This window comes from Acidovorax sp. A1169, assembly GCF_030704685.1.
GTDB lineage: Bacteria > Pseudomonadota > Gammaproteobacteria > Burkholderiales > Burkholderiaceae_C > Acidovorax.
The window spans coordinates 1-222,718 of the sequence record NZ_JAUZDX010000005.1 but is presented as its reverse complement, the minus strand read 5'-3'; the positions used below and the strand labels follow the sequence as shown (position 1 = coordinate 222,718).

Annotated in this window: 208 protein-coding genes, 9 tRNA genes and 2 pseudogenes (1 of these 219 cut by a window edge); 125 read left to right on the top strand and 94 right to left on the bottom strand. The window is 67.9% G+C overall.

The annotated features are described in order from the left end of the window. The 12 genes from rsmB to QYL93_RS11115 form a co-directional block, all read left to right on the top strand. Positions 1-1,040, top strand: partial view of a 16S rRNA (cytosine(967)-C(5))-methyltransferase RsmB gene (rsmB, locus tag QYL93_RS11170; protein ID WP_305743716.1) — the 3' portion only. Its footprint begins 388 nt before the window's first position; 1,040 of the gene's 1,428 nt are visible here — the last part of the coding sequence; the start codon falls outside the window, past its left edge; it ends in the stop codon at positions 1,038-1,040. A 40-nt stretch (positions 1,041-1,080) separates the two neighbouring features. Beyond that, entirely contained in the window at positions 1,081-1,656 is a 576-nt protein-coding gene (locus QYL93_RS11165; protein WP_305743715.1) for a DUF4390 domain-containing protein, read from the top strand. Then, complete coding sequence (locus tag QYL93_RS11160; protein WP_305743714.1) at positions 1,653-3,944, top strand: ATP-binding protein; 2,292 nt, start codon at positions 1,653-1,655, stop codon at positions 3,942-3,944. Before QYL93_RS11165 ends, QYL93_RS11160 begins: the two co-directional genes overlap by 4 nt. Positions 3,945-3,984: 40 nt before the next feature. Next, positions 3,985-4,665: a response regulator gene (locus tag QYL93_RS11155; protein WP_305743713.1), complete on the top strand. Its 681-nt coding sequence runs from the start codon at positions 3,985-3,987 to the stop codon at positions 4,663-4,665. 57 nt (positions 4,666-4,722) lie between these two features. Then, positions 4,723-4,798 (top strand) — tRNA-Phe (locus QYL93_RS11150). 1,074 nt (positions 4,799-5,872) lie between these two features. Next, positions 5,873-5,949, top strand: a tRNA-Leu gene (locus QYL93_RS11145). 7 nt (positions 5,950-5,956) lie between these two features. Then, a tRNA-Asp gene (locus QYL93_RS11140) sits at positions 5,957-6,032 on the top strand. A 5-nt stretch (positions 6,033-6,037) separates the two neighbouring features. Continuing rightward, a tRNA-Arg gene (locus QYL93_RS11135) sits at positions 6,038-6,114 on the top strand. 56 nt (positions 6,115-6,170) lie between these two features. Then, positions 6,171-6,244: transfer RNA gene (locus QYL93_RS11130), tRNA-Cys, on the top strand. 23 nt (positions 6,245-6,267) lie between these two features. Further along, positions 6,268-6,341: transfer RNA gene (locus QYL93_RS11125), tRNA-His, on the top strand. 16 nt (positions 6,342-6,357) lie between these two features. Beyond that, positions 6,358-6,442: transfer RNA gene (locus tag QYL93_RS11120), tRNA-Leu, on the top strand. A 336-nt stretch (positions 6,443-6,778) separates the two neighbouring features. Then, entirely contained in the window at positions 6,779-7,411 is a 633-nt protein-coding gene (locus QYL93_RS11115; protein WP_305743712.1) for a nitroreductase, read from the top strand. A 17-nt stretch (positions 7,412-7,428) separates the two neighbouring features. Here QYL93_RS11115 and QYL93_RS11110 read toward each other — a convergent pair whose 3' ends face one another. Continuing rightward, a complete protein-coding gene (locus QYL93_RS11110; protein WP_370876964.1) occupies positions 7,429-8,688 on the bottom strand; it encodes an MFS transporter in 1,260 nt (419 codons plus the stop codon). A 196-nt stretch (positions 8,689-8,884) separates the two neighbouring features. On the opposite strand from QYL93_RS11110, the gene QYL93_RS11105 reads away from it, so the two are divergent. Together QYL93_RS11105 and QYL93_RS11100 are read left to right on the top strand one after the other, a co-directional pair. After that, positions 8,885-9,775 carry a LysR family transcriptional regulator gene (locus QYL93_RS11105; protein ID WP_305743810.1) on the top strand — a complete coding sequence of 297 codons (891 nt, stop codon included), beginning with the start codon at positions 8,885-8,887 and terminating at the stop codon, positions 9,773-9,775. A 227-nt stretch (positions 9,776-10,002) separates the two neighbouring features. Next, positions 10,003-11,262 carry an Hsp70 family protein gene (locus QYL93_RS11100; protein WP_305743711.1) on the top strand — a complete coding sequence of 420 codons (1,260 nt, stop codon included), beginning with the start codon at positions 10,003-10,005 and terminating at the stop codon, positions 11,260-11,262. Positions 11,263-11,271: 9 nt separating this feature from the next. Here QYL93_RS11100 and rsmI read toward each other — a convergent pair whose 3' ends face one another. Continuing rightward, positions 11,272-12,192: a 16S rRNA (cytidine(1402)-2'-O)-methyltransferase gene (rsmI, locus tag QYL93_RS11095; protein WP_305743710.1), complete on the bottom strand. Its 921-nt coding sequence runs from the start codon at positions 12,190-12,192 to the stop codon at positions 11,272-11,274. Here rsmI and QYL93_RS11090 point away from each other — a divergent pair. The 3 genes from QYL93_RS11090 (at position 12,192) to QYL93_RS11080 (ending at position 13,973) form a co-directional block, all read left to right on the top strand. Next, a complete protein-coding gene (locus QYL93_RS11090) occupies positions 12,192-12,611 on the top strand; it encodes a YraN family protein (protein ID WP_305743709.1) in 420 nt (139 codons plus the stop codon). The genes rsmI and QYL93_RS11090 overlap by 1 nt on opposite strands. A gap of 103 nt (positions 12,612-12,714) precedes the next feature. Further along, positions 12,715-13,320, top strand: a complete 606-nt coding sequence (locus QYL93_RS11085; protein WP_305743708.1) for an SIS domain-containing protein — start codon at positions 12,715-12,717, stop codon at positions 13,318-13,320. Next, positions 13,317-13,973: a BON domain-containing protein gene (locus QYL93_RS11080; RefSeq protein ID WP_305743707.1), complete on the top strand. Its 657-nt coding sequence runs from the start codon at positions 13,317-13,319 to the stop codon at positions 13,971-13,973. The genes QYL93_RS11085 and QYL93_RS11080 overlap by 4 nt, the downstream gene beginning before the upstream one ends. A gap of 126 nt (positions 13,974-14,099) precedes the next feature. On the opposite strand, the gene QYL93_RS11075 is transcribed toward QYL93_RS11080, so the two are convergent. The 4 genes from QYL93_RS11075 to QYL93_RS11060 form a co-directional block, all read right to left on the bottom strand. After that, positions 14,100-15,014: an NAD(P)-dependent oxidoreductase gene (locus QYL93_RS11075; protein WP_305743706.1), complete on the bottom strand. Its 915-nt coding sequence runs from the start codon at positions 15,012-15,014 to the stop codon at positions 14,100-14,102. 95 nt (positions 15,015-15,109) lie between these two features. Further along, positions 15,110-16,246 carry a PilT/PilU family type 4a pilus ATPase gene (locus QYL93_RS11070; protein ID WP_057199808.1) on the bottom strand — a complete coding sequence of 379 codons (1,137 nt, stop codon included), beginning with the start codon at positions 16,244-16,246 and terminating at the stop codon, positions 15,110-15,112. Between the two features lie 43 nt (positions 16,247-16,289). Then, positions 16,290-16,928 carry a cyclic nucleotide-binding domain-containing protein gene (locus QYL93_RS11065; RefSeq protein WP_057199809.1) on the bottom strand — a complete coding sequence of 213 codons (639 nt, stop codon included), beginning with the start codon at positions 16,926-16,928 and terminating at the stop codon, positions 16,290-16,292. A 226-nt stretch (positions 16,929-17,154) separates the two neighbouring features. Further along, complete coding sequence (locus QYL93_RS11060) at positions 17,155-18,198, bottom strand: type IV pilus twitching motility protein PilT (RefSeq protein ID WP_007855993.1); 1,044 nt, start codon at positions 18,196-18,198, stop codon at positions 17,155-17,157. Between the two features lie 38 nt (positions 18,199-18,236). Here QYL93_RS11060 and QYL93_RS11055 point away from each other — a divergent pair, with 38 nt between their 5' ends. Beyond that, positions 18,237-18,953, top strand: coding sequence for a YggS family pyridoxal phosphate-dependent enzyme (locus tag QYL93_RS11055; RefSeq protein ID WP_305743705.1), 717 nt, complete (start codon positions 18,237-18,239; stop codon positions 18,951-18,953). 9 nt (positions 18,954-18,962) lie between these two features. Here QYL93_RS11055 and ltaE read toward each other — a convergent pair whose 3' ends face one another. Next, positions 18,963-20,030, bottom strand: coding sequence for a low-specificity L-threonine aldolase (gene ltaE, locus QYL93_RS11050; protein ID WP_305743704.1), 1,068 nt, complete (start codon positions 20,028-20,030; stop codon positions 18,963-18,965). A 183-nt stretch (positions 20,031-20,213) separates the two neighbouring features. Between ltaE and QYL93_RS11045 the strand changes: the two genes are divergently transcribed. The 3 genes from QYL93_RS11045 (at position 20,214) to QYL93_RS11035 (ending at position 26,051) form a co-directional block, all read left to right on the top strand. After that, positions 20,214-23,480: a carboxyl transferase domain-containing protein gene (locus tag QYL93_RS11045; protein WP_305743809.1), complete on the top strand. Its 3,267-nt coding sequence runs from the start codon at positions 20,214-20,216 to the stop codon at positions 23,478-23,480. Positions 23,481-23,584: 104 nt separating this feature from the next. After that, on the top strand, positions 23,585-24,724 hold the full coding sequence (locus QYL93_RS11040) for an aminotransferase class V-fold PLP-dependent enzyme (RefSeq protein WP_305743703.1): 1,140 nt from the start codon (positions 23,585-23,587) through the stop codon (positions 24,722-24,724). 28 nt (positions 24,725-24,752) lie between these two features. Next, positions 24,753-26,051 carry a DUF445 domain-containing protein gene (locus tag QYL93_RS11035; protein ID WP_305743702.1) on the top strand — a complete coding sequence of 433 codons (1,299 nt, stop codon included), beginning with the start codon at positions 24,753-24,755 and terminating at the stop codon, positions 26,049-26,051. 29 nt (positions 26,052-26,080) lie between these two features. On the opposite strand, the gene QYL93_RS11030 is transcribed toward QYL93_RS11035, so the two are convergent. Beyond that, positions 26,081-26,788, bottom strand: a complete 708-nt coding sequence (locus QYL93_RS11030; protein WP_305743701.1) for a S24 family peptidase — start codon at positions 26,786-26,788, stop codon at positions 26,081-26,083. 83 nt (positions 26,789-26,871) lie between these two features. Here QYL93_RS11030 and QYL93_RS11025 point away from each other — a divergent pair, with 83 nt between their 5' ends. From QYL93_RS11025 to QYL93_RS10945, 17 genes are all read left to right on the top strand, one after another. Continuing rightward, complete coding sequence (locus QYL93_RS11025; protein WP_305743700.1) at positions 26,872-27,351, top strand: hypothetical protein; 480 nt, start codon at positions 26,872-26,874, stop codon at positions 27,349-27,351. 224 nt (positions 27,352-27,575) lie between these two features. Then, positions 27,576-27,767: a hypothetical protein gene (locus QYL93_RS11020; RefSeq protein WP_305743699.1), complete on the top strand. Its 192-nt coding sequence runs from the start codon at positions 27,576-27,578 to the stop codon at positions 27,765-27,767. Between the two features lie 34 nt (positions 27,768-27,801). Beyond that, complete coding sequence (locus tag QYL93_RS11015) at positions 27,802-28,638, top strand: hypothetical protein (RefSeq protein ID WP_305743698.1); 837 nt, start codon at positions 27,802-27,804, stop codon at positions 28,636-28,638. Continuing rightward, entirely contained in the window at positions 28,622-29,482 is an 861-nt protein-coding gene (locus QYL93_RS11010) for an ATP-binding protein (RefSeq protein WP_305743697.1), read from the top strand. Before QYL93_RS11015 ends, QYL93_RS11010 begins: the two co-directional genes overlap by 17 nt. 39 nt (positions 29,483-29,521) lie before the next feature. Then, positions 29,522-29,887, top strand: a complete 366-nt coding sequence (locus QYL93_RS11005) for a Mor transcription activator family protein (protein WP_305743696.1) — start codon at positions 29,522-29,524, stop codon at positions 29,885-29,887. A gap of 393 nt (positions 29,888-30,280) precedes the next feature. Then, positions 30,281-30,697: a hypothetical protein gene (locus QYL93_RS11000; RefSeq protein WP_305743695.1), complete on the top strand. Its 417-nt coding sequence runs from the start codon at positions 30,281-30,283 to the stop codon at positions 30,695-30,697. Between the two features lie 33 nt (positions 30,698-30,730). Beyond that, the gene (locus tag QYL93_RS10995; protein WP_305743694.1) at positions 30,731-31,549 is read left to right on the top strand and encodes a hypothetical protein; all 819 of its coding nucleotides are present in this window, start codon (positions 30,731-30,733) and stop codon (positions 31,547-31,549) included. A gap of 101 nt (positions 31,550-31,650) precedes the next feature. Then, complete coding sequence (locus QYL93_RS10990) at positions 31,651-34,734, top strand: phage tail tape measure protein (RefSeq protein WP_305743693.1); 3,084 nt, start codon at positions 31,651-31,653, stop codon at positions 34,732-34,734. Then, a complete protein-coding gene (locus QYL93_RS10985) occupies positions 34,731-35,123 on the top strand; it encodes a hypothetical protein (protein ID WP_305743692.1) in 393 nt (130 codons plus the stop codon). The genes QYL93_RS10990 and QYL93_RS10985 overlap by 4 nt, the downstream gene beginning before the upstream one ends. A 4-nt stretch (positions 35,124-35,127) precedes the next feature. After that, the gene (locus QYL93_RS10980; protein WP_305743691.1) at positions 35,128-36,864 is read left to right on the top strand and encodes a hypothetical protein; all 1,737 of its coding nucleotides are present in this window, start codon (positions 35,128-35,130) and stop codon (positions 36,862-36,864) included. Positions 36,865-36,876: 12 nt separating this feature from the next. Beyond that, positions 36,877-38,748 carry a hypothetical protein gene (locus QYL93_RS10975; RefSeq protein WP_305743690.1) on the top strand — a complete coding sequence of 624 codons (1,872 nt, stop codon included), beginning with the start codon at positions 36,877-36,879 and terminating at the stop codon, positions 38,746-38,748. A gap of 42 nt (positions 38,749-38,790) precedes the next feature. After that, positions 38,791-40,014, top strand: coding sequence for a hypothetical protein (locus QYL93_RS10970; protein ID WP_305743689.1), 1,224 nt, complete (start codon positions 38,791-38,793; stop codon positions 40,012-40,014). Positions 40,015-40,017: 3 nt separating this feature from the next. Then, entirely contained in the window at positions 40,018-41,490 is a 1,473-nt protein-coding gene (locus tag QYL93_RS10965) for a LamG domain-containing protein (protein WP_305743688.1), read from the top strand. Continuing rightward, a complete protein-coding gene (locus QYL93_RS10960) occupies positions 41,487-41,915 on the top strand; it encodes a hypothetical protein (protein ID WP_305743687.1) in 429 nt (142 codons plus the stop codon). The genes QYL93_RS10965 and QYL93_RS10960 overlap by 4 nt, the downstream gene beginning before the upstream one ends. 7 nt (positions 41,916-41,922) lie before the next feature. Next, the gene (locus QYL93_RS10955) at positions 41,923-43,824 is read left to right on the top strand and encodes a hypothetical protein (RefSeq protein ID WP_305743686.1); all 1,902 of its coding nucleotides are present in this window, start codon (positions 41,923-41,925) and stop codon (positions 43,822-43,824) included. A gap of 10 nt (positions 43,825-43,834) precedes the next feature. Further along, entirely contained in the window at positions 43,835-44,056 is a 222-nt protein-coding gene (locus QYL93_RS10950; RefSeq protein WP_305743685.1) for a hypothetical protein, read from the top strand. Positions 44,057-44,069: 13 nt separating this feature from the next. Beyond that, a complete protein-coding gene (locus tag QYL93_RS10945; protein ID WP_305743684.1) occupies positions 44,070-44,315 on the top strand; it encodes a holin in 246 nt (81 codons plus the stop codon). A 15-nt stretch (positions 44,316-44,330) separates the two neighbouring features. Here QYL93_RS10945 and QYL93_RS10940 read toward each other — a convergent pair whose 3' ends face one another. The 4 genes from QYL93_RS10940 to purU all read right to left on the bottom strand — a co-directional run bounded on the left by QYL93_RS10940 (position 44,331) and on the right by purU (position 48,226). Next, complete coding sequence (locus tag QYL93_RS10940; protein WP_305743683.1) at positions 44,331-45,854, bottom strand: FAD-linked oxidase C-terminal domain-containing protein; 1,524 nt, start codon at positions 45,852-45,854, stop codon at positions 44,331-44,333. A 76-nt stretch (positions 45,855-45,930) separates the two neighbouring features. Next, positions 45,931-46,452 (bottom strand): GNAT family N-acetyltransferase, encoded by a 522-nt coding sequence (locus QYL93_RS10935; RefSeq protein WP_305743682.1) that lies wholly within the window; start codon positions 46,450-46,452, stop codon positions 45,931-45,933. Between the two features lie 2 nt (positions 46,453-46,454). Further along, positions 46,455-47,354: a LysR substrate-binding domain-containing protein gene (locus tag QYL93_RS10930; protein WP_305743681.1), complete on the bottom strand. Its 900-nt coding sequence runs from the start codon at positions 47,352-47,354 to the stop codon at positions 46,455-46,457. A gap of 20 nt (positions 47,355-47,374) precedes the next feature. After that, on the bottom strand, positions 47,375-48,226 hold the full coding sequence (gene purU / locus QYL93_RS10925; protein WP_305743680.1) for a formyltetrahydrofolate deformylase: 852 nt from the start codon (positions 48,224-48,226) through the stop codon (positions 47,375-47,377). Positions 48,227-48,277: 51 nt separating this feature from the next. Here purU and QYL93_RS10920 point away from each other — a divergent pair, with 51 nt between their 5' ends. Continuing rightward, entirely contained in the window at positions 48,278-50,263 is a 1,986-nt protein-coding gene (locus tag QYL93_RS10920; protein WP_305743679.1) for a bifunctional diguanylate cyclase/phosphodiesterase, read from the top strand. A 24-nt stretch (positions 50,264-50,287) separates the two neighbouring features. Here the strand turns inward: QYL93_RS10920 and QYL93_RS10915 are convergent, their stop codons facing one another. Continuing rightward, positions 50,288-51,139: a ChaN family lipoprotein gene (locus QYL93_RS10915; protein WP_370876963.1), complete on the bottom strand. Its 852-nt coding sequence runs from the start codon at positions 51,137-51,139 to the stop codon at positions 50,288-50,290. A 341-nt stretch (positions 51,140-51,480) separates the two neighbouring features. On the opposite strand from QYL93_RS10915, the gene QYL93_RS10910 reads away from it, so the two are divergent. The 3 genes from QYL93_RS10910 to QYL93_RS10900 are packed head-to-tail and all read left to right on the top strand — an operon-like array spanning position 51,481 to position 56,352. Further along, positions 51,481-55,053, top strand: coding sequence for an LAGLIDADG family homing endonuclease (locus QYL93_RS10910; protein WP_305743677.1), 3,573 nt, complete (start codon positions 51,481-51,483; stop codon positions 55,051-55,053). Between the two features lie 43 nt (positions 55,054-55,096). Next, a complete protein-coding gene (locus QYL93_RS10905; protein ID WP_305743676.1) occupies positions 55,097-55,780 on the top strand; it encodes a nitroreductase in 684 nt (227 codons plus the stop codon). Positions 55,781-55,836: 56 nt separating this feature from the next. After that, positions 55,837-56,352, top strand: a complete 516-nt coding sequence (locus QYL93_RS10900; RefSeq protein WP_305743808.1) for a hemerythrin domain-containing protein — start codon at positions 55,837-55,839, stop codon at positions 56,350-56,352. Here the strand turns inward: QYL93_RS10900 and QYL93_RS10895 are convergent. After that, positions 56,333-57,040, bottom strand: a pseudogene (locus QYL93_RS10895) (GNAT family N-acetyltransferase); the annotation flags it as partial. The gene QYL93_RS10900 and the pseudogene QYL93_RS10895 overlap by 20 nt on opposite strands. Before the next feature lie 108 nt (positions 57,041-57,148). On the opposite strand from QYL93_RS10895, the gene QYL93_RS10890 reads away from it, so the two are divergent. Together QYL93_RS10890 and QYL93_RS10885 are read left to right on the top strand one after the other, a co-directional pair. Then, on the top strand, positions 57,149-58,639 hold the full coding sequence (locus QYL93_RS10890; RefSeq protein WP_370876962.1) for a PLP-dependent aminotransferase family protein: 1,491 nt from the start codon (positions 57,149-57,151) through the stop codon (positions 58,637-58,639). A gap of 101 nt (positions 58,640-58,740) precedes the next feature. Then, positions 58,741-59,808, top strand: a complete 1,068-nt coding sequence (locus QYL93_RS10885; protein WP_305743675.1) for an AbrB family transcriptional regulator — start codon at positions 58,741-58,743, stop codon at positions 59,806-59,808. Positions 59,809-59,838: 30 nt separating this feature from the next. Here the strand turns inward: QYL93_RS10885 and QYL93_RS10880 are convergent, their stop codons facing one another. From QYL93_RS10880 to QYL93_RS10870, 3 genes are all read right to left on the bottom strand, one after another. After that, the gene (locus QYL93_RS10880; protein WP_007848772.1) at positions 59,839-60,135 is read right to left on the bottom strand and encodes a DUF3567 domain-containing protein; all 297 of its coding nucleotides are present in this window, start codon (positions 60,133-60,135) and stop codon (positions 59,839-59,841) included. A 225-nt stretch (positions 60,136-60,360) separates the two neighbouring features. Beyond that, positions 60,361-61,497: a DUF3108 domain-containing protein gene (locus tag QYL93_RS10875; protein ID WP_305743674.1), complete on the bottom strand. Its 1,137-nt coding sequence runs from the start codon at positions 61,495-61,497 to the stop codon at positions 60,361-60,363. Positions 61,498-61,516: 19 nt separating this feature from the next. Next, positions 61,517-62,299 (bottom strand): IclR family transcriptional regulator, encoded by a 783-nt coding sequence (locus tag QYL93_RS10870; RefSeq protein ID WP_305743673.1) that lies wholly within the window; start codon positions 62,297-62,299, stop codon positions 61,517-61,519. A 104-nt stretch (positions 62,300-62,403) separates the two neighbouring features. Between QYL93_RS10870 and QYL93_RS10865 the strand changes: the two genes are divergently transcribed. The 10 genes from QYL93_RS10865 to QYL93_RS10820 all read left to right on the top strand — a co-directional run bounded on the left by QYL93_RS10865 (position 62,404) and on the right by QYL93_RS10820 (position 71,072). After that, a complete protein-coding gene (locus QYL93_RS10865) occupies positions 62,404-63,411 on the top strand; it encodes a fumarylacetoacetate hydrolase family protein (RefSeq protein ID WP_305743672.1) in 1,008 nt (335 codons plus the stop codon). A 178-nt stretch (positions 63,412-63,589) separates the two neighbouring features. Next, on the top strand, positions 63,590-64,615 hold the full coding sequence (locus QYL93_RS10860) for a TraB/GumN family protein (protein WP_305743671.1): 1,026 nt from the start codon (positions 63,590-63,592) through the stop codon (positions 64,613-64,615). Positions 64,616-64,670: 55 nt separating this feature from the next. Then, positions 64,671-65,648 (top strand): tripartite tricarboxylate transporter substrate binding protein, encoded by a 978-nt coding sequence (locus tag QYL93_RS10855; RefSeq protein ID WP_305743806.1) that lies wholly within the window; start codon positions 64,671-64,673, stop codon positions 65,646-65,648. Positions 65,649-65,750: 102 nt separating this feature from the next. Further along, a complete protein-coding gene (locus QYL93_RS10850; RefSeq protein ID WP_305743670.1) occupies positions 65,751-66,083 on the top strand; it encodes a DUF6176 family protein in 333 nt (110 codons plus the stop codon). Positions 66,084-66,177: 94 nt separating this feature from the next. Then, the gene (locus QYL93_RS10845; protein ID WP_305743669.1) at positions 66,178-66,633 is read left to right on the top strand and encodes an SRPBCC family protein; all 456 of its coding nucleotides are present in this window, start codon (positions 66,178-66,180) and stop codon (positions 66,631-66,633) included. A 94-nt stretch (positions 66,634-66,727) separates the two neighbouring features. After that, on the top strand, positions 66,728-67,354 hold the full coding sequence (locus tag QYL93_RS10840; protein ID WP_305743668.1) for a LysE family translocator: 627 nt from the start codon (positions 66,728-66,730) through the stop codon (positions 67,352-67,354). 89 nt (positions 67,355-67,443) lie between these two features. After that, on the top strand, positions 67,444-68,271 hold the full coding sequence (locus tag QYL93_RS10835; protein WP_370876961.1) for a GNAT family N-acetyltransferase: 828 nt from the start codon (positions 67,444-67,446) through the stop codon (positions 68,269-68,271). A gap of 77 nt (positions 68,272-68,348) precedes the next feature. Next, positions 68,349-69,077, top strand: a complete 729-nt coding sequence (locus tag QYL93_RS10830; protein WP_305743666.1) for a TetR/AcrR family transcriptional regulator — start codon at positions 68,349-68,351, stop codon at positions 69,075-69,077. A gap of 108 nt (positions 69,078-69,185) precedes the next feature. Further along, positions 69,186-70,349: an iron-containing alcohol dehydrogenase gene (locus QYL93_RS10825; protein ID WP_305743665.1), complete on the top strand. Its 1,164-nt coding sequence runs from the start codon at positions 69,186-69,188 to the stop codon at positions 70,347-70,349. Positions 70,350-70,388: 39 nt separating this feature from the next. After that, positions 70,389-71,072 carry a type 1 glutamine amidotransferase domain-containing protein gene (locus QYL93_RS10820; protein WP_305743664.1) on the top strand — a complete coding sequence of 228 codons (684 nt, stop codon included), beginning with the start codon at positions 70,389-70,391 and terminating at the stop codon, positions 71,070-71,072. Positions 71,073-71,103: 31 nt separating this feature from the next. Here QYL93_RS10820 and QYL93_RS10815 read toward each other — a convergent pair whose 3' ends face one another. Beyond that, a complete protein-coding gene (locus QYL93_RS10815) occupies positions 71,104-72,006 on the bottom strand; it encodes a LysR family transcriptional regulator (protein WP_305743663.1) in 903 nt (300 codons plus the stop codon). A gap of 184 nt (positions 72,007-72,190) precedes the next feature. Between QYL93_RS10815 and QYL93_RS10810 the strand changes: the two genes are divergently transcribed. The 5 genes from QYL93_RS10810 (at position 72,191) to QYL93_RS10790 (ending at position 77,590) form a co-directional block, all read left to right on the top strand. Beyond that, the gene (locus tag QYL93_RS10810; protein ID WP_305743662.1) at positions 72,191-72,916 is read left to right on the top strand and encodes a pirin family protein; all 726 of its coding nucleotides are present in this window, start codon (positions 72,191-72,193) and stop codon (positions 72,914-72,916) included. A 45-nt stretch (positions 72,917-72,961) separates the two neighbouring features. Further along, positions 72,962-73,615 carry a hydrolase gene (locus QYL93_RS10805; RefSeq protein WP_305743661.1) on the top strand — a complete coding sequence of 218 codons (654 nt, stop codon included), beginning with the start codon at positions 72,962-72,964 and terminating at the stop codon, positions 73,613-73,615. Positions 73,616-73,708: 93 nt separating this feature from the next. Continuing rightward, the gene (locus tag QYL93_RS10800) at positions 73,709-75,598 is read left to right on the top strand and encodes an amidohydrolase (protein ID WP_305743660.1); all 1,890 of its coding nucleotides are present in this window, start codon (positions 73,709-73,711) and stop codon (positions 75,596-75,598) included. Then, positions 75,598-75,966, top strand: a complete 369-nt coding sequence (locus QYL93_RS10795; protein ID WP_305743659.1) for a DoxX family protein — start codon at positions 75,598-75,600, stop codon at positions 75,964-75,966. The genes QYL93_RS10800 and QYL93_RS10795 overlap by 1 nt, the downstream gene beginning before the upstream one ends. Further along, positions 75,956-77,590 (top strand): MFS transporter, encoded by a 1,635-nt coding sequence (locus tag QYL93_RS10790; RefSeq protein ID WP_305743658.1) that lies wholly within the window; start codon positions 75,956-75,958, stop codon positions 77,588-77,590. Before QYL93_RS10795 ends, QYL93_RS10790 begins: the two co-directional genes overlap by 11 nt. Positions 77,591-77,594: 4 nt before the next feature. Here QYL93_RS10790 and QYL93_RS10785 read toward each other — a convergent pair whose 3' ends face one another. Continuing rightward, positions 77,595-79,673 (bottom strand): molybdopterin-dependent oxidoreductase, encoded by a 2,079-nt coding sequence (locus QYL93_RS10785; RefSeq protein ID WP_305743657.1) that lies wholly within the window; start codon positions 79,671-79,673, stop codon positions 77,595-77,597. A gap of 125 nt (positions 79,674-79,798) precedes the next feature. On the opposite strand from QYL93_RS10785, the gene QYL93_RS10780 reads away from it, so the two are divergent. After that, positions 79,799-80,947, top strand: a complete 1,149-nt coding sequence (locus QYL93_RS10780; protein WP_305743656.1) for an ABC transporter substrate-binding protein — start codon at positions 79,799-79,801, stop codon at positions 80,945-80,947. A gap of 13 nt (positions 80,948-80,960) precedes the next feature. On the opposite strand, the gene argE is transcribed toward QYL93_RS10780, so the two are convergent. Further along, complete coding sequence (gene argE, locus QYL93_RS10775) at positions 80,961-82,118, bottom strand: acetylornithine deacetylase (protein ID WP_305743655.1); 1,158 nt, start codon at positions 82,116-82,118, stop codon at positions 80,961-80,963. 83 nt (positions 82,119-82,201) lie between these two features. Between argE and QYL93_RS10770 the strand changes: the two genes are divergently transcribed. Together QYL93_RS10770 and QYL93_RS10765 are read left to right on the top strand one after the other, a co-directional pair. After that, on the top strand, positions 82,202-83,410 hold the full coding sequence (locus QYL93_RS10770) for a M20 aminoacylase family protein (RefSeq protein WP_057199842.1): 1,209 nt from the start codon (positions 82,202-82,204) through the stop codon (positions 83,408-83,410). Between the two features lie 99 nt (positions 83,411-83,509). Then, positions 83,510-84,607 carry a M14 family metallopeptidase gene (locus QYL93_RS10765; RefSeq protein ID WP_305743654.1) on the top strand — a complete coding sequence of 366 codons (1,098 nt, stop codon included), beginning with the start codon at positions 83,510-83,512 and terminating at the stop codon, positions 84,605-84,607. A gap of 1 nt (position 84,608) precedes the next feature. On the opposite strand, the gene QYL93_RS10760 is transcribed toward QYL93_RS10765, so the two are convergent. Then, the gene (locus QYL93_RS10760) at positions 84,609-85,076 is read right to left on the bottom strand and encodes a DUF1348 family protein (protein ID WP_305743653.1); all 468 of its coding nucleotides are present in this window, start codon (positions 85,074-85,076) and stop codon (positions 84,609-84,611) included. Between the two features lie 97 nt (positions 85,077-85,173). Here QYL93_RS10760 and QYL93_RS10755 point away from each other — a divergent pair, with 97 nt between their 5' ends. Beyond that, positions 85,174-85,749, top strand: coding sequence for a TetR/AcrR family transcriptional regulator (locus QYL93_RS10755; protein WP_305743652.1), 576 nt, complete (start codon positions 85,174-85,176; stop codon positions 85,747-85,749). A gap of 6 nt (positions 85,750-85,755) precedes the next feature. Here QYL93_RS10755 and QYL93_RS10750 read toward each other — a convergent pair whose 3' ends face one another. Both QYL93_RS10750 and QYL93_RS10745 read right to left on the bottom strand, forming a co-directional pair. Next, positions 85,756-86,316 (bottom strand): DUF922 domain-containing Zn-dependent protease, encoded by a 561-nt coding sequence (locus QYL93_RS10750; protein WP_305743651.1) that lies wholly within the window; start codon positions 86,314-86,316, stop codon positions 85,756-85,758. Between the two features lie 4 nt (positions 86,317-86,320). Next, positions 86,321-87,964 (bottom strand): wax ester/triacylglycerol synthase family O-acyltransferase, encoded by a 1,644-nt coding sequence (locus QYL93_RS10745; RefSeq protein WP_370876960.1) that lies wholly within the window; start codon positions 87,962-87,964, stop codon positions 86,321-86,323. 151 nt (positions 87,965-88,115) lie between these two features. On the opposite strand from QYL93_RS10745, the gene QYL93_RS10740 reads away from it, so the two are divergent. Both QYL93_RS10740 and QYL93_RS10735 read left to right on the top strand, forming a co-directional pair. Beyond that, positions 88,116-88,370 (top strand): acyl-CoA-binding protein, encoded by a 255-nt coding sequence (locus QYL93_RS10740; protein WP_007860945.1) that lies wholly within the window; start codon positions 88,116-88,118, stop codon positions 88,368-88,370. A 147-nt stretch (positions 88,371-88,517) separates the two neighbouring features. Then, complete coding sequence (locus QYL93_RS10735) at positions 88,518-89,249, top strand: IclR family transcriptional regulator (RefSeq protein WP_057199848.1); 732 nt, start codon at positions 88,518-88,520, stop codon at positions 89,247-89,249. Between the two features lie 17 nt (positions 89,250-89,266). Here QYL93_RS10735 and QYL93_RS10730 read toward each other — a convergent pair whose 3' ends face one another. Next, positions 89,267-89,686, bottom strand: a complete 420-nt coding sequence (locus QYL93_RS10730; RefSeq protein ID WP_057200222.1) for an Lrp/AsnC family transcriptional regulator — start codon at positions 89,684-89,686, stop codon at positions 89,267-89,269. A 128-nt stretch (positions 89,687-89,814) separates the two neighbouring features. On the opposite strand from QYL93_RS10730, the gene QYL93_RS10725 reads away from it, so the two are divergent. Continuing rightward, on the top strand, positions 89,815-90,921 hold the full coding sequence (locus tag QYL93_RS10725) for an ornithine cyclodeaminase (RefSeq protein WP_305743650.1): 1,107 nt from the start codon (positions 89,815-89,817) through the stop codon (positions 90,919-90,921). A gap of 111 nt (positions 90,922-91,032) precedes the next feature. Here QYL93_RS10725 and QYL93_RS10720 read toward each other — a convergent pair whose 3' ends face one another. Genes QYL93_RS10720 through QYL93_RS10710 form a run of 3 tightly spaced genes read right to left on the bottom strand, consistent with a single transcriptional unit; the run spans position 91,033 to position 93,230 of the window. Then, positions 91,033-91,710, bottom strand: a complete 678-nt coding sequence (locus tag QYL93_RS10720) for a nitroreductase (protein WP_305743649.1) — start codon at positions 91,708-91,710, stop codon at positions 91,033-91,035. Positions 91,711-91,717: 7 nt separating this feature from the next. Beyond that, positions 91,718-92,107 (bottom strand): polyhydroxyalkanoic acid system family protein, encoded by a 390-nt coding sequence (locus QYL93_RS10715; protein ID WP_305743648.1) that lies wholly within the window; start codon positions 92,105-92,107, stop codon positions 91,718-91,720. After that, on the bottom strand, positions 92,100-93,230 hold the full coding sequence (locus QYL93_RS10710; protein WP_305743647.1) for an aminopeptidase: 1,131 nt from the start codon (positions 93,228-93,230) through the stop codon (positions 92,100-92,102). Before QYL93_RS10710 ends, QYL93_RS10715 begins: the two co-directional genes overlap by 8 nt. Positions 93,231-93,292: 62 nt before the next feature. Between QYL93_RS10710 and QYL93_RS10705 the strand changes: the two genes are divergently transcribed. Continuing rightward, positions 93,293-93,952: a DNA-3-methyladenine glycosylase I gene (locus tag QYL93_RS10705; RefSeq protein ID WP_305743646.1), complete on the top strand. Its 660-nt coding sequence runs from the start codon at positions 93,293-93,295 to the stop codon at positions 93,950-93,952. Here the strand turns inward: QYL93_RS10705 and phnN are convergent. Genes phnN through phnF form a run of 3 tightly spaced genes read right to left on the bottom strand, consistent with a single transcriptional unit; the run spans position 93,933 to position 96,023 of the window. Then, the gene (gene phnN / locus QYL93_RS10700; protein ID WP_305743645.1) at positions 93,933-94,523 is read right to left on the bottom strand and encodes a phosphonate metabolism protein/1,5-bisphosphokinase (PRPP-forming) PhnN; all 591 of its coding nucleotides are present in this window, start codon (positions 94,521-94,523) and stop codon (positions 93,933-93,935) included. The genes QYL93_RS10705 and phnN overlap by 20 nt on opposite strands. Beyond that, positions 94,520-95,257: a DUF1045 domain-containing protein gene (locus QYL93_RS10695; RefSeq protein ID WP_305743644.1), complete on the bottom strand. Its 738-nt coding sequence runs from the start codon at positions 95,255-95,257 to the stop codon at positions 94,520-94,522. Before QYL93_RS10695 ends, phnN begins: the two co-directional genes overlap by 4 nt. Next, the gene (phnF, locus tag QYL93_RS10690; RefSeq protein WP_305743643.1) at positions 95,244-96,023 is read right to left on the bottom strand and encodes a phosphonate metabolism transcriptional regulator PhnF; all 780 of its coding nucleotides are present in this window, start codon (positions 96,021-96,023) and stop codon (positions 95,244-95,246) included. The genes QYL93_RS10695 and phnF overlap by 14 nt, the downstream gene beginning before the upstream one ends. 75 nt (positions 96,024-96,098) lie before the next feature. Here phnF and phnG point away from each other — a divergent pair, with 75 nt between their 5' ends. The 12 genes from phnG (at position 96,099) to QYL93_RS10630 (ending at position 105,818) form a co-directional block, all read left to right on the top strand. Continuing rightward, positions 96,099-96,620 (top strand): phosphonate C-P lyase system protein PhnG, encoded by a 522-nt coding sequence (gene phnG, locus QYL93_RS10685; RefSeq protein WP_305743642.1) that lies wholly within the window; start codon positions 96,099-96,101, stop codon positions 96,618-96,620. Next, positions 96,617-97,255 (top strand): phosphonate C-P lyase system protein PhnH, encoded by a 639-nt coding sequence (phnH, locus tag QYL93_RS10680; RefSeq protein ID WP_305743641.1) that lies wholly within the window; start codon positions 96,617-96,619, stop codon positions 97,253-97,255. The genes phnG and phnH overlap by 4 nt, the downstream gene beginning before the upstream one ends. Positions 97,256-97,260: 5 nt before the next feature. Then, positions 97,261-98,376, top strand: a complete 1,116-nt coding sequence (locus tag QYL93_RS10675) for a carbon-phosphorus lyase complex subunit PhnI (protein ID WP_305743640.1) — start codon at positions 97,261-97,263, stop codon at positions 98,374-98,376. Further along, positions 98,373-99,290: an alpha-D-ribose 1-methylphosphonate 5-phosphate C-P-lyase PhnJ gene (locus QYL93_RS10670; protein WP_057199860.1), complete on the top strand. Its 918-nt coding sequence runs from the start codon at positions 98,373-98,375 to the stop codon at positions 99,288-99,290. The genes QYL93_RS10675 and QYL93_RS10670 overlap by 4 nt, the downstream gene beginning before the upstream one ends. Next, the gene (locus tag QYL93_RS10665) at positions 99,287-99,745 is read left to right on the top strand and encodes a GNAT family N-acetyltransferase (RefSeq protein ID WP_305743639.1); all 459 of its coding nucleotides are present in this window, start codon (positions 99,287-99,289) and stop codon (positions 99,743-99,745) included. The genes QYL93_RS10670 and QYL93_RS10665 overlap by 4 nt, the downstream gene beginning before the upstream one ends. Before the next feature lies 1 nt (position 99,746). Beyond that, entirely contained in the window at positions 99,747-100,538 is a 792-nt protein-coding gene (phnK, locus tag QYL93_RS10660) for a phosphonate C-P lyase system protein PhnK (RefSeq protein ID WP_305743638.1), read from the top strand. Then, complete coding sequence (phnL, locus tag QYL93_RS10655) at positions 100,535-101,266, top strand: phosphonate C-P lyase system protein PhnL (RefSeq protein WP_305743637.1); 732 nt, start codon at positions 100,535-100,537, stop codon at positions 101,264-101,266. Before phnK ends, phnL begins: the two co-directional genes overlap by 4 nt. After that, positions 101,263-102,420: an alpha-D-ribose 1-methylphosphonate 5-triphosphate diphosphatase gene (locus QYL93_RS10650; protein WP_305743636.1), complete on the top strand. Its 1,158-nt coding sequence runs from the start codon at positions 101,263-101,265 to the stop codon at positions 102,418-102,420. Before phnL ends, QYL93_RS10650 begins: the two co-directional genes overlap by 4 nt. A 112-nt stretch (positions 102,421-102,532) precedes the next feature. Beyond that, complete coding sequence (gene phnC / locus QYL93_RS10645) at positions 102,533-103,396, top strand: phosphonate ABC transporter ATP-binding protein (RefSeq protein ID WP_305743635.1); 864 nt, start codon at positions 102,533-102,535, stop codon at positions 103,394-103,396. A 58-nt stretch (positions 103,397-103,454) separates the two neighbouring features. Then, entirely contained in the window at positions 103,455-104,402 is a 948-nt protein-coding gene (phnD, locus tag QYL93_RS10640) for a phosphonate ABC transporter substrate-binding protein (protein ID WP_305743634.1), read from the top strand. Positions 104,403-104,442: 40 nt separating this feature from the next. Further along, entirely contained in the window at positions 104,443-105,249 is an 807-nt protein-coding gene (gene phnE, locus QYL93_RS10635) for a phosphonate ABC transporter, permease protein PhnE (protein WP_305743633.1), read from the top strand. Between the two features lie 11 nt (positions 105,250-105,260). Continuing rightward, positions 105,261-105,818, top strand: coding sequence for a phosphonate degradation HD-domain oxygenase (locus tag QYL93_RS10630; RefSeq protein ID WP_305743632.1), 558 nt, complete (start codon positions 105,261-105,263; stop codon positions 105,816-105,818). Between the two features lie 12 nt (positions 105,819-105,830). Here QYL93_RS10630 and QYL93_RS10625 read toward each other — a convergent pair whose 3' ends face one another. The 3 genes from QYL93_RS10625 to QYL93_RS10615 all read right to left on the bottom strand — a co-directional run bounded on the left by QYL93_RS10625 (position 105,831) and on the right by QYL93_RS10615 (position 108,815). Further along, a complete protein-coding gene (locus QYL93_RS10625; RefSeq protein WP_305743631.1) occupies positions 105,831-106,697 on the bottom strand; it encodes a VOC family protein in 867 nt (288 codons plus the stop codon). Positions 106,698-106,735: 38 nt separating this feature from the next. Further along, on the bottom strand, positions 106,736-107,782 hold the full coding sequence (locus QYL93_RS10620; protein ID WP_305743630.1) for a tripartite tricarboxylate transporter substrate binding protein: 1,047 nt from the start codon (positions 107,780-107,782) through the stop codon (positions 106,736-106,738). A gap of 112 nt (positions 107,783-107,894) precedes the next feature. Then, a complete protein-coding gene (locus QYL93_RS10615; RefSeq protein WP_305743629.1) occupies positions 107,895-108,815 on the bottom strand; it encodes a LysR family transcriptional regulator in 921 nt (306 codons plus the stop codon). 82 nt (positions 108,816-108,897) lie between these two features. On the opposite strand from QYL93_RS10615, the gene QYL93_RS10610 reads away from it, so the two are divergent. The 7 genes and pseudogenes from QYL93_RS10610 to QYL93_RS10585 all read left to right on the top strand — a co-directional run bounded on the left by QYL93_RS10610 (position 108,898) and on the right by QYL93_RS10585 (position 115,423). After that, positions 108,898-111,033: a xanthine dehydrogenase family protein molybdopterin-binding subunit gene (locus tag QYL93_RS10610; protein ID WP_305743628.1), complete on the top strand. Its 2,136-nt coding sequence runs from the start codon at positions 108,898-108,900 to the stop codon at positions 111,031-111,033. Positions 111,034-111,063: 30 nt separating this feature from the next. Next, positions 111,064-112,044: a dihydrodipicolinate synthase family protein gene (locus tag QYL93_RS10605; protein WP_305743627.1), complete on the top strand. Its 981-nt coding sequence runs from the start codon at positions 111,064-111,066 to the stop codon at positions 112,042-112,044. Positions 112,045-112,069: 25 nt separating this feature from the next. Beyond that, positions 112,070-112,561 carry a (2Fe-2S)-binding protein gene (locus QYL93_RS10600; RefSeq protein WP_305743626.1) on the top strand — a complete coding sequence of 164 codons (492 nt, stop codon included), beginning with the start codon at positions 112,070-112,072 and terminating at the stop codon, positions 112,559-112,561. Beyond that, positions 112,558-113,367 (top strand): annotated as a pseudogene (locus QYL93_RS31945) (xanthine dehydrogenase family protein subunit M); the annotation flags it as partial. The gene QYL93_RS10600 and the pseudogene QYL93_RS31945, both read left to right, overlap by 4 nt. Continuing rightward, positions 113,359-113,982, top strand: a complete 624-nt coding sequence (locus QYL93_RS31940) for a CoxG family protein (protein ID WP_370876965.1) — start codon at positions 113,359-113,361, stop codon at positions 113,980-113,982. The pseudogene QYL93_RS31945 and the gene QYL93_RS31940, both read left to right, overlap by 9 nt. An 8-nt stretch (positions 113,983-113,990) precedes the next feature. After that, a complete protein-coding gene (locus QYL93_RS10590) occupies positions 113,991-114,599 on the top strand; it encodes a 3-hydroxyanthranilate 3,4-dioxygenase (RefSeq protein WP_305743624.1) in 609 nt (202 codons plus the stop codon). Further along, entirely contained in the window at positions 114,596-115,423 is an 828-nt protein-coding gene (locus QYL93_RS10585; RefSeq protein WP_305743623.1) for an aspartate dehydrogenase, read from the top strand. The genes QYL93_RS10590 and QYL93_RS10585 overlap by 4 nt, the downstream gene beginning before the upstream one ends. Positions 115,424-115,427: 4 nt before the next feature. Here the strand turns inward: QYL93_RS10585 and QYL93_RS10580 are convergent, their stop codons facing one another. Next, the gene (locus QYL93_RS10580; RefSeq protein WP_305743622.1) at positions 115,428-115,913 is read right to left on the bottom strand and encodes an Lrp/AsnC family transcriptional regulator; all 486 of its coding nucleotides are present in this window, start codon (positions 115,911-115,913) and stop codon (positions 115,428-115,430) included. A gap of 70 nt (positions 115,914-115,983) precedes the next feature. On the opposite strand from QYL93_RS10580, the gene QYL93_RS10575 reads away from it, so the two are divergent. Beyond that, the gene (locus QYL93_RS10575; RefSeq protein WP_305743621.1) at positions 115,984-116,940 is read left to right on the top strand and encodes an EamA family transporter; all 957 of its coding nucleotides are present in this window, start codon (positions 115,984-115,986) and stop codon (positions 116,938-116,940) included. A gap of 33 nt (positions 116,941-116,973) precedes the next feature. Here the strand turns inward: QYL93_RS10575 and QYL93_RS10570 are convergent, their stop codons facing one another. From QYL93_RS10570 to QYL93_RS10545, 6 genes are read right to left on the bottom strand one after another with little or no spacing between them, the layout of a single operon-like run. Further along, on the bottom strand, positions 116,974-117,372 hold the full coding sequence (locus QYL93_RS10570) for a RidA family protein (protein WP_305743620.1): 399 nt from the start codon (positions 117,370-117,372) through the stop codon (positions 116,974-116,976). Then, positions 117,369-119,033 (bottom strand): AMP-binding protein, encoded by a 1,665-nt coding sequence (locus QYL93_RS10565; protein WP_305743619.1) that lies wholly within the window; start codon positions 119,031-119,033, stop codon positions 117,369-117,371. Before QYL93_RS10565 ends, QYL93_RS10570 begins: the two co-directional genes overlap by 4 nt. 28 nt (positions 119,034-119,061) lie before the next feature. Continuing rightward, positions 119,062-120,261 (bottom strand): acyl-CoA dehydrogenase family protein, encoded by a 1,200-nt coding sequence (locus tag QYL93_RS10560; protein WP_305743618.1) that lies wholly within the window; start codon positions 120,259-120,261, stop codon positions 119,062-119,064. 3 nt (positions 120,262-120,264) lie between these two features. After that, positions 120,265-121,119, bottom strand: coding sequence for an enoyl-CoA hydratase family protein (locus QYL93_RS10555; protein ID WP_305743617.1), 855 nt, complete (start codon positions 121,117-121,119; stop codon positions 120,265-120,267). Then, entirely contained in the window at positions 121,116-121,607 is a 492-nt protein-coding gene (locus QYL93_RS10550) for a MarR family winged helix-turn-helix transcriptional regulator (protein WP_305743616.1), read from the bottom strand. The genes QYL93_RS10555 and QYL93_RS10550 overlap by 4 nt, the downstream gene beginning before the upstream one ends. A 3-nt stretch (positions 121,608-121,610) precedes the next feature. After that, a complete protein-coding gene (locus QYL93_RS10545) occupies positions 121,611-123,962 on the bottom strand; it encodes a bifunctional salicylyl-CoA 5-hydroxylase/oxidoreductase (protein ID WP_305743615.1) in 2,352 nt (783 codons plus the stop codon). Positions 123,963-124,086: 124 nt separating this feature from the next. Here QYL93_RS10545 and QYL93_RS10540 point away from each other — a divergent pair, with 124 nt between their 5' ends. After that, positions 124,087-124,245, top strand: coding sequence for a hypothetical protein (locus tag QYL93_RS10540; RefSeq protein ID WP_305743614.1), 159 nt, complete (start codon positions 124,087-124,089; stop codon positions 124,243-124,245). 338 nt (positions 124,246-124,583) lie between these two features. Next, on the top strand, positions 124,584-124,910 hold the full coding sequence (locus QYL93_RS10535; RefSeq protein ID WP_305743613.1) for a DUF1840 domain-containing protein: 327 nt from the start codon (positions 124,584-124,586) through the stop codon (positions 124,908-124,910). Between the two features lie 125 nt (positions 124,911-125,035). On the opposite strand, the gene QYL93_RS10530 is transcribed toward QYL93_RS10535, so the two are convergent. From QYL93_RS10530 to QYL93_RS10490, 9 genes are all read right to left on the bottom strand, one after another. Next, on the bottom strand, positions 125,036-126,148 hold the full coding sequence (locus tag QYL93_RS10530; RefSeq protein ID WP_370876959.1) for a Bug family tripartite tricarboxylate transporter substrate binding protein: 1,113 nt from the start codon (positions 126,146-126,148) through the stop codon (positions 125,036-125,038). A 220-nt stretch (positions 126,149-126,368) separates the two neighbouring features. Then, positions 126,369-127,355 (bottom strand): tripartite tricarboxylate transporter substrate-binding protein, encoded by a 987-nt coding sequence (locus QYL93_RS10525; RefSeq protein WP_305743612.1) that lies wholly within the window; start codon positions 127,353-127,355, stop codon positions 126,369-126,371. 348 nt (positions 127,356-127,703) lie between these two features. Further along, positions 127,704-128,951 (bottom strand): phenylacetate--CoA ligase family protein, encoded by a 1,248-nt coding sequence (locus QYL93_RS10520; protein ID WP_305743611.1) that lies wholly within the window; start codon positions 128,949-128,951, stop codon positions 127,704-127,706. Positions 128,952-129,088: 137 nt separating this feature from the next. Continuing rightward, positions 129,089-129,901 carry an ABC transporter ATP-binding protein gene (locus QYL93_RS10515; RefSeq protein WP_057199886.1) on the bottom strand — a complete coding sequence of 271 codons (813 nt, stop codon included), beginning with the start codon at positions 129,899-129,901 and terminating at the stop codon, positions 129,089-129,091. A 138-nt stretch (positions 129,902-130,039) separates the two neighbouring features. Then, positions 130,040-131,368 (bottom strand): ABC transporter substrate-binding protein, encoded by a 1,329-nt coding sequence (locus QYL93_RS10510; protein ID WP_305743610.1) that lies wholly within the window; start codon positions 131,366-131,368, stop codon positions 130,040-130,042. A 141-nt stretch (positions 131,369-131,509) separates the two neighbouring features. After that, complete coding sequence (locus QYL93_RS10505; RefSeq protein ID WP_305743609.1) at positions 131,510-132,586, bottom strand: branched-chain amino acid ABC transporter permease; 1,077 nt, start codon at positions 132,584-132,586, stop codon at positions 131,510-131,512. A 25-nt stretch (positions 132,587-132,611) separates the two neighbouring features. Further along, positions 132,612-133,541 carry a branched-chain amino acid ABC transporter permease gene (locus QYL93_RS10500; protein WP_305743608.1) on the bottom strand — a complete coding sequence of 310 codons (930 nt, stop codon included), beginning with the start codon at positions 133,539-133,541 and terminating at the stop codon, positions 132,612-132,614. A gap of 20 nt (positions 133,542-133,561) precedes the next feature. Then, positions 133,562-134,347 (bottom strand): ABC transporter ATP-binding protein, encoded by a 786-nt coding sequence (locus QYL93_RS10495; RefSeq protein ID WP_305743803.1) that lies wholly within the window; start codon positions 134,345-134,347, stop codon positions 133,562-133,564. A gap of 121 nt (positions 134,348-134,468) precedes the next feature. Next, entirely contained in the window at positions 134,469-136,415 is a 1,947-nt protein-coding gene (locus QYL93_RS10490; protein WP_305743607.1) for a long-chain fatty acid--CoA ligase, read from the bottom strand. A 234-nt stretch (positions 136,416-136,649) separates the two neighbouring features. Between QYL93_RS10490 and QYL93_RS10485 the strand changes: the two genes are divergently transcribed. Together QYL93_RS10485 and QYL93_RS10480 are read left to right on the top strand one after the other, a co-directional pair. Continuing rightward, on the top strand, positions 136,650-138,407 hold the full coding sequence (locus QYL93_RS10485; protein ID WP_305743606.1) for an ExeA family protein: 1,758 nt from the start codon (positions 136,650-136,652) through the stop codon (positions 138,405-138,407). A 5-nt stretch (positions 138,408-138,412) separates the two neighbouring features. Continuing rightward, complete coding sequence (locus tag QYL93_RS10480) at positions 138,413-139,186, top strand: general secretion pathway protein GspB (RefSeq protein WP_305743605.1); 774 nt, start codon at positions 138,413-138,415, stop codon at positions 139,184-139,186. A gap of 19 nt (positions 139,187-139,205) precedes the next feature. Here QYL93_RS10480 and QYL93_RS10475 read toward each other — a convergent pair whose 3' ends face one another. Next, complete coding sequence (locus tag QYL93_RS10475; RefSeq protein ID WP_305743604.1) at positions 139,206-140,372, bottom strand: ABC transporter substrate-binding protein; 1,167 nt, start codon at positions 140,370-140,372, stop codon at positions 139,206-139,208. Between the two features lie 158 nt (positions 140,373-140,530). Between QYL93_RS10475 and QYL93_RS10470 the strand changes: the two genes are divergently transcribed. Beyond that, the gene (locus QYL93_RS10470; RefSeq protein WP_305743603.1) at positions 140,531-141,280 is read left to right on the top strand and encodes a Crp/Fnr family transcriptional regulator; all 750 of its coding nucleotides are present in this window, start codon (positions 140,531-140,533) and stop codon (positions 141,278-141,280) included. 9 nt (positions 141,281-141,289) lie between these two features. On the opposite strand, the gene QYL93_RS10465 is transcribed toward QYL93_RS10470, so the two are convergent. Further along, positions 141,290-142,984 carry a methyl-accepting chemotaxis protein gene (locus QYL93_RS10465; RefSeq protein ID WP_305743602.1) on the bottom strand — a complete coding sequence of 565 codons (1,695 nt, stop codon included), beginning with the start codon at positions 142,982-142,984 and terminating at the stop codon, positions 141,290-141,292. Positions 142,985-143,377: 393 nt separating this feature from the next. On the opposite strand from QYL93_RS10465, the gene QYL93_RS10460 reads away from it, so the two are divergent. From QYL93_RS10460 to QYL93_RS10435, 6 genes are all read left to right on the top strand, one after another. Continuing rightward, positions 143,378-144,277: a DUF4394 domain-containing protein gene (locus QYL93_RS10460; protein WP_370876958.1), complete on the top strand. Its 900-nt coding sequence runs from the start codon at positions 143,378-143,380 to the stop codon at positions 144,275-144,277. After that, a complete protein-coding gene (locus QYL93_RS10455; protein WP_305743600.1) occupies positions 144,274-144,915 on the top strand; it encodes a methylamine utilization protein in 642 nt (213 codons plus the stop codon). Before QYL93_RS10460 ends, QYL93_RS10455 begins: the two co-directional genes overlap by 4 nt. Continuing rightward, a complete protein-coding gene (locus QYL93_RS10450) occupies positions 144,912-147,266 on the top strand; it encodes a bifunctional diguanylate cyclase/phosphodiesterase (protein WP_305743599.1) in 2,355 nt (784 codons plus the stop codon). Before QYL93_RS10455 ends, QYL93_RS10450 begins: the two co-directional genes overlap by 4 nt. Positions 147,267-147,345: 79 nt before the next feature. Continuing rightward, positions 147,346-148,449 (top strand): pseudouridine synthase, encoded by a 1,104-nt coding sequence (locus QYL93_RS10445; protein WP_370876957.1) that lies wholly within the window; start codon positions 147,346-147,348, stop codon positions 148,447-148,449. 43 nt (positions 148,450-148,492) lie between these two features. After that, positions 148,493-149,734 (top strand): triacylglycerol lipase, encoded by a 1,242-nt coding sequence (locus QYL93_RS10440; RefSeq protein ID WP_305743598.1) that lies wholly within the window; start codon positions 148,493-148,495, stop codon positions 149,732-149,734. Positions 149,735-149,837: 103 nt separating this feature from the next. Further along, positions 149,838-150,773 (top strand): exopolyphosphatase, encoded by a 936-nt coding sequence (locus QYL93_RS10435; RefSeq protein ID WP_305743597.1) that lies wholly within the window; start codon positions 149,838-149,840, stop codon positions 150,771-150,773. Between the two features lie 51 nt (positions 150,774-150,824). Here the strand turns inward: QYL93_RS10435 and aqpZ are convergent, their stop codons facing one another. Continuing rightward, on the bottom strand, positions 150,825-151,520 hold the full coding sequence (gene aqpZ / locus QYL93_RS10430) for an aquaporin Z (protein ID WP_305743596.1): 696 nt from the start codon (positions 151,518-151,520) through the stop codon (positions 150,825-150,827). 278 nt (positions 151,521-151,798) lie between these two features. Here aqpZ and htpG point away from each other — a divergent pair, with 278 nt between their 5' ends. Further along, positions 151,799-153,775: a molecular chaperone HtpG gene (htpG, locus tag QYL93_RS10425; protein WP_305743595.1), complete on the top strand. Its 1,977-nt coding sequence runs from the start codon at positions 151,799-151,801 to the stop codon at positions 153,773-153,775. 72 nt (positions 153,776-153,847) lie between these two features. Here the strand turns inward: htpG and QYL93_RS10420 are convergent, their stop codons facing one another. The 8 genes from QYL93_RS10420 to QYL93_RS10385 all read right to left on the bottom strand — a co-directional run bounded on the left by QYL93_RS10420 (position 153,848) and on the right by QYL93_RS10385 (position 159,877). Further along, complete coding sequence (locus QYL93_RS10420; protein ID WP_057199903.1) at positions 153,848-154,153, bottom strand: hypothetical protein; 306 nt, start codon at positions 154,151-154,153, stop codon at positions 153,848-153,850. Positions 154,154-154,313: 160 nt separating this feature from the next. Next, a complete protein-coding gene (locus QYL93_RS10415) occupies positions 154,314-155,345 on the bottom strand; it encodes a serine/threonine protein kinase (RefSeq protein WP_305743594.1) in 1,032 nt (343 codons plus the stop codon). A 33-nt stretch (positions 155,346-155,378) separates the two neighbouring features. After that, complete coding sequence (locus QYL93_RS10410; RefSeq protein WP_305743593.1) at positions 155,379-156,473, bottom strand: DUF2855 family protein; 1,095 nt, start codon at positions 156,471-156,473, stop codon at positions 155,379-155,381. A 136-nt stretch (positions 156,474-156,609) separates the two neighbouring features. Then, positions 156,610-156,990 (bottom strand): DUF1304 domain-containing protein, encoded by a 381-nt coding sequence (locus QYL93_RS10405; RefSeq protein WP_179682288.1) that lies wholly within the window; start codon positions 156,988-156,990, stop codon positions 156,610-156,612. Positions 156,991-156,993: 3 nt separating this feature from the next. Beyond that, on the bottom strand, positions 156,994-157,410 hold the full coding sequence (locus tag QYL93_RS10400; RefSeq protein WP_057199906.1) for an organic hydroperoxide resistance protein: 417 nt from the start codon (positions 157,408-157,410) through the stop codon (positions 156,994-156,996). A 65-nt stretch (positions 157,411-157,475) separates the two neighbouring features. Next, on the bottom strand, positions 157,476-157,943 hold the full coding sequence (locus QYL93_RS10395; protein ID WP_305743592.1) for a MarR family winged helix-turn-helix transcriptional regulator: 468 nt from the start codon (positions 157,941-157,943) through the stop codon (positions 157,476-157,478). A gap of 183 nt (positions 157,944-158,126) precedes the next feature. Beyond that, positions 158,127-158,945: a crotonase/enoyl-CoA hydratase family protein gene (locus QYL93_RS10390; RefSeq protein WP_305743591.1), complete on the bottom strand. Its 819-nt coding sequence runs from the start codon at positions 158,943-158,945 to the stop codon at positions 158,127-158,129. A gap of 83 nt (positions 158,946-159,028) precedes the next feature. Further along, positions 159,029-159,877 carry a 3-hydroxybutyryl-CoA dehydrogenase gene (locus tag QYL93_RS10385; protein ID WP_305743590.1) on the bottom strand — a complete coding sequence of 283 codons (849 nt, stop codon included), beginning with the start codon at positions 159,875-159,877 and terminating at the stop codon, positions 159,029-159,031. A gap of 129 nt (positions 159,878-160,006) precedes the next feature. Here QYL93_RS10385 and QYL93_RS10380 point away from each other — a divergent pair, with 129 nt between their 5' ends. Together QYL93_RS10380 and QYL93_RS10375 are read left to right on the top strand one after the other, a co-directional pair. Beyond that, the gene (locus tag QYL93_RS10380) at positions 160,007-161,596 is read left to right on the top strand and encodes a GMC family oxidoreductase (RefSeq protein WP_305743801.1); all 1,590 of its coding nucleotides are present in this window, start codon (positions 160,007-160,009) and stop codon (positions 161,594-161,596) included. A 165-nt stretch (positions 161,597-161,761) separates the two neighbouring features. Continuing rightward, positions 161,762-162,514, top strand: a complete 753-nt coding sequence (locus QYL93_RS10375; RefSeq protein ID WP_305743589.1) for a hypothetical protein — start codon at positions 161,762-161,764, stop codon at positions 162,512-162,514. Between the two features lie 22 nt (positions 162,515-162,536). Here the strand turns inward: QYL93_RS10375 and QYL93_RS10370 are convergent, their stop codons facing one another. After that, complete coding sequence (locus QYL93_RS10370; RefSeq protein WP_305743588.1) at positions 162,537-163,292, bottom strand: GGDEF domain-containing protein; 756 nt, start codon at positions 163,290-163,292, stop codon at positions 162,537-162,539. A gap of 194 nt (positions 163,293-163,486) precedes the next feature. Further along, entirely contained in the window at positions 163,487-163,933 is a 447-nt protein-coding gene (locus QYL93_RS10365; RefSeq protein WP_305743587.1) for an ATP-binding protein, read from the bottom strand. Positions 163,934-164,028: 95 nt separating this feature from the next. Here QYL93_RS10365 and QYL93_RS10360 point away from each other — a divergent pair, with 95 nt between their 5' ends. Genes QYL93_RS10360 through QYL93_RS10350 form a run of 3 tightly spaced genes read left to right on the top strand, consistent with a single transcriptional unit; the run spans position 164,029 to position 168,861 of the window. After that, positions 164,029-164,823 (top strand): hypothetical protein, encoded by a 795-nt coding sequence (locus QYL93_RS10360; RefSeq protein ID WP_305743586.1) that lies wholly within the window; start codon positions 164,029-164,031, stop codon positions 164,821-164,823. Next, complete coding sequence (locus tag QYL93_RS10355; protein ID WP_305743585.1) at positions 164,820-166,787, top strand: hypothetical protein; 1,968 nt, start codon at positions 164,820-164,822, stop codon at positions 166,785-166,787. The genes QYL93_RS10360 and QYL93_RS10355 overlap by 4 nt, the downstream gene beginning before the upstream one ends. Next, entirely contained in the window at positions 166,777-168,861 is a 2,085-nt protein-coding gene (locus QYL93_RS10350; RefSeq protein ID WP_305743584.1) for a PP2C family protein-serine/threonine phosphatase, read from the top strand. Before QYL93_RS10355 ends, QYL93_RS10350 begins: the two co-directional genes overlap by 11 nt. Here the strand turns inward: QYL93_RS10350 and QYL93_RS10345 are convergent. Next, a complete protein-coding gene (locus QYL93_RS10345; RefSeq protein ID WP_305743583.1) occupies positions 168,840-169,589 on the bottom strand; it encodes a GNAT family N-acetyltransferase in 750 nt (249 codons plus the stop codon). The two genes, QYL93_RS10350 and QYL93_RS10345, sit on opposite strands and share 22 nt — an antisense overlap. Positions 169,590-169,714: 125 nt before the next feature. Here QYL93_RS10345 and QYL93_RS10340 point away from each other — a divergent pair, with 125 nt between their 5' ends. From QYL93_RS10340 to QYL93_RS10330, 3 genes are all read left to right on the top strand, one after another. Beyond that, positions 169,715-172,333 carry an MFS transporter gene (locus QYL93_RS10340; RefSeq protein WP_305743582.1) on the top strand — a complete coding sequence of 873 codons (2,619 nt, stop codon included), beginning with the start codon at positions 169,715-169,717 and terminating at the stop codon, positions 172,331-172,333. 21 nt (positions 172,334-172,354) lie between these two features. Then, positions 172,355-173,422, top strand: coding sequence for an ABC transporter substrate-binding protein (locus tag QYL93_RS10335; RefSeq protein ID WP_305743581.1), 1,068 nt, complete (start codon positions 172,355-172,357; stop codon positions 173,420-173,422). 95 nt (positions 173,423-173,517) lie between these two features. Continuing rightward, on the top strand, positions 173,518-173,850 hold the full coding sequence (locus QYL93_RS10330) for an STAS domain-containing protein (protein WP_305743580.1): 333 nt from the start codon (positions 173,518-173,520) through the stop codon (positions 173,848-173,850). Positions 173,851-173,856: 6 nt separating this feature from the next. On the opposite strand, the gene QYL93_RS10325 is transcribed toward QYL93_RS10330, so the two are convergent. After that, positions 173,857-174,702: an ABC transporter permease gene (locus QYL93_RS10325; protein ID WP_305743579.1), complete on the bottom strand. Its 846-nt coding sequence runs from the start codon at positions 174,700-174,702 to the stop codon at positions 173,857-173,859. Between the two features lie 53 nt (positions 174,703-174,755). Between QYL93_RS10325 and QYL93_RS10320 the strand changes: the two genes are divergently transcribed. From QYL93_RS10320 to cynS, 6 genes are all read left to right on the top strand, one after another. Beyond that, positions 174,756-175,967, top strand: coding sequence for a PAS domain-containing sensor histidine kinase (locus tag QYL93_RS10320; protein ID WP_305743578.1), 1,212 nt, complete (start codon positions 174,756-174,758; stop codon positions 175,965-175,967). Next, on the top strand, positions 175,964-176,650 hold the full coding sequence (locus QYL93_RS10315; RefSeq protein WP_305743577.1) for a response regulator transcription factor: 687 nt from the start codon (positions 175,964-175,966) through the stop codon (positions 176,648-176,650). Before QYL93_RS10320 ends, QYL93_RS10315 begins: the two co-directional genes overlap by 4 nt. A gap of 146 nt (positions 176,651-176,796) precedes the next feature. Then, entirely contained in the window at positions 176,797-178,200 is a 1,404-nt protein-coding gene (locus tag QYL93_RS10310) for a CmpA/NrtA family ABC transporter substrate-binding protein (protein WP_305743576.1), read from the top strand. A 169-nt stretch (positions 178,201-178,369) separates the two neighbouring features. Then, on the top strand, positions 178,370-179,239 hold the full coding sequence (ntrB, locus tag QYL93_RS10305; RefSeq protein ID WP_305743575.1) for a nitrate ABC transporter permease: 870 nt from the start codon (positions 178,370-178,372) through the stop codon (positions 179,237-179,239). Next, positions 179,229-180,095: an ABC transporter ATP-binding protein gene (locus QYL93_RS10300; protein ID WP_305743574.1), complete on the top strand. Its 867-nt coding sequence runs from the start codon at positions 179,229-179,231 to the stop codon at positions 180,093-180,095. Before ntrB ends, QYL93_RS10300 begins: the two co-directional genes overlap by 11 nt. Positions 180,096-180,200: 105 nt before the next feature. Further along, positions 180,201-180,644, top strand: coding sequence for a cyanase (gene cynS, locus QYL93_RS10295; protein WP_305743573.1), 444 nt, complete (start codon positions 180,201-180,203; stop codon positions 180,642-180,644). 27 nt (positions 180,645-180,671) lie between these two features. On the opposite strand, the gene QYL93_RS10290 is transcribed toward cynS, so the two are convergent. The 8 genes from QYL93_RS10290 to QYL93_RS10255 all read right to left on the bottom strand — a co-directional run bounded on the left by QYL93_RS10290 (position 180,672) and on the right by QYL93_RS10255 (position 188,728). Then, positions 180,672-181,427 carry an anti-sigma factor domain-containing protein gene (locus tag QYL93_RS10290; protein WP_305743572.1) on the bottom strand — a complete coding sequence of 252 codons (756 nt, stop codon included), beginning with the start codon at positions 181,425-181,427 and terminating at the stop codon, positions 180,672-180,674. Further along, on the bottom strand, positions 181,424-181,990 hold the full coding sequence (locus tag QYL93_RS10285) for a sigma-70 family RNA polymerase sigma factor (protein WP_305743571.1): 567 nt from the start codon (positions 181,988-181,990) through the stop codon (positions 181,424-181,426). The genes QYL93_RS10290 and QYL93_RS10285 overlap by 4 nt, the downstream gene beginning before the upstream one ends. 154 nt (positions 181,991-182,144) lie before the next feature. Next, positions 182,145-182,723, bottom strand: a complete 579-nt coding sequence (locus QYL93_RS10280) for a DUF3455 domain-containing protein (protein WP_305743570.1) — start codon at positions 182,721-182,723, stop codon at positions 182,145-182,147. A 141-nt stretch (positions 182,724-182,864) separates the two neighbouring features. After that, the gene (locus QYL93_RS10275; protein ID WP_305743569.1) at positions 182,865-184,145 is read right to left on the bottom strand and encodes an FAD-dependent oxidoreductase; all 1,281 of its coding nucleotides are present in this window, start codon (positions 184,143-184,145) and stop codon (positions 182,865-182,867) included. Next, complete coding sequence (locus QYL93_RS10270) at positions 184,142-185,296, bottom strand: acyl-CoA dehydrogenase family protein (protein ID WP_305743568.1); 1,155 nt, start codon at positions 185,294-185,296, stop codon at positions 184,142-184,144. Before QYL93_RS10270 ends, QYL93_RS10275 begins: the two co-directional genes overlap by 4 nt. A 55-nt stretch (positions 185,297-185,351) precedes the next feature. Beyond that, a complete protein-coding gene (locus QYL93_RS10265) occupies positions 185,352-185,921 on the bottom strand; it encodes an OsmC family protein (protein ID WP_305743567.1) in 570 nt (189 codons plus the stop codon). Positions 185,922-185,994: 73 nt separating this feature from the next. Further along, complete coding sequence (locus tag QYL93_RS10260) at positions 185,995-186,894, bottom strand: sulfurtransferase (protein WP_305743566.1); 900 nt, start codon at positions 186,892-186,894, stop codon at positions 185,995-185,997. 235 nt (positions 186,895-187,129) lie between these two features. Then, on the bottom strand, positions 187,130-188,728 hold the full coding sequence (locus QYL93_RS10255; RefSeq protein WP_305743565.1) for a sigma-54-dependent Fis family transcriptional regulator: 1,599 nt from the start codon (positions 188,726-188,728) through the stop codon (positions 187,130-187,132). A gap of 116 nt (positions 188,729-188,844) precedes the next feature. Here QYL93_RS10255 and purT point away from each other — a divergent pair, with 116 nt between their 5' ends. Continuing rightward, positions 188,845-190,056, top strand: coding sequence for a formate-dependent phosphoribosylglycinamide formyltransferase (purT, locus tag QYL93_RS10250; RefSeq protein WP_305743564.1), 1,212 nt, complete (start codon positions 188,845-188,847; stop codon positions 190,054-190,056). Positions 190,057-190,222: 166 nt separating this feature from the next. On the opposite strand, the gene QYL93_RS10245 is transcribed toward purT, so the two are convergent. The 4 genes from QYL93_RS10245 to QYL93_RS10230 form a co-directional block, all read right to left on the bottom strand. Then, on the bottom strand, positions 190,223-191,164 hold the full coding sequence (locus QYL93_RS10245; protein ID WP_305743563.1) for an ATP-binding cassette domain-containing protein: 942 nt from the start codon (positions 191,162-191,164) through the stop codon (positions 190,223-190,225). A 37-nt stretch (positions 191,165-191,201) separates the two neighbouring features. After that, on the bottom strand, positions 191,202-192,335 hold the full coding sequence (locus tag QYL93_RS10240; RefSeq protein ID WP_305743562.1) for a GGDEF domain-containing protein: 1,134 nt from the start codon (positions 192,333-192,335) through the stop codon (positions 191,202-191,204). A gap of 33 nt (positions 192,336-192,368) precedes the next feature. Next, positions 192,369-193,850, bottom strand: a complete 1,482-nt coding sequence (locus QYL93_RS10235) for an AMP nucleosidase (protein ID WP_305743561.1) — start codon at positions 193,848-193,850, stop codon at positions 192,369-192,371. A gap of 111 nt (positions 193,851-193,961) precedes the next feature. Further along, positions 193,962-196,043 (bottom strand): bifunctional diguanylate cyclase/phosphodiesterase, encoded by a 2,082-nt coding sequence (locus tag QYL93_RS10230; RefSeq protein ID WP_305743560.1) that lies wholly within the window; start codon positions 196,041-196,043, stop codon positions 193,962-193,964. 127 nt (positions 196,044-196,170) lie between these two features. On the opposite strand from QYL93_RS10230, the gene dbpA reads away from it, so the two are divergent. Then, entirely contained in the window at positions 196,171-197,574 is a 1,404-nt protein-coding gene (gene dbpA, locus QYL93_RS10225; RefSeq protein ID WP_305743559.1) for an ATP-dependent RNA helicase DbpA, read from the top strand. On the opposite strand, the gene QYL93_RS10220 is transcribed toward dbpA, so the two are convergent. The 4 genes from QYL93_RS10220 to QYL93_RS10205 all read right to left on the bottom strand — a co-directional run bounded on the left by QYL93_RS10220 (position 197,564) and on the right by QYL93_RS10205 (position 201,097). Then, entirely contained in the window at positions 197,564-198,286 is a 723-nt protein-coding gene (locus QYL93_RS10220; RefSeq protein ID WP_305743558.1) for an ankyrin repeat domain-containing protein, read from the bottom strand. The two genes, dbpA and QYL93_RS10220, sit on opposite strands and share 11 nt — an antisense overlap. Before the next feature lie 28 nt (positions 198,287-198,314). After that, the gene (locus QYL93_RS10215) at positions 198,315-198,806 is read right to left on the bottom strand and encodes a heme-binding protein (protein ID WP_305743557.1); all 492 of its coding nucleotides are present in this window, start codon (positions 198,804-198,806) and stop codon (positions 198,315-198,317) included. A gap of 117 nt (positions 198,807-198,923) precedes the next feature. Then, positions 198,924-199,556, bottom strand: a complete 633-nt coding sequence (locus QYL93_RS10210) for a response regulator transcription factor (protein WP_305743556.1) — start codon at positions 199,554-199,556, stop codon at positions 198,924-198,926. Then, the gene (locus tag QYL93_RS10205; RefSeq protein ID WP_305743555.1) at positions 199,553-201,097 is read right to left on the bottom strand and encodes a sensor histidine kinase; all 1,545 of its coding nucleotides are present in this window, start codon (positions 201,095-201,097) and stop codon (positions 199,553-199,555) included. The genes QYL93_RS10210 and QYL93_RS10205 overlap by 4 nt, the downstream gene beginning before the upstream one ends. 60 nt (positions 201,098-201,157) lie before the next feature. Here QYL93_RS10205 and QYL93_RS10200 point away from each other — a divergent pair, with 60 nt between their 5' ends. Next, entirely contained in the window at positions 201,158-202,093 is a 936-nt protein-coding gene (locus QYL93_RS10200) for a cation diffusion facilitator family transporter (RefSeq protein ID WP_305743554.1), read from the top strand. Continuing rightward, positions 202,090-202,548: a D-aminoacyl-tRNA deacylase gene (gene dtd, locus QYL93_RS10195; RefSeq protein WP_305743553.1), complete on the top strand. Its 459-nt coding sequence runs from the start codon at positions 202,090-202,092 to the stop codon at positions 202,546-202,548. The genes QYL93_RS10200 and dtd overlap by 4 nt, the downstream gene beginning before the upstream one ends. Positions 202,549-202,555: 7 nt before the next feature. Here the strand turns inward: dtd and QYL93_RS10190 are convergent, their stop codons facing one another. The 5 genes from QYL93_RS10190 to QYL93_RS10170 form a co-directional block, all read right to left on the bottom strand. After that, on the bottom strand, positions 202,556-202,924 hold the full coding sequence (locus QYL93_RS10190) for a response regulator (RefSeq protein ID WP_305743552.1): 369 nt from the start codon (positions 202,922-202,924) through the stop codon (positions 202,556-202,558). Positions 202,925-202,946: 22 nt separating this feature from the next. Continuing rightward, entirely contained in the window at positions 202,947-203,513 is a 567-nt protein-coding gene (locus QYL93_RS10185) for a hypothetical protein (protein ID WP_305743551.1), read from the bottom strand. A 10-nt stretch (positions 203,514-203,523) separates the two neighbouring features. Beyond that, positions 203,524-204,237 carry a methyl-accepting chemotaxis protein gene (locus QYL93_RS10180; protein ID WP_305743550.1) on the bottom strand — a complete coding sequence of 238 codons (714 nt, stop codon included), beginning with the start codon at positions 204,235-204,237 and terminating at the stop codon, positions 203,524-203,526. Beyond that, positions 204,234-206,600, bottom strand: a complete 2,367-nt coding sequence (locus QYL93_RS10175; RefSeq protein ID WP_305743549.1) for an ATP-binding protein — start codon at positions 206,598-206,600, stop codon at positions 204,234-204,236. The genes QYL93_RS10180 and QYL93_RS10175 overlap by 4 nt, the downstream gene beginning before the upstream one ends. A gap of 150 nt (positions 206,601-206,750) precedes the next feature. Continuing rightward, entirely contained in the window at positions 206,751-207,626 is an 876-nt protein-coding gene (locus QYL93_RS10170) for an AEC family transporter (RefSeq protein WP_305743548.1), read from the bottom strand. A gap of 189 nt (positions 207,627-207,815) precedes the next feature. Here QYL93_RS10170 and QYL93_RS10165 point away from each other — a divergent pair, with 189 nt between their 5' ends. Then, complete coding sequence (locus QYL93_RS10165; RefSeq protein ID WP_305743547.1) at positions 207,816-208,412, top strand: histidine phosphatase family protein; 597 nt, start codon at positions 207,816-207,818, stop codon at positions 208,410-208,412. Here the strand turns inward: QYL93_RS10165 and ybeY are convergent. Beyond that, a complete protein-coding gene (ybeY, locus tag QYL93_RS10160; protein ID WP_305743546.1) occupies positions 208,409-208,906 on the bottom strand; it encodes an rRNA maturation RNase YbeY in 498 nt (165 codons plus the stop codon). The genes QYL93_RS10165 and ybeY overlap by 4 nt on opposite strands. Positions 208,907-208,930: 24 nt before the next feature. Continuing rightward, the gene (locus QYL93_RS10155) at positions 208,931-209,887 is read right to left on the bottom strand and encodes a PhoH family protein (RefSeq protein ID WP_305743545.1); all 957 of its coding nucleotides are present in this window, start codon (positions 209,885-209,887) and stop codon (positions 208,931-208,933) included. An 82-nt stretch (positions 209,888-209,969) separates the two neighbouring features. On the opposite strand from QYL93_RS10155, the gene ruvA reads away from it, so the two are divergent. Continuing rightward, positions 209,970-210,545, top strand: a complete 576-nt coding sequence (gene ruvA, locus QYL93_RS10150) for a Holliday junction branch migration protein RuvA (RefSeq protein ID WP_305743544.1) — start codon at positions 209,970-209,972, stop codon at positions 210,543-210,545. 14 nt (positions 210,546-210,559) lie between these two features. Here the strand turns inward: ruvA and QYL93_RS10145 are convergent, their stop codons facing one another. Next, complete coding sequence (locus QYL93_RS10145; protein WP_305743543.1) at positions 210,560-211,699, bottom strand: carbonic anhydrase family protein; 1,140 nt, start codon at positions 211,697-211,699, stop codon at positions 210,560-210,562. A 116-nt stretch (positions 211,700-211,815) separates the two neighbouring features. Between QYL93_RS10145 and ruvB the strand changes: the two genes are divergently transcribed. After that, on the top strand, positions 211,816-212,877 hold the full coding sequence (gene ruvB / locus QYL93_RS10140) for a Holliday junction branch migration DNA helicase RuvB (protein ID WP_179682250.1): 1,062 nt from the start codon (positions 211,816-211,818) through the stop codon (positions 212,875-212,877). A gap of 147 nt (positions 212,878-213,024) precedes the next feature. Then, a complete protein-coding gene (locus QYL93_RS10135) occupies positions 213,025-213,774 on the top strand; it encodes a hypothetical protein (protein ID WP_305743542.1) in 750 nt (249 codons plus the stop codon). Here QYL93_RS10135 and QYL93_RS10130 read toward each other — a convergent pair. The 6 genes from QYL93_RS10130 to QYL93_RS10105 form a co-directional block, all read right to left on the bottom strand. Then, positions 213,725-215,533, bottom strand: a complete 1,809-nt coding sequence (locus tag QYL93_RS10130) for a lysoplasmalogenase family protein (protein ID WP_305743541.1) — start codon at positions 215,531-215,533, stop codon at positions 213,725-213,727. The two genes, QYL93_RS10135 and QYL93_RS10130, sit on opposite strands and share 50 nt — an antisense overlap. A gap of 37 nt (positions 215,534-215,570) precedes the next feature. Continuing rightward, a complete protein-coding gene (locus tag QYL93_RS10125; RefSeq protein ID WP_305743540.1) occupies positions 215,571-216,743 on the bottom strand; it encodes a DSD1 family PLP-dependent enzyme in 1,173 nt (390 codons plus the stop codon). Beyond that, positions 216,727-217,365 carry a histidine phosphatase family protein gene (locus QYL93_RS10120; RefSeq protein ID WP_179682246.1) on the bottom strand — a complete coding sequence of 213 codons (639 nt, stop codon included), beginning with the start codon at positions 217,363-217,365 and terminating at the stop codon, positions 216,727-216,729. The genes QYL93_RS10125 and QYL93_RS10120 overlap by 17 nt, the downstream gene beginning before the upstream one ends. 10 nt (positions 217,366-217,375) lie before the next feature. Further along, positions 217,376-217,993, bottom strand: coding sequence for a DUF4136 domain-containing protein (locus QYL93_RS10115; RefSeq protein ID WP_305743539.1), 618 nt, complete (start codon positions 217,991-217,993; stop codon positions 217,376-217,378). 56 nt (positions 217,994-218,049) lie between these two features. Beyond that, positions 218,050-219,036, bottom strand: coding sequence for a tRNA 2-thiocytidine(32) synthetase TtcA (gene ttcA, locus QYL93_RS10110; protein WP_179682244.1), 987 nt, complete (start codon positions 219,034-219,036; stop codon positions 218,050-218,052). Positions 219,037-219,202: 166 nt separating this feature from the next. After that, complete coding sequence (locus tag QYL93_RS10105) at positions 219,203-219,625, bottom strand: hypothetical protein (protein ID WP_305743538.1); 423 nt, start codon at positions 219,623-219,625, stop codon at positions 219,203-219,205. 815 nt (positions 219,626-220,440) lie between these two features. Between QYL93_RS10105 and QYL93_RS10100 the strand changes: the two genes are divergently transcribed. From QYL93_RS10100 to QYL93_RS10085, 4 genes are all read left to right on the top strand, one after another. Then, a tRNA-Trp gene (locus QYL93_RS10100) sits at positions 220,441-220,516 on the top strand. A 257-nt stretch (positions 220,517-220,773) separates the two neighbouring features. Further along, positions 220,774-220,880, top strand: a tRNA-Gln gene (locus QYL93_RS10095). 55 nt (positions 220,881-220,935) lie between these two features. Next, positions 220,936-221,124 (top strand): hypothetical protein, encoded by a 189-nt coding sequence (locus QYL93_RS10090; RefSeq protein ID WP_305743537.1) that lies wholly within the window; start codon positions 220,936-220,938, stop codon positions 221,122-221,124. Positions 221,125-221,290: 166 nt separating this feature from the next. Further along, positions 221,291-221,899: an HNH endonuclease gene (locus QYL93_RS10085; protein WP_305743536.1), complete on the top strand. Its 609-nt coding sequence runs from the start codon at positions 221,291-221,293 to the stop codon at positions 221,897-221,899. Positions 221,900-222,718 lie beyond the last annotated feature (819 nt).

Sequence of the window (222,718 nt, the reverse complement as noted above, 5' to 3'; positions counted from 1 at the left end):
TGGAAGCGGCCAAGCGGCACCCGGCCACGCATGCGCAGGCATCCTTCATCAACGCCTGCCTGCGGCGCTTTCTGCGCGAAAGCGATGCGCTGGTAGGGGCTACCGATGCCGACCCCGTGGCCCGCTGGAACCACCCGCTGTGGTGGATCAAGCGCCTGCAGAAGGACCATCCCCAGCAGTGGGAGCAGATCCTGCACGCCAACAACACCCACGCCCCGATGGCGCTGCGTGTGAACCGCCTGCAGGGCAGCCAGGCGCAGTACCAGCAGGAGCTGGCCGCCATGGGGGCCGATGCCGATCCGATTGGCACCGAGGGCCTGGTCCTGCATCGGCCGCTGCCGGTGCAGGCGCTGCCCGGTTTTGCGGCTGGCCGGGTGTCGGTACAGGACACCGCCGCCCAGCAAGCCGCCCCGCTGCTGCTGCAGGGCATGGACCGCACGCGCAGCCTGCGTGTGCTGGACGCCTGCGCCGCCCCCGGCGGCAAAACCGCCCACCTGCTGGAGATGGCTGGCGAGGGCGAGCCCCTGCAGGTGACTGCGCTGGAAATCGACGCCACGCGCGCTGAACGCATCCACCAGACCCTCGCGCGCCTGGGCCTGGCGGCACAGGTGCTGGTGGCCGACGCCGCCCAGCCCGAAGCATGGTGGCCGGCGGCCAATGGCGGGGCGCTGTTCGACGCCATCCTGCTCGACGCACCGTGCACCGCCTCGGGCATCGTGCGCCGCCACCCAGACGTGCGTTGGCTGCGCCGCGAGACGGACATTGCCCAGCTCGCGGCCCTGCAAAAGCGGTTGCTGGCCAGCCTGTGGCCCCTGGTCGCCCCCGGTGGGCGGCTGCTGTACTGCACCTGCTCCGTCTTTCGTGCCGAAGGTGATGCGCAGGTGCAAACGTTTCTTGCACACAACACAGATGCACATTTGCTCCCCTCGCCCGGGCATTTAATCCCTCGCGCAGCGGACAAGCAGGGGGCTGTCCCGGACAATCGATTCGGTGATCACGACGGATTTTTTTACGCACTGTTGCAAAAATCGACCGACTGAGCGCCTTGCGGCTCGTTGGCTCTGGATTGGCGCGCTTTTGATGCTGATCACCCTGCTGTCCTGGGTGCCGACGGCCCAGGCAGAAGCCAACCGCGGCGAGGTGGCCGAGCTGCGCCTGCAGCGCCTGGACGATGGCGTCTACCTGAGCACCAGCCTGGAGTTCGACCTTCCCGAACTGGCCGAGGAGGCCCTGCGCAAGGGCATCCCGATGTTCTTCGTGATGGAGGCGCAGGTCATGCGCGACCGCTGGTACTGGTCCGACCGCCAGGTGGCCGAGGCCACACGCTACCTGCGACTGAGCTACCAGCCCCTGACCCGGCGCTGGCGTCTGAGCACCTCGACCGCCCCCTTCACCAACACCGGCCTGGGCGTGGCGCTGGGCCAGAATTTCGATGACCTGGACGATGCCCTGTCGGCCATGCAGCGTGTTTCGCGCTGGAAGATTGCAGAAAGTGCTGCAATCGATGCAGATACAGGCCATACGATACAGTTCAAGTTCAGGCTCGATATGTCCCAGCTGCCCCGTCCGTTCCAGATCGGCGCCGTGGGCCGGACCGGCTGGAACCTGCTCGTCTCGCGCTCCGGTCGCCTCGCGCTGCAGGAGGGCGCCAAGTGACACCGGACCCCAAGCCGCCTGCGTCGGCCTCGGCGCATCTGGCGGCGCGCCAGTCCCGCGCCGTGCGCTGGGCCGTGGGGGTGGGGGCGGCCATCATGTCCGCCATCGGGCTGGTGCTGCTCTTCTTGCTGACGCTGGCCACCAACAACCGCGCCCTGTACGAACGCAACTACGCCTGGCTCTTCGGCGTGAACGTGCTGGTGGCCTTGTTGCTGCTCGCGGTGCTGGGCTGGGTGGCTGTGCGCCTGTGGCTGCGGCTGCGCCGGGGTCGCTTCGGCAGCCGATTGCTGGTGAAGCTGGCAGCCATCTTTGCGCTGGTCGGCCTGGTGCCTGGCTTGCTGATCTATGTGGTGTCCTACCAGTTCGTCACCCGCTCCATTGAAAGCTGGTTCGACGTGAAGGTGGAGGGGGCGCTGTCCGCCGGGGTGAACCTGGCGCGTGTCTCGCTCGATGCCCTGGCCACCGACATGGCCTCCAAGACGCGCACGGCCAGTGCCCAGGTGGCGCAGGTCCCCGACGCCTCTGCCGGCGTGGTGCTGGAGCGCATCCGCGACCAGTTGGGCGCCACCGACGTCATCCTCTGGAACAGTGCCGGCCAGGCCGTGGCCAGCGCCGGCCAGTCCCGCTTCAGCCTTAACCCCGAGCGTCCCGGCGTGCCGCTGTTGCGCACGGTGCGCCAGCAGCGTGCCCTGACGCAGATCGAGGGGCTGGACGACATCGCCGACCCGGCCGCCGTGCAGAACGCGCGTGTGAAGATCATCGCCCTGGTCAGCAGCCCCACGGTGGGCCTGCTGGCCGAGCCGCGCTACCTGCAGGCCACGCTGATGCTGCCGCCGGCCCTGGTGGAGAACGCCATCGCCGTGCAGGAGGCCAACCGCGAGTACCAGGAGCGGGCCCTGGCGCGCGGTGGCCTCCGGCGCATGTACGTGGGCACGCTCACGCTGAGCCTGTTCCTGGCCGTCTTCGGTGCCGTGCTGCTGGCCGTGCTGCTTGGCAACCAGCTGGTGCGGCCATTGCTGGTGCTGGCGGAGGGGGTGCGCGAGGTGGCCGCCGGCAACCTGAGCCCCAAGGCCGCCCTGCAAGGCAGGGACGAGCTGGGCGGCCTGACCCGCTCGTTCGCGCTCATGACCCAGCAACTGGCCGACGCCCGAGGCGCGGTGGAGCAGAGCATGAGCGAGGTGGATGCGGCGCGCGCCAACCTGCAGACCATCCTGGACAACCTGACCGCCGGGGTGATGGTGCTCGATGGCGCGGGCGCCATCCGCTCGTCCAACCCCGGCGCCACACGCATCCTGCGCGCGCCCATGGCCGCCTTCGAAGGGCGGGCGCTGGCCGAGGTGCCTGGCCTGGCCGACTTTGCCGCCGCCGTGCAGAAGCAGTTCGCCGCCTTTCTGGGCGAGCGCGACCACCACGGGCTGGACCACTGGCAGCACCCGTTCGAGCTGCACGCCTCGCTCGCGGGAGTCGGCCAGCATGCGACGAGCATCATCGCGCGGGGGGCAGAACTGCCCGATTCGACCCGACTGTTGGTTTTTGACGACATTTCTGAAATCGTTTCTGCACAGCGCGCGCAGGCCTGGGGTGAGGTCGCACGGCGCCTTGCGCACGAGATCAAGAACCCCCTGACCCCCATCCAGTTGTCGGCCGAACGGCTGGAGATGAAGCTCACCGGCAAGGTGGCTGCGAGCGAGCAGGCCGTGCTCGCCAAGTCGGTCAAGACCATCGTCGAGCAGGTCGATGCGATGAAGCGCCTGGTCAACGAATTCCGCGACTACGCGCGCCTGCCGGCGGCCGAGCTGCATGCCCTGGACATCAATGCGCTGGTGACCGACGTGCTGCACCTCTATGGGGAGGAAAACGCCACCGTCCCTGTGAAAGCCGAGCTCGATCCGTCCTGTCCGAGCATTGCCGGAGACGCCCAGCAACTGCGCCAGGTGGTGCACAACCTGCTGCAGAACGCGCAGGATGCGACGGAGCAGGCACGCGCCGCCGGGGCCGAAAACCTGCCCGCCGTGCGCATCGCCACGCGCTGGAGCGAGTCCTCGCGGCGCGTGCGGCTGACGGTTTCGGACAGCGGCAGCGGCTTTCCCGCACACATCCTGCAGCGCGCTTTCGAGCCCTATGTCACCACCAAACCGCGGGGCACGGGGCTCGGTCTCGCCGTGGTCAAAAAGATCGCCGATGAGCACGGCGCACGCATCGACCTGTCCAACCGGATGGAAGATGGCGTGGTGCGGGGCGCCCAAGTGTCGTTATCATTCGCCACTGAACCAGCGGTGGCGGCATAACAACGCCCCCCGCAGTACCTCCCAAGGCGCTTCAACACACATGGCAAACATTCTGGTGGTCGACGATGAGCTCGGCATTCGCGACCTGCTGTCGGAAATCCTGAACGACGAAGGCCACAGCGTGGACCTCGCCGAAAACGCGACCCAGGCCCGTGCAGCACGTGCCGGCAGCAGCTACGACCTGGTGCTGCTCGACATCTGGATGCCCGATACCGACGGCGTATCGCTGCTCAAGGAGTGGGCCACGGGCGGCGTGCTGACCATGCCCGTCATCATGATGAGCGGCCACGCCACTATCGACACGGCGGTGGAAGCCACCCGCATCGGTGCCTTCTCGTTCCTTGAAAAGCCCATCACCCTGCAAAAGCTGCTCAAGGCGGTGGAGCAGGGCCTGGCGCGCAACGCCGCCCACCATGCCGCCCCCGTGGCGGCCGTGCAGGCCCCGGCGGCAGCGCCGGCCGATGCGCCCTTCACCCAGGTGCCTGTGATCACGGCCCTGTCCGGCGTGGAGGCCGGCCCGCATTCGCACCAGGGGTTCGACCTGGACCGCCCGCTGCGTGAAGCGCGCGACGGTTTCGAAAAAGCCTACTTCGAGTTCCACCTCGCCCGCGAAGGCGGATCGATGACCCGCGTGGCCGAAAAGACCGGTCTGGAGCGCACCCACCTGTACCGCAAGCTGCGTCAGCTGGGTGTGGACCTGGGCCGTGGCAAGCGTGCGTGAAAAAAATTTGCCTCCAATTTTTTCAGGGCCAATTTTCTGGCTATAATTTGAGGCTCAGGCCCGGTAGCTCAGTCGGTAGAGCAGAGGATTGAAAATCCTTGTGTCGGTGGTTCGATTCCGCCCCAGGCCACCAAATATGCATGCGCCCCAGCGCCCTATCGGGTTCTGGGGCGTTTTGCTTTGACGCGCCTGTCCTCTTCGCAGAGCGGGTTGGGGCAGCGCCACCACCTGGGCACTCAGGGTCAGGCGTGATGCAAATCAATAGCGCCTGCCATGGGGTCAGCGGCCAGTCAGCCACCTTGACGGCGACGCGGGCCCCCTTCAGTGGCCGTTGATTTCGTCAACCGCGTTCCCCGCCGTCGTTGCCTCCATTGCCACCACTGCGCAAGCCCTGAGCCACTTCTCTTATGCCTGCGCCGGCACCCCAAGGTTGCCATGGGCCGATGGCCCCTGCATCGCGACCCCGTGGACTGCAGTTGCCCTGAGTGCGCGGTGGGCCGCCGTTGGGCAGGGTGGGGGAGCCGCATCGAACCGGGCACAAAGATTTTTCCATGAAGTGGTTGACTGCAAAGTAAAGACTCTTTACAGTCGGATTCATCGCGGTTTCGACCGCACCCGATTTCCGCCGATTGACCTATTCACCAGGATTGAACGTGAACGCAGCAGCCACCCCCATCAGCAACCGACCCGCAGCGGGCCGGGCGCTCGTGCGCGTCGCCCTGAGTTCTGCCCTGCGCAAGCTGCCGTGCCTGGCTGCGCATTTGTGTGGGCATGGCCATCGGGATCCGTGGCTACCGGGTGGAGGGGGCGCATAGGCGCGCACCTCCCAAGCTCTCTTCGCAGAGGCCCGGACACCGCAAGGTTTCGGGCCTCTTTGTTTTCAACCGGGCGGCAAGCCGCCCCCATCCACTCCGCAGTGATCGTGCTGCGGCGCACCGTTCATTAAAAATTTGCCGTGGGGCCCTGCTGAACACTGGAATCGGCACTGCGACCCCATTGTGTGGACCCCGGGATCTGGCCCGACGGTCCGCTCCATTTCGGGTGTGTCTTCACCACACCGCCAGCAAGCAGCCGCGTGGACGGCCTGGCGGGATGTGCAGGGGACTGGAATCACCTTTGTGCAGCGATGTAGACGGGGCGCGCGCCGGCCGCGCGTTGCCCATCGCGTGAGGGCACAACCGAAATGGAGGATTTCTCTTTTTATCAAGCCCCGGTGACGGAACCGGCATACGTGCTTGCCTTAGAAGCAAGATTCTGGGAGTTCGACTCTCCCCTGGGGCACCAATTGATTGTTCCGCTAACTCAGTGGCCAGAGTGCCTCCCTGTCTAGGAGGAAGCCAGGGGTTCGACTCCCCTGCGGAACGCCAATTTTCCCGCGTTAGCTCAATGGATCAGAGCACCTGCCTACGAAGCAGGGGGTTGCACGTTCGAGTCGTGCACGTGGGGCCATCTAGAGCCTGTTTACGATCTTTCAGGGCTCCGAAAAGATCGTAAGCAGGCTCTTGGGTGCGGTAGCAAAGCGACCATGCAGCGGATTGCAAATCCGCAGACACCGGTTTGAATCCGGTCCGCACCTCCATCATTTTTGTGTCCCTTTTCGTGGTGCGCGTAGCTCAATGGCAGAGCTGCGGGTTGTGATCCCGCCGACGACGGTTCGATTCCGTTCGTGCACCCCATTCATTCCCCTTGCCTCTCTCCATGGCGCAACTGGCAGACGCACCAGCCTCAAACCCTGGCGCCTTCGGACATGTCCGTTCGAATCGGACTGGAGAGACCATCCACCTCGGACATACCTCACGGAGTCCGGTGAAAACGAGGCCGCCGGGCGGCTTGTACGGCCCTGGTCTACGATGGCAGCCGTTCGCTGAATCAATCAATCAACCATCCACTCCGGCGAACGATGGCACCCTGCCGCGCCAGGAGGTGAATTTCGCACCCCATCGAGCGCTGCCAGCCAGCCCCCTGAACCAACCGTCTGCGTGCACACCTGCGCGATGTGGCAGCAAGTGCTGCTGCAAGGCTCCAGGTCGCCCGCCGCCGGTTTCCGCTGCCATCGCTGCCTGCCTGTATCCCAGTGCCGGAGTGTCTTCTTCGCCCGATCGCAAAGGTCACCATGTCTGTCGCCGACCCCTCCACCCTGGCCCTGTCCCACCCGCTGTTGTCGCTCGCGCAGCGCCATGCCATGGACCTGCTGCTCACCCGGCATTCACCGTGGCCGTTGGTCGAGCCGGCGCCCGATGCCGCCGCGCTGGACCTGGTCTTCGCCGCCGCCATGCGCGCGCCCGACCATGAGCAGCTGCGGCCCTGGCGTTTCGTTGTCTTGCGCGGCGATGCGCGCGCAGCGCTGGGCCAGGTGTTCGCGCGGGCGGCCCGGGCGCGCGACCCCTACGACGATGGTGAGCGCTTTCGCGGCAAGGCCATGGCGGCGCCGATGCTCGTGGCCCTGGTCGCCCATGTGAAGGTGCCGCACAAGGTGCCCGAAGGCGAGCAGGTGCTGGCCACCGGTGCTGCGGTGATGAACATGCTCAACGCGCTGCACATCCTGGGTTTTGGGGGCTTCTGGGCCACGGGCGCGAACTCGCATGACGAGCGCGTGAAGGCCGCGCTCGGCCTGGGCGCCAGCGACCGCCTGCTGGGCTTTCTGTACATGGGCACGCCCAAGGACCGGCTACCGCCGCCCGATCGCCTGGATGCGGGCGAGTTCGTGCGTGAATGGGCGCCGCCGGGCCTGGGACCCGTGGAATAAGCCGAGGCCTGCGTGCTTCAGACGGTGGCGCCTGCCGGCTGGGCCGACCCTCCCATCCGCACGGCCAGGGCGGCCAGGCTGGCCGACACGGCCAGCAGCGTCACGCCCATCCAGCCCCACTGCGCCAGCAGCAGGCTGCCCAGGGCGGCGCCGGCGGCCATGCCGATGAACATGCCGGTCATCAGCACGGCATTGAGCCGGCTGCGGGCGCCCGGGTCGATGCTGTAGACTAGGGTCTGGTGCGCGATCAGCGCGGCCTGCACACCCAGATCGAAGCCGATGGCAGCGGCCACCAGCAGGCACAGCTGGGCGGTGGGGGACAGCCAAGGCGCCAGCGCCATCGCCGCAAAGGACAGGGCGGCCAAGCCAGCCCCTAGGCGGGTAACGAGCCCCGCCCCCCGGCGGTCGGCCAGACGGCCCGCCAGCGGCGCCGCCAGCGCGCCGGCCGCCCCGGCCAGGCCGAAGGCGCCTGCTGCGGTGCTGCCCAGGTGGAAGGGGGCGCCATGCAGCATCACCGCCAGTGTGGACCAGAACGCGCTGAAGCCCACCGAGAGCAGGCCTTGCGCCAGTGCCGCGCGCCGCAGGCTGCCATGGCGCTGCCACAGCGTGGCCAGCGATGCCAGCAGTTGGCCGTAAGGCAACTGCGTGGTCGGGCTGAAGCGCGGCAGGCCGCGCCAGGCGGCGATGCCGATGGCGGCCATGCTGGCGGCTGCCGCCACGAACATGCCTCGCCAGCTGAAATGCTCGGCCACGAAGCCGCTGACCACGCGTGACAGCAAAATGCCCAGCAGCAGCCCGGTCATCACCGTGCCCACCACCTTGCCCCGGTGTGCGGCAGGCGCCAGCGCAGCTGCGGCGGGCACGATGTCCTGTGCCAGGGTGGCGGTGATGCCGATCGCCAGGCTGGCGGCCAGCAGCACGCCGATGGTCGGCGCCAGGGCGGCCAGCAGCAAGGCCGCCACCAGTGCGGCGGCCTTGGCCAGGATGATGCTGCGCCGGTCGAACCGGTCCCCCAGCGGCGCCAGCAGCAGGATGCCCAGCGCGTAGCCGAGCTGGGTGAGCGTCGGCACCCAGCCCACGGCCTGGTCCGATGCCCCGATATCCGCCCCCAGCACACCCAGCATGGGCTGGCTGTAGTAGAGCGAGGCCACGCCCAGGCCGGCACCGGCCGCGAGCAGCAGCACCAGGGGGGCCGCAATTGCGGGCGTGTCGGCCATCGGGCTGTGGCTGCCGGGGGAGATACCGCCAATGGCATCCGTTTTTTGCATGAGAGACATGGTGTTAACCCTTGGTGAAGACCTTGGACCCGAGTGTGATCCTCAGGTGGCGCTCTTGGTAGTAGGATGCTTTGCACATTGGATATACGTTGATTGCATGACCAAAGACGCTGTGTTCGAACCCTCGGGCCCACGGTCCGCCGGCCCGCTGCCCCAGGCGGGCAGCGCCAGTGCGCTGGGCAACCGCCTGCAACTGATGGAGACCTTCGTGCGCATCGTCGAGGCCGGCAGCCTATCGGCTGCGGCAGCGCAGATGCAAGCCACCCAGCCCACGGTGAGCCGCCGCCTGCAGGCGCTGGAGCAGTCGCTGGGGGTGCGCCTGCTGCAGCGCTCCACGCACACCATGCGCCTCACGGTGGACGGGGAGCGCTGTTACCAACGGGCCAAAGAGTTGCTGGCGAGCTGGGCTTCCTTCGAGGCCGACCTGCGCGGCGCGCAGGAGGAGCCTGAGGGAACGCTGCGCGTGGCCATGCCGCATGCCTTCGGGCAGGAAATGTTCGTCGGGCCGCTGGCGCAGTTTCTGCGCGCACACCCGCGCGTGTCGGTGGAATGGCTCCTGCAGGACGATGTGCGCGATTTCATCGGTGCGGGCATCGACTGCGCCATCCAGGTTGGCGAACCGGCCGACCCGGCGGTGGTGGCCATCCGCCTGGCCGAGGTGCCGCGCATCGTGGTCGGCACCCCGGCGCTGCTGGGCGCGGGCGTGCCCACGGATCCCGAAGGCCTGGCGGCATTGCCCTGGCTGGCGCTGCACACCTACTACCGCAACGAGCTGGCGCTGACCCACAGCGCCACCGGGGAAACGCGCCGCATCGCCCTGCGCCCGCGCATCAGCACCGACAGCCTGTATGCCCTGCGCAGCGCGGCCAGGCAGGGACTTGGCGCCTGCGCAGGTTCGGCATGGCTGATGGCGCAGGACGTGGCCGAGGGGCGGCTGGTTCACCTGGCGCCCCCGTGGCAACCGGCACCGCTGCCGGTGTACCTGACCTATCCGTACTCCAGCTTCTACCCATCGCGGCTGCTGCGTTTCGTTTCGACCATGCGGGAGGCTGTGCCGGCCATGATCACCTCGCCGCCTCAGGCGTGATCATCGGGCCTGGCAGGGACGAATGCACTCCGTGCCCTGGGGCCGCCTGGGCCGTGGCACAATCCCGCTCCCCTTGCGCTGGCGCAGCCTCCTGGGCGTTCAAGGGGCCCTTCCCTCTCACGTGGTGGGCCGAAGGAGCCTTGTGCTCCCGCATTTCCACCCGGTGCATTCCCGGGGTCCAGCCCTGGCTTGCGCCTTGCTTCCCCTTCTCTTTTGCAGACTCTCCCATGCCCCTCCTGAAGGACACCACGCTCGGCATTGACTTTGGCACCTCGAACTCGGCCATGGCGGTGCGCCAGGGGCGCTCGCCCGCGCGCATGATCGCGCTGGAAGGGGAGGGCGTCACCTTGCCCACAGCGCTGTTCTTCAACGCCGAGGACCACCGCACGCACTTTGGCCGCGATGCCGTGGGCCAGTACCTTGCGGGCACCGAGGGGCGGCTCATGCGCTCGCTCAAGAGCCTGCTGGGCAGTGCGCTGCTGCAGGACAAGACGGCCGTGCACAACCAGCTCATGAGCTACCAGGACATCATCGGCCTGTTCCTGCGCATGCTGGCCAAAAAGGCGACCGAGGCGCTGGGCGCCATGCCCGGACAGGTGATGATGGGGCGGCCCGTGCACTTCGTGGATGACGACCCGGCGCGCGACCAGCAGGCCGAGGATTCGCTGCGCAAGGCGGCGCTCGATGCCGGCTTTGAGAACGTGTCCTTCCAGTTCGAGCCGATTGCCGCAGCGCTCGACTACGAGCAGCGCATCAGCCACGAGTCGCTGGTGCTGGTGGTGGACATCGGTGGCGGTACTTCGGACTTCACCGTGGTGCGCCTGGGGCCCGAGCGCCTGGCGCTGGGCAACGACCGCGCTGCCGACGTGCTGGCCACGACCGGCGTGCACGTGGGCGGCACCGACTTCGACCGGCGCCTGAGCTTGGAGCTGCTGATGCCCATGCTGGGCTTTCGCCACCTTGGGCCGACCGGGCGCGAAGTGCCCAACCGCGTGTTCTTCGATCTGTCGACCTGGCACCTGATCCAGTGGCTGTACGCGCCGCGCGCGCTGCGCGACGCGCAGAACCTGCGCACCGACTATGCCGACCAGCGCCTCCACGCGCGGCTGATGACGGTGCTCAACGAACGCCTGGGCCACCGCATGGCCAACACGGTGGAGCAGGCCAAGATCGCCGCCTCGCTGTCGGATGCATCGGCACCCATGGCGCTGGACTGGATCGAGCCCGCGCTGGCTTCGGCCATCACGCCCGAAGGGCTGTCGCAGCACCTGGCCTCGCCGCTTGAGCAGGTGGTGGCCTGCGCGCAGGAGTGCGTGCAGCTCGCGGGCCTGGCACCGCGCGGGCCCGATGCGATCTACCTCACCGGGGGCTCATCGGCATTGCGGCCGCTGCGCGAGGCGTTGCGCCAGGCGTTTCCTGCAACGCCGCAGATCGAAGGCGACCTGTTCGGTGGCGTGGCCGCAGGGCTGGCGGTGTCGGGCCGCTGAAGCTTCGGTTCAGCCTTCCTCGCCCTTTTTCCAGGTGAGCGCCGTGTCGTAGAGCACGTTGCGCGAGGTGCCGGTGATTTCCGCAGCCAGGCGCACCGCCGTCTTCAGCGGCAGTTCAGCCAGCAGCAGGCGCAGCACGCGCAGACTCTCGCCATCATCGGCGGCCACGGGCACCGGGTGCAGCAGCACCACGAATTCGCCACGCGAGCGCTGGGGCGCCCCCTCCAGCCAGGCGGTGAGCGCCTGCGCGGGCTGGGTCACCACCTCTTCGAACTGCTTGGTCAGCTCGCGTGCCAGGGTCACGGTGCGCTCGCCCAGCACCGCAAGGGCCTGCGCCAGCTCGCCGATGCGGTGGGGTGCTTCCAGCAGCACCACGCAGCGCGGCTCGCCGGCCAGTTGGGCGATGGTGCTGGCGCGCTCGGCGTTCTTCACCGGCAGAAAGCCCACAAACACGAAACCGCCATGCTCGGCGCTGTGCGCCACGGCGCCCGCCACGCTCAGCGCCGTGGTGATGCTGCTGGCCCCGGGCAGGGGCAGGGCGCGCAGGCCCGCCGCCTGCACGGCAGCCACCAGGCGGGCACCCGGGTCGCTCACGCCCGGGGTGCCGGCGTCGCTCACATAGGCCACGCGCTGGCCCTGCTGCAGGCGCTGCACCACGTTCTGCGCGGCCTCGGCCTCGTTGTGCTGGTGCACGGCCAGCAGCTGCGAGGTGTTCTTGTCGATGCCGTAGGCGCGCAGCAGCGACTGGGTGTGGCGCGTATCCTCGCAGGCCACGGTGTCGGCCATCTGCAGCACGTGCAGGGCCCGCAGCGTGACATCGGCCAGGTTGCCGATGGGCGTGGCCACCACATACAGAGCCCCTTGCGGATAATGCTGCGCAGCCGCCGCATCGCGTGCGGCATCAAGGGCGGAAGCGAAAGAGGCGCTCAATGAAATTCCTTGGGTTTGGACGAAAGCAGGCCGTTGCAGAGCCGGCGCCCGCCACCGGCGGGAGCACCACGCGGGCGCAAGGCAACGCGGCGGAAGACCGCGCCCTGGCGCATCTGCAGTCTGCCGGCCTGCAACTGCTTGAGCGCAATTATCGGACGCCTGGGCGCGGCGGGGGCGAGATCGATCTGGTGATGCGCGAGCGCGATGGCACGACCGTGTTCGTGGAGGTGCGCAGCCGTGCCAGCCAGGCCTTTGGTGGGGCCGGGGCGAGCATCGGCGCCGTCAAGCAGCAGCGCATCGTGCTGGCGGCGCGGTTTTACCTGATGCGCCTGGCTTCTCCGCCGCCCTGCCGCTTCGATGTGGTGCTGGTGGAGGAGCTGAAGGTGCAATGGCTCAAGGCGGCTTTCGACTCACAATGAGCATCGGGTTCGTGATCAGGGGCAATGCCCTGTGCAGCCTAAACCCTTTGCTACAAAATTTGCGGCAAAAGCGGTAACACGCGGCGGGTATCATCGGGCATCCATGCTTGAGCAACGCATCCAACAGCACTTCATCGACAGTGCCGATCTGAAATACCAGTCGGCCCAGACCCTGAGCACCCCCATCGCGGCGGCAGTGCAGGCCATCCTGGCCTGCGTGACCAGCGGCGGCAAGGTGCTGGGCTGCGGCAATGGCCCCTCGGCGGCCGAGGCGCAGCAGTTCGCCGCCTTCTGCGTCGCGGGCTTCGAGCGCGAACGCCCCGAGCTGGCCGCCCTGGCCCTCACGGCCGACAGCACCCTGCTGACAGCCGGGCTACCCGGCGCCCAGGACGTGGGGGCGCAGCAGTTTGCCCGCCAGGTGAGGGCATTGGGCCAGGCGGGTGACCTGCTGCTGGTCCTGTCGGTCAGCGGCAACGACGCCAACCTGCTGGCAGCGACCGAAGCGGCGCACGAGCGCGACATGACGGTGGTGGTGCTCACCGGCCGCACCGGCGGGCAACTGGCGGCCGTGCTGCGCGAGACCGATGTGCTGGTCTGCGTGCCGCATGACCGCGCCGCCCGCGTGCGCGAAGTCCACGCCCTGGTGCTGCACTGCCTGTGCGACGGCGTGGACGCCCAGTTACTTGGTGAACAGGAGATACCGCTATGAAGCAAACCGTGAACCGTACCCTCTGCACGGCCCTGGCCGCTGCCGCCCTGGCAGCCGGCCTGTCGGCCTGCGCCCCGCTGATCGTGGGGGGCGCCGTGGTGGGCAGCATGATGGCCGTGGACCGCCGCACGACGGGCACCCAGGTCGAGGATGAAGGCATCGAGCTGCGCGCCGCCAACCGCATCCGCGAGGCGCTGGGCGACCGCGCCCACGTGAACGTGACCAGCTACAACCGCCAGGCCTTGCTGACCGGTGAAGTGGCCAGTGCCCAGGACCGCGAGACCGTCGAGCGCATCGTGACCGGCGTGGAGAACGTGCGCTCGGTGGTCAATGACCTGGCCGTGCTGCCCAATACCTCGCTGGGCCAGCGCTCCAACGACACCGTGATCACCGGCAAGGTGCGCGCCAGCTTCGTGGATGCGGCCGACATCTCGGCCAACGCCTTCAAGGTGGTGACCGAACGCAACATCGTCTACCTGATGGGCCGCGTCACCCAGCGCGAAGCCGGCCGCGCCACCGAGATCTCCCGCGGCGTGAGCGGCGTGAGCAAAGTCGTGCGCGTGTTCGAGATCGTCACCGAAGAAGAGCTGCGCCGCAACGCGCCGACACCTGCGCCGGTCACCACCGACACCGCTCCCGCCCGCTCGCTCTGACCTCGGTTTGGGGCATGGCATTTGAAACTGGCACTGCCCAAGCCAGTGCCCCCGTGCAAGGGCCGCCCCGCCGCACCGGGGGCGTCCCCCCTCAGGGGGATGGCGCGAAGCGCCTCAGGGGGGAGCCTATTTCAGCCGCTTGACCAGGCTGGAGGTGTCCCAACGGTTGCCGCCCATGCCCTGCACGTCGGCATAGAACTGGTCCACCAGCGCGGTGACGGGCACGCGCGAGCCATTGCGCCGGGCTTCGTCGAGCACCAGGCCCAGGTCCTTGCGCATCCAGTCCACGGCAAAGCCGAAGTCGAATTTGCCGTCGACCATGGTCTTGCCGCGGTTGTCCATCTGCCAGCTCTGCGCTGCGCCCTTGCCGATCACGTCCAGCACCTGCTTCATGTCCAGGCCCGCATTCTGGCCAAAGGCCACAGCTTCGGACAGGCCCTGCACCAGCCCGGCGATGCAGATCTGGTTGACCATCTTGGCCAGCTGGCCCGAGCCGCTGGCGCCCAGCAGCGTGAAAGCCCGCGCAAAGGCCATGGCCACAGGCTGGGCGGCCTCGAAGGCTGCGGCATCGCCACCGCACATCACGGTGAGCAAACCGTTCTGCGCACCCGCCTGACCGCCGGATACCGGTGCATCGACGAACTGCAGGCCCGCAGCCTGCGCCGCGGCGTACAGCTCGCGCGCCACCTCGGCCGATGCCGTGGTGTGGTCCACGAAGATGGCGCCGGCCTGCATGCCCGCGAAGGCGCCGTCGGCACCCAGGGTGACGGAGCGCAGGTCATCGTCATTGCCCACGCAGCAGAACACGATGTCGGCGCCTGCGGCCGCCTCGCGGGGCGTGGCCGCCTGGCGTGGTGCCTTGCTGCCGGCGAACTCCTCGCACCAGGCGGCCGACTTGGCGGCCGTGCGGTTGTACACGGTGACTGCGTGGCCGGCCAGCGCCAGGTGGCCTGCCATGGGGTAGCCCATGACGCCCAGGCCCAGGAAGGCGACCTTGCGCGAAGGGGTGGCGTCGTAGCTGCGGGGGTTGGTGCTTGGCATGGGTTGGGTCCGTAAGGGGTCAAAAAAAAGCCCGCCCTCATGGGCGGGCGAGAGTGTGTGTGGTTCTGCTCGGGTACTTGTTATTGGGCGGGTAATCAGACGATCGCGAAATGCTCAGTGCCCTGGGCCAGGTCGGGAGACTTGGCGCGCTGGCTGTTGAGCTTGATCTGCAGGCGCAGGTCGTTGAGCGAGTCGGCGTTGCGCAAGGCGTCTTCGTAGCTGATGACGTTGGCCTCGTAGGCATCGAACAGCGCCTGGTCAAAGGTCTGCATGCCCAGGTTGCGGCTCTTCTTCATGATCTCCTTGATCTCGGAGACATCGCCCTTGAAGATCAGGTCCGAGATCAGCGGCGTGTTGAGCATGATCTCCACGGCCGCAGCGCGGCCCTTGCCGTCCTGCTTGGGGATCAAGCGCTGCGACACCATGGCGCGCAGGTTCAGCGACAGGTCCATCAGCAGCTGCGCGCGGCGTTCTTCGGGGAAGAAGTTGATGATGCGGTCCAGCGCCTGGTTGGCACTGTTGGCGTGCAGCGTGGCCAGGCACAGGTGGCCGGTCTCGGCAAACGCCACGGCATGCTCCATGGTTTCGCGGTCGCGGATTTCGCCCATCAGGATCACGTCGGGCGCCTGGCGCAGCGTGTTCTTGAGCGCGGCTTCCCAGCTGTCGGTATCCAGGCCCACCTCGCGCTGCGTCACCACGCAGTTCTTGTGCGGGTGCACGAACTCGACCGGGTCCTCCACCGTGATGATGTGGCCGAACGAGTTCTCGTTGCGCCAGTCCACCATGGCGGCCAGCGTGGTCGACTTGCCCGAGCCCGTGGCACCCACCAGGATGCACAGGCCGCGCTTGGCCATGGTCACTTCCTTGAGCACCTGGGGCACGCCCAGGCCGTCGATGGTGGGCAGCGTGAGTGGAATCGTCCGCATCACCATGCCGACCTTGCCCTGCTGGATGAAGGCATTCACCCGGAAGCGGCCGATGCCTGCGGGCGAGATCGCAAAATTGCATTCCTTGGTGCGCTCGAAGTCGGCCACCTGCTTGTCGCTCATGACGGCACGCGCCAGCGTGAGCGTGTGGTTGGGCGTGAGCGGCTGCGGCGACACCTTGGTCACCTTGCCATCGACCTTGATGGCCGGTGGAAACTCTGCCGTGATGAACAAGTCGCTGCCGTTGCGGCTGACCATCAGCTTGAGCAGGTCGTTGATGAATTTACTGGCCTGATCGCGTTCCATCAGAGTTTCTCCCTTGGGGTCCTGGTCTGCCGGACGGTCATTGTCATTTCTGGTTGTTGTCGCTCAGGCGGGCACTCACCACGCGCAGGCGCAACGACAGTTTGCGGGCCAGCAGCGCAATCAGGCTGGCGGCGAGCTGGGGGTCCTTGGTCATCATGTCGTCCATGGCTTCGGCGCTCAGCACGGCGATCTCGCAGTCGGTGAGCGTGGTGCAGGCCGAAAAGCGGATACCGCTGTCCAGCAGCGACATTTCGCCCAGGATGTCACCGGGCCGGGTCTCGGCCAGGCGCAGGTGCTCGCCCCAGGGCTGTACGCGGTCCACGGCAATGGTGCCGGTGAGCAGCACCACCATGAAGTTGCCGTACTCGTCCTGGCGGATCACGTCGCGGTTGGAGGGGATGGCGGCAAACTCGAAAAAGCGCTCCATGCGCTCCACGGCGTCCTTGTCCAGGTGAGCCATGTACTTGTCCTTGGCCCACAGCCCCTGCAGCAGCTTGCCGCCGCGGCTCGTGGGCAGGCGCTTGGCCCCCACCTCCACGGCGCGGGCCTCCCAGGGCACCAGCATGGAGTCGTCCACCCCCTGGCCGGCAAAGGCCGTGGAGAACAGCACGGAATCGGTGTTGTCCTCCGCCGGCTTGTTGCCGATCGACTTCATGCGCAGAAGGCCGAGAATGCCTTTCATAGTGTGCTCCGTAGTGCGGCGCACTGCGCCGCCGTGTCGTCTGTCAATGTGGGGAAATGGCAGCCTTTGCTGGCCTGCGAATGCCCCATTGTGCTGCGGGTTCTCGCGCAGCGCATGAAACCGGCGCGGCACGGGCCAACGGCCGCCGCGCAAGGGCCGCCCCGCCGCGCTGGCGGCGTCCCCTTTGAAGGGGAAGGCGCGAAGCGACTCAGGGGGGGGCTCATGGTCACCCGGGGAAGTTTTCCGGAATCTTGGCCTTGCCGCGGGCTTCTGCGGGGCTGATGATGTTGCGGCGCACCATGTCGGTGAGGTTCTGGTCCAGTGTCTGCATGCCCACGCTGTTGCTGGTCTGGATGGTGGAGTACATCTGCGCCACCTTGGCCTCGCGGATCAGGTTGCGGATGGCGCTGGTGCCCAGCATGATCTCGTGCGCGGCCACCCGGCCCGAGCCGTCCTTGGTCTTGCACAGCGTCTGCGAGATCACGGCCTGCAGCGATTCGGAGAGCATCGCGCGGACCATTTCCTTTTCTTCGGCGGGGAACACGTCGATGATCCGGTCGATGGTCTTGGCGGCGCTGGAGGTGTGCAGCGTGCCAAAGACCAGGTGGCCCGTTTCGGCGGCCGTCATGGCCAGGCGGATGGTTTCCAGGTCGCGCATTTCACCCACCAGGATGGCGTCCGGATCTTCGCGCAGCGCGGATTTCAGCGCGGCGGCGAAGGACAGCGTCATCGGGCCGACTTCGCGCTGGTTGATCAGGCACTTCTTGGATTCGTGCACGAACTCGATCGGGTCTTCCACCGTCAGGATGTGGCCGTACTCGGTTTCGTTGAGGTAGTTGACCATGGCGGCCAGCGTGGTGGACTTGCCCGAGCCCGTGGGGCCGGTCACCAGCACCAGGCCGCGCGGCTTCAGGGCCAGGTCGCCGAAGATCTTGGGGGCATTGAGCTGCTCCAGCGTCAGGATCTTGCTCGGAATCGTCCGGAACACGGCCGCTGCGCCCCGGTTCTGGTTGAAGGCGTTGACGCGAAAACGGGCCAGGCCCTCGATTTCGAACGAGAAGTCGACTTCCAGGAACTCCTCGTAGGTTTTTCGCTGGGAGTCGCTCATGATGTCGTACACCATGCCGTGGACCGTCTTGTGGTCCAGTGCGTCGACGTTGATCCGCCGAACGTCCCCGTGGACCCGGATCATGGGCGGCAGGCCTGCGGAAAGGTGCAGGTCGGAAGCCTTGTTCTTGACGCTGAACGCCAGCAGCTGGGTAATGTCCACGGGATCCCCTCTATCGTTTGGTACGCTTGCCAATCATTATGACCACGATTGATAACAACCTCCAACAGGTTATGCGACGTATCGCACAGGCGTGCGCTGCTGCCGGGCGCGATCCGGCCGAGGTGTCGCTGCTGGCGGTTTCCAAGACCTTCGGTGCCGACGCGGTGGCCGAGGCCGTGGCCGCAGGCCAGCGGGCCTTTGGCGAAAACTACATCCAGGAGGGGGTGGAGAAGGTGGCAGCCCTGCGCCAGCTGTCGCCCGCCAGCCTGCAGTGGCACTGCATCGGCCCCATCCAGAGCAACAAGACGCGCCTGGTGGCCGAACATTTCGACTGGGTGCACACGGTGGATCGCCTGAAGATCGCCGAGCGCCTGTCGGCCCAGCGCCCCGAGCATCTGGCCCCGCTGCAAGTGTGCATCCAGGTCAACGTGGACGGGGGCGACACCAAGTCCGGCGTCCCCCCCGAGGAGGCGCTCGCTTTGGCCCAGGCTGTGGCGAAACTGCCACGGCTCGTGGTGCGGGGGCTCATGAGCATCCCTGACCATGCCCCCGATTTCGAGGTGCAAAAGGAACTCCACCTGCGCGCGCAGCGCCTTTTTGGGCAGATCAAGGCCAGCGGCGAACCGGGCCTGGCGGACTTTGACACCCTGTCGATGGGCATGACGGCCGATCTGGAGGCTGCTATCCATGCGGGCGCCACCCTGGTGCGGGTGGGGACCGGCATCTTCGGCGGGCGGACGTATCCCGCCGCCTGAACCCCAGGGTCAGTTCCCGGTGAAGATGGCCACGCAGTCCAGCGCGGCCTTGATGTCGGCGTCGCTCACATTCAGGTGGGACACCCAGCGCAGGCGGGTCTGGCCGGCGTAGAGGCCACTGGTCACGCGCACGCCGTGCTGGGCCAGCCAGGCGGTGAAGGCGGGGGCCACCTCCGTGTGCAGGTCGGTGAACAGAATGTTGGTCTGCCAGGGGTGCACGGTGACTTTGCCGCGCAGCACCGGGTGGCTGCGGTTGGCCTCGGCCAGGCCTTCGGCCAATTGGGCCAGCCGGGCGTGGTCGTCGGCCATGCGGCGCACATGGTGCTCCAGCGCATAGCGGCCGGCCGCGGCCAGCACGCCAGCCTGGCGCATGCCGCCGCCCAGAATCTTGCGCGTGCGCCGCGCCTGGCGGATGAAATCGTGTGATCCAAGCACCAGCGAGCCGATGGGCGCGCCCAGGCCCTTGCTCAGGCACAGCGAGGCCGAATCGAAGTGGCTGCACAGGGCGCGGGCCTCGTCGTACACATCAGTGCCGGCCTTCGCCGCATTGGCCGTGGCGGCGTTGAACATGCGTGCGCCGTCCAGGTGCATGGCCAGACCGCGCTGGCGTACCAGCGCGGCCACCTCGGCGACGTAGGCCGGCGGCAGCACCTGGCCGCCCGTGGTGTTTTCCAGCACCACCAGGCGGGTGCGCGCGAAGTGCGGGTCGTCGGGCTTGATGGCGGCGGCGATGTCGGCCAGGCGCAAGGTGCCGTCGCTCTGGGTCTCCACGGGCTGGGGCTGGATGGAGCCCAGCACCGCCATGCCCCCGGCCTCCCAGCGGTAGGTGTGCCAGCTCTGGCCGACGATGGCTTCGTCGCCACGCTGGCAGTGGCCCCACAGGGCGATCAGGTTGGTCTGCGTGCCCGAAGGCGCGAACAGAGCGGCCTCGAAGCCCAGCAACTGCGCCGCGTATTCCTGCAGCGCGTTCACGGAAGGATCGTCGCCAAACACGTCGTCGCCCAGCGGGGCATCGAACATGGCCGCCCGCATGGCGGGCGTGGGCTGGGTGACGGTGTCGCTGCGAAAGTCGGGCATGGGGCGTCTCGGAGGCTGTGGAAATGCAAGGCATGGTAGCGGGCACCGATGGCGGGTGGGGCCTTGGGGGTTAATGCGCATGGGCCGTTGTCCCCTGCGTACCACCTGCAGCGCGCAGCGCGCGCCAGAATGCCGGGCCACTTGCCAGACCGGAAAGCACCCATGTCGCCAGCCCATTCGCCGATGTTCCACAAAGTCCTGGTCGCCAACCGCGGCGAGATCGCCCTGCGCACGGTGCGCGCACTGCAGGACCTGTCCATCGCCAGCGTGGCCGTGTACGCCGACGACGATGCCCAGGCGCCCCACGTGCGTGCGGCCGATGCGGCGGTGGCCCTTGGGGCCACGGGCCCGGCGGCCTACCTGGATGGCGCGAACCTGATCGCCATCGCGCGCGCCCAGGGCTGCGATGCCGTGCACCCGGGCTATGGCTTCCTGAGCGAGCGCGCCGACTTCGCGCGCGCCTGCGGGCAGGCCGGTCTGCGCTTCATCGGCCCCACGCCCGAACAACTGGCACTGTTCGGCGACAAGGCCCGGGCGCGCGCAATGGCACTGCGCTGCGGCGTGCCGCTGATGCCGGGCACGCAGGCCGCCGTCACGCTGGAGGAGGCCTTGCAGTTCTGGCAGGCGCAGGGCGGCGCGGGCATCGTGATCAAGGCCATCGGCGGTGGCGGCGGGCGCGGCATGCGCGCCGTGCAGTCGGCTGAAGAGTTGCCGACTGCCTATGCGCGCTGCCGCAGCGAGGCGCTGGCTGCCTTCGGCGTCGATGGTGTCTACGTCGAGCGGCTGATGGCCGGGGCGCGCCATATCGAGGTGCAGGTGCTGGGCGACGGGCGGGAGGTGATGTCCCTGGGAGAGCGCGAGTGCACGCTGCAGCGGCGCTTCCAGAAGCTGGTGGAGGTGGCGCCCAGCCCCTCGCTGCCTGCACCGCAGCGCGAACGCATCGTGGCGGCAGCGCTTTCCATGGCGAGTGAGGTGTTCTACGAGGGTCTGGGCACCTTCGAGTTCCTGGTGGACCTGTCTTCCGCAACACTGCCCTTTGTCTTCATCGAGGCCAACCCGCGCCTGCAGGTGGAGCACACCATCACCGAAGAGGTCACAGGCGTGGACCTGGTGCAGACCCAGATCGCGCTGGCTGCGGGCCAAAGCCTGCGCGATCTGGGGCTCGACCCCGATGCGCCGCCTGCGGTGCAGGGCTTTGCCATGCAGTGGCGCATCAACGCCGAAACCCTGGACGCGCAGGGCGGCGCCGTGCCGGGCGGCGGCCCCCTCACGCGCTTCCACCTGCCGGCCGGCCCCGGTATCCGCGTGGACACGCATGGCGTGGCGGGTGCAGCCCCCTCGCCGCACTACGACACACTGCTGGCCAAGCTCATCGTGCACACGCGCAGCCTGCGGTTCGGCGATGTGCTGCGGCGCTCGCAGCGTGCGCTGGCCGAATGCCGCATCGGTGGCGTGGCGACCAACCTGGCGCTGCTGCGCGCGCTGGCCGCGCGGCCTGAGATGGAAAGCCAGCAGGTGCACACGCGCTGGCTGGAGACGGTGCTGCCCGAGCTGCTGGTGGCGGCGGGCCACCTGGGGGATGAACCCCTGTCTGCGGTTGCAGGTCAGGAGGCCGTGCAGCCCGCATCCGCGCCCGAAGGCGCGGTGCTGGCGCCCATGCCCGCCCGCCTGGTACAACTGTCGGTGGCCGAGGGCGACGTGGTGGCCCCCGGGGCTGAGCTGGCCGTGCTCGAAGCGATGAAGATGGAGCATGTGCTGCTGGCGCCGCGTGCGGGCCGGGTGCGCGCACTGCTCGCCGTGCCAGGCGGCTACCTGGTGCAAGGCCAGCCGCTGCTGGTGCTGGATGCCATGGACAGCGCTGACCGCATGAAGGAAGACCCCGCTGCGGCGCAGGGCGCCGACCACATCCGCTCCGACCTGCAGCGCGTGCTCGACCGCCATGCCTTCACGCTCGACGCCGCGCGCCCCGAGGCCATGGCCAGGCGCCACGCCCAGGGCGGGCGCAGCGCGCGCGAGAACATTGCCGACCTGTGCGACGAAGGCAGTTTCATCGAATACGGCGCGCTGGCCATCGCTGCGCAGACGCGCCGGCGCAGCCTGGAAGACCTTATCGCCAACACCCCGGCCGATGGCATGGTAACGGGCATCGGCGGCATCAACAGCGCCGATTTCGGGCCCGAGAAATCGCGTGCGGTCGTCCTGTCCTACGACGCCACGGTGCTGGCCGGCACGCAGGGCGCGCGCAACCATGCCAAGACCGACCGCATGCTGGGCATTGCCCTGGCGCAGAAGCTGCCCGTGGTGCTGTTCGCCGAAGGCGGGGGCGGGCGGCCCGGCGATACCGACATGCCGGTGGTGGCCGGCCTGCACGTGCACACCTTTGCAAGCTATGCCGCGCTGTCGGGCCAGGTGCCCGTGGTGGGCATCGCAGCGGGGCGCTGCTTTGCGGGCAATGCGGCGTTGCTGGGCTGCAGCGACGTGATCATTGCCATGCGCGGCAGCAACATCGGCATGGGCGGCCCCGCCATGATCGAGGGCGGGGGGCTCGGTGTCTTCAAGCCCGAGCAGATCGGCCCGAGCCGCGTGCAGCACGCCAATGGCGTGATCGACGTGCTGGTCGAGGACGAGGCTGCAGCGGTGCAGGCGGCCCGGCACTACCTGTCGTTCTTCCAGGGCCGGGTGGCGCAGTGGACGGCACCCGACCAGCGCCTGCTGCGCGCCGTGGTGCCCGAGAACCGGCTGCGCGTGTACGACACGCGCGTCGCCATGATGGGCCTGGTGGACGAAGGCAGCCTGCTGATGCTGCGCACCGGCTTCGGCGCCGGCATCCACACCGCGCTGGCGCGCATCGAGGGGCGCCCTGTGGGCCTGCTGGCCAGCAACCCGCTGCACCTGGGGGGCGCCATCGATGCCGATGCCGCCGACAAGGGCGCGCGCTTCATGCAGCTGTGCAACGCCCACGGCCTGCCGCTGGTCAGCCTGGTGGACACGCCCGGCTTCATGGTTGGCCCCGAGGTGGAGGCCACGGCCCAGGTGCGCCACGTGAGCCGCCTGTTCGTCACCGCCGCGAGCCTGCGCGTGCCCTGCTTCAGCGTGGTGCTGCGCAAGGGCTACGGCCTGGGCGCCATGGGGATGACGGCCGGGGGCTTTCATGCCCCGGTGTTCACCGTGGCCTGGCCCACGGGCGAGTTCGGCGCCATGGGGCTCGAAGGCGCCGTGCGCCTGGGCTTTCGCAAGGAGCTCGAGGCCGTGCCCGAGGGGGCGGAGCGTGACGCCTTGTTCCAGAAACTGGTGGCGCGCCAGTATGCCAACGGAGAAGCGATGCACATGGCGGCCACGCTGGAGATCGACGCGGTGATCGACCCCGCCGGGACCCGCGCCTGGCTGGCGCGGGGGCTGGCATCGACGCATGTGGCGCCCATGGGGCATCGCTTTGTCGATACCTGGTAGCCACTCCGGTGTGAAGGGGCCATGCTAAGCTGGCCGGCTGATTGAGGCGCTCGCGGCCGAATGGTCGCGCGTTGCCCTGCGCCCCATCCAACGGAGACTTTCCCATGCCCGGTTTGCTGCCCGATATCGACCCCGATGGCCTGCTCGAATTCTCGGTGGTCTACACCGACCGCGCGCTCAACCACATGTCCAAGCGCTTCACCGGCGTGATGCAGGACATCCTGGCCACGCTCAAGCAGGTCTACAACGCCCACACGGCTGTGCTGGTGCCCGGCAGCGGCACCTTCGGCATGGAGGCCGTGGCGCGCCAGTTCGCCAACAACGAAAAAGTGCTCATCGTGCGCAACGGCTGGTTCAGCTACCGCTGGAGCCAGATCTTCGACGCCGCCGGCGGCCTGGGCGGCGGTGCCGTGGTCTGCAAGGCGCGCAAGCAGGGCGATGGCCCGCAGGCGCCCTGGGCGCCGTGCCCGGCCGACGAGGTGGCGGCCGCCATCCGCGCCGAGCGGCCCAAGGTAGTGTTCGCACCGCATGTGGAGACGGCCAGCGGCATCATCCTGCCCGACGATTACCTGCGCACGCTGACAGCGGCCGCGCACGAGGTCGGCGCGCTCTTCGTGCTCGACTGCGTGGCATCGGGCGCGATGTGGGTGGACATGCAGGCCACCGGCGTGGACGTGCTGATCTCTGCCCCGCAAAAGGGCTGGAGCGGCTCGCCCTGCTGCGCCATGGTGATGCTCAGCGAGCGTGCGCGCCAGGCCATCGAGGGCACCACCAGCAGCAGCTTCTCGTGCGACCTCAAGAAGTGGATGCAGATCGCCGAGGGCTACGAAAAGGGCCAGCACGCCTACCACACGACCATGCCCACCGATGCCCTGGTGCGCCTGCGCGAGGTGATGCTGGAGACGCGCGAGTACGGCTTCGACAAGGTGCGCGACGAGCAGATCGAGCTCGGCGTCAAGGTGCGTGAGCTGCTCGAATCCAAAGGCTTCCCGAGCGTGGCGGCCGAGGGCTTCAAGGCCCCGGGGGTGGTGGTGAGCTACACCACCGACCCCGGCATCCAGAACGGCAAGAAGTTCATGGAAGTGGGCCTGCAGACCGCCGCCGGCGTGCCGCTGCAGTGCGACGAAGGTCCGGACTTCAAGACCTTCCGCATCGGCCTGTTCGGCCTGGAAAAATGGCACAACGTGGAGCGCACGGTGGGCCACCTGTCCACGGCGCTGGGCCAGATCGCGGCAGCCGCCTGAGCTTCCTCCTGCCCTTGGGGCCGGCACGATGACATCCCGCACCGAGCCGGACGCCGCCCGCGCGGCGCTGCGCACGGCCAAGCGCCAGGCGCTGGCCCTGCTGTTGCTGGCCACGGCGGTGTTCATCGGCACCAGCCTGGTGGAGCGGGGCCTGGCGCTCAATGGCTTGAAGGCCGTGGCCGAGGCGGCCATGGTGGGCGCGCTGGCCGACTGGTTTGCGGTGGTGGCGCTGTTTCGCCACCCCATGGGCCTGCCCATCCCGCACACGGCCATCATCGCGCGCAACAAGGACCGCATCGGACGCAACCTGGCCGGTTTCGTTCGCGACAAGTTTCTCGATCCGCCGTCGCTGGTGGCGCTGATCCGCCGCCACGACCCGGTCGCGCGCCTGGCCGAATGGCTGGTGGCGCCGGGCCATGCCGCGCTGCTGGGACAGCAGGCGGTGCGCCTGCTGTCGGCCGGGCTCGACGCCGTGCAGGATGCCCAGGTGGAGCGCTTCATCCAGCGCGCCGCGCGCACGCTGATCGGGCAGATCGACCTGTCGCAGACCATGGCCACGGTGCTGGGCGCGCTCACGCACAACGGCCGCCACCAGGCGCTGCTCGACGACGCGCTGGCCCGGCTCATCACCCTGCTGCAGAACGAGGAGACGCGCCACCTGATCGCGCACACTATCGTGCAGTGGCTCAAGAAGGACCACCCGGTCAAGGAAAAGGTGCTGCCCACCGACTGGCTGGGCGACAAGGGATCGGCCATGGTCGCCAATGCCCTGGCCGGCCTTCTGGGCGAGGTGGCGGCGAACCCGCAGCACCAGCTGCGCGCCCAGTTCGACGAGGCCGTGCAGCGCCTGGTGGAGCGCCTGCAGACCGACCCCGACTGGCAGCGCCGGGGCGAGGAGATCCGCACCTACCTACAGACCGACGCCACGCTGGGCCGCTACGCGCAGGAGCTGTGGCAGGGCATGCGCGCGGCGCTGCAGCGCGACCTGGACAATCCCGACTCTGCGGTGGCACGCAACGTGCAGGCCATGGGCGGCTGGCTGGGGCAATCGCTGGCAGGCGACCTGGCGCTGCGCGAGTCGCTCAACGCGCGGCTCGAGCGCTGGGTGCAGGGCCTGGCGCCCGATGTGTCGGCCTTCATCGCCCAGCATATTGAGGACACGGTGCAGCGCTGGGATGCGCGGGAGATGTCGGACCTCATCGAGCTGCAGGTCGGCAGGGACCTGCAGTACATCCGCATCAATGGCACGGTGGTGGGCGGGCTCATCGGCTTGGTGCTGTTCTGCCTCTCGCACGCCGGTGAGATCTGGCGGGTCGTGATCCGCTAGGAACTGCGGAGTTGCGGGGGCTGCGCATATCAGAGCTTCTTTCCATTCCATGCCCACACCACGCGGCCCAGCACAGAAATCTGTTGGCCGCCATCCAGTGAGCCGATGGTCTTTACTGTGGGATTGTCACTGCTCACGTCGAACCCACCATCAAAGCGGCCAGAAACGCGCTTGATGAAAAGCCGTTGACTCGTGGACAACACATACACCCCGTCGGCCTGTGACGGGTCGCGCATGCCTGTATCTACCAGCAGCACGTCGCCATCCGAAAACGTAGGTTGCATGCTGTCGCCATAGGCGTGAATGAAGCGCAGGGCCGAGGCGTTCGTCGGCTGGATGCGGCGGGTCACCCACTCAGGCGAAAGCGCGATGGAGCCGACATGAACGTCTTCATGCTGCACATCGTTTCCTCGGCCCATGCTGCCGGCGTTGGCCAGCAGGGGGACATGAATCGCAGGCCCACCCGGCAGGGGTGCCGGCGACATGCCCTGCGCCACCACGGAGGCTGGGTCTGGGAAGGGGGCGCCTGTACCGGAAATGATCCACACCGCTGACACCCCGAGCTTCTTTTCGGCGCTCATGGCCCCTGGCTTGGAGACCCCGCGTCTTCCCCAATTTGTGACAACCTGATCAGACTCGTTCAAGGCTTTGGCCAGGGCAGCAGGTCCGTGCACGCCCGCTTTTTGTGCTGCATCGAGAAGGCGCACCAGGCTGTCGTGTTTGTATGGCTCGTTCATGCCCTGAATTCTCGAACGATTAAACAAAATGTTGCTACACATTTCGTTTGATTGTTTAGTAAACATTGTGTTTAATAGGGGCCATGAACGATGCCGAACTCATCAAGCGCCACAATGATCTGCCTTCCGGGGAAGGCTTGACCAGTTTTCCTCGGTACGGGGTTACTAAACACATTGAGATATGCATCGGACAGGACATTCCATCTGTTGCCAAGGGAAAACATCCTGAACCGTTCCTGAACCCTGCGCTGCGAAAGCGGCTTCCCGTCGCCGATGCTACGCACCTTGTGCGCGCCGCCGACCCCGCCACCAGCGTGGACGCCGCCGAGAGCGCCCAGCTGTTCAAAGCCAGCCACGCTGAGCGCATCGTGGCCGCGCTGGAGCAGCATGGTCCCAAGACTGCGCACGAGCTGACGGTTCGCACGCGCCTGACCGTGGTGCAGATCGATCGTCGGCTGCCCGAACTCTCCAAGGCGAAGCGCGCCCGCGTGGTGCAGGTGGACGGCCGGGACCTGACCCGCGAGGGCTTCCGCGTGTGGGAGGTCGTCGCATGCGAGTGCTGAACGATTTCGAGTTCCTGCGCCCGCGCGGGCCCGACCGGGACATCCCGGTTCGGCTTCTGCGCCGCACCAGCAGGAGCGCCGGCCGGTGCGAGTCCTGGACCGCAACGGCCGCTAGGTCGTAGGGCTGGGCCCGCGCACGCAAGGCGCCTTCCACATCGAAACACCGCAGCAGTCGGCCGCATCGCGCGCCAAGGCGCTGCGAATCAGCAAAACAGGGGGAGTTGATGAACGCGAGCATTTCCAAACCCACGCCCGAGGCACTGCAGCGGCAGGCCCGTGAGGCGGCAGGGCGGTGCATTGCGCTGGCCGAGACCCATCACCACGAGCACTGTGGCCTGCTATGGCTCCGGTTCGGTGCGGGCTATTGCGCTACCTCCCGCGCTGGCCAGGCCCTGGAGGCCGCCGCCTGTGTCTGAAGCAATGCGCTGGTTCCGGTGGCACCACGGCACCGTGACCGACCCGAAATTTCCCTTGGTAGCGCGCCGAGCGGGTGCGTCTTTGCCGGACGTGCTGGCTGTGTGGGCCCACGTCCTGGAACAGGCGAGCGAGTCCGACGAACGCGGCGCGTTCGGCTCCATCGACACCGAGGCCATCGACTGCCTGTTCAACTTCCCTGCGGACGAAACGCGCACGGCCAGCATCCTGACCGCCATGGAGCAGCGGGGCTTGATCGAGGGCGGCCGTGTCGTGCGCTGGGAGAAGCGCCAGCCGAAACGGGAACGCGCGGACGACAGCAGTACTGCGCGTGTGCAGGCGTTTCGTGATCGGCAACGCCAAGCAACGGGGGGCAGTGGCAAGGCAACGCCAACCACGAAGGATGAAGCGCCAGGAACCGCCGTGGAGCAACAGGTAACGCCAGGGAACACCCAGAGAAGAGGAGAGGAGAGAAGAGGAGATGCATCACCTGACGGTGATGGAAAACCTGCTGCATCGGTGGACAAGGGGCGTTACCCCGAAGAGTTCGAAGCCGCTTGGCAGCTGTACCCCTCCCGCCCCGGCAACTCGAAGGCCGACGCGCACAAGGCGTGGGCAACCCGCGTGAAGGCAGGGGTCCAACCAGCCGTACTTGCCGATGGGGTTCGGCGCTATGCCGCGTTCTGCGAGGCCAACGGCACCGAACCCCAGTTCATCAAGCAGGCCGCCACATTCTTCGGGCCTGGCGAGCATTTCTCGAACGACTGGAAGGCGCCTGCGACTCGCACGCCTGCCGCCAAGCCATCGGCCCATACAGGCTTGGCAGATCGCAACTATTCCCAAGGGGTGTTTGATGATGGAACGTTCGTCTGAGTCGCAGCCTGTGCAGCGTGTGCTGCCGGCAACTGGTCGTGAGAGCCTGGGCGAGGTGGTCGCGACCTGTGCCCAGCATGGCCAGTACCTGAGCACTGGCGTGCGCTATGCCATCGGCCGCCTGCGGCGGGAGGTGTGGACGCCGTGCCCCGAATGCGAGGAGCACAAGGCTGCCCGGGAGCGCCAGGCTGCAGCTGAAGCATCGGCCGCGGTCGCGCGCACCAAGCTGGAGGCGCTGCTGCACGATGCCGCGATACCGAGGCGTTTCATTGGACGCACGCTGGAGACCTACCAGGCCGAGACCGCCGAGCAGAAACGCGCCCTGTCCATAGCGCAGGACTTCGCGGACAACTTCGACCAGAAGGCGCGCCGGGGCGATTCGCTGATCCTGCTGGGCCCGCCGGGCACTGGCAAAAGCCACTTGGCCGCCGGCATCCTGCAGGCCATCCTGCCCGAGCATGTGGGCCTGTACACCACCTGCGCGGGGGTGATCCGCACGGTGCGCGCGAGCTGGCGGCCCCATGCCGAGAAATCTGAGGGCCAGGTGCTGGCAGCGCTGTCGAGCGTGCCTCTGCTGGTGATCGATGAAATCGGGGTGCAGTACGGCACCGAGAGCGAGCAGAACATCCTGTTCGATCTGATGGACCGCCGCTACCGGGACATGGTGCCCACCATCCTGCTGGCGAACCTGAAGCTGAAGCGGGACGACCCTGCGGAGCCCCCGGGCCTGCGCGAGGTGCTGGGCGAGCGCGTCTATGACCGGCTCACCGAAACCGCCCGCATCGTGACGTTTGCCGGCCAGAGCTACCGCGCCCGCGCGCGCCAGGAGGCGGCCCATGGATGAGCGCCTGCCACCTCCGACCATGCACGAACCGGGTAGCCCATGACTACAGCAAAGACCATCGCCCATCCAGTCAAGGCCGTGCCAGCGCGTGCCTCCCTGCCCGCCCTCGCAGCGCCCGCGCCCGATCTGGTGGACCGCATGTTCGACTACCTGTCAGCCGAGTTCCCTCAGATCGCCGGTGAACAGCTCAGCGCAGCGAAGTCCGCTGTGCGCGCTGAGTTCTGCGGCGAAGAGGTCTACATTCCCGCGCGTGGCGCCGTGGAGCGGCAGCGCCAGGTGGCCCAGGTCTTGTCCTTGTTCAACGGACGCAACGCCACGGACGTGGCTCGCCAGATCGGCATCTCCAGGTCGTCGGTGTACCGCTTCATCAAGCAAAGCCGGCTGGAGAGAAATAGAAGCGAGTAATAGCCGAAGTCGGTGGCGCGTTGCAGCTGGCATTCGCCATGCGCGTCCCGCATCTTGGCGGGCGCGGCGAGGCCGAACGCGGGAGTCTGGACACCTCCTCGCCGCACACAAGTCATCTCAGTTTTCCGAGATTTGAGACAGGCAAATGGGCATCCTTCAGGACATGCACCCAGCCCACAACCCTGTCACCGCAAGGCTCCGCGACGAATCGTACTCAGGCTGCGCGCTCGAGGGAACAGCGCCAGAGTGCACTGCCGCCTTCAGCGCCAACAGCTCGCTTTGCGCTCCAGAGCACTGTCCCATCGGGATCAACCGCTGCAGCGGCACCGCTTCGGACCCCTCGGCATCGGATGACGGCAACGGGTTTGTTTTCCCCCACTACTACATCTGACCATGCTGGCCCTGGAACCCACGATCAAGGAACGACTGGAAGCCCTGCCCGCGCTGTCGGGTTGGGTGGTGAGCGGCATCACCGTGCCCGAAGGCCCCGGCGCCGACCGGCAGCTGACCCTGCGCGTGGGCACCGTGCAAGTGGGTGATGCGAAGGCCATGGCCACTTCGGTCTCGCCCTCGTGGGAAATGCGCTTGAGCGTGCCCCGCAGCGCCGCCGCTGCCCTCGAGCTGGACGCGGCGTTCGCCGCCATCCTGGCCAGCTTTCATGGCTGGTTTCCTGGGGATGTCACCGGCCGCATCTGGGAGCGAATGGCTCTCGGCGCGGTAGGCGAAATCTCCCAGTCCCTGGGCGAGGGCCGTGCCGGCATCTCGCTGTCTTTTGCCACGTCCGCCAAGTTCGACGGCGTGGACGAGTGATCCCTTCAACCGACCTTACTGAGGAGCCCTGAAATGTCTTTGACCCATGAGAAGAACGAATATGCGATTCCGCGCGGCCGCGTGTACTTCGACCCGTTCGACGCCAACCAACTGCCCACCGGCGAGATCTACCTGGGCAACTGCCCTGGCTTCACCCTGCAGGTGGAGACCGAAAAGGCCGAGCACTACAGCTCGGAGGAAGGCCTGCGCGAGAAGGACGAAGCCCTGGTGGTGCAAGTGAACCGCACCGGCAATGTGACCTGCGACAACTTCAGTGCCGACAACCTGGCGCTGTTCCTGTCGGGCGCCAAGTCCACGACCAACCAGGCTGCAGCCACCATCGCTGGCGAGGCCCACAGCGTGGGCGGCGGGCTGTACTACCAGTTGGGCGAGACCAACGACAACCCATCGGGCGCACGTGACGTGACCGACATCGTGGTCACGAGCGCCGACGGCGCCACCACCTACGATGTGGGCGACGACTACAACGTCGATCCCGCCCTGGGCCGCGTGCAGATCGTCAAGGGCGGTGCCATTGACATCGCCGCCGCTGCCGCGCCCTCCAAGCGCGTGGGCGTCAGCATTGGCTACAAGACCACGGCCCGGGCCTGGACCCGCGTCACCACGGGCTCGAAGACCGAGCTGTCGGGCCGCATGCGCGTGGTGGCCTCCAATGCCAGCGGCACGAACCGCGACTGGTTCATGCCCAAGGTGACCCTGACCCCCAGCGGCGAAATCCCCGTGATCGCCGAGGGCACCGAGTTCGTGCAGATGCAGTTCGGCCTGGAAGTGCTCAAGGCCGCCAACACGCAGGCGGTCTACGTGGACGGCCGCGGCGCATCCATCCCCTGATCCGTTCTCCAACCGCACGGCGCTTCGGCGCCCTGCGGCTTGCCATGGCGCTGCCTGCGCGGCACCAATGCAAGCCGTAGCCAAACCTGAGCACACAACACATGGCCCCCAAAGTCATCCAGATACTGATTCAAGCGCGAGACATGGCGTCCGGCGTGTTCGCGAAACTGAGCACGGCGGCAGCGGGCGTGGCCGCGGAGCTCAGCACCGCAGCTACAGGCGTGGCCACGCGCCTGGGCCCGGTGGTCACAGGTTTGGCCACTCGTCTGGGCACGGTGGTCGCAGGCGTGGCGACGCGTCTGGGCACTGTGCTTGCGGCCTTGGCCCCGGTCGCTGCCAATGTGTTCGCGGGCCTGAGCAAGTCGGCTGGAGGCGTGACCGCGACGCTGGGCAGCGCGGCCGCAGGCGTGGCCACGCGTCTGGGCACGGTGGCCAAAGGTGTGGCTTCGGCCGCTGCCGGTTTATTCAGTGAAGATGGCTTCGGAAGCGTGATCAAGGGCGCTGCGAACCTCGAGCAGGCCATGAGCAAGGTGCAGGCCGCCACGGGCGCCAGCTCTGAGGAGATGGCCCGGTTCAAGACGGCCGCGGAAGAGGCTTCGGCAGGCTCGAGCTTCTCCAGCGTCGAGGCTTTGGGGGCGCTGCAGAATCTGGCGAAGGCGGGTCTGAGCGCCACCGATGCCATCGGCGCACTGCCTGCCGTCGTGAGCTTGGCAGGCGCCGGAAATACCGATCTGGCCACATCATCCGAGCTGTTGACCAAGGTGATCGGCGGGATGGGGGGCAAGTTCTCGGATGCTGCCCACTACGCCGATGTGCTGGCGCTGGCCGCCCAGGCCACTGACTCCAATGTGGTCGGGTTGGGCGAGGCGCTGAGCGAAGCCGCCCCCGTTGCGCAAAAGATGGGGCTGAAGCTGGAGCCCACGGTCGCCATGCTGGGCAAGCTGGCCGACGCCGGCCTCGACGCGGGCCGCTCGGGCACGGCCTTGAAAACCATCCTCACCCAGTTCTCCGACCCGGCCAGCAATTTCCGCAGCGAGCTTGCGAACGCGGGCATTACCACCACCGATTTCGAGAAGGCCCTGCACCAGTTGGCGGCTGCGGGCCCCGCAGGGTCGAAGGCGATCAAGTCGGTGGGGGAGGAGGCCGGCCCTGCGCTGCGCGAGCTGATCGGCCAGGGTACGGGTGCGCTGGATGAACTCACCGGCCGGCTGCAAAACTCCGAAGGCAGCGCCGCTGCCATGGCCGAGGCCATGCGCAACAACCTCAATGGGGCGTTGGGCTCGCTTGGCTCGGCCTGGCAGTTGGTGAAGGACACCCTGGGCACGCCGGTGCTGCCGGTGCTCAAGCAGGGGGTGGAGCAGCTGACGGCCGTCTTGAGGGCAGCTGTGGCTGATGGGGCCGTGGGCCGGTTCGGAGAGGCCGTTGCTGCAGCTTTCTCCGCTGGACTGAAATACATCCGCGAGTTCATTGCCAATGTGGACATGGACGCAGTCACTGAGCGCATGACTGCCTTCGCAGAGAGTGCAAAGGCTGCATTCGTAACGCTGGGTGAGTACGCTACTGACGCCGGCAACACCGTAAAGCTGGTATGGGGCGTGATGTCGGCTGGCGCTTTCAGCACCATGGGTGTGATTTACAAAGTTGGTGAGGCGGTTGCGGGAGTGGTCTCCAACTACCAGTCCCTCCGTGCCTTCCTGTTTGAACTCGGCTCCAAGCTCCCCTTAGGCCCTCTATCGAAGCATTTCGCTTCGAGTGCGGCGGAAATCCGTGAGTCTGCCGGAGCTACCTGGGCCGTATCTGAGGCGCTGGCAAAAAAATCCGAAGAATCCTTTGCGGCGGCCACCGAGGGAGCACAGCTTGCGCAGCGAGGGTGGGCAGGGCTGACAACCACCGTTGAAAGCGCGGTTCCTGTTACCAATGCAGCTACCCAGGCTGAGGCGGCCCTCAACAAGGAACAGCAGGCAGGTGCCGAGGCGGCTGCAAAGGCCGGTGCAGCCTATCAGAAGAAGATGAATGACGAGCAGCTGGCAAAGCAGGCTGCGCAGGAGCATCGCGCGGCCATTGCGGCGCTGCGGGCGGAGTATGAGACGGCCGTCGCCAACGGGGACTGGCAGGCCGCTGCCGTCGCCCAGGAAAAGATGGCGGCCGCGCTTCGCCAAACCAAGACGGAAGCTGGGGTCACCGGCGAAGCGCTCAAGGAGGCATTCAAGACGCTTGGCGTCACCAGCACTGCCGAACTGAAGAAAACGGCAGACGAGTCGAAGGCCGCCTACGAAACCATCAAAAGCTCCGGCACCAGCACGGCCGCGGACCTCTCTGCCGGGTTCCGCAAGGCCGCTGCGGATGCCATCGCCGCCAACAATGGCGTTGCTCCATCGTGGGTGGCGGCCGAGGCCAGTGCGCGCGGCTACCGCCTTGAAGTGGACGCTTCTGGCAAGTCGCATCTGGAGCTGATCAACAAGGCAGGCTCGGGGCTCACCAACCTGGCGGGTGGCTGGCAGATGAGCAAGGAGGCGCTCGAGGCGCACCAGGAGGCCATGGACAAGGTGTTGATGAAGTACACCTTGTCCGCCGAATACACCGAGCGCCAGATCAAGCTGCTGGAGCGCGAGGCCGCCGCCGCGGAGAAGGCCGCCGAGGCCTACCGCAAGAAGTGGAAGATGGACAAGGAGGGCTACTCCCTCAATACGGCCGGCGAACGTGTGATGGCCGGCGAGTCCGACAAAGACGTGTCGAACGATGTGGCGAACCTCTACGGTGAGCAGAACCGCGACAACAAGGAGGCCCGCCGTGCCCGGCAACTGCGCGCGCTCGCCCGCCTGCGCAGCAAGGGCAACGGCCTGGTCACCCAGATCGACCTGAGCGCCGACGAGCGCCGCGAGCTGCAGGAGTTGGAGCAAAAACTGCTCAACACCGCCCCGGAAAAGCCCGAGGACACGGTCGACAAGACCGGCGCCGGCATTCCCAAGACCAGCGGCAGGGACGGCAAGGACGGCAAAGACAGCAAGGATGGTGAGGGCCGCAGTACGCGTCCGCGGGAGCGGGGCATTTCCCCGGGCCTGGGCACCACCGTGGTGTTCAACCTGCCGTCCGGGGCCAAGAGCGTGAAAACGACGCCCGACGGGGCCACCGCGCTCAAGAGCGTCCTCGAAGAACTCACCAACGGAAAGGGAACCTCGCGATGAACTCCGCATTTCACACGTTGGGCACGTTGCCCATCCCCTGCGGGATGGTCTGGATCGATGAGCACGACTGGGCGCCCGTGCAAAAGGAAATGGAGTACAGCCTCACGGGCGCGCTGCTGGTCGATGCGGCCGTGCGCCAGGCGGGCCGGCCCATCACCCTGCAGGCCGTCGAGGACGCCGGGTGGATCGCGCGCGGCATGCTGCACGACCTGCGTGAGCTGGCATCCGTGCCCGATGCGACCTACCCATTCACGCACGCGGACGGCCGCGAGTTCACCGTGATGTTCGCCCCGGGCGGCGAGCCCCTTCAGGCCGTGCCCGTGGCACGCCCCGAACTGCCGCCCGACTCCTATCCCTACATCGCCACCGTGCGATTGATCGAGGTTTGACCCTATGACCATACTTGCCGGCGACATCAAGCTGCTCGCATCCCGTGTGATGACCGATGACCCCGAGGGCGGGGGCGGGCCTACAGGCACCGCCATCCCCGATGGCGGCAGCAATGGCATCTGGAACGACGTGTCCGAGCTGGACCGCGCCAATGGCGACGTGTCGGTCCGCCAGCTGCACTTGGCCGTGCGCACCAACAACACCGACACCTACCTGGGCGCACAGGTCATCGTGTCCAAGCCGCCCAACGACGCGAACGTCTGCATCACCCTGGCCAAGTGCGCGCCTTTCGCGCGCCGGACCGAGATCGCCAATTCCATCGAAAGCTACCTGATCCAGTCCTCGGAGTGGTCGGGTTACCTGCTGGAGAACCACGTCGCCGGGCAGAACAGCATCCAGGTCTTCCAGCGGCCTGGTAGCGTCACGCCGGCCATCGGTCGCACTCTGGTGTTGGTCTACAACGAAGACCAGCCGACCGAGCGCCGCCAGTACATCCGCATCAACCGCGTGGAGGTGCAAACGCGGACCTTCAGCTATTCGGTGGGTAACGGGTATGTGGACTACACCGCCGATGTGGTGGTGTGCGAGCTGAGCGACGATCTGCGCTTCAACTTCCCCGGCTCACCGCCGGATCGCAGTTTCGTGCGGCTGGCGAATCGCACCGTGCTGCGCGACACCACCGTGGCCGACGCCGCCACCTACTACGGCGCCACCACGCTGACCGCAGTTGCCGACCTGGGCGCGGCCTCCATCAAGGTGGCCAGCGTCTACACCCAGCTCGTGCCCAGCGCGCGTACCGAGACGGTGGCGCTCGACCTGCGCCCTGCGGCCGTGCGCAACATGGTCTTGGCCGAGACTCCGCGCCGTGTGGAAGTGGGTGCCGCACCGCACACGCGCCGCATCAAGATTGGTCAGGAGAATCGCCGCCGGGCGTACACCGACCTGCTGCTCCCGTTGCCCGCGCCTGGCACGGTGGTGATCAGCTACATGGCCCTGGGCAACTGGTACACCGTGGTCGATGACGGGATGGGGGCGTTCACGGGCCCGGGCGCTGGTCAGATCGTCTACACCACCGGCAGCCTGGCCATCACGCTGCAGGAGATGCCCGACGTGGGCAGCAGCGTGATTGTCCAATGGGGTGAAAAGGTCGGCTACATGAACCGGGCCGGCGGTGCTACGTTCCGCAAACCCGAGTTCGACTTGGTGCTGGAGCACGACGAAGTGAAGCCGGGCACCCTGGTGGTGACCTGGCAGTCCGGCGGCGTCACCAAGACTGCCAACGACAACGGCACCGGAGGGCTCACGGGCGATGCCACGGGCCAGATTCTGTATGCGACCGGGCGCCTGCGCATACGGCCCGCTGCCATGCCCGACCCGGGCGGCGAGTTCCAGATGGCATTCGAGTACTCCGAGACCGAGGTGGAGACCTTCAGCGGCCTCAATCCCGACAGCTCGGGCTTCGTCAACATGACGCTGGCCAAGGTGCCTACGCCGGGGACCATGGTCGTGCTCTGGCTCACCACGCGCACGGTATCAGCGACCGAGGGAAGCAACTCCGGCACCAACTTGCAGAAGGAGCCCGGCCTGGCCTATTCGGGTGGCGTGGCCATGCCCTCCGAGGTGGTCACCACGACCGCGAACGCCCCCGCATCGGTGGCGCCCGGCTCCACCACGAATGTGGCCTACGGGTGGCTGAAGACCCAAATGCCCGGCGGCAACGCCCTCCGCAGCGATGTTTGAGACACCCACGCAATGACCTACACCACCACCCAACAGACGTTCGGTACGAGCGGCGCCAAGAACACTTACAACGTGGCCCGGACCTCTGCGTCCAAGACGCAGGACCTGATCGCGCATGAACTGCACGACAACGGCGCCGGCACCTTCGGCCCGTACCACGGCGTGTGCAACTACACCGCCAAGACCTTGTCGGTCCGCGTGACCTCGCAGGACTCGCGCACCCAAAGCTACAACAGCGACTTCGAGAATGCGGAGATCTTCGCCAACCTGGGCAACGGCCAGGGTGGCGGGGGCAGCGACAGTGCGAAAGGCGGGGTCTACACCACCTCGGCTGTGAGCGAGGAAATGCTGGCCGGCGGCAATGTGTACGTGATCTACAGCACGGGCTTCACCGATACGAACGGGCATGTCCAGAACTTCGCGCCGCCGCTGCTCACCATCGACCTTTGCCCGCTCTCGGCCGATTATGTGGTGCCGGGCAGCGTGCAATTCACCTGGATGGGCCACGTCTACCGCGATTTCGAGGGCACCATCTACCGCGGCCGTACCGAGACGAATTCTGGCATCGCCTCGGGCACCATGGACTATTCCCAGGGGCTGGCCCAAATGACCGACTGGGTGGTCAACGGCAGCCCGGACGCCTTCACGCTGGACAGCCTGTGGACCCGCCGCGCGCCTTGGAAGACGGCCACGCTGATGGGGCGCACCCAGGCCGCGCCACTGGCCCCGGGCGGCTTCGTGCTGCTGCTCACCGACACACAGGGCAACTCCCTGACGGCCACGGCCGACCCCGACGGGCTGCTGGCGGGCACCCACCTGAAGGGGCGCCTGGACTACCAGACTGGCGTTTATGAAATCCAGTTCGGCGACTTCGTGCCCGACAGCTCGCTCACGCCGGCGCAAAAGCTGGAGTGGTGGTACGACCCTGCCGACGTGGGTGCGGTGCAGGCGGACAAGATCTGGCGGCCGTGGCCCGTGGACCCGACCACGCTGCGCTACAACAGCGTGGCCTACTACTACCTGCCCATCGACGCCGACATCCTGGGGCTCGACCCCGTGCGCCTGCCGCAGGATGGCCGCGTGCCCATGATCCGCCGCGGCGGCCACCTGGTGATCGGGCACTCGGGCAAGGTCGGGCCCGCGGCCGTGGGCAATGGGCAGACCATCGATACCGGCCGCGAGCGCCTCTCACGCGTGCGCATCACGGGCGCCGACGGGGTGGTGATCCAGACCGGCTACACGGCCGACCTCGACGCCGGCACGGTGACCATCGCCAACACCACCGGTTGGGCCCAGCCCGTCACCATCGAGCACCGCATCGAGCAGCTGATCCGCGTGGGCGATGTGCAGATAGACGGCACCCTGGCGCTGGTGGGCCAGCTCGCGCACGACTTCCCTGTCGGCTCCGTCGTGTCATCAGCCCTTGTGGCCGGCGACCTCAAGGCCCGCGTGCTGCCGCACTGGGACCAGGTGAGCTGGAACCAGCAGTGGACCGACTCTATCGTCGGCAATGCGGCGCTGGCCAGCTACAACGGGGCCATCACCGTGACCAACGCGGGCGCCATCACGCAGCGCTGGGTGGCCCTGATGCGCTCGAACACGACCTTCGAGTTCATCGGCGAATACACCGGGTCGCAGGGCATCCACAGCATCAATGTGGACTTCGCCCCCATCAACCCCGATACGGGCGTGCCGTACCTGTTCCTGCCCGCCATCGGCTGGGGCGAGGGCTGGATTCCGGGCAATGCCTTGTTCATCACCACGGTGGGCGCCATGGCCTCGATAGCGGCCATCCGCACCGTGCAGATGGGGCCACCCGCCGGCACCAACTACGAGACCGAAATCCTTGGGCGCGGCGGCGTGGATCGCCCGCCAAGCGCCTGAAGCGCAGCGCCACACACCACCCATTTATAGGACCAGCACACCATGGCTTCTCTCGTCAGCACCTCTACCAAGTACTTCCTCGACACCATGGCCGGGGCGCCCGTCCTGAACAACGCTTCAGGTAGCCTGATTGCTCTGTTGGAAGCAGTGCTCAAAACCGGCTTTGGCATCAAGGCGATGACATCCATGACGATTGCTGGCGGGGTGGCCACGATCAATTTCACTGCCCCCGCCAGCGCCGCACTGCCGAAGTCCGTGATAGCCATCAGCGGTATCACCGGGACCTATGCGGCCCTGAACGGTGAGCAGCGCGTGGAGACCGTGAGCACCACCTCGGTAACCTTCTTGACGGACATGCCCGATGGCATGGCCACCCTGTCCAGTGCCTCGTTCAGGATGGCCCCCCTTGGCTGGGAGGAGCCATTCACTGCCGCAGGAAAGGCCGTGTTTCGGCCTCTGGACCCCATGTCCACCCGCCCCTACCTGCGCATCCTCGATTCGGCTGCAAGCCCTGCAACGACCTTCTCTGCTCGGGCCCACATGTACGAATCTATGACGGATGTGGACACCGGGACCAACATGGCGCCTCCCACCGTTCGCCTGAACGGCGGGACCTATTGGTGGAAGACCAATGTGGCCTCCGCTGCCGCGCAAGCCTGGGCCGTGGTGGGAGACAGCCGGGGTTTTTACTTCATCCCTGTTCCTCACTTCTCGGGGTCTGCAACGCTCAATGGACCAGCCCACTGGTTTGGTGACATCAAGCCATACCGTGCGGGTGACTCCTACTGCGCGGCGCTGATTGCCCCAGTCGTCGAGGTGACCAGTTCCATGCCCAACGCTGTGAGCGTAAGCTATAACTCAGCATCCTCCGGTGCAGGGAGTTTCATGCGCGGTTTCACCGGCCTGGGGGCGACCGTGTCCGCTGCATGGCGAGGTGTCGGATCTGGAACTACAGGGGCCTCAGGGGCCGACAACAACGCCCTTGGGCCGTTTCCCAATCAGTCCACCAATGGCCTGCTCCTGGCAGAGGTTGTAGTCGGACAGTCACCGCTGGAAACCTACGGGCCTCGCGGCACCTTCCCCGGCGCCGCCTTTGTGCCCCAGTCGAATACAGGCGGCGGTGTGTTTGCCCGTGGCACCTTGATTGACGGTGTGGGTTCGTTTGCCGGGTCCAAGCTGATGTGTTTCCCACAGGGCGGCACGCTGAGTTCCGCTAGCAATGACTTTGCCTTTTTTATCGACGTGACGCGCGATTGGAGGTCCTGATCCATGGTCACCACAAAATGGCGTGCTAAGGCCCTGACTCCGTACGGGACTGGGGCTGTCAGTCTGAGCCAAATCCAACTCTATGCCGGTGCCACGCGCGTGGATACAGCCGCTACCATCTCCTGCAGCCACACGCCTGCTTCCGGCGCTCTTGCGAACCTCCAGGACAGCGACACATCCACCCTGTGCACCTTCGAACGAGCCGACTGCACATCTGAGGGCTTCTGGATTCATTGGGAGCTGACATCAGCTGCCGACGTCACGGGCATTCGCGTGGGTTCTGGCGCGGCGCAGAACACGTTTCTCTCGCATCTGGACCTGCAGTTTTGGTCTGGCACGCGATGGGAGCCAATGGGGACCGTGGGCCGGTTCGCATGGCCAGGCGCAAACGCTGTCAGCACAGAGATTGTCTTCACCGCGTTGACAAACCTCACAGTCGCTCTCTTGCACATGGACGGCACCAATGGGCAAAACAGCGGCTGGGCGGATAGCAGCGTTCAGAGGGTGCTGTTCAGCAATCAATCAGGGACCTCCTACAGCACGACTGCATCCAAGTTCGGCAGCACCTCTCTGAGCATTCCGGCACTGTGGAACTATGCCTACTTTGGAGCCGCGGGTAGCCCCCTTTTTGATCTTCAGACAGAGGACTTTGGCATCGACCTGTGGGTCCGGGCAAGTTCGATCGCCCATGTCTCTAATGCCCCGTGTCTCTTCTCGTGCAATGACGGGCCGCGCGCCGGTGGCTATGGTCTCTACCTGACCAACGGCAAGCCAGAGTTTTTCGTAGAGAACGGCGTCCTCGGGAACCTGTCTTGCATGGCCACCACTACGGTGGCTTTGAACACTTGGTATCACATCGCTGTTTCCCGCGAGGGCAATGTTTTCCGCATCTTCGTCAATGGCGTGCTGGAGAACACCGTCACCCATGCGACCGCCTGCGTGGTCAGCCCCACACGGCCCTGCGTGCTCGGGTCCTACTTCTACGGTGGTGGGCAAAACGGACCTTTCACTGGCTACATCGATGAACTGCGCATCGTCAAAGGGCGGGCTCCCTGGACGGCGAGCTTTCTTCCGCCGTCCGCTGCTTACGAGTCCATGGTGGGGGCTCTTCCCCTTCCTTCCGCTCACGCAGGCATGTCCGTCTACTCCATGCCAGGGGTGGCATTGAGCTTTTCCCCAGTCGGAGTTGCCGGCTACAGGGTTAGCCCGGGGCGGGACCACTACTTCGGCGGCGATGGCGTCCTGTACGGCGCCACCGAGGTAGACGGCACCCCGGACTTCCCCAAAGTCTGCAAGGTGCGTCTGCAGCGCGAGCGCGATGGATATACCGTGTCCGAGCAGTGGAGCAAGCCCGATGGAACCTGGCGCTTCGAGCACATCAACCGGGCGGAGGTCTACTGCGTGCAGGCCTTTGACCACACGCACGACTACCGCGCCACTCTCGCCGACAACCTGACACCGGAGCAGATGGCATGACCTGGACACTCGGCACCGACCACATCGCCGCGCAGCTCGCGGCCACCATCGCCTTTGCCGATGGGGCCAGCGGCCCGTCGCGGATCCGGCTCTACACCACCGACCAGCCCGCCGCGGGCGGCGACCCAGGGGCGCCTCACATCGTGGATATCGTCCTGGCCAAGCCCTGCGCCACGCTCGCGGACGGGGTGATGACCCTGCATCCCGCGAGCGGGGGGGCGATGGTGCTGACCAGCGGCAGGCCGAAGTGGGCCCGGTGGGAGCGCAGCGACGCCAAGCTGGTGGCGGACGGCAAGACGGTGGACGCCGAGCACGAGCTCGACGGCGACCTGACGATCGTGGGCGGCACAACCGCGCCAGGCGATGACAGCCCTACGCTGCAGGCCGGCGGGCTGGTGTTGCTGGGCGCGCTGACGTTCGGGTGAGGGCGATGTGGCATCAACCGACCTCACGTTTCGCCAGCCGCCCGTCAACGGCGTACCTGTTCTCCTGGTCTTCGGCGAGGACGACAGTGGGCCATCCATCCCGCCGGTCACCCTGCAGGGCACTGGCAAGCTGTCCGGCCTGCGCGGGCGCATGCGAGCCCGGTTGGGCGTGCGGCTGCGGGGCGGAGGTGCCCTGGCAGGCCTGCGCGGTCGCGTGGAAGCCCTCTACGATGTCAACGTGGACCGCTCCACCGTGGGCAGCACCCGTAGCGCCTGGCAGGAAGCCGGCCAGCAGCTGGATGCCACCCGCAGCGGCTGGCAGGACTCGGCCACGCTGCCTGTGGGCAAGCACTCCGGATGGGATGACGCTGCTCTGGGGCACACGGCCGCCCGCACATCCTGGCAGGCCACCCTGCAGCTGCAGCGCGCCGTGGCCACGGCCTACGAGGAGGCCCGCCGCCTGGACGTGCAGCCCGTGCGCAACGGATTTCAATCGGATGTACCCCTGCAGGTGCCGGTGCGCCAGCGGTTCGAGGAAACCGTGCGCATCGTTGCTGGCGTTGGCCAGGGCTTCCAGCGCGCCTTGCTGGAAACAGCGGCGGTGCGTCAGTGCTACCAGCAGGCCGACCGCCTGGGCGTGCCCTGGCTGCATGGCATGGGCATCGCCGTGCCGATCACCAGCGGCCCGCGCAGCCGGTATCAGGATGCGTGGCCACCGCGCCCGGGCCGCAGCGTCATCTGGCCGCCCGAGCCGCCGGACAAGGACCCTTGCTACCTGCCCGAGCTGCCGGTGCGTCTGCTCTTCAAAGTCCCGGCCGCGCGCGGCCTGCCCGCGCGGCTGCTCTTCACTTGTGAACGACATGGCCCCGGCCCTGAGCCGGGCGAGACCATCGTCGTGCCTGTACGGAGGGTCTACATGACCGTCAACAGCCTTACCTTGCTGCGCGTCGATGGCGCTGTGCCGCTGGAGGCCTCGGCCTTCTCTCTGTCCCTGGATGTCGATTCATGGACCTGGTCCTGGTCCGCCTCGATGCCTGCGCACCAGCTGCCCCTGGTGCAGCCTGCAGCCAACGGCGATCCCGTGGACATCCTCGCCACCGTCAACGGCGAGCCTTACCGCTTGGTGGCCGAAGGCTACACACGGGACCGCGCTTTCGCACGCGACGGCATCAGCGTTAAGGGGCGCGGCCGGTCCGCCGTCCTTGATGCGCCGTATGCGCCGGTGCTGAACCATGGCAACGCGAGCCCCCGCACAGCGCAGCAGCTCATGCTCGACACGCTGGCCATCAACGGCGTGCCCATCGGGTGGGGGGTGGATTGGGGGCTCGACGACTGGCTGGTCCCCGGTGGCCTGTGGTCGCACCAGGGCGTGTACATGGACGCGCTGCTCGATATCGCCGAGGCCGGCGGCGCCACCATCCAGCCGCACGACACCGATGCCATCGTGCGCGTGGTGCCTCGCTATCCCGCCGCGCCGTGGGATTGGGGCGACCTCACGCCGGATTTCGAGCTGCCGAGCGCGGTGGTGAGCATCGAGGGCACCGAGTGGGTGCGCAGGCCTGCCTACAACCGGGTCCACGTCAGCGGCGTGGGGGCTGGTGTGCTGGGTGAGGTCACGCGCCTTGGCACTGCGGGCAACGTGGTCGCGCCCATGGTCACGCACCCGCTCATCACGCATGTGGACGCCGCCCGCCAGCGAGGGCGCGCCGAGCTGAGCAACACCGGCGTGCAGGCATTGCTGAGTCTGCGCCTGCCGGTGCTGTCTGAAACGGGGCTCATCAAGCCCGGCGCCCTGGTGCGCTATGTGGACGGCGGCGCCGCGCACCTGGGCCTCGTCCGCAGCACATCCCTGGAGTGGCAGCGGCCCACGCTGCGCCAGGTACTGACCGTCGAGACCCACCCTGCATAGGAGCCCCCGCATGCGCAATCCGTACCGCGTTTTTCAAGAACTGTTTCCCAATGCACCGCTGCAGGTGGGAACCGTGGCCGCTGTCGATGGCGACATGGCCACGGTGATGTTGCCCGGCGGCGGCGTGCTGCAGGGGCGGGGCACCGCCACGGCGGGGCAGCAGGTGTTTATCCGCGATGGCGTGATCGAGGGCGAGGCCCCGGCGCTGGCCATCGTTGCCATTGACGTTTGACAGGGGGGAGGTGGTGAAAATCGAAACCATCGAGGGGCTGGCCACTGCCGGCAACAAGACCACGCTGGCTGGCGCCGCAGTGGGCAGCGTTGGCGCGTTCATGGCGTCCAACTTCGTTGGCATCGCCGGCCTGGTGATCGCATTTGCGGGCTTGCTGGTGAACCTGCACTATCGCCGCAAGGCCAACCAGCGCCATGAACTGGAGCACCAACTGCGTGTCGCACGCCTACGCAAGGGCATGGACACCGGCCTGGGTTAGGGTTTACGGATAAATCTAGAACCTCGGCAGGTCCGGGTGCCTGATCTGCCCTGCGCGCACCAGCATCTTGCCGTACTCCGCGCAGCGGTGCAGCGTGGGGATGACCTTGCCGGGGTTGAGCAGGCCGGCCGGATCGAACGCATGCTTGAGGCCGAACATCTGCGCATTCTCGGCGGCAGAGAACTGCACGCACATGCTGTTGAGTTTTTCCACGCCCACACCGTGCTCGCCGGTCACGGTGCCGCCCATGGCCACGCTGGTCTCCAGGATGTCGGCGCCGAACAGCTCGCAGCGGTGCAACTGGTCCGGGTCGTTGGCGTCGAACAAAATCAGCGGGTGCAGGTTGCCGTCGCCGGCGTGGAATACGTTGGCGCAGCGCAGCTGGTATTTCTTTTCCATCTCGGCAATGGCCAGCAGGATGTCCGCCAGGCGCTTGCGCGGGATGGTGGAGTCCATGCACATGTAGTCGGGGCTGATGCGCCCGCTGGCCGGGAAGGCGTTCTTGCGCCCGCTCCAGAAGCGCAGGCGCTCGGCCTCGTCGCAGCTGACCGAGATGGCCACCGCGCCTGCGGCGCGCAGCACCTCGGTCATGCGTCCGATCTCTTCCTCCACCTCTTCGGGTGTGCCGTCGCTCTCGCACAGCAGGATGGCCTCGGCATTGAGGTCGTAGCCCGCGTGCACGAAGTCTTCCACGGCGGCGGTCATGGGCTTGTCCATCATCTCCAGCCCTGCCGGGATGATGCCGGCGGCGATGACGGCGGCCACCGCGGCGCCCGCCTTGCGCACGTCGTCGAAGCTGGCCATGATGCAGCGCGCCAGTTGCGGCTTGGGGATCAGCCGCACCGTGACCTCGGTGGTCACGGCCAGCATGCCTTCGCTGCCGATCACGGCGGCCAGCAGGTCGTAGCCGGGCGCATCGAGCGCACCGCTGCCGAACTCCACCGACTCGCCCTCGACGGTGAAGCCGCGCACCTTGAGCACGTTGTGCACGGTAAGGCCGTATTTGAGGCAGTGCACGCCCCCGGAGTTCTCGGCCACGTTGCCGCCGATGGTGCAGGCGATCTGGCTGCTCGGGTCGGGCGCGTAGTACAGGCCATAAGGCGCGGCCGCCTCGCTGATGGCCAGGTTGCGCACGCCGCACTGCACCACTGCCGTGCGGCTCACCGGGTCCAGGTCGAGGATGCGGTTGAACTTGGCCAGCGAGAGTGTCACGCCCAGGGCATCGGGCATGGCCCCGCCCGACAGGCCGGTGCCTGCGCCGCGCGCCACCACCGGCACATGCAGCTTGTGGCAGGCCTGCAGCACGGCTTGCACCTGTTCGTAGGTCTCGGGCAGGCAGACCACCAGCGGGCGCTGGCGGTAGGCGGTAAGGCCATCGCATTCGTAGGGCGTGGTGTCTTCGGCATGCCAGAGCAGGGCATGGGCCGGCACGGTGCGGGACAGTGCCTGCACCACCCCGGCCTGGCGCGCTGCGCGCTCGGCGGGCGAGGGCCCGGTGTATGCCTTGGCTGAGAGGGAGGAGAGGGAAGCGGTCTGCATGCCGCCACTGTAGGCGATGGCGGCGCCGGCCGCCGTGAGATTTTTGGAGGGCCGGTGTGAAATCCGGTGCAGGGTGTCAGCCGCCGCGCGCCAGCGGGCAGATCTGGCGGACCTCGTCAATCCGCGCCCCGGCCACGGTGATGGTCCTGTCACTCCCCGGATCGGGAGCGAAATCCAGAGCCTTATAGAAGCGGATAGCCCGCTGGTTGGCGGCCAGCACCCACAGGCTGGCCTCGGTTTTGCCCTGCTCCAGCAGCCGTTCCCGGGCATGCCGCCACAGCGCCTGGCCCGCTCCCTGCGACCAGCAGGTCGGGTCCACGTAGATCGCCCAGATTTCGCCCCGGGTAGCCGGCGCATCCGTGTCGCGGCAGTCGCCGAAGGCGATCCAGCCCGTCACCGCGCCGTCGCCGTCCTGCGCAAGCAGCAGCCCGGGCCGGCCCTGGGCAATGGCCTGGGCCCAATAGGTTTCGCGCTGAGCGGTGGACAGGGCCGCCAGGTAGCCCGCATCGATGATGCCCGCGTAGGCCGCCTGCCAGGCCGCGACGTGGATGCGCGCGATGGCAGCGGCATCTTCCCTTTGCGCTGGGCGTATTTGCACGCTCACACCATGATCTTGCGCAGCCATTCGGCAAAGGCCGCGCATTCCCAGCGGTCCATGGTGCCGGTGCGCCAGCACAGGTAGTGGGCGTGGGGGCTGGTGGTGTCGGTGTCGAACAGGCGCACCAGCGTGCCGTTCTCGAGCCAGGGTGCGCCCAGCTTCAGGCGCACCAGCGCCACGCCCATCCCGGCGGAGGCGGCGTCGCACATCAGGCCGATGTCGTTGAACTGCGAGCCCTCGCTCGGCTCGGCCCAGTCCAGGCCGGTGGCCCCGAACCAGGTGCGCCAGGGCTCCAGTGGACTGCGCAGTAGCGCCACGCCCTCCAGGTCCTCGGGGCGCTCGAAGGGGCCGTGCTCACGCACGAAGGCCGGCGAGGCCAGCGGGGTGACCACGTCGCGCGCCAGCTCCACATGCTCCACGTCGGCATAGTGGCCGGCGCCAAAGCGCACCATCAGGTCGGCGTCTTCGGCCACCACATCCAGCAGCGGGATGGAGACCTGCAGCGCCAAGTCGATCTCGGGGTAGGCCTCGGTGAACTGGCGCAGGCGCGGTATGAGGATGGTGCGCGCAAACGTCGGTGTCACCGCCAGCTTGAGCCGGCGCCGGCCGGGTGCCGCCGCCGCACCCGGAAAGCGCTGCAGCGCCCCCAGCCCCTCGCGCACATGCGCCAGGTAGGCGCTGCCCTCGGTGGTCAGCGAAAAGTCGGCCCGGCCGAACAGCCGCACGCCCAGGATCTGCTCGAGCTGCTTGACGCGGTGGCTCACCGCGCTGGGCGTCACGCACAGCTCGTCGGCCGATTGCGTCACGCTGCGCAGGCGCGCCAGCGCCTCGAAGGTCAGCAGGCACTGGATGGGCGGGATGCGCCGCGCCGCGCTGCTGAGGAACGAAGAGGGAGCGGCCATGGAAGCGGCGGCGCCAGGGATCAGCGGAAGACGACCGTCTTGTGCCCGTTGAGCAGCACGCGGTGCTCGCTGTGCCACTTTACGGCGCGGGCCAGCACCTGGCTTTCGGTGTCGCGGCCGCGGGCGGTGAGGTCTTCCACCGTGTCGGTGTGGTCGGCGCGGGCCACGTCCTGCTCGATAATCGGGCCTTCGTCGAGGTCGGCGGTGACGTAGTGGGCGGTGGCGCCGATGAGCTTCACACCCCGGTCATGGGCCTGGTAGTAAGGCTTGGCGCCCTTGAAGCTGGGCAGGAAGCTGTGGTGGATGTTGATCGCGCGGCCCGAAAGCTTTTTGCACAGGTCGTCCGACAGCACCTGCATGTAGCGCGCCAGCACTACCAGCTCGGCCCCTTCGGCCTCGATGATCTCGAACTGCCTGGCCTCGGCCTGCGCCTTGGTGGCGGCTGTGACCGGGATATGGTGGAACGGCACGTTGTAGCTGGCGGCCAGCTGGTAGAAGTCGCGGTGGTTGCTGATGATGGCGCGGATGTCCACGGGCAGCAGGCCGGATTTCCAGCGGAACAGCAGGTCGTTGAGGCAGTGGCCTTCGCGGCTGACCATGAGCACGGTCTTGACGGGCTGGGCCGTGGCGTGCAGGCTCCAGCGCATCTGGTTCGGCTCGGCGAAGGCCGTCAGGCGCTCCTTGAGCGTGGCATGGTCGTGCTGGCTGCAGGCGAACTGCACACGCATGAAGAACAGGCCGGTGGCGTGGTCGTTGTACTGCGCGGCTTCTTCGATGTTGCCGCCGTGCTCCAGCAGGAAGCCGGAGACAGCATGCACCAGCCCCAGGCGGTCGGGGCAGGACAGGGTAAGGATATAGGCTTGGGTCGTCATAGCTGCGCCATTGTCGCAGCAAGGCCCGGACGGGTTTGGAAGAGGGATTTCATGCAAGAGTCTGGTGGTCCGAGGCAACTGGTTCCGTGGCGCGTGGCGGCGCTGTATCTGGTGCTGGGCGTGGTGTGGGTGTTGGTCGGCGATCTGCTGCTGGTCCACTGGGTTGCGGACCCGCAGGACCTGACCCGCTACCAGACCTGGAAGGGCTGGCTCTACGTGCTGCTCACCGGGATGCTGGCCGGCTGGCTGGCGCACCGCGCACGCGAGGCCGAGCAGGCCCGGGCGCGCGTGCTCAAAGACCGTGTCGACATCGCGGCCGTGCGTGCGGCCCTGGCCACCAGCGAGGAGCGCCAGCGCCTGGCCAGCACGGTGGTGGACAACACCATCGAGGGCGTGGTGGTGACCGATGCGCAGGGCCGCATCCTGTCGGTCAATGCGGCGTTTACCCGGCTGCTGGGCTATACCGAGACGGAACTGCTGGGCCAGAACCCGCGCGTGTTCAAGTCGGGTCGCCATGACAAGGCCTTCTACGATGCCATGTGGGCGTCCATCCACGGCACTGGCCACTGGCAGGGCGAGATCTGGAACCGGCGCAAGAACGGCGAGGTCTTCCCCGAGCACATGTCGCTGAGCACGGTGCGCGACCCCGGGGGCGCCGTGACGCACTACGTGTGTATGTTCTCCGACATCTCCGAGGAAAAGGCGCAGCAGCAGCGCCTGGAGTTCCTGGCGCACAACGATGCGCTCACCGGCCTGTCCAACCGCACGCGCTTTGGCGCCGAGTTGGCCGAGGCGGTGGGCGAGGCGCGCCTGAGCGGCGAGCACCTGGCGGTGCTGCTGATCAACCTGGACCGCTTCAAGGACGTGAACGACAGCTACGGCCACGCCACAGGCGACCAGGTGCTGCAGCACATTGCGCGCAAGGTGCAGTCGGCCCTGCGCCCGGGCGATCTGCTGGGGCGCATGGCAGGGGACGAACTGGCCGTGGTGGCACGCCACATGCGCAATTCAGAGGGCGCGGCGGCCGTGGCGCGCCAGCTGATTGCGGCCGTTGCCGAGCCCTGGCGTTCGCCCGATGGCCTGGAGGTGGTGGCCGGGGCCAGCGTGGGCATCTGCATGTACCCGACCCATGCCGATACTGTGGAGGGCCTGCAGCAGGGCGCGCATGCCGCTGTCTATGGCGCCAAGGCGCGCGGGCGCGGTGCCTGGTGCTTCTTCCATGAGACCATGACCCAGGCCGCGCGCGAGCGCCTGGCGCTGGAGTCGCGCCTGCGGCTGGCGCTGGCGCAGGGGCACATGGAGGTGTACTACCAGCCGCAGGTTGACATCGCCAGCGGCCGCATCGTCGGGGCCGAGGCCCTGGTGCGCTGGAACGACCCCGACGAAGGCCTCATCTCGCCCGCGCGCTTCATCCCCGTGGCCGAGACCTCGGGCGTCATCGGCCCGCTCGGCGAATGGGTGTTGCGCGAGGTCTGCCGCCAGGGCCGGCAGTGGCGCGATGAGGGGCTGCCGGACCTGACGCTGGCCGTCAACGTCTCGCCGCGCCAGTTCCACCTGACCGACGTGGCCGGCTGCACGGCCGCAGCGCTGGCCGATTCGGGCTTTCCGGCGGCGCTGCTGGAGCTGGAAATCACCGAAACCGCGCTGGCCGAACGCGCCGAAGAGGCGCTGCAGGTGCTGCTGGGCCTGCGCGGACTGGGCGTGCGGATCGCGGTGGACGACTTTGGCACGGGCTATTCGTCGCTTGCACAGCTCAAGCGCTTTCCCATCGACGTGCTCAAGATCGACCAGGGCTTCACCCGCGACATCCCGCAGAGCGCCGACGACATGGCCATCAGCGCAGCCATCATCGCCATGGGGCACAGCATGGGCCTGTCGGTCCTGGCCGAGGGGGTGGAGACCCCCGCGCAGCTGGAGTTTCTGCAGGAGCGAGGCTGCGACACCTACCAGGGCTACCTGTGCAGCCGGCCGCTGCGCGCGCAGGCGTTTGCTGCGCTGCTCAAGTCCCAGCCCGCGCCCGATCAGCGCGGCGCATAAGACGTTCCTGCGGCCCGCCTGGGCTCAGGGCTTTTGCAGTGCCTTGCCCCACTTCTCGCGCAGATCGGCACAGACATCGCGCGGGGGCAGCGCCAGCGTGGGTGCCACCAGGTCGGCGTCGGAGTGCGCGGCCGCCGGTTCGCCGCCGGCCCGGGCGACCACCACCTTGGCCGCCACGTGGGGCACCAGGTGCGTGGGCACCCCCAGGCTGCGCCAGACATGGCCGCTGCCAGCCACCAGCAGCACGGTCTTGCCGGGCTGCAGGGCCGAGGTGGCGGTCTGCGCCATGCTCGCGTCGCGCGCGATCTGGATGCGCGCCATGGGCGCGATCTGCGACTCGGGCAGCAGGCCGCAGTGGCCGTCGCGGATCTCGGTGTACTGGCGCTGCAGCGCGGGCGCGGGCAGGTGCGCGTCCCACTGCGCCTGGCCCATGGCAGCGCGCATCTGGCTGCGCGGCAGATTGCCGCCCAGCACCGGCACGCCTGCGCCTACGGCAGCCATCACTACCGGGCCGTATTGGGCCCAGGGCCAGGCCTTGTCCTGCCATTGCAGGGCGGCCTGCGCCTGGGCCTCGGTGGCGTTCGCCGGCAGGCCGGCGGTGCTGTTGCCCTGCTCGGCCATTTCCATCACCACGGCCGCCAGTGTGCTGCGCGCGGCCAGCCATTGCACGGCTTCGCGCTGCAGGCGCTGGTGCTCGGTGGCATCGTGCTGCTCGCCCAGCAGCAGTACGTCGGTGGGCAGTACCTGCTGCAGGCGGGCAGGCCAGGAAGGAGGCTCCTTTGGCGGCAGGCCCGCACAGCCAGCGAGTGCAAGGGCTGCCAGCAGCAAGGGCCCCAGTCGGGCCTGGGAGGTGGTAGACAAGGGGGGTGTAGGCATGCCGTAATGTTAGTGTCCCGTCCCGCAAATAAATGCCAGTAAAGCCGCGTCTTTCACACCAGGGCCGCGTTGCAAATCCTCGCGATAGCTACGGCTATCGCTGCGGTTTGCGCCTTGCCCTGGCGCGAAATCCATCGGCTTTATTTTTGGCATCTATTTACGGGACGGAACACTGACGGGCGGCCATTTCCCAGCCGCCGTGCGGCGCGACCCGCAGGGCTGAGGCCACGGTGGCAGTGTGGCTATCCCGGCGATGTATGGTGCTGCCTTCGCCCCCGCATGACCGGGTTGCAGCGTGTGGGTAACCCCGTTTGTTTGATGGAGCGCAAGGACCTTCAGCCATGAAACGCGAAACATCCAGTGCTTTGACCGGCGCTACCTCCATGCAACCCATCAGCCTCGACGTCCTGCGCGAGAAATACCTCAAGAATGGCGAAACCAGCGCCGACGACTTGTACCGGCGCGTGGCGCGCGCCCTTGCCTCCGTGGAGGCACCCGCCCTGCGCGACAAGTACGAAGCCCTGTTCCTCGGTAACCTGCAGACCGGCGCCATCGGTGCCGGGCGCATCATGAGCGCGGCGGGAACCGACATCCAGGCCACGCTGATCAACTGCTTCGTGCAGCCCGTGGGCGACTGCATCCAGGGCATGGACGACGGCGGCTACCCCGGCATCTACGAAGCCCTGCGCGAGGCGGCCGAAACCATGCGCCGTGGCGGCGGCGTGGGCTACGACTTCTCGCGCATCCGCCCCAAGGGCGCGCGGGTGATGGGCACCGCTTCCACGGCCTCGGGGCCGTGCAGCTACATGAACGTGTTTGACCAGTCCTGCTCCACGGTGGAGAGCGCGGGCGCGCGGCGCGGCGCGCAGATGGGCGTGCTGCGCATCGACCACCCCGACGTGCAGGAATTCATCACCGCCAAGCGTACGCCTGGGCGCTGGAACAACTTCAACGTCTCGGTCGGCGTGCCCGATGCCTTCATCAAGGCCGTGCACAGCGATGCTCCGTGGGAGCTGGTGCACCAGGCCCGTCCCATCGAGTCGCTGATCGGCCAGGGTGCACACCAGCGCGCCGATGGCCAATGGGTTTACGCCACGGTGCCGGCGCGCACGCTGTGGGACAGCATCATGCAGTCGGCCTACGACTTCGCCGAGCCCGGCATCCTGTTCCTCGACCACATCAACGAGGACAACAACCTGCACTACTGCGAGGACATCGCCGCCACCAATCCCTGCGTGACGGCCGATACCTGGGTGCTCACCACCGAAGGGCCGCGCCAGGTGGCCGATCTGGTGGGCCAGCCCTTCAGTGCCGTGGTGGACGGGCGCGCCTACCGCGTGGAAAGCCAGGGCTTCTTCCAGACCGGCACGCGGCCCGTGCTGCGCCTGCAGACTCGCGAGGGGCATGCGTTGCGCCTCACCGCCGACCACCGGGTGCGCCGCGTGGCGCGCAAGACGCGCTACTGCCTCGAAGTGGAATGGACCGAGGCGGCGCAGCTGTCGCCCGGCGACGAGATCGTGCTGCACGACCACCGCGCGCTGCAGGGCTGGGCCGGGGCGGGCACCGAGGCCGAGGGCTACCTCATGGGCCTGCTCGTCGGCGACGGCACGCTCAAGGCCGACAAGGCCGTCATTTCCGTCTGGGCACCCGAGCTCAAGGCGGTGGGGCAGGGGGCGGTGGCCTACGCCGCCACCGGGGCTGCCGGCATCGTTCAGGCCGCCCAGGCGGCGGCTGCCACGCTGTCGCACCGCGCGGATTTCGGCGGCTTCCAGCGGCCCTTGGCGGGGCGCGGCGAAGCGCGCATGGCCAGTGCGGCACTGCGCGACCTGGCCTTCGGCCTGGGCATGGCACCGGGCGCCAAGGCCATTACCCCCGCCATGGAGCGGCAATCGTCGGACTTCGCGCGCGGCCTGCTGCGCGGCCTGTTCGATGCCGATGGCTCGGTGCAGGGCACGCAGGACAAGGGCATCAGCGTGCGCCTCGCGCAAAGCGATGAAGCACTGCTGCAGGCCGTGCAGCGCATGCTGCTGCGCCTGGGCATTGCGTCTACCCTTTACCGCGAGCGCCGGCCCGCCGCTGTGCGCCCCTTGCCCGATGGCAAGGGCGGCCAGCGCCTGTACGACACGCGGGCCCAGCACGAGCTGGTGGTCATCGGCGACAACATCGCGGTGTTTGCCGAGGGCATCGGCTTTGCGGACACGGACAAGGCCGAACGCCTTGCCAGCGCGCTGGCGGGCTACCGACGGGCACTGCACCGCGAGCGCTTCACGGCGACGGTGCAGGCGCTGGTGGAAGACGGCGTGGAGGATGTCTACGATGTGACGGTGGCCGATGTGCACGCCTTCGACGCCAACGGCATCGTGGCGCACAACTGCGGCGAGCAGCCCCTGCCATCGTACGGCTGCTGCGACCTGGGGCCCATCATCCTCACGCGCTTCGTGCGCCATCCATTCGGTTTTGGCGGGGTTGCGCAGTTCGACTTCGAGGCCTTCTCAGCCTCGGTGGCGCTGCAGGTGCGGGCGCTCGACAACGTGCTCGACGTGACCTTCTGGCCCCTGCCGCAGCAGCGCGACGAGGCCATGGCCAAGCGGCGCATCGGCGTGGGCTTCACGGGCATGGGCAATACGCTGGCCATGCTGTGCCTGCGCTACGACCTGCCCGAAGGGCGCGACATGGCGGTGCGCATCGCGCAGGCCATGCGCGATGCGGCCTACCTGGCCTCGGTGGACCTGGCGCGCGAGAAAGGCGCCTTCCCTAAGTTCGAGGCCGGGCCCTACCTGTCGGATGGCACCTTCGCCAGCCGCCTGCCCGACCCGATCAAGGAAGCCATCCGCACGCATGGCATCCGCAACAGCCACCTGCTGTCCATCGCGCCCACGGGCACGGTGAGCCTGGCCTTTGCCGACAACGCCTCCAACGGTATCGAGCCCCCGTTCTCCTGGACCTACAAGCGCAAGAAGCGCGAGGCCGATGGCAGCACCAGCGAGTACGCAGTGGAAGACCATGCCTGGCGCCTGTACCGCGAACTCGGCGGCAACGTGCACCAGTTGCCCGAGTATTTCGTCTCGGCGCTGGCCATGCCGGCCGAAGGCCACATCGCGATGATGGAGGCGGTGCAGCCGTTTGTGGACACGGCGATCTCCAAGACGGTGAACATCCCGGCCGACTACCCTTACGAGGGCTTCAAGGATCTGTACCTGCACGCCTGGCGCGCCCGCCTCAAGGGCCTGGCGACCTACCGGCCCAACGCCATCCTGGGCTCGGTGCTCGAAACCCACAGCGCCCCAGCGACGCTGGCCCCGGCACCCGCCTCGCCGCCGGTGGACCCCATGCGCACCGTGATCGAGAGCCGGCCCAAGGGCGGCCTGTCGGCCGTGGCCGAGAAGGTCGAATACTGGACGCAGGAGGGCCGCAAGACCCTGTACCTGCTGGTCTCCTTCCTGCCTGTGCCCACGGGCGTGGGCCATACCACGGTGGACCGGGCCATCGAGTTCTTCATGCCCGTGGGGCAGAGCGGCGAGTCGCAGCAGTGGATCACCTCCAGCATGCGCATGCTCTCGCTGGCAGCGCGCGGCGGCTTCCTGGAGCGTGCGCTCAGCGACATGCGCAAGGTGGCCTGGGACCGGGGCCCCGTGCGCCTGGGCACGCACCGCAAGGAAGACGGCACGCAGGTGCCCATGTGGCATGACTCCGAAGTGGCGGCCATGGCCTATGCCATCCAGAACATCCTGGCGCGCCGAGTGGCCGACCCGGTGCAGCAGCAGTTGCCGCTGGACGAACCGGCAGCGCCCCCCGTGGCCGTGCCCCAGGCCATGGCCGGCAAGAAGTGCGTGGAATGCGGTGCGCATGCCGTGATCCGCAAGGATGGCTGCGACTACTGCACGCAGTGCGGTCACACGGGGGCCTGCGGCTGATGCGCAGCCCTTGCCTGCCCACTGCGGGCCCGCAAAGCGATCCATGGCAGTGATCCCCTGGCCGCTGCGGCCCGTGCCCCATGGCGTACCGCCTGCGGTGAAGGCCACGGCAGCCAGTGCCTGGGCGCTCATGCGCACCCGCCGCACCGTGCTGCCCAAGCGGCTGGTGGCGCCTGGCCCCAGCGCTGCCGAGCTCTCGGCGATTCTCGACTCGGCGGCCCACGCGCCTGACCACGGGCAGTTGCTGCCCTGGCGCTTCGTGCTGGTGCCCGAGGCTGCGCGCGCGGCCCTGGCGGAGGTGTTTGCCCAGGCGCTGGCCGAGCGCGACGAGGCCGCCACGCCGGACCAACTGGCGCTGGCGCGCGAGAAGGCCTACCGCGCGCCGGTGCTGCTGCTGGCGGTGGTGGATGCCGGCCGGGGCGACCCGCGCATCGACCTGGCCGAGCGCCTGGTGTCCACCGGCTGTGCGCTGCAGAACATGCTGCTCATGGCCACGGCGCAGGGCTACGGCTCGGCGCTGACCAGTGGCCGGGCCCTCAAGGCGGCGGGCTTGCGTGCCCTCTTCAGGCTGGGCGCGCAAGAGCAGGCCCTGTGCTTCCTGAGCATCGGTACGGTGCAGGCGCGCAAGGCGGCTGCCCGCGCACGGCCGGTGACCGCCAGCTATGTGAGCACCTTGGGAGCCGATGGGGTGGTGCTGCCTTTCGAATCGGCAGAGAAGCGGGTCTGACGGTGCCGCTTCCTGGTTTCAACACCCCGGCCGTGGGCTTCGAGGAGCCCTTTGCCATGCTCGAGGCCTGCCACGAGCGGGTGCAGCGCACGCTGGCACTGCTGGGCCGGTTGCGCGCGCATGTGGCGCTGCAGGGCAGCGACGAATCCGCCCGGCAGGCGGCGCGCGACGTGCTGCGCTACTTCGACATCGCGGCGCCCCTGCACCACCAGGACGAGGAACTGCATGTGTTCCCGCCGCTGCTGGCCCAGGGGTCGCCCGCAGTGGTGGCCTTGGTGCAGCGCCTGCTGCAGGACCACCAGGACATGGTGGCCGAGTGGGCGGCGGCGCGGCAGCCCCTGCAGGCCCTGGCGGACGGCCAGGCCAGCGCCTTCAGCGCGGAGGACGAGGCCGCAATGGAGCGCTTTGCCCTGCGCTATGCGCGCCACATCGAAGACGAAGAAGGCGCGGCCTACCCGGCCGTGCAGCAGTTGCTGCCGCCCGAAGCCCTGGCCCCCATGGGGCGCGAGATGGCATCCAGGCGCCAGGTCATGCCGTCGCGGCCACCGGGCCGGCCGCGCGCAATTGCGTGAGCGATGCGCGCTGCACGCCCTGTGCATCGAAATTGGCGGCTGCCAACCAGCGCTCGAAGCCGGCTTTGATCACAGGCCATTCGTTGTCGACGATTGAGAACCAGGCCGTGTCGCGGTTGCGGCCCTTGTAGACGATGGCCTGACGGAAGACGCCCTCGAACGTGAAGCCCAGGCGCGCAGCCGCCTGGCGCGAGGGGCCGTTCAGGCTGTCGCACTTCCATTCATAGCGCCGGTAGCCCAGGTCGGCGAACACGTATTTCATCAGCAGGTACTGCGCCTCGGTGGAGATCGGTGTGCGCTGGAGCAACGGCGAGAACATCACATGCCCGACCTCGACCACTCCGTTGGCCGGGTCGATGCGCATCAGCGCCAACGTGCCCACGGCCTTGTCGGTGCGCTGGTCGATCACGGCGTAGTGCAGCGGGTCGGTGCTGGCCGCCGCCTGCGCGCAGTGGGTGTGGTAGCTCGCCTCGTCGGCGAACGGGCCCACGGCCATGTAGGTCCAGTCCCGGCCATCCGAGGCCTTCACGTAGGCAGCATGCAACTGGGCGGCGTGGCGCGCCGCGTCCAGGGGTTCCAGGCGGCAGTGCCGGCCTTCGATCACGTCGCGTGCGGGGCGCGGGCGTGCGCTCCATCCGGGCAGGGCGGAACCGACGGGTTGCTGGTGGGCGTTCAGGGTGGAAGCCATGCGGGAGGTGTCCTTTGGGTTGATGAAAGAGGGAAGGGCAGGTTGCACGGTAAACTGGGTGTGGTATTGTGAAAAGTGCCATATCAGGAAAAATTTAAGGTGCCACGCATGCCCGATGCTTTCATGGATGCCGCGCTCTCGGTTCCCCCAACCCTGCTGGAGCAGGCGCTGGACCACGGCCCGGGGGCCGCGCCCCTGCGGCGCCAGCTGTTCCAGCGGCTGAGGCAGGCCATCCTGGACGGGCGGCTGGCCGCCGGCAGCCTGCTGCCCGGGTCGCGCGCCCTGGCCGAGGGCCTGGCCATCTCGCGCAATACCGTGACGGCGGCGTATGAGCACCTGCTGGCCGAGGGCTATGTGCAGTCCGACCGACAGGGCACACGGGTGGCAGCGCTGTCGTCGCCATCGGTGGCCGCGTCCGGCCCGCAGCCGGCCGTACAGCTTCCCGCCACGGCCGCGCGCCTGGCGCTCATGCAGCCCAGGGCTGCGCGCCCGGGGCCGGCCCATTGGCTGAGCCCGGGCATGCCCGCACTCTCGCAGTTCCCATCTGCTGCCTGGCGCCGCGCGCTCGACCGCGCGGTGCGCGACGGCGGCCCTGCCGCCCTGGCCTATGGCGATCCGCTCGGCGAAATGGCGCTGCGCACCGCCATCGCGCGCCACCTGGCGCTGGCGCGGGGCGTGCGCTGCACGCCACAGCAGGTGGTGATCACCGAAGGCGCTCAGGAGGCCCTGGTGCTGTGCGTGCGCCTGCTCACCAACCCGGGCGACACCGCCTGGGTGGAAGACCCCGGCTACCGCGGCGCCCAATCGGCCCTGCACGCGGGCGACCTGCGCACGTTGCCGCTGCGGGTGGATGCGCAGGGCCTCGTGGCCGACGAGGCCGATTGGCGCACGCGCACGCCGCGCCTGGTCTATACCTCGCCCTCGCACCAGTATCCGGGCGGGGCGGTGCTTTCGGTGGCGCGGCGGCTGGCGCTGATGGAGCAGGCGCGCCGCCATGGCGCCTGGATCATCGAGGACGACTACGACAGCGAGTTCCGCCATGCGGGCGAGCCCATCGGCGCCATGCAGGGCCTGGCCGATGGTGCGCCGGTGCTCTATGTGGGCACCTTCAGCAAGACCATGTTCCCCGCGCTGCGCATCGGCTTCGTGGTGCTGCCCGAGGCGGTGCTGGCCGCCGTGCGCCTGCCCTTGGCCGAGATGCTGCGCGGCGGCCAGCGCCATGCCCAGCTGGCGCTGGCGGACTTCATCGACAGCGGCCAGTTCAGCCGCCACCTGGGCCGCATGCGCCGCCTGTACCGCGAGCGCCAGCACCAGCTGCGCGCCGCGCTGGCGCAGCACCTCACGGTGCCGCATGGCATCGAGGGCGGGCATTGCGGCATGCACCTCATGCTGCGCCTGCCGCCCGCTTACCCGGACCAGGCCATCGCTACCGCAGCGCGCGGGCACGGCATGGCGCCCGCGCCGCTGTCGGCCTTTGCCCTGCAGCCCCGGCGCGAGGACAACGGCCTGGTGCTGGGCTATGGCCACACGCCCGTGGAGCTGTTTGCGCCGCTCGTGCAGCGGCTGTCGCAACTGGCACGGGACGCCCGCCGGGCGTGACCCCCCCGCCATGTGCGATGCCTGCCATGCCCCACGGGCAGTGCTGGGCATTGGGGCGCATCCGCGTGCGCAAGCGATACTCGCAGGTTCCCGTCTTTCGTATGCGTACTTATTTTCAATTCACCAGCCGTGTGGTGCTGACCCTAGCAGTGGCCTGGGCTGCGGCCGCCGCCTGCGTCGCCCTCAAGACCCCGCTGCCGTGGATGATCGGGCCGCTGCTGGCCACCTCGCTGCTGTCCATCGCCGGTGCGCCCACCGAGAGCTGGGGGCCGTTGCGCAATGGGGGGCAGTGGACCATTGGCGCGGCGCTGGGCCTGTATTTCACGCCCCAGGTCATGGGCCTGGTGGCTGGCCTGTGGTGGGCGATTGCGCTGGGCATCGTCTGGGCGCTGGTGCTGGGCTGGCTGTTCGGCGCCTGGCTGTACCGGGTGCATGCGCCGCGCATGCACGGCGTGCCGGCCAGCATGATGCGTGCGACCAGCTATTTCTCGGGGGCCATCGGCGCCGCGTCGGAGATGACCCTGCTGGCCGAGCGCGAGAACGCGCGCACCGACCTTGTGGCCGCCAGCCACAGCCTGCGCCTGCTGATCGTCACCGTGACCATTCCCTTCGCCCTGCAGTGGAGCGGCCTGCACGGCATCGACATCCTGCCACCCGCCATGCGCGTGGTGGACTGGCCCGGTCTCGCACTCATGGCCGTGCTCACGGGTGCGGGCGCGCTGGCGATGGACAAGCTGGGCCGGGCCAACCCCTGGTTCATGGGTGCGCTGGTGGTGTCCATGGGCTTTGCCATGGCGGGCATCAGCTTCTCGGCCGTGCCGCAGTGGCTGGTGAATGCCGCGCAACTGGTGATCGGGGTCAGCTTGGGCGTGCGCTTCCGGGCGGATTTTCTGCGCGCCGCGCCGCACTGGCTGGCCAGCGTGGCCGTGGGCACGCTGGGGCTCATGGGCATCTGCGCATTGTTCGCCGCCGTGCTGGCCTGGGGCACGGGCCTGCCCTGGGTGACGCTGCTGCTGGGCACCTCCCCGGGCGGCATCACCGAGATGGCCATCACGGCCAAGGTGCTGCAGCTGGGCGTGCCCGTGGTCACGGCCTTCCAGGTGTGCCGTCTTATTGCCGTGCTGATCCTGGTGGAACCGCTGTTCCGGTGGATATATCCAGCTGAGTGACAGCCATTGGCGCCCGTGAGCGCCGATGGGTCAGTGGACGACTACGGGGTTTTGCGCGAGGCCGGCATAGCGGTCCAGGGCATCTTCCACTTCTTCCTGCGTCGGGGTGTCGCGCTGCCAGGCCAGGATCTGCTGCTGGAACATCTCGGCCCACGATCCGTCCAGGTACACCTCCTTGCCCGAGCGCTTGTCCACGATTTCAAAGCCGTGGCGTGCCAGCTGGGGCTTGGGTGGTGCGGTGTCGTTGAGTGCCTGGCCAACGGACTCCCGGGCGTCGGGCAGCATATGGACCACCACAAAGGATTCGGAGTCGTAGAGCATGTGCATCGTGTTCCCTTTGTCGATATGAATGTCAGATGACAGCGGGTCGGCAGAGTTCAAGGCTTGTGGGCTGGCCCTGCGTGGTAACAGTATTTCACGAATTGTGCGAAGCGGTGGCCCCGCAGGGGTATTTCGCAGGCGGTGGGGATAACGCAACACCGGCGGGAGTGCAATCCTTACGGGCATTTGGCCGGTCCGGCCGCCTGCTGAGGCGCCACGGCCTACGGCGCCTCAGGGCTTTTCACTACCGCGCAACAAGAGGTCCGCAAAGTCGCCATTCGACTGGGTGAGCTTGATGCGCGCGGGCAGGTAGCCCAGGCCCGGGGCCAGCCACAGCTCTGCCTTCTGATCGTAGTCGCGCCGGGGTAGGCGCAGCAGCTTGAGGGTGGGGGTGGCGCCTACCGGCAGGTTCAGGGTCTCCGGGGCTTCGATGCTGAAGGTCCAGCGGTCGGCGTTGCGCGCGCTCACCGTGGTCAGCGTGATCTGCGTGCCCGGGGTGTAGCGGGCCGGGTCGGCCGCCAGCATGGCCGCCAGCTGGATGAACATGCTCAGCCGGTCCTGCGCACCCGGGCCGATGGCGGCCTGCGGCGTGTTGGCGCTGAAGGTCACGCGGCCCTGCGCATGGTCGAAATGCGCGGCCTGCTCATTGCGCGAGCGGTCCCCGAAGCGCTCGGGCTGCAGCCCTTGGGCGCTGACCAGGCCCGTGCTGCGCTGGGTGCGCGAGCCGATGAGGAAGGCGCTCACTTCCTGGCGCGCCTCGTAGCGGCTGCCATCGTGCTGCCACAGCAGCTCGGCCCGGGCCGTGTATTCGAATTTCTTGGCCTGTCCCTTGACCTCGTAGGTCAGCCGCACGGGAGGCGGAATCTGCACCGGCGGTGGCGTGGCACTGGCGTTCTGGCCCGTGCCGCTGCCGGGCGGGGCGATGTCGATGCCGGCGGCCGTGGGGTTCACCTCCACCGGGGTGGACGCGGGTGCGGCCGGTGCGGCTTCTGCCGCCACGGCGGCAGAGGCCGCAGGCTCGGGCGTGGCAGCAGGCGGTTCGACCGCTGCGGTCGCCACCTCCATGGGGGGCTCGAGGGGGGCGACAGGTTCCGGCGGTGCCGTTGGCGGCTCGGTGGAGGGCGCTTCGGCAACCGGTGTGGGGCGCGGCGGCCTCTTGCGTGGGGCGGGTGCCGGTGCGGCGGGCGGGGTGGCAGGGGTGGCTGAAGGGGCCGGTGCCGCCACGGGCGCGGCGGCAATGGTGCGCGTGCTGAAGACCTTGCCTGAGGGAGCGGCCGGGCTGTCCCACACCAGGGGCACTCCTTGGAGCAGCAGCCAGTGCAGCGCCAGCACCAGCGCGGTGAGGGCGATCAGCGCGCGCCGGGGCATCAGCGGGGCTGCCCGTGCGTCATGCGCAGCCCGCGCCCAGATCGCGCGACAGCTGGCCCGCAGCGGCGCGCAGCGGGGTGTCGATGGCGCCGCCCCATTCGGGGTCGAAGGTGGCGATGGAGCCCAGCGTGGTGATGCCCAGTTCCAGGTGGCCGTCGGCATCGAACACCGGCGCGCAGAAGCCCACGATGCCGGGCAGCAGGGTGTCCACCACACGCGCCGCGCCGCGCTCGCGCACCTCGGCCAGTATGGTCTGCACCTCGGCCATGGTGGTGGGCAGGTCGGTGCGGCGCATCTTGCTGGCGCGGGCCAGTTCTTCCTTGAGCAGGGGGGCGGCCACCTCGGGCGGCAGGTGGGCGGCGAAGCAGCGGCCGGTGGCCGAGGCCAGCAAGGGCATCACGTCGCCCAGCCGCAGGTTGGCGGTGACGGCCTGGGGCGACTCCTCCCAGTGGACGATGGTGGGCCCATGGTTGCCCCATACCGCCAGTGCCAGGGTGTGGCCGATGTCTCCCATGAGGGCCGGCATGCGCTCGCGCGCCAGTCGCACCGCGTCGAGCCGCGCCAGCGATGCCAGGCCCAGCTTGAGAGCCGCCGGGCCCAGGTCGTAGCGCGCGGTGCGGCTATCCTGCGTGACCAGGCCCAGGCGCTGAAAACTCACAAGGTAGCGGTGGGCCTTGGCGGCACTCATGCCGGCCGAGGCCGCCACGTCCTTGAGCATCAACGGGCCTCGCGCATGGGTGAGGCCTTCCAGCAAGGCAAAGCCGACTTCCACGGACTGGATACCTGCACGTTCTTTGTCCATGTGCACTAAAATTTGGTAGTTTTGTTTAGTTAAATCAATTTACCCAAGCGTAATTTTCGCCAAGGGTTGTGCCATCCACCTTCCAGAGACAGAGGTTCTGCCCCATGAAACTAGCCACTTACAAAGACGGCTCGCGCGACGGCCAACTGGTCGTCGTTTCGCGCGACCTGGGCACGGCCCATTATGCGACCGGCATTGCCAGCAAGCTGCAGCAGGTGCTTGACGACTGGGGCTTCCTCTCGCCCCAGCTGCAAGACGTGTACGACCAGCTCAACGCCGGCCGTGCGCGCCATGCCTTCCCCTTCGACTCCGCCCAGTGCATGGCCCCGCTGCCACGCGCCTACCAGTGGGCCGACGGCTCGGCCTACCTCAACCACGTGGAGCTGGTGCGCAAGGCGCGCAATGCCGAGGTGCCCGAGAGCTTCTATACCGACCCGCTGATGTACCAGGGCGGCAGCGACGACTTCATCGGCCCCTGCGATGACGTGGTGGTGCCCAGCGAGGCCATGGGCATCGACTTCGAGGCCGAGATCGCGGTCATCACCGGCGACGTGAAGATGGGTGCCACGCCCGAGCAGGCGCTGGACGGCATCCGCCTGGTGATGGTCGCCAACGACGTGAGCCTGCGCAACCTGATCCCGGCCGAGCTGGCCAAGGGCTTCGGCTTCTTCCAGAGCAAGCCGGCCACCGCCTTCAGCCCCGTGGCCGTGACGCTCGACGAGCTGGGTGGCGCCTGGAACCACGGCCGGCTGGACCTGGTGGTGCAGTCCACCTGGAACGGCCGCAAGGTCGGCATGTGCGATGCCGGCCCCGAGATGACCTTCCACTTCGGCCAGCTCATCGCCCACGTGGCGAAGACGCGCAACGTGCGCGCCGGCTCCATCATCGGCAGCGGCACCGTGAGCAACAAGGGCGTGGAGCAGAACGGCCGCACCGAGTGGCCCAAGGGCTACAGCTGCATTGCCGAAAAGCGCTGCATCGAGACCATCCAGGACGGCAAGCCCAGCACCGAGTTCATGAAGTTCGGCGACACCATCCGCATCGAGGTCAAGGGCCGGGACGGCGCGAGCATCTTCGGCGCCATCGACCAGGCCATCGTGGAGCCGGGGTGAGAATGCACCCCCTGAGTCGCTTCGCGCCTTCACCCCTCTCTCGCATTGCTGCGCAATGCGGGAGGGGGACGCTCCCAGCGCGGCGGGGCGGCCCTTGCGCGGGAGCACTGGCATGTGACGCGCCAGTTTTGCAAGCAGTGGGCGATGCGTAACACCTTGAACACCTTGGGCCATTGATATGCCCAGCCCTTTCTTGCCATCACCAGGCCGCTGCCTGCGCGCAGGCCTTGTCTGTCTGGCCTTGCTGGTGCCGGCCCTTGTAGTGCATGCCAAGAGCGACGCCACTGCCTGCCCACCCGCCGCCACCCCCATCGGCCCCGCCGATGCCGAGGCGGCCCGCCGTGACGACCGCGACCGCGGCCTGCTCTGGCGCATCGAGAAGGACGGCCGCACCAGTTGGCTCTACGGCACCATCCATGCCGCCGAGCGCGGCTGGGTGCTGCCCGGACCTGCGGTGCGCGAGGCCTTGCGGCGTGCTGACCGCATCGCGCTGGAGGTAGACCTGATGGACCCGGCGGTCGCCGGTGGGCTGGCCGCCGCCGTGATGCCTGGCCCCAATACGCCACCCCTGCCCGAGCCCCTGGCCAGGCGCTTGCGCGTGCAGAGCCAAGCGCTGTGCGCCGATGCGGCGCTGGCGCGCCTGCGGCCGGAGATTCAGCTCATGTCGCTGGTCGGCCTGGCCGCGCGCACCGCAGGGATCGATCCGGCCTATGGCATCGACCTGTTCCTCGCGGGTCTGGCGCGCGCAATGGACAAGAAGGTCGTCTCGCTGGAGTCGGCCGAGGCGCAGATCGCGCTGCTGGTGTCGGACGACCCGGCCAAGGTGGCTCGCACCATGGACGAGGGCCTGCGGCAGCTCGAAGGCGGGCAGGCCCGAAAAATCATTGCCACCCTCACACGTGCCTGGGCCGACGGCCAGCTCGAAACCTTGCGCCACTACGGCGACTGGTGCGACTGCCTCAAGACCGCCGAAGACCGCGCCGACTACGCACGCATCGTGGAGGGCCGCAACCCTGCCCTGGCCGCCGGCATCGCAGCGCAGCATGCGGCGGGCCACGCGGTGTTCGCGGCCGTCGGCGTGCTGCACATGGTGGGCCCCGAGGGCCTGCCGGACCTGATGGCCGCCAAGGGGTTTCGCGTGACGCGCGTGCCCCATGCCCCACCGGGCGCACGTCAGCGCAAGCCACCGAATGCGCCGCAATAGCCCCCTTTCCAGTTTCTCTTTTTTCCTTCCTGCAACGGAGACAACAACCATGACCTTGCAACGCCGCACCGTTCTTTCCGCACTGGCCGCTGCCGGCGCGTCTGCCGCCGCCCCCTGGGCCCAGGCCCAGGCTGCCTGGCCCGACCAACCCCTGCGCTGGGTAGTGCCCTACCCGGCCGGCGGCGGCACTGACGTGCTGGCCCGCACGGTGGCAGAAGCCATGCGCCAGACCCTGGGCCAGCAGATCGTGGTGGACAACCGCCCCGGCGCGGCCACCAACATCGGTGCACAGCTGGTGGCCACCGCCAAGCCCGACGGCAACACCTTCATGTCGGCCGACAACGCTGTGCTTGCCTTCAACGAGCACCTGTTCACCAAGCTGCCCTTCAACCCCGAGAAGGACTTCACTTACGTGGGCGGCATCAGCCGCTTTCCGCTGGCGCTGGTGGTGCACCCCTCGTTCGAGGCCAAGACCGTCAAGGAATTCCTGGCCTACGTGCGCGCCAACCCCGGCAAGGTCAACTACGCATCGCCCGGCAACGGCTCACCGCACCACCTGGCGATGGAGATGTTCAAGAACCGCACCAAGACCTTCTTGACGCACATCCCCTACCGCGGCGCAGCCCCCGCGCTGCAGGACGTGATGGGCGGCCAGGTGCCGTGCATGTTCCTCGACCTGGCGGCCGGCCTGCCCGTGATCACCTCGGGCAAGGTGCGCGCCCTGGCCATCGGCTCGGCCAAGCGCGTGGCGGCCTTGTCCGACGTGCCCACCCTGGCCGAAGCCGGCGTGCCCAACACCGAGGTCTACGCCTTCCAGGGCATCCTCGGCCCTGCGGCCCTTCCGGCGGCCATCGCCGCGCGCCTGAACGGCGACCTGAACAAGGCGCTGGCCAACCCCGCCGTGCTCAAGCGCATGACCGATTTCGGAATGGAGCCGCTGCCCGGCACGCCCGAGCAGTTCCGCACCATGGCCCGCGCTGAATCGAAGCGCTGGGGCGAGATCATCAAGGCGGCGGGCGTGAAACTCGACTGAGTGGTCTTCACCGGGGCACTCTACCCCCGGGCCATAGGGTTGCCATCGCCGGGTGCACCGGCGATAGTGGCCCCTTTTCTTGTCCAAGCGATGCCCGCCCCCATGCCCGAAGACGTCGTCTGCGCCCGTATCCAGCTCCAGCCCGGCTCTCTGTCCCGGGTGCAGGAATGGGCGGAGCACCTGCGCACCCATCGCGACGAAGCGCTGCAGACCCTGGCGGCCGAGGGCGTGACGGTGGAGTCGGTGTTCCTCGACTCGGGGGCCGAGGGCGACTTCCTCGTCTACTACATGCGCTCGGGCTCGCAGCAACTGGCGCAGGAGGTGGCCGCGCGCTCCGTGGCGGCCATCGATGCCTACCACCGCGCCTTCAAGCGCGACACCTGGGCCCAGGTGCGGCGGCTGGATTTGCTGCTGGACCTTGCACGCACTCCGTGACCTGGGGTTTTCCCTGGTCTGAACCGTGTCGATATCCGCCATGGTCGAACGTCGTAGGTTCTAGAGGGCCGTCCTCTGTTTCACAGCACCAACCATGACTACCACCGGCACCGTACGCCTGCACCGCGTGATCCGCTCCACGCCCGACCGCATCTACCGCGCCTTTCTTACGCCGCAGGCCCTGGTCAAGTGGCTGCCGCCGCACGGCTTCACGGCCGAGGTGCATGCCCTCGATGCCCGCGTGGGTGGTGAGTACCGCATGTCGTTCACCAACCATGGTGCGGGCGGCAGCCATTCGTTTGGCGGCACCTACCTGGAGCTGGTGCCGGGGGAGCGCCTGCGCTACAACGCGCGCTTCGACGATGCCAACCTGCCCGGCGAAATGACCACCACGGTCACGCTGACACCCGTGTCCTGCGGCACCGAGATGAGCGTGGTGCAAGAGGGCATCCCCGCCGTGATCCCCACCGAGTCCTGCTACCTGGGCTGGCAGGAGTCGCTGACGCTGCTGATCCAGCTGGTCGAGCCCGATATCCCGGCCGGATACTGAGCGTGCGCACGCAAGGCAGGCACTGCGGCTTTTTGCCATACTGTGGGCGTATTGCACAGGCGCAGCCGTTGCGCCCTCCAAGGAGCCATCCCCCATGTCCTTCGAAATCTGGTTCGCCTTTGTCGCCGCCTGCGCGGTGATGCTCATCATCCCCGGGCCCACCATCCTCACGGTGATCAGCTATTCCATGGCCCACGGGCGCCGCGCCAACGTGCCGCTGGTAGCGGCCGTGGCCCTGGGCGACTCGACGGCGCTCGCCGTGTCGCTGCTGGGCCTGGGCACGCTGCTGGCCACTTCGGCCTTCTGGTTCACGGTCATCAAGTGGGCCGGTGGCCTGTACCTGCTGTACCTGGGCATCAAGATGCTGCGCGCCGGCGTGGGCGTGGCCGAACTGGCCGCGCCCAAGGCCCCGGGCTCGCGCTGGAAGCTCTTTGCCAACACCTACCTGGTGACCGCGCTCAACCCCAAGGGCATCGTGTTCTTCGTGGCCTTCTTGCCCCAGTTCATCCGCCCCGGTGCGCCGATTGCGCAGCAGCTGTGGATTCTGGCCGCGACCTTCGTCACGCTGGCGGCGCTCAATGCCACGGCCTATGCCGTGTTTGCCGGTTCGGCCAGCCAACTGCTGGCTTCGCCGCGGGCGCAGCGCCGCTTCAACCTGGCAGGGGGCTCGCTGCTCAGCGCTGCGGGCGTGTGGGCCTTGATGGCCCGCCGCCCGGTGTGATACGGATTTGCCTTCAACCGCATAACGTCGTTGGTTCGCCTTGCCGTGCTACAGCACTGTCTGCGGCTCCCGCCTAGTTATACGATCGAATGCAAATCCGTATGAGGGGAGGAACTGCGCGCTTGCCTGGCGCATCCGACTACCGGTTTGAGTTGGTGTGCGCGCAGGATCTGCCGATGCTGCATGACTGGCTGCTGCGGCCGCATGTGGCGCAATGGCGGGGGCCGGCCGAATCCATCGAGCAACTGCACGCGGACCATGTGGCCGGGCAGGGCGCACCCGGCGCCACGCTGGCGTACATCGCCTCGCTGAACGGAGAGCCTGTGGGGTTCATCCAATCCTATGTGGCGATGGGCTCGGGCCACGGCTGGTGGGAGGATGTCACCGACCCCGGGGTGCGCGGCATCGACCAGTTCCTGGCGCATGCGGACGAGGGCCTGTTCACCCTAATTTCGGGGATCGCGTTGCCCGGCCTGGGGGCTGGATGCAAGGCGCCCATGCGCAGCAAGGTAGGCACCTTGCAAGCGCGGGCAACGCCGCAGACGGCCCCCAGGCCGGGCAACCCGAAGGGAAGGCCCTTGCCGGCGCGCCACTCGTCGTTGCGCTCCTTGCGTGTGCAAGGGCACACGCAAGGAGCGCGCCTAGATTGGCACACCGGCAAGAGCCTTCGCGACCCCGAAATTAGGGTGAACAGGCCCTGGCTGAACCAGGGCATGGGCCGCGCCATGGTGCGCGCCTTCACCGCGCAACTGCTGGCCGACCCCGCCGTGAGCCTGGTCCAGACGGACCCCAGCCCCGTCAATGCGCGCGCCATCCGCTGCTATGTGCGGGCCGGTTTCCAGCCGGTGCGAGAGGTCATCACGCCAGACGGTGCAGCGCTGCTCATGCGCTGCGTACGTACCAGCCTGGACCGCTGAGCGGGAAGGCCATTGCGGCGACAGGGTCGTTCCGGTAGATCGCTAGACGACCGGTCTAATCGGTGCACAATAGCCCCGTGACCACCGAACAACCCTCCACCCGCACCCACATCCTTCGCTGTGGCGAGCGCCTCATTGCCACCAAGGGCTTTGTGGGCGTGGGGCTGGCCGAGATCCTGGCTGCGGCCGGCGTGCCCAAGGGCTCGTTCTACCATTACTTCAGCTCCAAGGAGCGCTTCGGCGAGGCCCTGCTGGCCAGCTACATGGAGCGCTACCTGGCCCACCTCGAGCAGATGCTGGCACCCGATGGCCAGCCAGCACGCGCACGGCTGATGCGCTACTGGGCCTACTGGAACGTATCGCAGTGCGGGGTGGACGGCCCGGCCTGCGATGCGGGCGCAGGCGAAGGCAGCAAGTGCCTGGTCGTCAAGCTCAGCGCCGAGGTGGCCGACATGTCGGACACCATGCGCATCGCCCTGCGCGATGGCACCACGCAGATCGTGGCGCGGCTCGCCCGCTGCCTGCGCGAGGCCGTGCAGGACGGTTCGGTGCCGGCGGCCACGGACCCCGAGGCCATGGCGCTCACGCTCTACGAAATGTGGCTGGGCGCCAGCCTGCTGGCCAAGCTGCGGCGCGATGGGTCGTCGTTCGAGCACGCGCTGCGCGCCACCGAGGCCTTGCTGGACGGCGCGGATGCCGGGCACAGCGCTCCAATGGCACCCGCCAGACCGCAAGCCGCACATGCGCAGAGGAGCCGGGCCGCGCCTCGCGGGGGCAAAGGCAAGGCGCCGCGCCTGACTGCCTGAAAGCAGTCGTGTCAGTACCGCGTCATGCCCATTTGAATAACTAGCCGACCGGTCTACTTAGACCGAATTCCTTCCCACTCTTCACCACCACAAGCCCACGGAGATCCCATGCTCAATTTCGACTTCCACAACCCCACCCACATCGCCTTCGGCAAGGACCGCATCGCCGACCTGGACAAGCTGGTGCCGCCCCATGCCAAGGTGCTGATCCTGGTGGGCGGCGCCAGCGCCGAGAAGACCGGTACGCTGGCCGAGGTGCGCACGGCGCTCGGCGCGCGCCAGCACGCCACCTTCAGCGGCATCGAGCCCAACCCGAGCTACGAGACCTCGATGAAGGCCGTGGCGCAGATCCGCGAGGGCGGCTTCGACTTCCTGCTCGCCGTGGGCGGCGGCTCGGTGATCGATGCGGTGAAGTTCATCGCCGCTGCCGTGAGGTTCGAGGGCGGAGATCCCTGGGCCATCCTGGAGCAGCATGGCCGTAACGTCACCGGCGCGCTGCCCTTCGGCTCGGTGCTCACGCTGCCCGCCACGGGCTCGGAGATGAACAACGGCGGCGTCATCACGCACCGCGCCAAGGGCGCCAAACTGGCCTTCGGCAGCAAGCACACCTACCCGGTGTTCTCCGTGCTCGACCCGACCAAGACCTATACCCTGCCACCCCAGCAACTGGCCAACGGCGTGGTCGATGCCTTCGTGCACACGGTGGAGCAGTACCTGACCTACCCGGTGGACGGCGCGGTGCAGGACCGGTTTGCCGAAGGCATTTTGCAGACGCTGATCGAGGTGGGCCCGCGCATCCTGGCCGCGCCCGAGCCGGTGTATGCCGACCGCGCCAACCTGATGTGGACCGCCACGCTGGCGCTCAACGGCCTGATCGGTGCCGGCGTGCCGCAGGACTGGGCCACGCACATGATCGGCCATGAGCTGACCGCCCTGCACGGCATCGACCATGCGCGCACGCTGGCCGTGGTGCTGCCCTCGCTGCTCGACGCGCAGCGCGCGACCAAGGCCGCCAAGCTGCTGCAGTACGGCGAGCGCGTCTGGGGCATCCGCACCGGCACCGACGACGAGCGCATCGACGCCACGATTGCCGCCACGCGCGATTTCTTCGAGCGCATGGGGATTCCCACGCGGCTGTCGGCCTATGGCGTGGGCGCGGACAGCGTGGACAAGCTGGTTGCGCAGCTCGAAGCGCACGGCATGGTCACGCTCGGCGAGCACCGCGACGTGACACCGGCGGTGAGCCGCCGCGTACTCGAAGCCGCGCTGTAAGCCTTTTCTCCTCCCTCCATCCAACCTGAAAGCCACACCATGACAAAGAAAATCCTGATGGTCCTGACCTCCCACGACCAGCTGGGCGACACCGGCAAGAAGACGGGCTTCTGGCTCGAAGAGTTTGCCGCGCCGTACTACGTGTTCAAGGACGCGGGCGTGCAGATCACCCTGGCATCGCCCAAGGGCGGCCAGCCGCCGCTGGACCCCAAGAGCGACGACCCGGGCGCGCAGACCGATGCCACGCGCCGCTTCAAGGCCGATACCGACGCACAGAAAGTGCTGGCGAACACCGTGGTGCTGGCCAGCGTGCGCGCCGAGGACTTCGACGCCGTGTTCTACCCTGGCGGCCACGGCCCACTGTGGGATCTGGCCGAGGACGCGCAGTCGATTGCGCTGATCGAGAAGACCTTTGCAGCAGGCAAGCCGCTGGCGCTGGTCTGCCATGCCCCCGGCGTGCTGCGCCACGCCAAGGCACCGGACGGCAAGCATTTGGTCGCTGGCCGCAAGGTCACCGGATTCACCAACACCGAGGAAGAGGCCGTGCAGTTGACCAAGATCGTGCCCTTCCTGGTGGAAGACATGCTCAAGGCCAACGGCGGCCAGTACTCCAAGGGAGCCGACTGGGCGCCCTATGTGCTGACCGAAGGCAACCTGATCACGGGCCAGAACCCCGCATCGTCGGAGCAGGGCGCACACGCCGTCCTCCAGCAACTGGGCTAAAGCCCGGCCCCGGGGCTTCGGCCCTAGCGGATCAGTGCGGCAGGATGCCTGGCAGCAGCGGCCGGGCCAGCCGCTGGCGCCACCACTTGAGCGCCTCGCCCATGTGCTCGGGCTTCCAGGCCAGCCAGAAGGTCTCGTCTGCCCGGGGCTCCTGCACCACCAGCTCCACCAGGATGCCGGTCTCCAGCTCGTGGCGCACACAGGCGCGCGGCACGAAACCATGGCCCAGGCCCGCAGCCTGGCAGGCGATCTTGGCCTGCATCGAGGGCACGGTGATGCGCCGCTGCCCCGCCAGCAGGCCCACCGTGCGGTCCGACAGCGATCGCGCGCCGTCCCCCACCACCACGGCTGTGTGCTCCAGCAGGTCGTTGCGTGCCAGCGGGCGCTTGAGCTGCGCCAGCGGGTGCGTGGCCGTCACGCAAAACGCGAACTCCAGGCTGCCCACGGCCACGGCCTTGTAGCCGCCACCGGCCGGGCCCTCGCCTGCGGCCACCACGATGTCGGCGCGGCCCTCGCGCAGCGCCTCCCACGTGCCGGTGAGCGCCTCGCAGCCGATGCGCAGGCGCGTGCCGCAGTGGAGGTCCTCGAAGGCGCAGATGTCGTCGTTGAAGGCGCTGGTGGGGATCAGCGAGTCGTGCACCAGCCGCAGCTCGGACTCGAATCCCGTCGCGATCTGGCGCATGCGCGATTCCAGGTGGCCCGCTGCCACCAGCAGCCAACGCCCCTCCTTGAGCATCTCCTGCCCCGCAGGGGTCAGCGCCACGCGCGGCCCGTTGCGGGTGAACAGGGCAAAGCCCAGCTGTTCTTCCAACTTGCCGACCGCATACGAGATGGTCGAGGGCACCTTGTGCAACTGCTCGGACGCACCTGCAAAGGAGCCGTGCCGGGCGATGGCATCCACGAGTTCAATGGCTTCGAGGGTCAGCTTCAGCATGGTGGAGTGCGTGCAATTTTCATCATCGAAATTATCGATCATAGGGCGCTGCATGTTTCAACCTAAGGACCCCTCTGCGGCGAGATACTTTCTTCACCCGAGCACTGCGCTATCTGACAACTGCCAGATGGCAGGCCCAGGTACTCAGTGTGAACCCCATCGAATCTGAAGAAAGGAAATCACCATGCTCGACATCCGCAAAGCCCACCAACGTGGCAACGCCAACCACGGCTGGCTGCATTCGCGCCACACCTTTTCGTTCGGCCACTACCGCGACCTCCAGCAGCAAGGCTTCTCGGACCTGCTGGTGATCAACGACGACCGCGTGTCACCCGCAAAAGGCTTCGGCACCCATGGCCACCGCGACATGGAAATCTTCTCCTACGTGCTTGAAGGTGCACTGGAGCACAAGGACTCCATGGGCACAGGCTCGGTCATCCGCCCCGGCGACGTGCAGATGATGAGCGCCGGCACCGGTGTGGAGCACAGCGAGTTCAACCATTCGGCCGACACCTCTGTGCACTTCCTGCAGATCTGGATCGTGCCGGGCGTGCGCGGTGCCGCCCCCCGCTACCAGCAGGTGCACTTCAGTGAAGCCGACAAGCGCGGCCGGCTGCGCCAGATCATCTCGCCCGAGGGCACCGATGGCTCCCTGGCCGTGAACCAGGACGCCCAGGTCTATGCCGGCCTGTTCGATGGCGATGAATGGGCCACGCTGGACGTGGGTGCCGACCGCCATGTGTATGTGCATGTGGCCCGCGGCAGCCTCACGGTCAACGGCGAGCGCCTGTCCGAAGGCGATGGCGCCCGCATCCGTGAACCTGAGGCGCTGCGCTTTGCCGATGGCGAGCAGGCCGAGGTGCTGGTGTTCGACCTGCGTCCCAACGAGCTGCCCGCGATGCCCCGCTGAGTTCGATCCTTCTTCAACGTCTTTTTCAATTTTCAGGAGATTCCCATGACGCCCATCGCCAAGCCCACCGCCGGTTCTACGCTGCTCACCCCCAACGACCACACCCTGGTGATGATCGACTTCCAGTCGCAGATGGCCTTTGCCACGCATTCCATCGATGCGATCACGCTGCGCTCCAACGCCGGCCTGGTCGCCAGCGCGGCTGCGGGCTTCGGCGTGCCGACCATCCTCACCACCGTGGCAGAGAAGAGCTTCTCGGGCCCCATGTTCGAGGAAGTCACGGCCCCGTTCCCGGGCCAGGCGCTGCTGGACCGCACCTCCATGAACACCTGGGAAGATGCTGCGGTGATCGAGCGCGTCAACGCCATCGGCAAGGGCCGCATCGTGCTGGCCGGCCTGTGGACCAGCGTCTGCATCGTCGGGCCGGCCCTGTCGGCACTGGACCAGGGGTTCGAGGTCTACGTGATCGCCGACGCCAGTGGCGACATCTCCACCGAGGCCCACAACCGCGCCATGGAGCGCATGGTGCAGGCCGGCGCACGGCCCATCACCGCGCTGCAGTACCTGCTGGAGCTGCAACGCGACTGGGCCCGCACCGACACCTATGACATGACGACGGGCATTGCGAAGAAGTTCGGCGGCGGCTACGGCTTGGGCATCACCTACGCGAAAAGCATGTTCAACGCGCACGAAGGTTGATGGGCTGCGCTTTCCCCGAGTCACCCAACAGCCCCGAGGGGTGCCCGATACTGCGGAACCTCGCCATCTCCCGCCTCTGAAGGAATCCCTCCCATGGCCCAGACCAGCACGCCCGACCTGATCCTGCACCACGGCCGCTTCACCACGCTCAACCGGGCCCAGCCCACGGCCAGCGCCGTGGCCATCGCGGGTGGCCGCTTCACCCAGGTCGGTACGGACCGCGAGATCCTGCCGCTGGCCGGCCCTGGCACGCGCGTCATCGACCTGCAGGGCCGCTCCGTCCTGCCCGGGCTCATCGACAACCACCTGCACATCATCCGTGGCGGCCTGAACTTCAACATGGAGCTGCGCTGGGACGGCGTGCGCAGCCTGGCCGACGCCATGGCCATGCTGCGCCGCCAGGTGGCGGTGACGCCCGTACCGCAGTGGGTGCGCGTGGTGGGTGGTTTCACGGAACATCAGTTCGCCGAGAAGCGCCTGCCCACGATTGCCGAGCTCAATGCCGTGGCGCCCGACACGCCGGTGTTCATATTGCATCTGTACGACCGCGCCCTGCTCAATGCTGCGGCGCTGCGTGCCGTGGGCTACACGCGCGAGACGCCCGCGCCCCCGGGCGGCGAGATCGTGCGCGACAGCGCGGGCAACCCCACGGGCCTGCTGCTGGCCAAGCCCAATGCCGCCATCCTGTACGCCACGTTGGCCAAGGGCCCCAAGCTGCCGCACGACTACCAGGTCAACTCCACGCGCCACTTCATGCGCGAGCTCAATCGCCTGGGTGTCACGGGCGCCATCGACGCGGGCGGGGGCTTCCAGGCCTATCCTGACGACTACGCGGTGATCCAGGAGCTGGCCGATGCCGACCAGCTCACCATCCGCCTGGCCTACAACCTGTTCACGCAAAAGCCCAAGCAGGAGAAAGAGGACTTCCTGCACTGGACGGAGACCTCGCAGTACAAGCAGGGCACGGATTACTTTCGCCACAACGGCGCGGGCGAGATGCTGGTCTTCTCGGCCGCCGATTTCGAGGACTTCCGCCAGCCCCGGCCCGACATGGTGCCGGAGATGGAGGACGACCTGGAAGGCGTGGTGCGCATCCTCGCGCAGAACCGCTGGCCCTGGCGCATGCACGCCACCTACGACGAGACCATCACCCGCGCGCTCGACGTGTTCGAGAAGGTGAACCGCGACACACCGCTGGCTGGCCTGAACTGGTTCTTCGACCATGCCGAGACGATTTCGGAGCGCTCCATCGACCGCATCGCCGCGCTGGGCGGCGGCGTGGCCGTGCAGCACCGCATGGCCTACCAGGGCGAGTATTTCGTCGAGCGTTACGGCGCAGGCGCCGCCGAGGCGACGCCACCGGTCAAGCGCATGCTGGAAAAAGGCGTCAAGGTCTCTGCCGGCACCGACGCCACGCGCGTGGCCTCGTACAACCCCTGGGTGTCGCTGTCCTGGCTGGTCACGGGCAAGACGGTGGGGGGCCTGCAACTGACCCCGCAGCGCAACTGCCTGGACCGCGAGGCCGCGCTGCGCATGTGGACCGAGAACGTCACATGGTTCAGCAACGAGGAAGGCAAGAAGGGACGCATCGAGGTGGGCCAACTGGCCGACTTGGTGGTGCCCGACCGCGACTTCTTCGCCTGCTCCGAATCCGACATTGCCGACACCACGGCCCTGCTCACCGTGGTGGGCGGCAAGGTGGTCTATGGCGTGGGCGACTTCGCTGCGCACGACGGTGCCGCGCCGCCGCCCGCCATGCCCGACTGGTCGCCGGTGCGCACCTTCGGCGGCTACGGTGGCTGGTGCGACCAGGAAGGCAAGCCATTGCAGGCGGCCTTGCGCCAGGCGGCGGCCGCATGTGCCTGCGCCAACGACTGCAATGTGCATGGCCACCAGCACGCCACGGCCTGGAGCAGCCAGCTGCCGATTGCCGACCTCAAGGGCTTCTGGGGCGCCCTGGGCTGCGCCTGCTGGGCGGTGTGATGGTGGAAGCCCTCCATTCCGCAGCGACCGCACCCTGGGTGCAGTCGCTGGCCCTGCTGTGCCTGTGCGCGGCCTACCTGCAGGGCGGCCTGGCCAAGGCACGCGACTTCGCTGGTGCCGTGGCCGAGATGCGGCACTTCGGCCTGGCGCCGGCCGCGCCGCTGGCGGCCGCCACCATCGCGCTGCAACTCGGGGCCCTGGCGCTCGCGGGCTTCACGGTGCTGGCCGCCTTCGTGGCCGACCGCTTCTGGCAGGCAGCACCGGCCGAGCGCCGGCGCGCGGCCAACGCATTCTTTGAACACTGGGGTCTGGCGGGCGGTTTCGTGCTCGTGGCCTGGCACGACCTGGGAGGCCTGCATGGCACATGAACACGACCACCATCACCCTGAAACCGCTGCGCCGGCTGCAGTGTCCGCTGCGCAGTCCGGCAGCTTCGCACCCTTGCGCCTGCCGGTGTTCGCGGTGCTCTGGGCCGCCACGGTGCTGGGCAACATCGGCAGCTTCATGCGCGATGTGGCCAGCGCCTGGATGGTGACCGAGCTGTCCACCAGCCCGACGGCCGTGGCCCTGGTACAGACGGCGGCCACACTGCCGATCTTTTTGCTGGCGCTGCCGGCGGGCGTGCTGTCGGACATTCTGGACCGCCGGCGCTTCCTGATCGGGGTGCAGATCCTGCTGGCCGGCGTGAGCGGCGCCCTGCTGCTGCTGGCGCAGACCCACACCCTCACGGTGGAGTACCTGATCGCGCTGACCTTCCTGGGCGGCGTGGGCGCGGCCCTCATGGGCCCCACCTGGCAGTCCATCGTGCCCGAGCTGGTGCCGCGCAGCGAACTGCGCAACGCCGTGGCGCTCAACTCGCTGGGTATCAACATTGCACGCGCCGTGGGGCCCGCAGTGGGTGGCCTGCTGCTGGCCAGCTTTGGTGCGGCTGCGGCCTATGGCCTTGATGTGCTGAGCTATGTGTTCGTGGTGGCGGCCCTGCTGTGGTGGCGCCGGCCGCCGGCCGTGGACACAGGGCGCAACGAGCAGTTCTTCGGCGCCTTCCGGGCCGGCGTGCGCTATGCCCGCGCCAGCCGCGAGCTGCACGTGGTGCTGCTGCGCGCGGCGGTGTTCTTCCTGTTCGCGAGCTCCGTGTGGGCGCTGCTGCCGCTGGTGGCCCGGCGCATGCTGGGCGGTTCGGCCGGTTTCTACGGTGTGCTGCTGGGCGCCGTGGGGGCCGGCGCCATCCTGGGCGCCGTGCTGCTGCCCCGCCTGCGCCGCTGGCTCGATACCGATGGCCTGGTGCTCACTGCCTCGCTGCTCACGGCGACCGTGATGGGCGCGCTGACCCTGGCGCCGCCGCAGTGGGCGGCGGTGGTGCTGATGCTGGTGCTGGGCTTGGGCTGGATCATCGCGCTGACCACGCTCAACGGCGTGGCCCAGGCCGTGCTGCCCAAATGGGTGCGCGGGCGCGGCCTGGCCATCTACCTCATGGTGTTCAACGGCGCCATGGCCGCGGGCAGCCTGGGCTGGGGCCTGGCGGCGGGGCAACTGGGGCTGGCGACAACACTGCTCATCGGTGCGGCCGGGCTGGTGGTGGTGGCCTTCGTGTTCCACCGCGTGAAGCTGCCCACGGGCGAGGCCGACCTGCAGCCCTCGCGCCACTGGCCCGAGCCCCTGCTGGCAGAACCTGTGGCGCACGATCGCGGTCCGGTGATGGTGCAGGTGGAGTACCGCATCCGCAAGGAGGACCAGCCGGCCTTCCTGGCCGCCATGCAACTCGTGGCCACGGAGCGCCGCCGCGACGGTGCCTATGCCTGGGGCGTGGCCGAGCACACGGGCGAGCCGGAGCGTGTGATCGAATGGTTCCTGGTCGAATCCTGGGCCGAGCACCTGCGCCAGCACGACCGCGTCTCCCAGGCCGATGCCGACCTGCAGGCCCAGGCGCTGCGCTTTCACCAGGGGCCCGGCAAGCCCGTGGTGCACCACTTCCTGGCGCTGGCGCCCGGGTGAAGGATCAGGCGGCGGCGTCCACCGCTTCCACTTCCACCAGACAGTCGTAGAAGGTGGGGGCGCGGCCCAGGTCGGTCAGGGCCTGGCTGGTGATCTCGTTCACGTTGGTGCCATCGAGCCCCAGCTTGCGCCACCAGATGCCCATGCCGTTGACCACGCCGGGCCGGGCGCGGCGCGACACGCTGGCGTGGCAGCGGTAGCTGCCCCGGGCATTGAACACGCGCACGATGCTGTGGTTGGCAATGCCGCGCGCCTCGGCGTCGTCGGGGTGGATCTCCAGCAGCGGCCGGCCTTCGATGTCGCGCAGGCTCTGCACGTTGACGAAGGTGGAGTTCAGGAAGTTGCGCGCCGGCGGCGAGATCATGGCCAGCGGGTACTGGGCAGAGCTGCCCTGCAGCTCGTAGTTGGGCAGGTGGTCGGGCAGGCCGTCCAGGCCCTGGGCGGCCAGGCGCGCGCTGTAGAACTCGCACTTGCCCGAGGGCAAAGGGAACTGCCCCTCGGCAAACGGCGCATCGAGCATGGCCAGCGTGGCGAAGCCCTGCGATTCGAGGAGCGCGAAGTCCACCGCATCGCCAAAGGCCTGGCGGCACAAGGTTGCGTCGCTGTCGGCAAAGCAGGCGTCGGTGTACCCCATGCGGGTGGCCAGGTCACGGAAGATCTGGGCGTTCGAGCGCGCCTGGCCCAGCGGCGCGATGGCCGGGCGGTTGAGCACCACATCGGTGTGGCCGTACGACAGATGCACGTCCCAGTGCTCGAGCTGCGTGGTGGCCGGCAGGATGTAGTCGGCGTAGTCGGCCGTGTCGGTGCGAAAGTGCTCCAGCACCACGGTGAACAGATCCTCGCGCGCAAAGCCCTGCACCACCTTGCCCGACTCGGGCGCCACGGCCACGGGGTTGCTGTTGTACACGACCACCGCCTGCACCTGCGGGCCGAAGGCCGGCGAGGCCGGGCGCAGCAGGTCGTCGCCGATGGTGGACATGTTGATGGTGCGTGGCTGGCGGCCGGCGAGCAGGTCGGGGCGCTGCAGCACGGCGCGCTGCACCGGGTACTGGCCCGAGCTCGACAGCAGCATGCCGCCCGCGCGGTGGCGCCATGCGCCCGTGAGCGCTGGCAGGCAGGTGACGGCGCGCACGGCATTGCCGCCGCCGCGCACGCGCTGCATGCCGTAGTTCAGGCGGATGGCGGCGGGTTGGGTGGTGCCGTAGTCCTTTGCCAGCTGGCGGATCTGCTCCACAGGGATGCCGCAGACCTCGGCCGCGCGCTCGGGCGGCCACTGCAGTGCGCGCTCGCGCAGGCCCTCCCAGCCCAGGGTGTGGCGCGCGATGTAGTCGTGGTCCAGCCAGTCGTGGACGATCAGCTCGTGCATCAGCGCCAGGGCCAGGGCGGCATCGGTGCCGGGGCGCAGGGCGATGTGTTCGTGGCACTTGTCGGCCGTCTCGGTCTTGCGCGGGTCTATGCACACCAGCCGGGCGCCATTGCGCTTGGCCTGCTGGGCGTAGCGCCAGAAGTGCAGGTTGCTGCCGATGGAGTTGCTGCCCCAGATCAGGATCAGCTGCGCCTCGGCGAAGAACTCCACCTTCATGCCGACCTTGCCGCCCAGGGTCTGCACCAGCGCCTCGGCACCGGCCGAGGCGCAGATGGTGCGGTCCAGCAGCGAGGCGCCCAACTGATTGAAGAAGCGCCGGTCCATGCTCTCGCCCTGCACCATGCCCATGGTGCCGGCGTAGCTGTAGGGCAGGATCGCTTCTGGGTCGTGCGCGGCGATGGCAGTCAGGCGCTGCGCAATATCGCTCAGGGCCTCGTCCCAGCTGACGGGGGTGAACTGCCCGCTGCCTTTGGGGCCGCTGCGCTTGAGCGGGGTGAGCACACGCTCCGGGTGGTAGCTGCGCTCGGTGTAGCGCGAAACCTTGGCACACAGCACGCCATCGGTGTGTGCGTGGTCGGGGTTGCCCTGCACCCGCGTGGCCACGCCATCGACCACGGTGGTCAGCAGCGCACAGGTGTCGGGGCAGTCATGGGGGCAGGCGCCGCGTACGGCAAAGGGCACGGAATCAGTGGGGACAGAGGCCGAAATCGTGGGCATTTGGTGGGCTGGTCGTTAAACTGGCTGCGGGGCTGGAGGCTGCGCGCTCGTGGCGCGCCCTTCCGGAGGGGTCGCCTTGCGGCGATGGCAAATGGGGCGCAAAGCCCTGAAACCAGGATTTCACCATGAACCAGACTGTAGTGGGGCGCAGACAGTTTTCGGTGGGGCTGGGCGCAGCGGCGCTTGGCGGCTTCCAGATGGCCCGGGCGCAAGGTGAAGGGCGCATCGTGCTGGGCCAGTCGGCCGCTTTCACGGGCCCGGCCGCGCAACTGGGCATCCAGTTCCACCAGGGCGCCAAGCTGTTCTTCGACCAACTCAATGCCCAGGGCGGCGTGGGCAAGCGGCAGGTCGAGATCCGCACCCTCGACGATGGCTACGAGCCCGACCGCTGCGCCGAGAACACCAAGAAGCTCATGGCCGACGACGTGTTTGCGCTGTTCGGCTACATCGGCACCCCTACCAGCCTGGCCGCGCTGCCATTGTTTACCAAGGAGAAGGTGCCGTTCTTCGGCCCGTTCACGGGGGCCGAGGCATTGCGCCAGCCGTTCAACCGGCTGGTGTTCCATGTGCGCGCCTCGTACTACGACGAAACCGCGCTCATCGTGCGCCAGCTCACCAACCTGGGGATCAAGAAGATCGCGGTCTTCTACCAGAATGATGCCTACGGCAAGGCCGGGCTCGACGGCGTGGTGCGTGCGCTGACCGAGCAGAAACTGACGCCCGCCGCCACAGCCACGGTGGAGCGCAATTCGGTGGACGTGAAGGCCGCGGTGGACAAGCTGGTGGCCGCCAAGCCCGACGCGGTGGTGCAGATCGCTGCCTACGCGGGCAGCGCCGCCTTTGTGCGCGCCGCGCGCAAGGCGGGGTTTGGCGGCACGTTCTACAACGTGTCCTTCGTGGGTACGCAGGCCCTGGCCGATGAACTGGGCAAGGACGGCGCCGGGGTGGTGGTCTCGCAGGTCATGCCCTCGCCCTACCAGCCCTCGCGCCAGATCACGCGCGAGTTCCTCGAAGCCATCAAGAAAGGTGGCGACAAGGTGCAGGCCAACTACTCCAGCATGGAGGGCTATGTCGCTGCACGCGTCTTTGCCGAGGGCCTGCGCCAGGCCAATGGCAGCGGCAAGATCACCCGCGACGGCCTGATTGCCGGGCTCGAAGGCCTGGGCTCGCAGGCCATCTCCGGCTTTCTGGTGTCGTACAGCGCCACGGACCATGCTGCATCGCATTTTGTGGAAATGTCGATGCTGACCGGTGATGGGCGCGTGAGGACCTGACGGCCTTCCTGTTTCAGCCGAAGGCCTTGGTGCGTGCCAGCCCCTGCATGAAGGCTTCGCAGCGCCCCAGTTGCTCCAGGCTCACGAACTCATCGGGCTGGTGCGCCTGCTGGATGCTGCCTGGGCCGCACACCACCGTGGGGATGCCGGCGTTTTTGAACAGCCCCGCTTCGGTGCCGAAGGCCACCAGGGTGGTGCCTTGCTCGCCGCTCAGCTCCTGCGCCAGGCGGGTCACGGCGTCGTCCTTGCTGCCCAGAAAACTCGGGATCTCGCAGATGGTCTCGAAGCTGAAGCCGGTCTGGGGCGCGACCTTCTGCATGGCAGGTTCGAGCGAGCGCGCATAGGCCAGCACCTCGGACTGCATCTGGGCCGCATTGGCGGTGGGCAGGTCGCGGAATTCATAGCGGAACTCGGCGTCGCGCGGCACCACGTTGTCAGCAATGCCGCCATGGAATTGGCCCACGCTGGCGGTGGAGAACGGCACATCAAAGCCCTCGAAGCGCGGCTCGCTGCGCTCGAAGCCCTCGGCCATGTCGCGCACCCGGCCCACCACGCGCGCTGCCATCTCGATGGCGTTGACCGATTGCGGCGTGAGGGACGAATGCGCTTCCTTGCCGCGCACGCAGCACTTGTAGCGGTACACGCCCTTGTGCGCGATGGCCGGCACCATGCTCGTGGGCTCGCCCACGATGCAGGCCAGCGGGCGGATGCTGGCATCGCGCAGGTCGGCGATCAGCTCCTTCACGCCAAAGCAGCCCACCTCCTCGTCGTAGCTGAAGGCAAAGTGCAGGGCAAACGGGGCATCGCTGGCCAGGAACTGCTCGGCATGCGATACCGCGATGCCGATGAAGGCCTTCATGTCGGCGCTGCCCCGGCCGTACAGGTTGCCGTCCTTGACGAGGGCGCTCAGCGGGTCCATCGTCCAATCCTGGCCGTCCCATGGCACGGTGTCGGTGTGGCCCGAGAGGATCACCCCGGCGGGCTTGCCCTCGCCCAGCGTGGCGAACAGGTTGGCCTTGGTCTTGTCGGCGTTGTAGGTCAGGCGGCTTTTCACGCCCAGTCGGCCCAGGTGGTCGCGGATGAAGTGGATCAACTCCAGGTTGGAGTTGTGGCTCACGGTGTTCATGCGCACCAGGGATTGCGCCAGTTCGAGGGCTTGGGGTGAAATCATGAAAAGGGCTCGTGTAGTAAATAACCCGGGTTGGCACGCTGGTTGCTCTCGGGCTAGACTGTGAAATCGTAAGGACACATATCATGAACGTTATTGACTCCATCGTCACCCAGGCGGCCAGTATTGCAGCGGTGCGCCGGGACATTCACGCCCACCCCGAGCTGTGCTTCGAAGAGGTGCGCACGGCCGACGTCGTGGCCAACAAGCTCACGGAGTGGGGCATTCCCATCCACCGGGGCCTGGGCACCACGGGTGTGGTGGGCATCGTAAAGGGCCGTGACGGGGGCGCCAGCGGCCGGGCCATCGGCCTGCGCGCGGACATGGACGCGCTGCCCATGCAGGAGTTCAACACCTTCGCCCATGCCAGCAAGCACACCGGCAAGATGCACGCCTGCGGGCACGACGGCCACACCGCCATGCTGCTGGCGGCGGCGCAGCATTTTGCCAAGCACCGCAATTTCGATGGCACCGTGTACCTGATCTTCCAGCCGGCCGAAGAGGGCGGCGGCGGTGCGCGCGAGATGATCACCGACGGCCTGTTCGAACAGTTCCCCATGCAGGCGGTGTACGGCATGCACAACTGGCCCGGCATGCCCGTGGGCCAGTTCGCCGTGAGCCCCGGCCCGGTGATGGCGTCGAGCAACGAGTTCAAGATCACCATCCGCGGCAAGGGCAGCCATGCGGCGCTGCCGCACAATGGCATCGACCCGGTGCCGATCGCCTGCCAGATGGTGCAGGCCTTCCAGACCATCATCAGCCGCAACAAGAAGCCGGTGGATGCGGGCGTGATCTCGGTGACCATGGTGCACGCCGGCGAAGCCACCAACGTGGTGCCCGACAGCTGCGAGCTGCAGGGCACGGTGCGCACCTTCTCCATCGAGGTGCTGGACATGATCGAAAAGCGCATGAAGCAGGTGGCCGAGCACACCTGCGCCGCGCACGACGCCACCTGCGAGTTCCACTTTCACCGCAACTACCCGCCCACCGTGAACTCGGCCGCCGAGGCCGACTTTGCCCGCAAGGTGATGGCTGGCATCGTCGGCGAGGCCAACGTGCTGGTGCAGGAGCCCACCATGGGCGCGGAAGACTTCGCCTTCATGCTGCAGGCCAAGCCCGGTGCCTACTGCTTCATCGCCAACGGCGACGGCGCGCACCGCGAGATGGGCCACGGCGGCGGCCCCTGCACGCTGCACAACCCGAGCTACGACTTCAACGACGACCTGATCCCCCTCGGCGCTACCTACTGGGTGAAGCTGGCCGAGGACTGGCTGGCACAGCCTACGGCAGCCTGACACCGGCACCCGTTGTCGTCTCTTTCCTGAAGCCCTGGGCGCCCTCGCGTGCCCCGGGTTTTACTGTGTTCCCGACCCCACCCACGAAAGCAACCGCCCATGATCGGCATCGTCGACGCCTTTTCGCCCAGCTACGCCCAGGCCCGCAAGAAGTTTCTCGAGGGCGCGGCCGCAGCGGGTCTGCCCATCGAGTCGCATGCCCACCCACTCAAAGGGCGCGATGGTGAAGACCTGGCCATGGACGTGGTGCGCGACGGTCCGGCCGATGCGACCAAGCTGCTCATCGTGAGCAGCGCCTGCCATGGCGTGGAAGGCTACTGCGGCAGCGGGGTGCAGGTGTTCGCGCTGCACGACCAGGAGTGGCGCGACAAGGCGCACGCGGCGGGCGTGGCCACGCTCTACATCCATGCACTCAACCCCTATGGCTTCTCGCACGTGCGCCGTTTCACGCACGAGAACGTGGACCTGAACCGCAACTATCAGGATTTTTCAAAGCCGCTGCCCGTGAACGAGGCCTACCGCGAGGTGCAGCCCCTGCTGCTGCCTGAAGTGTGGCCACCGTCGGCCGACAACCTGGCGGCCGTGCAGCGGTACATAGACACCAAGGGCGAGGCATCCTGGCAAGCCGCCATCTCGCGCGGCCAGCACGAGTTTCCCGAAGGCGTGTTCTTCGGCGGCACCGAGCCCACCTGGAGCAACCGCACGCTGCGCCAAGTGCTGCGCCAGCATGGTGCCCGTGCCTCGCAGATCGCCTGGATCGACCTGCACACCGGCCTGGGCCCCAGTGGCCACGGCGAACGCATCTACGCGGGCAAGGACGACGACGCCTCGGTGGCCCGCGCACGCGCCTGGTGGGACGGCGGCGGCGCCACGCCGGTCACCTCGATCTACGACGGCTCCTCGACCTCGGCCTTCCTCACCGGGCTGATGTGGAACGCGATCTACGACGAATGCCCGCACGCCGAGAGCACCGGCATCGCCATGGAATACGGCACCGTTCCCGTGCTCGACGTGATGAACGCCATCCGCGCCGAGCAATGGCTCAACCTGCATCCCCAGGCGCCGGCCGAGCAGGCAAAGCAGATCAAGGCGCAGATGCTGGAAGCGTTCTACACGGACACGGACGCCTGGAAGGGCCAGATCGTTAGCCAGGCGCGCCAGTCCATGTTCCAGGCTGTGGATGGCCTGAAGGGCTGACTTACAACCCCAGTTCGGTCAGCCCCGGATGGTCGTCCGGGCGCCGGCCCTGGGGCCAGAAGAACAGCCGGTCTGCCGCCTTGATCGGCTGGTCGTTGATGCTGGCGTGGCGCACCGCCATCAGCCCGGCGTCGTCGAACTCCCAATTCTCGTTGCCGTGGCTGCGATACCAATTGCCCGCATCGTCATGCCATTCGTAGGCGAAGCGCACCCCGATGCGGTGCGAGCCGAACGCCCAGATCTCCTTGATGAGCCGGTAGTCGAGCTCGCGCGCCCACTTGCGTTCAAGAAACTGCCGCGCGGCCTCGCGCCCCACGGGGAACTCCGCCCGGTTGCGCCAGCGTGTGTCTTGCGTATAGGCGAGAGCCACGCGCGCCGGGTCGCGCGAGTTCCAGCCGTCTTCGGCCAGGCGGACTTTCTGGATCGCGGTCTCCAGGGTGAAGGGAGGCAGGGGCGGGCGGGATTCCATGGGCAGTACCTCGGTTGGAAAGGGTGAAATGCATGTGGACAGGTCTGTCTACATGTGCATCATATCCGCAGGTAGACAGACTTGTCTACAATGGGCCATGCTGCTTGCCCCGACCACTGACATCAAAGACCTGCCTGCCCGGGACCGCCTGCTGCAAACGGCGCACCGGTTGTTCTACCGCGAAGGCATCCGCGCCACGGGCATCGACAAGGTGATCGCCGAGTCGGGGGTGACCAAGGTGACCTTCTACCGGCACTTTCCAAGCAAGAACGATCTCGTCTGCGCCTACCTGGAATACCGGCACGTGCTGTGGATGGGCTGGTTTGCCGATGCGCTGCAACGGCATGGCCGGGCGAAAAAGGGCCTGGCCGCCTTGCCTGCGGCGCTGGGGGAGTGGTTCGGGCGCGAGGACTTTCGCGGCTGCGCCTTCATCAACAGCGTGAGCGAGTTGGGCGACACGGTGCCTGAAGTGAACGCCATCGCCCGCCGCCACAAGCAGGACATGGCGGACCTGCTGGCGACCCTGCTGCCGTTCGCGGCCACGCAAGCGCAGGATGCGCAGGCCCTGGCCCTGGTGGTGGAGGGCGCCATCGTGCGCGTGCAGCTGGGTGAGCCGGTGCCTGCGGTGCAGGCCAGTGTTTCGCGCCTGCTGTCCGCATTCCTGCCCGCGTAGCTGACCTTACTCCAGCCGTGCGCCCTGCGCGGCGCCGTGGCCGGTATCCCGGTCGTACTGCTTCTCGCGTTCTACATGCTCCTGGAGCAGGCGGCGGCCCAGCGCGTCGGCGTTGCGCTCCAGCGTGGCGCAATCGGCGGCTGCGGGCAACCGGGCAATGCCCTGGTCGATGGCCTGGGCCGCATCCCGCCCGAACTGCGCATGCCCCTGCTCATGCTGTGCCAAGGCGCGCAGGTAGCGGTCGAAGGTGGCCTGCTGTTGTGGCGAGGCGTTGTGCAGTTCGGGCAGTTGTACTTCGGTGGACAGGCGGGTGGTGACTTCTGTGATCGCGCAGCGGCCCGAGGCCTCGCGCCACCAGCGGTAGTTCCAGCGCACATGCCAGCGGGTGTAGCCATGGAAGCGGCGGCCGTCCACCACGATGGGCGTGGCCGCCTGCAGCGCCTGGCGCAATGTCTGCCCTGGCTGCAAATGCACGGGGTAGGGCCGCTGCACATGCTCCTGCACCACGGCGGCGCCGACGGGCTGTTGCTGCAGCACGGCCAGCGCAAGAACGACCAACCAGCGCAAGATCTCAATCTCCCCAGGGCAGCATCAGCGTGAGCAGCGAGAGCTGGTCGAACTCGGGCGCGAATGCATCGATGATGAGCTGCGGCTCGGGGCACAGCGTGGTGTCGGTGATCACGCCGAACTGCACGCCGCCGCCGTAGCTCAGGATGGAGACCCCCAGGCCGATGTCCCCCGACTGCGGCACCCAGAACATGCACTGCGTGACGCGCGCGCCGCACAGCGTGAGCTGCTCCTTGGGGCCGGGCACATTGGTCATCACCGCCGTGGTCTTGCGGCCGAAGAGGTTGAGCAGCGCGTCCTGCGCGGGCTTGATCATCAGGCCCGCCACGGCCAGCATCGCGAACGCGAGGATGGGCTGGGTGCTGCCCTTCAAGGCATTCATGCGCCGGCGCACCTCGTAGACGCGTTCCACCGGGTTGGCCACGCCGATGGGCAGCACCAGCGGCACCAGGCCGAAGCGGTTACCGAGCTTCCAGGCCTCCTCCATGGGGCGCAGGTTGACCGGGATCATGGCGCGGATCTCCTGGCCCGTCGGGTCATCGCCCTGGCTGCGCAAATAGCCCCCGATGGCACCCGCCACACAAGACATCAGCACGTCGTTGATCGAGCAGTTCAGTGCCTTGCCAATGGCCTTGACCTCTTCGAGCGGGATCGGCGGGCACCAGGCCACACGCTTGGCCCGGCCGGGCTGGCCCTTCAGGCGCGTGGGCGAATCGTCGGGCATCAGCGCCAGGGCCGCCGCATCGCTCACCAGCTGGTAGGCCACGCGCGCCATGTCCATGGTGCCGGCCAGGCCGTGCTGCATGGCCTTCTCGGGGTCGCCCAGCACCTTGAACGAACGCGCCGCGCCGTCGCCCGCCAGGTCCAATGCCTTCACGGTGAGTCCGGCCAGGGGCTTGATCAGTGCGTCGGCGATCCAGTCCTCGGCCGTCGCGGCGGCCTCGCGCTCCTTGCGGCTGCGCTTGGGCGGCTCGGCGCCACCGTCCACGATGGACATCGTGACCGAGATCAGCGCAATGCCGTCGGCGATGCAGTGGTGTATGCGCACGATCAGCGCGCTACCCTGTTGGCCGTCATCCCCCGTGAAGTTCTCGACCAGGTGCATCTGCCACAGCGGGCGGCGCGGGTCCAGCGGCTGCATGGCCAGCTCACCCACGCGGTCCTGCAGGGCGCGCTGCATGCTCTGGCCGGGCTCCTGCGGCAGGGTCTCGCGCAGCACGTGGGCGGCGATGTCGAACTGCCGGTCTTCGACCCAGGTGGCACCGGCCGCGTCCTCGACCACGCGCTGGCGAAAGCGCGGGTACTGCAGCAGGCGCTGCTGCACGCGCTCGCACAGCGCCTCCCAGGCGATGCCGGGGGCCAGCGTCCACACGCCGTTGATCATCATCAGGTTGCTGCCCGAGTCCATGCGCAGCCAGGCCGTGTCGACCTTGCTCATGCGCTCGCCCGACAGGCCCAGCATGCCGGTGGCGGCGCGGCGCACGTTCTTCTGCACCACGCCGGCGGCCTTGCGTGCAGCGGGTGGCAGGGCCTGGGCGGCTGCCGCAGTTGTGGCCCGCGCCTTGCGGGCGACCGTGGAGGCGGTGTTCAGCGGGCTGGCCAGGCCTTCGGGGCGGGTGGCGTTGGGAGCAGCAATGCGGGTCACCATCGGATGTACACCTGTTGTGGTTGTTTTGGGGGCTTGCCTCTATGGATTGCGCGACTTTCGCTCGCGCACTGACCGTAAGATACAACGCAGCAAACCATTGCCGACACCGTTCTTTCCCTCCCCCATCTTTCGAACCCCAAGGAGCAACCCCATGGCCGACCTGAATGCCGCCTTCGAAGCCGCCAAAGCCAATTCCGAGAACCTGAGCGAGCGCCCCAACAACGCCACGCTGCTCAAGATCTACGCGCTGTACAAGCAGGCCACCGTGGGCGACAACACCGAAAAGAAGCCCAGCTTCTCCGACATGGTGGGCCGCGCCAAGTGGGATGCCTGGAATGCGCTCAAGGGCACCGAGGCCGATGCCGCCAAGCAGCAGTACATCGACCTGATCACCGAGCTCAGCTGATCCGGGCCATACCCCGCGACTGACCGAGCGGCCTGCGGGCCGCTTTTTCATGGCCGTTGCGGCACGGGCTGGACGGGTGGGGGCATCAATGTTTCAATAGACAGAACCTCATTCTCTTGGACGACTCCTTCGCGCGCCCTGGTCTCCATGCCCCGCAAAGCCGTTTCCGAATCCGTTGCCGATGCCGATGCCGCCCCGGGCGGCGCGGCTGCCGTGGACCGCGCCCTGAGCCTGATGGCAGCCTTCCGCCAGGGCGACGGGCCGCTGGCCCTGACAGAGCTGGCCACGCGCACCCGGCTGTACAAGAGCACGGCGCTGCGCCTCTTGGCCTCGCTCGAGCATGCGCGCTGGGTGCAGCGCCTGGACGACGGCCGCTATGCCATCGGGCCCGAGGTGGGGCGGTTGCATGCGCTGTATGCCGCCTCGTTCTCGCTCGACCGGGTGGTGCTGCCCGTGCTGCGCGAGCTGGTGGCCGCCACGGGCGAGAGCGCGGCCTACCACGTGCGTCAGGGCGATGCGCGGCTGTGCCAGTTCCGCGTGGACTCGCCGCACCCCATCCGCGACCATATCCGCGCAGGCGACCTGCTGCCGCTGGACCGGGGCACGGGCGGCCGGGTGCTGGTGGCCTTCGATGCCGCGCTGTCCAACTCGCTCGGCCGGCATGACCGCGCGCTGTACGCGCGCATACGCGCCGACGGCTACCTGGCCAGCGTGGGCGACCGGCTCAGCGAGGTGGCGGGCATCTCGGCACCCGTGTTTGCCGCCGATGGCACGGTGGCTGCTGCCGTCACGCTGACCATGCCGGCCCACCGCTACGACGAGCGCTACGTGAAAAGCGTGCTCGAAGCCGCACGCAGCCTGGGCGGCCAGATCGGCTGAGCACTGCCTGCCAACCGCTAGCGGTAGGTCGTGAGGTGAATATTGGTCTCGGTGCCTCGGATGCCCGAAATCAGTCGGATGCGCTCGAGCACCTGCGCCAGCTCGGCCATGCTGCCGGCCTCCAGCTCTGCCAGCAGGTCCCAGCGGCCATTGGTGTCGTGCAGGGCGGCCACGCCGGGCTCGCCCAGCAGGCTGGCCACCACCTGGCGCGACTGGTTGCCCTCCACCAGCACCCCCATCCAGGCACGGATGCGGTCGGGCTCGGCCTCGGGCCGCAGCTTGACCGTGTAGCCCACGATCACCTGGCTGTCTTCGAGCTTGCGGATGCGGTTGGTCACCGTGCCGCGCGAGACGCCGAGCTTGTGCGCCAGGTCGGCGACGTTCATGCGGGCATTGCCACGCAGCAGGGCAATCAGGGAGCGGTCGAGTTCATCCATGGTGGTGATGCAAAAAGTGAGCAATCGCTGCCATTTTGACAATCAACCGCGCATTTTGGTACATTTTTGCCGATTCACATTGCCTCGTGCCCGCTGGACACTGGATGCCACCGAACCGGAGACACCCCATGCGACACGACGCCACCCCCCACCACACCAGCGTATCCACCCTCTATCTGAGCGCCCCCGAAGCGGTGGAGCTGATCCGGCGCAAGGGCCTTGCGGCCTGCCTTGCCGGCATTGCCGCCAACATCACCGAGGACTTCCTGCGCTGGGAGAGCTTCGACAAGTCGGCCCGGGTGGCCAGCTACTCGCCCGACGGTGCGATCGAGCTCATGCCGATCGCCGACGACGCGACCTACACCTTCAAGTACGTCAACGGCCACCCCAAGAACACGCGCCTGGGCCTGTCCACCGTGATGGCCTTCGGCGTGCTGGCCGACGTGGCCACGGGCACGCCGCAATTGCTCAGCGAGCTGACCCTGACCACCGCCCTGCGCACGGCTGCCATGTCGGCCGTTGCGGCTAAGGCCCTGGCGCGGCCCGGCAGCCGGGTGATGGCCCTGATCGGCAACGGCGCGCAGAGCGAATTCCAGGCCCTGGCCTTCCAGCACCTGCTGGGCATCACCGAAGTGCGGCTGTACGACACCGACCCTGCCGCCACCGCCAAGCTGCAGGCCAACCTGCGGCCATCGGGCCTGGTGGTCACCGTGTGCGGCAGCACGGCCGAGGCCGTGCGCGGCGCCGACATCGTGACCACGGTGACGGCCGACAAGACCCGCGCCACCATCATCACCGCCGACATGGTGGCGCCCGGTATGCACATCAACGCCGTGGGCGGCGACTGCCCCGGCAAGACCGAGCTGCAGGCCGAGGTGCTCACGCGCGGCCGGGTGTTCGTCGAGTACCCGCCCCAGACCCGCATCGAGGGCGAGATCCAGCAGATGCCGGCCGACTTCGCTGTGACCGAGCTGTGGCAGGTGCTGGCCGGCCGCGAGGCCGGCCGCGCGAGCGATGCCGAGGTGACGATTTTCGATTCCGTGGGTTTTGCGCTCGAGGACTTCTCGGCCCTGCGCTTCATGCGCGATGCGGCGCTGGAACTGGGCGTGGGCGAGCGCATCCAGCTGATTCCCGACCTGGCCAACCCCAAGGACCTGTTCGGCACCCTGCGGCAGGCCGGAGCAGGTGAGGCTGTTGTGCAGGGCCAGGTGCACCGGCTTCAGGCCGTTGCCTGAAGTCGTGAACGCCGGATCAGCCCAGCGGCGCCGGACCGGATCCGGTGGTCGCCGGGCTGTTCGGTTGGGGGTTGCAACAGGCGAGGCTCTGGCCTGTCCCGGGGCCGTCGCTCAATCGCGCCAGACCACGCTGCTGGCCGGATCGGCCCGCGTGGTGCGAAAGTGGTTGGCAGGGTGCACCGGGTCGGCCAGGCCGAACGAGATGCCGCAGACGATGGTGCGGTCCTCGCCGATGCCCAGCACCTCGCGCAGCACGCCGGGGTACGAGGCCAGCGCCGCCTGCGGCACCGAGGCCACGCCCAGGCTGTGCGCGGCCAGCAGGAAGTTGGCGACATAGGCGCCGCAGTCCACCGCTCCGTACACGCCCAGGGCCTCGTCGCTGCTCACGATGGCCACGTGGGGCGCGCCGAACATGCTGAAGTTCTGGGCCGCCTGGCGCGCCGATGCGGCCCGGTTGCCCTTGGCAATGCCCAGCGCTTCGTACAGGCCATAGCCGCACTCGCGCCGGCGCTCCTGGTACACGCCGCGGTACTCGCGCGGCCAGGGCAGGTCGGGTGCCGGCGGTGTGCTGGCGATGCGCTCCTGGAAGGCGCTGCGCAGGCGGGCCAGGGTCTCGCCGCTGGCGATATGCACCTGCCATGGCTGGGCGTTGCACCACGATGCCGTGCGCTGCGCCGTGGCAAGAATGCGGTCAATGGTGGCCCGGGGCAGCGCCTCGGGCAGAAAGGCGCGGCAGCTGTAGCGCGTGCCCAGCAGTTCGTGCAGGGTGTCGGATGCGGGCGTGGTCATGCAGGGATCAGGCCTTCTTGACCTTGGCTTTGGCTGTGGCCGCCTTGGCGGGGGCAGCGTCGTCGGCAGCCTTCTTTTTCGGCGCGGCCTTTTTGGCGGCCGGCGGGGGGGCGTTCAGCAGGGCATCGAGCTGCTCTCCGATCTCTGCTTCGATGCGGTCCTTGAACGCGCCGAACAGAAAGCCCAGTTGCGCCCGCATCTCGAACTGGCTGGCATCGACCAGCAGGGTGCCCTTCACGCCGGAGCGGCTGAAGTGCAGCGTGTCCTCGGTCTCGCCCTCTTCGTAGGTGCATTCCATGTCGAACTTCTCCTCGGCCTTCTCGGCCCAGGAAAAGGCGACTTTGCGGGCCTGCTTGAAGCCCAGTTGGTGTTCGCGGTGGATATGGATGTCAGGCACCGGGGGTCTCCTGGTTGGGTAGCAATTGGCGCAGCGCTTCGTGGCGCTGTGCCTGGGGTTGTTCACTCAGTACACGCACCGCATCATAGAACCGGTGCCAGTCGCGCCCCTCGCGCTCGAAGATCGCCTGGAAGGCGGGCACGAACTCGTTGTAAGCCGCCTGGGCAGCAAAGCTGGCATTGTTGGCGCTGGCCACCCAGCGGTCGTAGCCGGCCGTCTGGGCCGGCGTGGCCTGCCAGTGCTCGCGCAGGGCCGCATAGTCGGCGCGAAAGGACTGCATGGCCGCGGCTTTTTGTGCCTGCCGGTCGGGTGCATCGCTCTGCGCATAGATCCTGGCCAGGCGTTCGCGCGTGGCCTGGGTCAGCGCGCGGAACTCGCGCCGGCGCGCCTCGCTGGCCACGAAGGCGGTGCTGGCCTGGGGCGTGGCCTGCTGGGCCAGCCAGCGTGCGCTGCCCAGCCGCTCCACGGCGGTGGCGAACGATTCATTGAACAGGGTGTCGCCCTTGGCGTAGACCACCTGGTGCGCCAGCTCATGGAACAGCAGGCGCACGAATTCGCCTTCGGGCCAGCCGATGAAGGTGCTCAGCAGCGGATCGCCACCGGCCCAGTTCATGTAGCCCAGTGTGGAATAGGCCGGCACGCCATAGACCTCGACCTCCAGGCCTTCCTGCGCCAGACGTGCGGCTTCGGCCTTTGCATTGGCCTCGTCGAAGTAGCCCCGGTAGCCGATGCAGCCCGTGACCGGGAAGCACCAGGTGTGCAGCGTGAGCGAGTAGGGCGGCGCTGCCACCACGTTCCACACGGCGGCCGGGCGTTTGAGGTCCGCATAGCGGCGGTAGCTCGGGTTGTCGGGCAGGCCCAGTTCAGTCACGGCGAAGGCGCGGGCGCGCTGGGCCAGTTGCAGGCGCTCGCGCAGCGGCAGCGGGATGTCGGTGCGCGCGATCCAGTCTTCCAGCGGCTCGGCCGCGCGCATCAGCTGCACATGGCCGCGCACCGACTGCCAGTAGTAGCCCAGGGCATGGCCATTGCTGGCGCAGCCTGCCAGGGCCAGGCTGGCAATGAAGGCAGACAGTGCGGCGCCAAGGCGGAGCGGGACGGAACGTGAAGCAAATGGCTGTGGCATATCCGATGTTCAGTTTAGGGCCTGTCAGCAGCATGGCGGATGGAATTCCTAGAATCCCGTCCATGACCGAAGCCACCGCCACCCCCGAGATTCCCGACGGCCTGTTCGCCGACGACGCAGGCTGCCCGCGCTGCACCTGGTGCCAGGCCACGCCGGTGTACCGCCACTACCATGACAGCGAATGGGGTTTTCCGGTGGCGGACGACCGGCGCCTGTTCGAGAAGCTGTGCCTGGAAGGCTTCCAGTCCGGCCTGAGCTGGCTCACCATCCTGAACAAGCGCGAGGGATTTCGCGCCGCGTTCGCGCAGTTCGATGCCGTGCAGGTCGCTGAGTTCACCGACGCCGATGTGGAGCGCCTGGTGCAGGACGCGGCCATCGTGCGCCACCGGGGCAAGATCGTTTCCACCATCAACAACGCCAAGCGTGTGCTGGAGCTGCGCCAGGAGTTCGGCTCGCTCGCCCACTACGCGTGGCGCTACGAGCCGCCGGCCGGCGAGCGGCCCGAGCGCATCACGCGCGAGGTGGCGCGCACCTTCATCACATCACCCGGATCGGTCGCGATGTCCAAGGACCTCAAGAAGCGCGGCTGGAGCTTCGTGGGCCCGACCACCGTGTATGCCTTCATGCAGGCCATGGGCTTGGTCAACGACCACCTCGAAGGCTGCCATGCGCGCGAGAAGGCGCTCAAGGCGCGGGCGGATTTCACCCCGCCGGGGCGTTGACCAGGCCTGGCCAGCCGGGCAGCCTTTCCAGGGCCTGCAGCAACTGCCGGCCCGCCGCGTCCAGGCTGGTGTCGTTGCGCACCTCGATGCCGGCCGTTCCCGGCGGCGCCAGAAAGCGCAGTGCTCGCTGTACGCGCTGCTCCACCTCGTCGGCGTTTTCCCGGCCCCGTGATTGCAGGCGCTGGCGCAGCACCTCGGGGCTGGCGGTGATGTGCACGGCCACCAGGGCCGGGTAGCGCGCCAGGGCTTCGGGCAGGTAGGCGCGTGAACCATTGACCAGCAGCCAGCGGCCCTGGGCCAGTGGCTCCATCTCGCCATGGCGCACGCCATAGGCCAGGCCGTTGGCCTCCCAGTGCAGGGCAAACGCACCGGCGACGCGCAGCGCGGCGTGGGCGTCGGGCGTGGTGCTTTCATGCGCCTCGCCGCCGGGGCTGGCCGGGCGGCTGATGGTGCGCCGCGCCCACTGCACGGGCAGGCCGGCGGGCAGGTGCTGGCGCAGCCAGTCGAGCAGGCTGTCCTTGCCGGCGCCAGAGGGGCCCATGAAGTACAGCAATCTCGCTGTGGTGCTCATGCGCCCAGCTCCAGGTGGTCCAGCAGCACAAAGTCGGCGCCTGGCGTGGGCTCGGCGAACAGGGCCAGGCTGCCAAAGTGCAGCGGGGGCAGGTCGGCGAAGAACTGATCGGCAGCGTCTTGCACCAGCTCCACGGTCTCGTCGTCCGCGCCCGCGAGCGAGCCGGTCAGTGACATGTGGAAGCGGAACTCCTCCAGCACGAAAGGGTAGCCCCACTGCTGCAGCAGTGCATCCTGCCGGGGCGTGAGCCCTGCGGCGCGTCGGCGCGCGAGGTCCCCGTCCGACAGCGCTGCGGCCAGGGGCTGCAGCTGCGTCACGCAGGCCGCAGCTGCGGCCTGGATCTCGGCGTTGGCCGGGTGCGATGGCGTGGGCACGAGCGCCAGGAAATCGTCGATGCGCTCCACCTGCATGGGTGGCATGGCGAAGGGGCGCAGACTGCTGGCCAGGGTCTGCACCGCATGGTGCAGCGTGAGCCAGTTCACCCCCGGTGCGAGCGCGAATGGCGCCTTGAGCGTGGCGTGCCAGCCGTAGCGGCGTGGCGCGGCGGTCAGGCGTTCCAGTTCTTCCCTGGCCACGCCGTGGATTTCCAGTTGCTGCATGGGCTGCAGCAGCGCGGCGCAGCGGCCCAGCCAGTGGCTGCCAGCGAGCCAGGCCAGGGTGCCGGGGTTGGGCGCGAAGTACACCGCATAGCGGTGGTGGGCGGTGGTGGGGGAGGGGGGGTTACTCGTCGTCATGGGTGATGGTGAGTTTGACGCGGTCGCCCGCGAACCAGGCGCGCGCCCATTCGATGGGCGTGCCGGCCAGGTCGACGTTCAGGCTCTCGACCAGCAGCACCGGGCGCGCGGCGGGCTGGCGCAGCTCGGCGGCCACGGCGGCGTCGGGGAGTTCGGCGGTGATGCGGCTCTCGCGCCGGGTGTAGTCGGCCACGCCGTGCGCGGTGAATCCGGCGGTGATGGAGCCGGTCTCGCGCACCACGGCGGCCAGGCCCTCGAAGCGGGGCAGGGGAAAGTAGCGCTCGCTCACGTGCAGCGGCTGGCCCTCGGCCTGGCCGATCACGCGCAGCTGCAGAAGCGGGCTGCGGGCGGGCACCTGCAGGGCCTTGGCCAGCGCGGCCGTGGCCCGCACCGTCTGCTCCTGCAGCACCACCAGGCTGCCGCGCAGGCCGGCCTGGGCCAGGCCCTGCTGGTGGCGCACGCGCTTGCCCAGCGCCAGGTCCACCGCGAAGTCCTCCACATAGGTGCCGCTGCCCTGCGTGATGCGCACCAGCCCCTGGCTGCACAGGCTGGCCAGCGAGCGGCGGATGGTGTGGCGGTTCACGCCGAACTGCTCGGCCAAGGCATGTTCCGAGGGCAGGCGCTGGCCCGGGGGGTAGATGCCGCTGCCGATGGCCTCGGCCAGTTCTGCCGCGATGCGGGTCCAGAAGCTGTCGCGTGCCGGGCGTGCCGTGCGTCCGGTAGGGGCGGGGTTTGCAAGAAGTTGTGTGCTGGTGGTGGCTGTCATGAAACCTACATGCGCGCTGTCTAAGCTGGCGCCAGTTGTTCAATTTGTCTATACAACTTAAAGAGTACCACCTCCATGTTTCAAGCCTTTGACAACCCGGGCCCGGGCCGCCCGCTCTCGCGGGCGCACTGGATGGCGCTGCTGTCCCGTGCGCCCATCGACCTTCTGGAGCCCGCGCTGCACGACCACACCGCACTGCCCGCCCGCTGGCTGCGTGCCCCCGAAACCGGGCTGATGATGGTGCAGGGCCGCGCTGGCGGCACCGGCGAGCGCTTCAACCTGGGCGAGGTCACGGTCACCCGCTGCGCACTGCGCGTGGACGTGGATGGATCCGATGGCGGCGAGCCCACCGTGGGCGTGGCCTACGTGCTCGGCCGCTCGCACCGCCAGGTGCAACTGGCCGCCCTGGCCGATGCGCTGCTGCAGGACCCTGTGCGCCAGGCTGCGCTGGATACCAGCCTGCTCGACCCCATCCGCCGCCACCTGGCCCAGGTGCAGGCCGAGCGCCAGGCCCGCACGGCCAGCACGCGGGTGGACTTTTTCACGGTGGCCCGCGAAAGCGGTAGCAACGACGGCAGTGACGAGGACCAGGCATGAGCGCGACCCCTACCACCTCCCTCTCCGCCCTGGGGGCGGGCTTCTCCAGCGAGGCCCTGGGCAGCCAGGGCGTGTTCCGCGCCGTGCTCCGGGCACTGTCGCAGCCGGGCGCCCCGGTCGCCATCGTGCACGATGCCGAAGTGCCCGCCACCGGGCACGCGGCCTCGGCCGCCGTGCTGCTGGCCCTGCTCGACAGCGAATGCACGCTGTGGCTTTCGCCCCGGCTGGCGGCCAGCCAGGCCGGCGTGTGGCTGCGCTTTCACACCGGCTGCGTGCTGGTCGAAGCCCCCGAACAGGCGCGCTTTGCCTGGGTGGCTGCGGGCGATGCGATGCCTGCCCTGGCCCGCCTGCAGCGCGGCAGCGACGAATACCCCGACCAGTCCGCCACCTGCGTGATCGACGTGGCGGTGCTGGCCCCGGCCGTGGAGGGCGCAGGCGCCTGGCGCCTTGCAGGCCCCGGCATTCGCAGTGCGCAGCACCTGCACGTCGCCGGCCTGCCAGAGGACTTCTGCGCGCAGTGGGCCGACAACCACGGCGCCTTTCCGCGCGGGGTGGACGTGGTGCTGGCCACGGCCACGCACATCGCCGGCATGCCGCGCACGACCTGTATCGAACCATCCGCCGTGGAGGCCTGAAGCGCATGTACGTTGCCGTCAAGGGCGGGGAAACCGCCATCCTCAACAGCTACCGCCTGCTGGCCGAGCAGCGCCGGGGCGATACCGCCGAACCGGAGCTTTCGGTGGCGCAGATCCGCGCGCAGCTCAAGCTCGCCGTGGACCGCGTGATGACCGAAGGCTCGGTGTACGACCCCGAGCTCGCGGCGCTGGCCATCAAGCAGGCTTCTGGCGATTTGGTCGAAGCCATCTTTTTGCTGCGCGCCTACCGTGCCACGTTGCCGCGCCTGGGCACCACCCAACCGCTGGACACGGCGCGCATGGCGCTCACCCGGCGCATCTCCGCCACTTTCAAGGACCTGCCTGGCGGCCAGGTGCTGGGCCCGACCTACGACTACACCCAGCGCCTGCTCGACTTCACGCTGCTGGCCCAGGGCGATGCAGTGGCCGCGGCTGCGGCCCCCGCGCCCTTGGTCGATGCGCCCGCCACCACCCCGCGGGTGGTGGACCTGCTCAACCAGGAAGGGCTGATCGAAACCCGCTCCATCCCCGAAGGCGACCCGGCCCCGGCCGACCTCACGCGCGAGCCGCTGCGCTTTCCGGCCAACCGCGCCACGCGCCTGCAGAACCTGGCACGCGGCGACGAGGGCTTTTTGCTGGCCATGGCGTATTCCACGCAGCGCGGCTATGCGCACTCGCACCCCTTCGTGGGCGAGCTGCGCCTGGGCACGGTGGCGGTGGAGATCGCCCCTGAAGAGCTGGGCTTTGCCATCTCCATCGGCGACATGGAAATCACCGAGTGCGAGATGGTCAACCAGTTCGCGGGCAGCAAACACCAGCCGCCGCAGTTCACGCGCGGCTACGGCCTGGCCTTCGGCCACAGCGAGCGCAAGGCCATGGCCATGAGCCTGGTGGACCGCGCCCTGCGCGCCGACGAGCTGGGCGAGCCGGTGGAGTCGCCCGCGCAGATGCAGGAGTTCGTGCTCTCGCACAGCGACAGCCTGGAAGCCTCGGGCTTCGTGCAGCACCTGAAGCTGCCGCACTACGTGGACTTCCAGTCCGAGCTGGAGTTGGTGCGCCGCATGCGCGCCACTGCGGCGGCCAACCCCTCTGACGAAACCACCTTGGGAGACGATGCATGAATGCGCCCCACGAGCCTGCTCTGATGGGCCTGCCCGCCGATGCCGCCCCCACCGACGGCCATTTCAACTTCGCCTACCTCGACGAGCGCACCAAGCGCATGATCCGCCGGGCCATCCTCAAGGCCGTGGCCATCCCCGGCTACCAGGTGCCCTTCGGCTCGCGCGAGATGCCGCTGCCCTATGGCTGGGGCACGGGCGGCATCCAGGTCACGGCCGCCATCATCGGGCCGGACGATTGCCTCAAGGTCATCGACCAGGGCTCGGACGATACTGTGAACGCGGTCAACATCCGCCGCTTCTTCGAGCGCACCACGGGCGTGGCCACCACCACGCGCACCACCGAGGCGACGCTGATCCAGACGCGCCACCGCATCCCCGAGACGCCGCTGGCCGAGGGCCAGGTGCTCGTCTACCAGGTGCCGGTGCCCGAGCCCATGCAGCGCCTGGAGCCGCGCGAGACCGAGACGCGCACCCTGCACGGCCTGGCCGAGTACGGGCTGATGCACGTCAAGCTCTACGAAGACATCGCGCGCTACGGCCACATCGCCACCACCTACGACTACCCGGTGCTGGTCAACGGCCGCTATGTGATGGCGCCGTCGCCCATCCCCAAGTTCGACAACCCCAAGATGCACATGAACCCGGCGCTGCAGCTCTTTGGCGCAGGCCGTGAAAAGCGCATCTATGCCGTGCCGCCCTACACGCCGGTGGAGAGCCTGGGCTTCGAGGACCACCCCTTCGAGGTGCAGCGCTGGGACTGCGCCTGCGCCCTGTGCGGCGCCACCGACAGTTTCCTCGACGAGGTCATCACCGACGACCAGGGCACGCGCATGCATGTCTGTTCCGACTCCGACTACTGCCAAGAGCGCCAGGCTGCCGCAGCGGCAACGGTGTCCGAAGGGGCGCCCGCATGAGCACGGTGACCCTGCGCGAGGCCACCGAGGCCGACCTGGACGAAGTGCTGGCCCTGTACCAGGGTATCGAAGACAGCCCCGAGCAGGTGCTCAGCCTGGCCGAGGCCCGGGCCATGCTGGCGCAGTTCCGGGCCTATCCCAGCTACCGCCTGTGGGTTGCCTGCGAAGGGGTTGGGCCCGGCGCCGACGTGGTCGGCACCTACGCGCTGCTGGTCATGCACAACCTGGCCCACCGGGGCGCTCCCTCGGCCGTGGTCGAGGACGTGGTGGTTGCCGCCGACCGCAAGGGCCAGGGCATCGGCCGCCAGATGATGGCCCACGCCGTGCAGCAGGCCCGCGAGGCTGGTTGCTACAAGCTGGCCCTGTCGTCCCACCGCAAGCGCGCCGATGCGCATGCCTTCTATGAATCCCTGGGCTTTGCGCAGCACGGCCTCAGTTTCTCGATCGAGCCCTGACATGGACGCCACCCTTTCATCCCCCACCCCCCTGCTCAGCGTGCGCGGCATCAGCAAGCGCTACGGCCAGCGCGTGGCGCTGCAGGACGCCTCCTTCGATCTGTGGCCCGGCGAGGTGCTGGCCGTGGTCGGCGAGTCCGGCTCGGGCAAGTCCACCCTGCTCAACGCCGTGGCCGCGCGCAGCCGGCCCGATGCGGGCAGTGTGCAGTTCCAGGGCCGCGACGGCAGCCTGCAGGACGTGCTCGGCATGAGCGAGGCGCAGCAGCGCCTGCTGGCCCGCACCGACTGGGGCTTCGTGCACCAGAACGCGGCCGACGGCCTGCGCATGGACGTATCGGCTGGCGCCAACGTGGGCGAGCGCCTCATGGGCCTGGGCGAGCGCCACTACGGCCGCCTGCGCGCCACCGCCACCGAATGGCTGCAGCGCGTGGAGATCGATGCCAGCCGCATCGACGACGCGCCGCGCGCCTTCTCCGGCGGCATGCGCCAGCGCCTGCAGATCGCGCGCAACCTGGTCACCCAGCCGCGTCTGGTGTTCATGGACGAACCCACTTCGGGGCTGGACGTGTCCGTGCAGGCGCGCCTCCTGGACCTGCTGCGCCAGCTCAAGCGGCAGATGCAGCTGGCGGCCATCGTGGTCACGCACGACCTGGCCGTGGCCCGCCTGCTGGCGCACCGCATGGTGGTGATGCAGCGCGGCCGCGTGGTCGAGTCGGGCCTCACCGACCAGGTGCTCGACGACCCCCAGCACCCCTACACCCAGCTCCTCGTTTCTTCGGTACTGCAACCATGATGATGAACACCCACCTCCCCATCCTGGAGCTCAAGGGCGTGGCCAAGCGCTTCACCCTGCACCACCAGAACGGCATCGAGCTGCCCGTGCTCGGCAACGTGGACCTCACGGTCGGCGCGGGCGAGTGCGTGGTGCTCGACGGCCCCTCGGGCATGGGCAAGAGCACGCTGCTGAAAATGATCTACGCCAACTACCGCGCCAACGCCGGCAGCATCACCGTGCAGCCCGCCAGCGGCCCGGCGGTGGACGTGACCCAGGCCAGTCCGCGCGCCCTGGTGCAGCTGCGCCGCGACACGGTGGGCTACGTGAGCCAGTTCCTGCGCGTGATACCCCGTGTGAGCGCGCTCGACGTGGTGGCCGAACCCCTGGCCGAAGACGCGGGCGACGACGCCCACGCACTGGAAGCCGCGCGCGAGACCGCGCGCCAGTGGCTCACCCGCCTGAACATTCCCGAGCGCCTGTGGCACCTGCCGCCCGCCACCTTCTCGGGCGGCGAGCAGCAGCGCATCAACATCGCGCGCAACATGATCAAGCCCAAGCCCTTGCTGCTGCTCGACGAGCCCACGGCGTCGCTCGACGCGGCCAACACCGAGACGGTGATCGCCCTGGTCCGCGAGGCGGTGGAGCGCGGAGCCGCGCTGGTCGGCATCTTCCACGATGCGCATGTGGGCGCCGCCGTCGCCACGCGCCGCGTGAACGTGGGCGACTTCCGCGGGGTGGCAGCATGAGCGCTGCTGCCGTCTTCCACAACGCCCGCATGGTGCTGCCCGGCGAGGTGGTGCAGGGCTCGCTCTCGGTGCAGGGCGGGCGCATAGCCGCCCTGGCCTCGGGCGGCACCGCCGCGCTGCAGGGCATCGACCTCGGGGGCGACTACCTGCTACCCGGTCTGGTGGAGGTGCACACCGACAACTTCGAGCGCCACCTGATGCCGCGCCCCAAGGTGCAGTGGGCCGAGATGCCGGCTCTGCTGGCACACGACGCTGAGATCGCAGCAGCGGGCATCACCACCGTGCTCGACGCGCTGGGCGTGGGCGAGGCCGACGTGGACAGCCTGCGCGGCAGCGCCTGGAACCGCGTGCTCGACACCATCGACACCTGTACCGAGCGCAACCTGCTGCGCGCCGACCACCACCTGCATGTGCGCTGCGAGCTGCCCGCGCCCAACACCATCGACCTGTTCGGGCCCTTCCACGGCCACCCGCGGCTGTCGCTGATCTCGCTGATGGACCACACCCCCGGCCAGCGCCAGTGGGAGAACATCGAGCAGGCGCGCACCTACTACACCGGCAAGAAGGGCTGGAGCAGCGAGAAGTTCGAGCGCCAGGTGCAGCATGCCGCCACCCTGCAGGCCCAGTACGCCGAGCCGCACCGTGCCTACTTCGTGGACTACTGCCGCACCCACGGCATCGCCCTGGCCAGCCACGACGACACCACGGTGGCGCATGTGGAGCAGGCCCATGCCGAGGGCGCGGGCATGTCCGAGTTCCCGACCACGCTGGCGGCGGCCAAGGCCGCACGCGAGCGCGGCCTGCTCACGGTGATGGGCGGGCCCAACGTGGTGCGCGGCGGCTCGCACTCGGGCAACGTGGCGGCGGCCGACCTGGCACGCCAGGGCCTGCTGGACATCCTCTCCTCCGACTACGTGCCCGGCAGCCTGCTGAGCGCCGTGATGCGCCTGGTGCACGACGGCATCCTCACGCTGCCCGAGGCCGTGGCCACCGTCACGCGCAACCCGGCCCACGCTTCGGGCATGCAGGACCGGGGCGAGCTGTCGCCTGGTCTGCGCGCTGACCTGGTCCAGGTGCACATGGCCGAGCTGCCCGACGGATCGCAGCAGGCCGTGGTGCGCGGTGTCTGGCGCGAAGGCCAGCGCGTGCTCTGAACGGACCGCCCGCCGCTGGCAGCAGCGATGACATGCAAATTTCCCGCAACTGTCAAAGCACTGTCACAGCCGCCTTCCACACTGCATTTGTATAGACGACTTGGAATCCGCCATGCCCATCGCCCTGCGTATCGAACAACTGAACAAGCATTTTGCCAACGGCAAGCACGCGTTGCGCGACATCGACCTCACGGTGCATTCCGGGGAGATGGTGGCGCTGATCGGCGCCTCGGGCTCGGGCAAGTCCACGCTGCTGCGCCATGTGGCCGGCCTGGTGGTGGCCGATGGCGACAGCCACTCGCTGATCGAGGTCGATGGCCGCTGCGTGCAGCAGGGCGGGCGCATCCACCGCGACATCCGCAATGTGCGCTCGCAGGTGGGCTTCGTGTTCCAGCAGTTCAACCTGGTCGACCGCTTGCCCGTGATGATGAACGTGCTTGTGGGCATGCTGCACCGCACGCCGAAATGGCGCGGCTGGCTGCGCGTGTTCCGCCCGCACGAGCGCGCCCTGGCGCTCGAGGCCCTGGCCCGCGTGGGCATTGCCGACTGCCACGCGCAGCGTGCCTCCACCCTCTCGGGCGGGCAGCAGCAGCGCGCCGCCATTGCGCGCACCTTGGTGCAGGGCGCCAAGGTGGTGTTGGCCGACGAGCCCATCGCCTCGCTGGACCCCGAATCCTCGCGCAAGGTCATGGACATCCTGGCGCGCATCAACCGCGAGGACGGCAGCACCGTCGTCGTCTCGCTGCACCAGGTGGACGTGGCCATCAAGTACTGCCCCCGCGTGGTCGCCCTGCACCAGGGCCGCGTGGTGTACGACGGCCCCTCGGCCGCCCTCACGCCGGCGCTGCTGCGCGAGCTCTATGGCGTGCAGGCCGAAGAGATCCTGGGCGCCAGCCTGCCCATGGCCGTGGTGCCTGCACCGGCGCAGCAGCCGGCTTCTGGCTGGGCAGCCCAGCCGCTGGCCCAGGCCGCCTGAAGTTCCCTGCCTTTTGCTTCCCTTCTCCCCTACCGTTGTCACCTCTCTGGAGCCATCCATGATCAAGAAACTGTGCGCAGCCCTGGCCCTTGGCCTGGGCATGACCACGGGCGCCCTCGCCCAGGACATCAACTTCGGCATGATCTCGACCGAAGCCTCGCAGAACCTCAAGGCCGACTGGCAGCCCCTGCTGGACGACATGGCCAAGCAGACGGGCCTGAAGATCAGTGCTTTCTTCGCCTCCGACTATGCCGGCCTCATTGAAGCCATGCGCTTCAACAAGATGCAGGTCGCATGGCTGGGCAACAAGTCAGCCATGGAGGCGGTGGACCGCGCCAATGGCGAAGTGTTTGCGCAGATGGTCAACGCCGATGGCACCCAGGGCTACTACTCGCACCTGATCGTGCACAAGGACAGCCCCCTGGCCACGCTGGACGACGTGCTCAAGAACGGCAAGTCGCTGAGCTTTGGCAACGGCGATCCCAACTCGACCTCGGGTTTCCTGGTGCCCGGCTACTACGCCTTTGCACAGAACAAGATCGACGCCAAGACCCATTTCAAGATTGCGCGCAGCGCCAACCACGAGACCAATGCCCTGGCCGTGGCCAACAAGCAGGTCGACGTGGCCACCAACAACAGCGAAAACCTCGAGAAGATCAAGGAACGCCAACCCGAGAAGTTCAAGGACATCAAGATCGTCTGGACCTCGCCGCTGATCGCGCTCGATCCGCTCGTGATGCGCAAAGATCTGCCCGAGCCGCTCAAGGCCAAGATCAAGGACTTCTTCTACAACTACGCCAAGACCGACGCGCGCGAGAAGGAGATCGTCATGAAGATATCCAAGCTTTCGGGCTTCAAGCCATCGACCAACGCGCAGCTCACGCCCATCCGCCAGCTCGACCTGTTCGGCAAGCGCAACAAGATCGAGGCCGACGCCACTCTGGCCGATGGCGACAAGAAGACCCGCCTGGCCGAGATCGACCAGCAACTGGCCTCCCTGAAGTAAGCAAACAAGCAAGCACGCAACGCATCCGGCCAGCCCCACCATGTCTTCTGCACTGACCCCCTCGCTCGCGACCCTCGCGAGCACCACTGCGCCCAAGCGCAGCCTCGCCTGGTACTTGTCCTGGGGTATCCTGCTGGTGGTGCTGGCCGCGTCCTGGAAGGGCGCCGACATGCGCCCGCTCGACCTCATCAAGGATTCGGGCAACATGGCCCAGTACGCGGCCGAGTTCTTCCCGCCCAACTTTGGGCAGTGGCAGATCTACGTGCAGGAGATGCTGGTCACCCTGCAAATCGCGCTGTGGGGCACGGCGCTCGCGGTGGTCACCGCCGTGCCGCTGGCGCTGCTGGCCTCGTCCAATATCGCGCCCTGGTGGGTGAACCAGCCGGTGCGCCGCGTGCTCGACGCCTGCCGTGCCATCAACGAGATGGTCTTCGCCATGCTCTTCGTGGTGGCCGTGGGCCTGGGCCCTTTCGCCGGCGTGCTGGCGCTGTGGATCCACACTACGGGCACGCTGGCCAAGCTGTTCTCCGAGGCCGTGGAGGCCATCGATCCGCAGCCCGTGGAAGGCATCCGCTCCACGGGGGCGAGCGCCCTGCACGAGATCATCTACGGCGTGATCCCCCAGGTGATCCCGCTGTGGATCTCCTACACGCTCTACCGCTTCGAGGCCAATGTGCGCTCGGCTTCGGTGGTGGGCATGGTGGGGGCCGGCGGCATCGGCGTGGTGCTGTGGGAGATCATCCGCGGCTTCCAGTACGCCGAGACCTGTGCCGTGATGCTCATCATCGTGGTGACGGTGAGCCTGATCGACGTGGTCTCCGCCCGCATCCGCAAGACCATGATCTGAGGCTTCTCACCATGGCACTGACCCAGCACGACATCGCCCTGCTGCTCACCGAGCGCGGCCAGAAGCAATACGGCCGCGAGGCCGTGAGCCAGCTCGACCATGCGCTGCAATGCGCCCTCCTGGCCGAGGAAGCCGGTGAGACCCCTGCCACCGTCGTCGCGGCCCTGTTGCACGACCTGGGCCACCTGCTGGCCCCCGCCGCGTCCGAGCACGAAGCCCGTGCACCGCGCCACGACGACCTGCACCAGTACGTGGCCCTGCCGTTCCTGCGCGGCGTGCTGCCCGAGGCGGTGCTGGAGCCCATCCGCATGCACGTCGATGCCAAGCGCTACCTGTGCGCAGTGGACGCTGACTACTGGGCCTCGCTCTCGCCCGCGTCGCAGCACAGCCTGGAGCTGCAGGGCGGCGCCTACGGCCTGGTCGAATGCGCCCGGTTTGCCGAGCAGGCCTTTGCGCAGGAGGCCATCCGCCTGCGCCGCTACGACGACCTGGCCAAGGTGCCGGGCCGCGCCACGCCGCCGCTGCCGCACTACCTGGCACTGATGGAGCGCGTGGCTGCTGCGGAGTGATCGAAGAGACGCTCAGCGGAATTCCGGAATGTCGGGCACCGATCCCCACATGCAGAACGACGTCGGGTGGAACGGGAACTGGCGCGGTGGTGCATCCGGGTCGGTGACCATGCGCACGCCGCTCGAGAATTCGTAGACCATGCCGTCCGGCCCCTCGAAGTAGAGGAACATCGCGCCCGAGGTCGGATGCTTGCCCGGGCCGAACACCACGCGCACGCCGCGCGACTGCAGCAGATACCAGGCGCGCATCAAGTCGTCGATCGACGCCACCTGGTGGTTGATGTGCTGCACGCCGGCATAGCCCGAAGGGAACAGTGCGATCTTGTGGTGCACCTCGTCGATGCGCAGCAAGGGGGCGGCGCCGATGCGGTCGCTGACCTTGGCACTGAGCACCGTGGTCCAGAAGCGCTCGTCGCGCGCCGGGTCGGTGCTGCGCAGCCCCACGTGCGAGAAACCGGTGTTGCCCGTGTCGCGCGTCGGAAAGAAACGCACGCCGCTGTGGAAGGGCGCGACCGCCAGCTCGATGGCGTTGCCGCTCGGGTCGTTGAAGCCGATGAAGGCCTGCACGCGGCGCTGCTCGCACTCGTCGGCACGGCCCTCGCGCACTGCGTGGCCCAGGCGTTCGAGCTCGGCTGCGGCGGACTGCAGCGCGTCCATGGACGTGATCTCGAAACCGGTCGTGTGGTCCGCAGGGTCCCCGTCGAAGTACACCAGCGTCTGCTCGCGCGCATCGCTGCGAAAGCCCACGGCCTTGCCATGCCGGGGCGGCCCGTAGCGCTGCCCTTCGCGCAGGCCCAGGATGTCGTTGGCATAGCGGCAGGCGCCGTCGAGGTCGCGCGTGCCAAGGCGCACGTAGCTGATGTCCTTGAGTGCAATCATCTTCTTTTTGTCTCCGTCATTTTTTCCGGCCGCGCTTGCTAGTCCAGCTTCAATTTGGCATCGGCGATCACGCGGCTCCACAGCTGTGTCTCCCGGCCAATGTACTCGCCGAACTCGTCGGGCTTCTGGTCGAAGCGGTTGTAGCCCAGCGTGCGGTAGCGGTCGGCAATGTCCGGCGTGGCGAGTATCTCGGTGATGTCCGCAGCGATCCTCTCGCGCAGGGGCTTGGGGGTGCTGCGGGGGGCGATCAGGCCGAACCAGGCATTGGCCACGAAGGCCTTGGCCTGTGCCGATGCGGCCATGCCGGGCACGCCGGGCGCAAAGGGCGAGGGTTGCGCTGCTGCCACGCCCACGAAGCGGATGCGGCCCGACTTCTCCATGGGCCCGGCGCTCGCGATGCTGCCCAGCGCCCACTGCACCTCGCCGGTGGCCACGGCTGCGAACAGCTGCGGGATTTCCTTGTAGGGAACATGCGTCATGCGCGTGTTGGTGGCGGCCAGCAGGCGCAGCGCGCCCAGGTGGCCCGGGCTGCCCAGGCCCCACGAGCCGTAGGTGACGCGCTCCGGCGCCGCCTGGGCGGCCTGCACGATGTCGTCGATGGACTTGAAAGGGCTGTCCTTGGCCACCGCGACGAAGAAGTCGGTCTGCAGCGTCGGGCGGATCGGGGCAAAGTCGCGCTGCGGGTCGTAGGGCAGGCGGCTGTACAGGTGCACGTTGGAGGTCAGCATGCTGCTGTCCAGGTGGATCAGCTCATGGCCGTCCGAGGCGGCGCTGCGCGTGGAGTTGAACGCCACGACGCCGTTGCCGCCGGGCTTGTTGTCGACGATGACAGGCTGGCCCCAGCGGCGCGACAGCTGCTCGGCCACCAGGCGCAGCGAAACATCAGGCCCGCTGCCGGTGGAGGCCGCCGTCGTGATCTTGATGGGCTTGGAGGGCCAGGTGTTTGCCAGGGCCGGCGCGCTCTGCAGCCCCATGGCGGTGCTGGCGAGGCCCCATGCCATCACCTGGCGGCGGGACAGGGTGGATGGCGATGAAAGCGGGGTGGGTGCAGGAGTGACCAGGCAGGGGCCGCAAAGGGGTTTCATGGATCGGTTTCCTTGGGTGGGGCGTTCGAAATGGTAGGAACGCCTTACTTTTGTACTGGCGCGTTGCCGCGCTGAACAGAGGCAACACCAGCACAACCGACTGAAAATCCGCCTAAATCGTGGTCTGGTCCGCGTATTTTGTGAACAGCTTCAAGAATGCTTCAGCGGCCATTGAAAATGGCCGTGCGCGGGTGCACAGCGCGACGATTTCGCGCGTCACCACGGGGTCGGTCAGCGGCACCGAGACCACGCGCTGCCCATCGACCCGCGACAGGCTGTAGGCCGGCAGTACCGAGACCCCGAGGCCCGCCGCCACCAGGCCGACGGCGGTCTGGATGTTGGCCACCTCGAAGGCTGGCTTCAGGCGCAGCGTGAGCTGGCCCAGGGTCTGGTCGGCCAGCCGGCGCAGGCCCGTGTTCGAGGTCAGCAGGATCAGGCTCTGGTCCGTGAGGTCGCCCCAGCTCGCTTCGCGCCGTTCGGCCAGCGGGTGGTCGGGGCTGCAGGCCAGCACCAGCGTGTCCTTGTAGAGCACCTGCGAGACCAGGTCCGTCGAGGCCAGGTCGGCGGTGCAGATGCCGAAGTCCGACTTGCCCTCGCGCACATGGGCCACGACCTGGTCCACGGGCGCATCCACCAGCGTCACCGTGACGTTGGGGAACTGCTCGCGAAAGCGCGCGATGACCTCGGGCACCAGGCTGGCGGCCAGCAGCGGCGAGGTCACGACCGAGAGCCGCTCGCTCTTGCGCCGCTTGCTTTCCTGCAGCGTCTGCAGGCCCGAGTCGAGCGCGAAGAACACGTCGCGCACCGTGGGCAAAAACTGGCGGCCGGCCTCGGTCAGCTCGATGCGGCGCGTGGTGCGCTCGAACAGGCGCACGCCAAGTTCTTCCTCCAGCGTGCGCACGAGCATCGACAACGCCGAGATCGTCAGGTGCATGCGCGCCGCTGCCCGGGTCATGGTGCCTTCGTGCGCCACGAGCCAGAAGGCGCGCAGCTGGCGCAGGCTGAGGTTGGAGGGGTTGTCCAGAAGATCCATGGCGCGATTGTGTCGGCAAACTTCAAAGTCTTTCAAAATTATGCGATTGCCCGACGAGGGGTGCGTCGGTCTAATCCGATCCATGCTGAACCAGGCCTTCCACCCCCTTCGCCGCGAAGATCCCGCCCTGCTCACGGGCCGTGGGCAGTACACCGGCGATGTGGTGGCCGAAGGCGTGCTGCATGCGGTGTTCGTGCGCTCACCCTTGCCGCACGGCCGACTGCGTTCCATCGCGACCGAAGCGGCCGAACAGTCCGGCGGTGTGGTGGCGGTGCTCACGGCCGCAACCCTGCTGGCCCCGTCGGAGGCCGGCCGTGTGGTCCACATGCCCCCGCCCAACCCGCTGCTGCCCGTGGTCAGCATTCCGCGCATCGAACCGCTGGCACGCGGCGAGGTGGTCTATGTCGGCCAGCCCGTGGCGCTGGTGCTCGCCCGTTCGCTGGCCCAGGCGCAGCAGGCTGCGGCTTGCGTGCAGCTCGACATCGAACCGCTGGCACCCGTGCTGGACTTCGACGGTGCGAGCCCGGTGACCGAGGTGGTGCACCACTTCGAAGCATCAAGCGCCCATCCTGCCGTGGCCAGCGAGGTCCATGCCGCGCTGGAGGTGCCGCGCGTGCTGGCCCTGTCGATGGAGCCGCGCGGCATGCTCGCGCACTGGCATGGCGATGCCGATGCGGCAACAGCCCGCCTCACGGTCCACCTGGGCACGCAGTCGCCGTCCCGTGCGCAGGCCGACATCGCCGCCGCGCTCGGCTGGGACGAAGCGCACGTGCGCGTCATCACTGGCAATGTGGGCGGCGCGTTTGGCGCCAAGTCCTCGCTGTGTCCCGAAGACCTGGCCATTCCCCTGGCCGCGCGCCGGCTGGGTGCCTCGGTGCGCTGGATTTCGACGCGCTCGGACGAGTTCACCTCCGGCATGCATGGCCGCGGTGCGCGCCTGGCGGGCCGGCTGTCCGTCACGGCGCAAGGGCGCTTTGCTGCGCTGCAGGCCGAGCTGCATTTCACGCTTGGTGCCTGGCTGCCGTTCTCGGCCGTCGTGCCGCTGCGCAACACCGCGCGCATCCTACCCGGGCCCTACCGCGTGGCGCGGCTCGACGTGCAGGGCCGTGCCGGCCTGGCGCACACGGCACCGGTCACGATCTACCGCGGCGCGGGCCGGCCCGAGGCCGCGCTGCTGATGGAAACCCTGGTCGAGCAGGCCGCGCGCGCCGCTGGCATCGACCCCGTGGAGCTGCGCCGGCGCAACCTGGTGGAAGCGGTGGACATGCCGTACACCACCCCCACCGGCGAGGTGTACGACAGCGGAGACTACCGGCGCGCGCTGGAGACGGCCTGCGAGCGCTTCGGCTACGAGGCGCAGCGTGAATCGCAGCGCAAGCGCCGCGCCGATGGCGAGGTGGTGGGCATTGGCCTGGCGCTTTACGTCGAGCCCTGTGGCGTGGGCTGGGAGTCGGCACGCGTGGACTGGCACGCAGACGGCCGCGTGACGGTGGCCACGGGATCACCCGCGCAGGGCCAGGGCCATGGCACCACCTATGCGCGCATCGCTGGCGAAGCGCTGGGCCTGGCCGAAGAGGCCATCGCCGTGGTCTACGGCGACACGGCCCTATGCCCCCCGGGCGTGGGCGCACTGGCGAGCCGCAGCACAGCGATTGCGGGCAGCGCCATCGTGCAGGCCTGCCGCGACCTGCTGGCGCGGCGCGCGGCGGGCGAGGCGCTGCCCCTGTCTTCGGAGGGCCGCTTCACCGCCGGTGAGGCCTGGAGCTACGGCTGCGTGATCGCGTGCATGGCGGTCGACCGCGACACCGGCCGCCCCACCATCGAGCAGATCACCTGGGCCGACGACGCGGGCCACATCGTCCACCCCGCGCTGGCCAAGGGCCAGTTGATCGGCGGCCTAGCCCAGGGCCTGGGCCAGGCCATGCTGGAGCGCCTGGTCTACGACGGCGCAGGCCAGCTTGTGACCGGCTCGCTGATGGACTACGCAGCGCCGCGCGCCGACGACATGCCGGTGACCATCGACATCGAGAGCTTTTCCACGCCCAGCCCGCACAACCTGCTGGGCGCCAAGGGCGTGGGCGAGGCCGGGTGCATCGGCGTGCCGGCCGCGCTGATGAATGCGGCGCGCGATGCGCTGGCGCCGCTGGGCGAATGCGCGCTGCAGTTTCCCCTCACCTCCGAGCAGTTCTGGCGTGCGATGAGCGGCCAGTCTGCATGAACCGAACCTATGTCTTGAAAGGAAAACACCATGGATTACCAAAAGTCTGAAGCCAAGGAATACGCACGCGAACATTTCGTCGGCGTCTGGGCGGCCAACCTCACCCCCTTCGACGAGGCGCTGCGCATCGACGAGAAGGCGCTGCGCCAGAACATGGACCACTGGATCCGCGACCTGAAGCTCGGCGGCCTGTTCATCGCGGGCAAGCAGGCCGAGTTCTTCGCCATGTCGGTGCAGGAGCGCAAGCGCCTGATCACCCTGTCGGTCGAGGTCGCGCAGGCTGCGGGCAACCGCGGTGGCATCGGCCGCTGCGGCATCATCACCTCGTGCTCGGACACCAACCTTGACGTGGTGCTCGACCTGGCGCGGCACTCGGCCAACGCGGGCGCCGACTACGTGATCGTGCACAGCCCGGTGCTGCACTTCGGTGCCGATACCGAGGAGACGATCTACGAGTACTACCGTTACCTGTCGGAGCAGCTGGACATCGGCATCGCCATGTGGAACCACCCCGACTGCGGCTACACCATGAGCCCCGAGCTGTGCAACCGCATCGCCGACCTGCCCAACATCGTGGCCATCAAGTACAGCGCCGACCGCGCCCGCTACAAGCGCCTGACCGAACTGGCCGGCCACAAGATCCAGGTGAGCAACCCCTCCGAGGAAGACTGGCTGGAGAACATCATCGAGCTCAATTGGAAGCTCTACCTTTGCTCCACGCCGCCCTTCCTGCTGCAGACCAAGGTCGACCAGCGCATGAACGAGTACACCCGCCTGGCGTTTGCCGGCCAGCACGCCGAGGCGCGCAAGGTGCGCGACAGCCTGGAGCCGGTGCGCGCGGCGTTCCGCGCCAGCAAGCCCGCGGGCAAACCGCAGGCGCACGGCAAGGCCTGGCAGGAGCTGCTGGGCCAGCATGGCGGCCCGGTGCGCCGGCCGCTGCTGAATATGACCGAGGCCGAGATGGCCGCCACGCGCGAAGCCTTTGCGGGCTGCGGCCTGCGCCTGGCCTGATGCGCGCACCCGAATGAGCCAGAGCATGCCGATCCAGCTGCAGGTCAATGGCAGCGCATTCAGCGTGCAGCTCGATTCCAACACGCTGCTGGTCGACTGCCTGCGTGGGCCGCTGGGCCTGCGCGGCACGCACCAGGGCTGCGACACGGCCCAGTGCGGCGCCTGCACGGTGCAGGTGGATGGCCGCGCAGTGAAGTCGTGCAACGTGCTGGCCCTGCAGGTTCAGGGCAGGGCGGTGCGCACGGTCGAGGGCTTGGCCTCCGCGCCGGACCAATTGCACCCGATGCAGCAGGCCTTCAGCCGGCACCACGCGCTGCAGTGCGGCTTTTGCACGCCGGGCTTTCTGATGCGCGCGGTGGCCATGGCCGACGAGCCCGAGGCTGCTGGCGAGTCCATCGACCCGCACTGGGTGCGCCATGCCCTGGGTGGCAACCTGTGCCGGTGCACGGGCTATGAAGGCATCGTGAAGGCGGTCTGCGAAGGACTCACTGCCATGCGCGGAGCGGAGCCGGCATGAACGCACTGGACTTTGAGCGCCCCACCTCGCTGGCCGAGGCGCTGGCGCTGATGACCCCCTCGCCGGAAGGCAGCCAGGCCTGGCTCGCGGGCGGCCAATCCCTGCTGGCCGCGATGAAGCTGGGCATGGCCACGCCATCGCTGCTGGTCGACCTGCAGTACGTGCCGGGCCTGCGCGATATCCGCGTGGACACCGGGCCGGACGGCGTGCCTGCGCTATGGATCGGCGCCATGGCCACGCACGCCAGTGTGGCCGCCAGCGCCACCGTGCGCGGCTTTGCACCCGGCCTGGCGGCCCTGGCCGGCGGCATTGCCGATGCGCAGGTGCGCAACATGGGCACCCTCGGCGGCTCGCTGGCGCACAACGACCCAGCGGCCTGCTGGCCGGCGGGCGTGCTGGCAGCGGGTGCCACCATCGTCACCTCGCAGCGCGAGATCGCGGCGGATGCCTACTTCCAGGGCCTGTACACCACGGCGCTGGAACCGGGCGAGCTGATCGTCGGCGTGCGCTTTCCTCAGATGGCGGGCCTGCACTACCTCAAGTTCGAGCAGCCGGCCTCGCGCTTTGCGCTGGTCGGCGTGGCCGTGGCACATGCCGGGCCGGGCCAGGTGCGCGTGGCCGTGACCGGCCTGGGCATGGGCATCGCGCGCTGGCCCGGGGCCGAGCAGGCGCTCTGCGTGCAGTTCGGCCTGGCGGCCCTGTCTGCCGTCACCCCGGATGATTTGCAGGCGCTGGGTGACCTGCATGCCTCGGCCGGCTACCGTTGCCACCTGGCGGGTGTACTCGCCCGGCGCTGCGTGGCCGCCCTCACGGGCGAGGCGCTGCCGCGGCATGCGCCACTGGCGCCACTGGCTGTCCAGCAGGCGCCGGCAACGTCAGACAGCGAAGCGGCGCCCAAGGACGGCTTCGGTGGCCGGCAGCTGCTGGCGGCACCGCCGGCCCAGGTCTGGCAGGCCATCCTCGATGCACAGAACCTGCAGGCCAGCATCCCCGGCTGCGAGGCGCTGGCGCAGCGCAGCCCCACGGACTACGAAGCCACGGTCAAGGTCGGCCTGGGCCCGCTGTCGGTGCGCTTCAAGAGCGATGTGACGCTGCACGACCTGCAGCCGCCCCGGTCGCTGACCATGGTCTTTGTCGGCCAGGCGGGCGCCCTGGGCAGCGGCCAGGGCACTGCGCGGGTGCGCTTCGAGCCGACGCCCGATGGTGGCACGCTGCTGCACTGGTGGGTGCAGGTGCAGCTCAGCGGGCGCCTGGCGCAGTTCGGCAACCGGCTGGTCGAAGCCAGCTCGCGCAAGCTCAGCGAAGAGTTCTTCGAGCGTTTCAGCCGGGTGCTGGGCGTGCCCGCCGACCGGCCTCCCCCATCTGCGTGGCACAGTCTGCAGCGCCTGCTGGCACGCTGGTTTTCCCTGTTTCGAAAGTGAGTGTCTCCATGCCCTACCAACCGGCCGAGCTGGCCTACGACCACTACAGCCAACCCCTGAACTTCCAGCACTGGCTCGATGCCAACAGTGCCCGCCTGCAGCCCCCCGTGGGCAACCAGCAGATATGGCAGAACGCCGACCTGGTTTGCACCGTGGTGGGCGGCCCCAACGAGCGCACCGATTTCCACGACGACCCCTACGAGGAATATTTCCACCAGTTCAAGGGCAATGCCTCGCTGCTGATCGCCGACCGCGGAAAGTTCGAGCGCGTGCACCTGCGCGAGGGCGACATCTTCCTGTTGCCTGCGCATGTGCGGCATTCGCCGCAACGCCCGGAGCCAGGCAGCCTGTGCACGGTGGTGGAGCGCAACCGGCCCGTGGGCTCCATCGACGCCTTCGAGTGGTACTGCGCGGCCTGCGGCGGCCTGGTGGTGCGCAGCGAACTGCAGCTCACGAGCATCGTCGAGGACCTGCCGCGCACTTACACCGCGTTCTACGATTGCGCACCGGCCGAGCGCACCTGCGCGCACTGCGGCGAGGTGCACCCGGGCCGCGACTGGCGCAGCTGGCACGCGCGCTGTGCCGAGCGCTTTCCGAACACGGCGGCTGTGGCATGACGCGGGTGCACGCACCGCTGCGGCTCGCCGTGGTCGGCTTCGGTGCCATCGGCCAGGCCCTGGCGCAGGAACTCGCGAGTGACCACCGGGTGCGGCTGGCGCAGGTCATCGTGTCCCCGGGCTCCATTGCGGCCGCGCAGGCGGCGTGCGCAGTCATCGCGCCGGATGTGCGTGTGGCCAGCACGCTGGATTGCGGGCCGGGGCAGCGCCCTGATCTTGTCGTCGAATGCGCTGGCCACACCGCGGTGCTGGCCCATGTGGTGCCTGCCCTGCAGGCCGGCATCCCCTGTGCCATGGCCTCGGTCGGCGCCCTGCACGATGCGGATCTGCTCGCACGGCTGGAGGCGGCGGCCTACGAGGGCGGCACCCGGCTGCAGCTGGTGGCCGGTGCCATCGGCGCCATCGACGCATTGGCCGCAGCGCGCTTCGGCGGGCTTGACGAGGTGGTCTATGTGGGGCGCAAGCCGCCGCTGAGTTGGGCGGGTACGCCGGCCGAGCTGGCGTTCGACCTGGCGCGCCTGGCGGTGCCGCAGGTGGTCTTTCGCGGCAGCGCGCGCCAGGCGGCTGCCCAGTTTCCGAAGAACGCCAACGTCGCCGCCACGGTGTCGCTGGCCGGGCTGGGGCTGGACCGCACCCAGGTGGAACTGGTGGCCGATCCAGGCGTGGTGCGCAACGTGCACACCGTCATCGCGCGCGGCGCCTTCGGCCGCCTTGAGCTGCAGATGGAGAACCTGCCGTTGGCGGCCAACCCCAAGACCTCGGCGCTCACGGTCTACAGCCTGGTGCGCGCGGTGCATAACGCCGCAGTGGGCATCGCCTTCTGAAGAGTCAGCCTGCCTTGTCATTCATCCAGTTCAGGTCCAGCGGCCGGTCCTCGAACTCGGTGTTCAGCACCACCGTGCTGGTGGTGCGGGCCACGCCGGCAATCGCCTTGATCTCGTAGATCACGTCTTCCAGCGCGCGCGCATGCGTGGTGCGTATCTTGGCCAGAAAGTCGTATTCGCCGGCCACGCTGTGCAGCTCTTCCACCTGCGGCATGGCACGCAGGCGCGGCGCCACGTCGCGGCAGTGGATGCCGCCATCGTTGCGGATGGCGACGAAGGCCGTGAAGTTCAGCCCCACGCGCTCATGGTCCACGCTGATCGAGAAGCGGCGGATCACGCCCTTGTCCAGCATCTTCTTCACACGTTCATGCACGGCAGCGGTCGAGAGGCCCACTTCGGCCCCGACGTCGGCGTACGAACGTCGGCCATCGGTGCCCAAGGCAGAAATAATTCTGGTGTCTATCTCATCTGTCTGAATATTTGCTTGCATAAGCGCATGAATTTGGTAAAAATTCCGAAATCCCTGTGATTTCCATAAATTTTCCGGTCAGGTGAAGAATATGCCGACATTTTTCAATGCGCAAGCAGGCAAGCACCGTGTGTGGGCTATCGCCATCGCCCTGTTGCTGGTCTACGTGGTCTGGGGCACGACCTATTTCGCCATCGGCATCGCCGTGCAGACCATGCCGCCACTGCTGATGAACGCCATCCGTTTCCTCTGCGCCGGCGCCATCATGCTGGCCGTGGCGCTGTGGCAGGGCCATGCCCTGCCCACGGCCGTGCAGTGGCGCAACTCGGCCGTGGTGGGCGGGTGCATGGTCTTCCTGGCGATGAACCTCATGGGCTTTGCGCAGAAGATGGGCATCGGCTCGGGCCTGATGGCCACGGTGGTCACCACCATGCCCATGTGGCTGGCGCTCTGGTCGCGCTGGGGTGGCGAGCGTGTGCCCGCCACCAGCTGGATCGGCCTGGGCCTGGGCGTGGTGGGGGCGCTGCTGCTGGCGATGGAGGGCGATTTCTCGGCCACCTGGCTGGGTGCGCTGCTGGCCTTCGGCGCGCCGCTGTGCTGGAGCATCGGCTCCTACGCCTCGCTCAGGCTGAGCCTGCCTGCACCCGCCATGGCCTCGGCCGCGCAGTGGTTCACGGGTGGGGCCATGGGCCTGGTGGTGGCGTTGTGCTTCGAGCCGGTCAGTGCGCTCGGCCAGGTCAGCGCCAGGTCGTGGGCGGCCTGGGTGTACCTGCTGTTCTTCGGCACGCTGGTCGCTCTCAACGCCTACCTGTGGCTGCTGCAGAACACCTCGTCCGCGCTGGCGGGCAGCTATTCGTTCGTGAACCCAGCCGTGGCCCTGCTGGTGGGCGTGGCGCTGGGCGGCGAGTTGCTCACAGGCTGGGTGTATGCCGCGTTGCCGCTGATCGGTGCGGCGCTGGTGTTCATCCTCTACGGCAAGGCGCTCATGGAACGTTGGGGGCGCCGTGCGCCTGCCGCGCTGGAAAGCGGCGCAGGCCAGGCGGGATAGGGCTTGTTGACAGGCCCTGTGCGTCCTGAGCGGTCATGCGTCGGGCACTACGGCCGTCGCCTCGATCTCGATCTTGGCGCGCTCTTCCATCAGGCCGGCCACCTGCACGCAGGCCATGGCCGGGAAGTTCTTGCCCAGCACCTCGCGGTAGACCACGCCCAACTCCTTCAGCCGTGCGTTGTACTCGTTGCGGTCCACCACGTACCAGGTCAGGCGCACCAGGTGTTCGGGGCCGGCGCCGCCGGCTTCGAGCACGGCGCGCACGTTGAGCAGGGTCTGGCGTGTCTGGGCGATGAAGTCATCGCTCTCGAACTGCTGCTCGGCATTCCAGCCAATCTGGCCGCCGGTGAAGATCATCATGCCGCGTGCGGCCACGCCGTTGGCGTAGCCCTTGGGCGTGACCCAGCCGGTGGGTTGCAAGTGGGTGTTCATGGTGTCGTGTTCGATGAAGGAGTGGCTGCTGCCGCAGCGGCTTCGCGCTGGCGCAGCCGAAAGCGCTGAAGTTTGCCGGTTTCCGTGCGCGGCAGGGTGGCCGCGAACTCCACCAGGCGCGGGTATTTGAACGGGGCGATGGTGGCCTTCACATGGTCCTGCAAGGCCTTGGCCATGGCGGCGTCGCCCGTGTGGCCGGGCTTGAGCACGCAAAAGGCCTTGACCACCATGCCGCGCTCCTCGTCGGGCACGCCGATCACGGCGCATTCGGCCACGGCGGGGTGGCGCAGCAGGGCGTCTTCCACCTCGGGGCCGCCGACGTTGTAGCCCGCGGTGATGATCATGTCGTCGTCGCGCGCCTGGTAGAAGAAGTAGCCGTCCGCGTCCTGCACGAAGGCGTCGCCCGGGTAGTTCCAGCCGTTCTTCACGTACTTGGCCTGGCGCGGGTCGTCGAGGTAGCGGCAGCCCGTGGGGCCGACCACGGCAAGCTTGCCCACCGTGCCGCGCGGCAGTTCCTTGCCCTGGCCGTCCACCACCTTGGCCTGGTAGCCCGGCACCACCTTGCCGATGGCACCGGCGCGGCTCTCGCCACCCGCGGCCGAGATGAAGATGTGGAACATCTCCGTGGCGCCGATACCGTCGGTCATGTCGATGCCCGTGGCCTCCTTCCACAGCTGGCGCGTGGCATCGGGCAGGGCCTCGCCCGCGCTCACGCTGGTGCGCAGCGTGGGCATGCCCAACTGGCGCGCAAACGGTGCCATCTGGCGGTAGAAGGTGGGGGCGGTGTAGCAGATGGTCACGCCGGCGTCGTTCATCAGGCGCACCATGGTCTCAGGCGTGTAGGGCTGGTCGGGGAAGTAGATGCTGGCGCCTGCCCACATGGGGAACAGCAGCAGCCCGCCGAGGCCAAAGGTGAAGGCCAGCGGCGGCGAGCCGGCCACGATGTCGTCGGGCCGGGCGCGCAGCACATGGCGTGGCCAGGCCTCGCAGGCGGCCAGCACGTCGCGGTGCGTGTGCACGGCCGCCTTGGGCGCGCCCGTGGTGCCCGAGGTGAAGGCCATCAAGGCCACGTCGTCGGCCGAGGTCGGGCGGGCCGGCTGGGTGCCCGGCATGGCCTGCGCGCGCACCAGCAGGTCGCCTGCATCGGGCGCAGTGTGGAAAGGAACGATGGCCGCGAGCACCGGGTAATCCGCCTGTGCGGCCAGCAGCTCGGCCAGCAGCCGGCCATCGCACAGTGCCAGGGTGGGCTGGGCCCGCTCGATGATGCTGCCCAGCTCCACCGCGCGCAGCAGCGGCATGGTGGCCACCGCCACCAGCCCGGCGTGCACCACGCCCAGCCAGGCCAGCGCCATCTCCACCGTATTGCCGCCGCGCAGCAGCACACGGTTGCCGGGCACCAGTCCATGTTCCTGTGTCAGAAGCTCGGCAATGCGCGCGGCCTCGGTGCGTGCCTCGCGGTAGCTGTAGCTGCGGTGCGGGCCGCGCAGCAGGGGGCGGTCGCCATGGCCGGCGCGTTCAGCCTGGTCGAACAGGGCCTGCACCAGGTTGGCCTGTTCTGCGATCTGCAGCTCGGGTGTGTCGTAGTGGAACGTGGGCAGGGCCTCGCGTGCGGGCAGGCGGTCGTGCACGAACTGGTCGGGCTGGGCGCTGGGGTGGGCCATGGAATGATCCTTCCTTGTGGGCTGCGGGTCAGGATGCCTGCAGGGCGGCCTTGCCGATGATGAGCTGCTGCACCTCGGTCGCGCCTTCATAGATGCGCAGCGAGCGGATGTCGCGGTACAGGCTTTCCACCTTGCTGCCCACCTCCACGCCGCGCCCGCCATGCAGCTGCAGCGCCATGTCGATCACGCGCTGGGCGTTCTCGGTGGCGGTCATCTTCGCCATGGCCGCCTCGGCGGTGATACGCGTACCGCCGTGTTTTTCGCCTTCGTCGCGCAGCCAGGCGGCGCGGTAGGTCAGCAACGCGGCGCTGTCCACCAGCGCCGCCATCTCGCCGATGCGTGCCTGCGTGAGCTGAAAATCCGCCAGCGTCTGGCCGAACATCTTGCGCTGGCGTGCGTGGTGCACGGCCTCGGCCAGGGCCCGGCGCGCCATGCCCAGGGCGGCAGCAGCCACCGACGCGCGGAAGATGTCCAGCGTGCGCATGGCCAGCTTGAATCCGCCGTTCAGCTCGCCCAGCAGGGCCGTGGCCGGCACCTGGCAGTCCGTGAAGGCCAGCGTGGCCAGCGGGTGCGGCGCCATCACGTGGATGTGCTTCGACGTGTCCAGGCCTTGCGCCGTGGCATCGACGATGAAGGCGCTCATGCCGCGCGTGCCGCCGTCCGGCTCGGTCTTCGCGAACACGCAGTAGAAGTCGGCGATGCCGCCGTTGCTGATCCAGGTCTTGCTGCCGTTGAGGGCATAGGCCCCGCCGGCTGCCGGCAGCGCCGTGGTGCGCATGGCGCCCACGTCCGACCCGGCCTCGGGCTCGCTCAGTGCAAAGGCCGCAATCAGCTGGCCGCTGGCCACACCCTGCAGGTATTGGGCCTGCTGGGCCGGGCTGCCGGCCAGGGTGATGGCACCGCTGCCCAGGCCCTGCATGGCAAACGCAAAGTCCGCCAGGGGCGAGTGGAAGGCCAGGGTTTCGCGCAGCAGCACCAGCGCGCGCGAGTCCAGCGCGGGCAGGGCGCCGCCGTGCGCGGCCGGCACGCAGTAGCGCAGCCAGCCGCCCGCGCCCAGGCGCTGCACCCAGTCGCGGCAGGCGGCGCGGTCGTCGGCTTCGTCCACTTCCTGGGCCGCGGCCCAGGGCACCAGGCCGCGCGCCAGCGCGCGGTGCGCGTCGTCGAAGAAGGGCAGGGCCAGGTGGGCCGTCGAAGGCGGGCAGGGCGCCGGTGGGGTGGCAACGTGCATGGTTCAGTCCCCTTCGAACACAGGCTTCTGCTTGGCCGCAAAGGCCTCGTAGGCGCGGCGAAAATCCTGCGTCTGCATGCAGATGGCCTGGGCCTGGGCCTCGGCCTCGATGGCCTGGTCGATAGTCATCGCCCATTCCTGCGCCAGCATGGTCTTGGTCATCCCATGCGCAAAGGTCGGGCCGCTGGCCAGCGAGCGAGCGGTCTCCTGCACCTCTCGCAGCAGGTCGGCCGCGTCGTACAGGTCGTTGAAGAAGCCCCAGGCCAGCCCTTCCTGCGCGGTCATCGCGCGGCCGGTGAACAGCAGCTCCGAGGCGCGGCCCTGGCCGATCAGCCGCGGCAACAGTGCACAGGCGCCCATGTCGGCGCCGGCCAGGCCCACGCGGGTGAAGAGGAAGGCCGTCTTGGCCGCTGCCGTGCCGTAGCGCATGTCGCAGGCCAGGGCCATCATGGCGCCCGCACCAGCGCAGATGCCGTCGATGGCCCCCAGGATGGGCTGCGGGCAGGCGCGCATGGCCTTGACCAGGTCGCCCGTCATGCGCGTGAACTCCAGCAGCTCGGGCATGCTCATTGTGGTCAGCGGGCCGATGATTTCGTGCACGTCGCCGCCCGAGCAGAAATTGCCGCCCGCGCCGGTGACCACCACGCACTTCACGTCGGTGGCGAAGCGCAGCGCGTAGAAGAAGTCGCGCAGCTCCGCATAGCTCTGGAAGGTGAGCGGGTTCTTGCGCTCGGGCCGGTTCAGCGTGACGGTGCCCACGCCATCGGCAAAGCTCCAGGCGAAATGCTGGGCCGCGTAAGGGGCTTTGGGTTCGAACTGTGCGCGCATGGGGTTAGCCGCGCTGATGTTGTGCTTCATTGCTCTGTCTCCACGGGGTGTTGTTGGGTGTGTTCCTTGACCCTGCCCAGCAGCCGGTGCAGGGTGGCGATGTCGCGTTCGCCCAGCGAGGCGAAGGCCTCGACGATCCACTGCTCGTGCTGGCGGGCCATGTCTTTGAACTGCTGGCGGCCCTGGGGCGTCAGGCGCACGCAGTAGGCGCGGCGGTCGCCCTCCACGTCCACGCGCTCGACCAGGCCTTCGGCCACGAGCTGGTCGGTGATGCCGGTGACGTTGCCGCTGGTCACCATCATGCGGCGCGACAGGTCCTTCATCTTCAGGCCGTCGGGCGCGCGTTCGAGCTGCGCCATCAGGTCGAAGCGCGGCAGCGTGGTGTCGAACTGGGCGCGCAGGCCGGCGCGCACCTGCTTTTCGATCAGCTGCGTGCAGGTCAGCATGCGCAGCCACAGGCGCAGGGCCTCGGGGTGCTCGCTCGGCGCGGCGCCGTGCAGTCGGGCTTCAAGGTCCATGGCCTAGCCCTCTTCCTCGTTGGAGCCGCGCTTTTGCTGCGCTTCCAATGCGGCCTGCAGCTGCTTTTGCTTGCCGATCTCGCGCAGCATCTGGTCGCGGCCGCTGTGGTACTGCACGGGCCAGTCGGTGTGCGCGGCGGCCACGGGGCTCAGCTGGGCGGCGGCGTGCAGCGTCCAGGCCGGGTCGGCCAGGTGCGGGCGGGCAATGGCACACAGGTCGGCGCGGCCAGCGGCGATGATGCTGTTGGCATGGTCGGCCTCGGTGATCGCACCCACGGCCATGGTGGCGATGTCCACCTCGTTGCGGATGCGGTCGGCAAACGGAGTCTGGTACATGCGGCCATAAACGGGCTTGGCCGCGCGCGTGGTCTGGCCGGACGACACGTCGATCAGGTCGCAGCCCGCAGCCTTGAACAGGCGCGCCATCTCCACCGCGTCGTCGGGCGTGGTGCCGCCGGGTGCCCAGTCGTGGGCCGAGATGCGCACGCTCATGGGCTTGTCCGCCGGCCACACGGCGCGCAACGCGGCGAACACCTCCAGCGGGTAGCGGCAGCGGTTGGCCAGGCTGCCACCGTACTCATCGCTGCGCTGGTTGGTGATGGGGCTGATGAAGCTGGCCAGCAGGTAGCCATGCGCGCAGTGCAGCTCCAGCCAGTCGAAGCCGCAGGCAGCGGCGCGGCGCGCGCTGTCGGTGAAGGCTGCGGTCATCGCATCCATGGTCTCGCGCGTCATGGCCGTGGGGGTCTGGTTCTGGTCGCCATAGGCCAGGGGGCTGGCGGCCAGCAGGGGCCAGTTGCCTTGTTCGAGCGGCTCGTCCGTGCCCTCCCAGCCCACGCGGGTGGAGCCTTTGGGCCCGCTGTGGCCCAGCTGCATGCCGATTTTGGCGCTGCTGCTGCCGTGCACGAACTGCACGATGCGCGTGAACGCCGCCTGCTGGTCATCGTTCCACAGGCCCGTGCAGCCGGGGGTGATGCGGCCTTCGGGCGTGGGGCTGGTCATCTCCACCATCACCATCGCCGCGCCGCCGAGGGCGCGTGCGCCCAGGTGCACCAGCAGAAAGTCCTGCGGCACGCCGTCGACCGCGCTGTAGGTGGCCATGGGCGAGACGACAATGCGGTTCTTGAGCGTCACGTCGCGCACGGTGAACGGGGTGAGCATGGGTGGCACAGCCGCCTTGCCACCTGCCAGCCACGCCTCGTACCCCTCCAGCCATTGCGCATCGCGCAGGCGCAGGTTCTCGTGGCTGATGCGCTGGCTGCGGGTGAGCAGCGAGTAGGCGAACTGCTCCACCTGCATGCCGGTGTAGCGTGTCACGTTCTCGAACCACTCGGTGGAGTTGCGCGCCGCGTTCTGGATCTTCAGCACCTCCACGCTGCGGCGGGCCTCGTAGTGCTGCAGCACCGCGTCCATGGGCAATCCGGTGGCGAACTCGTTGGCCAGGTCGATGGCGTCTTCGAGCGCCAGCTTGGTGCCGCTGCCGATGGAAAAGTGCGCGGTGTGCGCGGCATCGCCCATCAGCACGATGGGCACGGGCTTGCCGCCGATGGCTTCGCGGTGCACCCAGGTGTTGCAGATCACGCGCGGAAAGCGGATCCAGTTGGCCGAGCCGCGCAGGTGCGTGGCGTTGCTGATAAGGGCGTTGCCATCCAGGTATTTGCCGAACAGGCGCTCGCAAAAGGCAATCGCCTCGGGCTGCTCCATCTGATCGAGGCCATGGGCCTTCCACACTGCCTCGGGCGTTTCCACGATGAAGGTGGAGGTGTCGGCGTCGAACTGGTAGGCATGGGCCTGGAACCAGCCATGCTCCGTCTGCTCGAAAGCAAAAGTAAAAGCGTCGAACTTCTTGTGCGTGCCCAGCCAGACAAAACGGCACTGGCGCAGGTCGATATCGGGCTGGTAGGTGGTGGTGTAGCGCGTGCGAATGCGGCTGTTCAGGCCATCGCTGGCGATCACCAGGTCGGCGTTGTACTTCGCCGCAGCCTCCTGGTCGTCCTGCACGTCGGCTTCGAACACCAGTTCCACCCCGACCGCGATGCAGCGCTCCTGCAGGATGTTGAGCAGCCGCTTGCGCCCGATGCCGCAGAAGCCGTGCCCGCCCGAGCGCACGCTCTTCCCCTTGAAGAAGACCTCGATGTCGTCCCAGTGGTTGAACGCATCGCCGATCTGGCGCGCCGTGGCGGCATCGGCCGCCTGCAGGTTGGCCAGCGTCTGGTCCGACAGCACCACGCCCCAGCCAAAGGTGTCGAACGGGCGGTTGCGCTCCAGTACCGTCACGCGGTGTGCCGGGTTCTGCTGCTTCATGAGCAGGGCGAAGTACAGACCTGCGGGGCCGCCGCCAATGCAAAGGATGTTCATGGGAAAATAGTTTAGGCTTAAACAAAATGCTGTCAATGGGGCCATCCCGAAAAAGCTTTGGGACGGGCTTTGCACTCCGGGCGGGGTGTTGACGCACTGCAGCACAGGGCCAAGAATGGACGGCATGAAGCACCTGCTGCACGCTCTGGAAGGCCGGTTGGCTGCGCTGCCGGGATGCATCGCCCCCGTCGCGCTGGCCACTTACGGGATCGGCAATGTGGGCGCCTCCATCGTCGAGAATCTGCGCCACCACCGTGCGCGAACCCATGTAGGCATGATCTGACAGGCTCGATGGGCAGTTGCCTGCGGCGCGCGAGGTGCTCGCCGGGCACAGTGATGCCGTGCAGGGCGATAAGGTGTTGCGTGCGTACCGTCTGTCCCTGGCCGGCAGTGCGCGCGGCTTCGAGCAAGGCTGGATGGGCTTGCACCAGATGCTGGCCATGCGCCCCCATGCGACCCCATGGGGATATGAAGACGCGGGGCGATGCCCGGCGCACAATCGGGCTACCCGTTCACGCAGGACTGAATGTATCGACAAAAAGCGACGACAGCAAAAATCAGTGCCACTGCGACGACAGAGACGAACGACAACGACTGCCATCCGAAAGAACCTGCCACACCATGCTCTACAAATTCAAGTCCAAAGCCGCCGCCGACCTGATCATGCTCGAACCCCAGGGCCGCCAGATCCTCGAGATCATCGGCAAGACCCCGGGAAACAACGGCATCTTGACTGCGGCGCAGATCCCCGGCGCCATCTCCGCACTGGAGGCGGCCGTGGCCGCCAGCGAGGCCCAGCCTCCGGCACAGGAGGGCAAGGTGGCCGAGGATGAAGACGATCAAGGCAACCGCGCCGAATCGGTAAAACTGCGCCAGCGCGCCGCTCCCTTCATCGACATGCTGCGCAAGAGCGCGGCCCAGCAGGCGGACGTGGTCTGGGGGGTATGAACCGCCACGGCTGTCGGGTGCCATGACAGACAAGAAGGCCCGCTTGCGCGGGCCTTGTGCATTGCGGAAGTCTGTAGCTGCCGGGCTGCTGGCAGCTGCCCCTCGATGTGTCGGGGCCGCGAGGTTCAATCCACCTTGGCCCCCGAGGCCTTCACCACCTGCGCCCACTTCTTGTGCTCGGCGTCGATGTGCTTGGCGAACTCCGCTGGAATATTGCCGCCGGGGATTGCGCCCTGCGCCACCAGCCGCTCCTTCATCGCAGGCGAGGCCAGGGACTTGGCGACTTCCTGCTGGATGCGGTTCACGATCTCGGGCGGGGTGCCGGCAGGGGCCAGCAGGCCGAACCATGAGCTGGCCTCAAAGCCTTTGAGCGTGGGGCCGCCGGCCTGCTCCACGGTGGGTACGTCGGGCAAGGCGCTGGAGCGCTGGCTGCTGGTCACAGCCAGGGCGGTGAGCTTGCCGCCCTTGATCTGTGCCATGGACGACGGCAGGTTGTCGAACATCACGTCGGCATTGCCGCCCACCAGGTCCATCAGCGCGGGGCCGGAGCCGCGGTAGGGCAGGTGCAGCATAAAGGTGCCGGTCATGCTCTTGAACAGCTCGCCCGCCAGGTGGATGGAGGTGCCATTGCCGCTCGATGCCATGTTGAACTTGCCCGGGCTGGCCTTGGCGACGCGGATGAAGTCCTGGACGTTGGCGATACCCAGGGACTTGGCCTTGTCGACGTTCATCACCATCACGTTGGGAACGGCGGCGACCAGGGTGATGGGCACGAAGTCCTTGATGGGGTCGTAGGGCAGCTTGGCATACAGCGCGCGGTTGATGCCGTGCGTGCCCACGGTGCCCATGAGCAGGGTGTAGCCGTCGGCCGGGGCCTTGGCCACGATCTCGGCACCTACGTTGCCGCCGGCGCCGGCCCGGTTGTCTACCACGAACTGCTGGCCGAACACGCGGGACAGGTCGGGCGTGAGCGCACGCGCCAGGATGTCGGTGGTGCCGCCGGGCGCAAAGGGCACGACGATGCGCACGGGCTTGTTGGGCCAGCCGCCGGGGGTGGCCTGGGCGTGGGCAGAGCGGGGCAGCAGCAGGGCGCTGGCGGTGGCCACGGCCAGGGCGCCGAGCGCGCTCAGAGTGAAGGCCATGGCGATGGCCTTGCGTCGGTTGCGGGCCTGGACCTTGGTGGCTATGGCGGTGTTGCTTGGCAGGGGGCGAGGGGCTTGCTGGGCCATGGGGGTCATCCTTGTCAGTCGTGTCGGGTGGTATGCCCCTGTTCTACGCGCGCGCATGCATTGGGGGCAGATGGATTACCCGAAGACCGGTGCTCCAATGCGACACCCGATGGACCCGGCGCCACACCGTGTCGGGCGCCCGAAGGCGCAAAAAAAGCCACCAGGCCCCGGGGGGCGTGGTGGCTTCGTCGCAGTGTTGTGTACGCGGTCTTGCGTGTGTGGCTGTCGATCAGTCGGCGTAAGTGCCGGCCGCCTTGATGACGGCGGTCCACTTGTCGATTTCGGACACGACGAATTTCTTGTGTTCGGCGGGCTCGATGCGCTTGTCGGTCACGACCACGGCGCCCAGGCCTTCCTGCTTCTTGATGAACTCAGGGTCCTTCAGTGCCACCTTGAGTGCGTCGTTGATCTTCTTGGCGATGTCAGGTGGCGTGCCCTTGGGGCCGTACAGGCCATGCCAGATGGTCACTTCGAAGTCCTTCAGGCCAGACTCGGCCAGCGTGGGCAGGTCCTTGAGCAAAGGGGTGGTCAGGCGCTTGGGCGTGGTCACGGCGTAGGCCTTGACCTTCTTGGCTTCGATCTGGCCCGAAGTGTTGGTCGTCTGGTCGCACAGCAGGTCGATCTGGCCGCCGATCAGGTCGGTGATGGCAGGCGCCGTGCCTTTGTAGGGGACGGGGGTCATGTCGATCTGCACGGCGCTCTGGAACATCAGGCCACAGAGGTGCGAGGCGGAGCCCAGGCCGGCATTGCCGATGTTGATCTTGCCCTTGTTCTGGGTCAGCCAGGCCGACAGCTCCTTGTAGTTGTTCGCAGCCATGGTGGGGCGTGCGATCAGCGTCATGGGCACGTCGTTGACCATGCCCAGGTACTCGAAGTCATTGGGCACGCTGAAGGCCAGCTTGCGGTACAGCGCAGGCATGGTGGACATGCCGATGTGGTTGAGCAGCAGGGTGTAGCCGTCCGGTGTCGCCCGAGCGACGCGGGCGGCGCCGATGGAGCTGCCGGCGCCGGCGGTGTTGTCCACCACCACGTTGGCGCCAAGCGGCTTGCGCAGGGCTTCGGCCAGGTCACGCGCCACGCGGTCGGTGGGGCCGCCGGCAGCGAAGGGCACCACGATGGTGACCGTCTTGTCCTTGGATGGATATTCCTGTGCGGTGGCGCCGAATGCGGCTGCTGCCGCTGCGGCGACAAGGGCGAGTTGGATCAGTTTTTTCATGAGTGCTCCTCTGTAAAAGACGGGCCATGATATCCAGCGACCCATTCGCCAGTATTGCGGGAATTACGTACCATGCGGGGGGTAGTGACTTTAAGCAAAAGAGGCTTCAATGGCTGGATGCAAAGGCGTTTTCTGCTACCGATAGCGTAGCAACTTAAGGGTAAACACTGGCGCCGAAACGGGGCAGAGTTTTCCCTTGGTTTGACCTTTGCCAAGGATTTTGGAGGTGTTCGGCAAAATGGGTCAACAGCCCGGCTCCATATGCGCAGAATATGCCTATATATAGGGAATATGGGCCTGCTCCATTAATCCCCCATGGGGCCAACGGATTCGCGCGAATCCACGGGCTCACCGATAGCTGCGCGCGTCCTCGATCACACGGCCATCGTTGGGCAGACTGCCCGGCGGCACCATCTGCACCTCGCCGCGCAGCTTGGTCACTTCGCGGATGGCGTCGCCCAGCTGGCGGGCCAGGCCTTCGGCGGTTTCGGTGGTCTCCACCTGCAGCAGCATCTGGTCGTTGGCCATCTCGCCGCTGACCACCAGGCGTGCGCGCAGCACCTGCGGAAAGCGCCTTGCGATGGTGGCCACCTGGCCGGGGTGCACGAACATGCCGCGCACCTTGGTGGTCTGGTCGGCGCGCCCCATCCAGCCCTTGATGCGGCTGTTGGTGCGGCCCGTGGGGCAGGTGCCGGGCAGCACCGCCGAGAGGTCGCCGGTGCCAAAGCGCACCAGCGGGTAGTCGGGGTTCAGCGTGGTTACCACCAGCTCGCCCACCTCACCCTCGGGCACGGGGTCGCCGGTGCCGGGGCGCACGATCTCCACGATCACGCCTTCGTCGAGCACCAGGCCTTCGCGCGCGCTGGTCTCGTAGGCGATCAGTCCGAGGTCGGCCGTGGCATAGCACTGGTAGCCGGCAATGCCGCGCTCGATGAACCAGTCGCGCAGCGAGGGCGGAAACGCCTCGCCCGAGACCAGGGCCTTGGTCACGGTGGGCAGGGCCACACCCATCTCTGCGGCCTTCTCGACGATGAGCTTGAGGAAGCTCGGCGTGCCGATGTAGCCGGCCGGCCGCAGCTCGGCCATGGCCTGCACCTGCTGCTCGGTCTGGCCGGTGCCGCCGGCAAACACGGTGCAGCCCAGCGCATGGGCGCCCGTCTCCATCATGGAGCCGGCAGGAACGAAGTGGTAGCTGAAGCTGTTGTGGATCAGCTCGCCCGGGCGAAAGCCCGCGCCGTACATGGCGCGCGCCATGCGCCAGTAGTCGCGGCGCGTGCCCTCGGGCTCATAGATGGTGCCGGGGCTGGCGAACACGCGCGGCATGGCGGCACCGAAGTTGAGGGCGCTGAAGCCGCCGAAGACACTGGTCGCACGGCCGGCCTGCTGGCGCTCCAGCAGCTCGTGCTTGCGCGTCACGGGCAGTTGCGCGAGGGCTGCGCGGCTGGTGACCGCCGAGGCGTCGACGCCTGCCAGGATGCCGGCAAAGGCGGGCGATGCTGTCTGGGCGTGGGCTACCTGGCCGGGCAGGGCGGCGAGCAAGGCCGCTTCGCGCGCCTTCGGGTCGCGGGTTTCCAATGCGTCGTAGAACGAATTCATGGCGGTTCCTGTGAATGGGGTTTCAGGCAGTGCCTGTGCAGCGGGCGCTCCGACCGCCGCCGGGCCGCCCCAAGGCGGTCGGTGCCCCCTCGGGGGGCAGCGACCACACGAAGTGAGGGAGCGTGGGGGCCATGTCTTCAGGCCAGCCAGCGCTTGCGGCGCTTGTAGCTTTTCACGTCCTTGAAGCTCTTGCGCTCGCCGCCTCCCACGCCCAGGTAGAACTCCTTGACGTCCTCGTTGCTGGCCAGGTCGCTGGCCGCGCCATCCATCACCACGCGGCCGCTTTCCATGATGTAGCCGTAGTCGGCGTACTTCAGGGCCATGTTGGTGTTCTGCTCGGCCAGCAGAAAGGTGACCTTTTCCTTCGTGTTCAGGTCCTTGACGATGTTGAACACCTCTTCCACGATCTGCGGCGCCAGGCCCATGGAGGGCTCGTCCAGCAGCACCATGCTGGGGTTGGCCATCAGCGCGCGGCCGATGGCGCACATCTGCTGCTCGCCGCCCGAGGTGTAGGCCGCCTGCGACGTGCGCCGGGTTTTCAGGCGCGGGAAGTAGTTGTAGACCTTCTCCAGGTTGGCCGCGATCTCGGCCTTGCTGGTGCGGGTGTAGGAGCCCGTCATCAGGTTCTCCTCGATGGTCAGGTGGGCGAAGCAGTGGCGGCCCTCCATCACCTGCACCACGCCGCGCTTGACGAGGTCGGCCGGCGAGAGGTTCTCGATGCGCTCGCCACGCAGCTCGATGCTCCCCTTGGTGACCGCGCCGCGCTCGCCCTGCAGCAGGTTGGAGACGGCCCGCAGCGTGGTCGTCTTGCCCGCGCCGTTGCCCCCCAGGATGGCGACGATGCTGCCCTCGCGCACCTGCAGCGAGACACCCTTGAGCACCAGGATCACGTGGTTGTAGATGACTTCGATGCCATTGACGTTGAGAACGATGTTTGTAGCTTGTTCCATATGTCGTTACCGGTTGACCAATCGGCAGGCCTGATGGCGCACGCTTGGCGTGCGCTGCAAGCCTGTCGGTTGGCGGCTCCACAGGGAGCCGCACCGTGGTGATGGCGGCAGGGCGTCACACCCTGCGCGCCATTCACGTCAAGACTGGCAGTCGGCGGCGTCGCGGCGGGTCATCTTTTTATCGGCAAGGTACTTGTCGGCACCAGCCTTGACCATGGGCTTGATGATCTGGTCATCGGCCTGGTACCAGTCGGACGAGAAGTTCCACTTGCTGCCGTCCCACGAGTGCACGCGGGCCCAGGTGGAGCCCATGTGGTCGGCGCAGCTGGTGGACAGGGGGCGCATCACGCCGCCAAAGCCCATGGCGTCGAGCTTCTTCTGGTCCAAGGCGAGGTTTTCCATGCCCCAGCGCACCTGCTCGCCAGTCATGACCTTGCCCTTGCCGAAACGCTCCTGCGCGCGGCGCACCGATTCCACGGCCAGCATCTGGATGATCACGCCGCGCGTGTACAGCACCGAGCCCACTTCGTCCTTGGGGCCCGTGCCCTGGCTCTTGTCGTGCACGTGCTTGAGGATGTCCTGGATGACCTTGCTCTGCGTGCCGTAGCCGTTCAGCGCCAGGGCGTGGTAGCCCTTGGCACCTTCGCCCACGTCGCGCACGTCAGGCTCGGCACCGGCCCACCACACACCGTAGAGCTTGTCGCGCGGGAAGCCCGTGGCCTGTGCTTCCTTCAAGGCGGTGGAGTTCATCACGCCCCAGCCCCACAGCAGCACGTAATCGGGGCGGCTCTGGCGCACCTGCAGCCAGGTGGCTTTCTGCTCCACGCCGGGGGCAGTCACGGGCAGCATCTGCAGCTCGAAGCCATGCATCTTGGCGCGCTCCTGCAGCAGCGGGATGGGTTCCTTGCCGAACGGGCTGTCGTGGTAGACCAGGGCGATCTTCTTGCCCTTGAGCTTGTCCATGCCACCCGCGCCCTTGCCGATGTGCTGGATCAGGATGTCGGCGCCGGTCCAGTAGCTGCCCATGAAGGGGAAGTTCCACTTGAATGCCTGGCCGTCCTGCGCCACCGACAGGCCGTAGCCCAGCGTCATCAGCGGGATCTTGTCGACAGGCGCCTTCTCGGTCAGCGCAAAGGTGATGCCGGTGGCCTGCGGATCGAACAGCGCCACGCCTGGCTTGCCCTTCAGGCGCTCATAGCATTCCACGCCGCGGTCGGTGGCGTAGCCGGTTTCGCATTCTTCAAAGGTCAGCTTCACACCGTTGATGCCGCCGTCACGGGCGTTGATCATCTTGATGTAGTCCTGCTTGCCGTTGGCCCATGGCACGCCGTTGGGCGCGTAGGGTCCGGTGCGGTAGGACAGCAGCGGGAAGAACTGCTCCTTGGCTTGCGCGAAGGCGCTCGTCGCGATGGACGAAGCACCTGCAGCAACCACCGCAGCGGCGATCACGAGTTTCGAAAGCTTCATGGATGTCTCCTTTGAATGAATGTGTTGAAGCACGGGGGAAAACAGTCGGGGTGAGCTACCGAGTTGACGCGGCCAGCGGGCCAGCCACATCGGGGATTTCGAGTAGGGACTTTCCTTGGGGCTGCATGGACATGAACGTGCTCAGTGCGGGAAGGGCCACAGGCGCAGCTTCTGCTTGCCCGTGGACCACAGCTTGGCCAGGCCGTGGGGCTCGACGATCAGGAACCAGACGATGAGCGCGCCGAAGATCATCAACTCGGCGTGCGACACGCCTGCCGTGGAGATCTGGATGCCGAAGAGGCCCATGAGCGCGGGCAGGAACTGGTTGAGCACGATGGGCAGCACGACGATGAAGGCCGCACCGAAGAAGCCACCCATGATGGAGCCCAGGCCACCAATGATCACCATGAAAAGCAGGCGAAACGAGATCTCCACCGAGAAGGCCGCCGGCTCCCAGGCGCTCAGGTGCACGAAGGCCCACAGGGCACCGGCCATGCCGATGATGAAGGAGCTGACGGCAAACGCGCTGAGCTTGGCGTACATAGGGCGGATGCCGATCACGGCCGCAGCCACGTCCATGTCGCGGATCGCCATCCACTCGCGGCCGATGGCGCCGCGCACCAGGTTCTTGGCCAGCAGCGCCACCACCACCAGCACGGCCAGGCAGAAGAGGTACTTGCTGGTCGCGCTCTCGATGGGCATGCCGAAGACCTGCAGGTTGTTCACCGACACCGAGCCTGAATCGGAGTTGTTGGTGAACCACTTGATACGCAGGAACATCCAGTCACTGAAGAACTGCGCGGCCAGCGTCGCCACGGCCAGGTAAAGGCCCTTGACGCGCAGGCTGGGCAGCCCGAACAGGATGCCGAAGAAGGTGGCGCACAGGCCGCCAAGGATCAGCGCCGGGATCAGCGGCATGCCCGGAATGCGCACGAAGAAGTTGTAGGCGCCGTAGGCCCCCACAGCCATGAAGGCACCCGAGCCCAGCGAGATCTGCCCGCAGTAGCCCACCAGGATGTTCACCCCCAGGGCCGCCAGCGCCATGATGACGAAGGGGATCAGGATGGCGCGGAAGATGTAGTCGCTGGCCAGCATGGGCACGGCGATGAAGGCCACGGCCAGGATGAGGCCGATGGCGATGCGGTCCTGCGCGATCGGGAAGATCTGCTGGTCCGAGCGGTAGCTGGTCTTGAATTGGCCGTTTTCGCGGTAAAACATGGGAGTCTCCTGCTCTTCTTATGGGTTACACGCGGTCAATGATCTTTTCTCCGAACAAGCCCTGTGGCCTGAAGAGAAGGAAAACCAGCGCCAGCACATACGCAAACCAGATCTCGATGCCCCCTCCCACGTAGGGACCCAGGTAGACCTCGGAGAGCTTCTCGCCCACGCCGATGATCAGGCCGCCGATGATGGCGCCGGGTACCGAGGTGAGGCCGCCCAGGATCACCACGGGCAGGGCACGCAGGGCCACGGTGGTCAGCGAGAACTGCACGCCGAGCTTGGAGCCCCAGATCATTCCGGCCACCAGGGCCACGACGCCGGCCACGCACCAGACGATCACCCAGATACGGTTGAGCGGGATGCCGATGGACTGGGCCGCCTGGTGGTCGTCGGCCACGGCGCGCAGGGCGCGGCCGGTGGAGGTCTTCTGGAAGAAGACGCTGAGCAGCACCACCAGCGCGGCGGCAATGCCGGCGGCGATCACGTCTTCCTTGTTGATCAGGATGCCGCCTTGGAACAGGGATTCAAACGCGAAGATCGGTTCCTTGGGCATGCCGATGTCGATCTTGTAGATGTCGCTGCCAAAAATCGTCTGGCCCAGGCCCTCCAGGAAGTAGGTGATGCCCAGCGTGGCCATGAGCAGCGTGGCGCCCTCCTGGTTCACGAGGTGGCGCAGCACCAGCTTCTCGATCAGCCAGGCCACCACGAACATGATGGCGCCCGCGATGATGAAGGCCGCCACGGTGGCGACCACGGGGCTGGTGATGCCCGTCCACTTGGGGATCCACTCGGCAAAGCGTGCCATGGCGAGGGCCGCGAACAGCACCATTGCGCCCTGCGCGAAGTTGAAGACGCCCGATGCCTTGTAGATCAGCACGAAGCCCAGCGCCACCAGCGAATACAGCATGCCCGCCATGAGGCCGCCGATGAGTGTTTCAAGAAAGAATGCCATGTTTTTGTTCTCCTGCGCGTTCAGTGCGACGTGCCCAGGTAGGCACTGATCACGTCTTCGTTGTTGCGCACTTCGTCGGGGGTGCCGTCGCCGATCTTCTTGCCGTAGTCGAGCACCACCACGCGGTCGGAGATGTCCATCACCACGCCCATGTCGTGCTCGATGAGCACGATGGTGGTGCCGAACTCGTCGTTCACGTCGAGGATGAAGCGGCACATGTCCTGTTTTTCCTCGACGTTCATGCCGGCCATGGGCTCGTCGAGCAGCAGCACCTGCGGCTCCATGGCCAGGGCCCGGCCCAGGTCCACGCGCTTTTGCAGGCCGTAGGGCAACTGGCCCACAGGGGTCTTGCGAAACGCCTGGATTTCCAGGAAGTCGATGATGTGTTCGACCTTCTCGCGGTGTGCGATCTCCTCGCGCTCGGCGGGGCCCCAGCGCAGCGCCTGCAGCAGCAGGTTGCTTTTGATTTTCAGGTTGCGCCCGGTCATGATGTTGTCGATCACGCTCATGCCCTTGAACAGCGCCAGGTTCTGGAAGGTGCGGGCCACGCCCATCTCGGCCACCTGGCGCGAGTTCATGTGCGAGAAGGTCTTGCCGCGGAAGGTGATGGAGCCGTCCTGCGGCGTGTACACACCGTTGATGCAGTTGAGCATGGAGCTCTTGCCCGCGCCGTTGGGCCCGATGATGGCGCGGATCTCGTGCTCCTTGACGTTGAACGAGATGTCGGTGAGCGCCTTCACGCCGCCGAACCGCAGGCTGATGTTCTTGACGTCGAGGATGACGTCGCCGATCTTCTTTTGGTTCATGGTGGGGTGTTGCTGCTCGGGCGGGTAGAGAGCGGGTTTCATGCGGCGGCCTTGACGGAGGCGAAGGTCTTAGTTACGGCATAACTTGCTTCGCAAGTGAGCCTTCTCTGAAACGATCCCATCATGCGGCGCTCCGCATGCTGGGATACGTTTTGGTGTCCGACAGCTTGAGCGTGGCGCTCACGCTGCCCGTGCGGCCGTCCTCGAACTTGACCTGGGTTTCGATGAACTGCTCGGTGCGCCCGGCGTACAGCGCCTCGACCAGCACGCCGTACTTGTCGGCGATGAAGCCGCGGCGGACCTTGTTGGTGCGCGTGAGCTCGCCGTCGTCGGCATCGAGCTCCTTGTGCAGCACCAGGAAGCGGCTGACCTGGCTGCCCGCCAGCAAAGCGTCCGTGGCCAGGTCGGCATTGACCTTCTCCACGCATTCGCGGATCAGCTCGTACACCTCGGGCTTTTGCGCCAGGTCGGTGTAGCCGGCGTAGGGGATGTTGCGGCGCTCGGCCCAGTTGCCCACGGCGTCGAAGTCGATGTTGACCATCACGCACACCTTCTCGCGGCCGTCACCCAGGGCAACGACTTCCTTGATGTGCGGGAAGAACTTGAGCTTGTTCTCCACATACTTGGGCGCGAACATGGCGCCGTCGTTGGCGCCGCCCTTGATGCGGCCCACGTCCTTCACGCGGTCGATGATCTTGAGGTGGCCGTGCGCGTCGAGGAAGCCGGCGTCACTCGTGTGGTACCAGCCGTCGGCCGTGAGCACCTCGGCCGTGGCCGTGGGGTTCTTGTAGTACTCCTTGAGCAGGCCGGCGGACTTGACGAGGATCTCGCCGTTCTCGGCCACCTTGATCTCCACGCCGCGGATGGGCACGCCCACGGTGTCGGCGCGCGCCTGATTGTCGGGTTGCAGGCAGACGAAAACGGCGGTCTCGGTGGAGCCGTAGAGCTGCTTGAGGTTGATGCCGATGGAGCGGTAGAAGGTGAACAGGTCGGGCCCGATGGCTTCGCCCGCCGTGTAGGCCACCCGCACGCGCGAGAAACCCAGGTTGTTGCGCAGCGGGCCATAGACCAGCAGGTTGCCCAGGGCGTATTTGATGCGGTCGAGGCCGCCCACGGGCGCGCCGTCCATGAGGGCCGGGCCCACGCGCTGGGCCACGGCCATGCAGGCCTGGAACATCTTGCGCTTGAGGGTGCCGGCGTCTTCCATGCGGATCATCACGCTGGTGAGCAGGCCTTCGAAGATGCGCGGCGGCGCGAAGTAATAGGTAGGGCCCACTTCCTTGAGGTCGATGGTCACGGTGCTGGCCGACTCGGGGCAGTTGACCACGTAGCCGCAGGCCAGCCACTGCGCGTAGCTGAAGATGTTCTGGCCGATCCAGGCCGGGGGCAGGTAGGCCAGCACCTCTTCGCTGCCGGTGAGCTTGTCGAACTCGGCGCCGGCCGAGGCGCGATCGAGCAAGGTGCTGTGGGTGTGCACCACGCCCTTGGGATTGCCCGTGGTGCCCGAGGTGAAGAACATCGCGGCCACGTCCTCGGGCTGTACCTTGGCGACCTCGTCACGGAACCACTTCGGGTGCTGGGCGGCAAAGGCCTTGCCCGTTTCGATCAGCGCATCCAGTGACGACAGGCCTTCTTCCTGGTAGTTGCGCAGGCCCCGCGGGTCGTCGAAGAAGATGCGGGCGATCTGCGGGCACTGCTCACGGATTTCGAGCAGCTTGTCCACCTGCTCCTGGTCTTCCACCAGGCAAAAGCGCACCTCGGCGTTGTTCAGCGGGAAGATGCACTCGGCGCCCACGGCGTCCTGGTACAGCGGCACTGGAACGGCGCCCAGCGACTGTGCGGCCAGCATGGTGGCGTACAGGCGCGGGCGGTTGGCACCGATCACCACCATGTGCTCATGGCGTTGCAGCCCCGCCTGGTGCAGGCCGGCCGCCACATGCTCCACCAGCGTCGCCAGGTCGGCCCAGCTGTGGGCTTGCCAGATGCCATATTCTTTTTCGCGCAGGGCCGCAGCCGTGGGGCGCTCGGCGGCGTGCTTGAGCAGCAATTGCGGGAACGTGGTCTTCATTCCGGTTCCTAAAAAATGAGGGGATGTCCGCCCGGTGACAGCCGGGAGCGCGGCCTTGTGGCTGCGTGATGGAGGGATGCTAGGGCCGACTTTGACGTCATCTTGTCTTGCCGACGACAATTTACGGGAAACTACCCCTTGGGTGAAACCCTGCCCCCTTGGGGCAGTGGCTTGGCGGCGGCAGCAGGCGGGGTATCTCCGGGCACTTCACCGTGGGGCGGTATCCTCACGGGCATGTACGCCCCGTTCTTCGGTCTTCAGCACCCGCCGTTCTCCATCGCCCCCGACCCGCGCTATCTTTTCATGAGCGAGCGGCACCGGGAGGCCCTGGCCCACCTGCTGTACGGGCTGGATGCCGGGGGCGGCTTCGTCCTGCTCACGGGCGAAGTGGGCGCGGGCAAGACCACGGTGTGCCGGTGCTTCCTGGAGCAGATCCCCGAGCACTGCAACGTGGCCTACATCTTCAACCCCAAGCTCACGGTGGGTGAGTTGTTGCGCTCGATCTGCGACGAGTTCGGCGTGCCGCACAAGGCGGCGGTGCCGGGCCACGAGACCGTGAAGGACTGCATCGACCCGCTCAACGCATCCTTGCTGGCCGCGCATGCCGCCGGGCGCAACAACGTGCTCATCATCGACGAGGCGCAGAACCTCGAAGCCGACGTGCTGGAGCAACTGCGCCTTCTGACCAACCTGGAGACCAGCGAGCGCAAGCTGCTGCAGATCATCCTCATCGGCCAGCCGGAGCTGCGCAGCATGGTGGCGCGACCCTCGCTGGAGCAACTGGCCCAGCGCGTGATTGCGCGCTTTCACCTGGACGCGCTGAGCCCGCAGGAGACACAGCAGTACATCGCGCACCGCCTGGCCGTGGCCGGTCTGCACGGACCGGTGCCGTTCAGCCGGCGCGCCCTCAGGCGCGTGCATGCGCTGTCGCGCGGCATACCGCGGCGCATTAACCTGCTGTGCGACCGGGCGCTGCTGGGGGCCTATGCGGCCGGCATGCGTGAAGTCAGCACGGCCATCGTCGAGCGGGCCGCGCGCGAGGTCTTCGGTGCACCGGTGGCTGCATCGGGGGCTGCCGCAACTCCCAACGCCAAGGGGGGGCTGCCCCGCTGGGCGGTGGCCGGGGTGGGCGTGGTGGCTGGGGCTGCCATCGTGGCTGCCGCCGGCTGGGCCCTGGGCGTGCGTCCCTTGCAGGGCCCACCAGGTGCGGCGGGGCGAGTGGCCACGCCAGCGGCGGCACCGCAGCGCAGTGCGTCCAGCACCGCGTCGACGCCGCCCGCAGCGGCGGCCTCTGCCCCCGCTTTGCCATCTGCTGCCGTGCCGGCGCCAGCGGCCTCTGCGGCATCGGTCGCAGCGGCTCCCGCTGCCCTTTCCGGGCTGCAGCAGTTCCTGCTGGCGCAGGCGTCCAACGACGTATCGGCCTGGCAGGCTCTGGCGTCGGCCTGGGGCGCGACGCTGCCCGATGGCGCGGACGCCTGCACCACGCTGCCGCGCGACGGGCTGCGCTGCTACCGCAACCGCCGTGCGGGGCTGAACCTGATCCGCCAGATCGACCGGCCCGTGCTGCTTACGCTGTTCCCCTCGGAGGAGGGTGACAACGCCGTATCGGCCGTGCTGCGCAGCCTGGATGCGGAGCTGGCCACACTGGAGAGCGGTGGCCGCACGCTGCACGTGCCGCTGGCCGACCTGGCGCAGGTCTGGCGCGGCGACATGGTCACGCTGTGGCGCGCCCCGCCCGGCATGCCCGACAAGGGCGAAATCACCGAGAGCCCGGCGGGGGCAGCCTGGCTCGACGCGCGCCTGGCGTCCAAGGCGGCCGGGGGCCTGGGCCCCAGCAGCCGGCCCATGACGCCGGCACTGCGCCAGTCGCGCATCCACCGGTTCCAGATGGCCCAGGGCGTGACGCCCGATGGCCGCGCTGGCCCCTTGACCCTCATACTGCTCAACCGCGCCACCGGCGTGAAAGAGCCGCGCCTGCGCACCGGAGCCTGATCCCCATGTCCTACATCCTTGATGCGCTGCGGCGCGCAGAAGCCGAGCGGGGCCGGGGCGCCGTGCCGGGCATCCATACGCAGGCCATGCCCGCGACGAGCGCCTCCCCGGGGGCTGACCGGGCCGGTTCTGCCAACCTGCTGGTGATTGGGTCGGCCGTGGTGGCCGTGGCCGCCCTGGCCGCCGGGGGGACCTGGTGGGTCATGCAGCGTGGTGTGCCTGCCAGCGGGGTGGTCGTTGCGTCAACGCCGCAGCCCCCTGTGTCTGTCGCGCCCGTTGCACCACCGGCTACCGCAGTGGCACCACCCGCCATGCCCGCGCCCCCAGCGCCTGTGGCCAGCCCGCCCATCACGCCCGCCAGGGTGGAGCCGCGGCCGGTGGCACCACTGCGCCTGGCTGAGCCGGTGCGTGAGAAGCCGGCCGGGGTGGCTGCGCCTGCACGCCCCCGTGACGCCGAGGTGCAGCGCGAGCCCGCCGCGCGCGCGCAGCCGCCCCTGGCTGCCGCACCCGCCGTGGCGGCGGCGCCTGCTGCCGCACCGCCCAACGGCCCGGTGTTCGCCCAGAACGACCTGCCGCCCTCGGTGCGCGAGCAGTTGCCCGCGCTGCAGGTCACGGGCGCCACCTATTCCAGCAATCCCGCGCACCGCATGGCCATCGTCAACGGCCAGGTGCTGCAGGAGGGCGATCAGGCCGCGCCGGGGCTCAAGCTCGAACGCATCGAGCAGGGCCGTACCGTGTGGTCGTTCCGCGGCTACCGCTACGCCGTCGCGCCGCAGTAGCCCATGGGGTTAACAGAACCTAGCGCAAGAAGCGCCCATCCCGGCCGATCAGGGTGAGTTCGACGAAGCGCGAGGCATTGCGGTCGGGTGTGCTGGCGTTGACCTCGAAGCCGCCCAGATCCCATTTCTTGAGGTTCCAGGTGGCGTCGATGAAGGCTGCGCGCGTCGGGTTGCGGCCGGCGCGCTGCAGGGCCTCGGCGAAGACCCGGGCGTTGAGGTAGCCCTCCAGCGCCAGGTGCGAAGGTTCGGCCGTGGCACCCGAGGCCTTCCAGGCCGCCTGGAATTCGCGCACCACCGGCATCACCACGTTGGAGGGCAGGGGCACCACCTGCGAGATGGCCATGCCGGTGGCGTCGGCGCCGAGCGCCTTCACCGTGGCTGGCGTGCCCATGACCGACAGCGCATACAGCGTCACGCCGCGCTTGAGTGCGCGAAAGGCCTTCACGAACTCCAGCGTGGGCTTGCCCGCCAGGCCGATGACGATGGCTTCCAGGTCGGAGCCCGCCAGCTTGGAGGCCGCAGCACCGGCGTCCGAGGCATTGTTCTCCACCGTCACGGTGACGGCGGCGGGCAGCTTGAGCCGGCCCATGGACTGCTGGGCTGCCGTGAACACCTCTTTGCCGAAGGCGTTGTTCTGGTAGACCATGCCGATGCGCTGGATGCCGATGGTGGACAGGTGCTGCACCAGCTTCTCGGCCTCGTCGGCATAGCTGGCGCGGATGTTGAACACGCTGCGTGCGTTCTTCGTGCGCGTGAGCTGGGCGCCTGTGAACGGGGCGAAGAAGGGCACGCCGCTGTCCACCACCTTGGGCAGCATGGCCTCGATCATGGGCGTGCCCATGCAGTTGAAAAGGGCGAAGGTGCCCGAGTCGGCCAGGAACTTTTCCACATTGGCCAGGGCCTTGGGGACCTCGTAGGCGTCGTCCAGCGTGGTCAGCTCGACGGCGCGGCCGTGTACGCCACCCTTGGCGTTGATGCCGGCAAAAGCCGCCTTGGCGCCCTGGTGCATGGCCGATCCCAGGTCTCCGAGCGGTCCGGTGAGGGCGGTGGACTGGCCGATCCGGATCGCCCCCTCCTGTGCCGTGGCGCTGCTGCCCCAGTGCGCCAGCGGCAGGGCGATGGCGCTGGCCAGCAAAGTGCGCCGCTGCAAGCGCGGGCTCGGGGTGTGGGTGCTGCCTGTGGTCATGGTGATGGTGTCTCCTTGGGGTCGTGGCCGCGCGTGAAAATGCCTGGCAGGCGGCCATCATCCGCAGGCGATTGGCGCAGATCTATCGTTGCGGCGACAATTCGCATCGTGGTATTCCCGCACGCACTCCGCCAGCCTTGCTTCCCACATCGCGCTCCATGAACCAGGATCTGTCACTGCACCAGCGCCGGCGCCTGCCCACAGAGGCCGAGCTGGCCAACATTCCGTGGCTGAGGCCGCTGCAGCCCGCCGAGCGCGAACGCGCCGAGGCGGCCCTGCTGGTGGGCGATGCCGCGCCGGGGGACTATGTGTGCCGCGTGGGCCGGCCTGTGACCTACTGGTTCGGTGTGGTGGAGGGGCTGCTGAAAATGAGCAGCGACAACGCGCAGGGCCAGACCATGACCTACACCGGCGTACCGCCTGGTGGCTGGTTCGGCGAGGGCACGGCCATGAAGCGCGAGCCCTACCGCTACAACATCCAGGCGCTGCGCAAGAGCATCGTGGCCGGGCTGCCGATCGACACCTTCCACTGGCTGCTGGACCATTCCATTGGCTTCAACCGCTTCGTGATGAACCAGCTCAACGAGCGGCTGGGCCAGTTCATCGCTGCGCGCGAGATCGACCGGCTGAACAACCCCGACGTGCGCGTGGCGCGCAGCCTGGCCTCGCTGTTCAACCCGGTGCTGTACCCCGGGGTGGGCGAGGTGCTGCGCATCACGCAGCAGGAGCTGGCCTATCTCGTGGGTTTGTCGCGCCAGCGCGTGAACGAGGCGCTGGCGGCGCTGGAAGTGGAGGGCGCCATCCGCGTGGAATACGGCGGCCTGCGGGTGCTGGACCTGGCGGCGCTGCAGTCCAGCATCTTCCAGCGGCTGGCGGAGCCGCGGGCCGCAGCTGCCGACGCGCCGTAGCGGGTTCGGTCAGCCGCGCGGCAGCGCGCGCACGCTCGCCGCGCGTTGAGCCAGTGGGGTGGGCGTGGGCCCGGTGACGGCTGCCATGGCCTCGGGGCCGCCCTGCCATTCGCGATCGTCGGTGCCGTTGCGGCTCAGGCGGAAGGTGTGCACCATCTGCGTCAGGCGGCTGGCCTGTTCCTTGAGGCTGTCGGCGGCGGCAGCGCCTTCCTCCACCAGCGCGGCGTTCTGCTGCGTCATCTCTTCGAGCGCGCCCACCGAGTGGCTGACCTCGCCGATGCGCTGGCTCTGCTCCTGCGTGGCGGCGGTGATCTCGCCCATGATGTCGGACACGCGGCGCACGGACATCACCAGCTCCTCGATGGTCTTGCCCGCATGGTTCACCAGGGTGCTGCCCTCCTGCACATGCTCGACGCTGGCGCCGATCAGCGTCTTGATTTCCTTGGCGGCCTGGGCGGCGCGACCAGCCAGGCTGCGCACCTCGCTGGCCACCACGGCAAAACCGCGGCCCTGTTCGCCGGCACGCGCGGCCTCCACTGCGGCGTTGAGGGCCAGGATGTTGGTCTGGAAGGCGATGCCGTCGATCACGCTGGTGATGTCGGCGATCTTGCGCGAACTGCCGCTGATGGTGTCCATGGTGCGCACCACCTGCGAGACCACTTCACCGCCGCGCGTGGCTGCGGCCGACGCCGAGGAGGCGAGCTGGTTGGCCTGGCGTGCGGCGTCGGCGCTTTGCGAGACGGTGCCCGTCAGGTCGGCCAGGGCATTCGCGGCGCCCTGCAGGTTGTGCGAAGTCTGCTCGGTGCGGTGGCTCAGGTCGAGGTTGCCCGAGGCGACTTCGGAGCTGGCTACGAGGATGGATTCTGCCGTTCCGCCGATGTCACCCACCAGGCTGCGCAAGCGGTCCTGCATGGCGGCGATGGCTTCAAGCAGGCGGCCGGTCTCGTCGTGGATGCGCACTTCCACCTGCGATGTGAGGTCGCCGCGTGCAATGCGCTCGGCCACCACCACCGCACGACCGATGGGTGCGGTGATGCTGGTCGTGATGCGCCATGCGATGAGGGCGCCCAGGCCGATGGCCAGCAGCACCAGCGCGCCACCCGTCCAGCGCGCCCGGCTCTGCGTGACCTCGGCCGATGCGGTGGCCTGGCTGTTCAGGGTGTTCTGCAGTTCGATCAGCTCGGCCAGCTTGCCGCGCCAGGCGGTTTCCAGCGGCGCGACCTTGGTCATGAGGTTCAGCGTGGCGCTCACGGTGTCGCCATCGTCGGCGGCCTTCATCGCGGCGTCCAGCTCGGGGCGGCTCTTGCGGCCGAACTCCTGTACCTCGCCCAGCAGCTTGCGCTCGGCATCGGTGGTGCCTTCGGCCTTGAACAGGTCCGACAGGCTGGCCTCCTGGCGCGCATAGCCCTGCACGGATTTTTCAGCGTTCTTGATCTGGTCGCGGGCCTGCTTGGGATCGATCTCGTTGAGCATGGCGGCAGAGCGGCTCTGGATGCCGATGGCGCTCACGCTGTCCAGCATTTCGTTGACCAGCCGGGTCTTGGTGGCACCGGTGCCGGTGACCTGCTGCAGATGCTCGTGCAGTTTTCCCACCGAGAGCTGGCCCACGGCGGCCACCGCCATCAGCAAGACCAGCAGGCAACCGAAGCCCAGGCCCAGGCGGCTGGAGATCGACAGGGATTTGATAGGCGAGGCGGCCGGCATGGAGGTCCTTGGCGGTTGAATGCAATGGGTTAACACGAAGCAATAACGGTGCCCAGGCAGGCAGGGGGCTTGTCACTATCGTGGCGCAGGGTGGGCATACACAGTGTAGGGACAAATGTCACAAAGTGTTATGAGGCTTGAGGATGGCCCCATGCGCAGCGCGCATGGCCACTGTTACATATTAGGTGCCTGCCCGGGGCATGGGTGCAGGCCAGGGGGAACCCTTGGGTGGTTGCCGATTCGCACGCCATCAAAAGCCCCCCTGTTACATATTGCGCATGGAGCGGGCGCTATCGTTTTTGACGGGAGTGCCACCACAGGATGTTCACTCTAGTGCAACATGGCGAAGCCCTATCGGGTATAAACCCGTTACAGTTTCAGCAAAGGTCTTCCATGAGCCGCTTCCGCACTTCCCGCCCTCTGCGCGGTGTCCTGGCCACGATGGTGTTGCTGGGTCTGGCCGCATGTACCAGTGGCCCGATGCCTGACGCCTCGGAGCGCCGTGAACGCCTTGTGGCCGTGACGGCAGACCACGAACTCATCGTGTTCGATGCACGCCGGCCCGACGCCGTGCTGGAGCGCCGGCGCGTGACGGGCCTGGCCTCTGGCGAGCGGCTGGTCGGGGTGGACTTCCGCGTGGCCAAGGGTGTGCTCTATGCTCTTTCGCAAGCGGGGCGCCTGTACACGCTCGACATCTCTTCCGGGGCGCTGACGGCGGTGGGCTCCGCGCCGGCCGCACTGGCGCTCACGGGTGGGTCTTTCGGTGTCGATTTCAATCCGGCGGCGGACCGAATTCGCGTGGTGTCGTCCTCCGGGCTGAACCTGCGGCTGCATCCGGACACCGGCGCCGTGGTCGATGGCGACCCCGCCCAGCCGGGCGTGCAGCCCGACCCCGTGCTGCACTACGCGCCTGGTGATGTGAATGTTGGCCGCGTGCCCGACGTGGTGGCCGCCGGCTACACCTACAACCCGCAGGACAGCAAGATCACCACCAACTACGCCGTCGACCGTGCCCGGGGCGCGCTGGTGATGCAAGGCTCGCGCGAGGGCGCCACCCCGGTCGTCTCGCCCAACAGCGGCCAGTTGCGCACCGTGGGCCCGCTGGGCCTGGGGCCGCTGTCCGATGCCTCCTTCGACATCTCCGACGTGGGCAACGTGGCCCTGCTGGCCACTCGCACTTCCGGCGATCCGCGCTCGCGCCTGTACAAGGTCGATCTGGAGACCGGCCGTGCCGTATCGCTGGGCGTGATCGGCAGTGGGGCCCCTCTGGCGGGCATGGCGATAGAGCCATGAGTTCGCGGCCCGTCCTGGCGCAACGGCTGCTGGCGCACTGGTGTGTGCTGGCGGGCTGTGTGGCGGCCATGGCGGGCGTGGCGCAGGCTTCCTCGGTGCAGGTGGAGGTGCTGGACACGGCGGGAAAGCCTCTGGCCGATGCCATCGTGTTCCTGGAATCTGCCGACGCGCGGCGTCTGACCAAGCCCTTGCCCGGTGTGGAGATGGCACAGGAAAAGCGCCAGTTCGTACCGTCTGTGATGGTGGTGCCGGTGGGCAGTGAGGTGTTGTTTCCCAATCGCGATACGGTTCGGCACCACGTTTACTCCTTTTCGCCGACCAAGAAGTTCGAACTCAAGCTGTATACCGGAACCCCTTCCAAGCCTGTTCTGTTCGACCAGGCGGGCGTCGTGCTGCTCGGCTGCAATATCCACGACCAGATGATCGGCTGGATCCTGGTGGTGGACACGCCCTACTTCGCCAAGAGCCCCTCTGGCACGGGCAAGGCCCTGCTCGACAACGTGGCGCCCGGTGCCTACAAGCTGCGCACCTGGCATGCGCGCCTGCCGGTGGGTGCGGCCGCGCTGGAGCAGGCGATCACCGTGCCGGCCACGGGCATGGCCACGGCCTCGGTGCGCATGGCGGGACTGCAGCCTTGAACCTGTCCCTGTTGCGGCGCAGCCTCATCCTGAAGCTGGTGGGCATTTCGCTGCTATTGCTGCTCATCGTGCAGGCGGCGGGCTTTGCCGTGGTGCGTGCCAGCATCGAGCGCAATGCGCGCAGCCAGATCGCCCGCGCCCTGGATACCGACGAGAACGTCTGGCGGCGCCTGCTGGACCAGAACGCGGACAAGCTGCGCCAGGGCTCGGCCCTGCTGGCGGCCGACTATGGCTTTCGCTCGGCCATCAATTCGGACGATGCGGAGACCATCCAGTCGGTGCTGGAGAACCACGGCAGCCGCATCGGCGCGGCCGTGACGGCACTGTTGGGCACCGACCTGGAGCTGCGTGCGGCCAGCCTGTCGGACGACATGCTGGATTTTCCCTCCACGCTGCGCCAGGTGGTGCCCCCGCTCGCGGCCCAGCCGCAGGGCAGCCAGGTGGCCGTGATGGCCGGCGTGCCCTACCAGTTCGTGATGGTGCCGATGCGTGCGCCGGTGGTCATCGGCTGGGTGCTGATGGGTTTCCCCATCGGGCAGCCACTTGCCGAGGAAATGCGCCAGCTGCTATCGGTGCAGGTGGCCGTGGTGGTCAGGGGGGTGGATGGCAGTGTGTCGGTGCCCGTGACCACGCTGTCGGCGCCCGCGCTGGCGGGGCTGCAACACCAGGGCCTGCCGCTGGCCGAGCTCAAGACCGCTGAAGGCACGCTGCTGGTGCGCGAGGCTCCCCTGGGCAACGCGGGCAATGAGGTGAAAACACTGCTGCTGCGGTCGGTGGACGAGGTGGTCGCCCCCTACCAGCAATTGCAGGTGCTGCTGGCCATCATCACCGTGGCCGGCGTGCTGCTGTTTGCGGCGGGCACCGGTCTGGTGGCGCAGCGCCTGGCCACGCCCCTGCGCTCCCTGCTGGCCGCCACGCAGCGCCTGTCGCGCGGCGAATACGGAGTGCCGCTGGGGCACACCGACCGCCAGGACGAGATTGGCAACCTGGCCCGTTCCTTTGACCGCATGCGCCTGGACATCGGCAGCCAGCAGGCCGAGATCCTGCGCCTTGCCTATTGGGACCGGCTCACGGGTTTGCCCAACCGCGAGCGCTTTCGCGAGGCCGTGGTGCACGCCATTGCCTCACAGCAGGAAGACTTGGTGCAGCCCTTGACGGTGCTCACGCTCGACCTGGACCGCTTCAAGCACGTTAACGACGTACTCGGCTATGCCTTCGGCGACCGCCTGCTGCAGGCGGTGGCCGAGCGCCTGCAAATGCAGTTGCCTGGTGAAGGCGACATGGTGGCCCGGCTTGGCGGCAACGAGTTCGCCCTGCTGTTGCTGCGCACGGATGCCCAGGAGGCCTACGCGCTCGCCCAGCGCATCAACCAGTCGTTCGAGCAGGCGCTGGCCTTCGAGGACCAGACCGTGGATTTGAGCGCCGGCATGGGGTTTGCCTGCTGGCCGGCCGATGCCGACGATGCCGACACGCTGCTCAGCCGCTCCGAGATCGCGATGTATGCCGCCAAGCGCAAGCTCAGCGGTGCGCTGCGCTACGACGCCTCGTTCGACTCGGCCAGCACACAGACCCTGTCGCTGCTGACCGAGCTGCGCCGCGCCGTGGAGCACAACGAGCTGCGCCTGTACCTGCAGCCCAAGGTGCCGCTGCACGGCCAGGCGGGCCTGGCGGCCGAGGCTCTGGTGCGCTGGCAACACCCGCAGCGCGGCCTGGTGCCGCCGATGGACTTCATCCCGTTTGCCGAGCAGACGGGCTTCGTGCGCCAGCTCACACTGTGGATTTTCGAGGAGGTGGCGCGCCTGCTGGCCGACCCGCGCACGGCGGACATGCCGCTGCGCATATCGGTCAACCTCTCCACGCGCGACCTGCTGGACCCGGAGCTCAGCACGCGCCTGGCCACCATCCTTGCACGCCATGGCGTGCAGGCCAGCGCCTTCTGCCTGGAGATCACCGAGAGCGCGATCATGGACGACCCCCAGCGCGCCGAAGCGATGCTCAACCGGCTGTCCGAGCAGGGCTTCAAGCTGTCCATCGACGATTTCGGCACGGGGTATTCGTCGCTGGCCTACCTCAAGCGCCTGCCGGTGGACGAGCTCAAGATCGACAAGTCCTTCGTGATGGGCATGGAGTCCGGCGAGGACGATGCGATGATCGTGCGTTCCACCATCGACCTGGCCCACAACTTGGGCCTCACCGTGGTGGCCGAGGGGGTGGAGACCCTGGCCATCCTGAACCGGCTGCGCGCCCTGTCCTGCGACGAGGCTCAGGGCTACCACATCTGCCGCCCACTGGAGGCCCAGGACTTTCTGGCCTGGCAGTCCCGCCAGATCGCCAACGCCACCACCCCATAGCGGCTGCGGGGCCTTCATTTGGTGCCCGCTTTGCAAGCTTGCCCGCCCAAATGCCTGCGCAGAGGTGAAAATACGGGCAATGCCTTCTTCCCGTCCTCCTGCCGCCCCAGCCGCCGAGCCTGGTGACCAGCTGCCCCGGCGCGCCGTGTTGCGCCGACCCGCCGCGCCGCCTGCTGCTTCTTCGTCACCCGCTGCGGCCACGTCCCGCGCCCCTGCGCCTGGCGCTGCCCGTGGCAATGCGCGGCCCGATGCGCGCCCGCCATCCCGCCCTGCCGCTGCAGCGCCCTCGGCACGCGGCAACGTGTGGCGAGCAGAGCCCGCGCCGCCGGCCGCCCCGCGTGGAGCCGCCTCTGCCAGTGGTGCCCGGCCGTCCGCCCCTGCTGCTCCCGTGCGCCCGGCGGTACCGGTCAAGGCCACCGCAGCTGCTGCAGGCACCTCGCGCCTGAACAAGCGCATGGCCGAGCTGGGCCTGTGCTCGCGCCGCGAGGCCGACGACTGGATCGCCCAGGGCTGGGTCAAGGTCAACGGCGAGGTGGCGCCCATGGGCCTGCAGGTGCTGCCGGCCGACCACATCGAGGTCGACAAGAAGGCCCAGGGCCAGCAGGAGCAACAGGTCACCATCCTGCTGCACAAGCCCATGGGCTACGTGAGCGGGCAGGCCGAGGACGGCCACACGCCTGCCGTGGCGCTGATCAACCCGCGCACCCACTGGCGCGACGACCCGGGCCGCATGCGTTTTTCGCCGCCGCAGCTGCGCGGCCTGGCGCCCGCTGGCCGGCTGGACATCGACTCCGTGGGGCTGCTGGTGCTCACGCAGGACGGGCGCGTGGCGCGCCAGCTGATCGGTGAGGATTCCACCGTGGACAAGGAGTACCTGGTGCGCGTGCAGTACGGAGACGTGGCGCTCGACGTGCAGGCGGCGTTTCCGCCCGCGCAACTGGCGCGCCTGTGCCATGGGCTGGAGCTTGATGGCCAGCCACTCAAGCAGGCCCGGGTGGAATGGCAGAACCCCGAGCAGCTGCGCTTCGTGCTCACCGAGGGCAAGAAGCGCCAGATCCGCCGCATGTGCGAGCAGGTGGGCCTCAAGGTGGTGGGGCTCAAGCGCATCCGCATCGGGCGGGTGACGCTGGGCAACCTGCCCGTGGGGCAATGGCGCTACCTGTTGCCGCACGAGCAATTCTGAGTCCCGCGCGGCTCCAGCCATTTTTCATTGACCGGAGCCAGCCATGCCATCCAAACCCTCCCCCGCGCGTGCCTTGCGCCAGCTGCGTCCCTCCGACCTGCGTGGGGTGGCCCGCCTGGCCACCCAGGCCACGGCCAGCATCAGCCGCGTGGCTGAAGGGGTGCACCAATCGGTGCTGGGCAGCATGGGCCTGCCGGGCGGCCCCGAACCGGGTCGTGCGCGCGGCCTCACCGGCATGGTCTATGAGGGTGTGCGTGGCGTCACGCGCCTCGTGGATGCCGGCCTGCAGGCCGCCTTGTTCCGGCTGGAGCCGTTCATTGCCACGCCCGGGGATGCGCAGGACGTGCCGCGCGAGCGCCAGGCCGTGCTGGCCGCGCTCAATGGCGTGATGGGTGACCGCCTGGCGGAGGACGGCAACCCGCTGGCCACCTGCATGGGCTTTTACCAGCAGGGCCGGCCGCTGGACCCGGCAGCCCTGGCGGCGACGGGCACGGCATCGGGCCACCTGCTGGTGCTGGTGCATGGCCTGTGCATGAACGACCTGCAGTGGGAGCACGAGGGCTATGACCATGGCGCCCACCTGGCGCAGGCGCTGAGCTGCACGCCCGTGTACCTGCGCTACAACACGGGGCTGCACACATCCACCAATGGTGCCGAGCTGGCGCGCCAGCTGCAGACCCTGGTGGCCGCCTGGCCGGTGCCGGTCACGCAACTGAGCATGGTGGGCCACAGCATGGGCGGGCTGGTGGCGCGCAGCGCCTGCCAGCAGGCCGAGCAGGCGGGTCTGCCCTGGCGCGGCCTGCTGCGCCACCTGGTGTGCCTGGGCACGCCACACCATGGCGCGCCGCTGGAGCGTGCCGGCCACTGGGTGGATGCGCTGCTGGGCAGCACCCCGTACTCGCGCCCATTCGCCCGCCTGGCCCAGTTGCGCAGCGGCGGCATCACCGATCTGCGCCATGGCCATGTGCTGGATGCCGATTGGCAGGGGCGCGACCGTTTCCGCAAGAGCCCGGATGTGCGCACCCATCTGCCATTGCCTGAGGGGGTCTTGTGCTGTACCGTTGCCGCAACGCTGGCAGCCCAGCGCAGCCCGGTGGCCGAGCGGCTGGTGGGCGACGGCCTGGTGCCGTTGCACAGTGCCCTGGGCTGGCATGATGACCCTGCGAGGCGCCTGGCGTTTGCCGCAGCACAGCAGTGCGTGGTACACCGGGTGGGCCACCTGCAATTGCTGGGCGACGCCCGCGTGGCCCGGCAGCTGGCACTCTGGCTGGCACCGGCAGGCTGAGCCTGGATGCCGGCTGTCGCCTTTATTTGCGCCCGCCCGCCAACCGGGGCGCGTGCATTGCTACCATCGTGCCATTCGCGCCGCATGTAACAAGGAGAAACCCGTGAGCGACACCAAATACCGCCTCGTGACCCGCAGCGACTTTGACGGCCTGGTGTGTGCCGTGCTGCTCAACGAGCTGGACCTGATCGACGAAATCACTTTCGTGCACCCCAAGGACATGCAGGACGGCAAGGTACCCATCACCGCGCGTGACATCACCACCAACCTGCCCTATGTGCCCGGTGCACACCTGGTGTTTGACCACCATGAATCCGAAACCGTCCGCAATTCGGGGCGGCGCGATAGCAACCACATCATCGAGGCGCATGCGCCCTCGGCGGCGCGCGTGGTCTACAACCACTATGGTGGCAAAGCAGCCTTCCCGCGCGTCACCGACGAGATGATGGCGGCGGTGGACCAGGCCGACTCTGCCCAGTATTCGCGTGAGGACATCCTGAACCCCGAGGGCTGGGTGCTGCTCAACTACCTCATGGATTCGCGCACCGGCCTGGGCCGTTTCCGTGAGTTCCGCATCAGCAACTACGCGCTGATGATGGACCTCATCCAATACTGCCGCGACCACACCATCGAAGAGATCCTGGCGCTGCCCGATGTGCAGGAGCGCGTGGCGCTCTACCGCGAGCACGCGCCCAAGGCCAAGGATCAACTGCTGCGCTGCGCCATCAAGATCAGCAACCTGGTGGTGCTGGACCTGCGCGACGAGGAGACCATCTGGGCGACCAACCGCTTCATGATCTACGCGCTGTTCCCCACGGCCAACATCTCCATCCACATGATGTGGGGGCTGCAAAAGCAGAACACGGTGCTGGCCACCGGAAAATCCATCCTGGACCGCAGCAGCCAGACCCATGTGGGCAACCTCATGCTGGAGTTCGGCGGTGGCGGCCACGCCGCCGCAGGCACCTGCCAGGTGGCCAATGACAAGGCCGACCACATCCTGCAGGCGCTGATACAGCGCATCACGCTCGACCGCTAAGTTGGCCTGGCGAGGGGGGGGCTGGATGCCGGCCTCCCCACGCCCCTTCGGTCAGTCTTCGCCGAACAGAACCCGGTACAGGGCGGCGCCCAGCAGTGCGCCGGCCAGGGGGGCGGCCCAGAAGACCCACAGCTCCGACAGCGCGTAGCCCGGGCCGAACAGGGCCGGGCCGGTGCTGCGCGCCGGATTGACCGAGGTGTTGGTCACCGGGATCGAGATCAGGTGGATCAGCGTCAGGCACAGGCCGATGGCCAGCCCGCCCACCCCTTCGGCCGCCCGGCGCGAGGTGGCGCCCAGGATCACGATGAGGAACACGGCCGTGAGCACCACTTCGGTCACCACGGCCGCCATCAGGCCGTAGCCGCCCGGGGAATGGTCGCCATAGCCGTTGGTGGCAAATCCGCCGATGTCGGCCCCGGGCTTGCCGGTCGCGATCAGGTAGAGCGCGCCTGCCGCCACGATGGCGCCCAGCACCTGGGCGGCGATGTAGCCTGGCAGCTCGGCCGCCTTGAACCGGCCCCCGATGACCAGGCCGACCGATACCGCCGGGTTGAAATGCCCGCCGGAGATGGGCCCCAGTGCATAGGCGCCCGTGAGCACCGTGAGGCCGAACGCCAGGGAAACGCCCAGAAAGCCGATGCCCAGCTGGGGAAACGCGGCGGCCAGCACGGCGCTGCCGCAGCCGCCGAAGGTGAGCCAGAAAGTACCGAGAAACTCGGCAGACCATTTTTGCAGGGAGGTGGGCATGGGAGATTCCAAAGGCACGGCTGGCGGCACCCCGCCGCAGCACGGGTGCATCTTATGGCGGCAAAATAGGCAATACCAGCGCCAATGGCCCGCCAATTGTCAACAATGCGCGGTAAGCTCGCCGCCGGGCTGCGCTGGCCGGCGGGCATCCGCGCAGCACCGGCCTTGAAATCGGCCGATACGCCCCGAGCTGAGCACCCGCGAACGTCCTTTGCACGCCGGCCTCTGGCGTGCCGACGGCGCTCCCAGAGACTGTACGAAAGCAACTCCAAGACACCATGAGCAATAAACAAACCCTGTCTTTCCAGGCCGAAGTCGCCCAGCTCCTGCACCTGGTCACCCACTCGCTGTACTCCAACCAGGAAATCTTCCTGCGCGAGTTGATCTCCAACGCCTCGGACGCCTGCGACAAGCTGCGCTTCGAGTCCCTGAACAACAATGCCCTGTACGAAGACGCGCCCAACCTCGAAGTGCGGGTGTCCTTCGACCAGGCCGCCAAGACGCTGACCATCACCGACAACGGCATCGGCATGACGGCGCAGGAAGCCATCGACCACCTGGGCACCATCGCCAAGAGCGGCACCAAGGACTTCATGGGCAAGCTCTCGGGCGACCAGAAGGCCGATGCGCAGCTCATCGGCCAGTTCGGCGTGGGCTTTTACTCCGGCTTCATCGTCGCTGACAAGATCACTGTGGAATCGCGCCGTGCCGGCGTGCCTGCCGAAGAAGGTGTGCGCTGGACCAGCGGCGGCACCGGCGACTTCGAGGTGGAGGCCATCACCCGTGCCGAGCGCGGCACCAGCATCATCCTGCACCTGCGCGACGATGCCGAGGAATACCTCAACGCCTGGAAGCTCAAGTCCGTCATCGCCAAATATTCGGACCACATCAGCCTGCCCATCCTGATGGAAAAGGAAGAGTGGAAGGACGGCGAGCTGATCAACCCTGCGGACGAGAGCGGTGGACGCCAGCCCGGCGGCATGGCCAAGACCGGCGAGTGGGAAACCATCAACAAGGCCAGCGCCCTGTGGACGCGCCCCAAGAAGGACATCTCTGAAGAGCAGTACCAGGAGTTCTACAAGGCCATCAGCCACGACCACGAGGCCCCGCTGACCTGGGCGCACAACCGCGTGGAAGGCAACACCGAGTACACGCAGCTGTTGTACATCCCCGCCAAGGCGCCGTTCGACCTGTGGAACCGCGACAAGAAGGCCGGCGTGAAGCTCTACGTCAAGCGCGTGTTCATCATGGACGACGCCGAAGCGCTGATGCCCACCTACCTGCGCTTCGTCAAGGGCGTGATCGACTCGGCCGACCTGCCCCTGAACGTGAGCCGCGAGCTGCTGCAGGAAAGCCGCGACGTGCGTGCCATCCGCGAAGGCTCGACCAAGCGCGTGCTCTCCATGCTCGAAGACCTGGCCAAGCACGACAAGCATGAAGCGACGGCCGGTGCCGGCGGTGTGACCGACGTGGTCGATGCCGACGACAAGGCCAAGGAGGGCAAGTACACGGCCTTCTACGCCGAGTTCGGCTCGGTGCTCAAGGAAGGTCTGGGCGAGGATTTTGGCAACCGCGAGCGCCTGGCCAAGCTGCTGCGCTTTGCCAGCACCACCAGCGACACCGCCAGCGTCAGCTTTGCCGACTACAAGGCACGCATGAAGGACGGCCAGGAGGCCATCTACTACATCACCGCCGACACCCTGGCCGCAGCCAAGAACAGCCCGCAGCTCGAAGTCTTCAAGAAGAAGGGCATCGAAGTGCTGCTGATGACCGACCGCGTGGACGAGTGGGCGCTGAACTACCTCAACGAGTTCGATGGCACCCCGCTGCAGAGCGTGGCCAAGGGCGCGGTGGACCTGGGTTCTCTGCAGGACGAGGCCGAGAAGAAGGCCGCCGAAGAGGCCGCCGAGGCCTTCAAGCCCCTGCTGGCCAAGCTCAAGGAGGCCCTGAAGGACAAGGCCGAGGACGTGCGCGTGACCACGCGCCTGGTCGACTCACCGGCCTGCCTGGTGGTCCAGGACGATGGCATGAGCACCCAACTGGCACGCATGCTCAAGCAGGCCGGCCAGCAGGCACCCGAGTCCAAGCCCGTGCTGGAGGTGAATGCCGAGCATGCCCTGGTCAAGAAGCTCGAAGGCAGCGTGCATTTTCATGACCTGGCGCACATCCTGTTCGACCAGGCCCTGCTGGCCGAGGGAGGCCTGCCTGCCGACCCAGCAGCCTACGTCAAGCGCGTGAACGCTTTGCTGGTGTGATGCCTGCGCGTGCAGCTGCCCCGGGCGGCTGCACCGACAGGAGTCCGGGCGCCTTGGAGAGTGGCGTCGTCGTCACTCTTCCTTTGCTTTTGCCATGATGCGGGCGTGGACGGCGTCGCGCTCGGTCGGCGCCGCATCGATCAACTGCTTGAGCAAGCCGTCGGGCAGTTCGGTGTACTGGCGGCGGTCGTTCTTGACCGGCACATTGCGCCAGCCCGACAGCACCATCCAGCTCCACAGGTCGCGCGAGATGGGCTCGGTGACGGTCATCTTGACGTCGCCACGGATGATGGCGATCCCCACTGCGGGCACGCTGCCCACGGGGGCCGGCTTGCGTTGCTGGCGGATCGAGAGAAGGTTGCGGAACAGGTCTTTCATGGGACTGGCCAGTGTGCAATAGCAAAGATGGCTTCAAGCATATACGAGGCCCGCTCGGGCCCCAAGCGCCAATGGTCCTTTCCCCAGCCGGAAGACGGGCTGCATTCCCAGCGCCTGCGCCCGGATCTGGCCCTGCCTCGCCCTGCGCGCTGCGCCTTCTTCAGGCGCTCAGTGGCTCCTCGCCCATGGCCTCGCACTGCTCGATCAGCATGTCCACCTGGCCGCGCCAGTAGTCGCTGCTGCCGAACCAGGGGAAGGTGGCCGGGAAGATCGGGTCCTCCCAGCGCCGCGCCAGCCAGGCGCTGTAGTGGATCAGGCGCAGCGTGCGCAGCGGCTCGATCAGGGCCAGCTCGCGCCGGTCGAAGCTGCGGAACTGCTCATAGCCGTCGATCAGGGCGCTGAGCTGCTGCGTGCGCTGGCGCCGGTCGCCGGACAACAGCATCCACAGGTCCTGCACCGCCGGGCCCATGCGTGCGTCGTCCAGGTCCACGAAGTGCGGACCACCACCGGGCAGATCGGTCGGCGTCCAGAGGATGTTGCCGGGGTGGCAGTCGCCGTGCAGGCGGATGGCCCTGGCATCCTTCAGGCTGCTGGCCGCCACCAGGGCGAGCGCCTTGTCGCACTGCTCGCGCCAGGCCGATTGCATGTCCAGCGGAATCATGTCGTGGCCCAGCAGCCAGTCGCGCGATGCCGTGCCAAAGCCCTGCAGGTCCAGCGCCGGCCGGTGCGCGAAGGGCTGGGCGGCGCCCACGGTGTGGATGCGCGCGAGAAAGCGGCCGATCCATTCGAGCACGTCGAAATCGTCGAGCTCGGGACCACGCCCGCCGCGCCAGGGGCTCACGGAAAAGGCAAAGCCGTCGTGGGCATGCAGCGTGCTGCCGTTCAGCAGCATTGGGCCCACGGCCGGCACCTCGGCCGCCATGAGTTCGGCGGCGAAGGCGTGCTCTTCGAGGATCTGTGCCTCGCTCCAGCGGCCGGGGCGGTAGAACTTGGCCACCACGCGCTGGCCGTCTTCGAGCGAAACCTGGTAGACACGGTTCTCATACGACGACAGGGCCATGAGCCGGCCATCTCCGTACAGGCCCACGCTGGCCAGTGCATCGAGCACCTGGTCCGGCGTCAGGCGCGCGTAGGGGTGCAGATCGGAGGCGCTGGGGGCGGCGGCGGTGTCGGTCGGGGGCAGTCGGTTCATGCCCCATTGTCCCCCGCGCTGGAGCCCCGCCGATCAGGAGGGCTGAAGGCTGGCCATGTGGCCGCTGCGGGGGTCGCCCCCACCCGCCAGAACGGTGGCAAAAAGCGCCTGTGCGGCGTCGGGGCCCTGGTGCTGCTGCACCTGCAGCCAGGGGGTCGGCGGCGCCTGCACGGCTGCGGCAAAGGCCTGCCAGGCAGCCACGAGCCGCTCATTGAGTACCTGCGCACCCCAGTCGTCGCGGCGCTTCTTGATCTGTGCGGGGGCAAAGAACATGGTGGGGCGCGGGCCGGGCAACTGGCCGGCGCCGCCCAGGTCGTTCACATGGCTGGCGCCCACGGCGCAGCTGTAGGCCAGCGCGGTAAAGCGCTGATGGATGGCCTCGCGCACGGCCACGCTGCCGGCAAAGTCGATGTAGATGCAGGGCGTGGCGGCGTCGATCTGCTCCAGTGCGCCGTAGGCCACCACCCGGTCGTAGCAGCCCAGGCTTTCGCAGAAGGCCACGTTGCCGGGCGAGGTCAGGCCGATCACCTCCAGGCCGCCCCGCTGAGCGAGCTGGAAGGCGGTGCCGTAGGCCGTCTTGCTGGACGCGCTGGACAGCAGCAGGCGCTTGGCCCTGAAGAACTGCTGGTCGGCCATGAAGTCGTCTATCAGCCAGGAGGTGATGAACAGCGGGCGCAGCAGCGCCTGGATGTCCTCGGTGCCGGGCGTGTAGAAGGGGTCGGTGCTGGTGCGCACGTACTGGTTGTACACCGCGTGCAGGCTGGCACGGTGGGCTGCGCCGTCGTAAAAGCCTGCCGGGGTCAGCCGTGCGGGCGTGAGCACGGCGTGGGTGGACATGGGCCAGTAGCCGTAGAGCCGCTCGCCCACCGCCACGCCAGGGTGCAGGGACTGGACCACGTCGCCGAAGCCCCACACGGGCACGATGCCCCAGCCCGTCTCGTCCGATGGAAAGAACTGCCAATAATTGAGCATGCCGCCCAGTGCGGCATAGGTGATGTTGTTGGCCGTGAGCGCAAAGCGCTCGACGCGCACGCGCACCTGGCCATCGGCCAGCGGAACATCCTGGGTGGTGCGCAGGGCGGTGTGGGACAGGGCATCCTGGCGTACGAGGAGGGTGGTGGTGTTCATGGCAGCACGCTAAACGAATCTGTCGGTGCGTTCAAGCAGGCATCGGCGCATGCGCGACACGCGGGTGTGCCGCACCATGGAAAAAAGGCCCGCCGGCAGTGCCGGTGGGCCTTTGTCAGGGCAGCTGCTGTGCGCCTCAGGCGTTGCGGGCCTTGGGTTTGTCCAGTGTCAGCACCAGCGCCAGGGCGATCAGCGCGGGCAGGGCCTGGGTGAAGAAGATCTTGGGCACTGCGGTGGCACCGCCGTAGACCCCGGCCACGATCACGCAGGCCAGAAAGAAGATCTTGAACACCCGGTTGTTGGTGGCGAGGCCGAAGATGAGGCCCGCCGCCAGAAACCCGTTGTACAGGCCCTGGTTGGCGGCCAGCGTCACGGTGGCGTCGGCCAGCTCCTGGGTCAGGTTGAAGGTCTTCAGCCCCAGCGGCTTGTTCCAGAAGAACATCTCCAGCACCAGGATGTACACATGCTCGATGGCCACCAGGGCCACCGCGATGCGGGGGATCAGCAGCCGGCCCACCGATTACACCAGCGTGATGGTCACGTCGATGTTGCCGCGCGTGGCGTTGGAGTAGGGGCAGACCTGGTGGGCTGCGTCCACCAGCTTCTGGGCCGTGGCGGGGTCCAGGCCGGGCAGGCTGATCTTCAGGCGGGCGGCGATGCCGTAGGCGTTCGGGATGGGGCCCAGGTCGACTTCGGCGTCGATGGACACGTCCTGGGGCACGGGGATGCCGATCTTGCCGCCGACAGCCTTCATGGCGCCGATGAAGCAGGCGGCATAGCCCGAGGCGAACAGCTGCTCGGGGTTGGTGCCGGTGCCCGACGTGCCAGGCGAGGACAGCTTGACATCCAGCCGGCCGTCATCGGTCTTGGCGGCGCCGTCACGGCCACCGGTCACGTGGGCCTTGGCGGTGTAGAGGACTTTTTCGAGTTGCGTCATGGTGTCTTCCTTTGGGGTGAATGTCCTGAAAACGGACGGGGTGGGAACGAACGGTGAAGAAAAAATCAGCGCGCCGGGTTGATCCGGTCGCGAAAAGTCCTGAGCTGCCCGGTCAGGGCGGTCAGCTCGGGCAGGGTGCACTGGCTGCTTTCGAGCACGCAGGGCGGAATGGCCTCTGCCTTGTCGCGCAGCGCCCGGCCCGGGGCCGTGAGGCTGATGCGCACGCGGCGCTCGTCCTGCGCATCGCGGATGCGGGCAATCAGGCCCGAGGTTTCCAGGCGCTTGAGCAAAGGGGTGAGCGTGCCCGAGTCGAGGAACAGGCGCTCGCCCAGTTCGGAGACAGTCACGCCGTCCTGCTCCCAAAGCACCAGCATCACCAGATACTGGGGATAGGTCAGGCCCACGGTTTCGAGCAGAGGCTTGTACAGCTTGGTCATTGCCAGCGAGGCGGAATACAGCGCGAAGCACACCTGGTTGTCCAGGCGCAGCAGGGCTGGGCTGGGGGTGTGGGTGGAGGGGTCGCTGCGTGCCATGGGATGAATTGTGCCGTGGAATTGAATTGTGTGCAATTGAATTGTGTAATCTTTTGTTGTTGGATTGGTCTTGTGGCGCAGTGCAGCCAGTTTCAGTTGAAGCTGTTATTCACGCACGGCGCAGGTGCGCGCGCAAGGCCATGGTGGCAACCATCCGTGACAGGCCCATTGCCGGATTGGCCTTCAGCGACCCGAGAAGCGGGCAGGGCGGCGCTCGACGAAGGCGCGCACGCCCTCCGCTGCATCCTCGCTGTTGGCCAACTGCTTCTGCACCGGGATGAAATCGGCCACCGCGGCCGCCTGGCCCTGCTCGATGGCCTTGAGCACGTTGAGCCGGGTGGCCACCACCGCCATCGGGGCCTGGGCCTCGATGCGTTGGGCAATGGCCAGGGCTTCGTCGAGCACCTGGGCTGCTGGCACCACCTTCTGTACGAAGTTCAGGCGCAGCGCCTCGGCGCTGCCGAACTCGTCGGCGGTCAGCAGGTGCAGCAGGGCATTGCCGGTGCCGGCGCGCTCGGCCATGCGCAGCGTGGCGCCGCCCGTGGCCATGATGCCGCGCTGCACTTCCATCTGCGAGAAGCGGCAATCATCCGCCGCGACCACGATGTCGGCGCCCAGCATGAGCTCAATGCCCACCGTGAAGCAGATGCCCTTGACCGCCACCACCATGGGTTTGGTGCGGCGCCGGTAGCCGGGCAGGCCGTAGTCGTGGGGCTCCACCATGCCTTCGGGAATAGCCTTTTCGCCGCGCTGCATATAGGCGCTCACGGCCGGCAGGTCCAGGCCCGCCGTGAAGTGGTCGCCAAAGGCATGCAGCACGCCCACGCGCAGGGCGGGGTCGTCGTCCAGCCGGGTATAGGCCTCGGCCAGCTGGCAGAACATGGGTGGCGTCCAGCCGTTGCGCTTGGCCGGCCGGTTGATGCCGATCAGCAGCACGTGGCCGAGCACCTGGGTATCGATGCAGCCTTCGGCTGGGGGCGTGGTGGGGGTGATGCTGGTCATGGGCGCGGATGTCTCCTTGCCCATGATTGAAAACCCGATGCAATGGTTGCGCCGTCGCCGCGGGGACAGCGCGCCCGGGACCGTCAGTAGGTATAGACGCCCTGGCCCGCCTTGCGGCCCAGGCGGCCGGCGGCCACCATTTCCTTGAGCAGCGGGCAGGGGCGGTACTTGCTGTCGCCGAACTCGGTGAGGTAGACGTCCATCACGGCCAGGCACACGTCCAGGCCGATCATGTCGGCCAGCGCCAGCGGGCCGATGGGCTGGTTGCAGCCGAGCTTCATGCCGGCGTCGATGTCCTCGGGCGTGGCCAGGCCTTCGGCCAGCACGAAGAAGGCCTCGTTGATCATGGGCACCAGGATGCGGTTGACGACAAAGCCGGGCGCGTTCTTCACGGTGATGGGGCTCTTGCCCAGGGCTTCGGCCAGCGCCTTCACGGCGTCGTGCGTGGCATCGCTGGTCTGCAGGCCGCGGATGATCTCTACCAGCGCCATCATGGGCACGGGGTTGAAGAAGTGCATGCCGATGAAGCGGTCGGCACGCGAGGTGGCTGCGGCCAGCTTGGTGATGGAGATCGACGAGGTGTTCGACGCGATCAGCACCTCGGGCGCCACCAGCGCATCAACCTGCTTCAAGATCTTGAGCTTGAGCTCGTAGTTCTCGGTGGCGGCCTCGATCACCAACTGGGCTGCCTTGAGGTCCTCGTAGCTGGTGGAGACCTTGATGCGCGCGAGTGCTGCATCCTTGTCGGCCGCCGTGATCTTTTCCTTTTTGATCAGGCGGTCCAGGCTGCCCGACACCGTGGCCAGGCCTTTTTGCACTGCCGCATCGGAGATGTCCACCATCACCACGTCAATGCCCGAGACCGCGCAGGCCTGCGCAATACCGTTGCCCATGGTGCCCGCGCCGATGATGCCAACCGTTTGAATCGTCATATAGAGAGCTCTCTTCAAAGTGAAACAGACGGGCAGCATGGTAAGCCGAATCGCACGCCCGTTCGGTTATGGTCTGTCGGGTCCCGGCGCGGCAAAGGCTTTGCGCAGGGCCTGGAGACAAAAAACATGTTGTTCGACTACATCGTGATCGGGGGCGGCTCCGCCGGCTCCGTGCTGGCCGGCCGGCTCACCGAAGACCCCGCCGTGCGCGTGTGCCTGCTCGAAGCCGGCCCTGGCGACAAGAGCGTGCTCATCCACTGCCCGGCGGGCCTGGCCGTGATGGCCAAGTTCGAGCTCAACGGCTGGGGCCAGAACACCACCCCACAGGCCGCACTCAATGGCCGCCAGGGTTACCAGCCGCGCGGCAAGGTGCTGGGGGGCTCGAGTTCCATCAATGCGATGGTCTACGTCCGCGGCCAGCATGCCGACTACGACCACTGGGCGGCTCAGGGCAACCCCGGCTGGGGTTGGGAGGACGTCAAGCCCTACTTCCTCAGGGCCGAGCACAACGAGCGCGGCACCGATGCCTGGCACGGCCAGGGTGGCCCCTTGAACGTGGCCGATCTGCGCTCGCCCAACCGCTTCAGCCAGTTCTTCAACGAGGCCGGCGTGCAGGCCGGCCACCCGCACAACACCGACTTCAACGGCGCCACGCAGGAAGGCGTGGGCATGTACCAGGTGACGCACAAGAACGGCGAGCGCCACAGCGTCGCCAAGGGCTACCTCACGCCCCACCTGGCGCGCAGCAACCTGCAGGTGGTCACCGGCGCGCACGCCACGCGCATCCTGTTCGAGGGCCAGCGTGCCGTGGGCGTGGAATACCGCCAGAGCGGCGCGTTGCAAGAGGTGCGCGCCAGCCGCGAGGTGCTGCTGAGCGCCGGCGCGCTGCTCTCGCCACAGCTGCTCATGCTCTCGGGCGTGGGGCCGGGCGCTCACCTGCAGCGCCATGGCATCTCGGTACTGCACGACCTGCCGGGCGTGGGCCAGCACCTGCACGACCACCCGGACGTGGTGCAGGTGTTCAATGCGCCAGAGCTCAAGGACCTGTTCGGTATCTCGCCCTCGGGCATGTGGAGCCAGCTGCTTGGCGCGCTCGAGTGGCGCCGCAGCCGCACCGGCATGCTGACCACCAACTTCGCCGAGGCCGGTGGCTTCATCAAGAGCGACCCGGCCGAGGCCGCGCCCGACCTGCAACTGCACTTCGTGATCGGCAAGCTGGTGGACCATGGCCGCAAGACGGTGCTGGGTCACGGCTACTCGGCCCACGTGTGCCTGCTGCAGCCGCGCAGCCGGGGCACTGTGGCGCTGGCCACCAAGGACCCGATGGCCCTGCCGCTGGTGGACCCGCGCTTCCTGGAAGACGCAGACGACATGCGGCGCATGGTGCGGGGCTTTCAGCGCCTGCGCGACATCCTGGCGCAGCCGGCGCTGGCACGCTTCGGCGCGCGCGAGCTGCCCGCTTCGGCCGGTGCGCAGACCCCCGCGCAGATCGAGCAGTTCATCCGCCAGTATGCCGACACCATCTACCACCCGGTGGGCACTTGCCGCATGGGGCCAGGGCCGCTCGACGTGGTGGATGCGCAACTGCGCGTGCATGGCCTGCAGGGTCTGCGTGTGGTGGACGCCTCCATCATGCCGCGCATCGTGAGCGGCAACACCAATGCGCCCACGGTGATGATTGCCGAGAAGGCGGTGGACATGCTGCGCGCCACAGCGTGAGGAATGTCACGCTGGGGATGGCTCCGGGGGGCTGAAAGCGGAAATTCTTCACGCGCGAAAAATCGGGCTTTTCCTAGACTTCTTTCATCGGCTGCGGGTGCATGGTGCGCTCGGCCGAACACCGCAAGAGACGGTGTGACAACGGCATGAAAGAAGAGCAAAGCGATGAACATCGACCCCCGCGAAATCTCGGCCCTGATCTCGGCCCATACCGATCCTTCGGCACAACCCGGCGCGCCGCGCATGGACATGTATGCCGGCATCCACAAGGCCATGCGCGCCGTGATGGCCCACACCCTGCTGGCACTGGGCCGCGTGGATGTGACCGATGAAGAGGAATTCGCCAGCCACTGCGAGCGCGTGATGGACCTGCTGGACCTGTGCCGCTCGCACCTGCAGCACGAAAACGCCTTCGTGCACACGGCCATCGAGGCACGCGCGCCCGGCGCCGCCCAAGCGCTTGAATTCGAACATGGCGAGCACGAAGCGGCCATCACGGCTTTGGCTGCTGGCGTCACGCAACTGCTGGGCTGTGCGCCTGCGGCGCGGCCCGTGGCCACCCAGGCGCTGTACCGCCAGCTGGCGCTGTTCATCGCGCACAACTTCGAGCACATGCACGCCGAGGAAACCACGCACAACAGCCTGCTCTGGGCGCACTACAGAGACGCGGAACTGGTCGAGGTCCACAACGCGCTGGTCGCATCCATCCCGCCCGAGGAGATGATGGCCATCCTGCGCTGGCTGGTGCCCTTCATGTCGCCGCCCGAGCGCACGGCCCTGCTGGCCGACATGCGCGCCCATGCTCCGGCCCCTGTGTTCACGGCCGTGCTCCACAGCGTCAAGCCCCATCTCACGCCCTACGAGTGGATCAAGCTGATGCGCAGCCTGGACATGTCTTGCGAGACGGCCCCGCCGTAGTGAGCACGGCGGGGCGGGGCGGTCAGCCCGATGCGACTTCGGTCGGTGCGTAGCACCAGCGGTTGCGGCCGTTGCGCTTGGCCTCGTACAGGCCGGCGTCGGCGTGGGCGATCAGCTCATCCACGCCGCGCCCGTGGTCAGGGAAATGCGAGAGGCCGATGCTGGTGCCGATGTCCGCACCGCCGACGGCGAGCTGAAAGCGGTCGGTCAGCGCCGCCACCATTCGGTTGGCCACGCTCTGTGCGTCTTCGGCGCTTGCGCCGGGCAGTACGCACAGGAACTCGTCGCCGCCCAGGCGTGCCAGGGTGTCGCCCTCGCGCAGGCAGCCGCGCAGGCGCTGCGTCACCAGGCACAGCAGTTCGTCGCCCGCTGCATGGCCCATGGTGTCGTTGACATGCTTGAACTTGTCCAGGTCAAGGAACAGCACCGTGAGCAGCCCCTGGCGCGTGTTGGCGTCGGTCAGCGCCTGGCGCAGCCGGTCGCGCGCAATCATGCGGTTGGGCAGGCCGGTCAGCGGGTCCAGGTTGGCGGCCTCCAACTCGCGGCGGGTCTCGTCCAGGTCGGAGATACGGCATTCGAGTTCGAACTCGCGCGCCTCCAGCTTGACCACCATGTGGGCGAAGGCCTCGGTCAGGCGGGCCTGCACGCTTTCCTCGGGGCGCTCGCCGGTCATGTCCATGAGCGGCCCGATGGCGCGCAGGTCCCCCTGCTGGGCTATGCGCTGCATGATGTCGCACAGGCGTTGCAGGAATGCGTCGTCGGTCTCGGCAGGGGTCACAGCGTGTTCTCCTCGTGGCGGCAGGCAGCATGTTCGTGGCTGCTGCAGGCGCGTGCCAGCGCGAAAATCACAGCAACAACGGCATGTTTGGGTGTTACAAAAAGTGCAAAGCGAGGCGCACAAACGACAGCCCCGCGACGGGCACGATGATACGCTCGTACACTTGTTAACAATCTAGGGCCTGTCAGCAGGCCCTACCGCGACTGCGCCGCCCCAGCGGCCGGCAGGCAACGCGATACCGTGACTTCGTTGACTTCCCCGTCGCGCCGATAGACGAAACGATCTGCCAACCTCTGCACGAAATGCACGCCCAGGCCACCTATGTCCCGATCATCGAGCGAGGCCCCCACGTCGGGCGCTGCCAAGGTGGTGGGATCGAATGCCCGCCCATGGTCGCGCAACACGGCCTGCAGCCGGGCCGGCGCATCAAAGCGCACATGCACCTCCACCAGGCCGCCCTGCCCCGCATAGCCGTGCATGGCCACGTTGGTCAGCAATTCGTCGAGCATCAGTCCAAAGGACGAAGCCAGGGGCATCGGTACTCCATTGTCGTCGGCCCAAGCCTCCAGCCGCTCGAAGAAAAAGGGAAGCTCGGCAACGGTGCCGTGCAGGGTCTGCTGCCATTCGAGCGGTGGATTCATAGATGTCTGCGCGCTGAAACCTTGGGCTGCTCCTGCGGGCGCTGTCTGCGCCGCAGTCCGGTGGGTCGCCGGAGCATTGTGGCATGAGCCGGACCATGCAAACGCTTTCATCGCCCTCAGCACCCCAGGCCGCCGGCAGCGCCGTGGCCGCAAGGCCCACACTCGCCGCGCTGTGGGAACTCGCGGGACTGTGGCTGCTCATAGTGCTGGCCGGCATCGCACTGATCACCAGCCTGCTTCTGGACGTGCGCGCGCAGGAAGAAGCGCAGATTGAGCGCTCGCGTCTGTCGCTGACGCTGGTGGAGCTGCAGGAGGCCATTGAGGGCGACCTGGGGCTGGGCTTTGACCTGCCCGACCACCGCGGCATCCAGCCCCGGCTGGAGCGTGCCTTGGCCAGTGACACCCAGCTTTACGCCATTGATGTGGTGGACCGCGCGGGCATCGCCCTCTTCAGCACGGACCGGGGCGCCATCGGCGAGGCGCTGCAGCCACGTGCGGCACGCGCGGCCGAGGCCGGCGCGCGCCAGGACCGGATCTGGAGCGCAGCGCTCCCGGGAGAGGCCATCATGGGCCTTCCTCTGCACAACGCCTTCGGCGAGGTCGTGGGCCACATCAGCGCCACGTATGCGACCCAGCCCGTGCGCTTTCGGCTCGCGGTGTGGCAGCCCGACGGGCAAACGCTCACGCTGGGCGCCATGGCGGTGCTGGTGCTGGCCATCGCCGCGCTGCTGGGCTGGCTGGCCACGCTCTGGGCCCTGCAACCGCAGTCGGCCCGGTTGCGCGTCGAATGCCAGCGCTCGCAGGCGCGGGCACTGGTGCGCAGTGCCCAGGTGCGCCAGCGCATGGACGAATGCCTGGTGCGCCTGGACGAAAGCGGGCGCAGCGAATGAGTGCGCGCCGCCCTTTAGCCCCTGCGACCCGCCTGGGCATCACGGCCCTGGTGCTGCTGCTGCTGGCAGCCTGCGTCCTGTCCATCTACGCCTATGACCAGTTGCGCGACATGCGGGCCGCAAGCGACCGCACACGTTCGCAGCTGATGGCCCAATCGCTGAGCCTGCGCATCAGCCACGCCGTCGAATCCGGCATCCCGCTGCGCGGCCTGGTGGGCATCGAGGCGCTGTTCCAGCAGCGCATGGCGTCGCAGCCCGACATCCATGCCGTGGCACTGGTGCTGCCCGACGGCAAGGTGCTCTGGGAGGTCACGCGCGACGCAGCCGCGGCAGGTGTCACGGCCGAGGCGCCTGTGCAGGTCCGTGGCGCTCCCGTGGCCACCCTGCGCCTGGCTTTGCGCGACAGCGGTGCCGCCACCTTCGCCCGCGCCACGGCCGCCCTGCTGCTGCCGGCCATCGGGCTGCTGGCGCTGCTGGCCTATCTGGCCGCGCGCTTTTCGCAGGCCCAGGGCATCGAGCTGCGCAACCACGCGGCCTGGCGCGCGCGCCGCGCCATCGCCCAGGGCCGCTACGACAACACCGTGGTGCTGCCGCAACGGCGTGGATTCGACCTGCGGGTGCAGCAGCTCGGCCATGCGGTGCGCGGAGTGCACGAAGGGCTGGTGCGCGTGCGCCGCCTGATCGCCTCGCTGCGCCAGACGGAGCCCCAGCACGCGCGGCGTGAACGCCTGGACCAGTTGCTGGCCAAGGCCGAGGCCCATGACCGCTTCGCCGAACACGGTATTGCCCAGGTGCGGGTGGTCGCAGCAGAGGCGCAGGTGTTCTGGATCACCCTGCTCGTGGCCTTGAGCGCGCTGGCCCTGCAGACCCTGTGGCTGCGCAGCCTGCACCTGCAAGGCGAAACCCCCTGGCAGTGGCAAGGCTTGGCACCGGCCACTGCCGCCAGCCTGGCCGCCTTCTTCGTGGCGGGCACGGCGGCCTGGTCCGTGACACGCTGGCGCCGCTGGCCTGCGCCCACCGTGGTGCTGCCCGCCTGCATCGCCCTGCTGGCCACGGCCATGGCCTGCGCCAGCGGCCTGCCAGCGAGCCTGCCCTGGACCTTCGCCATGGCGGCGGGTGCCTGGCACGGCCTGGTGGTGGGCGCCGTGCTGGCCGCCTGCCAGGCCGTAGAACACGTGCCACGCACCCGCCCCGAATACGCGCACGCCCGACCCCGCTGGCGCGCCGCAACCTGGAGCGCCTGGACCGTCACCGCCGTCTGGCTGGGCCCGGCGCTGGGCAGCTTGGCGCTGGACGCCTTGGGCATGCTGCAGGGAGCCTATGCGCTGCTGCTGCCCGCCGTGTGCGCGGGCTTTTTTGTGGTGCGCTGGAACGGACCGCGCAGCCCCTGGCGCAGCCGCACGGGGGTGCACGGCAACGCCCTGCCCGCAACGGCCCGGCCCACGGCTGACCGCACCAGGGCATTGGGCCAGTCAGGCGCCGCCGGCTTGCTGCTGGGCCTAGCGCTGGCCGCACATGCGCTGGGGCAGCCCCCCATCTGGGCACCCCTGCTGGGGCTGGGCGTGGCGGCCGGGCTGTTCCTGCGCGGGCGCATGCCGTCCCCGAGCATCCTGACCGCCGTGGCCGCCGTAGCCACCCTGCTGGCCTTGGCCATCGCCTCGGGTTGGCTGCCCACGGGCTGGTACCTGCAGGATGCGGTGCTGGTGCTGGCCGCCCTGCTGACCGGCGTCGCGCTGGGCCGCCTGGCGCGCATGGCCGAGAGCCAGGGCCGGCTGCCCGAGCTGTCGGCGACCCAATGGGCCGCGATGGGCGTCGGCGCCGTGGTTTCCAGTGGCGCTCTGGGCGCCCACCTGCACGGCGGCTGGCCGCTGCTAGCGGCTGCGTTGCTGCTGCTGGTTTGCAGCCGGCATGCTGCGCGCGCCGCTGCGGGCGCGGATCGCGCCGGGGGGCACCATGCACCTTAAGCACCGGCTGATCGCCATCCTGCTGGCCGCCATGGCCCTGCTGGTCGCGGCCTTCGCCGCGATAGGCTGGCTCAGCGATCAGCGCTGGTCGCAGCGTTACGACGAAGTGCTGCTGCAGAACCAGCGCATCGCCTGGGACAAGCTGCAGAACGAGAACCTCGACCGCCAGGACGTGCTGGCTCGGCAGCTGCTGGAGAACGCAGCTATCCGCGACCTAGCAGCGCAGGGTGCCGGGGCCCGCATCGACGCGCTGCTGGCCGCCGCGACTCGGCGCGCACCGGGCTTGCGCATCGATGTCTTCGACCGCCAGGGCACGCTGGTGGCCACCACCGAGCCCGGCATCGATCCGCAGCCGATGGCCGAAGTCCGGTGGGTGGCCTCGGCCACCGGCCAGAGCGGCGCCGTGCGCGGGCTCAGTCAGGTGGCGGTGCGTCAGTACCAGTGGGTGGTGGTGCGCGGCTTCGACGGCGGCGCGCTGGCTGTGGGCCAGGACGTCGCTCCCAAGCTGTCCGAGCTGGCCACCTACCTGGGAGGTGACATTTTCCTGGCCAACATGCGTGGCGCGGAATCCGTGGGTACCCGCGCGGGCGTGCTGGCTGCCACCGAAACGCCGATCCCCGTGCGCTCCAACCAGGCCGTCACCGTGCAGCTGGAAGACCACAACCGTGAACCACGCGCCCTGCGCATCGTCAGCCAGCCCGTTCGCAACCCCGATGCGCGCATCGTCGGCGCTCTGGTCTGGATGCAGGACGTGAGCGACCGGCACTACGCCGACCAGCTGTTCTCGCGCACCGCGCTGGCGGCGGCGCTGGCGTTCGCTGCCATGCTGGCGGCAGGCCTCGTGGTCTACCTGCGCCATGCGATGGAGCCGCTGGCGCGCTCGGTCGGCGTGCTCAACGCGCTGGCGCGCGGCGCCACCGATGCCTCGCTGGACCAGGGCGAGGAAGACGCCGAGGACGAGTCCGGAGAGATCGCGCGCGGCGTGGTGGCCATCCGCTCGGAACTGCTCAACCTAGAGACCCTGCGCCAGGAGCGGATCCGCACCCGTCAGCAGCAGGAGCGCCTGATCCGCGACCAGCTGCGCACCCTGGCCGACAGCCTGGACCTGGCCTCGCGCGAGGAGATTCTCGCGGCGCTCGGTTCGAGCGCCGAGACGCCGGTCAGCCACGCCTCGGCCGACGCCAGCGCCGCGCCGACCAACCATTTGGCCGAACTCGCGGGGATCCTGGGCCGCATGTCCGGCCTGGTCACCAACCAGCAAAGCCGCCTGCTCAAGCTGCTGCGCGAGCTGCAGGCGGCGGTGGTGACCCAGGCCACCCTGGCCAGCCTGCAACAGGAGCTGGAGATCGCCCGCCAGATGCAGTTGTCCATCCTGCCGCGCTCGGCGCCCGACGTGGGGGAGGTCGACATCGCGGCCACCATGATCCCGGCCAAGGAAGTAGGGGGCGACTTCTACGACTACTTCCCGATCGACGACGAGCACCTGGCCGTGGTCGTGGCCGACGTGTCGGGCAAGGGCGTGCCGGCCGCATTCTTCATGGCGATCTCGCGCACCCTGCTCAAGAGCAACGCGCTGTTCCTGCGCGAACCCGGCGCCACCATCCGGGCCCTCAACGACCAGCTGTGCGCCGAGAACGACCAGATGATGTTCGTCACCGTGTTCTACGGCGTGCTGCACCTGCCCACCGGGCGGCTGGTCTATGTGAATGCGGGCCACAACCCGCCGGTGCGCCTGACCGGCACCAGCGCCGCGCTGTTCCCGCGCGGCAGGAACATGGCGCTGGCCGTGATGGAAGAGCAGGAATACACCGAGGGCGAGGTCACGCTGGCCCCTGGCGAAACGGTCGTGCTCTATACCGACGGCGTGACCGAGGCCACCAATGCGGAGAACGCGCTTTTTGGGGACGCCGCCCTGCTGGCGGCGATGGCAGCCATTGTCAGCGACCCCCGAGAGGTGGTCACGGCGCGCATTCCCGAGCAGCTGGTGCGTGCCGTGCGCGGCTTCGAGAACGGCGCCGCACAGGCCGACGACATCACGGTGGTGGCAATGACCTACCGGGGGCGGCGGTTGTGACCGAGATGGCGCGCGTAGCGCAGCGACACGGCACCGTCGGGTGCGCGCACCTCGCCCACGCAGGCGTAGCCGGCCAGCGCAGCCGCGCGCAGCGCCTCGTAGTCCAGGCTGGGCAGCAGCAACTCCCCCTCGGCCGCGAAGTCCATGCCCTGCTCAAGATCGATCATGGCCACGTGGCGATGCAGGCCGTCGATCATGCCGGTCCAGACGACACGCAGGCCCTGGCGCAGCATGTTGTGGCGGCTGCGGTGGTTGAGCAGGGAAACCAGGGCCATGCACAAGGGACGTCCGCAGGCCTGCGCCAGGCCCAGGCGCGCCGACAGCAGCGTGCGCTGCAACTGGCGGCCACGCCACTGCGGCAGCACCATGCAGCTCGACAGATGCGCCACCATGCCCTGCTGTGCCGGCTCCAGGCCGATCACATGGCCCAGGTTGTGGGCCTCCTGCTCGCCCGGCAGTTCGATCATGGCGTAGGCGATCAGGACGTCGTCCACGAACACCCCGATGACTTCGCCGCTTGGGGACAGGTGGGCCTGGAAGAAGCGCGCCTCGTCGTCCTCGCGCACATAGAGGTCAGGGTCGGGCAGCGTGGCCAGCACGGTGTTGCGCAAGGCCACCCACGCCTCGAAGTCTTGCGACTCCAACAAGCGGGTGTGCGCTTGGGGCAGTTGGCCCAGTCCCACTTCGGGCAGCAGGACGCGCGGGATGGGGGACAGGGAACTGAGCACGGCGGACGAGGTGGCGCAAACTGTGCGCAACGGGTCGAAAGGGTTGAAAGGGTTCGTAACGACGCCCCGACTATAGAACAGCTCCATGACATTCGACGAAACCGGCATACCAAGGAAGCATTTCCATGACCGACACGACCAACACCACGCCGGACACCGAGATCGATGTGGCCGCATTGCAGCGACGCCTGCGGCGCGAATCCCTGGTATTCGCTGCGATCTTCGCGTTGGTACTGTTTGGGCTGTCCCTGGTGCTGATCGCCTGGCGGACAGAGCAGTTGCTGACCCAGCTCACGCAGGACCGCACCGTTCGCTTGTTGCGCCAGGTGGCCGACGAGACCGAGTCCGGCCTGCGCTTCGGCGTTTCCGTGGCCGACCAGACCGTGCTGTCCGAGCGGGTCGCGCGCCTGGGCGCAGCGGGCAGCCTACTGCGCGGGGTGTTCATCGACACCGATCGGGGCGAGGCCGTTTTGCGCTCGGGCGACCCTGAGCTGCATGCCACCATCGCGCCGCGCTGGCGGCAGGCGGTGATCGACGCCGGCCCGGGCCATGCCCCGGCGGTACGCAACACGGGCCGCTACGCGTGGATTGGCGCGGCCATTTTCGATTCCACCGGCGTCCCGGCGGCCACCCTGTGGGGGGCGCTCGACCTGGCCGAGGTGCGCGCACAGGCGCGGGGCGTCGCGCTCGACATGGTGCTGCGCGCACTGCCGCTGATGCTGCTGGCCCTGTTGATCACCTGGTGGCTGCTGCTGCGCTGGAGCAGCCGCGTCATCACCTCGATGCGCGGCATCGGCAGTGGCGTCGGCGCACGGGCCGCCCAGGGCTCCGCCAAACAACTCTGGCTGGCCGTGGTCTTCAGCGCGGTGGTGGCGCCCGCCGCGATGCTGTGGATCGCGCGCGAGGCAGCCCGCCCGGCCGTCACGGCGCAGATCCAGGAAAACGCCGACGCTGTGGGCCGCGCGCTGTCGGGCCAGGTCGCGCGCGCGCTATCGCTCGGCGTGCCCTGGAACGCGATGAATGGGGTGGACGAACTGTTTCGGCAGCAGCTTGTCGAAGCACCCGAGCTGAGCTATCTGGCCCTGCAGCCGCCCAGCGGCCCGGCGCAAAATGCCACCTGGAGCGGAGATGTGCCCGCGCAGGCACGCGAGGGTGCGTCCGACTTCCCGCGGCGCACGCTCACGGCCGGCGATGGCGCCGTGGTGGTTGGCTACCCGGCCGACTTCGTGGACCGCCAGCTCGCGGGCATGTTGATCGACCTGGTGCTGGCCCTGGTGATCGCCGCCGTGCTGGTGCGCGAACTCGCGCGCGGCCTGTGGCGCCGCTCGCTGCTGTTCCCGCTGGCTGCGTATGTGCAGGCCCGGTTGTGGCAAGGGCTGCAGCGGCGCTGGCAAAAAAACCACACCATCGACCAGGAAAGCGCCCAGGCCCATGAGCGCGACGCCGCCGAATGCCGGACACAGCTGATCCGCGCCGCACGCAGTGGCAGCGCCACGTCCGAAACGCCCCAGGTCGGCGCCCAGCTCACCTTGCTGCGCCTGACCGTGTTCCTGGTGGCCCTGTCCGAAGAGCTGCTGCGCCCCTTCTTTACCGTGTTTGCCAGCGAGGTGCGGCCCATCGATGCCGCCCTGTCGCCCACCATGGTGGCCGGATTGCCCGTTGCCGCCTTCATGGCCACGCTGGCCCTGGCCCAGCCCGCCGGCCCGGCACTGGCGCGGCGCTTCGACCTGCGCTGGAGCCTGATGCTGGCGGCCCTGGCCGGCACCCTCGCCCTGACCGCTACCGCCTGGGCGACCGACGCGTGGACCCTGATCGGCCTGCGCGCCCTGGGTGGTGCGGCCTACGGCCTGGCGCTGATCCTGGTGCAGACGGCCATCGTGCGCATCACGCCGCCGCAACAGCGCGCGCGCGGCCTGGCCGAAGTGGCTGCGGCCATTGTGGCGGCGGGCATCGTCGGCCCGCCCTTCGGCGGCATGATCGCCGCGCGCGCTGGTGACGGCATCGGTTTCCTGGCCTGCGCGCTGTGCATGGTCGGCGCCCTGCTGGCCGCCTTGCGCCTGTCGCTGCCCGTGCCCGAGGGCAGCGCCGCAGCCCAGCGCGGCCTGGCCACCTCCGGCGGCTGGCGCGGCTACATGGCGGTGCTGCGCGAGCCGCGCGCCATCTGGGTGATCCTGGGTGCGGCCTTGCCGGGCCGCCTGGTGGCCGTGACCATTCTCTCGGTGGTGGTGCCCCTGTACATGAACGAGCTGCAGCAGCCGCCTGCGGTAGCGGGTCGGGTGCTGCTGCTGTACTTCCTGTGCTTTGCGCTCACCGCCTCGCTGGCGGCGCACTGGTCGGACCTGCTCGGGCAGCGCAAGCCCTTCATCGTGGCGGGCGGCGTGCTCAGCGTGCTGGCCTGCCTGTCGCTGCCGACCCTGGGCGGCGTCTGGGGCATGGCCGCCTGCTGCGCCCTGCTGGGCTTCGGCCAGGCGATGCAGTCGTCACCGCAGATCGCGCTGACGACCGAGGCCTTCGAGGGCGTGGATGCGAGCCGCGCGAGCGCCACACCCGAGCAGGCGCTGGCCGCGTTCCGGCTGATCGAGCGCGGCGGCAGCATCGTCGCGCCCTTTGTCACGGCAGTCGCCGTGACCGCCTTCGGCTATGCCGGCGCAGTGGTGGCCGTGGGCCTGCTGCTGTCAGTGTCCACCTTGAGCCTGGCCGCCGGCCTGCGCAACCCTCGCACCCAGGCCGCTGCGGCGGCCTGATGACCCTCTGGAGAATTACCGATGAACCTGCGCCGCATCCTCATCGCCGTTGGGGCCACCTGTGCCCTGCTGGGCAGCTCGGCCGCCATGGCCCAGAGCGCCACCAACGCGGCGGCCGCTGGCGTGGCGGCCGCCACCAAGCGCTTCACCATCGCCATGGTGCTGCCGCGCGACGACCAGAACATCGAGGCGGGCTTCACCGGCTACCTGCAGCGCCAGGATGTGCCCGTGCAGTACGTGAGCATCCGCTTCTCGGGCCGCAGTGAGGACATTCCCGAACTGCGTGCCAAGGTGCGCGCGGCACGCCCGGACCTGATCTATGCCTGGGGCACGCCCACCACCCTCGCCCTGGCGGGCCGGGATGACCAGGCGGGCAAGGACGATGCGATTCGCGACCTGCCCATCGTCTTCACCGAGGTGACCGACCCGGTGGGCGCCGGCCTGCTGCGCACGCTTGAGGGACATGGCCGCAACGTCACGGGCGTGAGCCACGTGGCGCCGCTGCCGGTGCAGCTCAACGCCATCCGTGCCTACCGCCCCTTCACGCGCCTGGGCTACCTGCACAACCCGGCCGAGCCCAACTCCGGCCTGATCCGCGACCGGCTCAAGGAGCTGGCGCGCACGCAGAACTTCGAGGTGGTCGAGGCCAGCCTGCCCCTGCTGCCCCAGGGCGGACCCGACCCCACGCAGATCGCCCCGCAGATTCAGACCCTGGCCGAACGCAAGGTCGACTTCCTCTATGTCGGCCCCATCACCTTCCTGGCCTTCACGCACCGCGACGCCGTCACCACCGCCGCGCTCCAGAACAAGCTGCCGACCTTCTGCGCAACCGAAAGCATCGTGCGCCAGTCGGGCTGCCTGTTCGGGCTGTTCTCCAATGGCGCCAACATCGGCCGCTATGCCGGCTCCATGGCGCGCCAGATCCTGGTCGAGAAAAAACCGCCCCAGGCTATCGCCGCCTCTACGCTGCAGCGCTTCTCGCTGCTGGTCAACATGCGCACGGTACAGGCGCTGGACCTGTATCCGCCCATGCTGCTGCTGAATGTGGCCGAAGTGATCAACGTGCCCAAGCAAGCCGCCGCCAACTGAAGCGCTGGCCGCGAACTGCGGTGCGGCCCCTACAATGGGCCGAACCGGAGTTCCAGGACTTCTTTTCTACAGCCACGATTCCAAGGATTGCGCCCATGACCCTCGAACAGGAGCGCCGCGACGACATCTTGATCCTGCGCCCACGCGGCCGCCTCGACAGCAACAGCTCGCCCGAACTCGAGAGGGTGGTCGCCGAGCAGCTCGAAGCGGGCACGCAGCGCGTAGTGTTTGACCTCTCTGCGCTCGACTACATCAGCTCGGCCGGCCTGCGCGTGGTGCTGCTCGCGGGCAAGAAGCTGCGTGCCAGCAAGGGCAAGCTGGTGCTGGTAGGCCTGAGCGACATGGTGCGCGAGGTGTTCGACATGAGCGGCTTCCTGACCCTGTTCGCTGTGACCACTACCCTGGACGAAGGCCTGGCCAAAGTCTGATCGGCCCTAGATGCGGAAGCGCCGGCGCGTGAGCGCCAGCGCTACCCAGAAGGCCGCCACCGTGGTCACCACCAGCACCAGACCGTGGCGCCAGGGGTGGGCGGGCCACTGGTCCATCAACAGCGGGCGCACCAGCTCGACGGCGTTCGTCAGTGGCAACCAGTCGGAGATGGCGCGCACGATGGGTGGCAATTGCTCGCGCGGGAAGAACACGCCCGAGAGGAACATCATCGGCGTGACCACCAGCGTGAAGTAGTAGGTGAAGAAGTCGTAGCCTTTGGCCAGCGCGTTGAAGATCAGCGCGATGCTCGAGAACATGATGCCCACGCCCAGCAGCACCGGCCAGGCCACCAGCAGCTTGGGGCTGTGGCTGATGCCCAATGCCAGCATCACCCCGAGGATGGCCGTCACGGTGAACAGGGCTTTGAAGGCCGCCCAGAGCATCTCGGCCAGCACCACGTCGTCCAGGCGCACGGGGGCGTTCATGATGCCGTCCCAGGTCTTTTGCACGTGCATGCGCGAGAAGGCCGAGTACAACGCCTCGAAACTCGCCGCATTCATGGCGCTCATGCAGATCGATCCGCTGGCCAGGAACAGGATGTACGGCACCTTGGTCATGCCACCCTCTGTAGCCACGTTCACCTGGCCCACCAGCGCGCCCATGCCGTAGCCGAAGGCCACCAGCCACATCAGCGGCTCGGCGATGTTGCCCACCAGGCTGGGGATGGCCAGCTTGCGCCAGACCAGCAGATTGCGCAGGAACACGGGCCACCAGCGCGAGGACAGCGAGGGTGGCTTCCATACGGACGGGGTGGGCGGCGGCGCCTGGGGCGAAGGGGGAGCGGTTTGCATGGCCCTATTGTGCTGCGGCTTGCCGGGCATGGCCATTGCTTGCGCCCTGGCGCATGTCCACCAGCGCACTGCACCTGCCCCCCAACGCCCCCGTCCTCTGGCGCGAGCGGCTCGGCCTGTTGCTCGAATCCACGGGCGAGGGCGTGTTCGGCATCGATCTGGCGGGCGATTGCGTCTTCATCAACCGGGCCGGCGCGCGCATGCTGGGGCTGGCCACCGGGGAGGTGATGGGGCGCAACATGCATGCGCTGACCCACCACTCCCACCCCGACGGCAGCCCCTATGCCGACAGCGACTGTCCGATCTTCAATGCCTTCCGCTCGGGCCTGCCCTGCCGGGTTGACAGCGAGGTCTTCTGGCGCGCGGACGGCACGGCCTTTGCCGTGGAGTATTCGAGCCACCCCATCGTCGAGGCCGGCCAGGTGCAGGGCGCGGTGGTCACCTTTGTGGACATTACCGAGCGCAAGCGCGCGGCTGGCGAGTTGCAGCGCGCCCACGACGAGCTGGCCCGCGCCAACGACGAACTGGAGCGCAGGGTGGCCGCGCGCACACAGGAGCTGTCGCAGGCGCTGGGCCAGTTGCGCGAACTCTCGGCGTACTCCGAGCAGGTGCGCGAGGATGAGCGCACGCGCATCGCGCGCGAGGTGCACGACGAGCTGGGCAGCCTGCTCGTGGCGTTGAAGATGGACGTCAACTGGCTGCACAAGCGCCTGGGCGAGCAGGGCGAGCGCAGCCCCGAGGCGGCGGGCGACATGCGCCAGCAGATGCGCTGCAAGTGCCAGAACATGAGCCGCCTGATCGAGAATGCGGTGGACAACGTGGGCCGCATCATCACCGACCTGCGCCCCAGCATCCTGGACCACCAGGGCCTGTGGGCGGCGCTGGAGTGGCAGGCGCAGGAATTCGTGCAGTCGGCAGAGCTGCAGCTCCACTGGCAGATGGAGGTGCCCGAGACGCTGCACCTGCCCGAGCCGGCCGCCATCGCGGTGTTCCGCATCTTCCAGGAGATGCTGAGCAACGTCGGGCGCCATGCCCAGGCCAGCGCCATCGCCATCCGCATCGATACCGAGGAGCAGCAACTGCATCTGCGCGTGCAGGACAACGGCGTGGGCGCCACGCGCCAGGCGCTCGAAGCGCCCACGGCCTACGGCGTCATGGGCATGCGCGAGCGTGCACGGCAAATGGGCGGGCAGTTGCACATCACCAGCGAGCCTGGCGAAGGCTCGTGCCTGCAGCTGAGCATTCCCCTGGAGGTGGCTCCATGAGCGCCCCGGTGCGCGTGCTCATTGGCGACGACCACCGCATCGTGCGCGAGGGCCTCAAACAGGTGCTGGGCGACCCGGCCAACGGCCTGCCCGACATCGTGGTGGCAGGCGAGGCTACCCATGGCCAGGAGGTGCTCGACCAGGTGGCGGCGCTCTCCGGTCCGACCGGAATCGACCTGGTGCTGCTCGATATCGCCATGCCGGGCATGGATGGCCTGGAGGTGCTGCAGGCCCTGCGCAAGGCCTGGCCGTTGCTGCCGGTGCTGATGCTCAGCACCTACCCCGAGCGGCAGTACGCGGTGCGCTGCATCCAGATGGGCGCGGCCGGCTACCTGCACAAGAGCGCCGACCCCGACGACATGGTGGCCGCCGTGCGCAAGGTGGCCGCCGGTGGCCGCTACCTTACGGAGGCCACGGCCCAGGCGCTGGCGGGCGCGGTGGAGCGCACCGGGGTGGTGCGCTCAGCCCAGCAGGGCATGCCAGCCGGGGTGGACGCGCTATCGTACCGGGAGCACCAGGTGTTCCGTCTGCTCACGGCGGGACAGAGCGTGGGCGAAATTGGTGCGCAGCTCAAGCTCGCGCCCAACACGGTGAGCACCTACCGCGCCCGCATCCTCGAAAAGACCGGTGCGCGCAACGATGTGGAGCTGGCGCTGCTGGCGCGCGGCACGCCTGCGGAGTGATTCTCGGGCGCCGGAGGCCCGATTTGTAGTGCTGCCCCTACATGCTGTAGACATCGCCCCCACGAATTCATGGCGGCGGGGCGGGTGAGGGTGCAACTGGCCCGCGCTTTGCGTAGTGCATGGCATCAACTTCTCCGAGGTGTGCCATGTCCGAATTCTTCTCGCCTTTCGATGCTGACCGCCCGTTGATGCTCAAGTGCAGCTGCGGCCGCGACCATACGGCCGCAGACCACCATGCCGAGGTGTCGGCCGACGCTGCCGCCGCCACCCTGCGCCAGCGCAGCCTCACCAGCGAGTTCGAGGCCTACAGCAATGAGTTCATCGAGGCGACGCTGGTCAAGGCGCTGTTCCCGCAGGACGCGGTGCGCCGGCGCTTCATCAAGGCGGTGGGCAAGGGCACGGCCATGGCGGCCATTGCCAGTGTGCTGCCGGTGGCCAGCATGCAGGCCATGGCACAGGAAAAAGGCGCGCTGGAGAAAACCAATCTCAAGATTGGCTTCATTCCGATCACCTGCGCCACGCCGCTGATCATGGCCCACCCGCTGGGCTTCTACAGCAAGCAGGGTCTGACCGTGGAGGTCACCAAGACGGCCGGCTGGGCGCTGATCCGCGACAAGATGATCAACAAGGAGTACGACGCCACGCACTTCCTGTCGCCCATGCCGCTGGCGATCTCGATGGGCCTCGGTTCCAACGCCACGCCGATGAACGTTGCCACCATCCAGAACGTGAACGGCCAGGCCATCACGCTGGCCCTGAAGCACAAGGACAATCGCGACCCGAAGAACTGGAAGGGATTCAAGTTCGCGATCCCCTTCGAGTACAGCATGCACAACTTCCTGCTGCGCTATTACCTGGCCGAGGCGGGGTTGAACCCCGATACCGACGTGCAACTGCGCGTGGTGCCGCCGGCCGAGATGGTGGCCAACCTGCGTGCGGGCAACATCGACGGCTTCCTGGGCCCCGACCCGTTCAACCAGCGTGCCGTGTTCGAGGAAGTGGGTTTCATCCACCTGCTCACCAAAGACCTGTGGAACGGCCACCCCTGCTGCGCCTTCGGCACCAGCACCGAGTTCATCCAGAAGAACCCCAACACCTTCGCCGCGCTGTACCGCGCGGTGCTCACCTCGGCCGCGATGGCGCGCGACCCGGCCAACCGCGAGCTCATCGCCAAGGTGATCGCGCCCCAGGCCTACCTGAACCAGCCCGAGGCCGTGCTCACCCAGGTGCTCACCGGCAAGTTCGCCGACGGCCTGGGCAAGATCCAGAACGTGCCCGACCGTGCCGACTTCGACCCCATGCCCTGGCAGAGCATGGCGGTGTGGATGCTCACGCAGATGCAGCGCTGGGGCTACGTCAAGGGCGACGTGGACTACAAGCAGATTGCCGAGAAGGTCTTTCTGATCACCGACGCCAAAAAGCAGATGAAAGCACTGGACCAGAAGGTGCCCGAGGGCGCCTACCCCAAGTTCAAGATCATGGGCCGCGAGTTCGATGCAGCCAAGGCGTCTGAATACGCCAAGAGCTTCCCGATCCGCAAGGTGACCTGAAATGAAGCACCCCCTGAGTCGCTTCGCGCCTTCACCCCTCTCTCGCATTGCTGCGCAGTGCGGGAGGGGGGTGCCCCAGCGCGGCGGGGCGGCCCTTGCGCGGGGGCGCTGGCTTCGGCCCTGCCCGTTTCGCGGGCTGATGGATTTGTGAAGCGCACGGAGATTTGACATGACAAGTTCCAAGAACCTCAACCTGCGCGCGGGCTTGCTGTCCGTGCTGATCTTCCTGACCATTCTGGGCATCTGGTACGCGGCCACGGCGTCGTCGGGCCCGGCCAACAGCACTGCGGGCATGAGTGCGGAACAGATCGAATACGCCAAGATGATGGGCAAGGACCCGGGCGCCGGCACCAAGCGCAGCGGCTTCCCCTCGCTGGGCGAAATGGGCGCCACGGTGTGGGGCCATGTGTCCAACCCGTTCTACGACAACGGGCCCAACGACAAGGGCATCGCCATCCAGCTGGCGCACTCGCTGGGCCGCGTGGCGCTGGGTTTTGGCCTGGCCTGCCTGGTGGCGATACCCCTGGGCTTCATCATCGGCATGTCGCCGCTGCTGCGCCGTGCGTTCGACCCGTTCATCCAGGTGCTCAAGCCCATCAGCCCGCTGGCGTGGATGCCGCTGGCGCTCTACACCATCAAGGATTCGTCGATCTCGGGCATCTTCGTGATCTTCATCTGCTCGGTGTGGCCCATGTTGGTGAACACGGCCTTCGGCGTGGCCTCGGTCAAGCGCGAATGGCTCAACGTCTCGGCCACGCTGCAGGTCAACCCGCTGCGCAAGGCTTTCCTGGTGATCCTGCCGGCTGCGGCGCCCACCATCCTCACAGGCATGCGCATCAGCATGGGCATCGCCTGGCTGGTGATCGTGGCCGCCGAGATGCTGGTGGGCGGCACGGGCATCGGCTACTTCGTCTGGAACGAGTGGAACAACCTGTCGCTGACCAACGTGATCTTCGCCATCCTGGTGATCGGCGTGGTCGGCATGCTGCTCGACCTGGCCTTCGGCCAACTGCAGAAGGTGGTGACCTATGTGGAGTGACGTCGCCCAGCGCCCGGCCGCCACTGTCCCCGACGCCCCGCAACGAAAGGCCTCCCCCGTGTCCTCCGGCTTCCTCCAGATCGATCGCCTCAGCAAGGCCTACGTGCCCTCCAAGCCGGTGTTCGCCGACGTGTCGTTCACGCTCGACAAGGGCGAATTCGTCTGCATCATCGGCCATTCGGGCTGCGGCAAGACCACCATCCTCAACGTGCTGGCGGGCCTGGACACCGCCACCTCGGGCACCGTCATCATGGACGGCCGCGAGGTCGCTGGCCCCAGCCTGGACCGGGGCGTGGTGTTCCAGAGCCATGCACTCATGCCCTGGCTCACCGTGCGCCAGAACATCGCCTTCGCCGTCAAGTCGCGCTGGCCCGACTGGAAGAAGGCGCAGGTCGATGCGCATGTGGAGAAATTCGTCGCGCTGGTGGGCCTGTCGCCGGCCATCGACAAGAAGCCCTCGCAGCTGTCGGGCGGCATGAAGCAGCGCGTGGGCATTGCGCGCGCCTTCTCCATCCAGCCCAAGATGCTGCTGCTCGACGAGCCCTTCGGCGCGCTCGATGCGCTCACGCGCGGCACCATCCAGGACGAGCTGATGGCCATCGTGCGCCAGACACAGCAGACGGTGTTCATGATCACCCACGACGTGGACGAGGCCATCCTGCTGGCCGACCGCATCCTGCTCATGAGCAACGGCAACGAGTCGCCCGCAGGCTACCACCCGGGCGGCATCGCCGAGGTGGTGGTGAACCCGCTGCCGCGCGAACGCACGCGCAGCAGCCTGCACCACCTGGACGGCTACTACCCGCTGCGCAACCACATCGTGGACTTTCTCGTGACCCGGGCCAAGGCCCACTGACCTCGCCAGAGACCACCCCGCCGGGTCGCCTGCATGGGTGGCCGGGGAGATCTGCATCCTGAATTTTTGCCCCCTGTTACAACGTCCCAACCCAAAGGAGCCAACATGAACCGCAACGACGTCACCGAAAAGATCATCAGCACCAAAGTCTCGAAAGGCCTGCAATGGGATGCCATTGCCAAGAAGGTCGGCCAGTCCAAGGAATGGACCACCGCCCTGTGCCTGGGCCAGATGACCGCGTCGCCCGAACAGGCCAAGGTGCTGGGCACGATCTTCGGCCTTACCGCCGAAGAGCAGAAGTGGCTGCAGGTCGTGCCCTACAAGGGTTCGCTGCCCACGCCCGTGCCCACCGACCCGCTGATCTACCGCTGGTACGAGATCGTGAGCGTCTACGGCACGACCATCAAGGAGCTGATCCACGAGGAGTTCGGCGACGGCATCATGAGCGCCATCGACTTCAGCATGGACATCCAGCGCCAGGCCGACCCCAAGGGCGACCGCGTGAATGTGGTCCTCTCGGGCAAGTTCCTGCCCTATAAGCAGTACTGAGTCTGCTGGCTTCGCCGGCAGCAGCGCTCAGAGTACCTGGACGGCCCGGCCGATGAACTGGATAGGCCCGGTGGGCTTGCCGATGGGCGAGCCCGTGGGTGGCTCCAGCGTCAGCTCGAAGAGCTGGTTGGGCTGCAGCGGCGGCAGCTTGTCGAGTTGCACCTGCAGTGGCTGGCCGGGTTTGACCAAGCCCAGCGAGACGGGGCCATTCCAGTCGTCGGCCTTGGTCCAGAACTCGAGCGCCTTGTCGGCAGGCACTTCGGCCACGCCCAGCGGTATCAGGCTGATCTGCCGGGGCGAGCTGGCCTGCACCACCCAGCCGGGCGCCTTGTCCTGCGGCGCAACCAGCACGACCATGAATTTCGGTGGTGCTGCCACCGGTGCAGTGCGGGTGACCAGCACCGCAGCCATCACGGCCGCCATGGCAAAGCCGGAGCCTGCGAGTGCGCGCCACAGGCCCAGGTGGTTCCACCAGCCACCGGAAGCGTTGCACGGGGGCATTGTTGCTGCAGGTACGGCCGGCGCCCTGGCCTGCTGGCGCGTGCCTTGCAGCGATGCCTCGATGCGCGAAGCCAGGTGCGCAGGCAGCGGTACCGGCTCGGCCAGCTGGGTCAGGGGCAGCAACCGTTCCTCCCAGTCGTTCACCGCCTGCTGCAGCGCAGGCTCGGTGGCCAGGCGCTGCGAAACGGCCAGGCGCTCGGCTGCGGGCAGCGTGCCCAGCACGTACTCGCCGGCCAGCACCTGCAGGTCGTCGTTCGGGTCTTCGGGGTAGGGCGTGCTCATGCCATGCACTCCCGCAGCGAGGTCAGGCTGCGCCGTATCCAGGCCTTCACGGTGCCCAGTGGCGCGCCCAGGCGTTCGGCGATCTCGCCGTGCGTGCAGCCTTCGACATAGGCGTGCAGCACGCAGTTGCGCCGTGCCGGCTCCAGAGCCTCCAGGCAGTGCTGCAGGCGGCCCAGGCTGGTGTTCAGCTCGAAGCTGCTGGCGGCATCATGGAAGGCCTGCACGGACATGTCGGCCTCCAGGGTGTGGGTGGTTTCTTCGTCGATATCGACATGGCGGCGTGCGTTGCGCACGGCGTTCAGAGCCAGGTGGCGCACCACGCTGTAGATCCAGCCGCGCGCACTGCCGCGCGCCGCGTCGTAGCCAGTGGCCCGGCTCCAAATGTTCACGCAGGCGTCGTGCACGATGTCCTCGGCCAGTGCCCGCTGGCGCACGATGCGCAGCGCCACGCCCAGCATTCGCGGGCCCTCGTGCTCGTACAGCCGGCGCATGGCCTGGCGGTCGCCGGCTGCGCAGGCGGCCAGGGCCGCTTCGTAGTCAAATTCGCCAGGGGTTTCAGGCACGGTTGCGCAAGGGGCTCGGCACGGTCGTCGGTTGGCTGGGGCTGGCGCAATGCCAGCGCCCAGGGCGTGCCTACATCCTAGCCCACCAGGCCCTGCATCCACGCGCAATCCCCTGAATGACAAGGGATTGCGTTCATCGCACTGCGGGAGGTGCTTATGCGGCCTTCCAGAAGATGTAGTCGGCCTGGTACTTCACGATCTGGCGCTCACCCTTGTTGGCGGCGCTGCAGGCGGCAGCGGGGGCTGCGCCACCCTTCAAGGCCACGCGCTGGATGTAGGTCACGCCCGTCATGGAGCCCGAACCCATGGCCGGGTTGGCCTTCACGAGCTGGTAGGGGATGTTGCCGGCACCGGCCGGGGCCACTGCCACCTGTGTGGCGGTCAGCTTGGAGCCGTCCTTCGACTCCCAGGTGGCGGGTGGGCCGTAGTAGGTGCCCACTTGCTTGCCGGCGCGGTCGTTGAGCACGGCCTTGGGGCCCACGAAGAACCATTCGGTCTGGCCGGGCGCGTTGGCCTTGTCGCGGCATTCGTAGGTGATCTCGCCCACGCCCACGGTTTCCATGGCGACCTTGTTGCCGCCGGGCACCTTCACGGTGTCGGGCAGGCTGTCCTGCGAGAACATGGGCCCGCTGCTGGAGCCCATCATCGAGCCGCAGGCCGTCAGCAGGGCTGCGGCGGCGATGGCTCCGGCCAGGGAGATGGTGCGGTAGAGCGTTGGCTGGGTGGTCGTCATGGCGTTCCTCTTCTTCAAATGGGTTGAATGGACAGCAGCAAAAAAATGGGCTGCTGCAGGTACTACCCACGAAGACGCCGTTTGGATGCAGGCAGGCGGAAAAATAGTTGAAATACTTTTTGCGTACTCAGGGGCCGCCGATCAGAGGCTCATGGGCCAGGAGCTCGTCTTGACCCGGATGGAGGCGGGCCGGGGCTCATACGGCACATCGCCCGCCCCCGCAATCGCTGCCGCAATGGTGCGCGCCTGCCGGGCGAGGGGCTCGATGAAGCGGCTGGCCTGCCCGCCGATGGTGATGCAGTCGCCCAGGGCGTGGATACCCGGTACGCTGGTCCGCAGCTGTTGCGGCGTCACGGCGATGCCGCCATCCCAGGCCAGGCCGGCACTCTGGGCCAGGCGCGGCGGGGTCTGCAGGCCGGCAGCCACGATCACCTGGTCGGCCGTGAACTGCCGGCCGTCGGTGGTGGTCAGCTGCAGGGCGCCCTCGGGGTCGGGCACGGCCAGCGCGTCGAGCGAGGCCACGCGAACGCCGCCGACGAACGCGATGGGCAATGTGCCCCATGCCGCCAGCAGTTCGCTGGCGCGGGCTTCGCCAGCGCAGCGCGCCAGCGGCAGGGGCTCCGTGTCGAGCAGGGTGATGCTGTGGCCGCCCAACGCCAGATCATTGGCCAGCTCGCAGCCGATGAGGCCGGCGCCCACGATAAGCACGCGGCGCGGCGTGTGGCCCAGGGCGGCGCGCAGGCGCTGGTAGGCCTGCAGGTGGTTGATGCGCCAGCACAGTGCGGCCGGCAGCCCGGGGGGCAGGGCGGCGCGCGCGCCATGGGCCAGCACCAGGTGCTGGTAGCGCAGCGGGCCGCGCGTGGTGCGCAGCGTGCCACCGTTGGCAGATGTGTCGATGCGCACGGCATGCGTGTGTGCCAGCAGGCGTACGCCCAGGCGCGTTGCTGCGACCGCGCCGCTCTCGCGCACCAGGCGCTCGGCGGGCAGGTGCTTGGCCATGGCGATGGACAGCTGCGGTTTGTCGTACACATCGCCGCTGCAGTCGGTCACCAGGGTGATGGGGCGCTGCGCGTCCAGGGCGCGCAGGGCTTCGGCCACCAGCCAGCCTGCACGGCCGGCGCCCACGATGACAACGCCAGGCCGGGCGTTGCGCGCGGTTGTGGGTAAGACCGCCGTGCCGCTGCGTGCCTGGGCTTTCAGTGCCTCCATGCTTGGCGCCAAGTAGGGCTCGAAATCGCCCTTGGTCACGCCGCACAGCGGACAGCCCCAGTCGTCTGGGATTTCGGCATAGCGGGTGCCGGGCGGCAGGCCGCCGTCGGGGTCGCCCTGTGCCTCGTCGTAGATGTAGCCGCAGGCGTGGCAGATGTACTGCAGCCAGGGATCGTCGGCCAGCGCGGAGTGGGTGATGGCGGCAGCGCTCATGCCGGCATCTCCTCGGTGGACAGGCGCGCGATCTCCTTGCGCAGGTGCTTGATGGCCGGGGTGACGATGGCCACGAAGTGCGATTCGCGCACCCGGCGCTGCACGTCCGAGCTCATGAGATAGCCGCGCGCGCCCTGGTGCATCAGGGCCGACTGGGCGGCGCGCAGGCACAGCTCGGCGCCATGGGCGCGGGCGTCCAGCACGTCGATGAAGAAATCGGTGCGGGTGTCGAAGGGCGTCTCGGCCAGCCGCATCACGCGCGTGGTCAGCGCGTCGAGTTCGGCCTGCAGGGCATCGGGCCGGTCTTCGAGGAACTGGTTGACGTGGCCGAGCTGTGCTTCCACCGCCCACATCGAGTCGATGGCCCCCTGCGTGATGCCCACGGCCATGCCGCACTGCAGCATGACAAAGGCGGCGCGGATGCGCGCGATGGTCGGCCGTGTCGGGTCGGCAATGGTGTGGTCCGCGCCGACGAAATGGTCCTTGAGGCGCAGCGCGTAGGTGCCGGTGCCCTCCATGCCCGAGAAGCTCGGGCACTCGCGCATCTCCACGCCCGGCGCACCGCAGCGCAGCAAAAACATCAGCTCGCGCGGCGCGCTGCCCTCGGGTTGGGCGATGGCCGCCACGGCGCCGCAGTAGTGGTCCGGCCCCAGGTTGCTGACCCAGGGCAGGGTACCGTTCACCAGGTAGCCGCCTTCCACCGGCGTGGCCTTGAGCAGCAGGGATTCGATCTGGGCGTAGCTCTTCATGGGGTTGGACAGGGCGGTGCCGCCCAGGCCGACCCCGCTGGCATGGCGCTGCAGCACCTCGCCCATCAGCGCGGGGTTGCCCGACTGCTGCAGGTACAGCCCGCACACTGCCTGGCACCACAGCATGAAGCCGGTGGCACCGCACACGCGCGAGACCTCGGCCATGGCGCGGATGGCCAGGCCGTAGTCTGCCGGCCCAGCCGTGCTGTCCAGGTGCACCGCCATCGCGCCCACGGCACCCAGCTGCTGCAGCTCGGCGCGCGGGTAGTAGCCCACGCGGTCGATGGCCTCGGCCTGCGCGGCCAGCGGGCCCTGGGCGATGGCGCGCACGGCGGCGAGCAGCGCGTCGCCCTGCAGGGCGCCTTCCAGGTGGAGTTGGGGAGGGAGATCGGCGGGGTTCATGGGAAAGTCCTTGGAAGCGCAGGCAGGCAAAGAAAGGGCGGAGCGGGGCCGGTGGTCAATCCATCAGGCCGATCTCGAACGGAATCGGGTTGCGCATGCTGTTGGCCACGGGCGAGTAGAAGTTGGCGTGCTGCACGATCTCGTCGAGCACTTCGCGCGGTGCGTCGCCCTCGATCAGCACCTTCACGCGGATCGCCTGGAAGCCCATCTCGGGAGGCAGCTTCTGCAGCGCGCCACCGGCGCCCCAGGCGGCGGGGTTGCCGATGTCGCCCTCCATGAAGATCTCGATCTTGCTGAGTGTGACCTGCTTCCAGGTGGCCACGGCGGTGATGCCCACGGCCAGGCAGCCGCCCAGGCCCGAGAGCACGATCTCGCCCGGGGCGGGCGCCGTGTCCTGGCCGAACAGGTGCAGCGGCTCATCCACCACCACGGGCGTATGGCTGCCCACGGTGCTCAGCGAGCGGTACTGCCCCTCCATCACTGTGTGGACCTTGTTGGTGCCGCGGCTGGCGGGGTTGTTGCGGCCTTTTTCGGCAAAGGCCATCAGGCCGTCGCGGTCGATGGGACGCAGTGCGGTGTGGACGGTGGTGACGGGAGCGGTGGGTTCCAGCAGGTCGGTGGACATGGGTTTCCTTGGAGGCAGTGATGAATGAAAGAAGCAGAAAGGGATGGGTGGGGCAGCCTGCCCCAGCCCGTGGTCAGGCCGCCAGTGCCAGCGCGGGCTTCCTGGCCGTGCGCAGCAGGGGCAGCCCGCTCTCGATGGGCAGCTTGTCGTCGCGCGACCATTCGTTCCAGGAGCCGAAGTACATGCGCACGTCGGCAAAGCCGGCCTGCTTGAGCGCCAGGAAGGTGTTGGATGCACGCGCGCCCTTGAAGCAGTACAGGTACACCGTGTCGCTCGGGGCAATGCCTGCGGTGGCGCATTCGGCGCGCACCTCGTCGGGCGACTTGAAGACCGGGCCCTGGGCGGAGGGCTTCATGAAGCGGTACCACTCCACCCACTTGGCGCCCGGCAGGCGGCCCTTGCGGGGTGCGAAGTCCTTGCCATAGGGGCTGGAGCTTTCGCCGATCCACTCGTCCACGTCGCGCACGTCCAGCAGCACGGTGTCGGTGCCCAGGGCTTCGGCGACGTCGTCCTTGGTCAGCATCACGTCGGCCGTGGCCAGGGTGGTCGGGAAGATGGCGGGCATGGGTACCACGGCCTCGGTGGAGACGGGCAGCTCGGCCGCCTTCCAGGCCGAGTAGCCGCCGTTCAATACCTTGACCTTGGGGTAGCCCAGCCAGGTCAGCAGGTAGTAGCCGCGGCAGGACTGGCCGTAGCCGCTGTTCAGCGCGTCTTCGTAGAACACCGCCGTCTCGGCACCCGACAGGCCGATGGCCCCCAGGTGCGCGGCAAAGGTGTCCTTGAGTTCCTGCAGCCCCTCGGGGCTGGAGGTGGCCAGAAAGGTGAAGGTTTCGCGCAGGTTCACCGCGCCCGGGATGTGGCCCAGGGCATAGGTGTCGGCGTCGCGGGTGTCGATCAGGACGACAGGCTCGGCGGCCTGCAGGGCCTGCAACTGGGTGGGCGAGATCAGGACGGCGTCGGAATCGGTGCTCATGGGAAACCTTTCGATGCGGTGGTGGGCAGGATGGCCTACCTCCCTTACCGCAACAGGTGTGCCAGAGTCGTCGATTCGAGTTGAAATTCATCGAGAGCAATTTCCGCTCTACATTCAATGCTATTCAATGGATAGCAAAAATGAACTTCGTGACCCGAATGCAAGGAGGCGCTGGCGACTGCCTTGAACACTGTGTCGACAAATTGTCGACACAGTGGCGAGCCTTTCACCGGGCTCAGCGCAGGCCCGCCTTGCGCAGGCGGTAGCTGAACTGGCGCAGCGTGAGGCCCAGGCTTTGCGCCGCGCGCGACTGGTTGCCGTGGTGCTCGGCCAGGGCCGCCTGCAGGGTGTGGGCGCTGTGGGAATGCGCCGGGGCGTAGTCGCGCACCAAGGGCGCATCGCCCGGCGCCTGCGCCGGGGGGGCTGCCACGGGGGCCGGCTGGGTGGCCGTGGCGCCAGGAAGGAAGCGGCCCAGCTCCGCATCGGTCACCAGCGTGTCGTTGGCCAGCAGCACCAGGCGCTCGATCACGTTGCCCAGTTCGCGGATGTTGCCGGGCCAGGGGTGTGCTTCCAGGCGCGCCAGGGCATCGGGCGCCAGGTTCACGTTGCGCTGGTGGGCCTGGTTGGCGCGGCTCACGAAGTGCAGCGCCAGCGCGCGGATGTCCTCGCGCCGCTCGGCCAGTGAGGGCAGGCGGATCGGGATCACGTTGAGCCGGTAGTACAGGTCCTGGCGGAACTGCCCGGCCTCCACCTCGCGCGCCAGGTCGCGGTTGGTGGCGGCCACCAGGCGCACGTTGACCCTCACCTCGCGCTGCCCGCCCAGGCGCACCAGCGTGCCTTCCTGCAGGGTGCGCAGCAGCTTCGATTGCATGGCCAGCGGCAGCTCGCCGATCTCGTCGAGGAAAATGGTGCCGCTGTCGGCCTGCTCGAACCAGCCCGCGCGCGCCGTGCTGGCGCCCGTGAAGGCGCCGCGCTCGTAGCCGAACAGTTCGGACTCGAACAGCGCATCCGGTATGGCCGAGCAGTTGACCTTGATGAAGGGCCGGTCGCGCCGGCCGCTGGCCAAGTGCACGGCGCGTGCGAACAGCTCCTTGCCCGTGCCTGATTCGCCCAGCAGCAGCACCGTGGCCTGGGTCTGCGAGACGCGTTCGAGTTCGCCCAGCGCCTGCAGCAGCGAGGGTGAATTGCCGATCAGCCCGTAGCGCGCGCTCTTGGTGTTGAGTGCGTTGGCCAGCACGGCGTTGCGTGCCTCCAACTGGCGCGTTTGCTCGGCCACCAGGGCCTCAAGCTGCAGCAACTGGCCTACCAGCGTGGCCAGCACGCGCAGCACGGCCAGGTCGTCGTTCAGGTGGCGCTGGCGGCTGCGGATGCGGTGGCAGGCCAGCACCCCGATGGGCGCGTGGTTCAGCTCGATGGGCAGGGCGATGAAGGCCACCGTCTCGGGCGGCAGGTGGCTGCGCTGCACCGCGCGCGCCAGGAACAGCGGTTCGGCATCGATGTCCTGCACGATGGCCGGCTGCCCCGTGGCCAGCACCCGCCCCGTGATGCCCTCGCCCCAGGCGTAGCGCCCGCGCTCCACCTCGGCCTGGGTCAGGCCATAGGCGTGCTGGATGGAGGAGGTGCGGGGCGCCGCAGCCCCTGCCGTATCCACCAGCACGATGCGCCCCCGGTTCAGGCCCAAGAGCTCGCTCATCAGGTGCAGCATCTCGCGCAGCACCAGGCCCGGTGCCAGGCTGCGGCCGATCAGCCGCATCACCTCGCGCATCAGCAGCAGCTCCTGCGCATGCCAGTCGGGCTGGGTGCGCGGGTGGCCAGAGGCGGGCGGGGCGGTCATGCCCCGGGTGTTGCAAGTTCTGCGCCACGCGGACTGTCTCGGGTGCATTAAAGTCGGCACCCATGGGCCGCCTTGCGGGCGGCAAAACCCCTCTACCTTCTGTCGAAAGCACCGCCATGACCACCTTCGGAACCCCCCTGTCCCCCCATGCCACCAAAGTCATGCTGCTGGGCTCGGGCGAGCTCGGCAAGGAGGTCCTGATCGCGCTGCAGCGCCTGGGCGTGGAGACCATCGCGGTCGATCGCTACGAGAACGCCCCCGGCCAGCAGGTGGCCCACCACCGCCGCACCATCACCATGAGCGATCCGGCACAGCTCAAGGCCCTGATAGAGGCCGAGCGCCCCCACCTGGTCGTGCCCGAGATCGAGGCCATCGCCACCCCCATGCTCGAAGAGCTGGAGGCCGCCGGCACCGTGCGCGTGATCCCCACCGCACGCGCCGCGCGCCTGACCATGGACCGCGAAGGCATCCGCGTGCTGGCCGCCGAAACCCTGGCCCTGCCCACCAGCCCCTACCAATTCTGCAATTCGCTGGACGAGTTGCAGGCGGCCATCGACGCCGGCATCGGCTACCCTTGCATCGTCAAGCCGGTGATGAGCAGCTCGGGCAAGGGCCAGAGCAAGATCGACGGCCCCGGTGACGTGAAGACCGCCTGGGACTACGCCATGGCCGGTGGCCGTGTGAGCCACGGCCGCGTCATCGTCGAGGGCTTCATCGACTTCGACTACGAGATCACCCAGCTCACCGTGCGCGCCGTGGGTGCCGATGGCCAGATCGAGACCCATTTCTGCGACCCCATCGGCCACGTGCAGGTCAGCGGTGACTACGTGGAAAGCTGGCAGCCCCACCCCATGCACCCGGCAGCGCTCGAAAAATCGCGCCAGATCGCCAAGGCCGTGACCGACAACCTGGGCGGCCAGGGCCTGTTCGGCGTGGAGCTGTTCGTCAAGGGCCAGGACGTGTGGTTCAGCGAAGTGAGCCCACGCCCGCACGACACTGGCCTGGTGACGCTGTGCACCCAGAACCAGAGCGAGTTCGAACTGCACGCCCGCGCCATCCTGGGCCTGCCGGTGGACACCAGCCTGCGCAACCCCGGCGCCAGTGCCGTGATCTACGGAGGCGTGGATGCCGTGGGCATCGTCTTCGACGGCGTGGAGGAGGCCCTGCGCGTGCCCGACACCGACCTGCGCCTCTTCGGCAAGCCCGAGAGCTTCACCAAGCGCCGCATGGGCGTGGCCCTGGCCCGCGCTGCGGACGTGCACACCGCGCGCGACAACGCCAAGCTCGCCGCCAGCAAAGTCAAGCCACGGAAGGTGATCACCCCCTGAGTCGCTTCGCGCCTTCACCCCTCTCTCGACTCGCTGCGCGAGTCGGGAGGGGGACGCCCCCAGTGCGGCGGGGCGGCCCTTGCACGGGGGCACTGGCTTGGGCCGCGCCAGTTTTTTTCCTTGCGTGACGTCCTACGTATCGCAGAAAACCGGCGCAGACTTCGACTCAACCATCCTCGCGGATCTGGCGCCCTGTGAGCTTGAGGAACAGGTCCTCCAGGTTGGCCGGCCGGTGCAGGGTGCGCAGATGCGGGTGCGCGCCCAGCGCGTGCAGCAGGGGCTGGGCGTTCTGGGTGTAGAAGAACACCGTTTCGCCGCTGACCTCCACGCGCGCCGCCAGGGGGCGCAGCGCGGCATCTTCGGCCAGGGCCACGGCGCCCACGCCGAAGACTTCCACCACGTCGGGCTCCAGGTGCTGGGCAATGAGTTCGCGCGGGCGGCCTTCGGCGATCTTCTTGCCATGGTCGAGCACCAGCAGGCGTGAGCACAGGCGTTCGGCCTCGTCCATGAAGTGGGTGGTCAGCAGGATGGACTTGCCCTGTTGCAGCAGCAGTTGCAGGCGCTCCCACATCAGGTGGCGGGCCTGGGGATCGAGGCCCGTGGTGGGCTCATCCAACAGCAGCAGACGCGGGTCGTTGACAAGGGCGCGTGCCAGGCTCAGGCGCCGCTTCATGCCGCCCGAGAGTTCGCCGGGCTTGGCGTTGGCCTTGTGGCCCAGCGAGGCGAATTCGAGCAGGCGGGGCACGCGCTCGTCCATGGCTGGGCCCTTGATGCCGAAGTAGCGGCCGAACACGCGCAGGTTCTCGTAGCAGGTGAAATCCGGGTCCAGCGTGTCGAACTGTGTCACCACGCCGATCTGCGCCTTGATGGCCAGCGCGTCGTGCGGCATGTGCAGGGGGTCTGCACCAGCGCTGGGGTAAAAGCGCACGCTGCCGCTGTCGGGGTTGGTCAGGCCCAGGCACATGCGGATGGTGGTGGTCTTGCCCGCGCCGTTGGGGCCGATCACGCCCAGGCATTCACCGGGGGCGATGGCGAACGAGACGTCGTTGACCACCGTGGTTTCGCCATAGCTTTTGCGCAGATCGCGCACTTCGAATAGATCCGTCATGCACCGATTGTGTGCGATAGCGGAATCCGGGGTGCGCTCATGCCTCGACCATGCGGCCTCTTCCTTGGGCCTTGGCCAGGTAGAGCGCCGCATCGGCCCGGCCCATCAGGTCGGGCAGGCGCGTTTCCGCAGGCAGCAGCACCGCCATGCCGGCGCTGTAGTCGAGCGCAAAGCCCAGTTCTGCGACGCTGGTCTCCTGCAGGCGCGTGCGCAGGCGGCGGTCGAAGGCGATGCCTGCAGGCGCGCTGTTGTGCAGCAGCAGCACGCCGAATTCCTCGCCCCCCAGCCGCCCGACCAGATCGCCGGCGCGGCAGGTTTCCTCCAGCAGGCGGGCAAACAGCTTCAGTGCCCGGTCGCCCGTCTCGTGGCCATGGGTGTCGTTGATCTGCTTGAAATAGTCCAGGTCCAGCACCAGTGCCGTGAGCGGCAGGTGGTGGCGCCAGGCGTGGGAGAGCATGTTGTCGGCCTGCTTGGTGAAGCCACGCCGGTTGAGCACGCCGGTGAGGCCGTCGGTCATGGCCAGGGCGCGCAGCTTGTGCTCGGCCTCGGCACGCCAGGCCACCAGCAGGGCCACGGTGCCCAGCACCAGGCAGACGTTGGTGGCCACGGCTGCAGCCAGGTTCACGGGGTGCGGCGTGCGAAAGCTCGGGTACTGATCGGTGAATGCGCCCAGCATGCCGCGCGCCAGGGTGAACGCCGCCGAGGTGACCAGGCAGGCCAGGAGCAGGCGCCGCCACCGCGGGTCGGCATAGCGTGCAGGGTAGAGCGTGGCGCGTGCCACGATGAGCAGAATGGCGGCCATCAGCAGGTTGGCCCAGCCCACGCGCCAAGCATAGTCGCCAAACGTGAGTGTGTAGCCCAGCGGGGTGATCACCACCAGAACCCGCAGCAGGGACTTCAAGGGGCGCTCGCCCAGCCATTCGCCCAGGGCACGGTACAGCATCCACTGTGCCACTGCATTGCAGGCCACCGACAGGGTGGACAGGGCTTGGTCCCACCACGTCCCGGCCGCGATGATGGCCGCCCAGGCCGTGGCCTGCAGCAGCATGCTGGCCTGCACATAGCGGGCTGCGGGGCTCACTCCGGGGCCCATGATCAGGGGCAGGGCGGCCGAGATCATGAACAGGTTGGCGGCCATCACCGCCATCAGTGTCAGAAAGTCCAGTGGCATGGATGGATGCGCCGCCGTGCGGCTGGGACGGTATTACTGGAACGCCACCTCGGCAAAGCTGCGCAGCTTGCGACTGTGCAGGCGGTGGATGCCGCCCTCGCGCAGGATCTCGATGGCGCGCATGCCGATGCGCAGGTGCTGGTCCACCCGCTCGCGGTAGAAGTGGTTGGCCATGCCGGGCAGCTTGATCTCGCCGTGCAGCGGCTTGTCGCTCACGCACAGCAGGGTGCCGTAGGGCACGCGAAAGCGGAACCCGTTGGCCGCGATGGTGGCGCTTTCCATGTCCAGCGCCACGGCGCGGCTCTGGCTGAAGCGGCGCTGGGGCATGTTGTCGGGCAACAGCTCCCAGTTGCGGTTGTCGGTGCTGGCCACGGTGCCGGTGCGCATGATGCGCTTGAGGTCGGCTTCGGCGATCTGGGTCACGTCGGCCACGGCCTGCTCCAGCGCCACCTGGATCTCGGCCAGCGCCGGGATCGGCACCCACAGCGGCAGTTCCTCGTCAAGCACGTGGTCTTCGCGCACATAGGCATGCGCCAGCACGTAGTCGCCCAGTTGCTGGCTGTTGCGCAGGCCGGCGCAGTGGCCCAGCATCATCCAGGCGTGCGGGCGCAGCACGGCGATGTGGTCGGTGATGGTCTTGGCGTTGGCCGGGCCCACGCCGATGTTGACCATGGTGATGCCGCTGCGGTCCTGGCGCACCAGGTGGTAGGCGGGCATCTGCGGCAGGCGCGGCGGGGCCACGCCCAGGGCGTCGGCCTCCGCCGCCGGCAAGCCGACGCGGCGCGTGATCACGTTGCCCGGCTCGATGAAGGCCACGTACTCGCTGTCGGGCTTGGCCATCTCGGCATGGCCCAGGCGCACGAACTCGTCGATGTAGAACTGGTAGTTGGTGAACAGCACGAAGTTCTGGAACCACTCGGGTGCCGTGCCCGTGTAGTGGCGCAGACGGTGCAGCGAGTAGTCCACGCGCGGCGCGGTGAACAGCGACAGCGGCTGTGCCTCGCCCTGGCGCGGTGCCCAGGTGCCGTTGGCGATGCCGTCGTCCATGGCGGCCAGATCGGGCAGGTCGAACACGTCGCGCATCAGCATGCGGCGCTCCTGTGTCAGCGTGCCTTCGATGTGGTCGTGCTCGGCGAACGAGAAGTGGATCGGGATGGGCTGGGCACTCGTGCCCACTTCCAGTTCCACGTTGTGGCTTGAGCGCAGCAGGCGGAACTGCTCGGCATAGTACCGTGCAAACAGGTCCGGGCGGGTCAGCGTGGTCTCGTAGCGGCCGGGGCCTTCCACGAAGCCATAGGCCAGCTTGGTGTCCGCCCGTGCCACCGTGGTGGTGTGGATGCGCACGAAGGGGTAGAAGGCGCGTACATGCCCCGCCGGCGTATCGCCGGAGACGAACTGGTGCATGGCCTCGCGCAGGTGGCCGATCTGCTGCTGGTAGATGCGCTGCACCTGGGCCAGGGCCTCGGCAGGGTCGGTGTGGCGGGTGGGGGCGATGAAGTCGGGAATCAGGGGCATGGCCCTATTGTCCACATGCGGCGGGGTGGTGGGGATGACAGCTACCTGCACTGCACCAGAAATTCACGGGAAACCGCCCTGTCGGACCCTCGCCCGGGCCCGCTGTGGCGTTCAGGCCGCAGTTTGCGCGCCCTGGCCCAGCAGCCACTGGCGGATGGCCGGGGCGTCCAGGGGCACCGAGATCAGGTGCCCCTGGATCAGATCGCAACCCAGGCTGCGCAGCAGGGCCATCTGTTCGGCGGTCTCCACCCCCTCGGCCACGGTCTTGAGCTGCAGGCTGCGGCCCATCTGCACGATGGCGGTGACGATGGCCACGTCGTCGGCGCTGTCCGGGGTGTCCATCACGAAGGAGCGGTCGATCTTGAGCTTGTCGATGGGGTAGCGCTTGAGGTAGGCCAGCGACGAATAGCCGGTGCCGAAATCATCGATGGAGATGCCCACGCCCAAGTCCTTGAGGGCTTGCAGCGTATCGAGCACCTGGCCGTTCTGGTGCATCAGCACCGATTCGGTCAGCTCGATCTCCAGATACTGCGGCGCCAGGCCCGTGGCCCTGAGGGCGGCGGCGATCTCGCCGGCCACGTCGCGCTGGCGGAACTCCAGGGCCGACAGGTTCACGGCCACCGGCACCAGGGCCAGCCCCTCGTCCTGCCAGGCCTTGAGCTGGCGGCAGGCCTCGTGCAGTACCCAGCGGCCAATCGGGGTGATGAGCCCGCGCGACTCGGCGAAGGCGATGAAATCGGTGGGGCCCACCAGACCGCGCACCGGGTGGCGCCAGCGCACCAGGGCCTCGAAGCCCCGGAGCGTGCCGTCCTTCAGGCAGATCTGCGGCTGGTAGTGCAGCACGAAGGCGTTGTCCGCGATGGCCTCGCGCAGCAGGCGCTCCTGCTGCAGCACCTCCATGGCGCGCAGGTCCATACCGGGCTGGTAGAACTGGCGGTTGCCGCGGCCACTGTCCTTGGCCTGCTGCATGGCCGCGTCGGCACAGCGCAGCAGTGCGTCGCCGGTGGCCCCATCGTCCGGGAACAGGCTGATGCCGATGGACGGCGACATGGTCAGCGGCAGGTGGCCCACCGTGAAGACGGTGCGCATGGCCTGCAGCACGGCGTCGGCCACCTGGGCCGCATCCTCGGGCGTCTCGATGCTGGTGAGCACCAGCACGAACTCGTCGCTGCCCAAGCGGGCCACCACGTCGGCTTCGCCCACAGCGTGGCGCAGGCGGTCGGCCACTTCGCGCAGCAACTGGTCGCCGGCGTGGTGGCCGAGCGAATCGTTCACGGTCTTGAAATGGTCCAGGTTCACGAACAGCACCGCCACCTGGCCCTGGCGGCGTGCCAGAGCCTTGGCCAGCTGTTCCATCAGGTGGCGGCGGTTGGGCAACTGCGTGAGCGAGTCGTGCAGGGCGTTGAAGGCCTCGCGCTCCTGCGCCTGCTTGCGCGCGGTGATGTCACGCACCACCACGATGCGGTAGTCCGCATGGTGAAACGGCATGGTCTTGCCCACCACCTCCACCGGGATGGCATGGCCATCCTTGTGGCGAATGGTGACCTCGTAGGGATCTTCGCGGCCGCTGCGCGTGTAGTCCAGCGCCACCGCGCGCCATTCGGGGCTGATGAAGTTGAAGATGGACAGGCCCACCACCTCGTGCAGCGCATAGCCTGTGAGCCGGTAGAGGGCCTCGTTGCCGTCGGAGATCAGGCCATCGCGGTGGAACACGATGGCCTCGTCCGTGGCTTCGGTGAACTTGCGCATGCGCTCTTCGCTCTCGCGCACCGAGCGCTCGGCACGCCAGCGCTCGCTGATGTCGGTGATCAGCACGAAGGAGCCCAGTTGCCGGTCCTTCTGCGCGCCTTCGAAGTGCGGGATGAGATTCACTTCGATCATGCGCACATCGCCATTGGGCAGGGTCTGCTCACGCGCGTACTTGACGTGCTCGCCCCGGGTGGAGCGCTCCACATGGGGCTGTATGGCCTGCCAGGCCTTGTCGCCGATGGCTTCCTGCACCGTGAGGCCGAGGATGGATTCGGTGGAGTGTCCGTTATAGGCCGCATAGCCCTGGTTGGCAAACAGGCAGTGCAGGCCGGGCAGGTCGAAATAGGCCATCAGCGCGGGCACGGAGTCCGCGATCAGGCGCAGCAGCAGGTCGCTGGAGCGGCCCTGCTCGGCGGTGCTGGCTGCGTTGATCGTTTCTGGCATGTACCACCCGGTTCCTGCGCTGTATTCCGTTATAGCCGATTCACCTGACGCCGGCGTAAGGTAGTTCTCCCTATGCACATGGCAGGGCAAATAGGTCTTTTCTGGCGCGCCCCGGATAATCGGGGCCATGACCTCCAAAGAAAACCAAGCCGGCACTGACTTCAGCACGCTGGCCCTCGGCCCCTCCACGCTGGCCAATCTGCAGCAGTTGGGCTACACGCAGATGACTCCCATCCAGGCCGCCAGCCTGCCGCCCGCCCTGCTGGGCAAGGACCTGATCGCCCAGGCCAGCACCGGCAGCGGCAAGACGGCCGCCTTTGCCCTGGCCCTGCTGGCCAACCTCAACCCGCGCCGCTTTGCCGTGCAGGCGCTGGTGCTGTGCCCCACGCGCGAACTGGCCGACCAGGTGACCACCGAGATCCGCCGCCTGGCGCGGGCCGAAGAGAACATCAAGGTCGTCACGCTGTGCGGCGGTGTACCGCTGCGCGGCCAGACCGTGAGCCTGGAGCACGGTGCCCACATCGTGGTCGGCACGCCCGGCCGCGTGATGGACCACCTGGAGCGCCAGCACCTGTCGCTGGAAGCGCTCAACACCCTGGTGCTCGACGAGGCCGACCGCATGCTGGACATGGGTTTCTTCGACGACATCGCCACCGTGGCGCGCCAGTGCCCCAAGGAGCGCCAGACCCTGCTGTTCTCGGCCACCTACCCCGAGGGCATCGCCAAGCTGAGCCAGCAGTTCATGAAGGCGCCCGAGCAGATCACCGTGCAGGCCCAGCATGCCGAGGGCAAGATCGAGCAGCGCTGGTACGAGGTGAAGAACTCCGAGCGCCTGCACGCCGTGTCGCAGATCCTGGACCACTTCCGGCCCGAGTCCTCGCTGGCCTTTTGCAATACCAAGCAGCAGTGCCGCGACCTGGTGGCCGTGCTGCAGGCCCAGGGCTTCAGCGCCCTGGCGCTGTACGGTGAGCTGGAGCAGCGCGAGCGCGACCAGGTGCTGGTGCAGTTCGCCAACCGCAGCTGTTCGGTGCTGGTGGCCACCGACGTGGCCGCGCGCGGCCTCGACATCGCCAACCTGGCAGCGGTGATCAACGTGGACGTGACGCCCGACGCCGAGGTGCACATCCACCGCATCGGGCGCACCGGCCGGGGCGATGCCGAGGGCCTGGCGCTGAACCTGTCGAGCATGGACGAGATGGGCAGCGTGGGCAAGATCGAGCAGTTGCAGGGCCGCGAATCGCGCTTTTACCCGCTGGCCGAACTCACGCCCACGGGCAACGGGCCGCTGGTGCCACCCATGGCCACCATCCAGATCATCGGTGGCCGCAAGGAGAAGATCCGTGCTGGCGACGTGCTGGGCGCGCTGACCGGCGAGATGGGCTTCACACGCGAGCAGATCGGCAAGATCAACGTCAACGAGTTCTCCACCTACGTGGCGGTGGACCGCACCGTGGGACGCCAGGTGGCCGACCGCCTCAACAGCGGCAAGGTCAAAGGCAAGTCCGTGAAGGCCCGCCTGGTTACCGACTGACCAGCATCTGCACCATGGCATCGTAGCCCCGCTGCTTTGCCAGTTGCAGCGGCGTGTTGCCCTGCCGGTCGGTCAGCGTCTGGCTTGCCCCCGCCTTGACGAGGGCCTTGAGCGTGGCCTGGTGGCGCGGCCCGCCGTTGCCCAGCACGATGGATTCGATCAGCGCCGTCCAGTGCAGGTTGTTCACATGGTCCAACGGCGCGCCGGCGGCGATCAACTGGCGCACCACGCCGTCGTGGCCCAGGTGGGCGGCGGCGATCAGGGCCGTGCCGTCGTAGCGGCTGGTGACCTGTTTCGCGCTGGCACCCAGCGAGAGAAGCAGGGCCAGCGTTTCCTCGTCGTCGGCCACGGCGGCGATCGTCACCGCGTCGTAGCGGTCGTTCTCCAGCAAATCCAGGCCGGCGCCGGCCTTGGCCAGTGTTCGGATGGCGTCACGCTGCCGGGCAAACGTGGCCACGTGCAGCGGCGTGCGCCCATGGGCGTCGCGGGCATTGGCCAGTGCCGCGGCACTCGGGCCTGCGATCAGGCGCTGCAGGGCGGCAGTGTCGCCATGGGCCGCCGCAGCATGCAGGCCCTGGTAGGCCGCTATGTCCGCAGGGCTGGGTGGCACCTGGGCCTGTGCCGGTTGCAGCGCTGTGAAGGCCAGGGTGGCGGCAATGGCGCACAGCGCACGCGCCGTGCTCGAAAAAGAAGGGGCGGTGCGGTGGGCCATGGCGCTTTCCTCGTCGGTCAGGTGTGGCTTACTTGAGCAGGTCCTGCACCTTGGCGATGCCGGCCACGGCGCATTGCTCGTCCAGGTGGCCGCCAGGCGCACCGCCCACGCCCACGGCACCGATCACTTCGTTGCCCACCTTCACGGGCACGCCGCCGCCCAGCAGCAGGTAGCCCGGGATGTTGACCAAGTTGGCCGCAGCGGGGTTCTTCTGGGCGCCTTCCATCATGGCCAGCGTGGTGTTCTTGGCAGATGCCGAGGTGTAGGCCTTCAGGCGGCTGGCTTCCAGCGTGTGCGGGCCGGCATTGTCGGCGCGGTACACGGCGCGCACGGTGCCGGCGCGGTCCACCACGGTGGCGGTCACGGCATAGCCGTTGGTGGTGCAGGTGGCCACGGTCTGGGCGGCGATCTGCGTGGCCAGGTCCAGCGAGATGTTCTTTTCGGTGCGCACGCCTTCGGCGCTGGCAGCGGTGGCGACGAAAGCGAGGGCGATGGCGGCGGTCTTGAAGTGGCGTTGCATGGTGTGTTCTCCGGTGGTGTGGAAGGCCGGCCTGGCAGGTCGTCAGGCCGTGGGAGAACTGTAAAAAATGCAGGCGGCCGGCGCCATTCGTGCGGCTACGCGCGGGCCTCCGTAGAACTACGGAGTGCTGTCCACCAGCGCGGCGTAGCGCCTTATCAATTGCGCCAGAGACTCTGCCCCGAGCTTGGCGAACAGGTTGGCGCGGTGGGTTTCCACGGTGCGCGGCGAGAGTTCCAGCGCACGGCCGATCTCCTTGTTGGTCAGGCCTTCGACGATCAGGCCCAGCACCTCGCGCTCGCGCCCCGAGAGCTGGGCATGGCGCTCGCGCGCCTGCTGGTCGGCCTGGTGGCGCTCGCGCGAGCGCACGTGCTGGCGCACCGCGTTCTGCAGGGCCTCGATCAGCACCTCGTCGTCCACCGGCTTTTCGAGAAACTCGGCGGCGCCGGCCTTGAAGGCGCGGCGGCACATGTCCACTGTGCCGTGGCCGGTGAGCATGATCACCGGCTGGTCCACGCCCTGCGCCAGCAACTGCTCCAGCAGGGCCAGGCCGCTGGTGCCCGGCATGCGCACGTCGAGCACGATGGCCCCGATGCTGGCCCGGTCGAAGCCTGCGGCAAAGGCCAGCGGGTCGGCCCAGGCCTGCACACGCAGGCCCACGGTGCTGATCAGCAGGGAGAGGCCCTCGCGCACGGCGGCATCGTCGTCCACCAGGTGGATTTGCGGGGACAGGGGCGTGGCGTGGTCGGTCATGGAAGCACCGGGGTGTGGAGGGGGGCGGCCGGGTGGGCGGCGGCGGGTGCCTGCGCCGTCACCGGCATCACCAGCACGAAGGCCGCGCCGCGGCCTGCAGCGGGTGCCAGCCACAGCTGCGCGCCCATGGCCTGGGCCAGGCTTTCGCACAGCGTGAGCCCCAGGCCCAGGCCACCCTCGCGCGTGGTGTAGAAGGGCTCGAACAGGCGCTCGCGCGCCTCGGCCGGTATGCCCGGGCCATGGTCGCGCACGGTCAATGCCACCTGGCCCGTGTCCTGCAGTGCCATGTGCAGCTCCAGCCGGCGCTCGGTGGCGGGCACCTGCTCCATGGCCTGCAGGGCATTCATCACCAGGTTGTGCACGATCTGCTGCAGGGCCACGGGTTCGGCCAGCACCGCAGGCAGTTCGGGTTCCGCCTCCAGGACCAGTGCCACGCCGCGCTGCTGCAGTTCAGGCTCCACCAGGTGCAGCACATCCTGCACGGCGGCGGGCAGGGCCAGCGGATGGGCCTGCCCGGCCAGGTCGGGGCGCTCCACCAGGCGGCGCAGCCGGCCCACCACGGCCGATGCGCGACGCGCCTGCTCCACGGCGCGGCCCATGGCGTCGAAGGCGGTGTCCAGGTCGGGTGGCGATTCGCCCAGCAGGCGCTTGGCGGCCTGGGTGCTGGCCAGCAAGGCCGTGAGGGGTTGGTTGAGCTCGTGTGCCATACCGGCGGCCAGCTCGCCCAGGGTGTTGAGCCGGGCCACCTGGCCCAGGCGCAGCAGCTCTTCGGCCCGCTGGCGCGCCACGCGCTGGCGCCACCACGCCAGAGCGCCGGCCCAGAGGGCAGCCGTGAGCACGCACCAGCCCAGCATGGCCCACCAGGGCAGCTCGGCCGGGGTCACGGTGCGCTCGGCCACCACGTCCAGGGGCTGGCTCGGCGATGCCAGCAGCTTGTGCACGCTGAAGTGCCAGCCCAAGCGGTCCAGGCGGCGCCCCGGCTGCACCACGAAGGACTGGCCAGCCCGGTCCAGCGCCACGCGCACCGGGCTGGTCACGGGGTTCATGGGCCATTCGTCCAGCGGCACGGTGGCCGCCAGGTCGATCTGCAGCGCATAGCTGGCCGGCGTGCCGGCCAGCACCAGGTGGTAGCGGCCGGCGGCCAGGTCGGCCAGGGCCATTTCGGCGCGGCCGGAGCGGCGCGAGGCTGCCTCGGCTGCATCGAGCGCGGCCTTCTGCGCGGCAGGCCAGGCACCCGCAGCCGGGCGCTGCAGCACGGCCAGGATCTGGGGGTAGACGGACGGCAGGCGCGGCAGGGTCGACGCGGCTGCCGTGTCGGCCACCGCGCCCTGCACCGGCGGTTGCAGCAGCGCCAGCGTGGCCATCACCGCGTCGTGCTGCACCACGCGCTGGCTCAGCAGCCGGTGCACGATGCGCGCATCCGTATCGAAGGCCGCGCGCAACTGCTCCACGCGCGCATGCGCCAGCCAGCCGGCACCGGCGGCGGCCACGAGGGCCCACAACAGCAATCCTGCGAGGCGATGGCGCCATGCCTTGGTCATGGGGCGGATTCTGGCACGGCCCGGTCTGTTGTAATCCTGTCAGAACGCCTCCACCCGCCCATGCCCCCCACTGCCTCCACCCTGCACCCCTGGTTCACGCCGCGCAACCTGCTGTGGGCGTCCGTGGCCGTGGCGCTGGTCACCATCGTTCTCAAGACGCTGGCCTGGTACGTGACCGGCTCGGTGGCCCTGCTGTCGGACGCCCTGGAGTCCTTCGTCAACCTGGCCAGCGCCATTTTTGCCCTGGCAATGGTCACCGTGGCGCAACGCCCGGCGGACGACAACCATCCGTACGGCCACCACAAGGCCGAGTATTTTTCATCCGGCTTCGAAGGCATCCTGATCGTTGGCGTGTCGTTGGGCATCTTCTGGGCGGCCGGGCATCGGCTGTTCGACCCGCAACCCCTGGAGCAGGTGGGCTGGGGACTGGTGCTCTCGGCGGTGAGTTCCGGCCTCAACGGCCTGCTGGCCTGGTTCATGTTCCGGTCCGCCCGTGCGTACCGCTCGATTGCGCTGGAAGCCGATGCCCGGCACCTCGTCACCGACGTGTGGACTTCGGCCGGGGTGCTGGTCGGCATTGCCGGTGCGGCGCTCACTGGCTGGCTTTGGCTCGACGCGGTGGCCGCCATCGCCGTGGCGATCAACATCCTCAAGGAAGGCGTGTCGCTGGTCTGGCGCTCATCCCAGGGGTTGATGGACGAGGCCGCCCCGCCTGCGGTGCAGGCCCGCATTGACGCCACCCTGCAGCAGTTCGTGCAAGGGCAGGCACCGGGGGTGCTGCGCTTTGACCATGTGTCCACGCGCCGGGCCGGCCAGCGCCAGTTCGTCGATCTGCATCTGCATGTGCCAGCCAGTTGGACCCTGGGCCAGGCCGCCGAGTTGCGTGGCCAGGTGGAGCGGGCGCTGATGGCCGCCGTGCCTGGCCTGCGTGCGACCATCGAACTGCTGCCCACCGATGTGGAAGCCCATTTTGACGACCCCAAGGATGTGACGTGATCAGTGTCTTGCAACGCGTGCGCGAAGCCCGCGTGGATGTGGATGGAACCACCGTGGGCGCCATCGGCGCCGGCCTGCTGGTGCTGGTGTGCGCCGAGCGCGGCGACACCGAGGCCGAGGCCGACAAATTGCTGGCCAAGCTGCTCAAGCTGCGCATCTTCGGCGACGACGCCGGCAAGATGAACCGCAGCGTTCAGGATGTTGCGGGCGGCCTGCTGCTGGTGAGCCAGTTCACGCTGGCGGCCGACACCACGGGCGGCAACCGCCCGAGCTTCACCCAGGCCGCAGCACCCGACGACGGGCGCCGCCTGTTCGACTACCTCGTGCAGCGGGCGCGGGCCCTGCACCCCGTGGTGGCCACCGGCCGCTTCGCCACCGAGATGCAGGTGCACCTAGTCAACGACGGGCCGATCACGATCCCGCTGCGCATTGCGCCTGCGGCGCCCACCGCGTAGGCGGGGGTCAGGCGCCGACCAGTTTCTGGAACGACCCGAGCACCGCCGGGCCGTTGAAGGGCTTGACGATCCAGCCGCGGATGCCGGCTGCCTTGCCGCGCTCTTTCATCGCGGGCGAGTTCTCGGTGGTCAGCATCACAATGTTGACGCCGCTGTTCTTGAGCTCGCTGCGCACCTTTTCGGCCATGGTCAGGCCGTCCATGTGGGGCATGTTCACGTCGCAGACCACGAGCTTGATGCGCGGGTCCTGCTGCAGCTGGGTCAGGCCGTCGCGGCCGTCCACTGCGAAAGCGACGTCGAAACCGTTCTTGCCCAGGAAGCCGCCGACTTCGTTGCGCACGGTGCTGGAGTCGTCGACGACGAGGATGTTGGCCATGGTGCGGGTCCTTCAAAAGTGGTCAAAAAAATTCCAGTTCGCCCGCGACCTCTTCGACCTTGGGGGGCTTCCAGTGGAAGTCCATCGGGGTGTAGGCGCGGGCGCACAGGGTGGCGTGCAGCGGCAGGCCACCTAACACGCCGTTTGGCAGGTCGATGCGGAAATGCTGCAGGTGGTCGGTGCCGATCTGCGCCATGTGCGGCAGGCTGCGGATGTCCAGGATCTGCGGGGTCGACAGGCCCAGGCAATCGTAGAAGGCGCCCAGCTCGCGGTTCATCGCGCCGCAACACATGTTGCCGACCTCGCAGATGGCGTCGATGAATGGCTGCGGGCCCATCTCCCGCTCGTCCTGCCCGACCATGCCCGCGATCCATGCGCGCGTGCGCGCATCGTGCGCAAAGTGCAGTGCCGCGATGATGCGAAACGAATAGGAGGCAATCGACAGCACCGCCATGTGGGTGAGCGAGTCCTGCTCCACCGCAGGCACGGTGCGGATCTGCATCTCCGAATGCTGCGGCCCCATGCTCTGGCGCAGGCCGGCGATCATCATGCTGTCCAGGCTGTCCCTGGCGCGTTGGCTCAACGTCATGGCGGCGGGCTCAGGCGGACAGGGCGGCCTGGATCTTGCGGTTGGTCAGCTCCAGGCCCATGGACGCATTGATGATCATCTTGCCGCCGGCCTGCATGTCCTGGAAGGTCGTGGTGGCGATCAGGTCGTTCTTGTAGAGGTTGTCCCGGTAGTGCTTGGACAGGGCCTCGGCGTTCACCGACAGCGTGCGCATCTCGTTGGCCACCACGGCGAAGCCGCGCCCCGCGCCGCCCGCACGGGCCGCCTCGATCGATGCGTTGAGCGCCACGATCACCATCTGGCGCACGATGCGCGCGAACTCGTCGTTCTTCTCGTGCATGTCCTTGTTGTGGGCCACCAACTTGCTCATGTCGGCATGCCAGCGCTCGAAGGTCTTGCTGATGCCCTGCAGGTCGGCCAGGGCCTTGGCCAGCGTCTGGCTATGGCCCATGGCGCCCCGCACCACGGCCTGCGTCTGCTGGCCGGCACTGTGTTCGATCAGGCGCTGTTCCTGCTCCCACTGCCCGATGGCGTCCTGCATGCTGGCCTGTGCCTGCAGCAGCGAGCCGTGCAACTGATCGACCTGGGACTGGAGCCGGGCATTCTCGTTCTCCACTTCCCATTGCGCATCCTTGCCGACGTCCTCGGTCTGCAAGGCTGCGTTGCGCAGCGTGCGGCCGCACAGCCAATAGCCGACCACGGCGCCCAGCGCGCAGCCGCACAGCAGAATCAGCACTTCCATCATTGCGCTTCCTTCTCGGCATGCTCCGCCGGGGCGCGGCGTGCCACGCCGTACTGGGCGGGCAGGTGGATCACGGTGTGGAACGGTGCGTGGCCTGCCTGCCCAGTGGTCGGCTGGAGTTCCAGCGCGATGCTGCCGCCCACGGATTCGATGAAGGACTTCACCGCGTCCATGCCCACCCCGCGTCCCGAGATGGCAGTCACTTCGCTGACCGTGGAAAAACCGGGTGCAAAGATCAGCTGCGCGGTCTCGGCCGGAGCCAAAGCGCTGTCTTCCTGCACGAGGCCCGATGCAATGGCTTTTGCGCGGATGCGGTCCAGGTTCAGGCCCCGGCCGTCATCGGACAGCCGCAGCGTGATCCGGCCGTCCGCCTGGCGCAGGGCGATCTCGATCCGGCCCTGCTGCGCCTTGCCTTGCGCGGCGCGCTCCTGCGGGGTTTCGATGCCATGGCCGAGCGCATTGCGCAGCAGGTGCATGAAGCTGTTGCGCAGCACATCGGTCACCTGGGTGCGCAGCGCGACGCCGCCATCGGTGATGACGACCTTGGGCGCTTGCCTGCCCAGCTCCTGCGCCAGGTCAGGCAATGAGGCCACCACCGTCTCCAGCACGTCGCGCAGCGTGTGGGTGCCCAGCAACTGCAGCGCGTGCTGTACCTGCTCCAGCATGGCGTGCGTGGCATGCGCGTCGCTGCTGTGGATGGCACTGTTGGTTGCTTGCAGCAGTTCGTCGATACGTTCGCGCGGCACCATCAGGTACTTCTCCACGCTGCCGCGGCGCCCCGGGCCCTTGCGGCCCAGCTTGGTGTCGTTGATGTGCGCGTAGCTGTCCAGTGATGCGCGCACCGCCTGCAGCTCGGCCAGCAGGGCCGCGTTGTCCCAGCCGGAGAGGTCCTGGCGCAGTGCGTCGTAGCGCTGCTCGGCCGCATGCGCCATGTCGGCCAGCTGCAGCAGGCCGTAGGTGCGGGCATTGCCCTTGATGGTGTGCATGTTGCGAAACAGCTCTGCCACGGCGGCCGCCCGGGCTGCCGCATCGTTGGCCGTTTCATCCAGCAGGCGCTGGTTGTGCAGCACGAAGGAGGCCGCGCTGTCCACGAAGTCGTGGAACTTTTCCTGCTGCACGGCAAGCACCTCGCCGATCATCGCCAGCTCCTGTTTCTGCGCCTGGGCAGCACGCGCCAGCTCACGCAGCTCGGTCACGTCGCGCACACACAGCATCAGCCGCTCGATGCTGCCGTCGGCCGAGGCGATGGGCGACCAGGTGAGGTCCAGCACCTTGGCCTTGCCGTCCGCGAACCTCGCGCTCACCTCGCCCGGCAGCAGGTGGGCGTTGAAGTCGAAGTTCATGGCGTCTTCGCCGATGCAGGCGTCGATGGCCGCCGTGGCCTGCGCCAGCGCATCGGCGCCCAGGTCGGTGTGGTTGAGCAGCACCTCGCCCACGCTGCGCCCGGCGAGCTCGCGGGTCTCGACGATGCTGGCCAGGTGGTCCGAGTATTCGGGATGCACCACACCGCCGGCCTGCAGGGTCAGGATGCCTTGCGGGATGGTGTGCAGCATGACCTGGATGTCGGCCGTCTTCTGGCGCACGAGTTCCGTGCTTTCCTGGATCTTTTCCACCATCAGGTTGAAGGCCGTGAGCGAGCGCCCGATCTCGTCCATGCGCGCCACCGGCACGCGGTGCGAGAAGTCCTGGCTGGTGGCGATTTCGGTCATCTTGCGCTCCATTTCGCCGATGGGACGCACGATCTGGCGGTACAGCATGAAGCCGATGCCCGCCATGCCCAGCACGGCGATGACCGTGATCGCGGTCAGCATCGTCGTGGTCTGGGTCAGGTTGGCGTTCAGCGAGGCGATGGCCTGGTCCTTGCCGCGGCGCTTTTCCACCTGCACCGCCTCAATCATCTGGCCCTGCTCGCGCAGGTACTGGTCCACAGTGGCGGCCATGGTGGCCTCGGCGGCTTCCTGCTGGCCCGCCAGCTTGAATTGGGCCGTGTCGTCGATGGCCTGGAAGTAGTTTTCCAGGCTCATCTCGGCCTCCTTGATCAAACCGCGCTGCGCATCGCTATCGGCCTGGCGCATCTGCGAAGCCAGGGCATCCTTGAGTTCGGATTTGCGCGAGCTCAGCGCCTCGTAGGTGGCCTTGGCGCTCTCCCCGTCCGGCGCCGACACCATGGCCATGGTGGCGATGTGCACGTCCTTGAGCTGCCCCATCATTTCCACCGACTGGATGGTGCTGGGGACCACGCCCTCGGTCACCGCCTTGACCTGCTGCGCACCCTGGGACGATTGGTAGAGCGCGAAGCCGCCGATAGCGCACAGCGCCAGGAAGGTGAGGGTGATGAGCAGGATGATGCGCAGGCGAACGGTCATGGGAGGGACTGGCTGCTGAACCAATGTAACAATTTGATTCAACTGTCGGCGCTGTCCATGGCGCCTTCATGACAGTTCCCCCGGGCCTTTGAGGGGCAAGGCGGTGCAGGCCTGCGCGGTTTGCGCTTTTCGTGGCGCGGTTGGCTGCGGCTATTGCAGCGTCAGCGCCAGCGCGATGGGCAGAAACACCAGCGCCCCAAGGTTGCCGATCAGCACCATCGAGGCCACCTTCTCAGGCTCCTGCCGGTAGCGCTCGGCCAGGATGAAATTGATCACGGCAGGGGGCAGGGCGCCGAAGACCAGCAGCAAGCCCTGCTCGCGCGGCGCCAGGCCCATGCCCCAGGCCACGGCCCAGGCGATGGCCATGCCGGTCACGGGACGCAACACCGCGCCGAAGAGGCCGAAGCCGACGGACTGGATGTGCGAATCCGCCAGGCGCGCACCCAGCGCGAACAGCATCAGCGGAATCGACACATCGCCCACCATGCGGATGGCCGTGAGCAACGGCGGCCACAGGTCCACGCCTGCCATGCCCACCGCCAGCCCCGCGATGGCGGCCAGGATGGAGGGCGAGGTCCACACGCTGCGCAGCCGCGCCTGGTGGTCCAGCAGCCAGATGCCGAAGGAAAACTGCAGCGCGTTCGATACCACGAACATCGCGATGGCCGGCGCCAGCGCTTCCTGCCCGAAAGCCAGCACCGCGAGCGGCAGGCCCAGGTTGCCGCAGTTGTTGAACATCATGGGCGGCACCAGCGTCTTGGGCTCCATGCCCAGCGCACGGGCCACCAGCCAGCCCACCACCCCTGTGCCAGTGATCAGCAGCAGCGTGGCCAGCAGCAGCGCCAAATGCTCTTGTGCACGGAAGTCCTTGCCCGCCATGGCCCCGAACACCAGGGCGGGCACGAACACCGCCAGGTTGAGCTGGTTGGCGGTCGAGAGGTCGGGCTTCATGCGCCGCCCGACGGCATAGCCCAGGGCGGCAATGGCGAACAGGGGAAACAGGATGGAGAGGATGCGCAGCAGCATGGAGGGGCGTGAAGGACGACCCTGCCAAGCTTAAGGTACGGCGGCGGCACGGGCCCTTGCGATGGTCGACCGGCGCAGCCCAACGGTCCGCAGTATCTGCCTTGGCCCTGGATCAAGGGTGTTTTGCGTTAAAAAGGTGACGGTGAGGCCCATGCCCGCGCCGCCCTGTCCACACCCCGCACAAAGCCCATGCGCACCATTTACTTCATCAGCCACCCCGATGTGGTGATCAACCCCCTTGTGCCAATCACGCACTGGCCCTTGTCCGAGCGCGGGCGCGCGCGCATGGTGGCGGCGTTGTCGCAGCCCTGGGTGCCCGGCATCTCGGCCGTGTACTGCAGCACGGAGCAAAAGGCCATCGATGGCGCGCTGATGCTGGCGTCGCACCGGGGGTTGGCGCCCACGCAGGTGGCTGCGCTCGGGGAGAATGATCGCTCGTCCACCGGCTACCTGCCGCTGGCCGAGTTCGAGACCGTGGCCGACGCCTTTTTTGCGCAGCCGGAACAATCGGCGCGCGGCTGGGAGACGGCCGCGCACGCCCAGGCGCGCATCGTGGAGGCCGTGGCATACATCGCCGCGGCCGATGCGTCTGCCGGGGCACTGGCCATCGTCTCGCATGGGGCGGTGGGTGCGCTGCTGTACTGCCACCTCACCGGGCAGCCCATTTCGCGGCAATGGGACCAGCCCGCCAATGGCGGTGGCAACTACTTCGGCATCCAGTGGGGGCCAGAGCCCCGCGCGCTGTCGTGGTGGCTGCCGGTCGATGGAGTCGGGCCCTCTCCCTAACGTTTGCGCGCCTTGGCGGGCTTCGGTGCCACCGGCTTGGTGTCGTACGGATCGGCAAAGCCCAGCTCCTGCAGGATGGCGGTCTCGTAGGCTTCCATCTCGTCGGCATCGGCCGCGCTGGTCTCGTGGTCCCAGCCCTGGGCGTGCAGGGCACCATGCACCAGCATGTGGGCATAGTGTTCCTCCAGGCTCTTGTTCTGCTCCTTCGCTTCGCGCTCGATCACCGGGGCGCACAGCACCAGGTCGGCCGTGACCAGGGGTTCCTGCGTGTAGTCGAAGGTCAGCACGTTGGTCGCATAGTCCTTGCGTCGGTAGTCGTTGTTGAGCTGCCGGCCTTCCTCTGCATCGACGATGCGCACGGTGATCTCGGCGTCGGTGGCCAGGGCGTGGCGTATCCAGCGCGTGACCTTGTGGCGCGGCAGCACGGCGCGGTGCGCAACTGCTCCATCGAATCGGCCGAACTGCAGCGACAGGGAAAGTTGGTTCAAAGGCATGGGGAATGTCTTGTCAGGGGCTGCTCACGTGCGGGTGCGCGTGGCTACCGCACGGCGGGGTGCGTCGTAGGCGTCCACGATGCGCGCCACCAGCGGGTGGCGCACCACGTCGGCGCTGGTGAAGTGGGTGACGGCGATGCCCTTGACGCGCTTGAGCACGCGCTCGGCATCGACCAGGCCGCTCATGGCCCCTTTGGGCAGGTCGACCTGGCTCACGTCACCCGTGACCACGGCACGCGCGCCGAAGCCGATGCGCGTGAGGAACATCTTCATCTGCTCGGGCGTGGTGTTCTGCGCTTCATCGAGGATCACGAAGGCGTTGTTCAGCGTGCGCCCGCGCATGAAGGCCAGCGGCGCGATCTCGATGGCGTTGCGCTCGAAGGCCTTCTGCACCTTGTCGTTGCCCATCAGTTCGTACAGCGCGTCGTACAGCGGGCGCAGGTAGGGGTCGACCTTCTGCGCCAGGTCGCCGGGGAGGAAGCCCAGGCGCTCGCCGGCCTCCACCGCCGGGCGGGTCAGCACGATGCGCTGCACGTTGCTGCGCTCCAGGGCATCCACCGCACAGGCCACCGCCAGATAGGTCTTGCCGGTGCCGGCCGGGCCGATGCCGAAGGTGATGTCGTGCGTGGCGATGTTCTGCAGGTACAGGTTCTGCGTGGGCGTGCGCCCGCGCAAGTCTGGGCGGCGCGTGCTGAGCACGATGGCGTCGTCCGGGGCTTCCAGCAGCTCGCTGTCGCTCGCCAGCATGAGCTGGATGTGGTCCTCGGGGATCGGGCGCTCGGCCATCTCGTACAGGGCCTGCAGCAGCTCCATCGCCTGCGTGGCCTTGGCCTTGGGGCCGTCCACCTTGAATTGTTCGTGCCGGTGCGCGATGCTCACCTGCAGCGCCACCTCGATGGTGCGCAGGTGCGCATCGGCCGGGCCGCACAGGTGCGTGAGCCGGGTGTTGTTGTGGGGAGTGAAGGTGTGGCGCAGGATCACGCTGATAATTCCCGTGAGGCAATGGAACAGAACGCAAGAGCGACGGCGCTGCTTGTCACGCCAGCGACGGCAAAGGACATCAATGATAGGCAAATTGACCGGCACCCTGCTGGAGAAGAATCCCCCCGAGGTACTTTTGGACTGCCACGGGGTGGGCTACGAGGTGAATGTGCCCATGAGCACCTTCTACAACCTGCCCTCTGTGGGGGAGCGCGTGAGCCTGCTCACGCAGTTCATCGTGCGCGAGGATGCGCAACTGCTGTACGGCTTCGGCACGGCCGAAGAGCGCCAGGCCTTTCGCGAGCTGATCAAGATATCGGGCGTGGGCCCGCGCACGGCGCTGTCCATCCTGAGCGGCATGGGCGTGGGCGACCTGGCCCAGGCCATCACGCTGCAGGAGGCGGGGCGCCTGGTCAAGGTGCCTGGCATCGGCAAGAAGACCGCCGAGCGCCTGCTGCTGGAGCTCAAGGGCAAGCTGGGCGCCGACATGGGTGGCACCCGCGCCCACGCCACCAGCGATGCGCAGGCCGACATCCTGCAGGCCCTGCTGGCCCTGGGCTACAACGACAAGGAAGCGGCCGCTGCCCTCAAGGCCCTGCCGGCCGATGTGGGCGTGAGCGACGGCATCAAGCTCGCGCTCAAGTCGCTGGCCCGGTAGGTCCGAACGGGCGCCTACTGGGCCTCGCGCACCAGGCGGCCGTTGATCGGCTGCACCGGCCGCGCATTGGGCGGCGAGACGCGCGCCAGCAGGCGCAACTGCTCCAGGCCCACACTCACCGGCGTCTTCATCACGATGCGCAGCACGCCCTCGGTGCAGGGCGGGGTGGTCAGCGAGCCCGCGTACTGGTAGTAGCGCCGGTCCTGCGGCAGCAGCTCGCCCACCGAGAGCACCGGCTGCGGCAGGCGCACGCGGTCCTGCGCATCCAGGGGCATGTGCGTCCAGAGGCGGGTGATGAAGGCGTTGGGGCTACCGAGCTGCATGGGCACGCTCACCACGGCCATCTGACCGCTCGGGCCCTGGTACACCAGCTCGGTGGCCATGGGGTAGTTCTGCAGGTGCACGCGCTCCTCCGCCGGGTGGCGGAACTGCAGGCGCATGAGCCGCCAGGGGGCTCCGCGCAGCGGCAGGATGCTGGTGCCTTCCACCTCCAGCGCCAGGCCATGCCCCGTGTTCCACACCGTGCCGCCGAAGAACTGGTTGCCGAATGGCAAGGGGTCGGCCGGGCCGAGCGCCACGTCCTGCGCCGTGATGTGGATCGGCGACTGGCGCGTGCCCTGGCTGCAGGCCGAAAAATCCGGGTGCAGGCCGCCCCAGGCCTCGGGCCCCTTGTCGCCGCTGGCATGCTCCCAGCGCACCGTGCGCGGGTCGGCTGGTGGTGGTGGGGGCGCAGGCGGCGCGGCGGCGGCCAGTTCGGCGGCCCGCGACTGGATGTAGCGGCGGCTGGCGCCGGCGTCCGGCACGGTCGACCGGGGTGGTGTAGGTGGGCGTGCTTCGGCCGGGGCCGGCTTGCGCGGGCGGTCGGGCGGTACGCGCACTTCCACGCTGGGGATGGGGCCGGCGTTCTTGCGCGCACCGGGTTTGGCCGGCGCTGCGTTCTTGTCCTTGGCGCGCTGGATGGCCTCGTCGATCCGGGTGGCCAGGGTGGCCTTGTCCTGCGGGTTCTCGATGCGGATGGCGCCGCTGGCGGTGCGGGAGGGCGGGGCCGTGGTCTGGGCAGTCGCGGTCAGGGCGGCTGCGCCACTGGCGGCCAGCGCAGCCAGCAATTGCAACGGTCGTGGCAGGCGGGTGGGCGCGGGCAGCATCTGTTTCATGGTGTGCTTCATGTATCGGCACAGTACCCACTTACTTTACCCCCTGGGGGGGCGCCCGGGCTATATAGTTCCAGTCGGCCCGCCCGCGCGGGTATTCGACCCCGGACAGAACCACCGTGACCATCCAGACCGACGACTTCGCCCCCATACCGCCCAAGCGCGTGGTGTCCGCCGCGCCCGCCTCGCCGCAGGAGGAGGCCATCGAGCGCGCCCTGCGCCCCAAGCTGCTGCAGGAGTACGTGGGCCAGGCCAAGGCGCGCGAGCAGCTCGAGATCTTCATCGGCGCGGCACGCAAGCGCGGCGAGGCGCTGGACCATGTGCTGCTGTTCGGCCCGCCGGGCCTGGGCAAGACCACGCTGAGCCACATCATCGCGGCCGAGCTGGGCGTGAACCTGCGCCAGACCAGCGGCCCCGTGCTCGAAAAGCCCAAGGACCTGGCCGCGCTGCTGACCAACCTGGAAAAGAACGACGTCCTGTTCATCGACGAGATCCACCGCCTCTCGCCCGTGGTCGAGGAAATCCTGTACCCGGCGCTGGAGGACTACCAGATCGACATCATGATCGGCGAGGGGCCGGCCGCGCGCAGCATCAAGCTCGACCTGCAGCCCTTCACCCTGGTGGGCGCCACCACGCGCGCCGGCATGCTCACCAACCCGCTGCGCGACCGCTTTGGCATCGTGGCACGGCTGGAGTTTTACACCGCGCAGGAGCTCGCGCGCATCGTGCAGCGCAGCGCCGGCCTGCTCGACGTCCCCATGGACGAAGTGGGCGGTTTCGAGATCGCGCGCCGCTCGCGCGGCACGCCACGCATCGCCAACCGGCTGCTGCGGCGCGTGCGCGACTATGCCGAGGTCAAGGGCGACGGCCGCATCACCCTGGATATCGCCAACCGGGCCCTGGCCATGCTCGATGTGGACCCGCAGGGCTTCGACGTGATGGACCGCAAGCTGCTCGAGGCCGTGATCCACCGCTTCGATGGCGGCCCGGTGGGCCTGGACAACATCGCCGCCAGCATAGGCGAAGAGGCCGGCACCATCGAGGACGTAATCGAGCCCTACCTGATACAGCAGGGCTTTTTGCAGCGCACCACGCGCGGCCGCGTGGCCACGCTGGCCGCCTACCGGCACCTGGGCGTGACCCCGCCCAAGACCGGGGGGCAGGACCTGTTCGAAAGTTGAAGGCACCCGAAGCCGCTGCCCATGCTCCGTTCCCGCCGCCGCAAAAGCCTGCGCGAGAGTGCCAGGTCTGCCCCCGTGCGCACAGGCGCCAATGTGGATTGGGCGCAGGCCAGGTGGGATGCACTCACGCCCGAGCTGAAATTCGTCATGTCCTTCAGCCAGGTGCTCCTTGTGGGCACCATGCTGCTGCACGGCTTGAGCGGCCCGGTCTATGGCCAGCTCTCCGTGTTCCTGGTGGTGGGGTTCGCGGAGATGCCCGGCTGGGTGGCCTTGTGGGGCGCGACCAGCGTGTGGTGCCTGGCCGCCGCCGTGGCCACCCATCTGGCCGAACGATACCTGCCGTCGATGGGCGCGCTGCGCTGCGCGCGCTGGCGGCTGCAGGCCTATGTGGCCGCAGCGGTTCTCTGGGGCATCAGCCTGCTGCTGTGGTTGCTGAGCACCCCGGGAATGTGGGGCTCTCTGGGTGTCTGGCCCGGCCTTGCGCCGCGGTCTGAATGGCTGCTGGCTCCCTTGCCCTGGGCGTGGGAATGGATGTTGCCTGCCGCACGTGATGACGTTCAGCGCTGGTGGCTGGGTATTGCACTGGCAAGCATCCTCCTGTCGGCGTGTTGCTTTGAACGGGGTCGGTGGCCGCGCACCGGGCTGGCCTTCATGGCCACCGCGCTGCTCGCCTCTGGCCTGTGGGCGCTGGGCGGCGCGGCCTACCACTACGTGGCCGGCCGGAGTTTCGCGGGCGTGACCGATGCGATCGCGGTGCTGAACCTGCAGTCCCATCCGGGCCAGCGCAACGCCGATACCTTGCTATGGCTGGTGTGGGCTTGGTTTCTGCTGGGCCTGGGGGCCCTGGTCATGGTCGTGGTGCTGCATACCCCATCGGAGGACCTGCAGAGGTCTTAGGCTCCTCGGTTACTGGGGCGCGCCGCGTGGTTGACGCCGTCTCCAGCATGCCCGCCACGATCAGCACCTGCGCGACGTAATAGGTGACCAGCACCCAGAGCTGCGCCAGCGGCAGGGGCTGCACGAAGCGGTTGGTGGCCAGCGTGGCATCGCTGAGCATGAAGAACCCGGCCCCGATGGCGACCAGCCAGGCGCCACGCCCGCCCAGCACGGCGGCGCGGCCGATGGCCTGGGCGGCCATGAGTGCGATCACCAGCACATAGGCGGCCACGGGCCCGCGCAGCGGGGTCGGCAGCCCGCCAAGCCACAGGAAGGCGTACATGCCCACGCCGATGGCCAGCGTGGCCACCAGTGCGCCGCGCCGGGCAAACCAGAGCACGCCCTTGCGGAACAACACGATGTAGCACAGGTGGGCGAGCAGAAAGCTCACCAGCCCGGGGATGAAGAAGCCGCCGAACATCAGGAACACATCGCCCGCGAGCGAGCCGGCCAGCGCAGCGATGAGCCAGCGACCTTCGGTCCTGTCGAGGCGGTTGCCAGGGGGCGCCGTGCGCAGATGCCCGGCGACCACGGCGATGGCGATCACCATGGTCAGCGGCTTGAAGAGCCAATGCCATTCCTGCAGTCCCAGCACACTGGTCGCCGTGGCCAGGGCAGCCGATTCGACCAGCAGCGCCATGCCCATGCCGATGCGCCCCTGCACCGCCGCACCCAGGGCCCATTGCGCAACCAGCAGCGTGGTGAACCAGATGGCGTTCTGGGCCAGCGGCGCCGTGTCGGCCTGCCACAGGAAGGCGGCCACACCGGCCAGCATGAGCGCGAACTGCACGCCCGCAAACCACTGCAGCGCGCGCGACATGGGCGGGTGGTACAGCGGCATCCGGGCAATGTCGAAGGCCGGCTTGGGAAAGCGCTCGGCCACGTCGGCCGGCCGCCAGCCCGGCGGCTTGATCCACACCCGCAGCTTGTCGAGCCAGTTGCGTGCATGCCAGCTGTCGTGCGCCAGGCTTGCGTACACCTGGGCATTGGCCCACAGCGGGTCCCAACTGTTGAGCAGGCCGCGCGTGCCGTAGACGCACTTTTCCCGGTCGTCCTCGTCCTTGAAGGTTCCGAAAATCCGGTCCCAGAGGATCAGGATGCCGCCGTAGTTCTTGTCCAGGTACACATCGTTCACCGCGTGGTGCACGCGGTGGTTGCTGGGGCTGCAGAACCAGCGGTCGAACCACCCGAGGCGCCCCACCTGCTCGGTGTGCACCCAGAACTGGTAAAGCAGGTCCACCAGCGCCACGATGGCGAACACCAGCGGCGGCACGCCCGCCAGTGCCATGGGCACGTAGAACACCCAGCCCAGCAGCGCGCCCGAGCTGGTCTGGCGCAGCGCGGTCGACAGGTTGTAGTCCTGGCTCTGGTGGTGCACCGCATGCGCGGCCCAGAGCACGGCCGACTCGTGGCCCATGCGGTGCAGCCAGTAGTAGCAGAAGTCGTAGAACACCAGCGCCAGCAGCCAGCCCGGCAGACTGAGCCAGAAGGCGTCGTTGCGCCACAGCGCCACATGCTCGAACACGGCGGTGTAGATGCCCACCCGCAGCAGCCGCGTGAACACCGCGCTGGTCTGGCTCAGCATCCCGAGGCTGATGCTGCTGATGGCATCGGCCATGCGGTAGGTCACGCGCTGGCGCTTGTAGCCCACCGCCAGTTCAATGGCGATCAGCAGGAAGAAGACGGGTGTGGCAAGGACGATGATCTGGCTGGGGCTCATTGGGGCGAATGCAGTGTTTCGCCGATTCTTGCCCCAATCAGGTCAGCGCGCCTCTGGCATCAACCCTGATGATGCGCTCCACCGTGCCCAGAGCCAGCCCGCCGCGCACGCCGATCAGGTGGTCGTGCAGGTTCACCGTGGGGTCGCAGTGCCCGGGAATCAGCCACAGCATGCGGCCCAGGGCCGGCAGCCGGGCCTTGGGGCTCTCGGTGTACAGCAGGCCGTGCTCATCGCCGCCATTGCCGTAACGCAGCGCGCGCTCGGGCGGCAGCATGGCCACCAGGGGCAAGCCCGAGTCGATGGCATGGCTCTTGTGGCCGGCATCGCACACCGCATGGGTATCGCGCACGGAGATCACCTGCGTCTTGATGAACAGGGAGTGCTCGAACGTGGGTTGCGCCGGCTCGCGCTCGTTGCGCGCGTAGTCGGCATCCATGAACAGAAAAGAGCCGGCCTGCAGCTCGCCGTAGACGCCGCTGGCCGCTTCGTGCACCAGGGTGCCGGTGCCCGATCCGGTGATCAGTGGCACCGGAATGCCTGCGGCCTCGATGCAATGGCGGGTGTAGGCCGCCGCGCGCACCACGCCGGCAATGGTCTCGCGCCGCTCGGCCGTGCCCGTCAGGTGCTGGGCGCGGCCGTGGTAGGCCTGCAGCCCGGCAAAGCGCAGGCGCTGGGCGTGGCGCACGATGGCCTGGGCCAGCGGCACCGCGTCCTCGCCCGGGGGCACGCCGCAGCGGCCCTGGCCCACGTCGATCTCGACGAACACGTCGATGCCGGCATCGCTGCCGGCCAGCGCCATGGCCTCGGCCAGGCGTTCGATGCCTTCGGGGTGGTCCACCGCCAGCGCCAGGCGCCCGCCGCGCGCGGCCAACTGGGCCGCCAGCCGCGCCACGCGCAGCAGCTTGGGGCCGGCCACGACCTGGTTGCTGATGTAGATGTCGGTCACGCCGCCGGCGGCCAGGGCCTCGGCCTCGGCCACCTTCTGCACGCACACGCCCTGGGCGCCGGCCTGCTGCATCAGGAGGGCCAGCTCGGCGCTCTTGTGCAGCTTGGCATGGGGGCGCCAGCGCACCCGGTGCTTGCGGGCGAATTCGGCCATGCGCTGGATGTTGCGTTCCATGGCATCGAGGTCCACCACCAGCGCGGGCGTGTCGATCAGGTCCACCCGCGCGCCGATGCTGGCGCGCAGGGCTTCAGGTAAGGGTTTCATCGCGGGCCGCGTTGTCCAGGTGTTGGGTATCGGCCCAGCCGACCAGCGTGAGGCCGTCGGGTGTCCACAGCAGGCGGTTGATGGCCGCGTTGGACAGCTGCCAGGTGCGCGGCGCCTGGATCTCCTGGCGCGTGGCCATGCGGTACAGCACGTCGAGCACGCCGCCGTGGGCCACCATCAGCACCTGCTCGCCGGGGTGCTTTTCGGCCAGCGCGAACACCGTGCGTTCGATGCGCTCACGCAGCATGACCAGCGATTCGCCGCCCTCGGGCACGTACTCGGGGTCGCGCTTGCGCCAGCGCCGCGCGTCCTCGGGCATCTCGGCCTCGATCTCGGCGAAGGTGCGGCCCTGGAAATGGCCGAAGCTGCGCTCGCGCAGGCCGGTTTCGGGCGTGATGGGGGCGCCCGTGGCATCGGCCACGGCCTGGGCCGTGGCATAGGCGCGTTGCAGGTCGCTGGCGTAGATGGCGTCGATGGGCTCGCTGGCCAGCGCCTGCGCCAACTGCTGCGCCTGCCACTGGCCGGTCTCGTTCAGGGGAATGTCCAGGTGGCCCTGGATGCGGGTGTCTACGTTCCAGGCGGTTTCGCCATGGCGTACGGCAATGATTCGGGTGGCTTGCATTCAGGTGGGATCAGGGTGGGGGCGCGAAGGGGATGCGCACCTGGCGTGGGCCGGCGGGCGGTTGGGGGAAGCCGGTAAGTGCCGCATCGAACAGGATGCCGAACACGGCGGGGTCGGCCACCCACACGTCCTCGTGCACGGCCGAGGTTTCGTAGACGCTGGCCTGCGTGGCCGCGTCGCGCATCACCACGCTGACCGCGCGGCGGTGTAGCGGGGTGGGCTCACCCATGCGCCACAGGCCACCCATGCCCCAGCCGCGGCGGCCATACCAGCCGCCCCAGTGATAGGGGCCGTAGAAGCCGTGGGGGCCGTAATAGGCGCCGTAGTAAGGGTCATAGCGCGGCACGGTGCTCGCCTGCACGCCGATCTGCACCAGCAGTTGGGGCGCGGCGTCGTCGCGCTGCAGGCCGGCGCGGGCCAGCGACCGCTCGGCCAGCGCGGCAATGGCGTCGAAAGCCGGCGTCTGCTGCGAGGGCAGGCGGTCAATGCGGTAGGTGGCCGGGCTGGGCACGGCGGCCAGGGTGGAGAAGCTCTGCACCTGGCCTTCCACCACGCGGGTGGTGCTGCAGCCGGCCAGGGTGGCCACTGCTGCGCACAGCAGCAGGGCGGGAATCCAGCGACGGGTCATGGTTGTCTCCAGGGATGGGGTCAATCCACCTTGGAGTGTGCTCCTGCCGCCGAGGTTCACGACAGCTGCACCACCTGCACACCTGGTAACGACGGGCTGGGGGCCGAAAACTCTTCCTTGTCGAAGGCCTTGTCGCCGTCTTCGCTGGCCACGCCGGTGGCGCGCGCGTTCTTGAAGTCGTACTGGCTGCCGTCCAGCAGGTGGGAGGGCACCACGTTCTGCAGCGCGTTGAACATGTTTTCCACGCGGCCGGGAAACTTCTTTTCCCATTCGCGCAGCATCTCGCCCACCTGCTTGCGCTGCAGGTTCTCCTGGCTGCCGCACAGGTTGCAGGGGATGATGGGGAAATTGCGCTGCGCGGCCCAGCGCGTGGTGTCCTTCTCGGTCACATAGGCCAGCGGGCGGATCACCACGTGGCGGCCATCGTCGCTGACCAGCTTCGGGGGCATGCTCTTCATCTTGCCGCCGAAGAACATGTTGAGCAGCAGCGTCTGCAGGATGTCGTCGCGGTGGTGGCCCAGCGCAATCTTGGTGCAACCGAGCTCGTCGGCCACGCGGTACAGGATGCCCCGGCGCAGGCGGCTGCACAGGCTGCAGGTGGTCTTGCCCTCGGGGATCAGGCGCTTGACGATGCTGTAGGTGTCTTCGTTCTCGATGTGGAAGGGCACGCCCGTGCTCGCCAGGTACTCGGGCAGCACGTGCTCGGGAAAGCCGGGCTGCTTCTGGTCCAGGTTCACGGCCACCAGGTCGAAATGGATGGGCGCGCGCGCCTTGAGCTTTTGCAGGATGTCCAGCAGGGCGTAGCTGTCCTTGCCGCCGGACATGCAGACCATGACCTTGTCGCCCTCTTCGATCATGTTGAAGTCGACGATGGCCTTGCCGACCTCGCGGCACAGGCGCTTTTCGAGCTTGTGGGCCTCGCGTTCGATCTTCAGGCGCGCAGGGCCCGATGCGGCTGCGGCCGCATCGGCGCCGGTGTCTGCCACTTCGGGGGGCTCGGCGGTCCAGCCGGCCCGTTGGGGTTCGTTCATCACTGCGCTCATGGGAGGGGGCTCTGGGGTCTGGTGAAAGCGGTGCCAGCCGGGCGCCCGGACAGGGTGCGCACGCGCTGGGGCCAAAATGACGGAAATAAGCCCCAATTGTCGGCGAAACCGCCCGCCCATGGGCTGGAGCGGGCTCTCCAGTGGGGGTGAAGCCCCGCTCAAAGCGCTATTTTTCCGCTTTCGCGGGCTCGCCGCCAGGGGCCGCAACGGCTTGTTGCAAGGGGGCGGCTCGCTCTGCAAGCCACAGCCGCATGTCGCGCTTGCCCTTGGCGTTGGCGCGGCGCCAGGCCTCGCGGGCCAGCGCCAGGAAGCGCTCCTCGGCGGGGTCGGGGTGCTGCGTGGTGTGCTCGGCGTCCAGCCAGCCGCTGTCCACGCGCGCATGGCGCTCGATCTGGCGCGCCAGCGTGTCGCCGACGGGGCGGGAACTCTTGATCTGGCTCCACATGCTCGGGGAGATTTCGAGCGAGGCCGCAAAGGCCTGGTCCAGCCCCTTGGCCGGCTTGCCGGCAGCGATCTCTTTTTCGAGAAACAGGCGGTGCAGTGCCAGCACGTTGGTGCGGCGGATGACGGTGAGGGGAGGCGGAGTCACAGAAGAAAAACAACAAACGCAGAAAAAAGATTGTGCAAGGTGTTGACGGGTAAGTAAAGACTATTTACAGTCCATTTCCATCAGGACTCCCTGTCCTTCTCGAATTCACCACCGAAACGACCTACCGCCGAAAGACCACCGTGAACGCCTGCCGCTCCGCCATCCTCCACCGCTCCCTCCAGGGTGCCGTGGCCGTGCGCGGGGCGTTGATTTCGCGCACGTTGTCGTCCATGCCATCCCATGCAAAGCGACTGTCATCGCAGCAGCGCACCTCGTATTTGCAGGGCAATGGCAGCCAGCCGCAGTGGCTGGGCAATGGTTTCGAGGATACCGCTCCCCCCCCGGGCGGAGGTTGCAGCGCAGGGCAATAGCCCACAGGCGCTCTCCCTCCCGATCTCTTGATCAAGAGGCCCGGCAACCAGGTGGTTCCGGGCCTTTTTCATTGCCGGCCGTTTTTCTCAATTCCCCTTCTTTTCCCGCAGCGCCAGCCGCTGCCCCCGCAGGTATCGACCCGCCGGGGACCCAGGTTCTTTAACAGTTCGCTGCAGGCGGTCTGCTCCACCAGAGCGACGACCGGCCTGCCCATCGAAAGCAGAGAGGCAGGCGTGTGCAGCACCCCGACCCTCTCTCCATTTCGGGTGTGCCTTTGCTTTTCACCGCCGGAATCGGCCGCATGCGCGGCCCGGCGGGATGTGCTGGGATTGATCACCCAGTGCAGCGACGTGCATGCGCGGTTTCATCGGAACTGCGGTCGCGTGAAGACACAACCGAAATGGAGATGCGATCCGGCAGGAGTGCCTGTTCATTTTCCTTTTGCGTGTGTAGCTCAACTGGCAGAGCACTGGTCTCCAAAACCAACGGTTGAGGGTTCGACTCCTTCCGCGCGCGCCATCTTTTCCCTGGCAATGCCAGGTGTTCCGTAGCAGCCCTGTCGGATTGGGGCGCCTGGTCTGTGGGCCAGGGATTGCAGGTTCGACTCCTGTCTGCGGCTCCTTCTTTTCCTTTTTGTTGACCGGTCGCCAAGTGCCGGAACCTGTTCAAGGTCTTTTTGAAGCCGCGCAAATACCTTGCCGGGATGGGGTGCAAGGCGCGGTGCGCAGCCGATAGCCGGTGCTATCGGCAAGCGCCGCAACGCCGCAGACCGCCCGGCAAGGTACTTGCCCCAACGCGGCTTCAAAAAGACCTTGAACAGGTTCCAGGGCAGCGGATTTTGATTCCGCCATTCGGAGGTTCGATCCCTCCCCGGTCTGCCCCATTTTCTCAACCCACCCACCTCGTCCATTTATCCAATCACCCTTTAGGAGACCACTGTGGCCATCCAGCAATCCTTCTTTCTTGGCGCCCAGCGGCGCCGTTCCGGCCTCGCCGGCTGGCTGGCCCGCCTGGCATCCGTGCGCGCTCGCCTGCCCCGTGCGGCCTTGCGCGTTGCTGCTCCTGCCGCCCGCCGGCTTGAGCACATGGACCTTGACCAGCGCGTGCGCGAGGTCGGCGAGTGGTAGCGGCGTGTGCGTTCGTGCGCCCGCTGCCTGCCTAACCGCATCCAACAGGGAGTCCATCGATTGCGGATGGATGCCCGCATTTGCCATTGACTGACTGTTGCTGAAACGGGGCGTGCGCTTGGCTGGGCGGCTACGCCCTCCATTGCCAAGCAAGAAAGGACGCCCCATGCCCCGCAAAGAACCCGAAACCCTTTACCGAAAGCCCCCGGCACCCACGCCCCGCGTGCTGCAGCTGGACCTGCACGGCACGCCCCAGTCCTGGATGCCGCTGGAACAAGCCGCCGTGCACTACGCCAGCGGTGCCGTCGCCTGGGATGCCGGCCTCGATGTACTGGCCACATTGCGTGGCGGGCACAACGCGGCGACGGGCCGGCAGTCGGTGCTGGAGATCGCGCCCATCATCGCCCTGCGCGGTGTGTCCCGGATCAACCTCTTTGACGTGGTGCCCGGGCTCACCAAGCGCCGTCTGCTGCGCCGTGACCGCCACACCTGTGCCTACTGCGGCGGCGTCTTCGGCGAAGAGCTGCTGCAGTGCGAGCACATCGTGCCGCAGTCGCGCGGTGGTGCCACCTCGTGGACCAACCTCGTGGCGGCCTGCGCCGGGTGCAACGGCTACAAGGCCGACCGCCTGCCCGAGGAGGCCGGCATGCGCCTCTTGTACCTGCCTTACGTGCCCAGCCGCTACGAGTCCTTCCTGCTGGACGGGCGCAACGTGCGTGCGGACGTTCACGAGTGGCTGGCCAAGAGGCTTCCAAAGAGCTCCCGCCTCCATTGAGTAGGCTGGAAAGCAAGGGCCGTGGTCATTGACCACGGCGTTTCACTAGAAGACTCGGCAGCTACCGGTTGTCGCCATCTCAACAACAGTGGCTGAATTTGAGCTCTGTTGAGCAGGCCCATGGTCGAACTTCCCATATCAACAACTCTTCCAAAAATCGGTTGGCCAGCGAAGATCCGTACGTTGGTATCGAGTTTTTCCCACACTCACTCGCAACAGCCAAGACTTCCAGCAGAGGCTCCTGGCAGCGACCTGCGGCGAGATATTGGCTGGCAAAGCTGCACTCAGGTAGTCGACAGTCCTCTTGTGTTCGGCCGCGTATTGCTCGCGACGGGTGAGACCAATATCTGATCGAGACTGCAGTAAGGACTGGTTCCCAGACCAGCTTAAATTTTGCGCAGGTGAATCCGTCTTTGGAATTGGCGATGTTGTAGTGGTTGATTGGCCCCGGACTCTGCATGCGCATGCGCGTACGTCCGACTGGCTAGCGAATGCCCAGCCTCATGGCTATCAGATGAGCAAATCGGTAGAACATCTACATACCTACAGAAAAATCGCCTCTGTGTAGTGGGCACGGCATCCAAAGGCTTGATGCGCGGATTTTCGTTCGTCAACGAATAGGCCCTTGCGGGCTGATGGAACGCCAAGTCAAAGCAGCGCAAACGGCAGGTCAAATCCCCCTGGACAAACTGAATAGGATCGTAAATCGATTGGTGACGCCCACCTGGGGTGCAGTCGCCGTCAAATCCAAAACCAACAGGGGTGTCTTCCATGCGTCTTCCACGATCCACCATCCGCAGGCCTGCGCGCCTGGCGCTC

Excerpts from the sequence above, each read along its gene's own strand:
- QYL93_RS11165 (WP_305743715.1), top strand. The coding sequence starts at position 1,081 with ATGCTGATCACCCTGCTGTCCTGGGTGCCGACGGCCCAGGCAGAAGCC.
- QYL93_RS11155 (WP_305743713.1), top strand. The coding sequence starts at position 3,985 with ATGGCAAACATTCTGGTGGTCGACGATGAGCTCGGCATTCGCGACCTG.
- QYL93_RS11115 (WP_305743712.1), top strand. The coding sequence starts at position 6,779 with ATGTCTGTCGCCGACCCCTCCACCCTGGCCCTGTCCCACCCGCTGTTG.
- QYL93_RS11110 (WP_370876964.1), bottom strand. The coding sequence starts at position 8,688 with ATGTCTCTCATGCAAAAAACGGATGCCATTGGCGGTATCTCCCCCGGC.
- QYL93_RS11105 (WP_305743810.1), top strand. The coding sequence starts at position 8,885 with ATGGAGACCTTCGTGCGCATCGTCGAGGCCGGCAGCCTATCGGCTGCG.
- QYL93_RS11100 (WP_305743711.1), top strand. The coding sequence starts at position 10,003 with ATGCCCCTCCTGAAGGACACCACGCTCGGCATTGACTTTGGCACCTCG.
- QYL93_RS11090 (WP_305743709.1), top strand. The coding sequence starts at position 12,192 with ATGAAATTCCTTGGGTTTGGACGAAAGCAGGCCGTTGCAGAGCCGGCG.
- QYL93_RS11085 (WP_305743708.1), top strand. The coding sequence starts at position 12,715 with ATGCTTGAGCAACGCATCCAACAGCACTTCATCGACAGTGCCGATCTG.
- QYL93_RS11080 (WP_305743707.1), top strand. The coding sequence starts at position 13,317 with ATGAAGCAAACCGTGAACCGTACCCTCTGCACGGCCCTGGCCGCTGCC.
- QYL93_RS11075 (WP_305743706.1), bottom strand. The coding sequence starts at position 15,014 with ATGCCAAGCACCAACCCCCGCAGCTACGACGCCACCCCTTCGCGCAAG.
- QYL93_RS11070 (WP_057199808.1), bottom strand. The coding sequence starts at position 16,246 with ATGGAACGCGATCAGGCCAGTAAATTCATCAACGACCTGCTCAAGCTG.
- QYL93_RS11065 (WP_057199809.1), bottom strand. The coding sequence starts at position 16,928 with ATGAAAGGCATTCTCGGCCTTCTGCGCATGAAGTCGATCGGCAACAAG.
- QYL93_RS11055 (WP_305743705.1), top strand. The coding sequence starts at position 18,237 with ATGACCACGATTGATAACAACCTCCAACAGGTTATGCGACGTATCGCA.
- ltaE (WP_305743704.1), bottom strand. The coding sequence starts at position 20,030 with ATGCCCGACTTTCGCAGCGACACCGTCACCCAGCCCACGCCCGCCATG.
- QYL93_RS11045 (WP_305743809.1), top strand. The coding sequence starts at position 20,214 with ATGTTCCACAAAGTCCTGGTCGCCAACCGCGGCGAGATCGCCCTGCGC.
- QYL93_RS11040 (WP_305743703.1), top strand. The coding sequence starts at position 23,585 with ATGCCCGGTTTGCTGCCCGATATCGACCCCGATGGCCTGCTCGAATTC.
- QYL93_RS11035 (WP_305743702.1), top strand. The coding sequence starts at position 24,753 with ATGACATCCCGCACCGAGCCGGACGCCGCCCGCGCGGCGCTGCGCACG.
- QYL93_RS11030 (WP_305743701.1), bottom strand. The coding sequence starts at position 26,788 with ATGAACGAGCCATACAAACACGACAGCCTGGTGCGCCTTCTCGATGCA.
- QYL93_RS11025 (WP_305743700.1), top strand. The coding sequence starts at position 26,872 with ATGAACGATGCCGAACTCATCAAGCGCCACAATGATCTGCCTTCCGGG.
- QYL93_RS11020 (WP_305743699.1), top strand. The coding sequence starts at position 27,576 with ATGAACGCGAGCATTTCCAAACCCACGCCCGAGGCACTGCAGCGGCAG.
- QYL93_RS11010 (WP_305743697.1), top strand. The coding sequence starts at position 28,622 with ATGGAACGTTCGTCTGAGTCGCAGCCTGTGCAGCGTGTGCTGCCGGCA.
- QYL93_RS11005 (WP_305743696.1), top strand. The coding sequence starts at position 29,522 with ATGACTACAGCAAAGACCATCGCCCATCCAGTCAAGGCCGTGCCAGCG.
- QYL93_RS11000 (WP_305743695.1), top strand. The coding sequence starts at position 30,281 with ATGCTGGCCCTGGAACCCACGATCAAGGAACGACTGGAAGCCCTGCCC.
- QYL93_RS10995 (WP_305743694.1), top strand. The coding sequence starts at position 30,731 with ATGTCTTTGACCCATGAGAAGAACGAATATGCGATTCCGCGCGGCCGC.
- QYL93_RS10990 (WP_305743693.1), top strand. The coding sequence starts at position 31,651 with ATGGCCCCCAAAGTCATCCAGATACTGATTCAAGCGCGAGACATGGCG.
- QYL93_RS10985 (WP_305743692.1), top strand. The coding sequence starts at position 34,731 with ATGAACTCCGCATTTCACACGTTGGGCACGTTGCCCATCCCCTGCGGG.
- QYL93_RS10980 (WP_305743691.1), top strand. The coding sequence starts at position 35,128 with ATGACCATACTTGCCGGCGACATCAAGCTGCTCGCATCCCGTGTGATG.
- QYL93_RS10975 (WP_305743690.1), top strand. The coding sequence starts at position 36,877 with ATGACCTACACCACCACCCAACAGACGTTCGGTACGAGCGGCGCCAAG.
- QYL93_RS10970 (WP_305743689.1), top strand. The coding sequence starts at position 38,791 with ATGGCTTCTCTCGTCAGCACCTCTACCAAGTACTTCCTCGACACCATG.
- QYL93_RS10965 (WP_305743688.1), top strand. The coding sequence starts at position 40,018 with ATGGTCACCACAAAATGGCGTGCTAAGGCCCTGACTCCGTACGGGACT.
- QYL93_RS10960 (WP_305743687.1), top strand. The coding sequence starts at position 41,487 with ATGACCTGGACACTCGGCACCGACCACATCGCCGCGCAGCTCGCGGCC.
- QYL93_RS10950 (WP_305743685.1), top strand. The coding sequence starts at position 43,835 with ATGCGCAATCCGTACCGCGTTTTTCAAGAACTGTTTCCCAATGCACCG.
- QYL93_RS10940 (WP_305743683.1), bottom strand. The coding sequence starts at position 45,854 with ATGCAGACCGCTTCCCTCTCCTCCCTCTCAGCCAAGGCATACACCGGG.
- QYL93_RS10930 (WP_305743681.1), bottom strand. The coding sequence starts at position 47,354 with ATGGCCGCTCCCTCTTCGTTCCTCAGCAGCGCGGCGCGGCGCATCCCG.
- purU (WP_305743680.1), bottom strand. The coding sequence starts at position 48,226 with ATGACGACCCAAGCCTATATCCTTACCCTGTCCTGCCCCGACCGCCTG.
- QYL93_RS10920 (WP_305743679.1), top strand. The coding sequence starts at position 48,278 with ATGCAAGAGTCTGGTGGTCCGAGGCAACTGGTTCCGTGGCGCGTGGCG.
- QYL93_RS10915 (WP_370876963.1), bottom strand. The coding sequence starts at position 51,139 with ATGCCTACACCCCCCTTGTCTACCACCTCCCAGGCCCGACTGGGGCCC.
- QYL93_RS10910 (WP_305743677.1), top strand. The coding sequence starts at position 51,481 with ATGAAACGCGAAACATCCAGTGCTTTGACCGGCGCTACCTCCATGCAA.
- QYL93_RS10905 (WP_305743676.1), top strand. The coding sequence starts at position 55,097 with ATGGCAGTGATCCCCTGGCCGCTGCGGCCCGTGCCCCATGGCGTACCG.
- QYL93_RS10900 (WP_305743808.1), top strand. The coding sequence starts at position 55,837 with ATGCTCGAGGCCTGCCACGAGCGGGTGCAGCGCACGCTGGCACTGCTG.
- QYL93_RS10890 (WP_370876962.1), top strand. The coding sequence starts at position 57,149 with ATGCCCGATGCTTTCATGGATGCCGCGCTCTCGGTTCCCCCAACCCTG.
- QYL93_RS10885 (WP_305743675.1), top strand. The coding sequence starts at position 58,741 with ATGCGTACTTATTTTCAATTCACCAGCCGTGTGGTGCTGACCCTAGCA.
- QYL93_RS10880 (WP_007848772.1), bottom strand. The coding sequence starts at position 60,135 with ATGCACATGCTCTACGACTCCGAATCCTTTGTGGTGGTCCATATGCTG.
- QYL93_RS10875 (WP_305743674.1), bottom strand. The coding sequence starts at position 61,497 with ATGCCCCGGCGCGCGCTGATCGCCCTCACCGCGCTGGTGCTGGCGCTG.
- QYL93_RS10870 (WP_305743673.1), bottom strand. The coding sequence starts at position 62,299 with ATGGACAAAGAACGTGCAGGTATCCAGTCCGTGGAAGTCGGCTTTGCC.
- QYL93_RS10865 (WP_305743672.1), top strand. The coding sequence starts at position 62,404 with ATGAAACTAGCCACTTACAAAGACGGCTCGCGCGACGGCCAACTGGTC.
- QYL93_RS10860 (WP_305743671.1), top strand. The coding sequence starts at position 63,590 with ATGCCCAGCCCTTTCTTGCCATCACCAGGCCGCTGCCTGCGCGCAGGC.
- QYL93_RS10850 (WP_305743670.1), top strand. The coding sequence starts at position 65,751 with ATGCCCGAAGACGTCGTCTGCGCCCGTATCCAGCTCCAGCCCGGCTCT.
- QYL93_RS10845 (WP_305743669.1), top strand. The coding sequence starts at position 66,178 with ATGACTACCACCGGCACCGTACGCCTGCACCGCGTGATCCGCTCCACG.
- QYL93_RS10840 (WP_305743668.1), top strand. The coding sequence starts at position 66,728 with ATGTCCTTCGAAATCTGGTTCGCCTTTGTCGCCGCCTGCGCGGTGATG.
- QYL93_RS10835 (WP_370876961.1), top strand. The coding sequence starts at position 67,444 with ATGCAAATCCGTATGAGGGGAGGAACTGCGCGCTTGCCTGGCGCATCC.
- QYL93_RS10825 (WP_305743665.1), top strand. The coding sequence starts at position 69,186 with ATGCTCAATTTCGACTTCCACAACCCCACCCACATCGCCTTCGGCAAG.
- QYL93_RS10820 (WP_305743664.1), top strand. The coding sequence starts at position 70,389 with ATGACAAAGAAAATCCTGATGGTCCTGACCTCCCACGACCAGCTGGGC.
- QYL93_RS10815 (WP_305743663.1), bottom strand. The coding sequence starts at position 72,006 with ATGCTGAAGCTGACCCTCGAAGCCATTGAACTCGTGGATGCCATCGCC.
- QYL93_RS10810 (WP_305743662.1), top strand. The coding sequence starts at position 72,191 with ATGCTCGACATCCGCAAAGCCCACCAACGTGGCAACGCCAACCACGGC.
- QYL93_RS10805 (WP_305743661.1), top strand. The coding sequence starts at position 72,962 with ATGACGCCCATCGCCAAGCCCACCGCCGGTTCTACGCTGCTCACCCCC.
- QYL93_RS10800 (WP_305743660.1), top strand. The coding sequence starts at position 73,709 with ATGGCCCAGACCAGCACGCCCGACCTGATCCTGCACCACGGCCGCTTC.
- QYL93_RS10795 (WP_305743659.1), top strand. The coding sequence starts at position 75,598 with ATGGTGGAAGCCCTCCATTCCGCAGCGACCGCACCCTGGGTGCAGTCG.
- QYL93_RS10790 (WP_305743658.1), top strand. The coding sequence starts at position 75,956 with ATGGCACATGAACACGACCACCATCACCCTGAAACCGCTGCGCCGGCT.
- QYL93_RS10785 (WP_305743657.1), bottom strand. The coding sequence starts at position 79,673 with ATGCCCACGATTTCGGCCTCTGTCCCCACTGATTCCGTGCCCTTTGCC.
- QYL93_RS10780 (WP_305743656.1), top strand. The coding sequence starts at position 79,799 with ATGAACCAGACTGTAGTGGGGCGCAGACAGTTTTCGGTGGGGCTGGGC.
- argE (WP_305743655.1), bottom strand. The coding sequence starts at position 82,118 with ATGATTTCACCCCAAGCCCTCGAACTGGCGCAATCCCTGGTGCGCATG.
- QYL93_RS10770 (WP_057199842.1), top strand. The coding sequence starts at position 82,202 with ATGAACGTTATTGACTCCATCGTCACCCAGGCGGCCAGTATTGCAGCG.
- QYL93_RS10765 (WP_305743654.1), top strand. The coding sequence starts at position 83,510 with ATGATCGGCATCGTCGACGCCTTTTCGCCCAGCTACGCCCAGGCCCGC.
- QYL93_RS10760 (WP_305743653.1), bottom strand. The coding sequence starts at position 85,076 with ATGGAATCCCGCCCGCCCCTGCCTCCCTTCACCCTGGAGACCGCGATC.
- QYL93_RS10755 (WP_305743652.1), top strand. The coding sequence starts at position 85,174 with ATGCTGCTTGCCCCGACCACTGACATCAAAGACCTGCCTGCCCGGGAC.
- QYL93_RS10745 (WP_370876960.1), bottom strand. The coding sequence starts at position 87,964 with ATGGTGACCCGCATTGCTGCTCCCAACGCCACCCGCCCCGAAGGCCTG.
- QYL93_RS10740 (WP_007860945.1), top strand. The coding sequence starts at position 88,116 with ATGGCCGACCTGAATGCCGCCTTCGAAGCCGCCAAAGCCAATTCCGAG.
- QYL93_RS10735 (WP_057199848.1), top strand. The coding sequence starts at position 88,518 with ATGCCCCGCAAAGCCGTTTCCGAATCCGTTGCCGATGCCGATGCCGCC.
- QYL93_RS10730 (WP_057200222.1), bottom strand. The coding sequence starts at position 89,686 with ATGGATGAACTCGACCGCTCCCTGATTGCCCTGCTGCGTGGCAATGCC.
- QYL93_RS10725 (WP_305743650.1), top strand. The coding sequence starts at position 89,815 with ATGCGACACGACGCCACCCCCCACCACACCAGCGTATCCACCCTCTAT.
- QYL93_RS10720 (WP_305743649.1), bottom strand. The coding sequence starts at position 91,710 with ATGACCACGCCCGCATCCGACACCCTGCACGAACTGCTGGGCACGCGC.
- QYL93_RS10710 (WP_305743647.1), bottom strand. The coding sequence starts at position 93,230 with ATGCCACAGCCATTTGCTTCACGTTCCGTCCCGCTCCGCCTTGGCGCC.
- QYL93_RS10705 (WP_305743646.1), top strand. The coding sequence starts at position 93,293 with ATGACCGAAGCCACCGCCACCCCCGAGATTCCCGACGGCCTGTTCGCC.
- phnN (WP_305743645.1), bottom strand. The coding sequence starts at position 94,523 with ATGAGCACCACAGCGAGATTGCTGTACTTCATGGGCCCCTCTGGCGCC.
- QYL93_RS10695 (WP_305743644.1), bottom strand. The coding sequence starts at position 95,257 with ATGACGACGAGTAACCCCCCCTCCCCCACCACCGCCCACCACCGCTAT.
- phnF (WP_305743643.1), bottom strand. The coding sequence starts at position 96,023 with ATGACAGCCACCACCAGCACACAACTTCTTGCAAACCCCGCCCCTACC.
- phnG (WP_305743642.1), top strand. The coding sequence starts at position 96,099 with ATGTTTCAAGCCTTTGACAACCCGGGCCCGGGCCGCCCGCTCTCGCGG.
- phnH (WP_305743641.1), top strand. The coding sequence starts at position 96,617 with ATGAGCGCGACCCCTACCACCTCCCTCTCCGCCCTGGGGGCGGGCTTC.
- QYL93_RS10675 (WP_305743640.1), top strand. The coding sequence starts at position 97,261 with ATGTACGTTGCCGTCAAGGGCGGGGAAACCGCCATCCTCAACAGCTAC.
- QYL93_RS10670 (WP_057199860.1), top strand. The coding sequence starts at position 98,373 with ATGAATGCGCCCCACGAGCCTGCTCTGATGGGCCTGCCCGCCGATGCC.
- QYL93_RS10665 (WP_305743639.1), top strand. The coding sequence starts at position 99,287 with ATGAGCACGGTGACCCTGCGCGAGGCCACCGAGGCCGACCTGGACGAA.
- phnK (WP_305743638.1), top strand. The coding sequence starts at position 99,747 with ATGGACGCCACCCTTTCATCCCCCACCCCCCTGCTCAGCGTGCGCGGC.
- phnL (WP_305743637.1), top strand. The coding sequence starts at position 100,535 with ATGATGATGAACACCCACCTCCCCATCCTGGAGCTCAAGGGCGTGGCC.
- QYL93_RS10650 (WP_305743636.1), top strand. The coding sequence starts at position 101,263 with ATGAGCGCTGCTGCCGTCTTCCACAACGCCCGCATGGTGCTGCCCGGC.
- phnC (WP_305743635.1), top strand. The coding sequence starts at position 102,533 with ATGCCCATCGCCCTGCGTATCGAACAACTGAACAAGCATTTTGCCAAC.
- phnD (WP_305743634.1), top strand. The coding sequence starts at position 103,455 with ATGATCAAGAAACTGTGCGCAGCCCTGGCCCTTGGCCTGGGCATGACC.
- phnE (WP_305743633.1), top strand. The coding sequence starts at position 104,443 with ATGTCTTCTGCACTGACCCCCTCGCTCGCGACCCTCGCGAGCACCACT.
- QYL93_RS10630 (WP_305743632.1), top strand. The coding sequence starts at position 105,261 with ATGGCACTGACCCAGCACGACATCGCCCTGCTGCTCACCGAGCGCGGC.
- QYL93_RS10625 (WP_305743631.1), bottom strand. The coding sequence starts at position 106,697 with ATGATTGCACTCAAGGACATCAGCTACGTGCGCCTTGGCACGCGCGAC.
- QYL93_RS10620 (WP_305743630.1), bottom strand. The coding sequence starts at position 107,782 with ATGAAACCCCTTTGCGGCCCCTGCCTGGTCACTCCTGCACCCACCCCG.
- QYL93_RS10615 (WP_305743629.1), bottom strand. The coding sequence starts at position 108,815 with ATGGATCTTCTGGACAACCCCTCCAACCTCAGCCTGCGCCAGCTGCGC.
- QYL93_RS10610 (WP_305743628.1), top strand. The coding sequence starts at position 108,898 with ATGCTGAACCAGGCCTTCCACCCCCTTCGCCGCGAAGATCCCGCCCTG.
- QYL93_RS10605 (WP_305743627.1), top strand. The coding sequence starts at position 111,064 with ATGGATTACCAAAAGTCTGAAGCCAAGGAATACGCACGCGAACATTTC.
- QYL93_RS10600 (WP_305743626.1), top strand. The coding sequence starts at position 112,070 with ATGCCGATCCAGCTGCAGGTCAATGGCAGCGCATTCAGCGTGCAGCTC.
- QYL93_RS10590 (WP_305743624.1), top strand. The coding sequence starts at position 113,991 with ATGCCCTACCAACCGGCCGAGCTGGCCTACGACCACTACAGCCAACCC.
- QYL93_RS10585 (WP_305743623.1), top strand. The coding sequence starts at position 114,596 with ATGACGCGGGTGCACGCACCGCTGCGGCTCGCCGTGGTCGGCTTCGGT.
- QYL93_RS10580 (WP_305743622.1), bottom strand. The coding sequence starts at position 115,913 with ATGCAAGCAAATATTCAGACAGATGAGATAGACACCAGAATTATTTCT.
- QYL93_RS10575 (WP_305743621.1), top strand. The coding sequence starts at position 115,984 with ATGCCGACATTTTTCAATGCGCAAGCAGGCAAGCACCGTGTGTGGGCT.
- QYL93_RS10570 (WP_305743620.1), bottom strand. The coding sequence starts at position 117,372 with ATGAACACCCACTTGCAACCCACCGGCTGGGTCACGCCCAAGGGCTAC.
- QYL93_RS10565 (WP_305743619.1), bottom strand. The coding sequence starts at position 119,033 with ATGGCCCACCCCAGCGCCCAGCCCGACCAGTTCGTGCACGACCGCCTG.
- QYL93_RS10560 (WP_305743618.1), bottom strand. The coding sequence starts at position 120,261 with ATGCACGTTGCCACCCCACCGGCGCCCTGCCCGCCTTCGACGGCCCAC.
- QYL93_RS10555 (WP_305743617.1), bottom strand. The coding sequence starts at position 121,119 with ATGAAGCACAACATCAGCGCGGCTAACCCCATGCGCGCACAGTTCGAA.
- QYL93_RS10550 (WP_305743616.1), bottom strand. The coding sequence starts at position 121,607 with ATGGACCTTGAAGCCCGACTGCACGGCGCCGCGCCGAGCGAGCACCCC.
- QYL93_RS10545 (WP_305743615.1), bottom strand. The coding sequence starts at position 123,962 with ATGAACATCCTTTGCATTGGCGGCGGCCCCGCAGGTCTGTACTTCGCC.
- QYL93_RS10540 (WP_305743614.1), top strand. The coding sequence starts at position 124,087 with ATGAAGCACCTGCTGCACGCTCTGGAAGGCCGGTTGGCTGCGCTGCCG.
- QYL93_RS10535 (WP_305743613.1), top strand. The coding sequence starts at position 124,584 with ATGCTCTACAAATTCAAGTCCAAAGCCGCCGCCGACCTGATCATGCTC.
- QYL93_RS10530 (WP_370876959.1), bottom strand. The coding sequence starts at position 126,148 with ATGACCCCCATGGCCCAGCAAGCCCCTCGCCCCCTGCCAAGCAACACC.
- QYL93_RS10525 (WP_305743612.1), bottom strand. The coding sequence starts at position 127,355 with ATGAAAAAACTGATCCAACTCGCCCTTGTCGCCGCAGCGGCAGCAGCC.
- QYL93_RS10520 (WP_305743611.1), bottom strand. The coding sequence starts at position 128,951 with ATGAATTCGTTCTACGACGCATTGGAAACCCGCGACCCGAAGGCGCGC.
- QYL93_RS10515 (WP_057199886.1), bottom strand. The coding sequence starts at position 129,901 with ATGGAACAAGCTACAAACATCGTTCTCAACGTCAATGGCATCGAAGTC.
- QYL93_RS10510 (WP_305743610.1), bottom strand. The coding sequence starts at position 131,368 with ATGAAGCTTTCGAAACTCGTGATCGCCGCTGCGGTGGTTGCTGCAGGT.
- QYL93_RS10505 (WP_305743609.1), bottom strand. The coding sequence starts at position 132,586 with ATGTTTTACCGCGAAAACGGCCAATTCAAGACCAGCTACCGCTCGGAC.
- QYL93_RS10500 (WP_305743608.1), bottom strand. The coding sequence starts at position 133,541 with ATGGCATTCTTTCTTGAAACACTCATCGGCGGCCTCATGGCGGGCATG.
- QYL93_RS10495 (WP_305743803.1), bottom strand. The coding sequence starts at position 134,347 with ATGAACCAAAAGAAGATCGGCGACGTCATCCTCGACGTCAAGAACATC.
- QYL93_RS10490 (WP_305743607.1), bottom strand. The coding sequence starts at position 136,415 with ATGAAGACCACGTTCCCGCAATTGCTGCTCAAGCACGCCGCCGAGCGC.
- QYL93_RS10485 (WP_305743606.1), top strand. The coding sequence starts at position 136,650 with ATGTACGCCCCGTTCTTCGGTCTTCAGCACCCGCCGTTCTCCATCGCC.
- QYL93_RS10480 (WP_305743605.1), top strand. The coding sequence starts at position 138,413 with ATGTCCTACATCCTTGATGCGCTGCGGCGCGCAGAAGCCGAGCGGGGC.
- QYL93_RS10475 (WP_305743604.1), bottom strand. The coding sequence starts at position 140,372 with ATGACCACAGGCAGCACCCACACCCCGAGCCCGCGCTTGCAGCGGCGC.
- QYL93_RS10470 (WP_305743603.1), top strand. The coding sequence starts at position 140,531 with ATGAACCAGGATCTGTCACTGCACCAGCGCCGGCGCCTGCCCACAGAG.
- QYL93_RS10465 (WP_305743602.1), bottom strand. The coding sequence starts at position 142,984 with ATGCCGGCCGCCTCGCCTATCAAATCCCTGTCGATCTCCAGCCGCCTG.
- QYL93_RS10460 (WP_370876958.1), top strand. The coding sequence starts at position 143,378 with ATGAGCCGCTTCCGCACTTCCCGCCCTCTGCGCGGTGTCCTGGCCACG.
- QYL93_RS10455 (WP_305743600.1), top strand. The coding sequence starts at position 144,274 with ATGAGTTCGCGGCCCGTCCTGGCGCAACGGCTGCTGGCGCACTGGTGT.
- QYL93_RS10445 (WP_370876957.1), top strand. The coding sequence starts at position 147,346 with ATGCCTTCTTCCCGTCCTCCTGCCGCCCCAGCCGCCGAGCCTGGTGAC.
- QYL93_RS10440 (WP_305743598.1), top strand. The coding sequence starts at position 148,493 with ATGCCATCCAAACCCTCCCCCGCGCGTGCCTTGCGCCAGCTGCGTCCC.
- aqpZ (WP_305743596.1), bottom strand. The coding sequence starts at position 151,520 with ATGCCCACCTCCCTGCAAAAATGGTCTGCCGAGTTTCTCGGTACTTTC.
- htpG (WP_305743595.1), top strand. The coding sequence starts at position 151,799 with ATGAGCAATAAACAAACCCTGTCTTTCCAGGCCGAAGTCGCCCAGCTC.
- QYL93_RS10420 (WP_057199903.1), bottom strand. The coding sequence starts at position 154,153 with ATGAAAGACCTGTTCCGCAACCTTCTCTCGATCCGCCAGCAACGCAAG.
- QYL93_RS10415 (WP_305743594.1), bottom strand. The coding sequence starts at position 155,345 with ATGAACCGACTGCCCCCGACCGACACCGCCGCCGCCCCCAGCGCCTCC.
- QYL93_RS10410 (WP_305743593.1), bottom strand. The coding sequence starts at position 156,473 with ATGAACACCACCACCCTCCTCGTACGCCAGGATGCCCTGTCCCACACC.
- QYL93_RS10400 (WP_057199906.1), bottom strand. The coding sequence starts at position 157,410 with ATGACGCAACTCGAAAAAGTCCTCTACACCGCCAAGGCCCACGTGACC.
- QYL93_RS10395 (WP_305743592.1), bottom strand. The coding sequence starts at position 157,943 with ATGGCACGCAGCGACCCCTCCACCCACACCCCCAGCCCAGCCCTGCTG.
- QYL93_RS10390 (WP_305743591.1), bottom strand. The coding sequence starts at position 158,945 with ATGACCAGCATCACCCCCACCACGCCCCCAGCCGAAGGCTGCATCGAT.
- QYL93_RS10385 (WP_305743590.1), bottom strand. The coding sequence starts at position 159,877 with ATGACGATTCAAACGGTTGGCATCATCGGCGCGGGCACCATGGGCAAC.
- QYL93_RS10375 (WP_305743589.1), top strand. The coding sequence starts at position 161,762 with ATGAACATCGACCCCCGCGAAATCTCGGCCCTGATCTCGGCCCATACC.
- QYL93_RS10365 (WP_305743587.1), bottom strand. The coding sequence starts at position 163,933 with ATGAATCCACCGCTCGAATGGCAGCAGACCCTGCACGGCACCGTTGCC.
- QYL93_RS10360 (WP_305743586.1), top strand. The coding sequence starts at position 164,029 with ATGCAAACGCTTTCATCGCCCTCAGCACCCCAGGCCGCCGGCAGCGCC.
- QYL93_RS10355 (WP_305743585.1), top strand. The coding sequence starts at position 164,820 with ATGAGTGCGCGCCGCCCTTTAGCCCCTGCGACCCGCCTGGGCATCACG.
- QYL93_RS10350 (WP_305743584.1), top strand. The coding sequence starts at position 166,777 with ATGCACCTTAAGCACCGGCTGATCGCCATCCTGCTGGCCGCCATGGCC.
- QYL93_RS10340 (WP_305743582.1), top strand. The coding sequence starts at position 169,715 with ATGACCGACACGACCAACACCACGCCGGACACCGAGATCGATGTGGCC.
- QYL93_RS10335 (WP_305743581.1), top strand. The coding sequence starts at position 172,355 with ATGAACCTGCGCCGCATCCTCATCGCCGTTGGGGCCACCTGTGCCCTG.
- QYL93_RS10330 (WP_305743580.1), top strand. The coding sequence starts at position 173,518 with ATGACCCTCGAACAGGAGCGCCGCGACGACATCTTGATCCTGCGCCCA.
- QYL93_RS10325 (WP_305743579.1), bottom strand. The coding sequence starts at position 174,702 with ATGCAAACCGCTCCCCCTTCGCCCCAGGCGCCGCCGCCCACCCCGTCC.
- QYL93_RS10320 (WP_305743578.1), top strand. The coding sequence starts at position 174,756 with ATGTCCACCAGCGCACTGCACCTGCCCCCCAACGCCCCCGTCCTCTGG.
- QYL93_RS10315 (WP_305743577.1), top strand. The coding sequence starts at position 175,964 with ATGAGCGCCCCGGTGCGCGTGCTCATTGGCGACGACCACCGCATCGTG.
- QYL93_RS10310 (WP_305743576.1), top strand. The coding sequence starts at position 176,797 with ATGTCCGAATTCTTCTCGCCTTTCGATGCTGACCGCCCGTTGATGCTC.
- ntrB (WP_305743575.1), top strand. The coding sequence starts at position 178,370 with ATGACAAGTTCCAAGAACCTCAACCTGCGCGCGGGCTTGCTGTCCGTG.
- QYL93_RS10300 (WP_305743574.1), top strand. The coding sequence starts at position 179,229 with ATGTGGAGTGACGTCGCCCAGCGCCCGGCCGCCACTGTCCCCGACGCC.
- cynS (WP_305743573.1), top strand. The coding sequence starts at position 180,201 with ATGAACCGCAACGACGTCACCGAAAAGATCATCAGCACCAAAGTCTCG.
- QYL93_RS10290 (WP_305743572.1), bottom strand. The coding sequence starts at position 181,427 with ATGAGCACGCCCTACCCCGAAGACCCGAACGACGACCTGCAGGTGCTG.
- QYL93_RS10280 (WP_305743570.1), bottom strand. The coding sequence starts at position 182,723 with ATGACGACCACCCAGCCAACGCTCTACCGCACCATCTCCCTGGCCGGA.
- QYL93_RS10275 (WP_305743569.1), bottom strand. The coding sequence starts at position 184,145 with ATGAGCGCTGCCGCCATCACCCACTCCGCGCTGGCCGACGATCCCTGG.
- QYL93_RS10270 (WP_305743568.1), bottom strand. The coding sequence starts at position 185,296 with ATGAACCCCGCCGATCTCCCTCCCCAACTCCACCTGGAAGGCGCCCTG.
- QYL93_RS10265 (WP_305743567.1), bottom strand. The coding sequence starts at position 185,921 with ATGTCCACCGACCTGCTGGAACCCACCGCTCCCGTCACCACCGTCCAC.
- QYL93_RS10260 (WP_305743566.1), bottom strand. The coding sequence starts at position 186,894 with ATGAGCACCGATTCCGACGCCGTCCTGATCTCGCCCACCCAGTTGCAG.
- QYL93_RS10255 (WP_305743565.1), bottom strand. The coding sequence starts at position 188,728 with ATGACCGCCCCGCCCGCCTCTGGCCACCCGCGCACCCAGCCCGACTGG.
- purT (WP_305743564.1), top strand. The coding sequence starts at position 188,845 with ATGACCACCTTCGGAACCCCCCTGTCCCCCCATGCCACCAAAGTCATG.
- QYL93_RS10245 (WP_305743563.1), bottom strand. The coding sequence starts at position 191,164 with ATGACGGATCTATTCGAAGTGCGCGATCTGCGCAAAAGCTATGGCGAA.
- QYL93_RS10240 (WP_305743562.1), bottom strand. The coding sequence starts at position 192,335 with ATGCCACTGGACTTTCTGACACTGATGGCGGTGATGGCCGCCAACCTG.
- QYL93_RS10235 (WP_305743561.1), bottom strand. The coding sequence starts at position 193,850 with ATGCCCCTGATTCCCGACTTCATCGCCCCCACCCGCCACACCGACCCT.
- QYL93_RS10230 (WP_305743560.1), bottom strand. The coding sequence starts at position 196,043 with ATGCCAGAAACGATCAACGCAGCCAGCACCGCCGAGCAGGGCCGCTCC.
- dbpA (WP_305743559.1), top strand. The coding sequence starts at position 196,171 with ATGACCTCCAAAGAAAACCAAGCCGGCACTGACTTCAGCACGCTGGCC.
- QYL93_RS10220 (WP_305743558.1), bottom strand. The coding sequence starts at position 198,286 with ATGGCCCACCGCACCGCCCCTTCTTTTTCGAGCACGGCGCGTGCGCTG.
- QYL93_RS10215 (WP_305743557.1), bottom strand. The coding sequence starts at position 198,806 with ATGCAACGCCACTTCAAGACCGCCGCCATCGCCCTCGCTTTCGTCGCC.
- QYL93_RS10210 (WP_305743556.1), bottom strand. The coding sequence starts at position 199,556 with ATGACCGACCACGCCACGCCCCTGTCCCCGCAAATCCACCTGGTGGAC.
- QYL93_RS10205 (WP_305743555.1), bottom strand. The coding sequence starts at position 201,097 with ATGACCAAGGCATGGCGCCATCGCCTCGCAGGATTGCTGTTGTGGGCC.
- QYL93_RS10200 (WP_305743554.1), top strand. The coding sequence starts at position 201,158 with ATGCCCCCCACTGCCTCCACCCTGCACCCCTGGTTCACGCCGCGCAAC.
- QYL93_RS10190 (WP_305743552.1), bottom strand. The coding sequence starts at position 202,924 with ATGGCCAACATCCTCGTCGTCGACGACTCCAGCACCGTGCGCAACGAA.
- QYL93_RS10185 (WP_305743551.1), bottom strand. The coding sequence starts at position 203,513 with ATGACGTTGAGCCAACGCGCCAGGGACAGCCTGGACAGCATGATGATC.
- QYL93_RS10180 (WP_305743550.1), bottom strand. The coding sequence starts at position 204,237 with ATGATGGAAGTGCTGATTCTGCTGTGCGGCTGCGCGCTGGGCGCCGTG.
- QYL93_RS10175 (WP_305743549.1), bottom strand. The coding sequence starts at position 206,600 with ATGACCGTTCGCCTGCGCATCATCCTGCTCATCACCCTCACCTTCCTG.
- QYL93_RS10170 (WP_305743548.1), bottom strand. The coding sequence starts at position 207,626 with ATGCTGCTGCGCATCCTCTCCATCCTGTTTCCCCTGTTCGCCATTGCC.
- QYL93_RS10165 (WP_305743547.1), top strand. The coding sequence starts at position 207,816 with ATGCGCACCATTTACTTCATCAGCCACCCCGATGTGGTGATCAACCCC.
- ybeY (WP_305743546.1), bottom strand. The coding sequence starts at position 208,906 with ATGCCTTTGAACCAACTTTCCCTGTCGCTGCAGTTCGGCCGATTCGAT.
- ruvA (WP_305743544.1), top strand. The coding sequence starts at position 209,970 with ATGATAGGCAAATTGACCGGCACCCTGCTGGAGAAGAATCCCCCCGAG.
- QYL93_RS10145 (WP_305743543.1), bottom strand. The coding sequence starts at position 211,699 with ATGAAACAGATGCTGCCCGCGCCCACCCGCCTGCCACGACCGTTGCAA.
- QYL93_RS10135 (WP_305743542.1), top strand. The coding sequence starts at position 213,025 with ATGTCCTTCAGCCAGGTGCTCCTTGTGGGCACCATGCTGCTGCACGGC.
- QYL93_RS10130 (WP_305743541.1), bottom strand. The coding sequence starts at position 215,533 with ATGAGCCCCAGCCAGATCATCGTCCTTGCCACACCCGTCTTCTTCCTG.
- QYL93_RS10125 (WP_305743540.1), bottom strand. The coding sequence starts at position 216,743 with ATGAAACCCTTACCTGAAGCCCTGCGCGCCAGCATCGGCGCGCGGGTG.
- QYL93_RS10120 (WP_179682246.1), bottom strand. The coding sequence starts at position 217,365 with ATGCAAGCCACCCGAATCATTGCCGTACGCCATGGCGAAACCGCCTGG.
- QYL93_RS10115 (WP_305743539.1), bottom strand. The coding sequence starts at position 217,993 with ATGACCCGTCGCTGGATTCCCGCCCTGCTGCTGTGCGCAGCAGTGGCC.
- ttcA (WP_179682244.1), bottom strand. The coding sequence starts at position 219,036 with ATGAGCGCAGTGATGAACGAACCCCAACGGGCCGGCTGGACCGCCGAG.
- QYL93_RS10085 (WP_305743536.1), top strand. The coding sequence starts at position 221,291 with ATGCCCCGCAAAGAACCCGAAACCCTTTACCGAAAGCCCCCGGCACCC.